This is a genomic window from Microlunatus phosphovorus NM-1 (assembly GCF_000270245.1).
Classification (GTDB): Bacteria; Actinomycetota; Actinomycetes; order Propionibacteriales; family Propionibacteriaceae; genus Microlunatus; species Microlunatus phosphovorus.
In genome coordinates this window covers 1-230,686 of the sequence record NC_015635.1, presented here as the reverse complement: position 1 = coordinate 230,686, position 230,686 = coordinate 1, and the positions used below count along the sequence as shown (strand labels likewise).

General features: G+C 67.0%; 207 protein-coding genes, 2 tRNA genes, 8 pseudogenes and 1 riboswitch (1 of these 218 cut by a window edge). Of the genes and pseudogenes, 103 read left to right on the top strand and 114 right to left on the bottom strand.

Going from position 1 to position 230,686, the window contains the following annotated elements; genetic code table 11:
• Positions 1–526 carry the 3' portion of a proline racemase family protein gene (locus MLP_RS01055; protein WP_013861126.1) on the top strand. The gene continues 485 nt to the left of window position 1, outside the view, so 526 of the gene's 1,011 nt are visible here — the last part of the coding sequence; the start codon falls outside the window, past its left edge; the stop codon is at positions 524–526.
• Positions 527–584: 58 nt separating this feature from the next.
• On the opposite strand, the gene MLP_RS01050 is transcribed toward MLP_RS01055, so the two are convergent.
• Positions 585–1,343, bottom strand: coding sequence for a GntR family transcriptional regulator (locus MLP_RS01050; protein ID WP_013861125.1), 759 nt, complete (start codon positions 1,341–1,343; stop codon positions 585–587).
• A 215-nt stretch (positions 1,344–1,558) separates the two neighbouring features.
• Here MLP_RS01050 and MLP_RS01045 point away from each other — a divergent pair, with 215 nt between their 5' ends.
• A complete protein-coding gene (locus tag MLP_RS01045; RefSeq protein ID WP_013861124.1) occupies positions 1,559–2,425 on the top strand; it encodes a hypothetical protein in 867 nt (288 codons plus the stop codon).
• Between the two features lie 90 nt (positions 2,426–2,515).
• On the opposite strand, the gene MLP_RS01040 is transcribed toward MLP_RS01045, so the two are convergent.
• On the bottom strand, positions 2,516–2,983 hold the full coding sequence (locus MLP_RS01040) for a hypothetical protein (RefSeq protein WP_013861123.1): 468 nt from the start codon (positions 2,981–2,983) through the stop codon (positions 2,516–2,518).
• A 67-nt stretch (positions 2,984–3,050) separates the two neighbouring features.
• Positions 3,051–5,069, bottom strand: coding sequence for a peptidoglycan-binding domain-containing protein (locus tag MLP_RS01035; protein ID WP_013861122.1), 2,019 nt, complete (start codon positions 5,067–5,069; stop codon positions 3,051–3,053).
• 131 nt (positions 5,070–5,200) lie between these two features.
• On the opposite strand from MLP_RS01035, the gene MLP_RS01030 reads away from it, so the two are divergent.
• From MLP_RS01030 to MLP_RS01010, 5 genes are all read left to right on the top strand, one after another.
• Positions 5,201–5,770 (top strand): winged helix-turn-helix domain-containing protein, encoded by a 570-nt coding sequence (locus MLP_RS01030; protein WP_013861121.1) that lies wholly within the window; start codon positions 5,201–5,203, stop codon positions 5,768–5,770.
• Positions 5,767–7,095 carry an MFS transporter gene (locus tag MLP_RS01025; RefSeq protein WP_013861120.1) on the top strand — a complete coding sequence of 443 codons (1,329 nt, stop codon included), beginning with the start codon at positions 5,767–5,769 and terminating at the stop codon, positions 7,093–7,095. The genes MLP_RS01030 and MLP_RS01025 overlap by 4 nt, the downstream gene beginning before the upstream one ends.
• Positions 7,096–7,422: 327 nt before the next feature.
• On the top strand, positions 7,423–8,190 hold the full coding sequence (locus MLP_RS01020) for an exodeoxyribonuclease III (RefSeq protein ID WP_013861119.1): 768 nt from the start codon (positions 7,423–7,425) through the stop codon (positions 8,188–8,190).
• Between the two features lie 64 nt (positions 8,191–8,254).
• Positions 8,255–9,481, top strand: a complete 1,227-nt coding sequence (locus tag MLP_RS01015; RefSeq protein ID WP_013861118.1) for an AI-2E family transporter — start codon at positions 8,255–8,257, stop codon at positions 9,479–9,481.
• 167 nt (positions 9,482–9,648) lie between these two features.
• Positions 9,649–10,026, top strand: a complete 378-nt coding sequence (locus tag MLP_RS01010; RefSeq protein ID WP_013861117.1) for an SHOCT domain-containing protein — start codon at positions 9,649–9,651, stop codon at positions 10,024–10,026.
• A 44-nt stretch (positions 10,027–10,070) separates the two neighbouring features.
• Here the strand turns inward: MLP_RS01010 and MLP_RS01005 are convergent, their stop codons facing one another.
• Positions 10,071–11,471, bottom strand: a complete 1,401-nt coding sequence (locus MLP_RS01005; RefSeq protein ID WP_013861116.1) for a DUF2252 domain-containing protein — start codon at positions 11,469–11,471, stop codon at positions 10,071–10,073.
• An 88-nt stretch (positions 11,472–11,559) separates the two neighbouring features.
• Here MLP_RS01005 and map point away from each other — a divergent pair, with 88 nt between their 5' ends.
• The gene (map, locus tag MLP_RS01000; protein ID WP_013861115.1) at positions 11,560–12,327 is read left to right on the top strand and encodes a type I methionyl aminopeptidase; all 768 of its coding nucleotides are present in this window, start codon (positions 11,560–11,562) and stop codon (positions 12,325–12,327) included.
• Positions 12,328–12,371: 44 nt separating this feature from the next.
• On the opposite strand, the gene MLP_RS00995 is transcribed toward map, so the two are convergent.
• The 4 genes from MLP_RS00995 to MLP_RS25900 all read right to left on the bottom strand — a co-directional run bounded on the left by MLP_RS00995 (position 12,372) and on the right by MLP_RS25900 (position 17,497).
• Positions 12,372–13,196, bottom strand: a complete 825-nt coding sequence (locus MLP_RS00995; protein ID WP_013861114.1) for a DUF559 domain-containing protein — start codon at positions 13,194–13,196, stop codon at positions 12,372–12,374.
• A 187-nt stretch (positions 13,197–13,383) separates the two neighbouring features.
• Positions 13,384–14,577 carry a L,D-transpeptidase family protein gene (locus tag MLP_RS00990; RefSeq protein WP_083843651.1) on the bottom strand — a complete coding sequence of 398 codons (1,194 nt, stop codon included), beginning with the start codon at positions 14,575–14,577 and terminating at the stop codon, positions 13,384–13,386.
• A 158-nt stretch (positions 14,578–14,735) separates the two neighbouring features.
• Entirely contained in the window at positions 14,736–14,879 is a 144-nt protein-coding gene (locus MLP_RS28245) for a hypothetical protein (RefSeq protein WP_172641526.1), read from the bottom strand.
• Between the two features lie 242 nt (positions 14,880–15,121).
• A complete protein-coding gene (locus MLP_RS25900) occupies positions 15,122–17,497 on the bottom strand; it encodes a hypothetical protein (RefSeq protein ID WP_156820982.1) in 2,376 nt (791 codons plus the stop codon).
• A 65-nt stretch (positions 17,498–17,562) separates the two neighbouring features.
• On the opposite strand from MLP_RS25900, the gene MLP_RS00980 reads away from it, so the two are divergent.
• The gene (locus tag MLP_RS00980) at positions 17,563–19,509 is read left to right on the top strand and encodes a DUF5107 domain-containing protein (protein WP_013861111.1); all 1,947 of its coding nucleotides are present in this window, start codon (positions 17,563–17,565) and stop codon (positions 19,507–19,509) included.
• 37 nt (positions 19,510–19,546) lie between these two features.
• Here the strand turns inward: MLP_RS00980 and MLP_RS00975 are convergent, their stop codons facing one another.
• The gene (locus tag MLP_RS00975) at positions 19,547–20,905 is read right to left on the bottom strand and encodes a 6-phospho-beta-glucosidase (RefSeq protein ID WP_013861110.1); all 1,359 of its coding nucleotides are present in this window, start codon (positions 20,903–20,905) and stop codon (positions 19,547–19,549) included.
• Between the two features lie 145 nt (positions 20,906–21,050).
• On the opposite strand from MLP_RS00975, the gene MLP_RS00970 reads away from it, so the two are divergent.
• Both MLP_RS00970 and MLP_RS00965 read left to right on the top strand, forming a co-directional pair.
• Positions 21,051–22,007: a carbohydrate kinase family protein gene (locus MLP_RS00970; protein WP_013861109.1), complete on the top strand. Its 957-nt coding sequence runs from the start codon at positions 21,051–21,053 to the stop codon at positions 22,005–22,007.
• A gap of 220 nt (positions 22,008–22,227) precedes the next feature.
• A complete protein-coding gene (locus tag MLP_RS00965; protein WP_013861108.1) occupies positions 22,228–23,040 on the top strand; it encodes a hypothetical protein in 813 nt (270 codons plus the stop codon).
• A 3-nt stretch (positions 23,041–23,043) separates the two neighbouring features.
• On the opposite strand, the gene MLP_RS00960 is transcribed toward MLP_RS00965, so the two are convergent.
• The 5 genes from MLP_RS00960 to MLP_RS00940 all read right to left on the bottom strand — a co-directional run bounded on the left by MLP_RS00960 (position 23,044) and on the right by MLP_RS00940 (position 27,052).
• A complete protein-coding gene (locus MLP_RS00960; protein ID WP_013861107.1) occupies positions 23,044–23,862 on the bottom strand; it encodes a sugar phosphate isomerase/epimerase family protein in 819 nt (272 codons plus the stop codon).
• An 87-nt stretch (positions 23,863–23,949) separates the two neighbouring features.
• Entirely contained in the window at positions 23,950–24,534 is a 585-nt protein-coding gene (locus MLP_RS00955; protein WP_013861106.1) for a dienelactone hydrolase family protein, read from the bottom strand.
• Between the two features lie 502 nt (positions 24,535–25,036).
• A complete protein-coding gene (locus MLP_RS00950) occupies positions 25,037–26,251 on the bottom strand; it encodes a DUF480 domain-containing protein (RefSeq protein ID WP_049804417.1) in 1,215 nt (404 codons plus the stop codon).
• Positions 26,252–26,297: 46 nt separating this feature from the next.
• Positions 26,298–26,849 (bottom strand): Clp protease N-terminal domain-containing protein, encoded by a 552-nt coding sequence (locus MLP_RS00945; protein ID WP_013861104.1) that lies wholly within the window; start codon positions 26,847–26,849, stop codon positions 26,298–26,300.
• Positions 26,849–27,052, bottom strand: a complete 204-nt coding sequence (locus MLP_RS00940) for a hypothetical protein (protein WP_013861103.1) — start codon at positions 27,050–27,052, stop codon at positions 26,849–26,851. Before MLP_RS00940 ends, MLP_RS00945 begins: the two co-directional genes overlap by 1 nt.
• 271 nt (positions 27,053–27,323) lie before the next feature.
• On the opposite strand from MLP_RS00940, the gene ygiD reads away from it, so the two are divergent.
• On the top strand, positions 27,324–28,196 hold the full coding sequence (gene ygiD / locus MLP_RS00935) for a 4,5-DOPA-extradiol-dioxygenase (RefSeq protein WP_231851403.1): 873 nt from the start codon (positions 27,324–27,326) through the stop codon (positions 28,194–28,196).
• 51 nt (positions 28,197–28,247) lie between these two features.
• On the opposite strand, the gene MLP_RS00930 is transcribed toward ygiD, so the two are convergent.
• Positions 28,248–29,105, bottom strand: coding sequence for a LysR family transcriptional regulator (locus MLP_RS00930; protein WP_013861101.1), 858 nt, complete (start codon positions 29,103–29,105; stop codon positions 28,248–28,250).
• 69 nt (positions 29,106–29,174) lie between these two features.
• Between MLP_RS00930 and MLP_RS00925 the strand changes: the two genes are divergently transcribed.
• Positions 29,175–30,101 (top strand): EamA family transporter, encoded by a 927-nt coding sequence (locus MLP_RS00925; RefSeq protein ID WP_197536485.1) that lies wholly within the window; start codon positions 29,175–29,177, stop codon positions 30,099–30,101.
• Between the two features lie 118 nt (positions 30,102–30,219).
• On the opposite strand, the gene MLP_RS00920 is transcribed toward MLP_RS00925, so the two are convergent.
• The 3 genes from MLP_RS00920 to MLP_RS28445 all read right to left on the bottom strand — a co-directional run bounded on the left by MLP_RS00920 (position 30,220) and on the right by MLP_RS28445 (position 31,419).
• Positions 30,220–30,609 carry a DUF2237 family protein gene (locus MLP_RS00920; protein WP_013861099.1) on the bottom strand — a complete coding sequence of 130 codons (390 nt, stop codon included), beginning with the start codon at positions 30,607–30,609 and terminating at the stop codon, positions 30,220–30,222.
• Positions 30,610–30,619: 10 nt separating this feature from the next.
• On the bottom strand, positions 30,620–31,150 hold the full coding sequence (locus MLP_RS00915) for a glycine cleavage system protein R (protein WP_041790795.1): 531 nt from the start codon (positions 31,148–31,150) through the stop codon (positions 30,620–30,622).
• Between the two features lie 104 nt (positions 31,151–31,254).
• The gene (locus tag MLP_RS28445) at positions 31,255–31,419 is read right to left on the bottom strand and encodes a hypothetical protein (RefSeq protein WP_013861097.1); all 165 of its coding nucleotides are present in this window, start codon (positions 31,417–31,419) and stop codon (positions 31,255–31,257) included.
• A 444-nt stretch (positions 31,420–31,863) separates the two neighbouring features.
• On the opposite strand from MLP_RS28445, the gene MLP_RS00910 reads away from it, so the two are divergent.
• Positions 31,864–32,919, top strand: a complete 1,056-nt coding sequence (locus MLP_RS00910) for a LacI family DNA-binding transcriptional regulator (RefSeq protein ID WP_231851402.1) — start codon at positions 31,864–31,866, stop codon at positions 32,917–32,919.
• Between the two features lie 10 nt (positions 32,920–32,929).
• Here MLP_RS00910 and gtfA read toward each other — a convergent pair whose 3' ends face one another.
• From gtfA to MLP_RS00890, 4 genes are all read right to left on the bottom strand, one after another.
• Entirely contained in the window at positions 32,930–34,417 is a 1,488-nt protein-coding gene (gtfA, locus tag MLP_RS00905; protein WP_041790792.1) for a sucrose phosphorylase, read from the bottom strand.
• Positions 34,418–34,947: 530 nt separating this feature from the next.
• Positions 34,948–35,457, bottom strand: a complete 510-nt coding sequence (locus MLP_RS00900; protein WP_013861092.1) for a universal stress protein — start codon at positions 35,455–35,457, stop codon at positions 34,948–34,950.
• Between the two features lie 13 nt (positions 35,458–35,470).
• Entirely contained in the window at positions 35,471–36,829 is a 1,359-nt protein-coding gene (locus MLP_RS00895) for an MFS transporter (protein WP_013861091.1), read from the bottom strand.
• Positions 36,826–37,299, bottom strand: coding sequence for an SRPBCC family protein (locus MLP_RS00890; RefSeq protein WP_013861090.1), 474 nt, complete (start codon positions 37,297–37,299; stop codon positions 36,826–36,828). The genes MLP_RS00895 and MLP_RS00890 overlap by 4 nt, the downstream gene beginning before the upstream one ends.
• Positions 37,300–37,503: 204 nt before the next feature.
• Between MLP_RS00890 and MLP_RS00885 the strand changes: the two genes are divergently transcribed.
• Entirely contained in the window at positions 37,504–38,592 is a 1,089-nt protein-coding gene (locus MLP_RS00885) for a LacI family DNA-binding transcriptional regulator (protein ID WP_013861089.1), read from the top strand.
• Between the two features lie 47 nt (positions 38,593–38,639).
• Here the strand turns inward: MLP_RS00885 and MLP_RS00880 are convergent, their stop codons facing one another.
• Positions 38,640–39,668 carry an endonuclease/exonuclease/phosphatase family protein gene (locus MLP_RS00880; protein ID WP_041789578.1) on the bottom strand — a complete coding sequence of 343 codons (1,029 nt, stop codon included), beginning with the start codon at positions 39,666–39,668 and terminating at the stop codon, positions 38,640–38,642.
• A gap of 109 nt (positions 39,669–39,777) precedes the next feature.
• Positions 39,778–41,523, bottom strand: a complete 1,746-nt coding sequence (locus MLP_RS00875) for a glycerol-3-phosphate dehydrogenase/oxidase (RefSeq protein ID WP_013861087.1) — start codon at positions 41,521–41,523, stop codon at positions 39,778–39,780.
• Positions 41,524–41,692: 169 nt separating this feature from the next.
• Between MLP_RS00875 and MLP_RS00870 the strand changes: the two genes are divergently transcribed.
• Positions 41,693–42,502: a DeoR/GlpR family DNA-binding transcription regulator gene (locus tag MLP_RS00870; RefSeq protein WP_013861086.1), complete on the top strand. Its 810-nt coding sequence runs from the start codon at positions 41,693–41,695 to the stop codon at positions 42,500–42,502.
• A gap of 626 nt (positions 42,503–43,128) precedes the next feature.
• On the opposite strand, the gene MLP_RS00865 is transcribed toward MLP_RS00870, so the two are convergent.
• Positions 43,129–45,117, bottom strand: a complete 1,989-nt coding sequence (locus tag MLP_RS00865) for an MFS transporter (protein WP_013861084.1) — start codon at positions 45,115–45,117, stop codon at positions 43,129–43,131.
• A 48-nt stretch (positions 45,118–45,165) separates the two neighbouring features.
• Positions 45,166–46,443 carry a hypothetical protein gene (locus MLP_RS00860; RefSeq protein WP_013861083.1) on the bottom strand — a complete coding sequence of 426 codons (1,278 nt, stop codon included), beginning with the start codon at positions 46,441–46,443 and terminating at the stop codon, positions 45,166–45,168.
• 185 nt (positions 46,444–46,628) lie between these two features.
• Here MLP_RS00860 and MLP_RS00855 point away from each other — a divergent pair, with 185 nt between their 5' ends.
• A complete protein-coding gene (locus tag MLP_RS00855; RefSeq protein WP_013861082.1) occupies positions 46,629–47,669 on the top strand; it encodes a PIG-L family deacetylase in 1,041 nt (346 codons plus the stop codon).
• Positions 47,670–47,712: 43 nt separating this feature from the next.
• Here MLP_RS00855 and MLP_RS00850 read toward each other — a convergent pair whose 3' ends face one another.
• Genes MLP_RS00850 through MLP_RS00840 form a run of 3 tightly spaced genes read right to left on the bottom strand, consistent with a single transcriptional unit; the run spans position 47,713 to position 51,028 of the window.
• Complete coding sequence (locus MLP_RS00850) at positions 47,713–49,017, bottom strand: glycosyltransferase (protein ID WP_013861081.1); 1,305 nt, start codon at positions 49,015–49,017, stop codon at positions 47,713–47,715.
• Positions 49,014–49,949, bottom strand: coding sequence for an ATP-grasp domain-containing protein (locus MLP_RS00845; protein WP_013861080.1), 936 nt, complete (start codon positions 49,947–49,949; stop codon positions 49,014–49,016). The genes MLP_RS00850 and MLP_RS00845 overlap by 4 nt, the downstream gene beginning before the upstream one ends.
• 53 nt (positions 49,950–50,002) lie before the next feature.
• Complete coding sequence (locus MLP_RS00840; RefSeq protein WP_013861079.1) at positions 50,003–51,028, bottom strand: LacI family DNA-binding transcriptional regulator; 1,026 nt, start codon at positions 51,026–51,028, stop codon at positions 50,003–50,005.
• A gap of 200 nt (positions 51,029–51,228) precedes the next feature.
• Between MLP_RS00840 and MLP_RS00835 the strand changes: the two genes are divergently transcribed.
• Positions 51,229–52,428, top strand: coding sequence for a Gfo/Idh/MocA family protein (locus tag MLP_RS00835; protein ID WP_013861078.1), 1,200 nt, complete (start codon positions 51,229–51,231; stop codon positions 52,426–52,428).
• 59 nt (positions 52,429–52,487) lie between these two features.
• Entirely contained in the window at positions 52,488–53,198 is a 711-nt protein-coding gene (locus MLP_RS00830; protein ID WP_172641525.1) for a winged helix-turn-helix domain-containing protein, read from the top strand.
• A gap of 31 nt (positions 53,199–53,229) precedes the next feature.
• Here MLP_RS00830 and MLP_RS00825 read toward each other — a convergent pair whose 3' ends face one another.
• Complete coding sequence (locus tag MLP_RS00825; protein ID WP_197536484.1) at positions 53,230–53,664, bottom strand: type II toxin-antitoxin system VapC family toxin; 435 nt, start codon at positions 53,662–53,664, stop codon at positions 53,230–53,232.
• Complete coding sequence (locus MLP_RS00820) at positions 53,636–53,917, bottom strand: type II toxin-antitoxin system Phd/YefM family antitoxin (RefSeq protein ID WP_013861075.1); 282 nt, start codon at positions 53,915–53,917, stop codon at positions 53,636–53,638. Before MLP_RS00820 ends, MLP_RS00825 begins: the two co-directional genes overlap by 29 nt.
• 166 nt (positions 53,918–54,083) lie before the next feature.
• Here MLP_RS00820 and MLP_RS00815 point away from each other — a divergent pair, with 166 nt between their 5' ends.
• Positions 54,084–54,758 carry a hypothetical protein gene (locus tag MLP_RS00815; RefSeq protein ID WP_013861074.1) on the top strand — a complete coding sequence of 225 codons (675 nt, stop codon included), beginning with the start codon at positions 54,084–54,086 and terminating at the stop codon, positions 54,756–54,758.
• A 27-nt stretch (positions 54,759–54,785) separates the two neighbouring features.
• On the top strand, positions 54,786–56,291 hold the full coding sequence (locus MLP_RS00810; RefSeq protein WP_013861073.1) for a histidine kinase: 1,506 nt from the start codon (positions 54,786–54,788) through the stop codon (positions 56,289–56,291).
• 580 nt (positions 56,292–56,871) lie between these two features.
• On the opposite strand, the gene MLP_RS00800 is transcribed toward MLP_RS00810, so the two are convergent.
• Positions 56,872–57,735 (bottom strand): hypothetical protein, encoded by an 864-nt coding sequence (locus tag MLP_RS00800; protein WP_013861071.1) that lies wholly within the window; start codon positions 57,733–57,735, stop codon positions 56,872–56,874.
• A complete protein-coding gene (locus MLP_RS00795) occupies positions 57,735–58,415 on the bottom strand; it encodes an SAF domain-containing protein (RefSeq protein ID WP_013861070.1) in 681 nt (226 codons plus the stop codon). Before MLP_RS00795 ends, MLP_RS00800 begins: the two co-directional genes overlap by 1 nt.
• A gap of 1,054 nt (positions 58,416–59,469) precedes the next feature.
• On the opposite strand from MLP_RS00795, the gene MLP_RS00790 reads away from it, so the two are divergent.
• From MLP_RS00790 to MLP_RS00760, 6 genes and pseudogenes are all read left to right on the top strand, one after another.
• The gene (locus tag MLP_RS00790; RefSeq protein ID WP_013861068.1) at positions 59,470–60,114 is read left to right on the top strand and encodes a ParA family protein; all 645 of its coding nucleotides are present in this window, start codon (positions 59,470–59,472) and stop codon (positions 60,112–60,114) included.
• Entirely contained in the window at positions 60,111–60,671 is a 561-nt protein-coding gene (locus MLP_RS00785; RefSeq protein ID WP_013861067.1) for a hypothetical protein, read from the top strand. Before MLP_RS00790 ends, MLP_RS00785 begins: the two co-directional genes overlap by 4 nt.
• Before the next feature lie 512 nt (positions 60,672–61,183).
• Positions 61,184–62,175: pseudogene (locus tag MLP_RS00775) on the top strand (IS3 family transposase); the annotation flags it as partial.
• A gap of 125 nt (positions 62,176–62,300) precedes the next feature.
• Positions 62,301–63,650: an IS30 family transposase gene (locus MLP_RS00770; RefSeq protein ID WP_407939022.1), complete on the top strand. Its 1,350-nt coding sequence runs from the start codon at positions 62,301–62,303 to the stop codon at positions 63,648–63,650.
• Positions 63,651–63,657: 7 nt separating this feature from the next.
• Positions 63,658–63,789, top strand: a pseudogene (locus MLP_RS00765) (IS3-like element ISPfr13 family transposase); the annotation flags it as partial.
• A 26-nt stretch (positions 63,790–63,815) separates the two neighbouring features.
• A pseudogene (locus MLP_RS00760) lies at positions 63,816–64,403 on the top strand (IS256 family transposase); the annotation flags it as partial.
• On the opposite strand, the gene MLP_RS00755 reads toward MLP_RS00760, so the two are convergent.
• Both MLP_RS00755 and MLP_RS00750 read right to left on the bottom strand, forming a co-directional pair.
• On the bottom strand, positions 64,404–65,039 hold the full coding sequence (locus MLP_RS00755; protein ID WP_013861061.1) for a dihydrofolate reductase family protein: 636 nt from the start codon (positions 65,037–65,039) through the stop codon (positions 64,404–64,406).
• 501 nt (positions 65,040–65,540) lie between these two features.
• The gene (locus MLP_RS00750) at positions 65,541–66,131 is read right to left on the bottom strand and encodes a hypothetical protein (protein WP_013861060.1); all 591 of its coding nucleotides are present in this window, start codon (positions 66,129–66,131) and stop codon (positions 65,541–65,543) included.
• A 115-nt stretch (positions 66,132–66,246) separates the two neighbouring features.
• Here MLP_RS00750 and MLP_RS00745 point away from each other — a divergent pair, with 115 nt between their 5' ends.
• The 3 genes from MLP_RS00745 to MLP_RS00735 are packed head-to-tail and all read left to right on the top strand — an operon-like array spanning position 66,247 to position 68,973.
• Positions 66,247–66,843 carry a TetR/AcrR family transcriptional regulator gene (locus MLP_RS00745; RefSeq protein ID WP_013861059.1) on the top strand — a complete coding sequence of 199 codons (597 nt, stop codon included), beginning with the start codon at positions 66,247–66,249 and terminating at the stop codon, positions 66,841–66,843.
• The gene (locus MLP_RS00740; RefSeq protein ID WP_013861058.1) at positions 66,840–67,691 is read left to right on the top strand and encodes a class I SAM-dependent methyltransferase; all 852 of its coding nucleotides are present in this window, start codon (positions 66,840–66,842) and stop codon (positions 67,689–67,691) included. Before MLP_RS00745 ends, MLP_RS00740 begins: the two co-directional genes overlap by 4 nt.
• 55 nt (positions 67,692–67,746) lie before the next feature.
• Positions 67,747–68,973, top strand: a complete 1,227-nt coding sequence (locus tag MLP_RS00735; RefSeq protein WP_013861057.1) for an MFS transporter — start codon at positions 67,747–67,749, stop codon at positions 68,971–68,973.
• A 79-nt stretch (positions 68,974–69,052) separates the two neighbouring features.
• On the opposite strand, the gene MLP_RS29400 is transcribed toward MLP_RS00735, so the two are convergent.
• Together MLP_RS29400 and MLP_RS00730 are read right to left on the bottom strand one after the other, a co-directional pair.
• Positions 69,053–69,250, bottom strand: a complete 198-nt coding sequence (locus tag MLP_RS29400) for an IS3 family transposase (protein WP_083843972.1) — start codon at positions 69,248–69,250, stop codon at positions 69,053–69,055.
• A gap of 84 nt (positions 69,251–69,334) precedes the next feature.
• Positions 69,335–69,955 carry a TetR/AcrR family transcriptional regulator gene (locus tag MLP_RS00730; protein WP_013861056.1) on the bottom strand — a complete coding sequence of 207 codons (621 nt, stop codon included), beginning with the start codon at positions 69,953–69,955 and terminating at the stop codon, positions 69,335–69,337.
• Between the two features lie 174 nt (positions 69,956–70,129).
• Here MLP_RS00730 and MLP_RS00725 point away from each other — a divergent pair, with 174 nt between their 5' ends.
• The 3 genes from MLP_RS00725 to MLP_RS00715 are packed head-to-tail and all read left to right on the top strand — an operon-like array spanning position 70,130 to position 73,319.
• The gene (locus tag MLP_RS00725; protein WP_231851401.1) at positions 70,130–71,419 is read left to right on the top strand and encodes an ABC transporter substrate-binding protein; all 1,290 of its coding nucleotides are present in this window, start codon (positions 70,130–70,132) and stop codon (positions 71,417–71,419) included.
• The gene (locus MLP_RS00720) at positions 71,416–72,390 is read left to right on the top strand and encodes a carbohydrate ABC transporter permease (protein ID WP_013861054.1); all 975 of its coding nucleotides are present in this window, start codon (positions 71,416–71,418) and stop codon (positions 72,388–72,390) included. Before MLP_RS00725 ends, MLP_RS00720 begins: the two co-directional genes overlap by 4 nt.
• Positions 72,387–73,319: a carbohydrate ABC transporter permease gene (locus tag MLP_RS00715; protein ID WP_013861053.1), complete on the top strand. Its 933-nt coding sequence runs from the start codon at positions 72,387–72,389 to the stop codon at positions 73,317–73,319. Before MLP_RS00720 ends, MLP_RS00715 begins: the two co-directional genes overlap by 4 nt.
• Before the next feature lie 74 nt (positions 73,320–73,393).
• Here the strand turns inward: MLP_RS00715 and MLP_RS27775 are convergent.
• Both MLP_RS27775 and MLP_RS28765 read right to left on the bottom strand, forming a co-directional pair.
• Positions 73,394–73,978: pseudogene (locus MLP_RS27775) on the bottom strand (IS256 family transposase); the annotation flags it as partial.
• A 45-nt stretch (positions 73,979–74,023) separates the two neighbouring features.
• Positions 74,024–74,299 (bottom strand): annotated as a pseudogene (locus tag MLP_RS28765) (ATPase, T2SS/T4P/T4SS family); the annotation flags it as partial.
• Between the two features lie 215 nt (positions 74,300–74,514).
• Between MLP_RS28765 and MLP_RS00705 the strand changes: the two are divergent.
• The 4 genes from MLP_RS00705 (at position 74,515) to MLP_RS00690 (ending at position 78,386) form a co-directional block, all read left to right on the top strand.
• A complete protein-coding gene (locus tag MLP_RS00705) occupies positions 74,515–74,790 on the top strand; it encodes a sensor histidine kinase (RefSeq protein ID WP_013861051.1) in 276 nt (91 codons plus the stop codon).
• Positions 74,787–75,404 (top strand): response regulator, encoded by a 618-nt coding sequence (locus MLP_RS00700; RefSeq protein WP_013861050.1) that lies wholly within the window; start codon positions 74,787–74,789, stop codon positions 75,402–75,404. The genes MLP_RS00705 and MLP_RS00700 overlap by 4 nt, the downstream gene beginning before the upstream one ends.
• A gap of 171 nt (positions 75,405–75,575) precedes the next feature.
• Positions 75,576–77,615: a hypothetical protein gene (locus tag MLP_RS00695; RefSeq protein ID WP_156820979.1), complete on the top strand. Its 2,040-nt coding sequence runs from the start codon at positions 75,576–75,578 to the stop codon at positions 77,613–77,615.
• Positions 77,616–77,705: 90 nt separating this feature from the next.
• Complete coding sequence (locus MLP_RS00690; protein ID WP_013861048.1) at positions 77,706–78,386, top strand: hypothetical protein; 681 nt, start codon at positions 77,706–77,708, stop codon at positions 78,384–78,386.
• 217 nt (positions 78,387–78,603) lie between these two features.
• On the opposite strand, the gene MLP_RS00685 is transcribed toward MLP_RS00690, so the two are convergent.
• Positions 78,604–78,921: a PAAR domain-containing protein gene (locus MLP_RS00685; protein WP_013861047.1), complete on the bottom strand. Its 318-nt coding sequence runs from the start codon at positions 78,919–78,921 to the stop codon at positions 78,604–78,606.
• 165 nt (positions 78,922–79,086) lie between these two features.
• Here MLP_RS00685 and MLP_RS00680 point away from each other — a divergent pair, with 165 nt between their 5' ends.
• The gene (locus tag MLP_RS00680) at positions 79,087–79,629 is read left to right on the top strand and encodes an AAA family ATPase (RefSeq protein ID WP_013861046.1); all 543 of its coding nucleotides are present in this window, start codon (positions 79,087–79,089) and stop codon (positions 79,627–79,629) included.
• Between the two features lie 110 nt (positions 79,630–79,739).
• Here the strand turns inward: MLP_RS00680 and MLP_RS25895 are convergent, their stop codons facing one another.
• The 3 genes from MLP_RS25895 to MLP_RS00665 form a co-directional block, all read right to left on the bottom strand.
• Positions 79,740–80,729: a type IV toxin-antitoxin system AbiEi family antitoxin domain-containing protein gene (locus MLP_RS25895; protein ID WP_013861045.1), complete on the bottom strand. Its 990-nt coding sequence runs from the start codon at positions 80,727–80,729 to the stop codon at positions 79,740–79,742.
• Positions 80,730–80,920: 191 nt separating this feature from the next.
• On the bottom strand, positions 80,921–81,757 hold the full coding sequence (locus tag MLP_RS00670) for an ABC transporter permease (protein ID WP_013861044.1): 837 nt from the start codon (positions 81,755–81,757) through the stop codon (positions 80,921–80,923).
• A complete protein-coding gene (locus tag MLP_RS00665; RefSeq protein ID WP_013861043.1) occupies positions 81,754–82,101 on the bottom strand; it encodes an ATP-binding cassette domain-containing protein in 348 nt (115 codons plus the stop codon). The genes MLP_RS00670 and MLP_RS00665 overlap by 4 nt, the downstream gene beginning before the upstream one ends.
• Before the next feature lie 189 nt (positions 82,102–82,290).
• On the opposite strand from MLP_RS00665, the gene MLP_RS00660 reads away from it, so the two are divergent.
• Positions 82,291–83,115, top strand: coding sequence for a TetR/AcrR family transcriptional regulator (locus tag MLP_RS00660; RefSeq protein WP_013861042.1), 825 nt, complete (start codon positions 82,291–82,293; stop codon positions 83,113–83,115).
• Positions 83,016–83,564 (top strand): restriction endonuclease, encoded by a 549-nt coding sequence (locus MLP_RS28760; protein WP_083843649.1) that lies wholly within the window; start codon positions 83,016–83,018, stop codon positions 83,562–83,564. The genes MLP_RS00660 and MLP_RS28760 overlap by 100 nt, the downstream gene beginning before the upstream one ends.
• 63 nt (positions 83,565–83,627) lie before the next feature.
• Here the strand turns inward: MLP_RS28760 and MLP_RS00650 are convergent, their stop codons facing one another.
• From MLP_RS00650 to MLP_RS00635, 4 genes are all read right to left on the bottom strand, one after another.
• Complete coding sequence (locus tag MLP_RS00650) at positions 83,628–84,047, bottom strand: TA system VapC family ribonuclease toxin (protein WP_013861040.1); 420 nt, start codon at positions 84,045–84,047, stop codon at positions 83,628–83,630.
• Positions 84,048–84,055: 8 nt separating this feature from the next.
• A complete protein-coding gene (locus tag MLP_RS00645) occupies positions 84,056–84,283 on the bottom strand; it encodes a hypothetical protein (RefSeq protein WP_013861039.1) in 228 nt (75 codons plus the stop codon).
• A gap of 61 nt (positions 84,284–84,344) precedes the next feature.
• Positions 84,345–85,025, bottom strand: coding sequence for a hypothetical protein (locus MLP_RS00640; RefSeq protein ID WP_013861038.1), 681 nt, complete (start codon positions 85,023–85,025; stop codon positions 84,345–84,347).
• 344 nt (positions 85,026–85,369) lie between these two features.
• On the bottom strand, positions 85,370–85,582 hold the full coding sequence (locus MLP_RS00635) for a hypothetical protein (protein ID WP_013861037.1): 213 nt from the start codon (positions 85,580–85,582) through the stop codon (positions 85,370–85,372).
• Between the two features lie 18 nt (positions 85,583–85,600).
• A riboswitch (Fluoride riboswitch) is annotated at positions 85,601–85,673 on the bottom strand.
• Between the two features lie 58 nt (positions 85,674–85,731).
• Here MLP_RS00635 and pta point away from each other — a divergent pair.
• The 3 genes from pta to MLP_RS00620 are packed head-to-tail and all read left to right on the top strand — an operon-like array spanning position 85,732 to position 90,349.
• Positions 85,732–87,810, top strand: a complete 2,079-nt coding sequence (gene pta / locus MLP_RS00630; RefSeq protein ID WP_041789566.1) for a phosphate acetyltransferase — start codon at positions 85,732–85,734, stop codon at positions 87,808–87,810.
• Complete coding sequence (locus tag MLP_RS00625) at positions 87,807–89,030, top strand: acetate/propionate family kinase (protein WP_013861035.1); 1,224 nt, start codon at positions 87,807–87,809, stop codon at positions 89,028–89,030. Before pta ends, MLP_RS00625 begins: the two co-directional genes overlap by 4 nt.
• The gene (locus MLP_RS00620) at positions 89,027–90,349 is read left to right on the top strand and encodes an MFS transporter (RefSeq protein WP_013861034.1); all 1,323 of its coding nucleotides are present in this window, start codon (positions 89,027–89,029) and stop codon (positions 90,347–90,349) included. Before MLP_RS00625 ends, MLP_RS00620 begins: the two co-directional genes overlap by 4 nt.
• Before the next feature lie 35 nt (positions 90,350–90,384).
• On the opposite strand, the gene MLP_RS00615 is transcribed toward MLP_RS00620, so the two are convergent.
• The 9 genes from MLP_RS00615 to lhgO form a co-directional block, all read right to left on the bottom strand.
• Complete coding sequence (locus tag MLP_RS00615) at positions 90,385–91,071, bottom strand: GTP cyclohydrolase II (protein WP_013861033.1); 687 nt, start codon at positions 91,069–91,071, stop codon at positions 90,385–90,387.
• Positions 91,072–91,128: 57 nt separating this feature from the next.
• On the bottom strand, positions 91,129–91,998 hold the full coding sequence (locus tag MLP_RS00610) for an IS3 family transposase (RefSeq protein ID WP_041790759.1): 870 nt from the start codon (positions 91,996–91,998) through the stop codon (positions 91,129–91,131).
• 20 nt (positions 91,999–92,018) lie between these two features.
• Complete coding sequence (locus MLP_RS00605) at positions 92,019–92,312, bottom strand: transposase (protein ID WP_013861031.1); 294 nt, start codon at positions 92,310–92,312, stop codon at positions 92,019–92,021.
• Between the two features lie 120 nt (positions 92,313–92,432).
• Positions 92,433–93,143 (bottom strand): RibD family protein, encoded by a 711-nt coding sequence (locus MLP_RS00600; protein WP_231851400.1) that lies wholly within the window; start codon positions 93,141–93,143, stop codon positions 92,433–92,435.
• Positions 93,134–94,087: a hypothetical protein gene (locus tag MLP_RS00595; RefSeq protein WP_013861029.1), complete on the bottom strand. Its 954-nt coding sequence runs from the start codon at positions 94,085–94,087 to the stop codon at positions 93,134–93,136. Before MLP_RS00595 ends, MLP_RS00600 begins: the two co-directional genes overlap by 10 nt.
• 55 nt (positions 94,088–94,142) lie before the next feature.
• Complete coding sequence (locus tag MLP_RS00590; RefSeq protein ID WP_197536482.1) at positions 94,143–95,234, bottom strand: glycosyltransferase family 4 protein; 1,092 nt, start codon at positions 95,232–95,234, stop codon at positions 94,143–94,145.
• Between the two features lie 44 nt (positions 95,235–95,278).
• A complete protein-coding gene (locus tag MLP_RS00585; RefSeq protein WP_013861027.1) occupies positions 95,279–95,677 on the bottom strand; it encodes a 6-pyruvoyl trahydropterin synthase family protein in 399 nt (132 codons plus the stop codon).
• 3 nt (positions 95,678–95,680) lie between these two features.
• Entirely contained in the window at positions 95,681–96,685 is a 1,005-nt protein-coding gene (locus MLP_RS00580; RefSeq protein WP_041789564.1) for a zinc-dependent alcohol dehydrogenase, read from the bottom strand.
• Between the two features lie 108 nt (positions 96,686–96,793).
• The gene (lhgO, locus tag MLP_RS00575; protein ID WP_041789563.1) at positions 96,794–97,975 is read right to left on the bottom strand and encodes an L-2-hydroxyglutarate oxidase; all 1,182 of its coding nucleotides are present in this window, start codon (positions 97,973–97,975) and stop codon (positions 96,794–96,796) included.
• A 186-nt stretch (positions 97,976–98,161) separates the two neighbouring features.
• Between lhgO and MLP_RS00570 the strand changes: the two genes are divergently transcribed.
• The 4 genes from MLP_RS00570 (at position 98,162) to MLP_RS00555 (ending at position 102,190) form a co-directional block, all read left to right on the top strand.
• Positions 98,162–98,806: a TenA family protein gene (locus MLP_RS00570; protein WP_013861024.1), complete on the top strand. Its 645-nt coding sequence runs from the start codon at positions 98,162–98,164 to the stop codon at positions 98,804–98,806.
• A gap of 93 nt (positions 98,807–98,899) precedes the next feature.
• Positions 98,900–99,667, top strand: coding sequence for an SDR family NAD(P)-dependent oxidoreductase (locus MLP_RS00565; protein ID WP_013861023.1), 768 nt, complete (start codon positions 98,900–98,902; stop codon positions 99,665–99,667).
• Positions 99,668–99,773: 106 nt separating this feature from the next.
• The gene (locus MLP_RS00560) at positions 99,774–100,508 is read left to right on the top strand and encodes a lysophospholipid acyltransferase family protein (RefSeq protein WP_013861022.1); all 735 of its coding nucleotides are present in this window, start codon (positions 99,774–99,776) and stop codon (positions 100,506–100,508) included.
• Entirely contained in the window at positions 100,505–102,190 is a 1,686-nt protein-coding gene (locus tag MLP_RS00555; RefSeq protein WP_013861021.1) for an FAD-binding oxidoreductase, read from the top strand. The genes MLP_RS00560 and MLP_RS00555 overlap by 4 nt, the downstream gene beginning before the upstream one ends.
• A gap of 302 nt (positions 102,191–102,492) precedes the next feature.
• Here MLP_RS00555 and MLP_RS00550 read toward each other — a convergent pair whose 3' ends face one another.
• Positions 102,493–103,314, bottom strand: a complete 822-nt coding sequence (locus tag MLP_RS00550; protein ID WP_041790752.1) for an exodeoxyribonuclease III — start codon at positions 103,312–103,314, stop codon at positions 102,493–102,495.
• Positions 103,315–103,445: 131 nt separating this feature from the next.
• On the opposite strand from MLP_RS00550, the gene MLP_RS00545 reads away from it, so the two are divergent.
• The 3 genes from MLP_RS00545 to MLP_RS00535 all read left to right on the top strand — a co-directional run bounded on the left by MLP_RS00545 (position 103,446) and on the right by MLP_RS00535 (position 107,056).
• The gene (locus tag MLP_RS00545) at positions 103,446–104,450 is read left to right on the top strand and encodes an EamA family transporter (protein WP_013861019.1); all 1,005 of its coding nucleotides are present in this window, start codon (positions 103,446–103,448) and stop codon (positions 104,448–104,450) included.
• Between the two features lie 306 nt (positions 104,451–104,756).
• Positions 104,757–105,869 (top strand): lipid II:glycine glycyltransferase FemX, encoded by a 1,113-nt coding sequence (locus MLP_RS00540; RefSeq protein ID WP_013861018.1) that lies wholly within the window; start codon positions 104,757–104,759, stop codon positions 105,867–105,869.
• Entirely contained in the window at positions 105,866–107,056 is a 1,191-nt protein-coding gene (locus tag MLP_RS00535) for an alanine racemase (protein WP_013861017.1), read from the top strand. The genes MLP_RS00540 and MLP_RS00535 overlap by 4 nt, the downstream gene beginning before the upstream one ends.
• Positions 107,057–107,157: 101 nt before the next feature.
• On the opposite strand, the gene MLP_RS00530 is transcribed toward MLP_RS00535, so the two are convergent.
• From MLP_RS00530 to MLP_RS00510, 5 genes are all read right to left on the bottom strand, one after another.
• A complete protein-coding gene (locus MLP_RS00530) occupies positions 107,158–107,985 on the bottom strand; it encodes a tyrosine-protein phosphatase (protein ID WP_013861016.1) in 828 nt (275 codons plus the stop codon).
• A 67-nt stretch (positions 107,986–108,052) separates the two neighbouring features.
• A complete protein-coding gene (locus MLP_RS00525; protein ID WP_049804689.1) occupies positions 108,053–109,138 on the bottom strand; it encodes a hypothetical protein in 1,086 nt (361 codons plus the stop codon).
• A gap of 65 nt (positions 109,139–109,203) precedes the next feature.
• Positions 109,204–110,805 carry a glycosyltransferase family 87 protein gene (locus MLP_RS00520; RefSeq protein ID WP_013861014.1) on the bottom strand — a complete coding sequence of 534 codons (1,602 nt, stop codon included), beginning with the start codon at positions 110,803–110,805 and terminating at the stop codon, positions 109,204–109,206.
• On the bottom strand, positions 110,805–112,997 hold the full coding sequence (locus MLP_RS00515; protein WP_013861013.1) for a transglycosylase domain-containing protein: 2,193 nt from the start codon (positions 112,995–112,997) through the stop codon (positions 110,805–110,807). Before MLP_RS00515 ends, MLP_RS00520 begins: the two co-directional genes overlap by 1 nt.
• Positions 112,990–113,409 carry a DUF5318 family protein gene (locus MLP_RS00510; protein WP_013861012.1) on the bottom strand — a complete coding sequence of 140 codons (420 nt, stop codon included), beginning with the start codon at positions 113,407–113,409 and terminating at the stop codon, positions 112,990–112,992. The genes MLP_RS00515 and MLP_RS00510 overlap by 8 nt, the downstream gene beginning before the upstream one ends.
• A 199-nt stretch (positions 113,410–113,608) precedes the next feature.
• On the opposite strand from MLP_RS00510, the gene MLP_RS00505 reads away from it, so the two are divergent.
• The 5 genes from MLP_RS00505 to MLP_RS00485 all read left to right on the top strand — a co-directional run bounded on the left by MLP_RS00505 (position 113,609) and on the right by MLP_RS00485 (position 116,077).
• Positions 113,609–113,681, top strand: a tRNA-Ala gene (locus MLP_RS00505).
• 358 nt (positions 113,682–114,039) lie between these two features.
• Positions 114,040–114,363 (top strand): hypothetical protein, encoded by a 324-nt coding sequence (locus MLP_RS00500; RefSeq protein ID WP_013861011.1) that lies wholly within the window; start codon positions 114,040–114,042, stop codon positions 114,361–114,363.
• Between the two features lie 101 nt (positions 114,364–114,464).
• Positions 114,465–114,758: a hypothetical protein gene (locus MLP_RS00495; RefSeq protein WP_013861010.1), complete on the top strand. Its 294-nt coding sequence runs from the start codon at positions 114,465–114,467 to the stop codon at positions 114,756–114,758.
• A 142-nt stretch (positions 114,759–114,900) separates the two neighbouring features.
• Positions 114,901–115,122, top strand: coding sequence for an HNH endonuclease (locus MLP_RS28755; RefSeq protein WP_013861009.1), 222 nt, complete (start codon positions 114,901–114,903; stop codon positions 115,120–115,122).
• A 19-nt stretch (positions 115,123–115,141) separates the two neighbouring features.
• Positions 115,142–116,077, top strand: coding sequence for a three-Cys-motif partner protein TcmP (locus tag MLP_RS00485; RefSeq protein ID WP_013861008.1), 936 nt, complete (start codon positions 115,142–115,144; stop codon positions 116,075–116,077).
• Here MLP_RS00485 and MLP_RS00480 read toward each other — a convergent pair.
• Together MLP_RS00480 and MLP_RS00475 are read right to left on the bottom strand one after the other, a co-directional pair.
• Entirely contained in the window at positions 116,074–116,826 is a 753-nt protein-coding gene (locus tag MLP_RS00480) for a DUF5131 family protein (RefSeq protein WP_013861007.1), read from the bottom strand. The genes MLP_RS00485 and MLP_RS00480 overlap by 4 nt on opposite strands.
• 302 nt (positions 116,827–117,128) lie before the next feature.
• Complete coding sequence (locus tag MLP_RS00475; protein WP_013861006.1) at positions 117,129–118,568, bottom strand: IS30 family transposase; 1,440 nt, start codon at positions 118,566–118,568, stop codon at positions 117,129–117,131.
• 71 nt (positions 118,569–118,639) lie between these two features.
• Between MLP_RS00475 and MLP_RS00470 the strand changes: the two genes are divergently transcribed.
• Entirely contained in the window at positions 118,640–118,972 is a 333-nt protein-coding gene (locus tag MLP_RS00470) for a hypothetical protein (protein WP_013861005.1), read from the top strand.
• Positions 118,973–119,554: 582 nt separating this feature from the next.
• On the opposite strand, the gene MLP_RS27765 is transcribed toward MLP_RS00470, so the two are convergent.
• On the bottom strand, positions 119,555–119,869 hold the full coding sequence (locus MLP_RS27765; RefSeq protein WP_156820977.1) for a hypothetical protein: 315 nt from the start codon (positions 119,867–119,869) through the stop codon (positions 119,555–119,557).
• 465 nt (positions 119,870–120,334) lie between these two features.
• Here MLP_RS27765 and MLP_RS25890 point away from each other — a divergent pair, with 465 nt between their 5' ends.
• The 3 genes from MLP_RS25890 (at position 120,335) to MLP_RS00450 (ending at position 126,062) form a co-directional block, all read left to right on the top strand.
• Positions 120,335–123,553 carry an ATP-binding protein gene (locus MLP_RS25890; RefSeq protein WP_049804412.1) on the top strand — a complete coding sequence of 1,073 codons (3,219 nt, stop codon included), beginning with the start codon at positions 120,335–120,337 and terminating at the stop codon, positions 123,551–123,553.
• Positions 123,554–124,129: 576 nt separating this feature from the next.
• Positions 124,130–125,809, top strand: a complete 1,680-nt coding sequence (locus MLP_RS00455) for a glycoside hydrolase family 3 protein (protein WP_041790737.1) — start codon at positions 124,130–124,132, stop codon at positions 125,807–125,809.
• A gap of 37 nt (positions 125,810–125,846) precedes the next feature.
• On the top strand, positions 125,847–126,062 hold the full coding sequence (locus tag MLP_RS00450; RefSeq protein ID WP_197536480.1) for a hypothetical protein: 216 nt from the start codon (positions 125,847–125,849) through the stop codon (positions 126,060–126,062).
• 98 nt (positions 126,063–126,160) lie between these two features.
• On the opposite strand, the gene MLP_RS00445 is transcribed toward MLP_RS00450, so the two are convergent.
• From MLP_RS00445 to MLP_RS00435, 3 genes and pseudogenes are all read right to left on the bottom strand, one after another.
• Complete coding sequence (locus tag MLP_RS00445; RefSeq protein WP_156820976.1) at positions 126,161–126,820, bottom strand: hypothetical protein; 660 nt, start codon at positions 126,818–126,820, stop codon at positions 126,161–126,163.
• A complete protein-coding gene (locus tag MLP_RS29395; protein ID WP_013860998.1) occupies positions 126,817–127,155 on the bottom strand; it encodes a PadR family transcriptional regulator in 339 nt (112 codons plus the stop codon). Before MLP_RS29395 ends, MLP_RS00445 begins: the two co-directional genes overlap by 4 nt.
• Positions 127,156–127,454: 299 nt before the next feature.
• Positions 127,455–128,686 (bottom strand): annotated as a pseudogene (locus tag MLP_RS00435) (SLC13 family permease).
• Positions 128,687–129,148: 462 nt separating this feature from the next.
• Here MLP_RS00435 and MLP_RS00425 point away from each other — a divergent pair.
• Together MLP_RS00425 and MLP_RS00420 are read left to right on the top strand one after the other, a co-directional pair.
• Entirely contained in the window at positions 129,149–130,054 is a 906-nt protein-coding gene (locus tag MLP_RS00425; protein ID WP_013860994.1) for a cyclase family protein, read from the top strand.
• Between the two features lie 117 nt (positions 130,055–130,171).
• Positions 130,172–130,552, top strand: coding sequence for a YybH family protein (locus MLP_RS00420; protein ID WP_013860993.1), 381 nt, complete (start codon positions 130,172–130,174; stop codon positions 130,550–130,552).
• 38 nt (positions 130,553–130,590) lie between these two features.
• Here the strand turns inward: MLP_RS00420 and MLP_RS00415 are convergent, their stop codons facing one another.
• The gene (locus tag MLP_RS00415; RefSeq protein WP_156820975.1) at positions 130,591–131,169 is read right to left on the bottom strand and encodes an RNA polymerase sigma factor; all 579 of its coding nucleotides are present in this window, start codon (positions 131,167–131,169) and stop codon (positions 130,591–130,593) included.
• A gap of 212 nt (positions 131,170–131,381) precedes the next feature.
• On the opposite strand from MLP_RS00415, the gene MLP_RS00410 reads away from it, so the two are divergent.
• Entirely contained in the window at positions 131,382–132,572 is a 1,191-nt protein-coding gene (locus MLP_RS00410) for a glycoside hydrolase family 1 protein (protein WP_013860991.1), read from the top strand.
• A 212-nt stretch (positions 132,573–132,784) separates the two neighbouring features.
• Here MLP_RS00410 and MLP_RS00405 read toward each other — a convergent pair whose 3' ends face one another.
• The gene (locus MLP_RS00405; RefSeq protein ID WP_013860990.1) at positions 132,785–133,198 is read right to left on the bottom strand and encodes a hypothetical protein; all 414 of its coding nucleotides are present in this window, start codon (positions 133,196–133,198) and stop codon (positions 132,785–132,787) included.
• A gap of 207 nt (positions 133,199–133,405) precedes the next feature.
• On the opposite strand from MLP_RS00405, the gene MLP_RS00395 reads away from it, so the two are divergent.
• The 3 genes from MLP_RS00395 to MLP_RS00385 all read left to right on the top strand — a co-directional run bounded on the left by MLP_RS00395 (position 133,406) and on the right by MLP_RS00385 (position 135,757).
• Positions 133,406–134,605, top strand: coding sequence for a molybdopterin-dependent oxidoreductase (locus tag MLP_RS00395; protein ID WP_013860988.1), 1,200 nt, complete (start codon positions 133,406–133,408; stop codon positions 134,603–134,605).
• On the top strand, positions 134,602–135,015 hold the full coding sequence (locus tag MLP_RS00390; RefSeq protein WP_013860987.1) for a hypothetical protein: 414 nt from the start codon (positions 134,602–134,604) through the stop codon (positions 135,013–135,015). The genes MLP_RS00395 and MLP_RS00390 overlap by 4 nt, the downstream gene beginning before the upstream one ends.
• A 70-nt stretch (positions 135,016–135,085) precedes the next feature.
• On the top strand, positions 135,086–135,757 hold the full coding sequence (locus MLP_RS00385) for a hemerythrin domain-containing protein (protein WP_013860986.1): 672 nt from the start codon (positions 135,086–135,088) through the stop codon (positions 135,755–135,757).
• A gap of 21 nt (positions 135,758–135,778) precedes the next feature.
• Here MLP_RS00385 and MLP_RS25885 read toward each other — a convergent pair whose 3' ends face one another.
• From MLP_RS25885 to MLP_RS00360, 5 genes are all read right to left on the bottom strand, one after another.
• The gene (locus MLP_RS25885) at positions 135,779–138,235 is read right to left on the bottom strand and encodes an ATP-binding protein (protein ID WP_013860985.1); all 2,457 of its coding nucleotides are present in this window, start codon (positions 138,233–138,235) and stop codon (positions 135,779–135,781) included.
• A gap of 53 nt (positions 138,236–138,288) precedes the next feature.
• Positions 138,289–138,672 (bottom strand): VOC family protein, encoded by a 384-nt coding sequence (locus tag MLP_RS00375; RefSeq protein ID WP_013860984.1) that lies wholly within the window; start codon positions 138,670–138,672, stop codon positions 138,289–138,291.
• The gene (locus tag MLP_RS00370; RefSeq protein ID WP_013860983.1) at positions 138,669–139,466 is read right to left on the bottom strand and encodes a MerR family transcriptional regulator; all 798 of its coding nucleotides are present in this window, start codon (positions 139,464–139,466) and stop codon (positions 138,669–138,671) included. The genes MLP_RS00375 and MLP_RS00370 overlap by 4 nt, the downstream gene beginning before the upstream one ends.
• Before the next feature lie 104 nt (positions 139,467–139,570).
• The gene (locus MLP_RS00365; protein ID WP_013860982.1) at positions 139,571–140,008 is read right to left on the bottom strand and encodes a hypothetical protein; all 438 of its coding nucleotides are present in this window, start codon (positions 140,006–140,008) and stop codon (positions 139,571–139,573) included.
• Between the two features lie 152 nt (positions 140,009–140,160).
• Positions 140,161–140,502: a VOC family protein gene (locus MLP_RS00360; protein WP_013860981.1), complete on the bottom strand. Its 342-nt coding sequence runs from the start codon at positions 140,500–140,502 to the stop codon at positions 140,161–140,163.
• A 92-nt stretch (positions 140,503–140,594) separates the two neighbouring features.
• Here MLP_RS00360 and MLP_RS00355 point away from each other — a divergent pair, with 92 nt between their 5' ends.
• Positions 140,595–141,752 carry a CaiB/BaiF CoA transferase family protein gene (locus tag MLP_RS00355; protein ID WP_013860980.1) on the top strand — a complete coding sequence of 386 codons (1,158 nt, stop codon included), beginning with the start codon at positions 140,595–140,597 and terminating at the stop codon, positions 141,750–141,752.
• 6 nt (positions 141,753–141,758) lie between these two features.
• Here MLP_RS00355 and MLP_RS00350 read toward each other — a convergent pair whose 3' ends face one another.
• Positions 141,759–143,459, bottom strand: coding sequence for a histidine kinase (locus MLP_RS00350; protein ID WP_041789552.1), 1,701 nt, complete (start codon positions 143,457–143,459; stop codon positions 141,759–141,761).
• Positions 143,460–143,564: 105 nt separating this feature from the next.
• Between MLP_RS00350 and MLP_RS00345 the strand changes: the two genes are divergently transcribed.
• The 12 genes from MLP_RS00345 to MLP_RS00290 all read left to right on the top strand — a co-directional run bounded on the left by MLP_RS00345 (position 143,565) and on the right by MLP_RS00290 (position 159,074).
• The gene (locus MLP_RS00345) at positions 143,565–145,010 is read left to right on the top strand and encodes a TRAP transporter substrate-binding protein (protein WP_041789550.1); all 1,446 of its coding nucleotides are present in this window, start codon (positions 143,565–143,567) and stop codon (positions 145,008–145,010) included.
• Between the two features lie 29 nt (positions 145,011–145,039).
• A complete protein-coding gene (locus tag MLP_RS00340) occupies positions 145,040–145,408 on the top strand; it encodes a response regulator (RefSeq protein WP_013860977.1) in 369 nt (122 codons plus the stop codon).
• 4 nt (positions 145,409–145,412) lie between these two features.
• Positions 145,413–146,930 carry a sensor histidine kinase gene (locus tag MLP_RS00335; protein ID WP_013860976.1) on the top strand — a complete coding sequence of 506 codons (1,518 nt, stop codon included), beginning with the start codon at positions 145,413–145,415 and terminating at the stop codon, positions 146,928–146,930.
• Complete coding sequence (locus MLP_RS00330) at positions 146,927–147,577, top strand: response regulator (protein ID WP_013860975.1); 651 nt, start codon at positions 146,927–146,929, stop codon at positions 147,575–147,577. Before MLP_RS00335 ends, MLP_RS00330 begins: the two co-directional genes overlap by 4 nt.
• Positions 147,578–147,695: 118 nt before the next feature.
• Positions 147,696–149,159 carry an ATP-binding protein gene (locus MLP_RS00325; RefSeq protein WP_197536476.1) on the top strand — a complete coding sequence of 488 codons (1,464 nt, stop codon included), beginning with the start codon at positions 147,696–147,698 and terminating at the stop codon, positions 149,157–149,159.
• A gap of 551 nt (positions 149,160–149,710) precedes the next feature.
• Positions 149,711–151,513 carry an ATP-binding protein gene (locus MLP_RS00320; RefSeq protein ID WP_013860973.1) on the top strand — a complete coding sequence of 601 codons (1,803 nt, stop codon included), beginning with the start codon at positions 149,711–149,713 and terminating at the stop codon, positions 151,511–151,513.
• Positions 151,514–151,609: 96 nt separating this feature from the next.
• Entirely contained in the window at positions 151,610–152,773 is a 1,164-nt protein-coding gene (locus tag MLP_RS00315) for an exonuclease SbcCD subunit D (RefSeq protein WP_013860972.1), read from the top strand.
• Positions 152,774–152,775: 2 nt separating this feature from the next.
• Entirely contained in the window at positions 152,776–156,231 is a 3,456-nt protein-coding gene (locus MLP_RS00310) for an AAA family ATPase (protein WP_013860971.1), read from the top strand.
• The gene (locus MLP_RS00305) at positions 156,228–157,235 is read left to right on the top strand and encodes a hypothetical protein (protein WP_013860970.1); all 1,008 of its coding nucleotides are present in this window, start codon (positions 156,228–156,230) and stop codon (positions 157,233–157,235) included. Before MLP_RS00310 ends, MLP_RS00305 begins: the two co-directional genes overlap by 4 nt.
• Positions 157,236–157,275: 40 nt before the next feature.
• Positions 157,276–157,869 carry a class I SAM-dependent methyltransferase gene (locus tag MLP_RS00300; RefSeq protein ID WP_013860969.1) on the top strand — a complete coding sequence of 198 codons (594 nt, stop codon included), beginning with the start codon at positions 157,276–157,278 and terminating at the stop codon, positions 157,867–157,869.
• 122 nt (positions 157,870–157,991) lie between these two features.
• Complete coding sequence (locus tag MLP_RS00295) at positions 157,992–158,579, top strand: RNA polymerase sigma factor (protein WP_013860968.1); 588 nt, start codon at positions 157,992–157,994, stop codon at positions 158,577–158,579.
• Positions 158,580–158,603: 24 nt separating this feature from the next.
• Positions 158,604–159,074 (top strand): hypothetical protein, encoded by a 471-nt coding sequence (locus MLP_RS00290; protein WP_013860967.1) that lies wholly within the window; start codon positions 158,604–158,606, stop codon positions 159,072–159,074.
• Here the strand turns inward: MLP_RS00290 and MLP_RS00285 are convergent.
• Both MLP_RS00285 and MLP_RS25880 read right to left on the bottom strand, forming a co-directional pair.
• Positions 159,053–161,875: a CHAT domain-containing protein gene (locus tag MLP_RS00285; RefSeq protein WP_013860966.1), complete on the bottom strand. Its 2,823-nt coding sequence runs from the start codon at positions 161,873–161,875 to the stop codon at positions 159,053–159,055. The genes MLP_RS00290 and MLP_RS00285 overlap by 22 nt on opposite strands.
• Before the next feature lie 15 nt (positions 161,876–161,890).
• Entirely contained in the window at positions 161,891–163,345 is a 1,455-nt protein-coding gene (locus MLP_RS25880; protein WP_013860965.1) for a S8 family peptidase, read from the bottom strand.
• A 245-nt stretch (positions 163,346–163,590) separates the two neighbouring features.
• Between MLP_RS25880 and MLP_RS25875 the strand changes: the two genes are divergently transcribed.
• Positions 163,591–164,397: a carbonic anhydrase gene (locus MLP_RS25875; protein WP_013860964.1), complete on the top strand. Its 807-nt coding sequence runs from the start codon at positions 163,591–163,593 to the stop codon at positions 164,395–164,397.
• Between the two features lie 128 nt (positions 164,398–164,525).
• Here MLP_RS25875 and MLP_RS00270 read toward each other — a convergent pair whose 3' ends face one another.
• The 9 genes from MLP_RS00270 to MLP_RS00235 form a co-directional block, all read right to left on the bottom strand.
• Positions 164,526–165,296 (bottom strand): ParA family protein, encoded by a 771-nt coding sequence (locus tag MLP_RS00270; protein WP_013860963.1) that lies wholly within the window; start codon positions 165,294–165,296, stop codon positions 164,526–164,528.
• 34 nt (positions 165,297–165,330) lie between these two features.
• Positions 165,331–166,866, bottom strand: coding sequence for a CHAD domain-containing protein (locus MLP_RS25870; RefSeq protein ID WP_172641524.1), 1,536 nt, complete (start codon positions 166,864–166,866; stop codon positions 165,331–165,333).
• Between the two features lie 128 nt (positions 166,867–166,994).
• The gene (locus tag MLP_RS28750; protein WP_231851399.1) at positions 166,995–167,126 is read right to left on the bottom strand and encodes a DLW-39 family protein; all 132 of its coding nucleotides are present in this window, start codon (positions 167,124–167,126) and stop codon (positions 166,995–166,997) included.
• A 200-nt stretch (positions 167,127–167,326) separates the two neighbouring features.
• The gene (locus MLP_RS00260) at positions 167,327–168,322 is read right to left on the bottom strand and encodes a ScyD/ScyE family protein (protein WP_197536475.1); all 996 of its coding nucleotides are present in this window, start codon (positions 168,320–168,322) and stop codon (positions 167,327–167,329) included.
• Positions 168,323–168,698: 376 nt separating this feature from the next.
• Positions 168,699–171,812 (bottom strand): helix-turn-helix transcriptional regulator, encoded by a 3,114-nt coding sequence (locus MLP_RS29160; protein WP_049804409.1) that lies wholly within the window; start codon positions 171,810–171,812, stop codon positions 168,699–168,701.
• 35 nt (positions 171,813–171,847) lie between these two features.
• Entirely contained in the window at positions 171,848–172,096 is a 249-nt protein-coding gene (locus MLP_RS00250) for a hypothetical protein (RefSeq protein ID WP_013860959.1), read from the bottom strand.
• A gap of 145 nt (positions 172,097–172,241) precedes the next feature.
• A complete protein-coding gene (locus MLP_RS00245) occupies positions 172,242–173,396 on the bottom strand; it encodes a hypothetical protein (protein WP_013860958.1) in 1,155 nt (384 codons plus the stop codon).
• A 21-nt stretch (positions 173,397–173,417) separates the two neighbouring features.
• On the bottom strand, positions 173,418–175,907 hold the full coding sequence (locus tag MLP_RS00240; protein ID WP_013860957.1) for a SulP family inorganic anion transporter: 2,490 nt from the start codon (positions 175,905–175,907) through the stop codon (positions 173,418–173,420).
• Complete coding sequence (locus MLP_RS00235; protein WP_013860956.1) at positions 175,904–177,079, bottom strand: inorganic phosphate transporter; 1,176 nt, start codon at positions 177,077–177,079, stop codon at positions 175,904–175,906. Before MLP_RS00235 ends, MLP_RS00240 begins: the two co-directional genes overlap by 4 nt.
• A gap of 561 nt (positions 177,080–177,640) precedes the next feature.
• Here MLP_RS00235 and ileS point away from each other — a divergent pair.
• Complete coding sequence (gene ileS, locus MLP_RS00230; protein WP_013860955.1) at positions 177,641–180,877, top strand: isoleucine--tRNA ligase; 3,237 nt, start codon at positions 177,641–177,643, stop codon at positions 180,875–180,877.
• 37 nt (positions 180,878–180,914) lie between these two features.
• On the opposite strand, the gene MLP_RS00225 is transcribed toward ileS, so the two are convergent.
• Both MLP_RS00225 and MLP_RS00220 read right to left on the bottom strand, forming a co-directional pair.
• Positions 180,915–182,315, bottom strand: a complete 1,401-nt coding sequence (locus MLP_RS00225) for an FtsX-like permease family protein (RefSeq protein ID WP_013860954.1) — start codon at positions 182,313–182,315, stop codon at positions 180,915–180,917.
• Entirely contained in the window at positions 182,315–183,151 is an 837-nt protein-coding gene (locus MLP_RS00220) for an ABC transporter ATP-binding protein (protein ID WP_231851398.1), read from the bottom strand. Before MLP_RS00220 ends, MLP_RS00225 begins: the two co-directional genes overlap by 1 nt.
• A gap of 148 nt (positions 183,152–183,299) precedes the next feature.
• On the opposite strand from MLP_RS00220, the gene MLP_RS00215 reads away from it, so the two are divergent.
• Positions 183,300–184,445 (top strand): sensor histidine kinase, encoded by a 1,146-nt coding sequence (locus tag MLP_RS00215; protein WP_013860951.1) that lies wholly within the window; start codon positions 183,300–183,302, stop codon positions 184,443–184,445.
• Entirely contained in the window at positions 184,442–185,131 is a 690-nt protein-coding gene (locus MLP_RS00210; protein WP_013860950.1) for a response regulator transcription factor, read from the top strand. The genes MLP_RS00215 and MLP_RS00210 overlap by 4 nt, the downstream gene beginning before the upstream one ends.
• A gap of 609 nt (positions 185,132–185,740) precedes the next feature.
• Here the strand turns inward: MLP_RS00210 and MLP_RS00205 are convergent.
• From MLP_RS00205 to MLP_RS00195, 4 genes and pseudogenes are all read right to left on the bottom strand, one after another.
• Positions 185,741–186,586 carry a hypothetical protein gene (locus tag MLP_RS00205; RefSeq protein WP_013860949.1) on the bottom strand — a complete coding sequence of 282 codons (846 nt, stop codon included), beginning with the start codon at positions 186,584–186,586 and terminating at the stop codon, positions 185,741–185,743.
• A gap of 276 nt (positions 186,587–186,862) precedes the next feature.
• Positions 186,863–187,513 (bottom strand): MFS transporter, encoded by a 651-nt coding sequence (locus tag MLP_RS29155; RefSeq protein ID WP_172641523.1) that lies wholly within the window; start codon positions 187,511–187,513, stop codon positions 186,863–186,865.
• Positions 187,514–187,550: 37 nt separating this feature from the next.
• Positions 187,551–188,147 (bottom strand): annotated as a pseudogene (locus MLP_RS29390) (MFS transporter); the annotation flags it as partial.
• Positions 188,148–188,221: 74 nt separating this feature from the next.
• Complete coding sequence (locus tag MLP_RS00195; RefSeq protein ID WP_013860946.1) at positions 188,222–188,812, bottom strand: ArsR/SmtB family transcription factor; 591 nt, start codon at positions 188,810–188,812, stop codon at positions 188,222–188,224.
• Between the two features lie 106 nt (positions 188,813–188,918).
• Here MLP_RS00195 and MLP_RS00190 point away from each other — a divergent pair, with 106 nt between their 5' ends.
• Positions 188,919–189,503 carry a methyltransferase family protein gene (locus MLP_RS00190; RefSeq protein WP_013860945.1) on the top strand — a complete coding sequence of 195 codons (585 nt, stop codon included), beginning with the start codon at positions 188,919–188,921 and terminating at the stop codon, positions 189,501–189,503.
• Positions 189,504–189,526: 23 nt separating this feature from the next.
• Here the strand turns inward: MLP_RS00190 and MLP_RS00185 are convergent, their stop codons facing one another.
• Complete coding sequence (locus MLP_RS00185) at positions 189,527–190,687, bottom strand: glycosyltransferase (protein WP_172641522.1); 1,161 nt, start codon at positions 190,685–190,687, stop codon at positions 189,527–189,529.
• Positions 190,688–190,899: 212 nt separating this feature from the next.
• Between MLP_RS00185 and MLP_RS00180 the strand changes: the two genes are divergently transcribed.
• Together MLP_RS00180 and MLP_RS00175 are read left to right on the top strand one after the other, a co-directional pair.
• Positions 190,900–191,265: a YciI family protein gene (locus MLP_RS00180; protein WP_013860943.1), complete on the top strand. Its 366-nt coding sequence runs from the start codon at positions 190,900–190,902 to the stop codon at positions 191,263–191,265.
• Between the two features lie 8 nt (positions 191,266–191,273).
• Positions 191,274–192,545 (top strand): RNA polymerase sigma factor, encoded by a 1,272-nt coding sequence (locus MLP_RS00175; RefSeq protein WP_013860942.1) that lies wholly within the window; start codon positions 191,274–191,276, stop codon positions 192,543–192,545.
• Between the two features lie 41 nt (positions 192,546–192,586).
• Here the strand turns inward: MLP_RS00175 and MLP_RS00170 are convergent, their stop codons facing one another.
• A complete protein-coding gene (locus tag MLP_RS00170; RefSeq protein ID WP_013860941.1) occupies positions 192,587–193,171 on the bottom strand; it encodes a VanZ family protein in 585 nt (194 codons plus the stop codon).
• Positions 193,168–193,677, bottom strand: coding sequence for a M15 family metallopeptidase (locus tag MLP_RS00165; protein ID WP_231851397.1), 510 nt, complete (start codon positions 193,675–193,677; stop codon positions 193,168–193,170). Before MLP_RS00165 ends, MLP_RS00170 begins: the two co-directional genes overlap by 4 nt.
• Before the next feature lie 264 nt (positions 193,678–193,941).
• Here MLP_RS00165 and MLP_RS00160 point away from each other — a divergent pair, with 264 nt between their 5' ends.
• From MLP_RS00160 to MLP_RS00145, 4 genes are read left to right on the top strand one after another with little or no spacing between them, the layout of a single operon-like run.
• Positions 193,942–194,628 (top strand): response regulator transcription factor, encoded by a 687-nt coding sequence (locus tag MLP_RS00160; protein ID WP_013860939.1) that lies wholly within the window; start codon positions 193,942–193,944, stop codon positions 194,626–194,628.
• 20 nt (positions 194,629–194,648) lie between these two features.
• Entirely contained in the window at positions 194,649–194,855 is a 207-nt protein-coding gene (locus MLP_RS29150; protein ID WP_269453376.1) for a hypothetical protein, read from the top strand.
• Positions 194,855–195,724, top strand: a complete 870-nt coding sequence (locus MLP_RS00150; protein WP_013860937.1) for a sensor histidine kinase — start codon at positions 194,855–194,857, stop codon at positions 195,722–195,724. The genes MLP_RS29150 and MLP_RS00150 overlap by 1 nt, the downstream gene beginning before the upstream one ends.
• A gap of 60 nt (positions 195,725–195,784) precedes the next feature.
• Complete coding sequence (locus tag MLP_RS00145) at positions 195,785–196,090, top strand: DUF1905 domain-containing protein (protein WP_013860936.1); 306 nt, start codon at positions 195,785–195,787, stop codon at positions 196,088–196,090.
• Here MLP_RS00145 and MLP_RS28435 read toward each other — a convergent pair.
• The 4 genes and pseudogenes from MLP_RS28435 to MLP_RS29375 all read right to left on the bottom strand — a co-directional run bounded on the left by MLP_RS28435 (position 196,033) and on the right by MLP_RS29375 (position 197,262).
• Positions 196,033–196,635 carry an MmyB family transcriptional regulator gene (locus MLP_RS28435; RefSeq protein WP_013860935.1) on the bottom strand — a complete coding sequence of 201 codons (603 nt, stop codon included), beginning with the start codon at positions 196,633–196,635 and terminating at the stop codon, positions 196,033–196,035. The genes MLP_RS00145 and MLP_RS28435 overlap by 58 nt on opposite strands.
• Positions 196,636–196,706: 71 nt before the next feature.
• Positions 196,707–196,961, bottom strand: a pseudogene (locus tag MLP_RS29385) (helix-turn-helix domain-containing protein); the annotation flags it as partial.
• On the bottom strand, positions 196,958–197,095 hold the full coding sequence (locus tag MLP_RS29380) for an alcohol dehydrogenase catalytic domain-containing protein (RefSeq protein ID WP_013860933.1): 138 nt from the start codon (positions 197,093–197,095) through the stop codon (positions 196,958–196,960). The gene MLP_RS29380 and the pseudogene MLP_RS29385, both read right to left, overlap by 4 nt.
• On the bottom strand, positions 197,092–197,262 hold the full coding sequence (locus MLP_RS29375; RefSeq protein WP_013860932.1) for an alcohol dehydrogenase catalytic domain-containing protein: 171 nt from the start codon (positions 197,260–197,262) through the stop codon (positions 197,092–197,094). Before MLP_RS29375 ends, MLP_RS29380 begins: the two co-directional genes overlap by 4 nt.
• A gap of 125 nt (positions 197,263–197,387) precedes the next feature.
• Between MLP_RS29375 and MLP_RS00135 the strand changes: the two genes are divergently transcribed.
• The 3 genes from MLP_RS00135 to MLP_RS00130 all read left to right on the top strand — a co-directional run bounded on the left by MLP_RS00135 (position 197,388) and on the right by MLP_RS00130 (position 200,397).
• Positions 197,388–198,317: an oxidoreductase gene (locus tag MLP_RS00135; RefSeq protein WP_041789545.1), complete on the top strand. Its 930-nt coding sequence runs from the start codon at positions 197,388–197,390 to the stop codon at positions 198,315–198,317.
• A gap of 108 nt (positions 198,318–198,425) precedes the next feature.
• Positions 198,426–198,578, top strand: coding sequence for a hypothetical protein (locus MLP_RS27755; protein WP_156820974.1), 153 nt, complete (start codon positions 198,426–198,428; stop codon positions 198,576–198,578).
• A 547-nt stretch (positions 198,579–199,125) separates the two neighbouring features.
• A complete protein-coding gene (locus MLP_RS00130; protein WP_013860929.1) occupies positions 199,126–200,397 on the top strand; it encodes an ATP-binding protein in 1,272 nt (423 codons plus the stop codon).
• Positions 200,398–200,729: 332 nt separating this feature from the next.
• On the opposite strand, the gene MLP_RS00125 is transcribed toward MLP_RS00130, so the two are convergent.
• The 3 genes from MLP_RS00125 to MLP_RS00115 are packed head-to-tail and all read right to left on the bottom strand — an operon-like array spanning position 200,730 to position 203,176.
• Complete coding sequence (locus MLP_RS00125) at positions 200,730–202,019, bottom strand: sensor histidine kinase (protein ID WP_013860928.1); 1,290 nt, start codon at positions 202,017–202,019, stop codon at positions 200,730–200,732.
• A complete protein-coding gene (locus MLP_RS00120; RefSeq protein ID WP_231851396.1) occupies positions 202,016–202,657 on the bottom strand; it encodes a response regulator transcription factor in 642 nt (213 codons plus the stop codon). Before MLP_RS00120 ends, MLP_RS00125 begins: the two co-directional genes overlap by 4 nt.
• 48 nt (positions 202,658–202,705) lie before the next feature.
• Positions 202,706–203,176: a DUF2231 domain-containing protein gene (locus MLP_RS00115; protein WP_013860926.1), complete on the bottom strand. Its 471-nt coding sequence runs from the start codon at positions 203,174–203,176 to the stop codon at positions 202,706–202,708.
• Positions 203,177–203,362: 186 nt separating this feature from the next.
• On the opposite strand from MLP_RS00115, the gene MLP_RS00110 reads away from it, so the two are divergent.
• The 4 genes from MLP_RS00110 to MLP_RS00095 are packed head-to-tail and all read left to right on the top strand — an operon-like array spanning position 203,363 to position 206,721.
• Positions 203,363–203,863, top strand: coding sequence for a hypothetical protein (locus tag MLP_RS00110; protein ID WP_041789544.1), 501 nt, complete (start codon positions 203,363–203,365; stop codon positions 203,861–203,863).
• Entirely contained in the window at positions 203,860–205,305 is a 1,446-nt protein-coding gene (locus MLP_RS00105) for a ferredoxin reductase family protein (protein ID WP_013860923.1), read from the top strand. Before MLP_RS00110 ends, MLP_RS00105 begins: the two co-directional genes overlap by 4 nt.
• Positions 205,306–205,309: 4 nt before the next feature.
• A complete protein-coding gene (locus tag MLP_RS00100; RefSeq protein WP_013860922.1) occupies positions 205,310–205,864 on the top strand; it encodes an FMN-binding protein in 555 nt (184 codons plus the stop codon).
• Positions 205,865–205,866: 2 nt separating this feature from the next.
• Entirely contained in the window at positions 205,867–206,721 is an 855-nt protein-coding gene (locus tag MLP_RS00095; protein WP_013860921.1) for an FAD:protein FMN transferase, read from the top strand.
• Here the strand turns inward: MLP_RS00095 and MLP_RS00090 are convergent.
• The 5 genes from MLP_RS00090 to gyrB form a co-directional block, all read right to left on the bottom strand.
• Entirely contained in the window at positions 206,682–207,407 is a 726-nt protein-coding gene (locus tag MLP_RS00090; RefSeq protein ID WP_013860920.1) for a VIT1/CCC1 transporter family protein, read from the bottom strand. The two genes, MLP_RS00095 and MLP_RS00090, sit on opposite strands and share 40 nt — an antisense overlap.
• A 347-nt stretch (positions 207,408–207,754) precedes the next feature.
• Positions 207,755–207,828, bottom strand: a tRNA-Ile gene (locus MLP_RS00085).
• Between the two features lie 173 nt (positions 207,829–208,001).
• Entirely contained in the window at positions 208,002–209,822 is a 1,821-nt protein-coding gene (locus MLP_RS25855; protein ID WP_049804406.1) for a DUF3566 domain-containing protein, read from the bottom strand.
• The gene (gene gyrA / locus MLP_RS00075) at positions 209,819–212,509 is read right to left on the bottom strand and encodes a DNA gyrase subunit A (protein WP_013860918.1); all 2,691 of its coding nucleotides are present in this window, start codon (positions 212,507–212,509) and stop codon (positions 209,819–209,821) included. Before gyrA ends, MLP_RS25855 begins: the two co-directional genes overlap by 4 nt.
• A gap of 309 nt (positions 212,510–212,818) precedes the next feature.
• Positions 212,819–214,867, bottom strand: a complete 2,049-nt coding sequence (gene gyrB, locus MLP_RS00070; RefSeq protein WP_083843970.1) for a DNA topoisomerase (ATP-hydrolyzing) subunit B — start codon at positions 214,865–214,867, stop codon at positions 212,819–212,821.
• A gap of 491 nt (positions 214,868–215,358) precedes the next feature.
• Here gyrB and MLP_RS25850 point away from each other — a divergent pair, with 491 nt between their 5' ends.
• The 6 genes from MLP_RS25850 (at position 215,359) to MLP_RS00040 (ending at position 221,842) form a co-directional block, all read left to right on the top strand.
• Positions 215,359–217,470: a protein kinase domain-containing protein gene (locus MLP_RS25850; protein WP_013860915.1), complete on the top strand. Its 2,112-nt coding sequence runs from the start codon at positions 215,359–215,361 to the stop codon at positions 217,468–217,470.
• 99 nt (positions 217,471–217,569) lie between these two features.
• Positions 217,570–218,709, top strand: coding sequence for a DNA replication/repair protein RecF (gene recF, locus MLP_RS00060; protein ID WP_013860914.1), 1,140 nt, complete (start codon positions 217,570–217,572; stop codon positions 218,707–218,709).
• Positions 218,702–219,337 (top strand): DUF721 domain-containing protein, encoded by a 636-nt coding sequence (locus tag MLP_RS00055; RefSeq protein WP_083843641.1) that lies wholly within the window; start codon positions 218,702–218,704, stop codon positions 219,335–219,337. Before recF ends, MLP_RS00055 begins: the two co-directional genes overlap by 8 nt.
• Positions 219,338–219,363: 26 nt before the next feature.
• Positions 219,364–220,710 carry a hypothetical protein gene (locus MLP_RS00050; protein ID WP_013860912.1) on the top strand — a complete coding sequence of 449 codons (1,347 nt, stop codon included), beginning with the start codon at positions 219,364–219,366 and terminating at the stop codon, positions 220,708–220,710.
• Entirely contained in the window at positions 220,707–221,306 is a 600-nt protein-coding gene (locus MLP_RS00045) for a hypothetical protein (RefSeq protein WP_156820973.1), read from the top strand. The genes MLP_RS00050 and MLP_RS00045 overlap by 4 nt, the downstream gene beginning before the upstream one ends.
• Complete coding sequence (locus MLP_RS00040; RefSeq protein WP_013860910.1) at positions 221,303–221,842, top strand: hypothetical protein; 540 nt, start codon at positions 221,303–221,305, stop codon at positions 221,840–221,842. The genes MLP_RS00045 and MLP_RS00040 overlap by 4 nt, the downstream gene beginning before the upstream one ends.
• Positions 221,843–221,860: 18 nt before the next feature.
• On the opposite strand, the gene MLP_RS00035 is transcribed toward MLP_RS00040, so the two are convergent.
• From MLP_RS00035 to MLP_RS00015, 5 genes are all read right to left on the bottom strand, one after another.
• On the bottom strand, positions 221,861–222,505 hold the full coding sequence (locus MLP_RS00035) for a hypothetical protein (protein WP_013860909.1): 645 nt from the start codon (positions 222,503–222,505) through the stop codon (positions 221,861–221,863).
• 102 nt (positions 222,506–222,607) lie between these two features.
• Positions 222,608–224,947, bottom strand: a complete 2,340-nt coding sequence (locus MLP_RS00030) for an FHA domain-containing protein (protein ID WP_269453375.1) — start codon at positions 224,945–224,947, stop codon at positions 222,608–222,610.
• 418 nt (positions 224,948–225,365) lie between these two features.
• Positions 225,366–226,403 (bottom strand): phosphogluconate dehydrogenase (NAD(+)-dependent, decarboxylating), encoded by a 1,038-nt coding sequence (gene gnd / locus MLP_RS00025; RefSeq protein WP_331442791.1) that lies wholly within the window; start codon positions 226,401–226,403, stop codon positions 225,366–225,368.
• A gap of 105 nt (positions 226,404–226,508) precedes the next feature.
• Positions 226,509–227,669 carry a DNA polymerase III subunit beta gene (gene dnaN, locus MLP_RS00020; RefSeq protein WP_013860906.1) on the bottom strand — a complete coding sequence of 387 codons (1,161 nt, stop codon included), beginning with the start codon at positions 227,667–227,669 and terminating at the stop codon, positions 226,509–226,511.
• A gap of 154 nt (positions 227,670–227,823) precedes the next feature.
• Positions 227,824–228,222, bottom strand: coding sequence for a hypothetical protein (locus tag MLP_RS00015; RefSeq protein WP_013860905.1), 399 nt, complete (start codon positions 228,220–228,222; stop codon positions 227,824–227,826).
• Positions 228,223–228,651: 429 nt separating this feature from the next.
• Between MLP_RS00015 and MLP_RS00010 the strand changes: the two genes are divergently transcribed.
• Positions 228,652–228,930, top strand: coding sequence for a maleylpyruvate isomerase N-terminal domain-containing protein (locus MLP_RS00010; protein WP_041789539.1), 279 nt, complete (start codon positions 228,652–228,654; stop codon positions 228,928–228,930).
• 37 nt (positions 228,931–228,967) lie between these two features.
• Here the strand turns inward: MLP_RS00010 and dnaA are convergent, their stop codons facing one another.
• Complete coding sequence (gene dnaA / locus MLP_RS00005) at positions 228,968–230,503, bottom strand: chromosomal replication initiator protein DnaA (protein ID WP_407939021.1); 1,536 nt, start codon at positions 230,501–230,503, stop codon at positions 228,968–228,970.
• Positions 230,504–230,686 lie beyond the last annotated feature (183 nt).

Here is a 230,686-nt window from a genome sequence, read left to right as displayed (position 1 = left end):
CGTCGTCGATGTCGTGTACGGCGGCGCGATCTATGCCCACCTCGAAGCCTCGAGCGTCGGTCTCAGCGTGACACCGGAGAACTACACCGAGCTCATTGCGATCGGGCGCGAGGTGAAGCATCGACTCAACGGCAGCGAGTACGCCGTGCATCCGGAGGATGAGCGTCTCAGCGGCATCTACGGCACCATCGTGTTCGACGATCTCGGCTGCACCGAGGACGGCGAGCTGCGGCAACGCAACGTGACGGTCTTTGCCGACGGCGAGGTCGACAGATCTCCCTGCGGGTCCGGAACGGCCTCCCGGGTCGCCAACCTGGCGTCGGCCGGCCGGCTCGTCCCCGGTCAGGACCTGGTTCACGAGTCGATCGTGGGCACCGTCTTCCGGGCTCGGATCGTCGCCGAGCTCTCGGTTGGCGACCGCCAGGCGGTCGTGCCCGAAGTCAGCGGCATGGCCTACCGCACAGGCCGGCACACCTTCGAGCTCGACCCGGCCGATCCGCTCGGTGAGGGCTTCGTGCTCCGCTGATTCAACCGCGCCTCCCGAGAAGACCGTCGGCGAAGACGACCAGGCCGTTGGTGCCTGCTCAGCTCGGGTCGGTAGCTGACCTGCGGGCCTGGTCGGTGGCCCAGATGGTGCGCGTGTGGGAGAGATGAACGCGGGTCAGTTCTTCCAGTCCGCTCCGGTCCCGAGCCACAGCGAGGTCGATCATCTGCATGTGCTCGCGGGTGGACTCCACCAGCTTGCCGGAGCGGGCCAAGGCTTCGAGCCCGAAGAGCCGGCTGCGGGAACGAAGCTGGCGCACCACGCGCACGATCTCGTTGTTGCCGTGCAGGGCCAGGAAGCGGGTGTGAAACTCGGTGTCGAGTTGGAGATAGCGGGTGATCTCGTCCGTCGCGGCAGCGGCTTCCAGGTCACGGGCCAGCGCCCGCAGCCGGGTCAGCTCGGGCTCCATCGACGACTCGTACGCCGCGGCGACGGCCCCCATGGTGGGCACCTCGAGCAGCAGTCGGGCTTCGGTGAGCTCATCCAGCTCCCGATCGGACAGCTCGGTCACCCGGAAGCCCTTGTTCCGGATCGGGACGACCAGGTCCTCTTTGACGAGATCGAGCATCGCTTCACGGACCGGCGTGGCGGAGACGCCGAGCATCTCGGCGATGGCCGGTGCCGAGTAGAGCACGCCAGGCTTCATCTGGCCAGCGATCAGCGCCGCGCGGAGCGCCTCGGTGACCTGATCGCGCAGACTGCTGTGGTGGGCCCGGTCCGGGAGGTGCAGCCCACCGTCGTCGAAGGTCACCCGGTTGTCGAATTTGTCGAAGGCACCGTCGCGGAATGTCGCGGGCATGAGCCTCCTCGAGTTGTGCTGGACCGGACGCCGCCTCAGGCTGCGATCGGGGCTGACCGGTCCAGTCTCCCTGTTTACTCGACAGTCTGCTCTGTGGCCTAGTGCCCGCACTAGTGCCGTGCAACCCCGGCTGGGTTGTGGTCGAGGGCCAGACAGCGCCCACCTTGCTCGGGGCCAGCTTTCCGCCGCGACGCCCGTGCTGCGAGGATGACTGGGTGGTCGAGGTCGCGGCCGGCGCCTACGCAGACGAGATGGTGTCGCGAGTCAGCAACGACCCTGCAGGCCGCCTGGCGTTTCTGCGTGACCTGTATCGAGTGCCTGCCGCGGTGGACCAGGGCTACCTCCCCTACCGCCGAGCGGCGGCGGCTTTCATGGGCTGGCAATTGCGACGTGGCCTGCTGAACCCCGATTCCCATTCCGCGCCCGGCAGCCTGTGGTGGCGCACGGTGAACGACTCACTGCTCCGAGACACCTGCGAAGCATCCGCAATCGCCTTCGGACATCCCGGTGAGCCGCGCACCGCGAGCGTGGTGGCGACTCTCGACTTCATCCGGGCGCCAAGCAGCCGGTCGTGGTACCGGGCTCACAACATGACGATCGCCGCCGCATACCTCTGCAACGAGGAGCTCGCCCGGCGCGAAGGCCGGGTGGAGCGGTTCTTCCTCAACCTCATCCTGGTCCGAGTCATGTACGCCCATGCTCTGGTCTCCGCACCCAAGCTCGCCCTGAGCTGGCTCGCACCATGCGGTCGACTACTGGGTGACCCACGACTGGGCATGACCGGCATCTTTCTGTCCCTGTCACGCATCCTGCCGGACCGCTATCCCTTGGACGACGATGTGGGTCGGCATACCGCAGCCGAGCACGGGCTGGGGCACCTGCTGGACGTCGGCATGATCGTGCCGAGACTCGCGCAGCTGTACGACTGGTCGGCCTACGTGCTGCGCCTCCCACGGCTCGGCCGACTCCTCGACCCCGTATCCGGCATCCCCAGCTACGCCTGGGACCCAGCTGACGCAGGGGTCTGGCGCCCAGCGCCGTCTCGGCTCGCTCGCCTCGCACGGCAGGTCCTCCCGGTCTGACCGGACTGCTCTGACCGGGCAAGCAAAGTTGACCTGACTCGGGGCTTCGGCCACCCGTGTCTGAGCCCTCGGGCCGCAGCACTCGGGCTCTCAGCGCCGAGTCGGCCGCCGTTCTATCCGCCACCAGCGCAGCGGATCGGACTCCCACCCTTCGACGGTGAACGGCTTCAACCCGAAGACGACGGCGAATCTCTCCGCACGCCGATGGAGCACCAGGCCACGCTCGGGCCACAGCTCTTGTGACCAGTCCGGTCCGAGCTCCGAGCCGATCACCGTGCCCGGCTCGCCGAGTGCGGAGAGCGCGGTCGGCGACGGGGTCGGCTGGTGGGCCTCCAACCCCACGACCGCCTCGCCGAGCACCCAGACCGTCAGGCCGCCCGGGGTCGCCGCGCTGCCGGGATAGATCCCGAACTGGGTCGGCTCGCCACCGAACATCCCGCCGTGCAGCCGGCCGTCCTGCCGCTCACCCAATTGGTCATCCGCTTCGGCGAGCGAGCACCGGTCGAGACCGGTGAACTCCGACCACCGGCCGTCGGCAAAGGCACGCAGCTCGTTCATCGGGATCCTTCCGTTCTGGTCAGCAGTGTCCTGGTCAGCAGTGTCCTGGGCCGCGATGTCATAGCCATCAGTGCACCGGGATCAAGACCCACTCACCAGGCCGAGGCTCGCCGTGGTTGAGGTCCGGGTTCGCCCGCTGGATGGAATGCTCACTGACGCCGTGCTGGACGGCGATGTCGGCCTTGGTCTCGACGACGGTGTTGCCGGCCCGATCGCTGACCTCCAAGGTGCGGTGCTGCGTCGTACCGGGCACGATCAGACCCGTCGTGTGCGCCGATGCCGGCAGCGTGCCGGTTGCCGGCAGCCCCGGATTGGCGGTCACGATGTCGGTCTCCGGGGCGCCGGTGAGGATGCTGACCGCACCCACCGAGCGTACGGTGGTCGGAATCTTCACCTTCTCCGGGGCGAGGAACTTCTTCGCATCCGGCGCCGACGGGTCGATCATGTCGCCGTTGGGTTTGAGCCCGATGTGCTCGACATGGCCGAGGAAGAACGCCGCCCGGACGGCATCGGAGCCGACCTGGCCCTCGATGGCCTCGGCGTGCGCAACATAGTCCGCGTACTCACCGGAGTCGTAGTCAGGGACGAATTTGCCGGCGAACCCCGGTTCGTCCTTGCCCTCCACCTCGATCCGGCGGGCGGGATCGGCGTCGGTCTGGGCGGCCGCGATCTGGCCACCGTGCAACAAGATGTCCTTGGTGAACAGCTCGCAGAACCCCTCCTTCATGATCCGATTGCCCTTGGAAGCGGCGCCGAAGTTCGGGTGCTCGAGAGTGTGGATGTATTCGTGCACCAACACCTCCCAGGTCTGCCAGCGCATCTGCCGTTCGGCGTCCGACATCGCGCCGGGACTGCTCGGGGTGGCGGAGAAGCCCGGCTGATCGACGATCGCGGTCTGGGACAGCACTCGCGGACCCTCCACGGCGAAGAAGAACCCAAACTGGTCGTAGCGCTCCAGATCGGCCCGGTTGTCTCCCTGCGCGATGAACCTGGCCTTGATCCCGGCGGCGAATGCCGGCTCGCCCTGGGTGGTTCGCCGCTCGTTGAAGCCATGGTCGGTCTGCGCCTGGCGGGAGTCGGCGTCGGTCTCGAAGATCCAGCCGGTCAGATCCGCCGGGTCAGGAGTCCGTACGGAGGTGTCGCTGGCGTCCAGCAGATTGACCCCGCCGGTGAAGGCGAAGCTGGACCGGGCCGATTCCTGCGGCGCCGTGAGCACGGCGGCGCTTGCCAGCCCGCCGAAGACTGCGTCGACGTCCGCCTTGGCTCGTCGACCGGCGCCCTCCTGATCGGTCGTGCTGAGGATGTTCCCGGCGCCCTTCGCGGTCTCCATCTCCTTCATCCGCGGCGTCACGCCATTGAGGTGTGCCTGCATTGCCGCAGTGACCTCGGTGTCCAGCTCGGTTCGTTTCGCGGCGTCGGAGCGACCATCCCAGTCCCGGGCCGGTCCTCCGCCACCGCTGCTGGTCGGGTTGAGCTCGGCCTCGATGGCATCGATGTCGGCCTTGGTCGGCGTACCCGCGGTTCCGGTGAGGTCGTCGCCGACGGCCACGGCCTCGTCGGTTCCCGAACTGTCCTCCCGATCCATCGCCTCGTACGTCAGCGGGCCGACGATCCCGTCCGGATCCAGACCATGGTCACGCTGGAACTGATTGACGACCGAGCGCAACGTGGCGTCGTAGACCCCAGACTCGGCGACCGGCGTACCAGGAGAGCCGATGGCGTTGAGGCGCTGCTGCAGCTTGGTTACATCCGCTCCGGTGTCACCCGGTCGCACCCAGGTCTGGGCGCCCTCACCCTTCGCTGCCGAGGCGCGTTGGATGGTCGGCTGGGGCGCTGGCCCGTTCGGCAGGACTCCTGCCGGCTGAGCTGGTCGAGACGATGCAACCAGACCACCGACAGCCGCGTTGCCGGCCAGCCGCTGCAGGTCGACGATCTCGCTGAGAGTGAGTGACGCCGCGTCGACGCCGCGCGGGCGATGCCGGGTGTGCTGCGGGCTGTCGACAGGCCGACGGGTCGGCGCCCGCGACGCGGAGTCCCCCGGCTGCCGAGCGCCGGGGTCGTGGTGCCCTCCGTCGAGAATGCCCACAGTCAAGTGTCACCCGCGGGCGCCCGACTGCCACTGCCCGAAAGGGCAGCCTTCTGTGCACCTACCAGATTCCCCACACCAATCGCAAATAGATCTTTGCAAAGATTCCTTTGCTGTTCTACACTGCAGGCATGGAATCGTCGATCACCGTCACTGGCGACAACGTCAAGGCCCTGGCCCACCCGCTGCGGGTGCAGGTGCTGGGTCTGCTGCGCACTCACGGTCCGGCCACCGCTACGACGCTCGCCCGCCGGCTCGGGCTCACCAGCGGCGCGCTCTCCTACCACCTGAGGCAGCTCGAGCGCTATGGCTTCATCGCCGAGGACACCGAGCGCGGCAATGAGCGGGATCGCTGGTGGCAGGCGGTGCACCGGTCGACCACCTTCGATGCGCGGAGCATGGACCCGACCGCGGCCGAGGCCGGGGACGCGTACGAGCTGGGCATCATCTCCGCAATCACCCGCTCACTGGCTCAGGCTCAAGCCGCCAAGACCGGATGGCCGGCAGCGTGGCAGACCGCGTTCGAGATGTCGGACGTCTTGTTGGAACTGACGCCGGAGGAGGCCGCCCGGCTGAGTCGCGAGCTGCTCGACCTGCTGCACTCCTATCCCCAACGCGATCCTGACCGCGGACCCCGGCCCGGCACGTGGCCGGTGGAAGCCCGTTTCCAGGTCGTGCCGATCACGCCGGAGGAATCATGAACCCCACATCCCGCCGCCGAGCTCATGCCCTTCTGCCGGTTGCCGGCGTGGTCGGCACTCTCGGCATAGCCACCATCGGCCTGCGGGTCGCGGGCATCGCGATCCCCTGGTTCGTGCTGACCACCAGCGGGTCTGCTGCCCAGACCGGTCTCGTCGTGGCGGCCGAGCTGGCCCCGTACGTGCTCACCAAGGCCGTCGGTGGGCCCCTGGTCGATCGGCTCGGACAGCGACGGGTCAGCATCGTCGCCGATCTGATCAGCGCCGGTCTGTTCGCTCTGATCCCGCTGCTGCATCAGCTGGGCGCGCTGCCGCTGGGGACGTTGCTGGTCATCGTCGGCCTCGCCGGGGCGCTGCGTGGACCCGGCGATGCCGCCAAGCACACGATGGCTCCGCTCGTCGCGCGGCATGCCGACGTACCGCTGACCCGGGTCACCGGCCTGGTCAGCGCGGTCGAACGATCGGGCGGTCTGATCGGACCGGCCCTGGCGGCGGTGCTGATCACCCTCGCCGGGCCGCCGCTGACCGTCGCGGTCACCGCGGCATGCTTTGCGCTCAGCGCGGGCGTCGTCGCGCTGTGCGTTCCCACCGCCGTCGCCGGACCGCAGGCTGGCGACCCCGAGGCCGTGCCGGTCGGCTACCTGACCCAGCTCCGGGAGGGTTGGCAGTTTCTGCTGCGTGATCGGCTGCTGCTCGGGCTGGCGCTGATGATTGCGGTGACGAATCTGCTGGATGTGGCCAAGGCCTCGGTCCTGCTGCCGGTCTGGGCCGACCAGAGCGGCTACGGCATCGCCGCCATCGGGCTGCTGCTCACCTGTCTGGCCGGCGCCCAGGTGCTCACCGGAGCGTTGGCCTCCTGGCTCGGTGATCGCCTGCCCCGTCGCGCGACCTATTTCATCGCGTTCGCCATCGCCGGGCCGCCGCCCTTCCTGGTGCTCGGACTCGACGCCAGCCTGAGCGTGGTCGTGGTCACCTATGTCATCAGCGGGCTGGCCTCGGGATTCCTCAACCCGATGCTGGGCGCGATCATCTTCGAGCGGATCCCCGAACCGATGCTCGGCCGGGTGACCGCCCCGGTCGACGCGCTCGCCTGGGCCGGCATGCCCCTCGGCGGATTGGCTGCAGCTGCCCTGGTCACCGGCTTCGGCCTCAGTCCGGCCCTGCTGGTCTGCGCGGGCGTCTATGCCATCGCCGTCATCGTCCCCGCCGTCGGGAACCACTCCTCCTTCGCCCCTCCTCCGTCGCTGGAGCACAGCAGAACAGCGAGTGACCAACCCGCCGCGGGCGGCCACAAGCAGAGCGCGGATTCCCCACTTCGCACCAGCTGAGTCGTCTCCGCACCAATTCGTGCCCACCCGATTCCGACTTCGCACCAGCTACATCATCTGCGCACCACGTACACCCCATGCGCAGTAGCAGCAAATGGTGCGGAGTCGAGGTTGGGGCCCGCCGCACAGCGAGTGACGACCCCCGACGCGAGCGACGACACCCGTCGCGAGCGGCCGTGAGGCGGAGCGAGGGCTCCGTCTGGACCGACGAGGGAGCAAGACACGTTCTTCGTCTTGCGAGCGAGGAGGAAAGACGGAGTCCTAGGGAGCGCAGCCGAACAGCGAGTGACGACCAACGCTGTCGGTAGCCACTTATACGATCCGCGCATGCGCATCGCCACCTGGAACGTCAACTCGATCGGCGCTCGGCTGCCTCGACTGTTGGACTGGCTGGTCACTCGCGAACCGGATGCGGTGGCGCTGCAGGAGACCAAGGCGGCCGACAGTGCATTTCCGTACCAACAATTGGCCGACCTCGGCTATCAGGCTCTGCACGTCGGCGATGGACGGTGGAACGGGGTAGCCGTGCTGTCTCGGGTCGGGCTGGAGCCGGTCGCAACCGAGTTGCCGGGGCATCCGGAGCCCCGCTATGCCGCTGCCAAATGCGGTCCGCTGACGATCACCAGCGTGTACGTGCCGAACGGCCGCGCGCTCGGCGACCCGCACTATGACTACAAGCTCGACTGGCTCGCCACGCTGCGTCGTACGCTGCCTGCCACCGGGACACCCAGCCGCCAGGTGATCATGGGTGACTTCAATGTCGCACCGACCGACGACGACGTGTGGGACATGACCGCCTTCGCGAACTCCACGCATGTCACCGAGCCGGAGCGCGCTGCCGTACGGGCGCTGATCGACACCGGCCTGGTGGATGTGCCGGCGCGGCCCGGCAAGAACGATCGGCCGTTCACCTATTGGGACTACCGAGCCGGCATGTTCCATCAGGATCGCGGCATGCGGATCGACCTGGTGCTGGCCAGCCCCGATCTGGTGATCAGCGATGCCTACGTCGACCGGGAAGCGCGCAAAGGCAAACTGCCGTCCGATCACGCGCCGGTGGTTGTCGACGTCGAGCTGGACGAATCTGCGGGATGATAGCCGCGCCGCGGTCGGTCACCGTGGCACCTCCGACCGCAGACCAGCAGTAAGGCAGCAGCGCATGGCACTCCACCCGACCGCGAGCACCCCGAACACGTCGCTGCCCGGCAGTCCGCTTCCTCGCGCGCTGACGATCCTGCTGGGCCTCGCCGCCGGTGTCATCGCGATCACGGGTGCGCGCGAGCTCGCCTGGCTGATCGGGCCGGTGTTCCTGGCCCTGGTCATCGTCTTGCTGGTGCACCCGCTGCACACCTGGCTGCGCCACAAGAAGGTGCCCGAAGGCGTCGCACTGGTCGTCCTCCTGCTGGCGATCTTTGGAGTGCTACTGGTCCTCGGCAGCATCATGGTGCTGGCCATCGCGCGACTGGTGACGGTGCTGCCCGACTACGCCGCCCAGGCCGACGGACTGGTCGACAGATTGCGCGAGGCGCTGATTGCGCAAGGGATCAACCGCGATTACGTCACGGCGATGCTCGCCGATCTGGACATGCAGAAGGTGATCCAGCGGGTCGTACCGATCCTCAGTGGGGTCGCCGGGCTGGCGATGAACGCGATCTTCCTACTCAGCCTGCTGCTGTTCCTCGGCATCGACGCGACGGGGGCCGTGGGCAGGATCGCCGCGGTGAAACGCCTTCGGCCGCGGCTGGGCGAGGCGTTCACCATCTTCGCCACCAACACCCGGCGCTTTCTCGGTGTGACCACCGTGTTCGCCGTGATCACCGGGTTCGCCGACACCTTGCTACTGCTCTGGCTCGACATCCCGCTGGCCATCCTCTGGGGGCTGCTGGCGGCGATCTGCAACTACATCCCGTACGTCGGCTTCGTCATCGGGTTGGTGCCGCCGGCTCTGCTGGCCCTGCTCATCGGCGACTGGCCGATGATGCTCTTCGTCATCATCGCCTTCATCGTCCTCAATTCGTTGTTCACCTCCTTGATCCAGCCCTATTTCGTCGGCGACGCGGTCGGGGTCTCGATGCCGGTCACGTTGATCGCCTTGGTGTTCTGGGGCTGGGTGCTGGGACCACTCGGGGCGATCCTCGCGATTCCGTTGACACTGTTGGTGAAAGCGATCCTGATCGACACAGATCCGTCCGCCGGATGGGCCATCGCGTTGTTCGGATCGACGCGGGCCATGCGGCACGAGTCCGACGCCGAACTCGACGAGCCCGAACCCAAGAAGCGCCGCCGCGGCCGCCGGGGCAAGGTCACCACGGACGACACGTCGTCGGCCGAGAGGGAACCTGCTTCGGTCCCGGACCTGCCCGCTGCCGCCCGCGAAGACACCTGACCAGCTGGGACCAAGGACCCGCCACCCCGGCTACCTCACCCGCGCGGGGTGATTCTGCGCGTACGGTGACTCTCGTACTATCTCATCCGGCTGTCGAACCGAAATCTGCGTCATCGCTGCTGCCAGACTCGTCGCCGGCACCTTTGTCATCGTTTTAGGAGTAACCCGTGGAAACCTTTTTCCAGTTCATCTGGCTGGTCATCGTCAGCTTCGCGTTCGTCGCGTATCTCATCATCTTGTTCCAGATCGTCACCGATCTGTTCCGCGACCGCGAGCAGAAGGGCTGGCACAAGGCCATCTGGATCGTCTTCCTGATCGTCTTCCCGCTGATCACCGCCGTGGTCTACCTGATCGCCCGTGGCAACGGCATGGCGACCCGCCAGGCCGCGTACGTCAAGCAGGCTCAGGAGAGCACCGACAGCTACATCCGCGAGGTCGCCGGGCGCTCCCCCGCCCAGGAGATCGCCGACGCGAAGGCCCTGCTGGACGCCGGCAGCATCTCCGCCGAGGAGTTCGAGAAGATCAAGGCCAAGGCTCTTTCCTGAGCCTGCCGCAGTTCAGCATGAGTTGCTGAGGCTGCACCTGTCCGTCACGTACGCGCCGTGAGCCGACCCTGGTCGGACGCGGCGCGTACGCGTTCGTAGTCGGTCTCGGTCTTGTCCGCGTACGCCACGGCGAACTCCGCCACCGCGTTGTCGAAGGCGGTGTTGTCGCCCACGTAGGCTGCGATCGCGACGCGCGGGCCTGATCGGGCGTGGGCCCGGGCCAGGGTCCAGCTGCAGGCATCGGCATAGATGCCCAGCTGCTCGGCAGTCATCGTCGACGGCTCGAAGGATCCCTTCCAGTCTCTGAACTGACGCACGTAGTAGTCCCGCGGATAGCCCGACACCTCGGAGGTCTTCCAGCCCAGCAGGATGTCTCCGTACGCCTGCATCAGCCGTTGGCCCTCGACCACCCGCTTGCCCTGATGCGGGAACGCGTAGCCCGGGACGTAGGGCGCCAACACCGAGGCCACGGCCTCCTTCGCCTGCAGCACCAGGAAGTCGTTCTCGTCCGCGCCCACCAACATCACCACCCAGGCGGAGGTCCCGACACTGCCGACGCCGACCACCCGCCGCGCCATGCCCACCAGCCGGTAGTCGCGCAGCAGGTGCTGGATCTCCGGCGTGACGGTCTCGGCGTACGACCCCAACAGCTCGGCCATGCCGTGCAGCAGGGTCTGCTGATCCTGGCCCTGGGCCAGATCCTCCAGCGGCACCAGCACCGGTGGATCGGCGATCCACTCGGCGTGACCATCGACCACCCGGATCATCTTGCGCACAGCCTGACGACTGTCTCGCCGCCGGGCCTTCTCGGTGACCTTCCGCGCCGCCTTGATGTCCTTCTTGCCGGGCTTCTCGGCCAGCTTGTCGATCAGGCTCGGCGCCATCTCCAGGTGGGCGTACCAGACCCGGGTCGCGGTTGCGGCAGCAAACTGTGCCATCGATTCCCGATAGAAGCGGCCGACCCGGGTGGTGAGCGTACGGCGCTCCTTGACGGTCAGTCCGTTCTCCCGGCCGGCGAGCTCGAAGCTGGCCGCCAGGCGCTTGACGTCCCACTCGAACGGGCCGGGGTGGGTCTCGTCGAAGTCGTTGCAGTCGAACACCAACCGCCGCTCCGGGGAGGCGAACAGCCCGAAATTGGACAGGTGGGCGTCTCCGCACAGCTGCACCATCAATCCGGAGTGGGTGGAGTTCCCCAGATCGGCGGCCATCAGCGCCGCGGCGCCGCGATAGAAGGTGAACGGCGAGACCAGCATCCGCTCGTAGCGGACGGGCACCAACTCGGGGATTCGAGTGGCGTCCTGGGCGGTGAGGATGTCCACGGGGTCGGTTGGACTGGGCCGGAGATCCGCCTGGTGCTTTCGCGACAGTCTCTCCCGGGCGGCTTTGCCAGCGGTCACCTGATCTTCGATGGTCGGCAACGAGTACGGCCAATCCGGCTGATTCATGGTGTATTCCTACCCCAGCCCACCCGGCGTCGATACGCGGGCTGGTACGTAGCGGAGCAGCTGGTCCGATGAGGCAGAATCGAGCCTCGTGATCGAATACCGCACCCCCGCCGAGATCGAGCAGATGCGTCCCGCCGGACGTTTCGTGGCCAGCGTGTTGGCCGCGTTGAAGGAGAAGGCGGCGGTCGGGGTGAACTTGCTGGAGCTGGACGAGTTGGCCCACCAGATGATCCGCGACGCGGGAGCCGAGTCCTGCTACATCGACTATCACCCGTCCTTCGGAGCAAGCCCGTTCGGCAAGGTGCTGTGCACCTCGGTCAACGACGCGGTGCTGCACGGACTGCCGTACGACTATGTGCTGGCCGACGGTGACCTGCTCAGCGTCGACTTCGCGGCCTCGTTGAACGGCTGGGTGTCTGACTCGGCCTTGTCTGTAGTGGTGGGCTCGCCTCGAGACGAGGATCTGAAGCTGATCGAGACCACCGAGGTGGCGCTCGCCGCCGGCATCGAGGCCGCACAGGTCGGCGCCAAGCTCGGCGACATCTCCTTCGCCATCGCCCGGGTCGCGACCAAGGCCGGCTACAAGATCAACACCGACTTCGGCGGGCACGGCGTGGGCCGGACCATGCACGGCGATCCACACGTGCCCAACAACGGCCGCCGCGGTCGTGGTCTGCCATTGAGAGCCGGCTTGGTGATCGCCATCGAGCCGTGGTTCCTGGGCTCGACCGACAAGATCTACACCGACGCCGACGGCTGGACCCTCCGCTCCCGCGACGGCTCCCGCGGCGCCCACTCCGAGCACACCATCGCCCTCACCCCCGACGGCCCCCTCGTCCTCACCGCCCGCCCCTAGCCCGACTTTTTGCACCACTATCCACATCTCACGTGGGTTTGCTCCTAAACCTGGCACAGTACGGCCAGTACCTCGGCGATGAACCGATCCGGCTCGTCGTTCAGCACGTCCGACCCGTAGCGCAGCACAGTCCAACCGTCCTGGATGAGAGCGTTCTGGCGATCGAGGTCGATGGCACGGCTCTCGGCCGAGGAGTGATAGCGGAAGCCGTCGAGCTCAATCACGATCTTCCTGTCCTTGAAGGCAATGTCGAGTTCCAGCCGACGTCCCGTTGCCAACCGGACCCAGCAGTTCACAGCGAAGCCGGTGATGCCGGCCTCCTTCAGCAGCTTCACACCCAGCCGTTCCAGGTTGCTATGAGCACTGTCCCCGGTCCGCTCGAGGAGGCGGCGCATGGCGGTCGTCCCCCAAGTGCCACGGTTGCGTCGGAAGGCAAGCTCGAGCTCTTCTTCAGTGACTGCCTTCGTCTGTTTGCTGCGGTCGATCAGCCGTACGCCATGACCGCGACGCCCACGTTCTAGGGTTACGGCCGCCCGCAGCGTCGCCAGCGGCTTCGACACTATTGGCACGCCCCGATAGGTCGTCACATCAGCCGGGTCGATCCACCGACGGAGCACCTGCACTCCATCCTGGATCGTCCGTCGCGTCGCGTTGGTGACCTGAAACTCCCAACGCTGCGGCGGATCCGCCTCCAGCTCCCACCACCAGGCTGCCCCGACACCGGTCAACACACCGTTGTCGAGCCACAAGGCGCACACGCGCATGCTCTGTTCAGGAGTCGGTGGGACGGTCGCCAACCGATAGACCCCCGGCAACGCCCGAATCCAGTCGCCCGACTCGACTCTGAACTCGATCTGGCGCAGGCTCATACCCAGCGTCAGTGCCTGAGATCGTGAGAGTGCTCCGGCCTGCTCGACGGCCAGACTTCGAAAACGCTTCGCATCCATACCCAGACGTAAAGGATGCGGGCGCGGTTTCGTACGGGGGCTTGGCAGATCTGTGGATTGTGGAGCAAAACCCACGTGAGCTGTGGATAACGGTGCAAAAGCCGGGTCGTCAGCGGTAGACGATCACTTTGTCGCCGACGCGGACCTGGTTGAAGAGGGACTGGATGCCGCCGAGGTTGCGTACGTTGACGCAGCCGTGGGAGGCGCCGTTGTAGCCGCGGGCAGCGAAGTCGGGCGAATAGTGCACCGCCTGGCCGCCGGAGAAGAACATCGCGTACGGCATCTTCGTGTGATAGATCGTCGACACGTGGTTGCGGGACTTCCAGCCGACCGAGAAGGAGCCCTCCCGGGTCGGCAATTCCGCCGAGCCGAACCGGACGTCCATCCGCATCTGCGGCTTGCCGTCGATCACCCAGACCAGCGAGTTGGAACTCTTGCTGATGCACATCGCGCGCCCGGTCATACAGCGCGAATCCAGCCCGGTCGCGGACGGTTTCGGCACCCTGTTGTGCTTCGCGTCGTCGGTCGGCGTCCGGGTCATTGCTCGCAGCCGGTCCAAGGTGCGTTGATCGACCTCGCCGGTGACCGGGATCTCCCGCTTGGCCTGGAATCCCTTCACCGAGGAAACCGTGACCGAGCCGTAGGACCCGGTGACATTGCCGGAGAACCAGCCGATCTGCTTCAGCCGAGCCTGCAGATCGCGTACGCGGTCACCGGAGCTGCCCTGCTTCATGATCGCCGGACCCGGCACCAGCCGATTGTGCATCTCGGCGTCGGAGGGCTTGCGGGTCATCGAGACGAGCTTGTTCCAGGTCTTCTTGTCCACCGCACCGGTGTCATCGAGCTTCCGCTTCTCCTGGAATCCCTTGACGCCCTTGACCGTAGCCGTGCCGTAATTGCCGGTGATCGAACCGGAGAACCAGTCGAGTTGCCGGAGCCGGTGCTGCAGCTCACGTACCTTGATCCCCTTGTCGCCCTTCTCCAGCATCGCGGGCACGACCGGCTTGGCGGGCTTCGGTTTGGTGGGAGGCTTGGTGGCCGTCGGCGCAGGCGCCGCAGTCGTCGGCTCTTGAGTCGGCGGCTCGGTCGACGGTGCGCTCACCGAGGGGACGGGAGCCGAGGTCACGGGCGTCTGGCTGTCCGGCGGTGGCACGACCTCGTTGGCCGGCACCTGACCGCAACTCGTCGCCACGATCGCAAGGGTGGTCAGGCCGAGCACGACGCCGAGCAACCGCCCGCGCCGCTCGCCTCGACCGGATCGACCGAACCGGCGGCCAGTTCCCGCTGTGCGCCGATTTTCCATGCCTCGTCCTTCAGTCCCACTGGTCACGAAGGTCACACGTTAACTGCTGAAAATGTCGCGATCCAGTTTCTTGGGGTAACGATCTCCGCACCTATCCTCCGCCGGGCGAGAAGCATCGCGGTGCTACGGACTTATCGGAGTGGGCGCTGGGTACGCCCTCAGCGCGGTCGGACGGTCCGGTTGAGCTTGTTCAGACCGTCACGGATCTTCGCCTGGTTCTCCGGCTTCTGCAGCTCACGAGCCGCAACCTGGATCACCTTGGCAGCGATCGCGGTCTTGATGACCTTCTTGGCCAGACCCATCAGTGATGCTCCTTGTCGTCCAGCATCCGCGGGTCAGATGCTGCGATGTCCACCGTAGAGGGCCCCGCCAAGTCCGGCTGAGGGGTGGACGATTCCGACGACCCGACGACCAGCCAAGTCGCTCGGGTCTCTGGTTGAGGCTCCATCTGCAGACAGAGCGACGACATGGAACCCGAGCGACAAGTTGTCGTCGCTCGCCGCTCGCGAGGGGCCCTAGGTAGCGACTTCTTGGGACCAGCCGATCAGCGCCGGCCGAGCGATTTGGCCAGCGCCTTCGCCTCACGGGCGGGACCACGCGAGGCGAACAGCTCGCCGGCTCGCAGCCGGGCGCTGGACAGCTCCTCCAACGCGTAGAGCAGCCGGGGACCGTATTCGGCCAGATCTTGCTCGGTACGCGGGCGCAACAGCTCCACGACCCGCTCGTTCAGTGCCCGAGCCGTCTTGCGGTCCCCCTGGCTCTTGGCCGCCTGCCAGGCCCGGTACGTCGTCGTGAGCTCGTCCTCGGCGGCCGGCTCCGGTTGATCCGACTCCGGTTGGACCAACTCCGGCTGCGTCGACTCAGGCTCGGCCGGCTCCGGCTCGGCCGACTCCGGCTCGGCCGACTCCGGCTCGACTGACTCGGCCTCGGCCGGCTCAGGCTGAGCCGACTCGGGTCCCACTGGCTCGGGCTCGACCGGCGGTAGCTCGACCGGCTCCAGTTCGTCCTCAACGACCTCGTTCGGCACCGTCTCGACGTGCTCAGCCGCCACCTGAGCGGCCTCGATCCGAGCGGCCTCTTCCCGGGCAGCCTCGGCCCGCTCAGCTTCGAGCCTTTCCTCCTCATGCCGCTTGCTCTCCCATGCCTCGGCCTTCGCGCGTTCCTCCGCCGCCCGGGCCTCGGCGCGCTGGGTCTCGGCGATGCGCTCCAGTTCGAGCTGGGCAGCTTCAGCCCGCTCCGCCGCTATCCGCTCGTCCTCAGCAACCCGCGCAGCCGCCTGCCGCGCAGCCTCAAGCTCAGCAGCCCTTCGTTCCGCAATCTCCTGGGCGGCAGCCTCCTGTTCAGCAGCTCGCTCGGCGGCCTCCAACTCGGCGAGCTCAGCCTGCAGCCGCTCCAGCTCGTACCGCTCTCGTGCGGCCGGGTCCGCGTCTCTCTCCGCGGCAGCCCGTTCCTCCGCCTCTCGCTGCTCGGCTGCCAGCCGTTCCGCCTCCAAGCGCTCCTGCTCGAGCCGGTGCGCCTCGATCCGTTCCTCACGACGGCGCTTCCGCTCGGCCCGTTCGGCTTCCTCCTCGGCCGCCCGTCGCTCGGCCTCAGCCTGCTCGGCCGCCCGTCGCTCCGCCTCAACCCGCTCGGCCGCCCGTCGCTCCGCCTCAGCCTGCTCAGCCGCCAACCGCTCGACTTCAGCCCGCTCGGCCGCCCTGCGCTCGGCAGCGAGACGTGCTTCCTCCCGTGTGTCGGCCGCCAACCGCTCGGCCTCAGCCCGCTCGGCGGCCAGCCGCTCCGCGACGTCGCGCCGCAGCTGCCCCTGGACCACAGCCACGTCCATCGAACCAGACTCGACGCCGGCGTACGCAGCGAAGTCCCCCAAAGACTCCCATCGGATCGGCGCCTGCCCTCGGGTCACACCACCAGCCAACTCCGTCGCTGCCTCCCGATCGCCGGCCGGGAGCGCGGCCAACTCCTGCGCCACCAGCTCGGCTTCGTCGTCGCGACCGTGCGCGCGCAGATCCCGTACCAGGTCAGCCAGCGACGCGGCCAGCTGCACCCGAGCTGACTCCTCCTGCGGAGCGACCGCACTGAGCAGCTCGACAAGCCGACGCCGGGTCAGGGTTCCCAGGTCGATCTCCCCGGTGCCGAGCAGCCGATCAGCCAGGTCGCGATACAGCCCATAGAGCGGCTCGGCCAATCGCTGCCGCAGCACCGGGCTCAGTCGCGCGGCCTGGACGAGCCTTCCGTCGACCTCGAGGTCATAGGTCTCGCGGGCCAACTGCGCATGGGTCAGCGCCTCCGAGCCCAGTCCTCCAGCCCAGCGCGCGTCGGAGACCAACCGGTCGGCATCCATCACCAGGTACGCCGCCGCAGAGTCCTCCCGCAGGCCGGACTCGGCCACCCGCGCCAGCACCGCGTCGGCGTACGCGTTCGCCTGGGCCGCGTCACCGACCTCCAAAGCGCCTCGCGCCGTACAGCACAGCGCCCAGACCACGGTCGACGGCGGCAGCGCCGCGACCAGAGGCAGCGACCCCAGTTGCTCACGCAACTCGGTCAGCGAGCCCACCGTCTCGGCCGCAGCCTCGACCATGCCCGCCGCAGACTGGATCACAGCCAGCTGGACCACCGCGGTGACATAGCGGCCCGCGTCGTCGACGGAGGTGTACGGACCGATCGGGCCATCCGCCGTCAGGAGCTGTGCCGCCAGCTTCACCGACTCCTGCGCGTCGGGGGCGGCAACCGTATAGGCGTGCCCCAGCAGCCGGTGCCGGGTCAACGCGACCAGCGCGTCGGCGAGCTCGGGCGTCCGCGAGGGGTCCGAACCCACCCAGCCGCGCAGCCGCTGCACCGCAGAGGTGAGCTGCTTCGCCGTCTGCGCGTGCGGATCCTGTGGCTGCTTAGGTCTGTTCTGCTTGTTCTGCTGCTGAGCCATCGTGCCTTCCGGTGCCGAGTGCACCTCCGATTCTCCCAGAAGCCACCGCTGGTACACCTGTCCTCATGTCCACCGTCGAGTTGAGCACGTTGAGACTGCCCACCGCCCAGGTCGGGATCGACCCGCTGCCGCCGCTGCGGGCCACCACCGATCTGCATCAGGAGGCCGCGCTGCAGAACCTTCCCGACGCTGGGGTGGACGAGGAGATGGCGGCCGGCCTGGCGTACGGGAAGGTCAGCTCGGTGTTGCCCTATCTGCCGCAGTCCGAGTACGGCCGCGAGTTGGCCGAGGTCGAGCATCCCGTCGCAGTGCTGGACAACGGGCGGCTTCGGGCAACGTTCCTGCTCGGCTGGGGCGGCCGGTTGTGGTCTCTGGTCGATGTGAAGACCGGCCGTGAGCTGCTGTATGCCAATGCCGCCCTGCAACCGGGCAACCTCGCGCTCCGCGACGCCTGGTTCGCCGGCGGTGTGGAATGGAACCTCGGCACCACCGGTCATCATCCGCTCACCTGCGAGCCGTTGCACGCGGCCACGATCAGCCTGCCGGACGGCACGCCTGGACTGCGCCTGTGGGAATACGAGCGAATGCGTGAGCTGGTTCTACAGCTCGATGCCTGGCTGCCGGCCGACCCCGACCGGCTCGCGGTCATGATCACCGTGAGCAATGTGAACGCCCACGACGTACCCGTCTACTGGTGGTCCAACATCGCCGTGCCGCAGCGCGACGGCTTTCGGGTGCTGACTCCGGCCACCTCGGCGTACCGGTTCGACTACAGCCGGACGCTGCGCCACATCCCGATGCCGAGCGTCTCCGGTGTCGATCACAGCTATCCCACGAACATCCCGCATGCCGTCGACTACTTCTTCGACCTCGAGCCGCGTGGGCGACCGTGGATCGCGGCCGTCGACGAGCACGGGTACGGGCTGCTGCAGACCTCCTCGGCCCGGTTGCGGGGACGCAAGCTCTTCGTCTGGGGCACCGGTGATGGCGGCCATCGCTGGCAGCACTGGCTGTCGCCGCGAGGCGGAGAGTATCTGGAGATCCAGGCCGGGCTCGCCCGCACCCAGCTGGAGCACCTGCCGCTGCCCGCCGGAGAGCGGTGGTCCTGGCTGGAGACGTACGGGCCGGTCACGATCTCCGATGCTCAGGCCGGGTGGGCCGAGGCGACCTCCGCCGGCTCAGCTCAGGTCCTGGCCGAGGACGGGTGGTTCGCGACGCAGTACGCGCTCGGGCTGGCCGGCGCCGATCGCCCCATCGAGCATCGGCTGCACCGAGGATCAGGCTGGGGGGCCCTGGAAGTACGTCGGCGCCGATCGGCCGGGGAACCGTCGCCGTCCCTGCCGGGAACCCCTTTCCTGGACGAAGATCTGGGTCCTGATCAAGAGCCGTGGCTGGCGATCCTCGACGGTGAGCAGCCCGCGTGGGATGGGTCGGCCCCGACGAGTTGCCAGACGGCACCGGGCTGGCGAGCGTTGCTGGAGCGCCGCGCCGGTGCGTACGCCGCCTATCAGCGGGGCGTAGCGCGGTGGCTGGCCGGTGATCGGCTGGGCGCGGTGGATGCCTGGGACGAGTCGTTGCGGTCTCAGCCGTCGGCGGTGGCCTGGCGCAATATTGCGGTCGCCTACGCCGACGACGATCATCAGCGGGCGCTGTCAGCCTACCGGGAGGCACGGACGCTGGCGCCAACCTGGTCGGCGCTGGTCATCGAGCAGCTACAGCTGCTGATCGCGATCGGGCACCATCACGCCGTGCTGGCCGAGGTCGACCTGCTTCCCGAACAGCTACGACGAGAGCCTCGAATCGCCTTGTGCGAAGCCCAATCGGCGGTCGCGGTAGGCGACTCCGAGCGCGCCGGAGCCATCCTCGAGCCGGGTCTGGAGATCCCACAACTACGCGAAGGGGCGGAGTCGCTCGGCCGACTCTGGATCGACTATCAAGCGCTGATCGTCGGTCGAGAAGCTGCCGAGACGGCCGAACTGCCGCCCGCGTACGACTTCCGGATGCGCCCCTGACTCACTGCTCACCAGCGTCTGCGCCAGGCCCGGCCGGTCAGCGGGTCAGCACCGCGGCGACCTCCGGGATCGCCTCGACATAGCCGGCGACGAGTTGGTCGGCCACCCGGACGCTGTCGACCAGCGGATGCAGCGCGAACGCGTGCACGGCCTCGGCCTTCGATCCGCTGAGCGCCGCGGAGATGATGTGCCGCTCCACGTCCTTGACCTGTGCCATCAGCCCGAGCTGGTGCAGGTCGGGCTGAGGGGTGCTCAGTGGGTGCACCCCGTTGGCATCAACGACGGCCGGCACCTCGACCACCGCGTCCGGCGGCAGCCCGGTCAAGGTAGCGCCGTTGCGTACGTTGAGGATCATGGTGGCGCGCTCGTTGCGGCTGATCGCCGCCATCACCGCGAGGGCAACCCCTGCGTACCCCTGCTGCGACGGGTCGGTCTCGATGTCCCGTTCAGCCACCGGGTGGTCCTGGGTGCCGCCCCGCGCCTCGGCCATGTAGGAAGCGCTGCGCCGGGCAACGGTCCGCCGCCACAGCTCCGCAGCGTCAGCACCCGCCACCGCGGCTTGGGCGTAGAACTCCTGCTGGGTACGGGCCAGGAAGTCCCCACGCGTCGTACCGGCCGCCAGGATCCCGCGGACCGCATCACGGTGGAAGTAGTAGTAATAGAGGTATTCGTTCGGCAGCGCGCCGAGCGACCGGACCCAGTCGAGCCCGAAGACCTGGCCCTCCTCCAGCTCGCTCAGCAGTGTGTCGTCGGCCAACAGGTCGGGCAGCACGTCGCGGCCCTGGTAGAGCAACCGGCGGAGCCAGCCGAGATGGTTGAGCCCCACATAGTCCAGTTGGACTCGGGTGGCGTCCAAGCCCAGCAGCTCGGCGACCCGTCGGCCCAGACCCGACGGCGTATCGCAGATGCCCAGCACCCGATCCCCGAGCACGGTCTGCATCGCCTCGGTGATGATCCCTGCCGGGTTCGTGAAGTTCATGACGTACGCCCGCGGTGCGAGCTCGGCGATCAGCCGAGCGATCTGCACCATCACCGGCACGGTACGCAATGCGTACGCGAGCCCTCCCGGACCGGTTGTCTCCTGACCGAGCAGGTTCAGGTCCAAGGCCACGTGCTCGTCGCAGCGCCGACCCTCCAGCCCGCCGACCCGTAACGCAGCGAAGATGAAGTCGCTGCCAGTGATCGCCTCCGCCAGATTCCTGGTGGGCTTGAGCTTCGGGGCATCGGCGAACGGCTCGGCCAGCTGGCTCAAGATCATCAACATGACCTGCAGCCGCTGCTCGTCGACGTCGTAGAGTGTGACCTCGGTGATGCGCGGACTGCCGGAGTCGCGCAGCAAAGCCTGGTAGACGTACGGCGTACGGAATCCGCCTCCGCCGAGGATGCAGAGCTTCACCTGATCACGGCCTCCGTCACCGCGCCACCGTATGCCGCGGGTTCCCGCCGGAGCAATCACGGCTGGCGTGGGGCAAGATTCTCCTTCTCCGGCAGTGCGAGTCTCAGAGAGGCACCGACATGACTGTGTCTGATGGTCGCACCTCGTGACCAGCCGGCTCGATGCGCCGGCAGCCGGCGCCGACCTGCTGTTCGCCGGTGACATCTACTGCGATCTCGTCTTTGCGGGCGTGGAGGCACCCGAGGTCGGCGCGGAGGTGTTCGCCTCCGGCTTCGCGCTCAGCCCCGGTGGCGTCGCCAATCGGGCGGTTGCCGCGGCACGCGCTGGGGCCTCGGCGCTGGTGCTCTCCTGGCTCGGCGACGACCCGCTGGGTCGCGAGCTGCGGGTCCTGCTGGAGGCGGAGCCACGCCTGAACACCTCGTGGGTCGAACAACGGCCCGGGTGGCAAACCCCGGTAAGCGTGTCATTGACGTCGGCCCACAACCGGAGCTTCATCACCTATGCCCGAGACCTGGCGCCACTGGAGTTGCCAACCGATCCGGGCCCGATCGGCGCCGTCCACGTCAGCGTCGCCGAGGAACTGCCGAGGTGGGTGGCCGAGCTCCGGGAGGCGGGCACGATCGTGGTCGGCGGGGTCGGATGGGACTCGACCGGGGTCTGGTGCTCCAGCGTGCTGGACCGGCTCAGCCAGGTAGACGTGTTCGTACCCAATGACGCCGAGGCCATGCGCTACACGAGGACATCATCGGCACGGGACGCCGCCGAACGGCTCGCCGAGTACGTGCCGCTGGCCGTCGTCACCCGCGGTAGCGGCGGGGTGGTCGCGGTCGACTCGTCGACCGAACTGGTCGTGGACCTGCCGGCCGTACCTGTCGAAGTCATCGATCCGACCGGCGCCGGCGACGTCTTCGTCGCGACCTTCATGGCAGCACGGGTGCATGAGAACTGGGATCTGGCCACCCAGCTGCGTTTTGCCGGGCTGAACGCCTCACTGTCGGTGACGGGGCTGGGCGGCGCCGTCAGCGCTCCCAGCCGAGTGGACCTGCTCACCTTCGTCGCCGACCGCAGGCCCGACGGCGACTGGTCCTTCCTCGGCGGCTGACGTCATCGAAATGAGCAGCACTCGATCAGGTCACACACCACTGGCGCTGGCCAGGCGGCCGGTTCCGTGCGCTCAGCTATGCGCCCGATCTCGTCAAGGACCCTCTGCCCGTGTCGACCGCCAGGGACCAACCGTGAATCACCGGCGCCCCCGGTGGGCTGTCCTCGCAGCCATGCTCGTCCTGGGTTCTCTCGCCGCTTGCTCGAGTCCGACGACACCGATGCCGGATGAGACCTTCGCACCCGACCCGCAGGCCCGTACGCACTGGGAGTTGCGACACCGGATCGTCGAGACACCGGGGATCGAGGTCACCAGTCAATGGATCGACGACGAGACGGAGGGCACTGGTGTCGCCCTGGTGAGCGCCACCACTCAGCGGCGCGAGGAGTGCTTCGTTTCGGTTGGCGAACCAGGCGCAGACGGCCCGGAGAACATGGTCGGCGAGAAGATCGAGACGACCTTCGACGGATATCCCGCGGTACGCAACGGCGCGGGCGCCGAGGGCGACTATCTGATGTGGCAGCTGACTGACAAGTCCTGGGTCCGAGTCAGCTGCTCCGACGAAGGAACACCGAAGTCGATCGACCGGGTGGCCGCCGCTGTGGAGTTCACCCCTACGACCATCCGCGTGCCGGTCGATCTCGAACTCCCAGCTGGCACGCGGCCCTCGAGCATCAGCGTCGACCTGGCAAAACCAGCTGCCCGACTCCATCTTGATGCCCCGCGCACCAGTGATCGCGGCGACCTCACGATCTGGATGCCGGGCGAAGACCAGACCGAGCAACCTCCTGGGAAACCGACCACCAGCGCCGGACGGCCGGGCGTCATCAACGACAGCAAGATCAGCCCGGCGATCTGGCTACACGAGCAGGGCAACTGGATCTACGTCGGCGCCTCGACCAGCGACACCGGGCCCTACCCGGACCGTTCCTCAGAGATGCCCACCGTCCGGACGCTCGCCGAGTCACTCACCTTCGCCCGCAAGCTGTCCGACCCGACCACCTGGTTCTCGGCCGAGGACGTCTTCGGCTGACGGTCAGCGGATTCCGTGCTGATGCAGGAATTCGACGCTGCCCCGGACCGCTTCCAGCATGTCGCCGGGCACGTAGTCGAACTCGATCACGGCGAACTCGGTGGACGGCGCGGCAGCCAGGAAGTCGAGCAGCGGCAGCTCACCTTGACCGGCCGACCGCTGGTCCAGGGTCGATTTGTCATACGCGGGCGCACCGACGACGAACGGGTTCTCGCCGACCACGCCGTCCTTCACGTGCAGCGCCTTGACCTTGTCACCGAGGCGACCGAGCAGTGCGAGGACGTCGATCTTGGCGGTGGCGGCCCAGAACAGGTCGACCTCGAGCATGATCTCCTCGTCGAGCAACGAGGCGAAGTAGTCGTAGCCGTTCACACCGTCGATGTCGGCGGCGAACTCCTGTGCATGGTTGTGATAGCCGACCTTCAGCCCGTGCTCGGCGGCTTCCTTGGCTGCCGCATTGAGCCGGTTGGCCGTCTCCTCGATCGCCTCCCGGGTGAGCCAGCGCTCCAAGGCGACGAATGGGTCGATCACATACTCCAGACCCAAGGTCTTCGCCGCAGCGAAGACGTCCGCGTGGGTAGGTGCCGGCACCATCCCATCGGGGGAACGGACCTCATCGGAGAGCAGCGGTGCGTGACCGGTCTTGGCCTGCAGCCCGTGCTTGGCGAACGCCTCGGCAAGCTGCTCGGCTCGGTCCACGAAGGCGAACGCCTCCACCTGCCGGATGCCCATGGCCGCGAGCTGGGCCAGGGTGCCGTCCACGTCGGACTCGAGCAGGTTGTTGACCGTGTAAAGCTGAATCGAGAGCTGCGGTTGGGCCATTGCGGAGTGACGCCTTTCGATGGGTTGAGGGCTTCCTAGCACGCTACCAGCGAAGCCGACAGATGTGTCGGGTTTGTGTGCGGGGTCTCAGCCCACCTGATCGAGGAACTCGAGTATGCGCACATTGAGCAGCGCGGCAGCCTCCGCGTCGTACGACGGCAGCGAGCGATCCTCGAACAGATGCCCGTCACCGGGGTAGAGAAAGAGCTCGGCGTCCGGCACCGTTGCCACGATCTCTCGGGCAGCGTCGAGGTCGCCCTCGCCGGCGAAGAACGCGTCGGCCTCCATCCCATGGATCTGCACCGGCACACCATCCGGCCACGGCCCGAATGCCCACTCGCCGGTGAGGGGTATGCAGCACTCCAGCAGCACCGCTGCCGCAGCACCAGGACGCGTCTGGGCCAGTCGCTGCGCCTGCATGCCGCCGGCGGAGATGCCGCAGTAGACCAAGCGGGCCGACAGCCCGGCGACTGCGGCATCGGCCAGCGCATCCTGGTCCGGTCCATCGGGCCCGTGCGCGAACGCCGCACCCGCCTCGATGGTGTCGAACACGCGCCCGCCGTACAGATCTGGCGTGTGGACGACGTGACCCGCCGTACGCCAGTCCTCGGCCAGCGCTCGCACACCAGAAGTGAGCCCGCAGACGTGATGGAACAAGACGATCTCTGCCATCGGGCCCTGCCCTTCGGTTGACTGTGCGGAACAGGTCCGACTCTAGGCGCGTGCACTGACAACAGTGGTGTGCGTCAGGAAGGTGGCGGGGTCCGCTGACAATGAGGGCCTGACGTATGTCCTTCCTTGTGGTGAGGCACACCGGTCTGCTGACAGAAACGTGCTCCGACCAGTCCGCTGACACCCACCTCACACCAGTCAGGTCACGAGCCGGGGCTGATAAATCACGTCGTAGGCGGTGAAACACGGGCAGCAGGTCCTCGGCTGCGTCGAAGCAGCCAGATTAGTCGCCACTCGATGAAGCCGGAGTTGCACTTCCACCATCGAGTGGCGAGTATCGGCTGTTTCACCTGCAGCAGACCGGAGTCGCCGCCGATACCGGCCCCGAAGCGGACCGGCCCGGATGGGTGTGCTGGGTCGGATCGAGCAGCCGGGCGATCTGAGCGCGAGTCAGATGCGTGGCCACGGCGGGATCATCGGCGAGCGCATCGGCGATGCTGGTTCATGACGGGCGGCGACCGTGCAGATACAGCCGACGGGTCGGCGCCTCGTGCGGCAGCGGACTGCGGATGTACCACTCGATGTCCACCAGCCCGGCTGCCTCGGCAGCCGCGATGATCACCTCCGGATCGTGCAGCACGAAGCCGAGCTCGGTCGGCTCGCCGAACAGCTCACCCGGGTGCAACACCTCGTCGCCCACATGGCTGGCCAGTGCGAGATAGCCTCCTCGGCACAGCACCTTTGCCAAGGAGACCACAGCCTTCGAGATCTCGGACTGCGCCAACTGCACGAAGACATACCAGCCGGTCACCAGACCCCAACCCGGATCACGCGGATCGCTCCCTCGCGGCATCGGCGGCACCATGAACGTGCCCTGGACGAAGGGAACATCCGGATGCAACTCGCGGGCCTGCTCGAGCATCCCCGCGGACAGATCTAGACCGGTCACCTCCATGTCCAGCTCGGCCAGATAGCCCGCCACCTGGCCCGGACCACATCCCACGTCAAGCCCCTGACCAGGGGCGTTGCCGGCCAGCTCGGCCAGCAGCCAGCGGTCGAAGGGCTTGCCTGACAGGTCGTCGCCGAGCTCGATCGCGTACGCCTCAGCCAGCCGGTCGTACTCGGCGGCAACCGTACGATCTCGCGCCAGCGGTCCAGCAGCAAGCAGACCCTCTCGATCGACGACCGTCGCCGGCGCAGCCGCCTCCGCGACCTGCGCCGCGCCGAGCAGATGGATCCATCGGCGGTCGTGCTGCCCGGCCTGTCGCTCCAGCTCATGCACCAAGGGCGGATCCATGGCCGCCAGCGCGCGCAACGAGCCCTCGACCGCTTCCCGATCGGCAAAGGGATGGAGTCGCTCGGTACGCGGCCGCAACTCGCCGGCAGTCTGCGCGCCGCGCAGCATCAAGACCGAGACCAAGGCCGCTGCCGGCGCGTCGAGTCCAAGCTGCTCCTCCAAGCGTTGGTGATATTTGACGACTCGCAACCCGGTCGGCTTCACGAACCGGACCAGCTCGCGATCCCGCAGCCGGTTGAGTGCATCCAGGATCGTGGCCTCGTCGTAGGCCACTACCGGATCGCGGCTGGTGGACTGATTGCAGGCCGTCCGCAAGCCGTTCAGCGAGAGGGGATACGAGTCCGGCACCGTCCGCTGCTTCTCCAGCAGCGCACCGAGCACTCGCTGTTCGACCGGATCCAGCACGGGAAGATCGGGCACGGGCCCAGCCTGCCATGAATGACGGCGACCGACCCAGGGGCCGAACTCAGGATGCTTCGGCCGCCGGCTTCTCCAGCGCCGTTCGCAGGTCAGCGACGCTCGATCCGCACTCAGCGAGCGCGGATCGAAGGACCGACTCGGCCGGCGAGCCCGTCGAACGCAGCACACCCAGGAGCAACATCGCGCTGTCGATCCGGTTCACGTGCAGCCGGATGGCCTCCCGCAGCGCCAACTCGAGCACCTTCTTCGCATCTGGGGAGAAGGGGAGGTGTCCGGATCGCCGACGTCCGCCGGCCTGGTCCAACGCTCCTTCGCCGAACACCGCATCCGCGCGTGCCCGGACGGCGTCGAGATCGATCCCGACCGATGCCAACGCTCCGGCATCGAGCCCGCCTTGCGCCACCTCGTTGCGCAGCCGTTCCGCGAACGCGGCAACGGCGATCCCGACCGACTCCAAGCCATTCCGGGCCGGTCCCCTGCTCTCCACCAGGCAGAGCAGCACATGCCGGGCGTCGACCGACCGTGCGCCCACCTCGCGGGCCACCTCTTGTGCCAGCACCACCACATCCCGCGCCTCGCGGGTGAACCTCTCGAACATCAGATCCTCCTGCCGTACTTCTTGTGCACCGCTTGCTTGGTCACACCGAGCGCATCGGCAACCTCCTGCCAGGACCAGCCGAGCCCCCGGGCCCGCTCCACCTGCAGGTACTCCAGCCGGTCGGCCAGCTCCCGCACCGCGCGGACCGCGCGGAGTCCCTCGTGCGGGTCGTCTCCCGCCGCCAACAGCCACGTGTCAGACATGTCGTCAACCTACGTTGACGGGCTCCGAAAGTCAACTCAGGTTGACGTCAAGTTCGGGTGCCCACCCGACAGACAGGCGGATCAAGGGACCGACGTACGTCGACAGGTGCGTAGATGTAGCTTCGCGGCCGGCGAAACCACATCCACGCACCACTCGATGGGTCTTGGGGATCTATCAGGGGCTCCAGCAGGACTAACCTTCGAGGTACCGACGCGCATGCGGCATAGGGGCATTGAGACGGTGCACGACCTTGATCTCGGAGGCAGTCAGATGACGACGAGCAGCACACCAGACCTGATGCCGGCAGCCTTCCTCGGGCACGGCAATCCGATGAACGCCCTGGCCGACAACCGCTACACCCGCGCCTGGCATGCGCTCGGCCGAGCAGTCCCCCGACCGCGGGCGATCCTGGTGATCTCTGCGCACTGGTACATCAACGCCACGGCCGTCACCGCGATGCCCAGGCCCCGCACCATCCATGACTTCTACGGCTTCCCGCAGCCGCTGTTCGACGTGCAGTACCCGGCGCCAGGTATGCCCTCCTTGGTCGAGGAGATCAGTGACGCAGTTCATCCGACCTGGCTCGGCGCCGACGTCGACTCCTGGGGCATCGATCACGGCACCTGGTCGGTGCTCATGCACGCCTTTCCAGACGCAGACATCCCGGTCATGCAGCTGAGCATCAACGCCGATAAGCCGCTCGACTACCACCTGGACCTGGGCGCGCGGCTGGCGTCGCTACGGGAGCGCGGCGTGCTGATCATCGGCAGCGGCAACGTCGTGCACAACCTTCGCGGAATGACCGCGAGCATGCCCGACGGCGGCTTCGGCTGGGCCCAGCGGTTCAACGAGCAGGTCAAGTCGGTGATGGCCGACCAGCCGACCGAGACCGCAGCGCTGGACGCACATCGCGATTTCCGGAGTGCGGTGCCGACGCCCGATCACTACATCCCGTTGCTCTATCTGGCTGGTCTGGCCGGAGCAGCGGGACGCGGCACGGACGTATTGGTGGACGGCTACGCGTACGGGTCCTTGTCGATGACCGCCTACACCCTCGATCTCAGCTGTCCAGGCGCCGATACGGGAGCGGGATCAGCCGCCGCCCTGCCAGTCGGGGTACCCCCGGATGGGACGAACATCTGACCACTGACCGTCGGGAATTCGCCCCAAACCAGCCCGACATCCGAAGCAGAGTCAGCGACCGGCGTACAGGTCACAGACCATGCGTCGCAGCGCCGCGGCGCCGGCAGGTGGTGCGTCCCGCCACCAGGCCAGCCAGACGACGATCGGCGGGGCATCGATGATCGGCCGATAGCGCACGCCCGGCCGCGGGAACTGGTCGGCCGTCGCCTGCGAGGTCACGCCGATCACCTCCCCGGCCGCGATCAGGGTCAGCCATTCCTCGATGCCGTGGATCTCACGGAACTCGGTCGGCTGCGCGCCCTCCGGCCACAGCCCACCGGAGGTCGACGAGGTAACCCGGTCGATGGCGATCGGTCGGGTCGCCAGTTCGGCCAACGACAGCCGTCGACGCCGAGCAAAGGGGTCATCGGCAGCGACCGCGACGACCCGGTCTTCCATCCCGACGGACGAGGTCTCGAACCGGTGATCGTCGAGCGGTCGTCGGACGACTGCGATGTCAACCTCACCCTCCACCAGGCCCGCCGTCGACGTGCCGGATTGGACGAAGACCAGGCTCCCGCTCGGATGCTCGGTTTGCCAGCGTCGCTGCAGCGGCGTCGTCAGCCGACCGAGCACGGACCAGGAGAACCCGATCCGCAGCTCCGCCACCGACGAGTCACCCAGCCCTTCGATGACGGCGATCTCGGCCAGCACCCGGTGCGCATGCTCGCTCACCCTGCGTCCGACGGCGGTCGGCATCGCCCCCCGACTGGTACGCAGCAGCAGCCGGCAGCCCAGCGAGCGCTCCAGGTCGGCGACCGCGCGGGACACCGAGGCTTGCGAGGTGCGCAAGGCGATCGCCGCGTCGGTGAAGGTGCCCTGGTCGACGACGGCAGCCAAGGCGCGGAGTTGGCGGAGGTCGACAGACATACGCCTACCGTATGACAGATACACCGGTTGCATTTCGCGTATCCGTCGTCCTTGTCGCACAGTGACGATGTGAGCAGCACCAGCCCCGACCTTGAGGTGGCCTCGGACAACCGGACCAAGGAGGCCACCGCCACGACAAGCCGTCCGAGCAGCGGCCCGGACCGTCCCGGCGCCAAGCTCCGCGGGATCCTTGCGATCCTGACCAGCGCAACCAGTGCGCAGACCGGTGCCGCCATCGGCGCCCACGCCTTCCCTGCCATGGGACCGATCGGTGTCGTCGCCGTACGCCAAGTCGTCGCAGCGGCCGTTCTGCTGCCGGCCGCCCGGCCCAAGCTGCACCGACTCGGCTGGCAGCAGTGGTGGCCGTGCCTGGTGCTGGGTGGGGTGTTCCTCACCATGAACCTCGCCGTCTACTCCGCGATCGACCGGATCGGGCTCGGCCTCGCGGTGACCTTGGAGTTCCTCGGTCCGTTGACGATCGCCTTGCTGAGCTCCCGCGGTGTTCGAGAGATCGGTCTCGCCGCGCTGGCCGGCATCGGGGTCTACGTCTTGATCCTGCCGGGCCCGGCCAGCGACCTGATCGGGATCGGTCTCGGTCTGCTCGGCGGCGCCGGGTGGGCCGCCTACATTCTCACGAACTCCCTGGCCGGCCGTCGGTTGAGCGGGCTACAGGCGCCGGCGGTCGGCAGCCTGATCTCGGCCACCATGGCGATACCGATACTGGTCTGGCTGGCCGTCGACGGTCGGCTCTGGGGCCAGCCGCTGCTGCTGGCGGCCACGGCCGGCGTGTTGTCGTCAGCCATCCCGTACGCGGCCGATCTGACCGCCCTGCGCTACGTGCCCAAGCGCTTCTTCGCCGTTTTCACGAGCGTGCACCCCGTGATCGCGGCCCTCGCCGGAGTGGTCGTGCTGGGCCAACTGCTGTCGGTCCACGAGTGGCTCGGAATCGCGATCGTGGTGATCGCCAATGTGCTCGCGACACTGCGTACCCGCTGAAGGGCCGAACTTTTATCGAGCTTGCCTCACCACGTGTCGGTAGCTCGACAGAACCCTGTGGATGGGCGCGCGGAGGGCGAGAGCAGGGTGGAAGGGCCGAGGGCGAGCGGGCAGGAGGTCAGCCCAGCGAGCTGAGATCGTCGGGCACATCGACGGCGAACTGCTGCAGGATCTCCAGCGGCACCACCTCCAGAACCCGCCGATTGGTCGCGGCGAGCACCACCGGCGCCGCGCGCCCGGCGCTGTAGGACTGCAGCCAGCGCTCCAGCATCACGCACCAACGCTCCCCGGGCTGCAGCCCCGGAAAGCCGTACGCAGGCATCGCACTGCTCAAGTCGTTGCCGACGGAGCGCTGGTGGGCCAAGAAATCGGTGGTGACGACGACGCAGATCAGATGCCGTGCCTCGGCGGGACCGCAGGTGCAATGGCCATCGCGATAGAAACCGGTGACCGGGTCGATGCCGCACAGCTCCAGTGGGCCACCCAACACGTTCAGCTCGGGCTCCACCGGTCGGCCCTCAGTCGAGCTCGACGACCGACAGGTCGACCAGGATCTCGGTGGCTAGCTCTTCCAGTGCCTCGCGTACCCCGTCCAACGAGACGTCATTGGCCACGGTGACGACCGCGGTGGCCTCGAACAGCAGACCACCGGCCATCGGCGCCTCCCTGGTCGAGGTCTGCAGGTCGGCGACCCCGAGGCCGTGCTCGGCGAGGATGCCGGAGACGGCCGCGACGATGCCGGGCCGATCATTGCCGAGCAGTTCGAGCCGCACCTGTCGCGACGGCGCCGACGCCGGCTGCTGAGCCGAATCCGAGCCGGCGGAGCGTACCGAGATGTCCAGCAGTCCATCGAGTGGGGTCAGGGCAGCGGTCAACTCGTCGGCTCGACGGTCCGGGACCGTCACCACGACGACGCCCGCGAAGGTCCCGGCCAGCTCCGCCAAATGGCTGCGCTCCCAGTTGCCACCGTGGCTGGACACGACGTCAGCAAGCGTCTTCACCAGGCCAACGCGATCCTCACCGACGACGGTGAGCACAAGGGTGGTCACCCTCGTGATGCTAGCCAGTCGCACCTCGAACGGCTGCACGACCCCACACCTTCCGCGCTGCTCGAGCCCCCTGGCTGGCCGGCCGCGATCTCAGTTCGTGGTCGTCATCGGCCGAGCAGGCATGCCTCCTGCTCATCGAACTCGGCGTGGGTGAGCACGCCCTGCTGCGGCAGCTCACCGAGCCGGGCCAGCTGCGCGAACTGCACGCTCACGTCGACCGGGGGCGGCTGGCTGAGCAGGGGTGGCCGGGCGAGCGGGCGAGGCGGCATCGACCGATGACGAGGCGCTGGCGGTTCGAGCGGCAGCCTGGTCTTGGGCAGCCCACCGTTGCTGTTGCCGACGTTGTGCGCGGCCTCGCACCGAACTTGCGACGGCGACCTTGGCAGCGCCTTCGATAGGCCCGTCGTCTCCCCTGATCGTGGCGTGTGATCGTGGGTCGAGCAGGGGAGTCGATGCCGATCAGTGCTCAGTCGCGTCCAAGGCGGCGACGATGTCAGTCGGGTCCAGGTCTGTGTCATCGAGCAGCTCCGAGGAGGCCTCGATCCATGCCCACAGTCCTCAGGCACGACCGATGCCGCCACGTCGATTCGCCGCGGCGTTCCGCCATCGTCGGTCACGAACTCGCGAACTCGGCGTGCTGACCGTGCCAGGCGGCGACCGGCGAGCGCTCCGCCAGTATGCCTGAAATCCCTCAGCGCACTACCCTGAGCCCCGTGGGGGATGACCTACGAGCCAGAGTGCCGAGTCGCCGTGCCACCCTGGCCGACGTCGCGACTCTCGCCGGTGTGTCTGCGGCCACCGCGTCACGCTCGCTCCGCGGCGTGTCGAAGGTCTCCGGTGACACTCGACAGCGGGTGCTGGATGCCGCCCGCGAACTCTCGTACGTGACGACGCTGGAAGCCGCGGGACGACGCACTGTCGGCGTCATCGTGCCCTTCATCACCCGCTGGTTCTTCAGCGTCGCGACAGCCAGCGCCATCGACCAGTTGCGCGCACACGGGTACGACGTTCTGCTCTACCACCTCGGCAGTCCGGACGCACGCGATGCCTTCTTCGGGCGAATGCCGCTCTCCGGACGCGTTGATGGAATCTTGTCACTGTCCATGCCGTTAACGGAGGACCACACCCTGGCGCTGCGTGCGTTGGGTCTTCCGCTGGTCAGCCTCGGATCGAGCATCCCCGGGTCACCGTCGGTGAGCATCGACGAGGGCAGGGCTGCGCGGTCTGCGGTAAGCCATCTTCTCAACCTGGGCCATAGGCGCATCGGGTTCATCGCCGGGGAGCCGGACGACCCGCGGTTTGACTTCACTCCTTCCCCGGGCCGGCAACATGGCTACCAGGAGGCGCTCCAAACCGCGGACATCGATGCCGACGACCAACTCATCGTCCGTGGTCAGCCCGGAATCCGCGGGGGAGTCTCCGCCATGGCCGAGTTGCTGAGTCGGCCACAGATGCCCACTGCGGTGTTCGCCGAGTTCGACGAACTCGCGATCGGCGCCATCATCGCCCTGAGACGGGCCGGTCTCCGGGTGCCGCAGGACATCTCAGTGATCAGCATCGACAACCACGAGATGGCCGAGTTCGCCGACCTCACCACGATCTCGCAGGATGTGAGCGAGCAGGGGCGAGTGGCTGCTCAGCTGCTTCTCCAACTGCTCGGGGTCGAGCCTGGTGTACCAGGCGGTCAGCCGTTGCTGCTCCCCACCAGTCTGATCCTGCGCGGCACGACGGCACCACCACGCTCAACCTGGTCTGAAGTCTCTCCGTAGGTCGGCGCGATCACCGGCCGATCCCCTCGCCAAGCCGATCCAGGGGTGCTTCGCACATCACACCACCAGCGGTCCACCGCACGGTGCCGGTGCCGGTGGCCAGATCGGCGCGCAGTTCGGCCACCGCGTCGCTCGTCCGCCACGCGGCCAAAAGCAGGCGCCCGCCTCCCGACACCGAGAACTGACCATCGAAGGCAGGATGAGTGTTGCGGAAGCGGATCAGGTGCACCAGCGCCTGGACCACTGGCCGCTGCAGTTCATCCTCGATATCAGCCGAGGCGTAGTAGTGCCGGTTGATATCCCGACCGACTCCGGTCCGCTCGAGCAGTGCAACATCGTTGCGACCAGCGAACAGGCCGACGTAGTAGATCTGCGGAACGCCTGGCGTCCAGAACTGGAGCGCCCGCGCCAGGAGATAGCGGTCGTCGTCAGCTCCGAGCGCGTCGTAGAAGGTGCAGTTGACCTGATAGAGATCGACGTTGGCGGCGGCGGACCCGGTCGCCTGCCGGGACGTACCACCTGAGTTGTCGTGCATGGTCTCGACCAGTTGGTCGATCTGCGCGGGAGTGAGAAGCCCGAGCCTGGATCGGTCCGCTGCGTCGGCGCCGACATCAATGACCCCTATCCCGTCATGAGTGTCGAGCACGGTCACCGCATTGAGCGGCCGAATCGCCATCCACGCAAGCAAAGGGTCGGCATCGGCAGCGGTGAGGGCGTGGAGGATCAGTGGCGGCAACGCGAAGTCGTAGACGCGGTCGACCTGCTTGGCGATCTCGACCTGCTGCTGATAGTAGGAGTGAACCTCGACCAGGACCTCCAACTCACGTTCGCGACACCACTGCGTGATCTCGCCGATGAACTCGAAGGTCTCGGGCGTCATGAACGAGGTCGACCCCGGCGTCTTCAGCGCATAGCCGACAGCGTCCAATCGGACCCGACGTACGCCGGCACCTTCCAGTCGGTCAAGCACCTTCTGCAGGTAGTCGCAGGTGATCGGCTCACGAACATCGATATCGATCTGATTGGCGGTGAACGTGGTCCAGACGAGGCGCTTGGTGCCATCGGCGAGGGTGTACGGACTGAACGGGAGACCGGGTCGCGGGCGGTAGAGACGCATCAAGGTCTCCTCCGTCGCACCGTTGGGAAACACACCGTCATAGGTCAAGAACATGCGTGCGAAGTCCGACGAACTGCCGTGCGCCAGCCAGTCGAGGAACGGTGGCGATGCAGCCGACACGTGATTGACGATCAGGTCGACCATGACCTCGTGTCCGTCTGCGATCGCGGCGATGTCGTGCCAGGTGCCGAGCCGGGGATCGACCTCACTGTGGTCGACAGGATCGAATCCTGCATCAGCCCCGTCGAAGGGCGGGAAGAACGGCAGCAGGTGCACGCCACTAAACAGACCTGCCAGCGGTCCGTCCAGTATCGCCTTCAGCCCTGGGAGACTCCCACCGAGCCGGTTGGCATAGGCAATCAACTCCATCTGATTCGACACGGCAGTCCCCTCGAACTCGGTCAATGCGGGTTACCCTCGGCTGTGATGACACAAGGGTCCAGCGGAGGGAAAGATTTTCATCGTGAGTCTGGCATCGGGTCCCGTGAGTTGACAAGATCGTGGCGCCGTCAGACCCGAACTTCCTTTACGATCAGGATCGATCTCTGTCGCCGACCCCCGACACCGGCCGATGCAAGAGACTTCTTCACCCCGATCAGATCTACAGAACGAGCGCTCGAACACTCACGGAGGACACCGTTTCAGAGTCGGCAACGGCTGCGCGAGGCGACCGCTTCGATCCGAGTATCCTGGCTCGAACGCACTTCACCACTGGACGCACTGGATCAACGGCCCAGTGCTCTGGTGTTCCACGACGGTGAGCACAACCGGTCCTTCCGGCACGACTCCGAAGGAACGCTGCCGGGTCGCACACCCTGGGTCACGCGGTCAGTAAGGATCTGCTGTCGTGGACCGAGCCACCGGTGGCGAATCGAGGAGCGGGCCCAGATGGCGTAGGTCCTGTCGGCGCCCTACGGCACCGGCACCTCCTCGGGAACCTCGAGCTCACTGCCGGTTGCCACCTCGGGGCGCACGATCAGCACGTCGCAACTGGCGCGCTTGGTGACCTCCATCGCGGTAGAGCCCAGCAGCCGGTCCGCAAGCGATCGATCGTGCAGTGAACCAAGCACGATCAGGTCAGCCGCCCGCTCCGCAGCGGTGCTCACCAACGCCCGAGCCGGCTCGCTGTCGACCAGGAGTGCGGCCGCCACCGTGGCTCCCTCATCGGCGGCCACCTGCATCGCGGCCTGCAAGGCCAAGCCTGCTGCCTCCCGACCGAGCACCTCGCCGATCCGGCTGTCCCCGCCTAGCGTCGCAACGTTCTTGGCCTCGTTGCGACGACTCAACCTGGAGTAGGCACACACGATCACCAGGTCGGCGTCATCGTGCTTCGCCAACCACGCTGCCCGGCCGACGGTCGGCGCGGTCAACGAGGATCCGTCGGCGCCAACGACGATCGTTCGGTAGTCCTTCATCGACATGATCAACGTCCTCTCAGTGACCGGCCATGGGCATCGCGCTGACGTCATCGACGTCTCGAACCATCCGGGGTTCCTTGATCCACAGCATCAGCACGCCAGCGATCGCCAAGAACACGGCCGCGAACCGGATTGCGTTGCTCGGGTTGCCGCCGAGCAGGTGCTCGAAGAGCCAACCGAAGGTGACCGACTGGATCAGCATCGGTACCACGATCATCATGTTGATGATGCCCATGTAGACCCCGAACCTGGTGGAGGGGATCATCCGCACGGCCATGATGTAGGGGACGCCCATGATGGATGCCCAGGCGATGCCGAGGCCGATCATCGGGATGAAGATCAGGTACTGGTTATCGAGCGAGGGAACGATCATCAGGCCGATCGCGGCTAGCAGCAGGCAGACGCAGTGCACCAACTTCGCTCCTCTCTTCTTGGCGAAGGCCACCAGCGCGAAGGCCACAGAGAAGGTGACGATGTTGTACCAGCCGTTGATCAGACCCGTCCAAGCAACGGCTTCCTCCTTGCCCTCTTGGGTCTGGGGAAAGAGCTCCTGCGCTACCGTCAGCGCGATGAACTGCCAGTAGCAGACCATCCCATACCACTGGAAGAAGTAGACCAGCGCGAGCTTCCGCAACTGGGTCGGCATATCCCTGATCGCCTCACCGATCTCCTTCACCGCCGGCCCGAAGCCACCCTTCTTGGCTCGCAGGGCCGCGAGCTCCTCGGCGCTCGGTGGGATCTCAGGCGTGCGCAGCACCGAGATGAGCACCGAGGTGATCGAGCAGACAGCACCCAGCATGAACGAGCCGAGAACCCAGTAGGGGATGCCTGCCGCGGTACCACCCTCGATGAACTTCTGGAAGACGAACAGCGACACGTTTGCCAGTGTGATGCCGAGACCGGTGAAGAACGACTGCGCCAGGAAGCCTTTGCCCAGCTGGGATGGCGGCAGTTTGTCAGCGATGAAGGCGCGGTAGGGCTCCATCGCGGTGTTATTGCTGGCGTCCAGCAGCCACAGCAGGATCACCGCCATCCACACCGCTGTCACGAACGGGAACAGGAACAGACACACACTGCAGCCGAGGGCACCGACGAGGAAGAACGGCTTTCGTCGGCCCCAGCGCGGACTCCACGTCCGGTCGGAGAGGGCACCGATCAGTGGCTGGATGAGGAGGCCGGTGATCGGTCCGGCCAGGTTCAGGATCGGCAGATCGTGCGGATTGGCGCCGAGGAACTCGTACACTGGGTTCACCGCGGTCTGCTGCATGCCGAAGCTGTATTGGATGCCGAAGAACCCCAGATTCATGATCAGGATCTGCGGCATGGACATCAGCGGCTTGGTCCGCACGATGCTGGTCTGTTGCACGGAACTCATCGCGTCGCCTCCCCACGGGTCCTGACCAGATAGTCCGCGAGCCTGGTCAACTCCTTCTCCCATGCCTCCCCGTGCCATCCCGCGACGTCCGGTTCGTAGGGTCCTTGGATGATCCGGAGAAGGGTCCCGTCTCGGCCCATCTTGGTGAACTCGACACGCAGCTCAAGCACGTTGCTCGGGTCGATCCCGGGGTCGCCTGTGATTCGCTCGCGGGAGACGAAGACGTCCGGCTCGAAGAACTCGCTGTAGACGCCGTCCGTGGTCACTCGCAAGCCGTCCGCGTCACGGATCTTCACGTGATGGTGTCGACCGCCCTGCTCCTGAACTCCCGAGACGGTCTCCAACTCGACGTGCCATCCCGGCGACCCACGCCACTGGGCCAACTCCTTCGGTTCCGTCCACGCCCGGAACACTCGCGCCCGGGGTGTGTCGAACTCTCGCTCCACCGTCACGATCACGTTCGCAGTCACGCATCCACCTCACTGGGGTCGAAACTCGATCACGTCCGCACGCCCGGCCATCGGTGACCGCGCCTTGCAGGAACGTGCAACATTTGCACTCGGAGTGTGCCACCGATCTGCCCGACTTGGCAATCACCCGACCGAGAATCTCTGATCACTATCTGTCATGGCCGCTTGTCCTGCCCGCGTAGATGGAGGAGACTCCAGTTCGGGATGAACGTTGCAAAGGGTTTTCATCAACGCGTAAGCCTCGCCGATGTCGCGGCCCGGGCGGGGGTCTCGGCGGCGACCGCCTCGCGGTCGCTGCGGGGCGGGGCCAAGGTATCCCCTGACACTCGGCGACGGGTACTCGTCGCCGCTCGCGAACTCGACTATGTCAGCGCCGTCGACACCGCCGAAAGTGGCGGCGGTCGCCAGCGCACGGTCGCGGTGATCGTGCCGTTCATCACCCGGTGGTTCTTCGCCACGGCGGCGGCCGCGGCTGTCGACTATCTGCGTGGCCACGGATACGATGTGCTGCTTTACCACCTCGGCGACCCGGATGTCCGGGATCGCTTCTTCCGCGAGATGCCACTGGCTGGCCGCGTTGTCGGCGCCATGTCCTTGTCCATGCCGTTGACCGATGAGCATACGCTGTCCCTACGCGCCCTCGATCTCCCGCTGGTCAGCATCGGATCGAGCATCCCCGGGTCACCGTCGGTCGGCATCGACGAGGTACGCACCGGCCGGGCCGCAGCCAACCATCTACTGAATCTCGGGCACACCCGGATCGGTCTCATCGCCGGGCGTCCCGACGATACCCGGTTCGACTTCACCACCTCGATGGGTCGCCGACTGGGATACGAAGAGGCGCTCGGCGCCGTCGGGCTCGCCTTGGATCCGCAGCACATCGTCGACGGTCCGCACGGCATCGACGGAGGCACCGAAGCGATGGCTGAGCTCTTGTCCCGCCCGACCCTGCCTACTGCGGTGCTCGCCGAGTTCGACGAACTGGCCATCGGCGCCCTGTGGGCGCTACGTCGGAGCGGATTACGGGCACCACAGGACGTATCGGTAATCGGCATCGACAACCACGAGTTGGCCGAGTTCGTCGACCTGACCACCATCGCCCAAGATGTCCACCGACAGGGTCGGATCGCGGCCCAGATGCTACTACAGCTCCTGGGTGCTGAGACCGGCTCGCCGAGCGACCACCCGGTGCTCCTGCCGACCCACCTGGTCCTGCGCACCTCCACCGCTCCCAGGCACCCCAGCCAGACCTGTACGACCCCCGAGAACGAGGCTCCAGGCCCCGGTGAATGAGGCCGCCGCCACTGGACGGACGAGCAGGCACGGCACGACTTGCGGATTCAACGGTACGGCTTCCACCGGAAGCGGACCTTCACCTGACCGTGGTCGCTGCTCCCGGTCGCACGATGATCGTCGTCGTTGAGGTGGTCGTTGTTGATGATCAGGCCGTCGAACAGCCACAACCGGCGCCGGCTGTTGTCATAGAACTGCTCGCTGACCAGGACATGGTCCAGCGACTCCCGCAGATCGTCGTAGACATGGCTGTAGTAGACGTCGCGGGTGTCGCGATACTCCTGCAGGGTCTGGGCCGCATAGAGGCCGTTGTCGGCGCCGCCTCGCGACTCACCGACCAAGTAGTGCGGCTGATCGGTGATGATGTTGATGGTGTTGCTGTGCTGCCCGTCGTTGAGGTCGCCGAACACCAGCACCGGGGTGTTGTTGGCCTTCATGACCTCGGTCAGCATGACCCGCAGCCCGGTCGCCTCGGCGGTCCGTCGAATGGTGGCCAGGGCAGCGCCGATCGCGGTCAGGTGCGGCTGGAACAAAGAAGGCTGCTCCTCGTACCAGCGCTCGTCATCGACCCGGGTCGGCAGCTTCGACTTCAGGTGAGCGACGAACACCTCGGTCAGCGGAGGATCGTCGCGCAGCGCCACCTGAAACCGGAGCACCGGCCGGGAGAAGCCGGGAATGCTGACGCTGATCGCTGGGGCCTGTGGATCGGTCCGGCTGCTCGACTCCAGCCGCACCGCGTCGGGGAAGCGGTCCACCCAGCGCGGAGTGCCGCGCAGCAGGCCGGTGCGGACCAACGCCGCGCAGACGATCCGCTGCCCGTTCGCCGGCGTGGCCAGCAGGTCGTACGCGTCGGTCAATCCGGCCCGGTCGAGCGCATCGGTCATCGCCTGCCGATGCCAGAGCTCCTGCAGACCGATGATGTCGGCATCCAGGCTGCGCAACTGCGCGGCCAGCCAGGTGATCTTGCGGTCGTACTCGTCCTGTGTCCACCGCTGCTGCCCGGGATTCATCCGCTTCCCGGGCAGCTGCAGGTTGTAGAGATTGACGGTCGCCGCAGTGAACCGGTCGAGATTCATCGCCACCCCCCCCGAACAGCCTGACTCACAACCAAGGAGCGCGCAGGAACGTAGACAGATACCGGGCCCGGTTGGCAGACGCCGGTTCCCGCGGGGGCCGAAGTTCGGGTCAGCTCAGGGTGCTGACCACGGCATCCGGCAGATCAGCGAGTACATCCCCGGCACGGCCCCGGACCAGTTCGGCGGCCTCATCCGTCGGCGCAGCCGCAGCCGCCGCCTCGGCCGCGCACCGGGCACGATAGGCCGCGATCTCGATTGCCCGACGCTGGTCGTCCCAGCCGAGCTCACCCGCGACCAGGTCAGCGATCTCCTCCAGCGCGGACAGTCCCTGGTCGGCGACCTCGTACGTGAGCCGGGTCCGCAGCGTCATGATGTCCTCCAGATGGAGGGCGCCTTCGTGGGTGACGCCGTAGACGATCTCGATCCGCAGGTACGCCTCCGCACCCGTGACCGGCTGGCCGAGATCGGGCCGGGCATCGACCTGGGCGAGCAGCTCGGGCAAGGCCGAGCCGTAGCGGTGCAGCAGGTGCGCCACCGTCGCCTCCGACCAGCCATACGACTGCCGGATCAGCGGAGCCTGCCGGGCATAGACGTGATAGCCGGCGGCACCGACCAGCGGAGTCTCGTCGGTGCCCGACGGCAACTGCTTGGCCCGTTCGGGACCGAGTGCGAAATCCACGGCATCCTCGGCCATCACCCGATAAGTGGTGAGCTTGCCCCCCGCGATCGAGACCAGCCCCGGCAGCACCTCGGTCACGGTGTGCTCCCTGGACACCTTGGTGGAGGCGGCGCCGTCGCCCTTCGTCTCAGGTTGCAGCAGCGGCCGGAGCCCGGCCCAGGTGCCGATCACGTCCTCTCTGCCCAGCGGCCGAGCCAGGATCGCATTGGCATGCTCGAGCACATAGTCGATGTCGGCGGCCGTGGCGACCGGGTGGGTCAGGTCGCCGTGATAGCCGGTGTCGGTCGTGCCGATCACCCAATACCGCGACCACGGAATGATGAACAGCACCGACTTCTCGGTCTGCAGGATGATGCCGGACTCACCATTGATCCGAGCCCCCGGCACCACGATGTGGATCCCCTTGGAAGCCAACACTCGCAGCCCCTGGTGAGTGCCGGCCCGGTCCTGGGTCTCCTCGGTCCAGACACCGGTCGCGCTGATCACGACCTGGGCGGAAATCCGATGCTCGGTGCCGCTCTCCAGATCGGTGACCCGGGCTCCGACCACCCGGCCGGTGTCGTCGCGACAGAACTCCGCCACTTCAGTCCGGCTGGCAGCCAACGCCCCGAAGGAGGTTGCGGTCCGGATCAGGTCGATCACCAACCGCGCGTCGTCGACCTGGCCGTCGTAATAGCGGATCGCGCCCCGACATACCCCTTCCTTAATGTCGGGGAAGATCTTGTGCAGCTTCTTCGCCGACACGTGCCGGTGCCTGGGGACCGCCCGGTTACGGGTGCCGATCGTGGCGAGTGCGTCGTAGAGGGCGATGCCGGCACCGACGTACGGCCGCTCGTACCAATGGTCCAGCGGATAGAGGAACGGGACCGCGCGGACCAGGTGTGGCGCCAGCCGATCGATCAGCCTCCCCCGCTCCCCCAACGCCTCGGTGACCAGCTTGAAATCCAGCATCTGCAGATAGCGCAGGCCGCCGTGGACCAGCTTGCTCGAACGACTCGAGGTGCCCGCACCCCAGTCCTGGGCGTCCACGACCCCCACCCGCAGGCCACGGGTCGCCGCATCCAACGCGATCCCGGCCCCGGTGACCCCGCCCCCGACAACCAGGATATCGAGGCCTCGCCCATCACTCATCGAGGTCAGTGCGTGCTGCCGAGTGCCGGCGGTGATGGCGGTCATGGGCGGAGCCTCTCGGGAGTGCAGGAGCGATTCTGAGCGACGCACCCGCAAGCTACGCGAGCCGATAGGACGGAGTCGTCGCCCGGAATCTAGCCTCCCATGTTGGAAAGTCAACATGCGTCATCGACCTTTCTACCGTTGGATACGATGAGAAGACGAGGAGGGGTGGGTGACTCACACACATGGCGTGCGGCTGAGCGGCGAAGAGCGGGCTGAGGCGATCCTGGCGGAGGTCCAGCGTTTCGGCTTCGCCTCGATCACAGCGCTGAGCGAATCCCTCGCAGTATCGGACATGACCATCAGACGTGACGTCCGTCGGCTCGCCGGAGACGGTGAGCTGCGACTGGTGCACGGCGGTGTCAGTCTTCCCCACGGCACGCTCCGGACGGCCACCTTCGCCGGCCGTGCCGACCAGGAGGCGAGCGCCAAACAGCTGATCGCCGAGGCTGCGGTCAGGCTGCTCACTTCGATCACCACGATCGTGGTCGACTCCGGCACCACCTGCTACGGCGTCGCATCGGCGCTGCCCCGGGACTTCCGCGGAACCGTGATCACCCATTCCATCCCAGTCCTGCAGCAGATGCTCGGGCATCAACAAGCCGTCGTCCTCGGCCTGGGCGGGGAGCTGTTGTCCGAGGGCCAGGTCCTGATCGGCCCGCGAACGACGGCGGCGGCGCTCGAGCTTTCGGTCGACGTGTTCTTCCTCGGCGCCAACAGCGTGGACGCCCGAGGGGTGTATCTGCGCGGAGATCGGGAGTACCCGATCAAATCGGCCTTCATCGAACGAGCCTCCCGCGTGGTGCTGCTGGCCGACGGCTCGAAGCTGACCCATACGGCGCCGGTCAAGCTGGCCAACCTCGACGTGCTGTCCGCGATCATCACCAACGGTCCGGTGCCGCCGGAATTGGCGGACCGGTGCGCCAGTCTTGGCGTCGAGATCATCAACGTCCAGCAGTCGACGGCCAGGAACCAAGACTGACCACTGGGTCCGCCACTGCACGAGAGACCCGCTGTGCCACGCTCGTAGCGGTCTGTTTGGCGCCGCCGGGCCACAGGCGACCCCGGGTCAGGCGTGATCCGCGAACGTTTCGCGCCCGCGGGCCACAGACAACCGAAAGCCCAGCGCACGCCCGTACCTTTGGCGCCGGCGGGCCACAGACGACCGCAGGTCAGGCGTAACCTGCGTACGTCTCGCGCCCGCGGGCCACAGACGACCGCGGGTCAGGCGTAACCTGCGTACGTCTCGCGCCCGCGGGCCACAGACAACCGAAAGCCGAACGCACGCCCGTACCTTTCGCGTCACCGGGCCACAGACGACCACCGGCCAGGCGTGATCCGCGAACGTTTCGCACCACCGGGCCACAGACAACCGAAAGCCGAACGCACGCCCGCAGCTTTGGCGCCTCCGAGCCACAGACGACCGCGGGTCAGGCGTGATCTGCGTACGTCTCGCGCCGGCGGGCCACAGACGACCACCGGTCAGGCGTGATCCGAGTACGTTTCGCACCACCGGGCCAGAGATGACCAGCACAACGCGCGCAACCACACCCGCGCAAACCCAGATACAGCCCCCAACCGCGGGGCACGGGCTCGCCAAACCGCGAATCAGGATTCGTCGGCGGTCGAACCGGACGGCTCCAGCTCGATGTCGCAGATCGCGGACTGGGTGGTGGTGAAGATCTTCACCGCACGCGTGGCACGCAGGTCGGGACCGAGCACCGTCAGGATCTGGTGACCGGGTGGGGGCAGGCGCAGCAGATAGCTGCCGTCCGCACCACTGGCCGTCGTCGCACGTACCTCGCCGGTCGTCGCGCTCAAAGTCAGCAACGCGCCCTGGACCGGTGCGCCGGCCTGGGTCACCGTCCCGGTCAGCAGCAGCGGCCCGCCGAGATGCACGATCATCGGCGTGTCCGGGTCCTGGAAGTCGGCTACCTGCGACTTCGGCGTCCAGGCGTCGGCATTGGCGATCAGCAGATAGCGGCCGCGTCCGGGGAGAGCGAGGGAGAATGCCCCGGCATTGTCGGCTCGGGCCCAGTCCAAGGGCTCGCCGGTCAACCGGACCGCGGTCACCACCGCCTGTGGATGAGGCTTGTCGTCGGGTCGCAGCACCCGGCCGCGGACCACGATCTCCGAACTCTCCCCCGCCTGCGCTACAGCGGCCTTCCTGGGTGCCGGGGCGGCTTCGACATCGGCCTCGAGCGGAGCGGCTGCATCTCGCGGCACCAGCCACACCAGAACACCGGCCGCCAGGCAGACCGCAAGACCGATCCAGCAGGTGATCGTGTACGCGAGTGGGCTGGTCACCTGAACGCCGTCGACCTCGTGCGTCACCCCGGCCAGGAGCGCGGCGATCACCGCACTGGCGGTGGACGTGCCCAGGGCCCGGAGCAGTGAGTTCAATCCGTTCGCGGAGGCCGTCTCGGTGATCGGCACGTTCGCCATGATCAGACTCGGCATCGCCGCGTACGCGATCGCGCAGCCGACCATGACGATCGTGGAGCCGGTCACCACCGCAAGCATCGAATGACCGAAGAAAGCCCACCCGAGATAGGCAGCGCCCATGATCGCGCACCCGGTGAGCAGGGTGATCCGGCCGCCCCAGCGGTTGATCATCCGGCCGGACACCGGCGAGAACACCACCATTGCCAAGCCGCCGGGCACCATCGCGAGCCCGGCACTGAGAGCGTCCAGACCGTAGCCGCCGGCCACCGGCGGCAACTGCAGCTGCTGGGCGGTGAGCAGGATGTTGGCCATCAGCGCGAACCCGACCAGCACCGAGGCCAGGTTGGTCAACAGCACCGGTCGCCGGGCCGAGGTGCGCAGGTCCACCAGCGGCTGACTGGCCCGCAGTGAGTAGGGGAACCACACCGCCAAGATCGCCACCGCGGCGACCAGCAGCGCGATGACGACCTCACCGTGCCACTGCGCCCCCTTGGAGATCACCAACAGCAGACAGGTCAGCGCCGCCGACAGCAGCAGCGCACCGACCAGGTCGAAGCGGCCACGGGTGCGTACCCCGGACTCCGGCACGATGCGGATCACCGCCACCAGGATCGCGATGCCGACCACCACCGACAGCCAGAACACTGCCGACCAGCCGAAATGGGAGAACAGCAGCCCACCGAGTGGCAGACCGAGCGCGCCGCCGATGCCGAGCGTGGCGCTCATCAGGGCGATCGCCGAGGACACCTTCTCCTTCGGCAACTGGTCGCGCATGATGCTGATGCCGACCGGGATCAAGGCGGAGGAGAAACCCTGCAGCGCCCGGCCGACGATCAGCAGGGCGAAGCTGCCCGAGCTCAGCGCCGCGATCAGCGAGCCAGCCGCCATCAACACGATGCAGACGATCATCATCAGCCGCTTGCCGTACATGTCGGCGAGCCGGGCGACGACCGGGGTGGCGACCGCCGACGTCAGCAAGGTGGCGGTGATCAGCCAGGAGACATCGTCGGTGGACAAAGACAGCAGCTCGGCGAAGCTGGGCAGCAGGGCGACCACCAGGGTCTGCTGCAGCGAGACCGTGGTGCCGGCGAGGCAGAGGACCGCCACCACCGCACCGGTCGGGCTCGACTTCCGGCCGGCGTCAGTGGGCATGGGCGCATCTTAGGGACGTTTATGGGCTCGTGCGCAGTGCGGGACCCGCTAGTTCCAAACTCGGGCCAGCGCGGTCCAATGTGCATTGCTCATCAATGAGTACGGCGTGACATTGACCGCGCTGATCCCGTTGCTGGTGGCGGCCGTGACCGCCTCGCCCAGCACGGCGGGTCCGAGCCGGCCGGGGGGCTCGGCCCCCGGTGCTCCGGTCCACAGGCCGACCGACATGATGAACCGTGACATGTCCAGGCCGGCGCCGTTCAAGGCACCGGTCAGGCGGGTGATCTCCGACGGAGCTCGGACCGAGCCCTTCGCCGTCGTCGAGCCGAGGTAGGCCCACACCTGGAGCAGGTCGGCCGACTCCAGCAGGATCGCGTAGTCCTGACCGCTGAACGGCCGCCCGGCAGCCGGGTTGGTCCAGTCCACCCGGACATCCATCACCAGCTTGATGTCGCGACCCTGACCGTTCCGCACGCCGTCCAACGCCGTCCGCATCCGACCCAGCAGATGTGCCAGCACCTGGGACCGCCAGATCCCGATGCTCGGGTCGAGCTGATTGATCGAGCCGTCCGGGCTACGCGGCCAGTCGGCCGCACCGGTCAGCTGCCGATAGAGCGCGAGATCGTCGGGACCGTAGGTGTAGAAGCTCAAGAACAGCTCGGTGATCTCGATCGCACTCGGGTCGTACCGTTCGCCCAACGCCGCGACGTAGGCCACCAGTCGGTCCCCCACCTCCCCGGAGTAGAGCTGCGACGCCGAGGCGGTGTACGGCCCTCGTTTGCCTTCGACCCCGATCCCGCCGACCGACGGATCGGACTTGATCCACTCCGGGATGAACGCGTCGACGATCAGGCTGACCTCACGCTGCGTCCCGTCGGCACCCACCCTCAGCTGCCGGGCGGCGACCGCGAGATGGTCGGTGCCGGGCTCGGCGGCCACCTCGGGATGCGCGGGCCAGTCGAAGGCGGTGAATTCGACCCGGCCGGCGTTCAGCGCGACAGCCGTGGCACCCACCTGGTCGAGATGGCGTCGCACCGCCGCCCAGTCGGTCTTCGGATCCACGACCATCCCGAAGTCGATGCTCAGGGAGCGCAACTGCTCGGGTGCCTGCGACGGCCGCAAGTCACTGGGCACCCGATTCGTGTACCAGCGTGCCCCGGCCGGCAACAGGACCACCACGATCGCGATGACGACGAACAACGCCATCATCGCGACGGCGATCCCGCGCCGCCGACGCGGAGCGCGCTCCGGTCCACGGCCACCCGGCCGGCCCCGATCGGGTTCGCCCGACGCAGGCCCACCGTCAGTAGGCGCCGCATCGTCCATCGACCTCTCCTCCAAAGCAGCAAGTCAACGAGAGATCGTCGCTGGCCGCGGCCGTCTCGTCGTCTGTCGCGTCAGTCACCGTGTCTCACGCCAACAGTCCAGCCGTCTCGACCCCGCAGCAAGCCAGCTATCCGGCAGGTTAAATTGGCACCCGATAGAACTGCAAACCAGAGAAAGGTGGCGCGGTGCTAGAAGTGCCGTTCCGGGCACTCGTGATCGAGGACGACCCCGACTCCGCAGTGTTCGCCGAGGCAGCCCTGCGTCACCACGGGGGCATGATCGTCGAGATAGCCAACGACGCCCAGCATGCCCTGGACGAACTGGCGGCCGGGACCTTCGACATCGTGATCACCGACATCGAGATGCCGGGACGCTCGGGGCTGGAGATCCTGCCGCAGGTTCGCGAGCTCCAGCCCGGAGTGCCGGTGCTGGTGCTGACGGCCCACGGCAACCTCACCTATGCGGTGGAAGCGCTCCGCCGGGCCGCCGACGACTTCCTGGTCAAACCGATCCGCGCCGCCGCGCTCGCCGAGCGGGCCCGAGAACTCGCCGCCCTCGGCCGCACCAAGCGCTCCCGGACCCGGCTGTCGGTGCTCGCCGTCGGCGCTCATCCCGACGACGTGGAGATCGGAGTCGGCGGCACTCTGGCGGCGCACCAGGCCGCCGGCGATCAGTTGGCGATCCTCACGCTGTCGGGCGGATCGGTCGGCGGGCAGGCGAGCGTACGACAGGCTGAGGCCCGTCGCGCTGCCGATACCGTCGGCGCAGAGCTGGTCCACCTCGACTTCGAAGACACCCTCCTCGACCCGGCGAACGGCGTGATCACCGCGATCGAGAAGGTCGTCACGGAGGTCCAGCCCGATCTGATCTACACCCACAGCGCTCACGACCGGCACCAAGATCACCGGGCGGTCAACGAGTCGGTGCAGATCGCCGCTCGCCAGGTGGCCGGCCTGTGGTGTTTCCAGAGCCCGTCGTGCACGGTCGCCTATCAGCCGAACAGGTTCGTCGACATCACCGGTTTCGTCGACCGCAAGCTGGAGATGCTGGCGGCGTACGCGTCACAGTCCCACCGCGACTACATGCAGCCGGACATCGTGCGCGCTACCGCCCGCTACTGGTCGCGGTTCAGCCAGGCCATCGACGTGGAGCCGCTGGAGACCATCCGGTCGGCTGTCTCGGTCGGTCCGCCCACGCCGCTGAGCGGGTCGAACGGACGGGAGTAGTCCTCTGCTCGATACCAGGACCTGACTCCGCGGTCGTCGGGAGTCAGGAGGAGGCGGGCGGATCCTGCTCGCCGCTGACCAGGCCGCCCACCGACACGGTCCCGGTGCGATCCAGCTTGTTCCACCGGTTCTCGGCGCCCGAGACCTCCTGCCAGACTGCCTTGATCATCACGAAGGTCATCAGGCTCGAATAGATCGGCCAGGCGGGCAGGGTCCAGGCATGCCGCAGATCCGCCGGCGAGCGGTCGAGCAGCACCGCGATCAACAGCAGCACGATCGACAGCGGAAGTCCGACCATGATCAGCAGCTGCCACAGCCCCCACAGGTTCACCGGCAGCGAAGCGGCCGACACGTCACCGGCCAGCATCAGTCCGGCAATGAGCAGGGCACCCAGGATCTGCAGGAACGGCACCACGATCTGGGTGAAGGAGTTGTAGAGCAGAAACGGCCCGAACATCCCGTACCGGGGGTTCCCCACCATGCGCCAGTGCAGCTTGGTGACCTGCAGCAGTCCTCGAGCCCAGCGGACCCGCTGCTTCCACAGCGCGCGTGGCGTCGAGGGCGACTCGGCGTACAGCAGCGCGTGCGGGGCGAACGCGACCCGGCGGCCGACGGCATAGACCCGCCAGGTCAGTTCCAAATCTTCACCGACCGTGTCCTCCCGCAGTGGGCCGGTCGCTTCCAGCACGTCCATTCGGAAGGCCCCGATATTGCCGGAGACGATGGGCAGGCAGTGCAACTCGCTCATCGCCCGCCGCATCAAGCCGGTGCCCAGGTGCGAGATGAGTGCCAGGAAGCGGGTCTGGATCCGGTCCAGGTTCACCGGCCGGTCATTGCCGCAGACCGCGCCCACGCCCTCGTCGGAGAAGCCGCGGAGCATCCGAGTGATCGTGTGTGGGCCGAACAGGCCGTCGGCGTCGACCAGCATGACCACCGAGCCGTTCGCCCGGGCGATCCCGGTGTTGAGGGCAGCACCCTTTCCGGCGTTCTCCTGCCGGATCGCGGTGATCTGCGGGAACTCGGCGGCCAGTGCCTCCATTCGCGCGAAGGTGTCGTCGCTCGACCCGTCGTCGACGGCGATCACCTCGTATCGGTCGTACCTGCTGCGCACTATCGAGCGCAGGCAGTTGTCGATCACGACACCCTCGTTGTACGCCGGCACGACCACCGTGACGAACGGCGGCTCCTCGAAGATGGTGTCATCGGTGACGGGAGCGTCGTCGGCACGATGACCGCGGTGCCGGAACTCGAACAGCAGCGCGAACGGCACCAGGGCCAGCCGGATCAGCCCGCCGATCAGTACGGTGAGCGCGACGACGGTGGCCAGGCCACCGAGCACGGCGATCATCGGGGCCGATAGTCCTCGAGGACCCCGGCCAGCAGTTCAGGAGCGAGCGCGGAGAGGGCGCCGAAGCGACCGTTCACCTCCAGCACCCGAGGTTGTCCGGCATCGTCGAGGCGGACATCCATGTCGACCGGACCGGACAGCCCGAGCGCGGTCACCGTGTCGATGGCCAGCTGCTCGATCTCCGGCTGCGAGCCGTCGGGCAGCCGGATCGCGTCGGCCGCATTGCCGACCCGGCCTTCCTTGAGCACGGTCTTCTCCAGCACATACGACCGAGCCTCCCCGGTCTCGGCCGACCGATAGGTCTGTGGCGCATACTCGGTACCGCCGGCGAAACCCTGGACGATGTGCTCGGCGCCGTATCCGATCCAGTCGATGTCGTCGGGTTGCTCCACGAGCACCACGCCACGGCCACCGCGAGACACTCGCGGTTTCACCACGACCGGTCCGCCCGCCCACTCGAGCGCCTCGGTCGCCGAGCAGAACGCGTTGGCGGGGGCATGGATCGGGACCGAGATCCCCGCCGCGGCGAGCGTCCACATCGTCAGCAGCTTGTCGGCGGCGAGCGCCGAGCCGACCGCTCCAGCGGTGACGACCCGGGCCGGCTTGCCGTCGGCGCGTCCCTCGGCTGCCGCCAGCGACAAGATCCCGGACAGAGCGCCGACCTGTGGCAGCTCGTCCTGCACGGTCGGGATGATCACGTCCGGACCGAATCGGGCGGCCACCTCACGCATCGCAGGTCCGTAGGCCAGATCAGCCGCCGGTGCGACACCGACGACCTCGTCGAAGCCCTCCGCCTCGAGCGGACCGAGGTCGACACCGACGACCCGGACGCGCAGTCCCGCGGCTGCTCGGGCAGCGAGTTGACGGCCGAGAGATCGTCCGGCGGGGCCACCCGCACCGGAGATCAGAAGAGTTAGTTCGGAGCTAGACACAAGCGTCAGTCTCACATAATGCGGCACCCGTTCATGCCACGGTCCGACCAGGGTCAGCAGCCGCAGGAGTCGCGGATCACGAGATCCATGGCGAACGTCTGGTGTACCGGTGGCTGTGCCGGATCCAGCACCGTCTGGACGGCCGCCTCGGCCATCTCCTCGATGGGTTGCCGGCTGGTGGTCAGCGCCGGCCAGCAGTAGCGGGTCTCCTCGGTCCCGTCGAAGCTCACGAGCGCCACGTCCATGGGCACCCGGAGACCCAGCTGGTACGCGGCCCGGAGCAGCCCGATGGCCTGCAGATCGGAACTCGTGACGACGGCAGTCGGCCGATCGGCGCGTTGCAGCAGTTCCAGGCCCGCGACATAGCCACCCTCGCGGCTGAAGGCCGTGCGCTCGACCGGTCCCAGCGCCCGCTGGGCGAGCGCATGCGCCTGCATCCAGCCGGTCTCACGGCCATCGGTGGTGGCATCCGCGGTGTCGCCGATCACCAGTGCGACGCTGGGACGCCGGTGCACGGTCAGCAGATGCTCGACCCCCGCGGCCGCGCCCGCAGCGGCCGCCGGACCCACGGTCGAATAGCCGGGGAACGCGGCCGCCGCGTCGATCAACACGATCGGGATGTGCACGCCTTGCCGAGCCAACTCGCTGAGCCGGCCGCGGCTGGTGCCGGCGGTGACGATGAGCCCGTCGATCTGCCGGTCACACAGATCGAGCATCGACCGCAGCTCGACGTCGGCGCCGAAGCCTGAGCTCGTCATCAGGACCGCGTACCCGCGTCGGTGCGCAGCCCGCTGGATCTCCAGCGCGTACTCCGCGTAGAAGGGGTTGGTGCTGTCCGGCACCACGAGGCCCAAGGTCTTGGTCGTGCCCAGGGCGAGCGCCCGAGCCGTCCGGTTGGGCCGATAGCCGAGGCGGGCGATCGCCTGCCGTACGCGTGCTTCCGTCGCCTTCGACACCGACTTCGGTCCACCGTTGACCACATAGCTCACCACGGCCGTGCTCACCCCGGCATAGCGGGCGACGTCGGCCCGGGTCACGGCGGCGCCCCGACCGCCACTTCCCGCCGCCCGTCCAGCCACTCGCTCTCTCCCCTACGTCAGCCCGTCAGAACACCCTATCTACCCGCGAAGAGTGATACCTGTCACACCCGGCTCCGACTGGGCAAATCGTGCGATTCAGGCCTTGCAGACTCCCAGGTTACCCGCGTAACCTAATGGCATCGGCGCAACACCGCTGGCGCCCACCAATCCATCTCACCACCCGTTCGGGAGCCCTTGTCATGTCCTTCTCGATTGCCATGATCGGCGCCGGCCAGTTCGCCGGCTCATTCGCCCACCTGTTCCAGCTGCACCCCGGGGTGTCGGCGGTCTACGCCACCGACGTGATTCCTGAGCGCGCCACCGAACTGGTCGAGAAGTACGGTCTGGCGGGCACCTTCGCCTCCTTCGACGACGCGCTGGCCAGCTCCGACGTCGACGCGGTCGCGATCTTCACCCAGCGGTGGAGCCACGGGCCGCTGGTGGTCAAGGCTCTGGAGGCCGGCAAGCATGTCTACTCCGCCGTCCCGATGGCGATCAGCGCCGAGGAGATCTCACGGATCATCGACGCCGTCCGCCGGACCGGGCTGACCTACCTGATGGGCGAGACCAGCCACTACAACCCGGCCGTCGTGTACGCCCGCGACATGCTCGCCAAGAACGAGTTCGGCCGGATCTTCTACGCCGAGGGCGACTACGTCCACGACATGGACCTCGGCTTCTACGACGCCTACAAGTTCTCCGGCGGCGAAAACTGGAAGGCCACCGCCTCCTACCCGCCCATGCTCTACCCGACCCACTCCATCGGCGGCATCCTGGGCGCCTGGCAGACCCACGCCACCAGCGTGTCGGCGATCGGTGTGAGCGACGACCGCGGCGACGGGGTCTTCGACCGCGAGGTCTCGATGTTCGACAACGACTTCTCCAACATGACCGGTCTGTTCGAGGTCGCCGGCGGCGGGTCGTTCCGGGTCAACGAGTTCCGCCGGGTCGGCTTCCCGTCCTTCATCCGCGAGTCCCGGTTCCGCTGGTTCGGCACCGAGGCCACCTTCGAGGAGATGACCACCACCGCCTACCGGCAGGACCGCGAGGGTGTGACCGATGTGTCGGAGGAGATCGAGCCGCGCAAGGCCTCCGAGGAGGAGTTGGCGAAGCTCGCCGACGTCTCACCGACGCTGCGGGACGCGTTCCTGTCCGGCCTGGCCCCGGTGCATGACCCGAGCCGACTGCCCGCAGAGTTCGCCGGTGCCCCCAACGGGCACGAGGGCAGCCACCACTTCCTCTGCGACGACTTCGTCACCGCGGTGAACACCGGCACGCTGCCGCCGGTCAACGCCTGGCAGGCGGCCCGCTACACGCTGCCGGGGATCTACGCTCTCGAGTCGGCACGCCGGGGCGGCGAGCGGCTCACCATCGACGACTTCGGCGACGCCCCCGCCTGAGGCTCGTGTATCGCGAATCGTCGGCAACCGAGATCCAGAACGCGATGTCCTCCACGACGATGAGGTCCGAGTCATCGGAAGAGACCAACACCGATGACTCGGACCTCGACGCGGCCGTCTTCGCCGTCATGCTGCGCCGACTGATCGAGGCCGACCTCAACCCTGATGCCGACCCGGAGTTGACCGAGCAGGCGTTCGAGGACTTGTTGTCGTCGGCCTCGGCCGCGTCGTCAGCTTCGGCGGGCGATCGACTGCGGTCGGTGCTGCGTACCTGTGGGTTGATCAACCAGGTGCTGGTCGAACTGGCGTGCCGCCCTTCGCTTGGCCGGGCCCGCTCGGAGGTGATCAGCACCCTCAGCCATGCCGCCCGAGCGGCCAGCGTCAAGCGTCGCCGGTCGCCTGGCGCGGATCTGGTCGGCCTCGTCCAGGCGTACGGCAGCGAGGTCTGCCGCTTCGCCGATATCGAGGTCGACCTGGGTCGTGGCTCCGTACGACGATCAGGTCGAGGGATCCAACTGACCGCAGCGGAACTGCGGATGCTCCTCTGTCTGCTGCACACTCGCGATCAGGTGGTGGTCGACCAGGTGCTCTTCGAAGCCGCTTGGCCCGGACAGCCGCTGCGGGCGGAGTCGGTCACCACCGTCATCAACAGCCTGCGCCGCAAGCTCGGCGACGACAGCAGGACACAGAACGTCATCCGTACCGTCTGGGGTCGCGGCTACCAACTCGCGGCGGCGGTTCAGTTGGAGCGTCGGACGCGGCCGCAGTGACCAGCTCGAGGCGGCGCCAGCCCGCTCCGGACTAGGCGACGGGATCGTGTACGGCGAATCCGAGGCTCTCGGCCGTCTTTGCCATGCCCAGGTCATGGGTCACGATGGTGACCGCGTCCACGCCGATTCGCTGTGCACCAGCCAGGTGCAGGGCGTCAAGCGACCTCAGGTGGGGCACAATCGCTGCTGCTTCTGCGACCAGTGCATCGTCCACCGTCAAGAGCGTGAGTTCGGCAACGAAGTCTGCGACCTCTACGACGTCGAGTGATTCTCTCCGAAATACGCGGGTCAGCTCGAGCTCCAGCAACCGTGAAGATGCAAAGGCATCGCCCGCGAACGCGCGCTCATCGAACCACTCAGCCGCCTCAACGCTGTGTGCCAGAAGGACTCGCAGGGCAACGGAAGAGTCGAGATACCAGATTCGGCGCTCCGTTGGCTCAGAGCTCGGCATCGGCTCGCGTCTCATCGAGGAGTGCGTCGAGATCACGCGAGAGACGCACCGGAGCACGGCCCGCACGCTTACGGTGCGGCCCGCTCGGGGCCACAGCCTGGCCGCTGTCGACCAGACCTGCGAGCGAGTCTTCATAGGGCGGCTCCGGCACGATCCGGAGCACTACCCGTCCGCGGTTCGTCACTCGGATGGTCTCGCCCTGTTCGATCACGCGACGTGCTATCGCGGACACCCGCTGGTTGAACTCAGTCATCGTGATCGTCCCCATGACAAAATTCTAGCATCATATGCTAGAAGCCCCTCGGGGTGGCGATGACGCGACGACCGAAGTCGAGGCCGCCCGGATCATGAGCAGTTGCCGGGAAAGACCGACCCTGGCGGGCCGGGAAACCTCTCCGTTGAACTCGTTTCAACTACCACTGAGAGGAGTCGTCATGACCAGCATCGAAGAGGCCGCGACCGTTCCCGGTACGCGGGACCGCGTGCTACGGACGGCCGGCGTCGCTGGCATTGCATACGCCGTGACCTACGGGATGTACTTCGCGACTAACCAGATCCGGCATGCAATGGATCCGTCCTTGGGCGAGGAATACGTGACCGCCGAGCAACTCTCCGCGCAACTCCCCACCGCCGCCATTCTGGCGATGATTTTCGCGTTCAACGCCACCGCTGGGCTCGTCGCTCTGTCCTCGCTCGCGGTGTTCGTGCGGCGGTCCGGCTCGGAACTGGCCGGCGCCCTGACCGCACTCGCTGGGGCCTTCTTCATCGGGATCGCGGGAGCGGCGTACTCCGGCGTGGTGATGAGCAGCTTCCTGACCGAATACATCCCTGGATCAGGAGCGACCCCCGAAGCCCAGTCGGCCGTGATCCAGGGCCTCTACGCCTTCCCGCAAACCTTCAGTGGTCTCGCCGCCACGGCCTTCGCGGCCTGGCAGATCATCGCCGCTCTGAGTCGAGCCTTTCCACGCTGGATCACCATCGTCAACCTGGTGCTCGCGTCGCTGAGCCTGGGTACCTATTTCATCGGTTTCTCTGTCGGCATCATCTTGGTGATCCCGTACCTGTTGGCGGTCGGGATCTGGGCGCTACGCCGTTCGCGGCGGGCCTGATGCAGGCAACCCAGGCAAGATGATCGCGTGCTGATCGGCGTTGCGGAGGTCCTCAACCAGATTGTGTCCTGGGGCTTGGCCATTGCCATCGTCTGGTCTGGTCTGCGCGGGCGGATCGGTCCGGTCTGGATTCCGGTCGTGGTGCTTCTTGCTGCGGGTGCCTTGGTGGCACTGGACGGGGAGGGGTCCGGTGAGATCCTGGTCGCCCGGGTAGCGGCGGTCTTCGTGAACAGCGCGATGGCCGCCCTGCTCGCGGTGTTTCCGACCGGGCGTCCCGTCCCGCGGTGGGCCGCTGTCGTAGCGGGCGTCGAGATTGCGATCCAGGGCGCGAACCTGGTCAGCGGCCTACGGCTGGAGGGCCAGCCCTGGTGGACCTGGCATTTTCCCGTGACCACGTGCCTGCTGGTGGCCGCGCAGGTCATCCGCTATCGCCGACGAGCCTCGACCCGGGAGCGGCAACAGGTGCGCTGGGTACTCGCCGCCGTGCTCGGGATGGTGCTGGCCTTCCTGGTCGTGATGGTCTTGACCGCTGGCGGGGTCGTGAGCGATGAGCTCTCCGCCGGGCTGGCCATCTTGTTCCTGATGCTTCCCGGGATCGGCTTCAGCCTGGCCGTACTTGTGCCGGGGGCCGCCGATGTGGACCGGGCTCTGGTCGCACTGCTCACCGTCGGTGGTACGGCCCTGGTGACCGCGCTGGCGGTCTTGGTGACCAGCCACCTGGCGGCCAGACAGCTGTGGCTGGCCGCGCTGGTGGCCGCCGTGGTCGCGCTGCCGAACTGGCGTGGGGTTGGCTGGCTCGCCAGCCGACTCGTCTATGGGCACCGGCAAGATCCGCTGGGCACGCTTGATGACCTGGACGCACTGCTGGCCGCCCATCACGATGTCCGCGAGGTGCCTGAGACGATCGTCGCGACTCTGGCCCAGGCCCTAGGCGCGGAGCACGTCGCCGTCCGATCCGTCGCCGGGGGCACCGTCGGGACCGGGAAGCCGAGCGGCCAAGCCAAGGAATTCCCCGTCGCCTACCGGGGCGAACGTCTGGCGGTGGTCACCGTGTCCCCGCGCCGCGGGGAGCAGACCTTGACCTCCGCCGATCGGGCGGTGATTGCACGGGTGTGCGCATACGCGGGCCCAGCACTGGATGGCGCTCGCGCAGTGAGCGAGCTCATCGAGGCTCGGGCCCGCGTGGTGCTGGCCCGCGAAGAGGAGCGCAAACGCCTACGAAGGTTCCTGCACGACGATCTGGCCCCGACCTTCAGTGGGCTCGCGCTCTCGGTAGCCGCGCTGGAGCAGTACGACGCCGACGGCGACGGACGAGCCGTCGAAGTCGCCCACCGGCTGGCGCAAGAGTTGGCTACGGCGACCCGTCATCTGCGCGAGGTCGCGTACGCATTGCGACCGCCAGCCCTGGACAACCGCGGACTGCTCGCCGCCCTGCACGACACGGTGGTCATTCCCAGCGCGATCCCGGCATCCACAACCGAGGTGGTGATCGAAGCCAGCCTCCCGGCACCGCTGCCCGCCGCCCGGCCGTAGCCGAACTGGGAGTCGAAGACCGCCTTGAAGTAGCGGTCCTCGAGGGCCGGGGTCCACAGGTATCCCTGGCCTGCGTTGGCCTCGGCATGTTCGGTGACGATGTGGGCGATGATCGGCTTCCCCATCTCGCGGCGGTCGGCGACGCTGGGCTCGTGGCCGTCGTGGCGGGCCCGGTGCTGCTTGATCTGCTCATCGAGACGGTCGACGCTGGCCAGCTTCAGCTTCCGCACGAGCTGCCAGTCGATCTGGGAGTCTTCGGCGATCCAGCCGCGGTCGGGGCCACCGGCGCTGTCGATGGTCGGCACGTCGTCGTCGGCGTCGGCGTCGGGTGAGGTCCAGGACGCGGTGGCGGCGAACATCGGGATCGACGCCAGGCTCGGCTCACCCGCGTCGGTCGCCGGCTCGTCGTCGCGCGCAGCGGCGCTGCTCAGGGTCGTGCTCTGCGGCCGGCCCCACCGCCGGCCGCTCGGGGATCGCCCGAGGAGCTTGTCGAGGTGGTCGAGGACCTGTTCCTTGTCGCTGCGTGCCGCCGGGGGCTCGCTGGGCTGGTCACCGGAGGTGAGATCAGGATCGTCGTTGGTCACTGGTTCTCCTGAAGGGCTCGGTCATCGGTGGTCGGAGGTGGTGGCTGGCTTCGGGAAGCGGGGCTTGTCTGCGCCAGGTTCTCGGCGACCCCTCTCAGTGAGGCGGCGTAGCTCGATCGCGCGAACTTTGGGCCGCGTGGCCCACCGTCGGAGAGGAGGGCGGCATTGACGAGATCGTGGGCGATGGTGCCGCGCACCTTCAGGGGCAGGAAGGCTTCGATCTCGACGTTGTCGTACCCCCGCGGCGTCGGATCCGCGCGGGTGACGAAAGACGTCTTGGTCACCAACGGGCGCCGGACGAGCAGGAGCCCGACTCTGGCGGAGGTGGCGTACTCAGCGGCCTGGTCGGTAAGCCGCCGGGCGGCCCAGTGGCAGGCGCCCACGGATCGCACTGTCGGCTTGGTCATCAACAACACGTGGGTGGCGACGGCCAGCAGCGCGGGCGGGACTCCCCCGGGCGCGAGCCTGCCCAGATCGACGATCACATCGGTGCCGGTCGACTCCAGGGCCCTGAGAGCCTCCGCGACCGGCTTCCACGACCCGGCCAACGCCTTCGCGGTGTTCGGCGAGTCCAAGCCGGGCAGGAGCATCCGGCGATGGCCCTCGGGGTCGTCATCGGGGAGCGGCACAGCCTGCTGCCACAGTGCCTTGCTCGGGGTGGACGTCGTTCGGGCGGCGTTGATGACGTGGATCAGCCCGTTCGGCGTCACCACGCTGCCCTCGAGATAGCCGGTCAGGACCGACTTCTGGTAGTCGGTGTCGACGAGTAGGCAGGACCCGGGCCAGTGCAAGGTGAAGCCGACCGCGGTAGTGGTCACCCCGGGTGAGCCGGAGGCGGAGGTCAAGACGGTGATGGTCATCAGCGCTGGGGGTCCTGCACGATTGCGATGCGACCGGTCGCCGCGAGCTGCGCGACGAGCGCTGCGTCCCGTTGGCCGACCTGGACGTTGACCAACGTCGCGGCTCCGTCCAGAGCCGGGCTTGAATCCACCAGGACTGCGCCGATCTGGCGGGCTGAGTTGCCGTCCTTGAACGACGGATCGCCGCCCTGGGGGGCGGTGACGATCAGACGCAGCCTGCTCCCGGGAGTGACATCCCCCATCACCATCCGGCCCTGGTCCAGACGGATCCCGACCAGGGTCTGACCCGCGGCCGGGATCGCGACGGATCCGACACCGCCCGCCGGCAACAGCGAGCCCTTGGCCAGGTCGATGGCGGCGCGCTTCCCCACCATCCCGGGCATCTGCTCCGCGGAGACCGTGGAAACCCCCGGGATCGCGCCCACGGTCACCTCAGCCAGATCGCTCGCTTTGATCACGGCGCCGCGGGGAATGTCGGCCCGCACCTGGATCACTCGGTTCTGGGTCTGGAGCTGCTGGACGATGAAGACCGCTGCGAGCCCTGCCACGATCAGCAGGGCTGCGATGCCGAGGAGATGAGTGCGGCGCCGCCGCAGCTTCGGTGCGACCCTTTGGACAGAAGCTGCGCCGGGGGGCTGCTGACCGTTCGCGAGAGTGGTGGTGGCGAGAGTGTTGCTCACGCGTTCTCCTGGGGAGCGATTCGTTTGGGCGGGGTGGGAAGCGGAGCCACAATGTAGGCCGGATTCGGGGTCGTCACGTAGGCCGACACAACACCAATCCCGTGTGTCACTCCCCTCCCCGCCAGCAGCTGGGCGCGAGCCGCCGTGTGGTGGCTGCCCGCATCCACTAGCTACGCGTGACGACTGCTGTTGCTCGAAGCAAGCCAAAGTTCGCCAGTGAGCAACTGACCAACTGCCTAAGTCGCGAACTTGCTAACTTACTCGATCTATCCGATAAACGAACGTACGTTCTAGTCTTGGGTGGTGGGTCAGAGCAAGAAGGACCGGACCTGGCCTCTGCCGCGGGGTCGTCAGGGCCAACCGGTGACCCAGCACGTCTGGGTGAACCAGCCGGGCACTCCCCCTGTGCCTCCCGTCCAAGGCCTCGTCGTCGACTGGCGTCGGCACTCGTACCGTTGGTCGGCTCTCTGCGTGTTCACAGTGGCGGATCTAGAAGGTCGTCCTGTCGTCGTGCAGCAGTGGCTATCCGCCGAAGACCTGACGCCGGTGTTCAGTGATCCCAACGCCAGCCGAGCTCGAAGATTGCTCTAGTCGGCCTGCCCCTGGTGCAAGCGGCACGCCCTGCACCCGCCGGGCCGGAGCTTCTGAGGAAGTTGCTAACAGACCAACTAGCGAACCTGCCGACAAGCTAAGTAGCTAAACTCATGAACTTCCTAACTCTCTAAGTGAGCAAGTCCCACACTTGCTTATTCAGTAACTCAGCTAGTTACTGAGCGGAAAGTTGTTGACCGCCTCTGGACCCATAGCAACTTAGGAAGTTACTTCGGCAGGGCTGGCGCCAGCCGGCCATAGTCCAGAGCTTCGAACAACAGGGCCTACGGGCTGCGGAGGACCGCCAGACAATGCGGTCGGTGGCGAAGCCAGCTGGGTACACCCTGCGAAGGCCGCAGCCGACACACCACCGTCCATCCACGCCCCGGCGCGTCGAGCAACTTACTAAGTGGCTGAGAATCTAAGGTGCTGAAATGAGTAACTGTCTAGCAGGTGGGTCGGTATGAGGATACTGGCGATCGCGAACCAGAAGGGCGGACCCGGCAAGAGCACGATCGCGGCCGGGATGGCGGCGGCCCTCCACGAGTCCGGAGCCACCGTGGCGGTCGCCGACACCGATCCGCAGCGGTCCATCACCGAGTACCTCGACGAGGTCGAAGGCCAACCGATTCCGGTCTACGCGGCCTCAGACCCCTCTGAGATTCGTGAGCTCCCCAACGTGGACCAGTACGACTGGATGGTGATCGACACCCCTGGACACCTGGCGTTCCGGCCGATCCTGACCGCCGTCGTCGAGGTCGCCGACTTCGCCCTGGTGCCGATGGAGCCGGCGCCGTGGTCCATCACGCCGACGATCGAGACAGTGAACGACCTGCTGGTGGACTCGGGGACGCCCTACGCCGTCGTTCTCAACAGGGTGGACACGAGGGCGGCCGCGCGAGCTCGCGAGATCCGAGACGCGCTGGACGAGGCGGGGATCACGGTCGCACGAACCTGGGTCAGAGATCTGACGGCTCATCAGGACGCCATCGCCAACCGAACCTTGATCACACGGAGTCGCGCCCGGCGTGCTGGCGATGCCGCCAACGACATACGGCAGCTAGCGCTCGAAATGCAGGCCTACCTGAACAGGAGCACCGCAAAATGACGTCCACGCAGACCAGGAAGCTGGCCGAGCTCGTGCGAGCCAAGAAGGATGCGCGGCCGCCGGACCAGACCGGGTGGGGGAGCGAGGCCTCGACGTCCTCGGCTGCCCGTGCCGAGGCGGACGCCGAGGCGGAGACTGTGTCGCCTGCGGAGACGGCTGCCCCTGCGGAGACGGCGGCGCCTGCGGGGTCTGCCGGGGGTTCGAAGTCCCGGGGGTCGGCGACGACGAAGCGCGCGGCGGCGAAGCGTGGGGCGCCACCTCAGGCGACGCCGGCCGACCCTGCTGCGATCGATGATCTGCCCCCCTACCTCCAGCTCGAGCGGGTACAGACACGAGTCGAACCTGAGGTGATGACGGCCATCCGTACCACCGAGGTCCGCTTGAAGGCGAGGCGTCGACCGGCCGCGGTCACGGGCGAGCGTCTGAACACGAACACGGTGATCCGCGCTGCGTTGCGCGCCGTGGCCGAGTCCGGGGCGCTGGAAACGTGCACCGGCGCCACGGTGGACGAGCTGACGGCGAGTATCAGCGAGCAGTTGAGGATTGCGCCCAACTGACCGACGGGGCAGCCGGTCGCGGCGCTGGCGCGCCGCGACCGGACTGCGCGCCTTGCGGCGCTCACCGACCATGATCAACTTGGGTGCCGGGCCGGGTTCTGGGTGCGGGCTGCGCCGCTGACGCGGCTCCGCCCACCCCCTCGGGCCTGCCGGCCCGGACACGCTGGACCCCTGACGGGGTCTGCGCTGCACTCCAGCTTGACGGCCTGACGGCCGCCATCCGACCAAGATCACTCAGCGCAGACCAAGATCAACAAGCGCTGACAAGGAGAAACACTCCTCACCAGCGCGCTCTACGCAACTTGCAAAGTTTCAAGACTGTCAGACCACAACCCAATGTAGACCAGAGTCAACACCGCAACCCTCGAGGAACCCCATGACCACCACGCCGGCCCTCCCCCACCGCAGTCCGACCCACCTAAAGACAGGCCCGGGGTGGACCGCAGCAGCGGACAGCCTGAAGCGCCCCGGGTTTGATGCCGCTCCTGTTTGAGTCCAGGAGGATGAGCACCATGCCCAAGAAGATCGATGATGAGCTGAAGGCCCGAGCGGTCCGACTGGTCCAGGACCATCGGGGCGAGTATTCCTCGCTCACCGCTGCTGCGGCGGTGGTGGCCAAGCAGCTCGGTGTCGGTAAGGAGTCCGTCCGTCGATGGGTGATCCAGGCTGAGGTCGACGACGGTCAGCGGGCCGGCGCGAGCACTGAGGAGCTGGCCGAGATCAAGGCGTTGAAGGCGAAGGTCCGCCGGCTGGAGGAAGACAATGCGATCCTGAAATCGGCAACGGTTCTCTTCGCCGGGGAACTCGACCCCCGCAACCGCTGATCATGGGCTTCATCGACACCATGAGAAGCCAGGGCCACGCGGTCGAGTCGATCTGTCGGGTGCTGCGTGAGCAGGGCTGCCAGATCGCCGCGCGGACCTACCGCCATTGGAAGAAAGCCGGACGGGTGATCGCCGCTCGGACCGTGACCGATGCCCAGGTCGTCGACGCGGTCCCTGACATTGCCTGGACCACCAAGGTCGACAACGACGGCGCACGGGTGCGCAAGCTCGCGCCGGAGGGGCTCTACGGACGGCGGAAGATGACCGCCTACCTCCGCCGCACCGCGATGCCGGATGCCTCCGCCGGAGCCGTGGACCGGGCGATGCGCATCCTCGGGCTGTCCGGGGTGCGCCGCGACAAGGTCATCCGGACCACGATCCCGGCCAAGGACGGGACCCGTGCTGGCGATCTGCTGGACCGAGACTTCACCGCCGCCGCCCCGAACCGGACCTGGGTCACCGACTTCACCTACTGCCGGACGTGGGCCGGGTTCGTCTACGTGGCGTTCATCGTCGACGTCTACGCCCAACGGATCGTGGCCTGGCACGCCGCGACGACCAAGCACACCGACCTGGTGATGATCCCGCTGCGGATGGCGCTGTGGCAGCGGGGCCGCGAAGGGCATCCCACCGAGCCGGGCCAGCTCATCCACCACTCCGATGCCGGGTCGCAAGGCGGATTCGACCGGTCGTCGCAACACCTTGATGATGGAGGTGTTGGATGGGACGACCGAGGAAGCAGCCGCTCCTGGCGCCGGCGACGGCGCGTCGGCAGTGGGCTGCGGATAGGGCGATGCGGCCGCCGATGCGCTCGCCGGGCCGGCCCGAGCCGTCGCGAGTTGTGCAGCGGGAGTTCTGGCGTCTGATCGGGACTGGCATCACCACGGCCCAGGCCGCCGAGGGGGTCGGCGTGTCGGTGCCGGTCGGGAGTCGGTGGTTTCGACACGCTGGCGGGATGACGCCGCTGAGCCTGGACGAGCCCACTGGTCGGTACCTGTCGTTCGCCGAGCGGGAGGAGATCGCGCTGCTGAAGGCCCAGGACAAGGGTGTCCGCGAGATTGCCCGCACGATCGGCCGCGATCCGGGAACGATCTCTCGTGAACTGCGCCGCAACGCTGCGACCAGGGGCGGCAAGCCGGTCTACCGTGCCGTGGTGGCGCAGTGGAAGGCGCAGCAAGCAGCGAAGCGTCCGAAGGCGGCGAAGCTGGTCGGCAACGCGCGATTACGTGAGTACGTGCAGGACCGGCTGGCCAGGAACGTCCGTCGGCCTGACGGCACGGCCGTCGCTGGCCCCAGGACACCCGCGTGGAAGGGGTTGAACAAGCCCCATCGCCAGGACCGACGGTGGTCGACGGCCTGGAGCCCAGAGCAGATTGCGCATCGGTTGAGGCTCGACTTCCCCAATGATGAGTCCATGCGCATCAGCCACGAGGCGATCTACCAGTCGTTGTTCATCGAGGGGCGTGGTGCTCTCAAGCGTGAACTGGTGAGGTGTCTACGCACGGGGCGAGCATTGCGCCAGCCGAGGGCCAGATCACGCAACAAGCCCCAGGGGCACGTCACCGCCGACGTCGTCCTCAGCGAGCGCCCTGCCGAGGCCGACGACCGCGCGGTTCCCGGCCATTGGGAGGGTGATCTGATCATCGGGACGGACAGGTCCGCGATCGGCACGCTGGTCGAACGCAGCAGTCGGGCAACTCTGCTGGTCCACCTGCCGCGCATGGAGGGCTGGGGTGAGCAGCCGTACGTGAAGAACGGTCTGTCGCTCGGCGGCTACGGAGCGGTCGCGATGAACGCCGCACTCACGGCGTCGATGACCAAGCTGCCTGACCAGCTACGCAAGACACTGACCTGGGATCGCGGCAAAGAGCTCTCAGATCACGCACGCTTTGCGTTGGACACCGGGACGCAGGTGTTCTTCGCTGATCCGCACTCTCCCTGGCAACGACCGACCAACGAGAACACCAACGGCCTGCTGCGGCAGTACTTTCCCAAGGGCACCGACCTGTCCCGGTGGTCAGCCGACGACCTCGAAGCCGTCGCTCACACGCTCAACAACCGGCCCCGGAAGATCCTCGGATGGAAGACGCCCGCTGAGGTCTTCCAGGATCAACTACGCTCGCTTCAACGAGCCGGTGTTGCATCGACCCCTTGAACTCGCCCAATACACGTCGCTGCGGCTGACCGAACATCTCGCCCTGGAAGAGATCCGCCCCTCGATCGGGTCGGTCGGCGATGCCTACGACAACGCCTTAATGGAATCCATCAACGGCCTCTACAAGGCTGAATGCATCCGCACCACCGTGTTCCACGACGGTCCCTACAAGTGCTGACCGAGCTGAAGAACCGCGGCGTCGCCGACGTCTGCATCGCCGTGTGTGACGGACTCAAGGGCCTCCCGGAGGCGATCACCACGGTGTGGGAGCTGACGGTGGTGCAGCAGTGCATCATCCACCTCCTCCGCAATACGTTCCGGTTCGCGTCGCGGAAGTACTGGGACCAGATCGCCCACGACCTGCGGCCGGTCTACACCGCCGCCTCCGAGGCCGAGGCGTGGGCCCGGTTCGAGGAGTTCGAGGAGAAGTGGGGCACCCCGTACCCGGCGATCAGCCGGCTGTGGCGCACCGCCTGGTCGGAGTTCATACCGTTCCTGGACTACGACGTGGAGATCAGAAAGGTCATCTGCAGCACGAACGCGATCGAGAGCCTGAACGCCCGCTACCGACGGGCGGTCCGGGCCCGCGGTCACTTCCCCAACGACCAGGCCGCGATGAAGTGTCTCTACCTGGTCACCAGATCGCTGGACCCGACCGGACAAGGCAGGGCACGATAGGCGAGAAGGTGGAAACCGGCTTTGAACGCGTTCGCCATCACCTTCGAAGGCCGGATCAACCCGGCCGGGAACTGATCATGAGACCAGATCAGATCCACCGTTTATCTGACACTCCCTGGGTTTCTTCACTTGGTGCACGTCGTAGGTGAGGGCGACCGTGCCTAGGTCGGTCTGCGCTACCGATGTGAGGGTGAGCTTGCGCGGAGTGGGGAGGGCGCCGAAGAGCCGCTTGCCGGTGCCGAGGAGCAGCGGGTGGATGAAGAGGCGGATCCGGTCTACCAGCCCGTCAGCGAGGAGGCTGCGGGCGAGTTTGCCGCTGCCCAGTACGACGGTGTCACCGTTGTGGATGGACTTTATGTTCTGCACGGCGTCGGCGATCTGGTCCGACAGGATGCGTGTGTTAGCCCATGACGCCGTGGTGAGGGTACGGGAGGCCACGTATTTTGGTGTGGTGTTGAGGTGAGCAGCCATCGGGTTGGAGTCGGACTGTCGCGGCCAGAAGGCGGCCATCTTCTCGTAGGTGTTGCGTCCGAACAAGTAAGCCTCGGTGGCGTTCAGGCCTGAGGTGGTGGTGACCTGGTGGATGCTGTCGGCGTAGGCCGCTCCCCAGCCGCCGTGTTGGAATCCGTCGCGGGTGTCTTCTTGAGGCGACCCGAGTCCTTGCATGGTTCCATCGACGGTCAGGAACTCAACCATGACCAGTGTGCCCATCGCGGATCCTTTTCTAGGTTGCTGCGGTTGGCTGGTTCGGCGCCGAAGGGCCAAGGCTGGTAAGGCCGTTCGTCGTCCTTCACCGGTGCGGTCGGCGCGTCAGCGGTCAACGCCGGCGTGAACGGGCAGCACTGTTTTCTATTGAGGCAGCGTGGGCGGTGCCGAACTGCGGACGGTGCGTGGTCGGTCTCTGCCGCCAGGCTGTGATCGCGGCGAGCAGGCGACGGATGCCGCGAGTCAGGTCCCGCGGGCGCGCATCGTTGGGATGCGATTGATCCCTCAATGCTGTCAGGACTGCGTGGCGTTCGGCAGCCCGCCGGCTGAGGTCAAGATCGGAATCGGGATAGGGCGGCGTCTGGACGGCGAGAATGGTGAACCTCCTTGAAGTTCTGCTTGCTGGACGCGTTGCAGTTGCTGAGTCCACTTGAGGCTGGGCGCGTCTGAGCACACCGAGGTAGAGGCACCGACGCCTGCACTCGTCATCGAGACTGTGAGGGGTGTTCAGGCTGTGATGGCGGCGAGGGCGATGAGTCCAAGACCGAGGAGAAGGTCGAGGCTCAGGCAGGCCTCGGCCAGCGAGCGCGACACCACCAGCCTGCGGCGGTAGTGGACGGCGTCCCAGACGGCGTGCGACGCCAACAAGAGGCCGGCGAGAACCAGCCCGGCCCACGCGTCCCAGGTCAAGGCGATGACGGCGACCGCGCAGATTCCCGTGAACGCCGCCGCTTGGGCCAGCAGGATTGCACGACCTGCTGGCCGGCGCAGACCGATCGCCGCTAAGGCCAATCCCGTGACGCCGAGGCCGGTCCACCACGCCCCGCCCAGGAGCTCGCTGACCACGACGATGACCGCGGAGGTAGGAATCGCGGCCCACCCCACCCAGCGCCGGCCGGTGGCTGCGGCCGACAGGTAGCACCAGGCGGCCGCGGTGGCGCCGATCGCGAGGGTGTCCCGGCTCGCCGCTCCAGTCACCAGGAGGAGGGCGGCCACACCGACGCCCAGGGCTGTCGGCCACCGATGGAACAGCTCGTGGCCGCGGCAGCCGTCACCGATCTTGGAGGGGGCGGCGGAGGCGGCGTGTTGGATGGGCACAGTCTTGGTCCTGTCTGGTCGGTCGACCTGTGGCAATCATCGAGCATGGTGTGAACGTATGTTCATGAACAGTAGTTCATGATAGGGTCACTCGCAAGCTCTCCGGAAGGATTCGATGACACCGCCCCGCCCCGCCACGGATATCGACGCGCTGCGCGCGGCGCTGCTCGGGCACGCCCGAACCGTCATTGCTCGAGACGGCGTGGACGGTCTGACCATGCGGGCCCTGGCCGGCGAAGCGGGGGTGGCTGTGGGCATGTCCTACAAGGCCTTCACCTCGCGCGATGAGTTGCTGCGCGAGCTGACCTGGGTCTCGCTGCGGGAGCTCGCCGCCGGCATCGAGGACTGGGCGGTGCGTCCGGACGGACAGCTGGCCGACCGGTTGATGGAGTTCGCCGACTTGCAGGCCGCCTCCGACGCCCCCGCGCTGGTCAGGCACCTGAGCCAGCTTCCGGGCGGAGAGAAAATCCTGCGGGAAGCGGTCGAGGCGGGCATCACCCGGTCCTGGGCGACGGTGATGCAGGGGTTCCTGCGCGACCGACAGTGTGACGGGACCGTCCGTGAGGACGTGGATGTCGAGGCCTTTGGTTTTCTCCTCACTGCCGCCTTGCACTACGTGCTGGTCACCGATGAGCCGTTCTCGGCACCGGACCGAGCCACGCTCGCCCGGTACGTCGCCGCGGTCGCCGACCAGATCGGCGTCACCCGGTGACCGAGGAACCCGCTACAGGCTCAAGGACTGCTTGGCGGTGGGATCCGACGCTGTATGCCGGCAGCGCCGCCTATTACGCCCGAGGACGTGCCGCCTACCCGAGCGCGATCGCCGACCGGCTCCAGCAGGCGCTGCGGCTGGCCGGTCACGGGCGCTTGCTGGATGTCGGCTGCGGGCCGGGGTCGCTGACCTTGGTGTTGGCTCCGCTGTTCGCCGAGGCCATCGGGGTCGACGCCGATGCCGACATGCTCATCGAGGCCGAGCGCCTGGCTGACCAGGCGAAGATCGACAACGTTGTTTGGCGGCACCTCCGAGCCGAGGCCTTGCCGGCGGACCTGCCCCCGGTCGACATGATTACCTTCGCGCAGTCCTTCCATTGGATGGACCGGCCCCGAGTTGCCGCGGCCGCCCGGCGCTTGCTCACTCCCGGCGGGACGCTCGTCCATGTCAGCGCCACCACCCACCAAGGCGTCTCCACCGACACCACGCTCCCGCACCCTCAGCCGCCTCGGACGGCTATCCGAACGCTCGTGGCGTACTACCTGGGTGAGCGGCGTCGGGCCGGGCAGACGACACTGTCGGCCGGCACAGTTGGCGGCGAAGCGGCCATCTACAGTGCTGTCGGCTTCACCGAGCTCCAACAGATCCGGGTCGAAGGTCGGCTCTTGGAGCGGACCGCCGACGAGGTGGCGGCGTCGGTCTACTCGCTGTCCAGCGCTGCACCGCACTTGTTCGGCGACCAGCTCTCGGCTTTTGACCATGATCTGCATCAACTTCTCCACCGGGCCGGCCCGGACGGGTTGTTCAGCGAACAGATGCCACCAACCACCCTGCACCTGTGGCGTTGATGGACCTGCCGGCTGCGCCACCGATGGTGCTGCGTCGTCTGCGCCCAGGTCAGACGTGAGCAGCGGCTATACCGATCTGTGCAGGCATTCCGGGGTCCCACGACAAATCGTCGCGGCCTCGCTGAGCCGGATGACCCAGCCGCTGCTCACGCTGCCGCTGCTGGTCGGCGTGCAGGAGCGCTACCACGACCACGGCCTCGCGGCCGTGACGGTCGGGCTGTACACCGCCGGCTTCGCCGCCATGATGCCCATCACTGGCCGGCTCGTCGACCGTCACGGCGGCCGAGCGATCCTGCGGATCTGGCTGATACTCGCCCTGATCGCTCTGCTAGGCACCAGCGCCGCGTTGACTCTGGCCGTCCCGACACCAGTACTGCTGTCAGGCGTCACGATCCTCGGCATGTGCCTTCCCCCCGTCGGAGCCGTCACCCGTGCCGGCTGGCCGCTGCTGATCCCGCCAGCGCAGCTGCGAACGGCCTACGCGTTGGACACCGTCATCAACGAGGCCGCCACCATCACCGGGCCTCTCCTCGCCGCCCTCACCCTGAGCATTCTCCCCGCCCCGCTTGCCCTGCTGACCGTCTTCCTGCCCATCACCGTCGGCAGCCTCGGCCTCCCAGCAGCCGTCCTGGATAGCGCCCGCCGAGCCAACCGGCGGCCAGCCCGCGAACCGCAGTCCCGCCGGGTCATCCTCACCTACGGCATCACGTTCTGCGCTTCGCTCGGCGCCGGCAGTCTGGTCGCCACCGCCGGTCTGCTCGCCGCAGAAGCCGAGGAGCCAAGCATCGCCGGCGTCCTGCTCGCAGCCGCCGCCATCGGGGCGGTGACCGCCGGCACCATCGCTGGACGCCACCACCTTCACCAAGACGCGTTAACGTCCAGACTCGTCGGCTTCGCCATGGCCATCACCGCAGCCTTCATCGTCCTCGTCCTCGTACTCGGCCTCTCTGCCCTCGGCCAAAGCCGCGGTGGTGCGGCCAACATCGTCACTCTCGCTGCGCTGTACCTAGTCCTCGGGACGCTCACTGGCCCCCGCGACGCGTTGCTTCAGTTGAGCATCGTCTTGGTCGCACGACCCGCACAGCGAAGCACGTCGTTCTCCTGGCTGGGCACCTGCGGACTCCTAGGCTTTGGATTCGGCAGCGCTGTATCCGGCCTCGTCGGCAACACACTCGGCCACCACCTCCTCCCTGCAGCCATCGCGTCAGGCGTCGCACTCGCGCTCAGCGGAAGCATGCCCCGAACGAACGCATCCAGACCACAGCCACCGCTGCCCCTCTGACCCGAAGGGGCCAGTCGTCAACGGGTTTGCCGGTGAAGTTGTCACCGCCAGGCGTCCCGCAACCGGACCGGCTTGCGCATCACGGCTGATGCGTATCGAACTGTCCCGTACCGGGTTCAGTGGAGGCTCTGAAGTGACGTGTCGACGGTAGTCGGCACAGGGTTGTGACGGTAGTAGTTTCGTGCTCGACGGGAGGGATCAGCCCGATCTCGCCGTGCAGGCGTCGGAAGTTGAACCAGTCGATGTACTCAGCGACAGCGATCTCGAGGTCGTCGATGCCCTTCCACCTCCTGGTGCTCGGTTCGCTGCGATACTCAGCCCACTCAGCCCTAACCCGCGGAGATGCTGGCCACCCGACAGTTCAACACCCGGGGTCGGCGATGAAAGCTGTGTCAGGGGGAAGGGTTACGAGGTCGAGAAAGGCCTCTAGGTAGGCGACGACGTTGATCTGATCGGGCTGCAGGAGCCACTGCAGCTGGATGCCGTCCCACAGTGCGGTGATGCAGCCGGCGACCATGTGCGGATCCACTCCTGGCCGAAGCCGTCCGGCGTCGCGGAGCTTTCCGAACTCTTCCTCGAAGCCTCTCCGGACGGTGACAAACCGTTCGATAAAGTAGTCGCGGCCAGGGTGGCCATCTGTGACGGATTCCGCCGACAGCACTGCGTATAGCGCAATCAAGTCGGGCTTGGTCTGGTTCCAGCGTGCTTGGGACAGGATGTCGGCGACGAGGTCGTGGGTGCCGGTTCGCTGCCCGGGGCTGTCGTCGTCACGCCGCCTGAGAAGGGCGAGCAGGAGATCTTCCTTCGTCCTGAAGTGATGCATCAGGTTGGACAGGCTCATGTCGGCCGTCCGGGCCACCTCACGCATCGACCCGGCGCGGTAGCCGTGCGCGGCGAAGACCTGAAGGGCAGCATCAAGGATCTGGTGACGCCGCTCAGCCGTCTTGGCGTAGGGCCCTCTCCGGCGCGCATCCGTCGTCACAATGGCTCCCGAGAATAGCCGAGTCTGAAACTAGGTCATCTGCCCGGTTTTCTGTTATATTACCGCAGCGCCAACATCATCCCGGCTGGGGACACGTTGGGCGCACCCGCATCCACATCGTCGTCGGAGGTGCTGATGAGCCCGTTGTCTCGAAGAGGGTTTCTCGGGTTGGGAATGAGCGCGGGCGCCGCGCTGCTGGCCGGTTGTTCCACACCAGGCTCCACCTCGGTCAACGCTGCACCGGTGATCCCGCCGGCCAGCGGGCCGGTGAAGCTCACCTACTGGGCGTGGCTGAAGGATCTTCAGAAGGTCTGCGACATCTGGAACGCCAAGAACCCCAACATCCAGGTTGAGGCGGTGTGGATTCCCAGCGGCAACAGCGGCGGTTACCCAAAGATGTATTCGGCGTTGGCCGCGGGCACCGGGCCCGACCTGGCGCAGATCGAGTTCCGAACCATCCCGGAGTTTCTGTTGGTCAACGGGTTGGTCGACCTGGCCCGCTACGGTGCGCAGGACTACGCGGATCGGTTCGACAAGACCTTGTGGGGCCAGGTGAGCTTCGTCGACGGCGTGTACGGGATCCCGCAAGACTCTGGCCCGATGGCCACCTTCTACCGCCCGGATCTGCTGGAGCGGGTCGGGGCGGACGCGCCGGCCACCTGGGATCAGTGGGCCCAGGTCGCCGCGGAGCTGCGCAAGGACAAGGTCTACATCGACTGTTTCCCGCTCGCCGACCCATCCTGGTTCACCGCGATCGCAACCCAGGCCGGCGCGAGTTGGCTGAGGGTCGACGGCGATGGCTGGGTCATCAACATGACCGACGACGTCACACTCGCCACGGCCCGGTTCTTCGACAAGGCCATCGACGACGACCTGGTCACCACCGCATTCGGTCAGTACTCCACGCCGTGGTTCGCCGCCGCCGCCGACAACCAGATCGCGTCGCTGACCAGCGCCAGCTGGGGCGACGCCTTACTCGAGGGAGTCAGTGGCGGGGAAGGCAAGTGGCGGGTCGCGAAGATGCCGCGATGGTCCGACGGGTTCGGGTCCAGCTACATCGGCGGGTCCACGGTCGCGGTCTTGGCCAACAGCCAGCATCCGAAGGAGGCCCTCGAGTTCGCGATCTGGATGCAAACCAGTAAGGAAGGGATCGATGCGTTGATCAAGTACTGCGGCATCGGCTGGTCTCCGCTACGGGACTACATCGGTGAGCAGCGCGAGCAGCCCGCGGCATTCTTCGGCGGGCAGCGCTACAACGAGGAGATCTTCCTTCCGGCATCCAAGGAGCAGAACCCAGACTGGTCCTGGTGGCCGATCACCCAACAGTCGTTCAACATCATCGGTGACGGCTTCCGCAAGAAGGCATCCGGCGGCACATTGGTGGATGCCATCGTCACCGCCGAAACCACCATCATCGACGCCTTCCGCAACAAGGGGCTGACCATCCGGAAGGCGACATCATGAACAGTTCGACGACGACCTCGACAGCTGCGGGCGAGAAGACGGGTCGCCCAGGAGCCGACCGTGCCGCAGGACGGCCTGGTCGGCGCCGGCTGGACAGTCGCGCCTGGGCCCCGTGGGCGCTGCTTGCCCCGTTCCTACTGCTCTTCACCCTCACTTTCGCCGTCCCGATCCTGACCGCCGTCGCCCAGAGCTTCACCCGGGTCACCCGGCAGGGCGTCTTCGGCGAACAGGGTGTGACCACCCAGTTCGCCGGCTTCTGGAACTACGCCCAGGCCTTGGGAAACGACAACTTCACTGCCTCGATCGGCCGGATGCTGCTGTTCGGGATCGTTCAGGTCCCGGTGATGATGCTTCTCTGCACCATCCTGGCTCTCCTGCTGGAGGGGGCGTCGGCCCGCTGGCCCGCCTTCTTCCGGGCGTCGTACTTCATGCCTTACGGCATCCCCGGTGTGATCGCCACCATCTTGTGGTCGTTCCTCTACGTTCCCGGGCTCAGCCCGCTGATCGACATCGCCGGCCGGTTCGGCGTCGAGGTCGACTTTCTCGGCGCCGACACCGTGCTGTGGTCCATCGCGAACATCGTCACCTGGAGCTACACCGGCTACAACATGTTGATCATCGTGGCGCAGCTGAAAACCATTCCGAACGAAATCTACGAGGCTGCCAAGGTCGACGGAGCCAGCCCGTGGCGAGTCGCATGGACCATCCAGCTCCCGCTGATCCGTCCGGCGCTCGTGTTGACCACCGTGTTCTCCATCATCGGGACCCTGCAGCTGTTCGCCGAGCCCCAAGTGCTGCAAAGCGTGTCACCGGCCATCGACTCCGAATACACACCCAACCTGAGTGCATACACGACCGCCTTCGCCTACAACGACTACAACGTCGCCGCCGCCCAAGCCGTGCTCATCGCCCTGGTTGCGTTCATCCTTTCCTTCGCCTTCCTCCGCCTGACCAACAGGAAGTCACAATGACCAGCACCGCAACAATCTCCAGCGCCCCCGACACCGCGAAAAGCGCGCCCACTAAGACCCGACGTCCACACCGCAGCGTCCACGGCTCTACCGCCAGCCGTGGCTCGACGATCCTGATCACCGGCATCCTCATCGTCGTCGCCGTGTACTTCTTGATGCCGGTGTACTGGGTCGTCGTGGCCGCCACCAAGACAACCCAGGATCTCTTTTCAACAAACGGCTTCTGGTTCGCCGACGACTTCGCCCTGTTCCGCAATCTGCAACAAGTGCTCACCTACGACGGCGGCATCTTCGTCCGCTGGTTCCTCAACTCGGTGCTGTACGCCGGTGTGGGCGCACTCCTGGCCACCTACTTCGCCGCCGCCGGCGGATACGCCCTAGCCAAGTACAAGTTCCGCGGACGCGAAGCCGTCTTCGGGTCCATTCTCGGCGGTGTACTCGTACCCGGTACCGCGATCGCCCTACCCCTGTTCCTGCAATTCAGCCAACTCGGCATCACCAACACCTACTTTTCGGTCCTGCTGCCCTCACTCGTATCACCCTTCGGCCTCTTCCTATGCAGGATCTACGCCGAAGCCACAATCGACGATGCCCTGCTAGAAGCAGCCCGAATCGACGGCGCAGGAGAACTGCGGATCTTCCACTCAATCGGGCTCAGCGTGCTCACCCCCGCCCTGGTCACCGTCTTCTTGTTCCAACTCGTCGGGATCTGGAATAACTACTTTCTGCCCCTGGTGATGCTGTCCGACACCAACCTATATCCCATCACTCTCGGCCTGAACAACTGGCTCAGCCAAACCAACCGGCTCCCCGAGTTCTACCAACTCACCACCGGCGGCGTCCTACTATCAGTAATCCCTCTGGCCATCGCCATGATCGTGCTGCAACGATTCTGGCGAGGAGGACTCACCGAAGGCGCAGTCAAGTAGACAAAGACAAGCGTCGCGAAGCTAACGACTGGGGAGTGTGTCAGATAAACGGTGGATCTGATCTGGTGCCATGATCAGTTCCCGGCCGGGTTGATCCGGCCTTCGAAGGTGATGGCGAACGCGTTCAAAGCCGGTTTCCACCTTCTCGCCTATCGTGCCCTGCCTTGTCCGGTCGGGTCCAGCGATCTGGTGACCAGGTAGAGACACTTCATCGCGGCCTGGTCGTTGGGGAAGTGACCGCGGGCCCGGACCGCCCGTCGGTAGCGGGCGTTCAGGCTCTCGATCGCGTTCGTGCTGCAGATGACCTTTCTGATCTCCACGTCGTAGTCCAGGAACGGTATGAACTCCGACCAGGCGGTGCGCCACAGCCGGCTGATCGCCGGGTACGGGGTGCCCCACTTCTCCTCGAACTCCTCGAACCGGGCCCACGCCTCGGCCTCGGAGGCGGCGGTGTAGACCGGCCGCAGGTCGTGGGCGATCTGGTCCCAGTACTTCCGCGACGCGAACCGGAACGTATTGCGGAGGAGGTGGATGATGCACTGCTGCACCACCGTCAGCTCCCACACCGTGGTGATCGCCTCCGGGAGGCCCTTGAGTCCGTCACACACGGCGATGCAGACGTCGGCGACGCCGCGGTTCTTCAGCTCGGTCAGGTACGCGCAGCTTTCCCGGCCAGGCAGCTTGTGGGAGAACAGCTCGAGGTCGGTTTCCAGCGTGCCGAACTCCTCTGACATTGGGATGGCGTCGACCAGTGCTCGGAGCAGTGTGGTCTTGCCGACGGCCTGCACGCCGGCGACGCAGATGCTGACGTTGGCCCGGACGGCGGCGTCGAGGAACCGCGCAAGCTCCTCGGGCATCAGACCGCCGTGGACGAGGTCGCCGAGGGTGATGTTGGTCAGCCGGTGTTGGCGGATCGATATGCGCGGTTGGCCGCTCACCTCGTCGCTGTAGGCGTGGAGCCGGAACCGCTCGTCGAGCATTAACGTCATCTCGTACTGGTGACCGTCGATGGTCCGGGCGGGGGTGGCGTTGCTGCCCATCTGGCGAAGCTGCTCCAGGAGCTCCTCGTCGGTGTCGGCGACCGGCGGCCAGATCTCGGTCCTGCCGTCGGCGTAGTGGACCTTGACGACCTTGTGGCCGTGGATGGTGATGTTTTCCGCGGTCGGGATCTCGAACAGGGGCTGCAGCCGTCGAGGTGGCTGCCTTCCGAATCATCTCCGAGGCCGTGACGAACGTACGCCGGCACGCCGCTGCGACCACGTGTCGGGTGATCCTCGCAGCACAGGATGACCGACTGGACCTGTCGGTGACCGACGACGGGATCGGCATCGCCGCGGAAGCCGTTGCCGGGATAGGCCTGACCTCGATGCGCGAACAAGCCGCGGAACTCGGCGGCCAGATCACCGTCGCACGTGAGGCCTGCGGCGGCACCTTTGTCCATTGTTGGCTCCCACTAGGAGGGGTGCAATGACCCGCATCGTGGTGGTCGATGACCACCCGGTTTTTCGCTACGGGCTGGTCGCGCTCTTCGAATCCCAGGGATTTGAGGTCGTCGGGCAGGCCGCGGGAGCTGCCGAGGCGATTGCGATCGTCCGGGAGCTGCAGCCCGATGTGTTGCTCCTCGACCTGGGCCTGCCGGATGCCTCCGGGGTGAGCGTCGCCGAGCGACTCACCGCCCTCGTCCCAAAGACCAGGATCGTCGTGGTCACTATGTACGACGATCAGGGTTCGGTACGCGAGGCCATCGCCGCGGGGGCGGCCGGCTATGTCGTGAAGGACGCCCCGCCCAGCCAACTCATCGCCGCCGTCCGCGCGGCCGAGCAGGGCGCCGTGGTGCTCAGCGCCAGTGTGGCACCCAGCTCCGGCCTGGCCAAAGTAGCCCTGACAACCGACCCATTCGGCCTGACCCGGCGTGAGCGTGACATCCTCGACCTCGTGGTTCGCGGCCTCAGCAACCCACAGATCGCCGAGCGCCTCGCGATCTCCGGTAAGACCGTCAGTAACAACGTGTCGGCGATCCTGGCCAAGCTCGGCGCCACCGATCGGGTCGAGGCCGCCCGGATCGCCAGGGAGAGCTACGGCTGAGCGGTCCGCAGGTCCAAAATTGCCCGAAAGTGCAGATTGTCCTGGCCGGTCGGGCAAAGCACCGCTGACGCCGTCGACCCGGGAGCGCCTGCGGGGTTCGCTTGGACCATGCGGGAACGCCCAGCTGGGCAGGGGCCGTCGGGCAAGCAGGGCGATCGTCACCGTGCGCCGGTGACCGCCGGACCGGAACACCGGGACACGTCCACGGCAGACCCTCGCGCAACCATGGTCGGGCAGCATCCGATCGCTGAAAGCCGACCGCTCGAGTTGCAGCGGTTGGCGGGCAACCGAGCGGTGGCCGGCATCATCGACCAGATCGCGCAGGAGACTCTACAACGGGTGGCGGTGAAGGAAAGGCCGCCGAACGAGACCCTCTACAACCAACCCGGGACCGGAGGCAAGGCCAAGGCGGCCCAGTACGGCGGCGCGGTCTCCTACGACATGACCCGCAACGGCGACCGGGGCGTCACCGTCACCATCCGCATCCAGTTCCTCAACCAGGCCCGGAACGGCGTCGACCCCAATGCCCCCGGAGCACCACCGGGGACGCCCAGACTGGGTGCGTTGATCGGCAGCCCGACCGAGATCCCGGCCACCGACCCGGACAATCGCCGCGCGTGGTGTCAGAACATCGTGACCGAGCAGGTCAAGCCGTGGAACGGCAAGCTCACTCTGGTGGGCGAAGAGGTGAACGTCTTCAGCAGCAACACCAAGAAGCGGCTGCCGGTGACGTTCAACTCCGTGGCGGTGTTCGGGCTGGCCGAGAAGTACGACCAACGGATCATCGTGCACCCGACCTCGACTCAGGCCAATCCTGCGACCGGCAACCCGATCGATGCCGGCAACTACTACCTGAACAAGGGCAACTACTCCGCCGATGACAGCGTGATCGCCGCCCACGAATACGGCCATCTGCTCGGGATCGACGACGAATACAGCCAGAGCAACGAAATGCTCAATGCCCTGCTGCACCAGGCGGCACCGAAGAGCGCGCCGAGTGCGATGAAGGCCCTGGACAAGAAGACCGTCGAACGGATGGTGCTCTCCTCGCTGCGGCAGCCGCTCCTGACCCAGCTCGCCACCACACTGCCGGCGATCACCGATGCGTTCCGGGCCAATCGCGCCGTGGTGAAGACGAAGATGGCGGCGGCTGCGCGGGCCGGGGTGGTCGACCCTGCCGTACGCAGCGAGCTGGAGAAGAATCTGGCCGCCCTGTCGGATGCGAAGCTCGCCGGCACGGTGCCCCAGGCAGTGGCGTTCGAGACGACGGCGAACTTCAGCAACCTGACGGCCGCCGGGGCAGGAGTGGATGCCGGGTTCGATGCCACGAAGCTCGCTGCCTCCATCACCTCGATGTATGGCGCAGCACTCAGCAAGGCGCAAGGTGCCGCAGTGGACGTGGCCGGTGTCGGCAAGACCTCGATCAACGTGCACGGCTCGGTGCCGGCGATGACCGCTGCCGGCGGTGCCCAGCAGGCGAACGCCGCGGGTGCCGCCTCGGCCACAATCGGCTCGGCCGGCGGCCCCGGGACGTTCCTCGGGCTGCCGGTGATCTTCCCGTCCGCCGGATTGACCGGCCAGCTCACCGCGCTGCCGACGACTTGGGCCGCCGCCGGTTCGGCGGTGGAGACGGGGGTGACCTCCGCGGCGTTCGCCACCAAGATGGCCCAGCTGGTCAAGAGTGCGACCGCTGCTGCCGCCGCGCCGCTGCCGCCCGGGGTGGTCGCCCCGGCGAAGATGACCCGGGCACCCACGTTGTACCTGCGGGCGTATTCGGTGGTGTCCAACATGGCGCAGGAGACCTGCCGGCAGCTGTCCGCCGAGTTGCTCAACACGGTGATCCAGCCCGCGCTGACCGCCAGCGTCACCGATCTGGAGTCGACGATCCAGACCGAGGTCAACAAAGTGATGAGCACCCCGGCCAGCGGGGTCGCCGCGCTCGGGCCGCCCAATCCGCAGATGGCCGCGCTGGTCACGCACATGAAGGCTCAGCTCGATGCGGACAAGGCCGCCGCGGCCGGCGGCGGTCATACTCCGCTCGGCAGCGGCAAGGCCGCGCCCGACCAGAACGTCACCTACAGCGTGCAGAGTCTGATGGGATCATCGAAGACCACCGAGATCCGGGCTGACCAGTTCAATCCGCTGGTCGCCCAGTTCAACGACAAGCTGGCGAACATGTGGGAGAAATCGTTCACCGCAGAGGTGAAGTAGTCGGGGTGTCTGACCTGGTGAAGTCGATCCAGGAGAGTCGATCCAGGAGAGTTGCCCCGACGGGAGTCGAACCAGTGAGAGGTGGAATGGATGGCTGAGACCGGCCGGGTCCGCTGGCAGTCGCCGCCGCCGACCTCGATCGACGAGGAGCTGGTGGTCTATGACGACGGCTCGGCGTACCTGATCGTGCGGACCGCGCGCGACCGGAGCCCGGTGATCGGCACCTGGCGCGCGGGCGTCGACGACGCGGACCTGGCGGTGCTGGCTGGGTTGATGGGTCAGCAGCGTACGGTCGACCTGCGGCACCCCGAGCTCGACCCGGTGCTCTACGCCGCAGAACGGATCGCCGCTGCCGCTCGTGACTCACCGGTGGCGACGGCCACCTTCTACGCCAGCTCGCTGCCGGACGGAGAGGTAGCGCTGCTCGCGGTCGGAGGCGGTACGGGTCCGGCCGACTTCCAGCTGGATCCGGACTCGGTGCTGGTGCATCTGGAACAGGCAGACGGGACCGAGGTCGGCTGGCACCCCATGCAGCGGCTGGAGACCGGGTTCGTGTCCCCCGAGCCGCAAGGGCTGGGCGGGGTCGGTCGGCCGGCCGAGATCACGCCCGGGGCGTACGGCGCGATTGCCCTGGCCGGTCCGGCGATCGAGCGAGGTCAGGGAATCAGTGTCGCGGTGGAGGTCACCGGTCGGCTGCACGACGCCCTGCCGGAGCAGCCCTCGGACGAGCACTTCCGAGTGCGGACCACCGCCGTACCGCTGCCGGACTGACTCCGTGGCTCCCGTAGTCGCATCGACTCGCGATTGTCCTTGGCCGGTCAGGTCGTCAGGGTGAGCGCGTTCCACGTCCGTTGTTGACCCGGCGGCGTCAGACGTGCCCGGGCTAGGCGCCAACCCCGGACGTCATTGACCCCTCGGCGCCAAACGATCGTGGAACGCGCGTGGCCTGCACACGTTTCTTGGCCCGGCCGGGGCCGGGGCAGGGCGCTCAGCCGCCGATGATGACCGTGGGGCAGCCGGGTCCCGGGGCGATGGGCGTGCCGTGCATGGTCTGATCGCCCAGCCGAGCAGCTGGAAAACCGCCGATCTGGACGGTCATGCTGCCCATCACGATCCCGTTGGGGGCCGGGGAGACGCAGACGATTCCGCCGGGTACCCCGTTTGCGACGGCCGCCGGCATCCCCCCGATCAACACCGTCGGGATAGCGGCTGCTGGGCTGATCGGACCGCCGACGTGTGGCTTGGGGCCATCCATCAGCGGGCAGACAACCATGTCCCCGGCACGCAGCGCTGGCCCGGTCGGCATCAATCCACCCCTTCATCAGTTGCGGTTGCTTCCATAGTTCCACCGCGGACTGTCGTCCGCCAGGATCGGCTGGTCATCGTGCCCATGAGGGCAGAGCCACCGGCCCGAAGAGCCCCACGATCCCGCTCAGCGGGCTACCCTGCGCACCTGCCTTAAGGTCGCCACATGGGACGACCGACACTGATCTTGGTGACAGGCCCGGCGGGCTCAGGCAAGACCACGCTGGCGCACGAGCTGGCGACCGCGATCGGGTGTCCGGTCGTGAGTCGGGACGAGATCAAGGAAGGCATGGTCTTCTCCAACCCCGGATTTGTGCCGTCGGTCAGCGACGAACTCACGATGCGCACCTACGGGTTGTTCTTCGAGACGATCGCGCTGCTGCTGCGAGCCGAGGTCACCCTCGTCGCCGAAGCAGCCTTCCAGCACCGACTCTGGCTCCAGGGTCTCGGCTCTGTCGGTGACCTGGCTGACCTCAAGGTCGTGCGCTGCACCGTGATCGACGAGGTGGCGCGAGCCAGGCAAGAGCAGCGTCTGGCGACCCAAGGGACGAGGGCTGCGCATGCCGACGCCCAACATCTGACCGCAGCGGCGGCCTTCGACCCCATCCACCTCGAGGCACCGACGCTCGACGTCGACACCTCGGACGGCTGGCGGCCGGGTCTGTCCGCCATCGCGGAGTTCTGTCGAAACCCTTCCGCCGTTGCTTGACCATCAGCGACCCCAATTGCGCTCCGAAGCTGAGCGATCTTGCCGGGACTTCCCGGCAAGATCGCACACCTTGCAGTGAGGAGCCTGAACACTGGGACCTCCACCCGCTATCAGGAACACATCGCAACGAAGTCAGAATCAGCCAAGGCTCGACATCGTGGGCAGCGCCGAAAGCTGCCCGTCCAGCCCCGAGCGGTGAGCACCATCGCCACCTGCCAGGCGATGACGCACGGGTTGTCGGTCACGTCATGCCAGCCGAAGCGCAGTGTGAGGAAGTCGCGCAACGCAAAGGCATTATCGCGCCGACGATCCCGGAGGCGGCCCTCCTCGATATGTCCGCCTCGGCCATCCAGCTCCACCAGGAGACTCCAGAGGTCATAGCCGACGTCGGAGAGATGGGACAAGCCCAGCCTGGAGGCCTGTCGGCGGCCGCTAGGCAGGCCATGCGGCCGCTCGACCTCGCGCAGATAACTGAGTTCCAGCGGCGATTCAGACCCTTCGTCAACATCGCTGAGGATGTCGCGGACCAAGCGGCGATGCCGATGCCGAGCCCTCGTGCCAAGCTCGTCGAGCAGCCGATCGGAAGACGTGAGCTGACGCTGCACGGCTTTGGTCAGCAAGCCGACCACGTCGCCGGCGCACGCCTCGTTACACAGATCGATCACGGCGGCGTCCACCGTGAGCCGCGGCGGTTCTCCGACGGCTCTGGCTGAGCGCGCACCAGGTTGCTCACGGCGGAGCACCCATGGTCCGCCGGCCTGGACCGAAGCGGTCGGGCTTCCGACGAAGATGTCGGGTAGCTCCGGCTCGGCTATCAAGCCGTAGAGAAACCCCGACGAATGCGGACCCAGACGGGAACCGCTTCCGCCGACGATCAGCCCGGACCACGCCTTGGCCAACCACGGCAACTCATCCCCGGTTCGTAAGGGATGGGTCCACACGACGCCCGCGCAGATCCGCGACCAGTGTCCTTGGTCCAAAAGCCGGGCCACCGAGTGCCGTCCGAGGCCGAGATCGGCCGCCTGACTCAGCGCGAGGACGCCGCCTTGTGCACTTGCCAGCCGGAGCAACTCGGGCGTCGGATCGACACGTCTTCTCATGTACAGACACTGCTGATGTCAGGGGCACTTGATACGGCCTCGCCGCAAATCTGTGGATGACGCTCGAGGTTGGACTTGATCTGTGGATAACCGTCGGCTGGATCGACCGGACCCAGACCGACACAACCCGACAGAGGCTGTGCGATCCTGCCGGGTACTCCCGGCAAGACCACTCAGCCAATTCGGACAAGTCAGCTCGTGCTGCGGCGCACCTGTTGCACCCCGACCCACAGTCCTGCCGCGCAGGTCAGCACCGCGGCGAGGACGGCCCAGCCGATCGCCGGATCTGTGAAGGAGCCGCTGAACAGGGTCCGCTCGGCGTTGACGATGTAGGTGAGCGGGTTGAACGCACCGATCACCTGCATCCACCGCGGCCCGTTCTCCAGGGGAAGCATCATCCCGGACAGGATCAGCAACGGGAAGAGCAGCGACTGCTGCACGGCCCAGAACATCCACTCCCGCTTCCGGGCAGCGATGGCGAGCGCGTAGGAGAACGCGCCCATTCCGATCCCGAACACACCGAGCAGCAGCAGCCCGGCCACCACGTGCAACGGATAGAGCTTGAACCCGAACGGGATCGACACGACCACGATCAGGGCCGCCTGCACCACCAGTGGGGCAAGCTCCTTCAGGGCACGGCCGACCAGGATCGCCGAGCGCCGCAACGGCGTGGCGAGCACCCGCTCGTAGGATCCCAGTGAGATCTCGAACAGCAGGTTCGAGCCCGCCGCGCCGGTGCCGAAGAGGCAGATCATCACGATCACGCCCGGCAGGAACCACTGCAACGGCGACTGGCCGCCCAACGCTTCCTCGGTGACCGAGCCACCGAGCAGCGGCCCGAACAGGCCGAGGAACACCAGCGGCTGGACCAAGGAGAAGATCAGCGAGAACGGATCTCGCAGCACCAGCCACATCTCTCGCATGAACACCGCGCCGATGTCGCTCAGCAGCGAACCGCGCCGATCAGCCAGCACCGCCCCACTGGGGCCCGAGCCGGCGTCCATGCCCGACACCGAGATCCCGCTCACGCCGCCACCTCCACGTCCTCGCGCAGACTGCGTCCGGTCAGGGAAAGGAAGACGTCGTCCAGGGTTGGGACCCTCACGTCTGCGGCCTGCACCGCAATCCCGTCGGCATCGAGTTCCCGCAGCAACAGCGGCAACGTCTGTCGGCCCTGATCGAATCGGCCGCTCACCGCGATCCCGAGTGGCTCCGGTCCGTCGGAGATCTGGGAACCTCGCAACCCGAGCAGTGCTCGGGCCCGCTCCGTGTCCGAAGCGTCCACCACCACGGTGATCCGATCACCGGCGAGCCGGTTCTTCAGGGCGATGGCGGTGTCGTCGGCGATGATCTCGCCATGGTCGATGACCACGACCTGACGGCTCCTTTCCTGGGGCGGAGGGATCCCTTCCGCCGCAAAGCCGAAGATTTCCGTACGCCGTACTGAATATGTTCACCATACACTGTACGGAGATCCACTGACAGCGAACTTTCGGCGCAGAACCCACGTGAGGTGTGGGTATCGGACCAGAAGTTCCCCAGACCCGAGAGGCTGCACCCCATGAGTGGTCGCGATCCCGGTCGGCAGCCGGAGCGGACTGACCGGTCCGCGCAGGCCGCACACGCCGGCAGGATCGATGAAGGCGACCAGGCGACAGACTCCGAGGCGGCGCGGCGGATCATCCGGCTGCTTTGGGACCCGCCGGTCAGCCCGCCGGCTCGGGGGCCGAAGCCGAAGATCACGCTCGACGACGTGGTCGAAGCCGGAATCGCGGTGGCCGACGCCGAGGGGTTGGATGCCCTGTCCATGCGCAAGGTCGCGACTCGGTTGGGGGTGGGGGCGATGTCGCTCTATACCTATGTCCCGGGGCGCGACGAGCTGATCGAGCTGATGGTCGACCGGGTGCACGGCGAGTTGGACCTGCCTGCGATCGAGTTGCCCTGGCGAGCCAGTGTGGAGCAGCAAGTGAAAGAACGCTGGCGGATGTATGAACGGCATCCCTGGCTGCTCGACTTCAACATGGCCCGGATGCCAGTGGGTCCCCACGTGCTGGATGCCGACGAGGCCTTCTACGCGGCGCTGCTGCGAGCTGGTTTCGAGGGTGCAGATGTCGTCTCGGCGACCAACCTGATCACCTGGCAACTGCTCGGCGCGGCCCGCTCCGAGATCGTCGAAGCCGATGTGACCCGGCGCACCGGCACCTCGGCCGAGGCCTACTGGAACTCCCGGATGAGCTTCTGGGAGACCTACTTCGACTACGACCGCTATCCGGCGATGGCCGCCATCTGGGCGGCCGGTGGGTTCGACGACGAGGAGGCCCACGCATTCGATCGGCAGCTCAGCCGGCTTCTCGGCGGCCTGGAATCGAGACTCAAGCCGCGCTGAGTCGGCTACTTCGGCTCGAGCTGACCGCCGCGAAGCCAACGACCACCGCGGGCCGCGAGCACAGGCGGTTTCTCGAGGCCAAGTGCTACGACCCGGACGGAAACGGAGTCGGCGTGAAGCAGGTCATGCGGTTGATCTCACGGATCAGGCATCGGCAGTTCGGCGTGTTCGTCACGACCGCCTTCATCCACCGACAGGCCTATGAAGAGGTTCGGGAGGACGAGCATCCCGTGGTGTTCCTGTCCGGTCGCGACATTGTCTACCTCCTCCGCCGGATGGGCCTGACCGACTCGCAGGCCCTGGCTTCCTACCTGACTGACAAGTACCCCGTCAGCGCATCCAGCCCAAAGCCGTCGGTCGATGTGGCTGTGCCTGACCCTTCGCTTGTGATCGAGGTTCTTGACCGTGAGGGCACGGACGCCGCGAAATCCGTCAGATTGAGATCCTGAGTGCTTGCATGGGACGGAAGGATCTGCTCGCCATTCCACTCCAGATAGCCGATCGGCTGCGGTTCAACTGGTCCAGACTGTGACCCAGCGCTGATCCTCGGAAATGAGTGAGTCCCTGAGACCGGCGTCGAACGTCGCCAGTTTGGTGTTGTTTGACGCTGCCAGATTGACGAGCTGGAGGTCTGTCACCTGGCGACGGCCCATCAGCACACGAGTATCGATGACGGGTTCGGCAAGCGATCCCGAGTCCGGAAGGAAGCCCCACCCCGAAACGCCACGCATTGCAGCCAGTTGCCCGAGTGCCTCACTGCCGATGACCTTTCGACCGACGACTTGCTCGGTCAGCAGCAGCCTGACCAGCCCCGCCTCAGTGGTCGGACAGGTGTTCCAGGTGTCAAGCTCGGCGAACCGCTGATGTGCGATCTCATGGTGCACATGTTGATCCCAGCTCAAGGCGAGCAGCACATTGACGTCAAGCAGCATGGCTGCGCTCAGCCCTCGTCATCACGGTGTGCGGCTACGAGTTCGTCTGTCACCGGACGCCCAGGAACGCCTGACAACACCGGAAATCCCGACGCCGTGGTGAACTGCGAACTCGGGGCTCGTAGCCCGGAAAGCGCGAGCTCGGAGACAGCCTTCCCGAGCGAGATCCGCTCGGCGGCAGCTTTCGCTCTGGCTGCACTGAGCACCACCGGATCGAGATCGAGGGTCGTGCGCATATGCACATCATAGCATCACCACATCACAGCCTCGCAGCTCTGGCCGAGATGAGCTTCCCGGTCAGGTCAAGGCCGCCGCGATCGACAGCTCGACCTCGAATCTCAGGCGTGAATCGACCTTCACGTGGAGTCCGAGATCGACGATCTTGTCGTCGCGAGGATGCCAGTCGCGTTCGGGGTAGGTTCGTCCCAACAGAGGATCCAGGGCATCGATGGTCGGTTTCCACAGGTTCCGCCAGTTCCGAGTTGGGCCGACCCCGAATGCGATCTGCAGACGCACGGGCCCCTCGACGAGCTCGGGCGTACCAGACAACGCATCACGCACCTGCTGCTTGTAGTTCACCGTGTCTGTCGATGCTGTGGTCAGAATCTGGATCTGGTGCGACGGAGGGTCCGTTAGCTGGGCTGGCCCGATGACGAGATGCGATGACTCAGCGTGCCTCTTGCTGCACCAGACGGAGACCAGCCGCTCGTATGGCAGCGCCGACGCCAGCGGCAGGGCGTAGTTGTCCAGGTCGGCGGCGGTGGTGAGTGCACGGTTCGGGGGAAGGCCGACCTCGAGGCACATCGCCCACGGGCCGGTCGGTGGGATCAAGGGCACCGCTTGAGCGACCGTCTCGGTCAGGTACTCCCGCAGCGCGACCTGCTCCGGGTCGCTGGACCTGTTCCAGGAAGCGGGTCTGGGCGCTGCGCTGAGAACCAGCTTGTCGCCGTTCGGCCTGCCGTACCAATGGACGGTCATCCCGGATCGACCCGACGGAAGGCTGGTTGAGCTCGTTCATCGAGCTGGTGCAGTAGACGGCCGGCGAGTAGCACCATCTCAGAGGCAATGATGGGACCGACCAGCAAGTTCTCGGACAACGATCTCCACCTCCCGCGCATCCTGATGATAGGAGGTCCCACGAGAGGCGTCAGAACCGACCCGAGCGTCGGTGCCCATCAGCCTGGACCCCGACCCCGCATGTGGAAAGGCACTGCGCTCCGCGAGTGCCAGAGGGAGATGCAAGCCAGGACGCAGGCGACCATCCAGACGCGCGGCGTACCCGAAGGCAACGGTCGCCGAGACGATCGACCAGAGCAGCCCGGCTACCACGGTCGAACCCAGATCCCCGGCGGCCTGGACCAGCCCGAGCACACCGAACCCGTTGCCGCGCAGGCTCTCCGCAACGCGTAGGCGACCGCACTCGACTGGGCCTTCTCGGCGAAGCCGATCCCGGCGCCGGACAGCACGAAGGCGAGCAGCAGCAGATCGTCGGCATGGACAAGGGTGGCGAGCCGGGTGAGGTCGGCTGGGTTCATGGCAGGCTCCCTCGACGCTTCGTCGCAGGGGTCATCAGCCGGCCGGCGGTTCGAGGACGATCCTCAGGCGGACACCATCGCCACGGCTACCCTAACGACCGACGCCAGTGCCGCATGGCTCGGGCTCCCCGACTTATAAGGTCACCACCATGACTCGGAGCGTCTACATCGCCTCCCCTGAGGGCCTCACCGGCAAATCCGCCATCGCGATCGGGCTCCTCGACACCCTGACGCGCGAGGTCGGATCCGTCGGCTTCTTCCGGCCCCTGGTGCACGACGGGCTCGACATGCTCGCCGACCTGCTGGTCCATCAGCCGGGCATCACCCAGAGCTATGCCGACGCCATCGGCGTGACGTACGAGACGGCCCGCACCGACCCCGACGAGGCCATGCACACCGTGGTCGAGAAGTTCGGCCGGCTAGCCGAGCGCTTCGATGTCGTGCTGGTGCTCGGCTCGGACTACACCGACATCTCCACCGGCACCGAGCTCACCATCAATGCCCGGATCGCGGCCAATCTCGGTGCCCCCGTCGTGCTGGTCGTGCACGGCCGCGATCGGACGCCGGACGAGGTCTTGGCGACCGTGGATGTCGCGCTCGCCGAGCTGAGGCAGCACCATGCCCATCCCGTCGCCGTGATCGCCAACCGGACCACCCCGGAGGCGCTCGAGGCGACCAGGACTGCCTTGGCCGAGCATTGCGACCTGGTCACCGCGGCACTGCCCGAGTCGGCCCTGCTGTCCGCCCCGACCGTACGCGCTCAGGCTGCCGCCGTGAACGCCGAACTGGTGCTGGGCAGCGATGCCTGGCTTGATCGGGAATCGGGCGGTCTGATCGTGGCTGCGATGAGTCTGCCGAACGTGCTCAACCGGCTGGGCCCCGATGACACGGTGATCGCCCCCGGTGACCGGGGCGAGCTGCTGCCGGGTTTGCTGATGGCACATCAGTCAGGCACCTTTCCGACCCTCGCCGGTCTGATCCTCACCGGCGGCTACCCGATCGACGACCAGATCAAGCGGCTGCTCGACGGCATCCCGCACAACCTGCCGATCCTGTCCACCGAGCTGGGCACCTACACCACCGCGACCGCGCTCTCCGGCGTACGCGGGCCGATCACGAAGACCTCGACCCGCAAGCTGGAGACGGCCCGGCGGCTCTTCTCGGAGAACATCGACGCCGATGCGCTGCTGAAGGCCATCGACGTGTCCGCATCCGAGGTCCGGACCCCGCTGATGTTCGAGTACCAGTTGATGGAACGAGCTCGCGCCGCGAACAAGCACATCGTGCTGCCGGAGAGCACTGACGACCGGATCCTCGAAGCCGCCTCCATCCTGCTGCGTCGCGGGGTCGCCCGGCTCACCCTGCTGGGCGAGGAGACCAGCGTCCGGCACCGCGCCGCGCTGTTGGGCTTCGACATCTCCGACGCGACGATCGTCTCCCCGCACGATGCCGATCTGGTGGAGCGGTTTGCCACCGAGTACGCCAATGCCCGGGCCCATCGGGGCATGACCGTGGAGCGAGCCCGCGAGGTGGTCACCGACGTCTCCTACTTCGGCACCATGATGGTGCATCTCGGCCTGGCCGACGGCATGGTCTCCGGCGCGGTCAACACCACCGCGCACACCATCCGACCGGCCCTGGAGTTCGTCAAGACCAAGGCCGGGGTCGACACCGTGTCGAGCGTGTTCTTGATGTGCCTGACCGACCGGGTGCTGGTGTACGGCGACTGCGCGGTCATCCCCGACCCGACGGCCGAGCAGCTGGCCGACATCGCCGTGTCATCGGCGGAGACCGCGATCCAGTTCGGGGTCGAGCCGCGGGTGGCGATGCTGTCCTACTCCACCGGCGCCTCCGGTTCCGGCGCTGACGTGGAGAAGGTCCGGGCCGCCACCACGCTGGTCGCCGAGCGGTGTCCCGAGCTGCCGTTGGAGGGGCCGATCCAGTACGACGCGGCGGTCGATCCCGAAGTCGCCAGAACCAAGCTGCCGGACTCCGAGGTGGCCGGCCGGGCGACGGTGTTCATCTTCCCGGACCTCAACACCGGCAACAACACCTACAAGGCCGTCCAGCGCAGCGCCCATGCGATCGCCGTCGGCCCGGTGCTGCAGGGTCTGCGTCGGCCGGTCAACGACCTGTCCCGCGGGGCACTGGTGGAGGACATCGTGAACACGGTGGCGATCACCGCGGTACAGGCCGCGAGCATCGAGTCCGATGGAGGTCGGTCATGAGTCCAGCGAGCACGGTCACCGGCCTCCCGACGGTGCTGGTGATCAACTCCGGCTCCTCGTCGCTGAAGTACCAGTTGCTGGTGCCCGACACCGGGGAGGTGCTGGCGTCCGGACTGATCGAGCAGATCGGCGAGGCCTCCGGACGGATCAACCACACCACCGGCGATCACAAATACGTCGAGGAGACCCGGATCGACGACCACGGAGTCGCGTTGGCGGCCCTGCAGGATCAGTTCGCCGCATACGGGCCGAATCTCGACGAGATCACCATCACCGCCGTCGGGCATCGGGTCGTCCACGGCGGCTCCAGCTTCTCCGAGCCGGTAGTCATCGACGACGCGGTGCTGGCCGAGATCGAAGCCCTGTGTCCTCTCGCGCCGCTGCACAACCCGGCGGCGGTGGCGGGCATCCGGGCGGCTCGAGAACGCTTTCACGTACCCCACGTCGCCGTCTTCGACACCGCCTTCTTCTCAGGTCTGCCGGAGGCAGCGAGCACGTACGCGATCCCGACCGAACTGGCCGCGCAGCACAAGATCAAGAAGTACGGCTTCCACGGAACGTCGCACGAGTACGTGTCCCGCCAGGTCGCCACCGAGCTCGGCGTACCGGTCGCCGATCTCAACGTGATCGTCTTCCACCTCGGCAACGGCGCCTCCGTCTCGGCGGTCCGAGGCGGCCGGGCGATCGAGACGTCGATGGGACTGACCCCACTGCAGGGACTGGTGATGGGCACCCGGTGTGGCGACATCGACGCCAGCATCTACATGTACCTGCACAACGTCGCCGACCTGTCGATCGCCGAGATCGACACCCTGCTGAACAAGCAGTCCGGGCTGAAGGGCCTGTGCGGTGACAACGACTTCCGCGCCATCGACCAGCGCATCCGGCGCGGAGACACCGCGGCCAAGCGCGCCTTCGAGGTCTATGTCCACCGGCTCCGGCTCTATCTCGGCTCGTACGCGTTCACGCTCGGCCGACTCGATGCGGTCGCCTTCACCGCAGGTGTGGGTGAGAACAACCCAATGCTGCGCGCCGCGGCGACCAGCGGGCTGGAGCACTTCGGACTGCACCTCGACGAGGGCCGCAATGCCTCCTCGACCAAGCATGCGCGGGTCATCTCCACTGATCATTCACCGGTGAAGATCATGGTCGTGCCGACCAACGAAGAACTGGCGATCGCTCGTCAGGCAGAGGAGCTCGTCGAGAGGCTCCGCCCGTGACCTCATCCGTCAACGGCAGCGGCCGGACCGCTGTCGATCCCGTCCTGCTGCGCTGGCGCAACGCCGTCTTCGTGATCTTCTGGCTGTGCGGGTTCATGTTCGCCAGCTGGGCAGCCCGGGTCCCGGCCGTGCGTGACATCCTCGACGCCTCCACCAGCCAGATGGGCCTGCTGCTCTTCGGGCTGGCAACGGGCGCGGTGCTCGGACTGTTCGCGTCCAGCCATGTGATCGCGAGGCTCGGCGCCACCCCGACCCTGCTGCTGTGCTTGTCGACCTCCTCGGCAGGTTTGGTGCTGATCGGCCTGCTCGCCAGTTTCACACCCTCGCTGGCGATCTTGTTCGCAGCACTGCTGGCCTTCGGGATCGGCTACTCGATCTGTGACGTGGCGATGAACCTCAGCGCCGCCGCCAACGAGCGCCAGATCGGCAAGACCTTGATGCCGATGTATCACGCGGCGTTCAGCATCGGCACCATGTCGGGCGCCGGCTTCGGAGCGCTGTTGGAGCACTTCGGTGTGCCGGTCGGCATTCACCTGATCGGCGTCGGGATCGCCTCCCTGGTGACGAGCCGGATCGCCGTACGGTTCCTGCAGCCGGCGGAGCACCCCGCCGAAGACGCGGTGGGGAACCAGGTCGCCGGTGACCCGCCGGGCGCCGGTGACCTGCCGAGCGGTGACCAGCCGGGCGCAGCGGTCGATCCGATGGCCGACCCGCTGTCGGACACCCCGTCCCCGGAAGGCTGGCGAACTCGACTGGCGGTCTGGCGAGACCCGCGCATCATCGTCATCGGGTTCATCGTGCTGGGCATGGCGTTTGCGGAAGGCTCGGCCAATGACTGGTTGAGCCTGTCCATGGTGGACGGCTACGGGATCTCGAACGCCGGTGGCGCGGCAGTCTTCGGCATCTTCGTGACCGCGATGACACTCGGTCGGCTGTTCGGCGGCAAGGTGCTGGATCGCTTCGGCCGGGTCCCGGTGCTGCGGGGGACTGCGGTGTTCGCCGTCGTCGGACTGCTGCTGGTGATCCTGGGCCCGAACGTGGGCGTGGCCATCGTCGGTGTGGTGCTCTGGGGCTTGGGCGCGTCGCTCGGTTTCCCGGTCGGCATGTCCGCCGCCGCCGACGACCCGAAGACCGCGACGGCCAGCGTCGCCGCCGTGGCGACGATCGGCTATTTCGCCTTCCTGATCGGCCCGCCGCTGATCGGTTTCCTGGGCGAGCAGATCGGCCTGCTGAACGCCTTCTGGGTCGTCGCCGTCTTGGCGATCATCGCGGGTCTCTGCGCACCAGCCGCCCGCGAACCTGCCCGGTCCGCTGACTGAGCCATGCTCCGGCAGTGCCTGTCGGAGCCGTGCGGTCAGCCGCCGGATGCGCCCGCGCCACCGCCGAGCTTGAGGATCCGGTGATCGAGCGCAATCTGATGGCCACCCAGCTCCGCCTTGGCGACCAGATAGTCGGCGTTGTCGGGCGAGAGATGCACGCCGGTCCGGAGCTCCTCGGTGATCTCGATCCCCAGTCTGGCGAGCTGACCGGCCTTGTCCGGGTTGTTGGACAGCAACGCGATCCGCGGGCAGCCGAGTGCCAACAACATCTGCGCCGCGACCACATATTGCCGCTCGTCCGCACCGAAGCCGAGCGCCTCATTCGCGGCGTACGTGTCGAGTCCCTGGTCCTGCAGCAGATAGGCATCGAGCTTGGCGTACAGGCCGATGTCACGCCCCTCCTGACGCAGATAGAGCAGATAGCCGCCGGTCTCGCCGATTCGCTCGACCGCTTCTCGGAGCTGAGGGCCGCAGTCGCAGCGCTGGCTGCCGAGGACGTCGCCGGTCAGGCACTCGCTGTGCGGCCGGACCAGCGGCACGTCCAATTGCGTGGCGTCGGCCGGCACGGTGGCGCGATTTCCCAACCCGATGGCCAGATGCTCGCGACCGTCGACCAGTCCGTCGAAGGTGATGGCGCGTGCCGACGTGCGAAAACCGTCCCCGAATTGCAGCGGCAGTGGCACCTGACTGCGGATGGTGGCGACTGGAACCGCCGGGTGCATCGGGCCTCCTGAGGGTCTTGAGGTTCCCCCTGTTCCACGGACACTCGGGGTTGAGGGTCAGCCCGGACGGTCTGACCCTGTGGAACGGGTTTCAAACTCTATCGGCGACAGCATTCCAATACTCGAATGCCGACGTCTCCGATTATACCATGATTCTATCCATCGAAACATCGCGTTGGCAAGCTCGTCCCGGGTGAACCATACCTGCGAATCGAGCAGCTCGAGTTGCATTCTCTCCCAGAAGGACTCCATCATCGCATTGTCGTAGCAGTCGCCCACACTGCCCATCGACGGCACCAGCCCGGCATCATAGACTTTCTGACTGAATGCCCACGATGTGAATTGCGACCCGTGATCGGAATGCATGATCGTGTTATTGTCGACGTCCATCGGGTTGCGCCGCAGCACCGCCATCCCGAGCGCGTCGACCACGAGCTCCTTCCGCATGTTGTCGTCGATGGACCAGCCCAGGACCCGGCGGGACCAGGCGTCCATGACCGCGGCGCAGTACACCTTGCCCTCCACCGTCGGGTGCTCGGTGATGTCGGTCAGCCACAACCGGTTCGGACCGTCCACCGTGAACCGGCGGTTGACGAGGTCCTTGGCGGGGATGGCGTGCGGGTCCCGGATCGTGGTCCACGACCGACGCCGCCGGTACAGGCCCTGGATGCCGGCCTGGCGCATCAGCCGGGCGACCCGCTTCTGGTTCACCTGCAGGTCGTGCCCCAAGACCAGCTCGGCGTGCACCCGCGGCGCCCCGTACGTCTTCATGTCCTCATCGGCATGGATCTCCTCGATCAGCTTCAACAGCAGCGTGTTCTCCTGTTCCCGTGCCGATGCAGGCCGGCCGCGCCAGTCGTAGTATCCCGACCGCGACACATTCAGCACCCGGCAAGCCACCGCGACATCAATCCCGTCATCGGCCATTTCATGGACCAGCCCGTACACTATTTTGGGAGAACATTCTCCTGGGCAAAATAGGCGGCCGCCCTTTTCAAGATCTCGACTTCCATCTCCAGGCGCCGTTTATCCCGGCGCAGCTCGACCAGCTCCTTCTTCTCCCGACTGGTCAACGCCGTCTCGCTACCACCGGCAGCGTCGGTCTCGGACTGCTCCATCCAGCGACGCAGACACGATTCGGAAATTCCCAGATCTTTCGCCAACTCAGCAACTGGCTTGGACCGCTCACGAGCAAGCTCGACCGCACGACGGCGGAACTCAGGCGGGTGAGGAGCAGGCACAACGACATCCTCCCTGGTGACCAGTGGCCACCTCAGGTCAGGTGTCCGTCAAACGGGGGGAAGTCCATCTCGGCTGGGTTGGTCTGCTGAGCTTCGGTCGGTTGGGTCGGATCGGCTGAGTCAGGGCAGACCGTACCGGCCGGAGAGCGCATAGCGATGCAGCACGACGTCGCCGACCGGACGTGCCTCGACCAACCGGGCCCGCCGATCAGGTCCCCACGGAAAGTCTCCCTCACCGACGAATCTGGGGGCCCGATGATCGCCGACGAACACCGGTGCGACCGCCAACTGCAGTTCGTCGGCCAGGTCCCCGACGAGAAACTGCGTGAGGACCGAGCCGCCGCCCTCGACCATCAGCCGGCGCACCCCACGGGCGTACAGATCCTCGCTCAGTCGGCGTACGTCGACCCGTTCGCCAACCTCGACCAGGGTGGCTCGGCCGTCGCACTGAGTGCGGAGCCGATCCGCCGTCGCGGTCGGGCAATACACCAGCTTGAGTCCGTCACCGGCGCGGAAGAACGCGGCCTCGGGAGGCAGTTCGCCACTGCTGGACAGCGTCACTTTGATCGGTGAGGCGCTCAGGCCTCGGGCCAACCGTTCGCCGATCCGTTCCTGGTCGCGCACGAGCAGCCGGGGATCGTCACGGCGGATGGTGCCGGCGCCCACGAGGATCGCGTCGCAGCCGGCTCGCAGGGCGTCGACCCGATCCAGATCGGCGGCACCGGACAGCACCCAGCGCGGCCCGGAGGCGCCGTCCAGGTAGCCGTCGAGGCTGATGCAGCAGCTGAGCAGCGTGTACGGCCGCTCGGCCGGCCGGGCGCTCACGGCCACCACGCCAGCAGATCGGTGTGCTCGACTGTGACTGCCAGACGCCGGCCGTCGATCTCGGCCCGCCGACGTCGCCGGTAGTCGGCTGCCCGGGTCGCCAAATCCGGCTGCTGCTCGAGCGCCGCATCCAGCCAGCCGGTGAACCAGGCCGCCAGCAGCGCTCTCCCCCGGTCGTCATGGGTGCCCTGCGGCCCGGTCGAGGAACCCAGCGACCATGGACTGGACGCGGATCGGACGGTGGCTCCACGACGACGGAGAACGTGCGTCGCGTACGCCACCGCGTCCGGCCCCAGCAACCGACCCGCCGCCGTGCCGCGTCGTTGGTGTTCGTTGAACGCGGCCAGCACCGCTTGGTCGAGCGGGTCGGACGGGCCGAGCCTGACTCGGCCGACGACCGACAGCGTCAGCAGCGTCGGCACTCGGAGAGCGGCGGCCACCTCGGCCAGCCGGTCGATGGTCGTGGCGGTGAGCACGTCGAGCAGCGCCGAGGCGGTGATCAGGTCCGCGTGCTTCAGATGATCAGCGCTCAGCTCGGCCAGATCGCAGGTGCACCGGGTGACCTCCACAGCATCGTCACTGTCCCGGCTGCGCCCCTCAGATCTACGGGCGGGCACAGACGGGGCGAGCGGCTCAGTCTGGAGGGCTGCATCGCGATCGTGCTCCACCCAGTGCTGCGGCCAGGGCAGCCGTGGAGCCAGCCAACGCCGCTGGGAGCCCGTCCCGCTGCCGAGGTCGTGCACGATCAGGCGGCTCCGATTGTTGCTCGGGTTCGTCGGTGTTGCTCGATCTGTAGATCGAGCAACACCGACAGACCCGAGCAACTTCGGGCGGAGCAGCGGCGGCAGGTCATCGAGCAGTCGGGTGGAACGAGCGAGGGCATCCGCCGGCTCGCGCAGCGCCAGCCAGTCGGCGCTTGCTCTCCCGTGCTCGACCTCGGCCGCCATCATCAGGCGCCCCGTCCGCTGGGAATCGTGGCCACATCCGCGGCACCGGAGTCCCGCATCAGGGAACCAGTCCGCTCAGGATCACGTCGATGTGCTCGACGGTCGAGGACCAGGCCGGCAGCATCTGGCGGCGCGCGGCGGCGGCGTCTCGCAACCGGCTACGCAGCGTCTCGTCGGTCAGCCACCGCCGCAGGGCGTCTGCGAGCGATTCCGGATCGCCGACCGGTATGAGCAGCCCGGGCCCGCTGCCGTCGCCGGCCAGACCGAGCGTGTCCGGCAGCCCACCAGCGAGGGTGGCGATCACCGGGATCCCACGGGCATGCGCCTCGCAGACCACCATCCCGTACGTCTCGATCCGCGATGGCACCACGACCAGATCGGTCTCGGCGTAGCGTGCCATCAGTTCGGCGGGTGCCAGCGGGCCAGTCAGTTCCACGCGTTCGGTCAGTCCCGAGGAAGTGATCAGGTCACGCACCGACCGCCCGTACGCCGGTTCGGCCTCGGGTCCAACCAGCCCGCAGCGCCAGTCGAACTCGCCGAGCCGGGCCAGCGCCGACACCAGCAGGTCCTGCCCCTTGTGCGGGGCGAGCGCACCCACGCAGAGCAGCCGGCCGCCTGCCGCCGTCGGCCAGGTGAGCCCGGCGGACGCGACGCCCGGCTCGGCGACATGTACGCGCTCGCTGGGCAGCCGGTAGTGATCGACAAGCCAGCGACCGGTCCAACGGCTGGTGGCTATCAGCACGTCAGCGCCGGCCAGCACGGCACGCTCCCGGGTGGCGACCGCGCTCTCCGGCGGTGCCGCGACACCGAGCGGCAGATGGACCAACACGATCAGCCGAATCCCCAGAACCGAGCACCGACGCAACTCATCCGGCGCCGCCGACGCGATCAACCCGTCGACGAGCAGCAGCCCACCCCGCGGCACGCGCGCTACGACCGCCGCCAACAGCCCTCGATCGGTGTCGTTCGGCACCGGCCACGAGCCGGCGAGGCGATGCTCTCGGACCACCCAACCGACATCGGTCAGTCCCTGGCAGAGTCGCCGATCATAGATGTTGCCGCCGCTCGGGCGAGCCTGATCATCGATGGCGCCCGGCACGACCACGTCCACCGCGGCAGCGGATGTGACCCCGCGCACCGGCCTGGTCACGGGCCGTGCCTGCCGGGATCGCTGAGCACGACCACTCAGTACGGTCACGGTTCTCGCTCGTAGCCCGCCGAAGCGACCGGCGACTCGTGCAAGGTGACGCCGATCCGAGCAATCTCGGACGCCGGCCGCCCGAGGGCGCCGGCGTGCAGCCGGTCGGCGAGCCGGTCCGCGATCGCCTGGGCCAGCACCTCGGTGGTGGTGTTCTGGCCGGCGAACGCCGGCTCGTCGTCCAGGTTGCGATAGCTCAGACCCTCCGCGATCCGATGCAGCTCAGCGCTTGCCAACCCGATGTCGAGCACGATGCCGTTGTCGTCGAGATCGGCGGCATGGAAGGTCGCATCGATCACATAAGTCGCCCCGTGCAGCCGTTGAGCCGGGCCGAACGCCTCGCCGCGCAGGCTGTGCGCCACCATCAGATGATCACGAACGGTCACTGTGAACACGACTCACCTCGATCGGTCGCGGCTGACGGACTCGGACCCATAGTCGATCACGTGGCAGAGCCCGGGCCGACGCCCGGCCGCGATGTCGGACAGCACCGCCGGCAGTTCCGTGAAGGGGGACCTGTCGGTGAGGATCACGTCATAGGCGGGGTCACGGAGCAGCCTCAGAGCGAGTGCCAGCCGATCGGCGAAGGTGCGCCCGGATCGCTGCGTGCTCGGGATCGTGCCGACCTGGCTCGCTCGGATCGCCAGCCGCCCGGAGTGGAAGGATCCGCCGAGGGTCAGCGACACCGGACGCTCGCCGTACCAGCTGAGGTCCCAGACGGTGCCCTCGGGGGCCAGCAGATCGAGGCCGAGCTGCAACCCGGCGCTGGTTGCGCTGGCATGCACGACCAGATCGCAACCGGTCGGCGCCGCGCCCGGCAGCGCGAACCCGACACCGAGGCCCTCAGCGACCCCGGAACGCTCCGGGTCGACGTCGACCAGGGTCACCTCGGTGCCCGGGATGCCCGCGAGCAGTCGGGCAACACAGGCTCCGACCATGCCGGCGCCCACCACGGCGATCCGTTGGCCGATCCACGGCTGGGCATCCCAGGCCAGGTTGATCGCCGTTTCGAGGGTGCCGGCCAGCACCGCCCGGGCCGCCGGCACGTCGTCGGGCACCAGAGTCACAGCGGCGGCCGGCACGACGTACCTGGTCTGATGCGGAAACAGGCAGAACACGGTTCGGCCGCGCAGCCGCCGCGGCCCCTCCTCGACCAAGCCGACGTTGAGATAGCCGTACTTCACCGGGCCAGGAAAATCGCCGTCCTGGAACGGCGCCCGCATCCGGACCCGCTCCGACTCGGGGACACCACCGCGAAAGACCAGCGACTCGGTGCCGCGGCTGATGGCGGAGTGCAGCGTTCGGACCACGACCTCATCGGGGCCGGGTTCAGGGATCGTGGCGGGACGGATAGCGCCGACGCCCGGCGACAGCACCCAGAATGCGTCCGCATCACGCGTCACCGGGGACCTCCTCGCCGTCGGCCCGAGCTCGTGACCGATCCGCACCTGGTCAGCCGTAAGAGTTCGGCCAGCCTACCCAGCCGATCCTGGCGGGCGACTCCCGGCCGATCAGAGCCGGTCGACCTCGTCGGCGATGGTCCGGCCGATCTCCAACGATGCGGTGGCAGCCGGAGACGGAGCGTTCAGCACATGGATCTGACCGGGCGCTCGCAGGTAGGCGAAGTCGTCCAGCATCGACCCGTCCCGACGGAGCGCCTGCGCCCGTACGCCGGCCGGCGCCGGCTCCAGACTGTCGTCCGGCAGCTCCGGCACCAGCTCACGCAGACTGGCCAGGAATCTCTTGTGGGACAGGGATCGGGCGACCTCACCGATACCCGTCCGCCAGTACCGTCGGCCCAGTCGCCACAGCCCCGGCCAGCGCAGATAGTCGGCCACGTCCTTGGGCTTCACCGTCCGCCAGGAATACCCTTCCCGCGCCAAGGCCAGCACCGCATTCGGCCCGGCGTGCACCCCACCGTTGATCATCTTCGTCAGATGCACACCCAGGAACGGCAGAGTCGGATCGGGCACCGGATAGATCAGGCCCTGCACCAGGTTCTCGTACGCGGGCTTCAGCTCGAAGTACTCCCCGCGGAAGGGCACGATCCGTACGTCGGGATCCAGTCCGGCCAGCCGCGCCAGCCGATCGGACTGGAGCCCGGCACAGTTCACGAACCGGTCGGCCCGGTGCTCACCGTCGGCTGCGACCACAGTGACGCCGCCCGGTCGCGCGTCGATGCCGACGATCTCGGTCCCGGTGACCAGCCGGCCACCACCTTCGATGATCAAGGACGCCAGCGTTCGGCAGACCCCGACGTAGTCCACGATGCCGGTCGTCTCCACCCGAAGAGCCGCCACGCAGGACACGTTCGGCTCGAACTCCTTCGCCTCGCTGGGCGTGATCCGGCGCAGCGGTACACCATTGGCCTGGCCGCGCTCCTGGAGCTTCTCCAGTGCGGGGAGCTGCTCGGGCTTGGTGGCCACCACGAGCTTGCCGCAGATCTCGACCGGGACGCCGTGCTCGACCGCGAAGTCGCGCATCGAGGCGGCACCAGCCGTACCGAGCCGGGCCTTGAGACTGCCAGGCGCGTAGTAGAGCCCGGAGTGGATCACCCCCGAGTTGCGCCCCGTCTGGTGCTGCGCGATCTCCGATTCCTTCTCCAGCACGGTCACGCCATGCCCACGCCGAGTGAGCTCGTACGCGGTCGCCAGACCCACGATGCCCGCTCCTGCGACGACAACCTCAACCACGATCCACTCCCTGCGCCACCTGCTCGCCACCCACAAGCACCTCGGTAGCACCGTAGGGGATCAACGTCGTTGCCACCGGTCGACCCGCGAAATTGCCGCCCGGCACGAGTGCCGGGTAGCCCAGGTTCCTGAACTACCCGACACTGGTCTCGACAACCAGCCGAGACCCGAAGAGAACCCCATCCGATGAGATTCGTCGAACGCCTTGTCCATGACAATGCCACTGCTTGGCGCGCCGCGGTCGGACACCGTTTCGTGCAGGAACTGTTCGCCGGCACCCTCGACGACGCCGTCTTGGCCGACTATCTGGTGCAGGACTACCAGTTCTGCGATGCCTTTGTCGCCTTGCTCGGCGCGGCGACTGCGACCGCTCCCGACCTCACCGCGCGTTTGCCATTGGCCCGCCAGCTCGGCACGTTCGCCGGTGATGAGAACGACTACTTCACCGAGACCTTCGACGACCTCGGCGTACCCGAGACCGACCGTACGCGCCCGCAGCTCAAGCCAGTGACCGCTGACTTCATCGCCGTCATGCAGCGGGCCACGCAAGGCGGCTCCTATCCGCAGGCGCTGGCCGTGCTGGTCGTCGCCGAGCTGCTCTACCGCGACTGGGCGACCCAGATCCCGACCTGGCCCAGCCAGCCGAAGCACCGGGGCTGGATCGAGGTGCACAACAATCCTGACTTCAACGCCTGGGTGGACTGGCTGGTCGACCAGCTCGATCAGCACGAGCCGGGCGACGAGCCCACCCGCAGCGAGGTCGCCAACACCTTCGCCCGCGCCGTCGAGTTGGAGTTGGCGTTCTTCGACGCCTGCTACCAGCGCCCCTAATCGCCTCTAATCGGGGCCCGACCAGCCCGAATATCGCGTCCAGCGACGCGTTACGTCGGCCCTGCCCCGCGCGCCACCTTACAGTTGTCGGCTATGACGACTGCGTTGATAACCGGGGGGACGTCAGGAATCGGGGCAGCGTTCGCGCGGACGCTGGCCGCACGGGGTCACGATCTCGTCCTGGTGGCACGTAACCCTGATCGACTGGCCGAGACCGCCACTGCGCTCCACGAGACCCACGGTGTGACGGTCGAGACCATGGTCGCCGACCTCGCGGATCGAGACGACGTCAGGCGAGTCGCCGACCGCCTCGAGTCCCTCGATCAGCCCATCGAGGTCCTGGTCAACAACGCCGGTATCGGTGTCCGGGCCAAGCTGCTCGACGCCGACACCACACCGCACGAGCACTCCTTCGACCTGATGGTCCGCGCCGTGCTCATCCTCGGCGCCGCAGCCGGTCGCACCATGAAGGCCCGCGGCAGCGGCACCATCATCAACGTCTCCAGCACCGCCGGCTATGTCACGATGGGGAGCTACTCGGCCACCAAGGCATGGGTCACCGTGTACACCGAGGGTCTGGCGAGTGAGCTGCTCGGCACCGGTGTCAAGGTGACGGTGCTGTGTCCGGGCTGGGTGCACACCGAGTTCCACGAACGTGCCGATATCAACGCGAGCAGGATCCCGGCCCTGCTGTGGCTCGACGCCGATCAGCTGGTGGCCGACTGCCTCGCCGATGTCGAGCGTTCCCGGGTGATCTCGATTCCCTCGCTCCGCTACAAGGTGCTGATGTTCTTCGCGCGGCACGTCCCGCGCTCCGGCGTACGCTGGATCTCGCGTCGGCTGAGCTCAAGTCGCCACTGAGCCCATCGGTCACATCCGCCCCACAGAACGCACACTCAGACTCGCCACAGTTCGAACCAGGCGTACGAATACTGGACCATCGCGCGCAACGCGATACGGTGGGGGCGTGTCGAGCCGCCGTCGTTACACCTCGCCGATCCATGCGGGTGCCCGGTTCGTCGCCCAGCGCGGATTGCTCAAGCCGCTCGTCTGGCGGCTCGCGACCGTCACCGTGCTCGGCCGGGAGAATCTCGCAGGGCTGACCGGACCCTTCGTCATGGTGTCCAACCACAGCTCGCATCTTGATGCGCCGCTGTTGATGGGCTCCCTGCCACCCAAGTTGTCCCGCTACGTCGCTGCCGGCGCCGCCGCCGACTACTTCTTCGACGTCTGGTGGCGCAAGGGTCTGACCGCGCTGTTCTTCAATGCGTTCCCGGTGGACCGAACAGGTCTGCGCGGCAAGCGCGGCATGGCCACCAGCCTGCTGGACGACGGCGTACCGCTGCTGCTCTTCCCCGAGGGGACGCGCTCGCGTACCGGCGAGATGGGCAACTTCAAGCCGGGTGCGGCCGCGCTGTGCATCAGCCGCGACGTGCCGTGCCTGCCGGTCGGCATCGTCGGCGCCTCCGACGCGATGCCGCGCGGAGCCAGCTGGCCGCACAAGGGCCGGCCTCCGGTCTATGTCGTGTTCGGCCAGCCGATGCGTCCCGAGGACGGGGAGAAGGCGGCGGACTTCTCCGACCGGATCGCCAAGGAGGTCCGCAGTCTCGTCGACTACGGGATGGACTACCGAGAGCAGGTGCAGGCCGGCGGACGACCGCGGCCGATGCTGCCTCCGGATGCGGGAAGTGGCATCGCATGACGGGTGACCGCGACATCAAGCACATGAAGTGGTGGGGCTGGGGCGTCGACGGCGTCGCGTTCCATCACCACGACAAGCCCGCCTTCGCTCCGTTCGTGAAGGAGGCCGTGCATCTCGATCTGTCGACGGCCCAGGCGGTGGTGCCGCCCGAGCTGGAGTCGCTGCCGGTGCCGGTGCCCAAGCTCACCGATGCCTTCGCCGCGCAGTTGGTCGAAGTGGTCGGCGCCGACCATGTGCACACGGACACGCTGGACCGGATCGTGCATACGTACGGGAAGAGCCTGCGGGACCTGGTCCGGCTGCGGCGGGCAGTCATCCCACGGATCCCGGATGTGGTGCTCTATCCCGCCGATGAGGAGCAGGTCCGGGCCATCGTCGACCTGGCGGTCGCCGAAGACGCCGTGATCATCCCGTTCGGCGGCGGCACCAACATCTCCGGCAGCCTGGAGCCGCCGGCAGATGAGACGCGACCGGTGCTGTCGGTCGATCTGGGCCGGATGAACAAGGTGCTCGACATCGACGCCGAGTCCGGGCTGGCTCGGATCCAGGCGGGCACGCTCGGTCCGGACCTGGAGGAGCAGCTGGGGGCCCGCGGCTGGACCATGGGCCACTTCCCGGACTCCTTCACCCATTCCACCGTCGGCGGCTGGGTCGCCACCCGGTCCTCGGGCATGCAGTCGGACAAGTACGGCGACATCGCCGACATCACCCGTGGACTGCGGCTGGTCGTGCCAGGTGATGTCTGCGTCCTGCGACCGCTGCCGAGCACGGCGACCGGGCCGAGCGTGCGAGAGATGGTGCTGGGCAGCGAGGGCCGGCTGGGCATCATCACCGAGGTGACGGTCCAGGTGCATCGGCTGCCGGAGCAGCGTGTCATCATCGGCTACCTCTTCCCCTCCTGGGAGGCGGGGCTGGCCGCCATGCAGGAGATCGCCGCCTCCGATGCGGCACCGATCGTGACCCGGGTCTCCGACGCCAACGAGACGAAGTTCTCCTTCTCCACCAGTAAGGCGAAGCCAGGTCTGAACCTGTCGGGGAAGATCCAGAAGGGCCTGTTCACCGTGCTGGAGAAGCGCGGCTGGGACATGTCGAAGGTCTGCCTGTCGTTCATCGGCTACGAGGGCGCCAAGAGCCACGTCGCGTACGAGAAGAAGCTGGTCAAGGCGATCGTCGGCCGGCATGGCGGCATCGTGGTCGGCACCGGCCCGGGCCGGCTGTACGACCAGAAGAAGTTCGACACCCCCTACCTGCGGGACTTCCTGCTGGATCGCGGTGCGGCCGGCGACGTGTCGGAGACCGCGGCACCCTGGTCGCGGCTGATGGAGGTGTACGACAACACCGTCGCCGCAGCGCAGCGGGCGTACGAGGAGATCGGCCACCCAGGCTGGATCATGTGCCACCTCTCGCACAGCTATCACTCGGGTGCCTGCCTCTATTTCACCTTCGCCTTTGTGCACGGCGAGGAGGATCCGCTGGGTGAGTACGACGTGGTGAAGTCAGCGATCCAGCAGAGCTTCGTCGACCACGGCGGCACGTTGTCGCACCATCATGCGGTCGGCACCGAGCACTCACGGTGGCTGGAGCAGGACATCTCCGCACCCGGGGTGGCCATGATCAACGGCGTGTTGGGCACCATCGACCCGGGGCGCAATTTCAACCCGGAGAAGATCACCGGTCACTGACCCGGTCGGATGCCGTCGCCGGGCACGACTGCCCGCGTCCCTTCACCAGGTTGAAAGGTGCCTGGATGTAGTTTCCCGGCGCTGAAGCTACATCCACGCACCTTTCGAACCAGCCAACACCGCAAACCACCACCGCAGACTAGGGGCTTGTCGCTCCTATTCCTCGGGGAATCGCGGGCGTCCAGGTGCGTGCATCGCAAGGCCGACGAGGAAGGGATACCGAGTCGTATCACGACCGAGGAGAACGCAGCGAGGTGCGTGCCTGGGCGTCGCGAGACCCGTGAGATAGGGGCGACAAGCCACTAGGTCCGGTAGTCGACCACGACCGGCGAATGATCACTCATCCGCTGCTCGTAGGACGGCTCACGGTCGGTGCCACCCGAGATTGCGGCCGCCGCCAGCCCGGGCGTCGCCAGGTGGTAGTCGATGCGCCAACCGGTGTCCTTGACGAAGGCCTGCCCGCGCCACGTCCACCACGAGTTCGGCCCCTGCTGGTCGGGATGCAGTCGCCGGACCACGTCGACCAGCGTCCGGGGTGTCAGTATGCGGTCGAACCAGGCCCGCTCGTCGGGCAGGAAGCCGGGATTGCGCTGGTTGGCTCGCCAGTTGGTCAGATCGAGCCGGGTGTGGGCGATGTTGAAGTCGCCCATCACCAGGAACTCACGACCCTGCCGTACGGCCTGTCTGCGCGCGCGGGTCAGGTAGTTGCCCAGGGATGCCAGGAACCGCATCTTGCGCTGGTGCTTCTCCGGATCTGCGTCCTGCCCCGCCCAGGACGCGCCCTTCGGCACGTAGAGCGAGCCGACAGTCAGCGGCGGGCCGGACGGCGGCTCCAGGTCGACCTCGAGGTAGCGACCCTCGTGATCGTAGATGCGACTGCCGAACCCCATCCGGACCGCTGACGGGGCCCAGCGCGACAGCACACCGACACCGTTGCGACCGGCCAGCAGACCGGGGTGGTAGATCAGCCGATGCTCCGGCCAGGCGCCGGTCGGCAGCTCGTCGTGCGGGCAGCGCACCTCCTGCACCGCCACGATGTCCGGCTCGCGCCGCGCCAGCCACCTGTCGAAGCCGCGTCGCGTACAGGCCCGGATTCCGTTGACGTTGGCGCTGGCGATCCGCAGGGTCGAACTCACTCCGGTCAGGCTAGCCAACCGCGGGCTCGGCCCCGCAGTCGACGCACGGTCTTGTTCCATGGTCCCCCGTAGACGGGGACGGCGGAACAAAAGCGCGAACATGCGGCAGGATCGAGGGCGTGCAACCCCGCGATCGACTCCTCGCGCTTCTCGTCGCGGTGTGCTGGGGCCTCAACTTCCCCGCCACCGCGCTGGCGCTGCAGCACTTCCCGCCGTTGCTGATGGTCGCGCTGCGCTTCGGGATCCTCGCGATCCCGACCCTGATCCTCATCCCTCGGCCTCGGGTCAAGCTGCGTTGGCTGGTCGGCACCGGACTCGGCATCGGCGTGTTGCAGTTCAGCTTCCTCTATCTCGGCATGGCCGCCGGGATGCCGGCCGGTCTCGCCTCGTTGGTGCTGCAGGCATCCGCCCCCTTCACCGTCGTGCTGGCCGGCATCTTCCTGGCGGAGCGGATCACCCGTCGGCAGGTGATCGGCGTCGTGCTCGCCGTGGCCGGACTCGGCGCCATCGCCGTACACCGCGGCGAGACCGCCGCATTGCTGCCGGTGGTGCTCACCCTGGCCGGGGCCCTCGGCTGGGCCACCGGCAACCTCTGCAGCCGCCAGGCTGCAGCCCCCAACCCCTTCCACCTCACCTTGTGGATGTCGGTCATCCCGCCGGTCCCGATGCTCGCGATCTCGCTGCTCGTCGAAGGGCCCCAGCGCATCGCCACGGCGTTGACCACCATGTTCACCTGGCAGGCGCTGCCGGCAGTATCGGGTCTGCTCTACATCATCGTCATCGCGACCGTGCTGGGCTATGGCATCTGGAACGGCTTGCTGGCGCGCTACCCCTCGAGCTCGGTGGCCCCGTTCTCGATGCTGGTGCCCATCGTCGGCGTACTCAGCTCGTGGGCAATGTTCGGTGAACGGATCGACGCCATCGAGGCAGTGGCCGGCGCCGCCGTCCTCGCCGGTGTGCTGGTCGGATCTCTGCCCATGCGCCTGCGGCGAACTGGCTCCCTCGGCGGACCCGAAGCGACCAGCTCTGAGTCGGCCACGACTCCACCAGTCGAAGATCCTGGCCAGGATGACCTGAGGAATTCACCTAATGCACACAAAGGAACCGGCTCTCAGGTACCGTAAACCCAGCCGGGGGGCACTTCGACGCCCGGGGTAGGTCGTACGCATCTCACAACCGCTCGCGTTCCCCGCGTGGGTGGTCATCCCCTGTGCGGAAAACCTATCCCGGGTCCGCGGACCCACTGTCGCCGGGGCCAACCTGGCTGAGTCCTGGGCGACAGGCCCACCGCCAAAAAGTCCACCGAGTCAGCCAATCCGCCGTCGGGTAGCTAGGGTCGTGGTGTGGTGGGGATTCCGGGACGCAAGCAGACCATCGAAGAGACCGCAGCAACGTCTCCGTCTGGGGAGGCTCCGACTGGGACGCCTCGATTGAGCGTACAGACGATCTCCACCGAGCAGCACCTCAGCTTCATCCGGACGCTCCCCTCCGCGAGCTTCTTGCAGACTCCCGCCTGGGGACTCGTGAAGACGGAGTGGCGGAACGAGTCACTGGGCTGGTTCGATGCCGACGACAGACTGGTCGGTGCCGGGCTGGTGCTCTATCGGCAACTGCCCAAGGTGCGACGCTATCTGGCCTATCTGCCCGAGGGCCCGCTGATCGACTGGGCCGCAGAAGACATCGGCGAGTGGCTGGCCCCGATGGCCGAACATCTGAAGTCATCAGGGGCCTTCGGCATCCGGATCGGCTGCCCGGTGGTCGCCCGCCGCTGGTATGCGCCGACGATCAAGGAATCCATCGCCGACGAGCGGATCGGCCGGCTCAGCCAGGCACTGCCGGATCAGTCCAACCACGACGCCACCCGGCTCCGCAACCGGCTCCGTGAGCTGGGCTGGCGACCGCCAGGTGACGACGAGGGCTTCGCCGCCGGTCAGCCGCGGTTCGTCTTCCAACTGCCGCTGGCGGGCAAGACCGAGAGCGAATTGCTGGCCGGCATGAACCAGCTGTGGCGGCGCAACATCAAGAAGGCCGCCAAGCTCGGGGTCGAGGTGACCCAGGGCAGCGCCGAGGATCTGCCGGCGTTCCATCGGATCTATCTCGAGACCGCCGAGCGGGACGGGTTCAGCCCGCGTCCGTTGGAGTACTTCGAGCACATGTTCTCGGTGCTGAATGCCGAGGACCCTGACCGGATCCGGCTCTATCTGGCCCATCACGAGGGCGATCTGGTCGCGGCCACGACCTGGGTCCGGGTCGGGGGGCACGCCTGGTACACCTACGGTGCCAGCACGACAGCCAAGCGAGAGGTACGCGGCTCGAACGCCACCCAATGGCGGATGATCACCGATGCGCTGGCAGCGAAGGCGACCGTCTATGACCTGCGCGGCATCACCGAGGGTCTGGAATCCGACGACCCGCACCTGGGGCTGATCCAGTTCAAAGTCGGCACCGGGGGCGAGGCAGTCGAGTACGTCGGCGAATGGGACCTGCCGCTGAACCCGCTGATCTATGCCGCGTTCGACATGTACATGAGGCACCGCGGGTGAGCGGCGTCTCGCTCCAGCTGGATGTCGACCGCTGGCGGCGGCATCTGACGACCGTGGTCGAGGCCACGCCCGGGATCGTTCCGGTGGCGAAGGGAAACGGGTACGGCTTCGGCCTCGGCCGGTTGGCCGCCGAGTCGTCTCGGCTGGGTGTCGACACGATCGCGGTCGGATTGGCCTCGGAGGTGGCCGCGGTGCGGGCGGAGTTTGCCGGCGACATCGTGGTGATGACCCCGTGGCGCCCTGGGGACGAGCTGGCGCCCGACCTGCTGAACGATCCGCGGGTGGTCACCACCGTGTCGCGGCTCGAGGATCTCGAGGCGATCATCGCCCTCTCCAGCGAGTCCGGGGAAGAGCATCGGCCCCGGGTGATCATCGAGATCCTGACCTCGATGAAGCGCCACGGTCTTCGACCGGAGCAACTGCCCGCGGTCGCCGATGCGTTGGACCAGGTCGCCTTCGAGGGCTGGATGATCCACCTTCCGTTGCTGCACGACGGGCGCGTCGAGGAAGCGGAGACCCTGGCACGAGCGGCGCTCGCGGTAGCTCCCGGGACGTTGTGGGTGTCGCACTTGCCTGCCGCCGAGGCAGCCAGCCTGGCCATCGACCTCGGCAGGATGGTCGCAGGGTCTCCGGGGGTGGAGCCGGCGCAACCACCCGCCCTCGCAAGCTCGGGCTCTCGCCAGGCCCATCCACGCGCCGACTCCACCCCCTCCGACCCTGCGCTCAGCCAGCCTGTGCCGATGCGGCTCCGAGTGGGCACTTGGCTGTGGCTGGGCGATCCGGGTGCCTACTCTCCGGTCGCGACGGTGTTGGACGTGCACCGCGTACGCAAGGGTGACCGGGCCGGCTATCGGCAGCGAAGGATCACCAAGGACGGCTGGCTGCTGGTGATCGCCGGCGGCACCGCGCATGGCATCGGGATGGAGGCTCCCACCTCGGCCGCCTCCGGACGTCAGCGACTGATCGCGCTCGCCCAAGGCGGCCTGGAAGCGGCTGGACGCGCACTCAGCCCGTACACGGTCGCCGGCAAGAAGCGCTGGTTCCTCGAACCCCCGCACATGCAGGCGAGCCTGGTGCTGCTGCCCCTCACCGAGCAACCCCCCGCCATCGGCGACGAGGTTCCCGTCGAACTCCGCCTGACCACCGCCCTCGTCGACCGGATTGTTCCCCGTCGCGAGCGGCCGTGAGGCGGAGCGAGGGCTCTGTCTGGACCGACGAGGGAGCAAACACGTCTTTCGTTTGCGAGCGAAGACGGAGTCTGTGGAGCGCAGCGAACAGCGAGTGACGACTAACGCAGCAGCTTGTGACGCAGCCGGCCGCTGTCGTCGTCGGTCCAGCCGAGCTGGGCCAACAGCCGCGGGACGCCGCCGTACTCGGAGTCGACGTAGGCCAAGAATGCCTCCATCGTCTCCGGATAGGACAGGTGCGACGACATCGGCCGACCACGGAGGTTCTCGGCGTACGTCTGCGAGCCGGCCAGCCGCCGGATGATCGCCTCCATCCGCTCGCTGCTGGCCGCATAGTCCTCGACGATCGCTGCCGGCTCGGCACCCGCGAGAGACAGTGCCAGCGCGACGATGGTGCCGGTCCGGTCCTTGCCGGCGGCGCAATGCACGAGTGTGGCGCCCTGCGCCTCGCCGATATGGCGCAGCGACGCGAGGATCGAGTCGGGCCGGTCGACCAGGTAGGAGAGATAGAAGGAGGCGACCGGATGGTCGGATTGCACGCTCGGCGCCAGATCCACCCAAGGCAACGCTTCCTCGGCCAACTCGTCGGCCAGCTCCTTGGGTAGTTCCTCCGGACGCTGCTCGACCAGCTCCGGCGGCTGCGCCGAGCCGGTCCCCTCCCGCCATTCACGGAAGAGTGAATGCTGATGGATGCGGACGCTGGGGTAGGCGACCAGCGGCCCCGGTCCTTCGGAATCGACCTCGTACTCACTGCGGAGGTCCACGACATCGGTCAGCCCGATGCCCAGCAGCCGGTCGATGTCGCTCTGCGTCAGCCCCTGGAGATTGTCCGAGCGCAGCAGCCGCCCTGCGGAGATCTCGCCGCCATCGCGGGTCGGCATCCCACCGACGTCGCGCAGGTTGACCAGGCCCTCCATGTCGATCCACATCCGTCTCACGTCGGTGAGTGTACGCAAGCGTGTCTCGTTTCCCCTTTGTGCACATGGGACAACGGGTTCAGCTGGCCCAGTTGCCGGTGAAGTAGAGCCAACTCCAGACCAGCATGACCACGATGGAGCCGGCGAAGGCCAGCCCCACCACGACTCGGTGGATCACGCGCGCCCCAGGATGCCCAGGGCGCCAGCCGGCTAGGTGCCCGATCATCATCCACAGTGGGAACCAGAGCAGGATGGCGCGGTTCACCGACATGAACCAGTACGACAGCGAAAAGGCGAGCACCTGGACGGCCACCCACGAAGCCTCTGCCCAGAGCCGACGGCCGAGACACCAGCCGATGGCGAGGACGCCCAGCGCCATCGAGACGATCTCGGCGACGAAGACCGGTGGCCATAGCGGATGGTCGGGGTTGGGATGCGTAGCCGCCACGGTGTTCCAGAACGACTCCCAGGGCAGCGTCATGCTCCGCGCCCAGCCGGTCGCCTGTGCGGTGTACCAGGCGGTCCAGCTGCCGGTCAGCGAATAGAGGTAGCCGACGAACGCCGCCAGCACGGCCGTCGGGAGCAGCAGCCACAGCAACCGTCGGCCCCGCTCCCGCCACCGCTGGACGGCATCAGGCGGTCCCGCGCTGGTCAGGGCCATCACGGCAAGCGCGCCCACCAGGAACAGCCCAGACACCCGTACGGTGCAGGCCACGCCGGCAAGCAGGGCGGCGGTGGCCCAGCGGTCCCGGCGGGCTCGTTCCCAGGCCCAGAAGGCGGCAGCGCAGAACAGCGCCTCGGTGTACGGGACGATGGTGAACACCGCCGTGGGCGCGAACAGCCAGGCGACCGCGGCCAACGGCCCACCGAGCCGAGCCAGCGCGACCGCCGCCAGGTAGGAGCAGATCGCCGAGATCACGACCCCACTGACGTAGATCGGGATGCCGAGTTCGAGACCGAGCCGGAACAGTGCCGGCAGTCCCGGAAAGAACGCCATCAACGTGCCGTCGGCACGTCCGAGATAGCCATGCAGCGCCAGGTTGGTGAAGTGCTCGACATCCCACTGGTCGATCATGTCGGCCAGACTCCGACCCTGATAGACCGCCAGCAGGAGGGCGACGAGGGCGATCAGACCACGACTCGCCAACCACGCCTGCAACACCATCCGGCCGCTGCTCTGGGTGGCGCGTTCCGCCGACCCGGAGGCCTGGTCGGCAGCTGCCCTGGTGCTCACGTCACGAAGTCAGCTTCTCGACGCAACACGCTGTGCGATCTTGCCGTGAACTCCCGGCGGGATCGCACAGCCTCCGCCGCCACCTCGCCGAACGGCCGCGGCAACCACGCCACATCCGGCGCACCGTCCAGCACTCCGCCGGTGGGATCGTCCCAGAACCCGCGCAGCCCCGGCGGGTGCCGTACGACATCGTGTTCCGGTCGCCAGATGTCGCGGACGACCACGGCCACGATCCACAGCTCGGTCAGCATCCGGACGATCACCGCGAGCCAATAGACCTTGTCCGGGCCGTCGATGCCGGGTGCCAGCAAACCGCCGAGATGCCACCAGATGGCGCCGAAATAGGCCAGCTCGCCGACGGTGAAGATCAACCAGTCCCGCCATACCGGTCGAGCCAGAACGACGAACGGCAGCAGCCACAGCACGTACTGCGGGGAGTAGACCTTGTTGGTCAGCAGGAAGGCCGCCAGCACCAGGAACATCACCTGGCCCATCCGAGGTCGCCTGGGCGCGACCAGGATCAGCGCGGCGATCGCGACACACAGCAGCAGGAAGATCACCAGTGCGAGCTTGTTGAGGCTCTCGACCGGATGCCCGGCCAGCGACAGGACATACCAGATCGACCCGAGATCACCGGAACGGTCGGAGTTGAAGGTCCAGAAGCTCAGCCAGTTGCCCGGTGCCAGCCACAGCGCCGGCAGATTCATCACGAACCAAGAGATGGCGAAGCACAGCAGCATCTGGCCGAACGCGCGTAGGCGGTTCGAACGCAGGCACAAGATCAACAGCGGTCCGAGCAGGAACAGCGGATAGAGCTTCGCCGCCATCCCCAGCCCCCAGAACACCCCCGCCAAGCCAGGCTGCCGACGGGCCCAGAACAGCACGCCAAGGGCCGTCAGGGCGACCGGCAGCAAGTCCCAGTTGATCAACGCGGTCGCTGCGACGCAGGGTGAGGCGGCAACCATGACCGCGTCCCACGGCCGATGCGGCACCGAGCGAGCCTGCGCCCAGACCGCCACCAACAGCAGGCCACCGAGGATCACGGTGTTGACGTCGCCGAAGAGCAACGTCGAGTCGACCTGCTGCTGGTCGGTCAGATTGGTCCCGGTGGGAGCGCCGAGAGCACTGCTGATCACCCGCTCCAGCTGTACGAACCACCCGGTGAGCACCGGGTACTCCAGCACGGGGTAGTCGCCGGAGTCGATATAGGGCACTTTGCCCTGCATCAGCCCACGCAGCTGATAGAGGATGCCGATGTCGGAGTAGCACATCCACCGGAAGTGGTCGACGCTCTCTCCCGCGACCGTGACCCGGCACTTCAGCCGGAAGACGACCCCGAGCAGGTACGTGACCGTGGCGATCAGCAGCGCCCAGCGCACCGGGTTCCACCACCGGCCCAGGGTGTCGCCCCGGCGGCCGAGCCGGCCACCGACCCACTGGCTGACCTGGGTGACGAACCGGTCGCTCCATGACGGCGGGATCCCGACGCTCACCGGTGTCTCAACGTCTTCGGTGTCCAACCAGGCGTCAGCGGCCGGGCTCGTCGGCTTGGCCGCACCGGCTGACTGTCGGCGCCCGGACCGGTCCGCGGCGGGCATCAGCCGTTCGGCTTGCGGCTCGGTCCTCTGCTGGACTGCTCGCTGGTCGGCTCCTCCGTCGGCCGCTGCGAGGTCGGCTCCTTGCTCGGCGGCTCGGAGGTCTGCTGCGTCGGCGGAGCGCTGCTCGCCGACTGGGTCGGGCGTCGCGTGTTCTCCCAAGTCCGCGTCGGCGCCGGCGCATAGGTCTGCTGTGGAGCCGAGTCCCGATTGACCCAGGCAGCCTCGTCGAACTGCTCGACAGGCAGATCCTGCACAGCGATCTGCATGTAGTTCACCCAGGTCAGCGCCGGATAGGTGCCGCCGAAGAAGGTGGAGTCGCCGGGCCGGGCGTAGTCGTCCAGGTCGGCGTTGCCGTCGGGTCCGGCCACATACATCACCGCCGTGGAGATCTGCGGGGTGTAGGCGACGAACCAGGCAGAGGTGATGTCGTCCTCGACGTCCTTGGTTCCGGTCTTGCCGGCCACCGGCCGATCGAGGGTACGGACGGTGCTGCCGGTGCCTTGCTCGACCACGTTCTGCAACGCGTACGTCACGTCATGCGCGATGTCGGCGCTGACCGCCTTCCGCTCGTCCGGTGCTGCCCGGTAGACCACGTTGCCGCTGGCGTCGGTGACCTCCTTGACCACGTGGGGGGCGACATAGGTGCCGTCGTTGGCGAAGGTCGCGTACGCGTTGGCCTGGTTCAGCGGGCTGACCTCGGCGGTGCCGAGCGCGATCCGGGAGTTGAGGTCCCAGCCGGCGCCCTTCGGTGCGCCGACGGCCTTGGCCATGTCGATGATGGCCTGGGGACCGTCGTCCATCTGCATGGTCAGATCCACGAAGGCGGTGTTGATCGAGTCGGCGGCGGCCTTCAGCAGGGTGACGCCGGAGCCGTATTGATAGTTGAACTCGTTGCGCACCGGTACCGGGTCGCCGGGCGGAGTGAAGGTGTTGCCGTTGACCCGCGAGTTGAGGCTGAAACCGTCCTTGAGACCGGCCGCCAGCGCGTACGTCTTGAAGGTCGAAGCGGTCGGGCGGGCCGTCGTCGCCCAGTTGCGGGAGTTCTTCACATAGTCCGGGCCGCCGTAGAGGGCCAGCACCTCCCCGGAGCCAACCTCGACCGACGCGATCGCGGCGTGCAGGTTGGAGGCCTTTTTGCCGCGGGCGTCGGCGGCCTGCTTCGTATAGCTCTGCGCGGCCTCTACCGCGGCGTTCTGCGCGGCCTTGTCGAACGTGGTGGTGATCTTGAGACCGCCACCGTTGACCTGACTCTCGTCGAAGCCGGCCGCGGCAAGCTCGGACTGGACCATTTTCAGCAGGAAGCCCTTCGGACCCCCGTACCGCTCGTTGATCTTGACCTCGGGAAACTTCGGCAGTTCGGCTGCATACTGAGCTGCCTCGGCGGGGGTGATGTCGCCCGTCTCCGCCATCGAGTTGAGCACATAGCTGTAGCGCTCCTGCAGCCGCGGGATGTTGTCGTCGGAGACGCCCGGGTCGAACAGGCTCGGGTTGTTGATCACACTGACCAGGACGGCGGCCTGCTGGGTGGTGAGGTCCTTGGCGTCGACGTTGAAGTAGGCCTTGCTCGCGGCCTGGATCCCGTACGCGCCGCGACCGAAGTAGATGGTGTTCAGGTAGTCGGTGAGGATCTCTTCCTTGGACAGCTCGGAGTTGATCCGGTAGGCCAGGAACAGCTCCCGGAACTTGCGCGTCACCGTCTGCTCGGAGTTCAGGTACATGATCTTGATGTACTGCTGGGTGATCGTCGAGCCACCCTGCAGATCCCCACCGCGCGCGATCACCCAGGCCGCGCGGAACATGCCGCGGATCGAGATGCCCTTGTCGGTCCAGAAGTCACGGTTCTCCGCCGCGACGACAGCCTGCTTGACGTTGTCGGGGATCTCCTCGAACGTCAGCGGCTGCCGGTTCTGGACGGCGAAGCTGCCGAGCTGGGACTTGCCGTTGTTGTAGTAGACGAACGTCGTCGCGGTCTGGAAGTCGGCATTCGGATTGGGCCGCGTGGTCGAGGTGTAGCCGTAGACGGCGAGACCGGCGACACCGAGAATGCCGACCAACACCACGACTGCCAAGCCGAGCGCGATCCGCTTGGGCCAGGAGCGCTTCTTCTTGGTGGATCCCGCGTCCTTCGGGCGAGCGGCAGTGCTCTTCGTGCGGTCCTGCTGTCCCGAGCGCCCCGTGCCGGGCTCAGCCATAGATGTCCTCAACGGTCTGCTGGCGGCGGGGCGGCTTGCGCTTGACCCCGTCGCCTAGGAGGTACGACAAAATCATGTGGTTCCAGTGACATTCCAGGCACACCTCGACGACGACCACCTTGAACTCGCCGAACTCGTGTGCCATCTTGTCCAACTCGGGCGTCTGCTTGATCCGCCCTGAATACTGTCCGAGCTGCTCGCCGAACACATAGTGCAGGTTGACCAGATCCGTCTTGGCGCAGACCGGGCATTTGATCTTGGTCTGCTCACCATGATGCTTGGCCGCCCGCACCAGCATGGGGTCGGCGTCACACGCCTCCATCCGGGCGAGTTGCCGACCCGGGCGCCGCAGCGCCTCCAACGTGGAGCGTCGCTGCAGCGCGTAGTCGATGACTTCGCGCTGAGACCACATGCGCACCAGGGTAGACGCCAGAATCTGTGGGGGCCATGGCCCTCGGCGTGGTCTGGGTCTCGCCCCCTCTGCGTCAAAGTGACCCCGCTCGTCGTCAGGGACAGGGTAAAAGGGCACCGAGTGGCCCACCGAGGTCAGTTCGACGCAGAGTTTCCGTCTGCCGCATAGTCGGCGTACGATCTGACGTCGGTCATTCCGCGGGGCCATGGCGCAATTGGTAGCGCACCTGCTTTGCAAGCAGGGGGTTAGGGGTTCGAGTCCCCTTGGCTCCACCCCTCACAGTGCCACAGACTGACTCCTGACAACTCCCGACTCAGCCTGGGTTTGGTTCCTTGGATCTGACGATTTCCCTAGCCAGAACCCGCTTCCTTGTTTGCAACAGGTCTCTCGCGTTGCTCAAGAGCTGCAGGCGATGGCGTTCAGGGCGGTAGTAGATTGGTAGGTCTCGATAGCAATCTGTGTTGGTTCGGATGCGTCCCGAGCGCCCCGCTCTTACGCGCAATCCCGCAGGCTCAGGCCCGAAGATGCGACCGCGTGCGCCTTTGTGCGCCCCAGCGGAACCTGTCGCCAGGGCGCGTGGCAGGCGCGCCGATCCTCCCCGCCGTCCTCCTTGTGGTCTAGCGTCGATACGTGGTGGAGGTCACGGACTACGAGCGACGCGGGGATTTGGACGCTCCCTTCGAGCTGACCAAGACGGCAGAGCGTGCGCAGAAGCAGAGCGAGGAGATCCGCGACGCGGTCAGGTGCGACGTCCCGATGCTGACCTGGGAGCAGTACGCCGCCGGCGACCCGTGCCCGGGCTGCGGACGGCCGTACCGGGACGACGAGCATTGGGAGTCGAAAGGCACGATGCACTTCACCGACGACGAGCGCGCTACGACGCCGAGGACGCCATGTACCGCCAGCTCCACGGCGACTGCCGCGGGGGCCGGCACTCGGTATCCGGGTCGCTGATCACCCACTGCACGAAGTGCTGCCCGCCTCCGCCGCTGTCGCCGAAGCAGAGGGACGAGATCGGTCGGCTGCTGGGCCGCCGGACGCCGCCCCATGAGCTGATGAGGTGGCGGCTCCGCCTCTATTGCGGCCACGTCCTCGAGCGGACGTCGCACTACACCCACAAGACCCTCCACAACGCCTTCACGGGCGCGACCTCCTGCCCCGAGTGCGGCCTGGATCCCGCGACCATCGTCGGCGGGGAGGCCATCGGACTGGAGGCGGAGCCGAAGGCGGCTCGGGTGCCAGCCGCTCCGTCTGCGGCGGCCAAGCGGTCGGGCAGGCCGACGAAGGCCGATCTGGAGGCCAGGGTCGGCGCGCTGGAGGCGGAGATCGAGCGCCTGCGACAGGGCTGAGCCTCCCGGCTCGTCTCGCTGGGCCGCTCGGTCGGCCAGTCGCCCCGGTGTCCCGGACACTGTCCGCGCTCGTCGATAAGATGCCACTGGAGGACGCGCCCCATCCAGCGGTGCAACCGGGCCGGCGAGGAAGGGGCGGGCATTGACGACCCAAGCGGCAAACAGCCTACTGGCAGCGGCGAAGGCTGGACAGAAGGACGAGTTCTACACGCAGTCGAGCGACATCGAGAAGGAGCTCCGCATTTACGAGCTCAACGAGATGGACGCCGACCACGTGACGGCGTGGAGCAAGGGTGGGGCTTCTGACCTCGCCAACTGCGAGATGCTCTGCGTGCCGCACAACAGGTCCAAGGGCAACAGGTAGTCGCTGGGGGGCAGAGGTCATGGCGCGAGGGTGGAGCTACTGGTCCCGGAACAAGCTCGAGATTCTCCAGGGATACCTGCCTGCGTTCAACAACGCCGCCAAGAACAAGTCCTCTGAACGGATCTACATCGACCTCATGGCTGGTGAGCCCGAGAACTTCGACCGGGACACGGGCGAGACGTTCGACGGGTCAGCTCGGATAGCGTTGGAGGCGCAGCCAACCTTCACGCGGTTCGCATTCGGGGAGATGCCACCCAAGTCTGCGAGGCTCAAGGCCGATCTGGATAACCGGTATACCGGCGCACCGTTTCGCGTGTACGCGGGAGACTGCAACGTCACGGTCGACCGTATGCTGAGTGATCTGAGCGACGTTCGATGGGCACCTACTTTCGCCTTCCTAGACCAGCAAGCAGCTGAGCTCAGATGGGACACGATGGCGAAGCTGGCTGGCTTTCGGTCGGGCAAGACCAAGGCCGAACAGTGGATCCTGTGGTCGCCCGCGATGATCGTCAAAGGTGTTATGGGGACGAACGGCGCAGCCTTCGCGGACAAGGTCGACAATCTGTACGGCTCAGGCAGATGGCGACAGATCCTGGACGCACGAATCAATGAGAAGTCGATCGAGGCATCGGAGTTCCGACGCGAGATGGTGAACCTGCTGCGCTGGCAGTTCGAGACGCAGCTCAGGTACGGGCACACCATCCGAATCCCCATGACGATGAAGAACAACACCGACCTGTACGACATGGTCTTTGCCACGGATCACAATGCTGGGCTCAAGATCATGTCGCACCTGTACAAGAAGGCCGCCGAGCGCGAGCCGAAAATGAAGCAGGAGGCGATCGATGCCGCGTCGCCGCAGGGCGTTCTATTTTCGGATTACAGCGGTCCCATCCCAGAGTGGACCAGCGAGCAGTGCTGGGACCCAGCTGATAGCTCGTGGTGGCGCAACTAGGCCGACGCTGTTGCTAACTGCGGCATGTCGTCCCAAGTACGACCGTCGAGCTCGCGACCCTTGGCCTTCGGTGTCCGCCCACCCCACTGCTTGAAGAAAAAGGCGACGCCCGCGTCGACACACTGGTCCCGGATATCCTCCACCCATGCTGGGTCCATTGGCCGTGCCCGCGGACCGGACTCACCACCGGCGATGACCCAGTCGATGTCGTCGAGGTCCAAGTCGGGCAGCGCCGTCAGAAGTGGCTCGCAGGACAGGAACCGCGTTGCGGCCGGGACAGCTCGCAGGTGATCGATCCGGTTCACCACATCGGAGGACTCGACCGAGACCCCCATCCAGAGGTTGTCTGGCCAGTCGATCTTGTCGGCGATCCTGGCCGTCCGGTGGGCTCGCTTGGTGAGCACCTGGTAGGTGTGCTGCGGGGTCTCGCGGATCACGTCGAAAACGTCGCGGATGAAGTCGAGCGGCACCTTGGCGTGGAACAGGTCGCTCATCGAGTTCACGAACACGACCTTGGGCGTTCGCCAGCGGTACGGCTGTTGCAGCGACCGTGGGTGAACCGTCACACCGAAGCCGGGCCCGGAGGTTCGCGGGTCGCCATCGTTCTGGTACTTCTCAGCGCCCATCGCTTTGAGACGCTTCGCAAGCGCGAGTGCATAGCAGTTGTCGCAACCTGCCGCCACACGGTCGCAGCCTGTGACGGGGTTCCAGGTGACCTCGGTCCATTCGATTGCGCTGTTCGTAGCCATCCTGATCACCTCCCTGGTCCTGGCGAGCCTAACGGTCCACGTGCAGAGCATGGACTTAGAACCGCCGTGTCACTCTCGCTACATGAGTCACATGAGTCACAGCGACCCTCTTAACGATGGTGTCACCAGGCACCGACACTCACATCAACCGCCGGAATGTGTCAGCGCTCGGAGGTCGTCGCTCGCACCGACTGTTCTCGGACCGTCGCCGACATACCGACCTACGCTGGCGAACCGAGAGAGGTGGCAACCATGGCTGACGACGGCCGGGACTTCGAATTGATCGTCCGCCCTCGGCGAGTTCAACCAGTCGACGCAACACCGGTCTGTTGGGTCGAGCGTAGCTGCTCGGCGAACACCTCCGCCGGGGTCTTCCAGCCAAGGACTTTTCGGGGGCGGTTGTTGAGTGTTAGTGCGATCGCTTCGAGGTCCTCGGCCGACCATCGTGACAGGTCGGTGCCCTTAGGTAAGTACTGCCGCAGCAGCCCGTTGGTGTTCTCGTTCGTCGGGCGCTGCCAGGGTGAGTGGGGGTCGGCGAAGAACACCTTCGTGCGGGTCTTCAACGCGAACTGCGCGTGCCCGGACATCTCTTTGCCGCGATCCCAGGTCAGCGTCTTGCGCAACTGTTCAGGCAGGCGCGTCATTGACGCCGTCAGTGCAGTGCTCATCGCCTCGGCACCGTAACCGCCCAGGGCGGGACCGTTCTTCACGGCCGGCTGCTCACCCCAGCCCTCCAGCCTTGGCAGGTGGACCAGCAGGGTTGATCGGCTCGAACGTTCGACGATGGTGCCGATTGCGGACCGGCCGGTGCCGATGATCAAATCGCCTTCCCAGTGCCCGGGCACGGCCCGATCGTCGGCTTCGGCAGGCCGCTGACTGATCACGACATCGGCGGTGACATGGCCTTGCGGCTTGTTCTGCGACCTCGCACGCGGCTTGCGCAACGCCCTCCCGGTGCGCAGGCACGCGACCAGTTCCCGTTTGAGCGCACCGCGGCCCTCGATGAACAGCGACTGATAGATCGCCTCATGGCTGATGCGCATGGACTCATCATCGGGGAAGTCGATCGTCAACCGGTGCGCGATCTGCTCCGGGCTCCACGCTGTCGCCCACCGACGGTCAGCGCGGTGCGGCTTGTTCAAGCCCTTCCACGACGGAGGTGTCGGGCCGGTGACCACCGTGCCGTCGACACGGCGCACGGTGCCGGCCAGGCGCTCCTGCACGTACTCGCGCAGCCTGTCGTTGGTCGCGAGCTTCGCGGTCTTCGGGCGCTTCGCGGCCTGCTGCGCCTTCCACTGCGCGACCGTCGCCCGGTACTCCTGCTTCCCGCCGCGGGTGGCCGCGTTGCGCCGCAGCTCACGCGAGATCGTCCCGGGGTTGCGCCCGAGCCGGCGGGCGATCTCTCGCACTCCGTGACCTTGAGCGCGCAGGATCGCGATCTCCTCACGCTCCTCGAAGGTCAGATAGCGGCCCGTCGGTTCGGCCAGCGAGATCGGCGGCATCCCGCCAGCGTGGCGAAACCAGCGAGCCCCGACCGGCACCGACACGCCGACCGCGATGGCTGCCTCCGCCGAGGTGACGCCCGTCGCGATCAGCCGCCAGAACTGCCGCTGCACCACTCGCGACGGATCAGGGCGCCCGGGCGAACGCATCGCCGGCCTCAGCGCCCGATCAGCACGCCACTGCCGGCGAAGCCCCTCCGGCGCATCTCCAGTCTTCCTACTCCAGTCCGCCGTCGCCATCCCTGAACACCTCCGAAGTCGAGGTGTTGCGACGACCAGTTGAATCCATCCCCGAGTCCGAATGCCAGGTCATGGCGGCAGAGGCAGCCAGAGTCGCCGGCCTGCACGAGCTTCGGGATCGCGTGCAGGCGCTGTACGGTCGCTTGGTCCTGTTTGCCGACGAGCATCCCGAGGCGCTGTCGACCCTGGCGGACTCGTCGATCAGGCTCACCGGTGACGACGCCTGGTCCCTGCCGGCTGGCTGGGTGCCACTCGTCAACGAGCTACACGCCAGCCTCGTTGCCATCCTGGGCGACTACCGGCTGGAGCAGGCCAGCCAGAAGTCGGGCGGGCTGCGTTACCTGACCGTTCCCGTTGCGCGCGGCGAGGCTGCGGACCTGATCACGGCTGCTCGTGGAGTGTGATACAGGACGTGCGAGCTGTGCGGAAAGCCCGGTGGGAGGGCTGCTGGTCAGTTCTCGACCCGCTGCGCGCGTTACCCGTCCAGCCGCCCGGACCGCATCCCCGGGGCCGTGGCCAGGCCTCCTGGTTGGAGACGGCCACCGGAGGCAGCGCTGCCGTGACCCCGCCGTCTCGGGCAGCTACAGCGGGGCGTCGTGTCTGTCGGACGTGGAAGGTCTGACCCGGCAGACCGACCTGTACGGCCCGGGCGGTGGCGCCTCGGACTCCACGATCATCGAGGCGGCGACGATGAAGCCCGGTGTCGCCGGGCACTTCAAAGGCGGCATTGGGCACCACCCGCTGACCGCCTGGTGCTCCAACATCGGCGATCCGCTGGCGGTCATGCACCGGCTGGTAACGCCGGGTCATCTACCGGGATCGACCACGTCCATGTGCTCGACGAAGCATTGGCCCAGCTCCCCGCCGCCTATCGCAAGGACCTGCTGGTCACTATCGACGGGGCCAGGTACTCCCATCAGGTGATCGAGCACCCTGACCAGCCTCAACACCTACCGCGAGCACGGCCGGCGAGCCGAAGGGTGGAGTTACTCGGTCGGCTGGCCGATCGACGACCGCACCCAGACCGGCATCGACCATGTCCAGCGACAGCATGGACCAGCGGGTTGGGTGCCGACGGGAAACCCGAGACCGACGCGCAGGTCGCCGGCCTCACCGCGATCCTGCGCCACGGTCTGGACGGGGACCGGTTGGACGGCTGGCCACCCGACATGCGGATCATCGCCCGCCGCACTCCCCGCCCGGTCGGGCAGCAGCCCCAGCTCGGCGAAGACCCGGACTGGTGCTTTGGCGCGTTCGCGACCAACACGATCGGCGGGCAGCTTCACGCCTGGCTCCACCATGACAACACCCTTCCTGTCACAACGCTCAGGCACCTGGACGCACTTCTTGTGGGAACGTGTGACATCGCCAGGCTCCTTGTGTTCGTGTCTCGCCTCCTTGCGTCGCGCCTTCTCGCTGATGGTGGCGAGCGGCTCGGCGAGTGTTCGGCGTAGCCGTCGTTGGTGACCTCGGGTTCGCGGCGAAGTACAACAGAATGCGGTTCTGACCAGGGATGGTGGTGGGTGGAGCCATGAGGCACTCGGACCCCTAATCCCTTGCTTGCCAACGAGACCCGTCATGCCACCGTGTGCATCGCCCGAATCTCGCCGAGTGCCAGAACGTTTCACAAGCGTCCTATGCAGATGTCCGGCAGCTGTACGACCCGACGAACTTGAACCGCCTTGATCAGAGCACACGCGCATCCAACAGTGCGTGTTCGCGCAAGTCCGCTATCGCCAGGCGCTGGATACCCCTAGGCTGCGGTTGTGGACGATCAAGTCTTGCTCGGAGTCGGCCACAGTCAACTGCTGATTGACCTCGTGACGAGATTTGATGCGATCGTCTCCGGTGACGTAACGGTGCCGCGTGCAATTGTGTTGGAAGGGCCGTCGGGGATCGGCAAGTCCCGGATCATTCGTGAGTTGTACCGCGCGCTGCAGGCACGTCAGTCAGCCCCCGCATACTGGCCACCCCTCCCCGAGGGAATCTTCCCTGAAACGGGCAGGGGTGCTGGCGCCGATCCGATGCCAGACCGGAAGCGGCTTGGCCCCCCGCTCAACGGATTCGTCTGGCCGGGTGGGGCGCGACCGGGGTTCAGCTGGTGGGAATTCAGCTGTGAGCGGATGCGCCAAGGCGACCTGCTGGACGTGGTCAGTCAGGCTAGGCCGGCACTTGAGGCTCACTACCTGCCAGTGCGCCTAGCATGGCATGACGCCGCAGGCTGGCCGGCCAGGCTTCGCGCACAAAGACCACAGATAATTGCTCGGGCGAAGGAGGCCGCCACCACGAGCGGGATGGAAACGGCAGAGGCGATTCTCGACGCCGCTGGAGTGGTCGTTCCAGGCCTAGATCTTGCTTTGATCTGGGTCACACTCGGATTCAAGGCTTATCGCCAACGCCTTAGCGAAATGTCGGCTTTGCAAACCAATGTGCGGCTAGGCGGCGAAGCCGCCTACCAACAAACCTCGGACGCCGCCCAGTTGGCGACCAAGCTGCGTCAAGTAGCCCATCCAAAAGTGCCAGCGTTAGTCGTGGTCGAGGACATACATCTCCTAGGCCCGGACCTCGTCAAGTTCTTGACCGTCATGTCTCAACGGGATCCGGATCGACCTGTGATGGTGATCGGAACCGCGTGGCCCGAGGGAAGGCACAATCCGAACTACGACCGGTGGCTGCGCGGCACCGGGGCCGCTGGCAACCTCGAACTCCGCCAAATGCCGGCCCTGCAGACGCACGACCTTGTCCGACTGGTGCGGCGTTTCGCGCCGGCCATCGACGATCGGACCGCGATCCTGGTTGCCAAACGTTACCCCAATCCGTTGGCGCTGAAGTTGTTCCTGTCTTTGAAAGATACCCAAGATCAGATTCAACACGCTGGCGGCCGTCTCATTATCACAGACACGAACCTTGACCAACTGCCTCGAGAAATCTTTAACCTATACTGGTTGCGTTGGCAAGAACTCCCCGAGCTCACTCGAACCGTGCTCAGCTACACCGCTGGAACACTCCCACCCAATCAACCAACGTTCCCGTTCTCGATTGAGCTCGTCGCCAACGCCATCGCTTCCACAGATCCTAGTGTCGTGTGCGCCGTTCACACTGCAGCCCAAAAGCTTCGCGAGGCTGGCGACCAGTACGGGTGGATCGCGTCCGACACCACGGGCATGTGCTGGTTTCGCGAGGGTCTCCTCACCGAGGTTGCGGAAAACGAACTGTCTCGGCGCGAGCGCGCCGCCGCTACAGAATCGATTCGCATCCAGCTTGTTGCAGCCATCGACGATCGACGGCGCGATCATTATTGGCTGCCACTCAATGACCAAACGCTTAACCACTCGTGCATCTGGCTGATCGCGCTGCTCCCGCTAGACCATGAAGCTGCCACGGTCACAGAGGCTGTTGCTGTCGTGCACACTGCGCGGATGCACGCCGCGTCGCACGAACCAGATACCGCCGCGCGGCTGTTCGCCGACCCCAGACTTGGGATACTGGACCCCGCTCACCCTGACACCGTCACAATCCACAACGAACACGCCACGTGCCTCCTGGAGCTGGGTCAGGTTCAGATCGCTATCGCAAAGCTCGATGCCCTCGTCGCCCACGCCGAGCAAGTTCTCGGGCCGAATCACGTTAACACCTTGAGATCCCGCAACAGCCTCGCCCTAGCCTACGAGTCGTCGGGCGACTTGACGTTGGCCATTTCGCTTCACGAACAAACTCTTACCGATACTGAGCAGATCTTCGGTTCGGATCACCCAAATACGCTCACGTCGATGAGCAATCTTGCTCACGCCTGTGAGTCGGCAGGCAAACTGAAACGGGCGATTGCGTTGAATGAGAAAGCTCTTGACGACCGAAACCGAATCCTTGGTCACGACCACCCAGACACGCTGGCGTCAATGAATAGCCTAGCTGGGACGTACCAATCGACAGGTGCATACGCAGACGCGATTTCTCTCTACGAGCAGACTCTCTCAGCACGGGAGAAGTTGCTCGGCGAGCAGCATTTCGATGCTATTCAATCGCGGAATGATCTCGCCTCTGCGTATCTAGTGAAAGGTGACTACGCCAAGGCGATCTCATTAAATGAGAAGTCCCTTGCAGTCGCCGAACGCATTCTCGGGGCTGACCATCCCAACACGCTAACAGCTCGAAGCAACCTCGCTGTCGCACACTTGTCGCTCAATCACCTCGAACAGGCTACTCCGCTCCTAGAGCAGACTGTCGTTGACATGGAGCGGATTCTCGGGCCCGACCATCCAGACACACTAACATCGCGGAATAGCCTCGCCGCCGCCTATCGAGCCGCTGGCGACACCCATCGGGCCATCCCGCTCCTAAAGCAGACTTTAGACGCCCGAACTCGCATTCTCGGCCCAGACAATCCCAGCACTCTTCAATCACGAAACAACCTCGGCCACGCCTACCAGTCGGCGGGTGAGTTCTCGCTTGCTATATCACTCCTCGAGAAGACAGTCTCTGACGTGGAACGGGTTCTTGGGTCAGACCATCCGGATACGCTGACATCGCGGAATAACCTGGCCGCTGCGTACCTAAGCGACGGCCAGTTCAACCACGCTGTCCCGCTTTACGAGCAGACGTTGGCGGACCGGAAACGGATCCTCGGCTCGGACCACCCCGACACCCTACAATCTCTGAATAGTTTGGCGACCGCGTATCTAGGCGACGGGCAGCTGAAGCAGGCTGTCCCGCTTTACGAGCAGACGTTGGCGGACCGGAAACGGATCCTCGGCCCTGATAGCCACAAGACAATAGAGTCTCAGGAGAACCTCGCGTTCGCCTACCAGATGGCTGGCGAAGCCGAGCGCGCCATCCCGCTCTACGAACAGGCGCTGGCCGGCCGCACTCGAGTCTTCGGCGCAGACCACCCCGACGCGAAGATGGCCTTAAACCGTCTTGAACTTACCCTTGAACTGAGTATCCGCGCAGTAACTGGTGGACTGCGGGAGCCCTCTTCGGAGAGCTAAGGATCCACGATGTCACAACGGCTTCTGCAATGGGCAGGGTGGTAGCGATTCTTTCTGAGTCGCGTGTTCGACTGAGGGCTGCTAGGAATTGACTGTCGAATGCCGGAGTTGTCACGGCTACCAAGCAAAATTCATCGCACTATGGCGATTGTGAGCCATCGGAGAGCAGCCTCAAGATCATCGCCCGCGACATAGATACGCGGCCCAGCAGACGGCTGAGCGGCCTGCGACAACGCCCGCTGAAGCCCTCCGATGCCGCGGCCATCGTCCTGGATGATCCAGTAGTCCGCACCCAGCTCTATGTCTGCGAAGGCCGGGCTCGAACGACCAGCCGGACAACGCTGCGTGGAACTGCTGGAACCGCTCCGGATCAGCCGTCTCGATCTCCCACCACACGATGCCGTCCATACATCCCATGCTATGGATCGACGGAGGCATTCGACCAGGTCGAGAAATTCGGGACTGCCTCGTCTGATGGCGGGACCCCCGTGCTCGCCCGCTACAGTCCGAATGTCGACTACTCAGTGTGGAGGTTGCCCTGTGATCGAGAACGATGTCCAGTGTGTCCTGGATGCTATGCGGCGTCCGCCCTTCGCACTCGACGACGAGGCGATCGCGTGGGTCGAGTCGACCCTGGCGCGGCTCAGTCAAGACGAGAAGATCGGACAGCTCTTCTGCAACATCCTGGGGTCGTTCGACCGCGATGCGTTCGTCGCGTCGCTGGAGGTCTGCAAGCCCGGCGGTCTCATGTACGTGCCGGGTGACGCGGAGGCGGAGGTCGAGTTCTCGAACCTGCTCCGGGACGTTCTCAACGTGCCGCCGCTGATCGCGGCGAACCTCGAGAAGGGCGGCAACGGCATCGTCAACGGCGGTGTGAGCTTCGGATCTCCGACGGCGGTGGCGGCGACGGGCGACGTCGCGATGGCGGCTCGACTCGGTGACGTCTGCGGCGCCGAGGGCGCCGCCGTCGGGGCGAACTGGGCGTTCGCGCCGATCATCGACATCGACTACAACTTCCGCAACCCGATCACGAACCTGCGCACCTTCGGCTCCGATCCGGAGCGAGTGCGCGACATGGGTGTCGCCTACGTCGAGGCTGTGCAGGCGCACGGGGTCGCGGCATCCATCAAGCACTTCCCGGGCGACGGACGAGACGAACTCGACCAGCACCTCGTCACGACGGTCAACGACCTCTCGGTCGAGGACTGGGATGCGACCTACGGCCAGGCGTATCGCGCGTCGATCGAGGCGGGCGCGATGACTGTGATGGTGGCGCACATCCAACAGCCGGACTACTCCCGCAAGCTCCGCCCCGGCATCAAGGACGAAGACATTCTCCCCGCGAGCCTCGCACCCGAGCTCATGGGCGACCTGCTGCGCGGCGAGCTCGGGTTCAACGGGCTCACCGTGACCGACGCGTCGACGATGGCCGGGTTCACCATCCCCATGGCGCGCTCGAAGTCCGTCCCGGGTGCCATCGCCGCCGGTGCCGACATGTTCCTCTTCGCCCGCAACCTCGAGGAGGACGTGGCGTTCATGAGAGCAGGCGTGGAAGACGGCACGATCTCGCCGGGACGGTTCGACAGCGCCGTCGCCCGCGTGCTCGGGCTCAAGGCGGCGCTCGGGCTGCACCGAGCCACCGCGCCCCTGTCGGCACAGGCAGCACGCGAGGTAGTCGGTCGCGAGCAGCACCAGCAGTGGACGGCCGAGTGCGCGGACCGGTCGATCACGCTCGTCAAGGAGCAGGCGGGCCTGCTGCCGCTGTCTCCGCAGACGCACCAGCGCATCCTCTTCATTCCTCTTGAGGACGAGTCCAGCGCGTCGTACGGCGTGCGCGTCGGCGCGTGCGAGGAGGTGCGTCAGCTGCTCGTCGCCGAGGGGTTCGAGGCGACGCCGTACGTCGCACCGACCTCGTTCGACGCCGGGCCGACGACCGACGTCATCGACGAGTACGACGCGATCGTCTATGTTGCGAACATCTCGACGCAGATCGCCGAGAACACCGTGCGCATCACGTGGGCGCAGCCGATGGGCGCGAACGCGCCGCACTTCGCAGCATCGGTCCCCACGATCTTCATCTCGCTGGAGAACCCGTACCACCTGCTCGATGTGCCACGTGTCAAGACGTTCATCAACACGTACGGCAGCACGCCGACGATCCTGAAGTCACTGGTCGACAAGCTCACGGGGCGCTCCGCGTTCACGGGTGTGAGCCCGGCCGACCCATTCTGCGGGCGCTGGGACACGCGGCTCTAAGGCGCGCATCGGGCGTGAGCTGGAGATGTCAACGCAGGTGAGCCACCGCCAGATCGCCAGGGTTCTCGGCGGGGCCGAATCCTACGATTCGCTCGGCGAGCGAGAGCAGGCCATCGTTCGTGAGGAATGGACCAATCGGATCGTGGCGCTGCGCGGCGAACTGAACTACACGGCACGGTTCGCGGCCGCCGGCGAGTCGTACTCCGAGATCGACGATGACGGCAAGCTGATCATTCACCTCGCACGCGGCTGATGCCTCTGCTGCATCTGCTCGCCGGCCCCTGAGACCGCGCTGCCAGCAGGTCGGAGCAGATCCGGCCTTCCGCCCGCCACTGGCAGGGTGCGGGAAATTCACGACGTACGACGCGCCTTCTCCGCGGTCAGCGTCTGCGGGGAGGCCATGCGCGCGATGCCCACGCCCACCCCTGCGGCGACGACGATGGCGGACAACCAAATGATGAGGTGGCCGATCCACATTCCGGTGATGAAGATGTCCAGTGCGGCCTCGCTCGGCCCGATGCTGGTTCGGGGCGGGTCGGCGTCGAGCGGAAAGATGCCGCGCTGGCCGATCCACACCATGCCCTCGAAGGCGAGCACTCCCGAGACCGCGATCAGGCACACGACACCACCGATGAGACCGGCTCGAACACCAACGGTGTAACTGCGAGCGAGAGCGGCAGCAGCCATGGCGAACGTCGGCAAGAAGAGCGCGGGAATCGGCACGGTTGTCGTCACAACCCCTACCGCCGAAGGGTCGCCGAGTTGGTGTCTCGATGTCAGCAGCGTCAGCACGGCGACCAGCAGCCCGATCAGCACGGCGACGACGAGTTGACCTCCCACGCTCGTGAACACCGTCACCCGAGCGACGCTGGTGGCGAAACGCCTGCGGTCGCGGGTGTTCTCGATCGCGCTCAGTTCAGCCCGCATCGCGCGGCCCCACTCGTGCTGCGATGTGGGCAACCCCAGGGTCGCAAGATCCAGCATCCGCGCAGCTGCATCACGACTGCTCATGCGATCGCCCACCCAGCTGCACCCACCCGAGACGAGGGAGTGACCTCACGCGCTGTCTGAGGTGCGCCGCTCGCTTCGGTTTCGCGAGCGATGACCGCACCTTCAGGTGAGAGCCGATACAGATGGCGAGCCGGCCTCCCGCGCGGAGGGTCGCTCTCCCACATCGCTTCGAGCAGCCCACGCTCGTTCAGGCGCATCAGGATCGGGTAGAGCGTGCCGGCCGCAATGTCCAGCCGCCCGCACAGATCGTAACCGTGGGACCACTCGTCCCCGCGCTCTGCCAGGTCAAGCAACACCGCGATGGTCTGCGGTGAGGGTCGTCTGGTTCGGGCCATACGCAATTATCGATCTATATAGAGTTAATGTCCAGGGCGCATGCCCGCGTACGCCAGCAGTTGTGCCCGGAACTCGTCCAAGGTCGGCGAAGTCGCGCGATCCTCGGTGACGCTCGCCGCCGGGACTACCGCCATGGTTGCGGATTCGCCGGGCTACCGTGCGGTTCGCCGGTTCATGGTGGCGAGTGCTCCCTGCCGCGATTGGGTTGAGAGGGAATGCCGATCCGCACCCCGTCGAGATGGACACTGAGCTCGCCGGCCATCACAAACCCTGGAATACGGACTCGAATGGGTCAGCCTCAGCCGAGCATGGTGGGAATGACCATCACCAACCACGCGAGCCCTGGGCCGATGAGGCACATCAGGCCAGCGTAGACGAGCATCTTCCGGTAGTACTGGTCACGAACACTGGCGTCGACGTTCGCCAGCAACATGGCCCCGTTGGTGGAGAACGGGCTGATGTCCACGATCGTCGCGGAGATCGCGAGGGCCGCGACGAAGCCTGCGACGTGGACGTCGCCGGACGCGAGGAAGGGACCCGCGAGTCCGATCACCACGCCGATGATGCCGAGCGACGAAGCAAGCGCCGAAACGAAACCCGCGAGGTAGAACAGCAGCAGCGCGGCGAGCAGTGGCACGCCCAGGCCCATGATGGCGTCGGAGACCCAGCTGACCGTGCCGGCTTCCTCGAGGATGTGGATGTAGGAAAGGACGCCCGTGATGAGCACCACGATCGGCCACGAGACCTTCGCCAGCGCCGCCTTCCCGTCTTTGGGGCTGAGCGTGGCGAGCACCACCCCGATCGTGATCGTGACGATCCCGATGTCCCAGCCGAACCCGATCACCGAAACGGCCATCACCGCCAGGCCGATGAGGGTCACCAGCTGGAACGAAGTCAGCTTCGTCGCCACGGCGACTGAGCTGGCGCTGCTCCCCGAGGACGGATCGGCGATGTCACGATCGCCCGCGGCAACCGGGCCCGGCCGGTTGCGCATCACCAGCCAGTCGACCAAGGCGAAGACGAGGTTGAAGAGGAATGGGGCAATGAACAGGATGAACGGCGTGGACTCGAACCCGTTCTTGGTCAGGTAGTCGTTGATGAAGACGCCGTAGACGCTGATCGGCGAGAAGGCACCGGCCAGGGCGCCGTGCACCACCAGCAGACCGGTCATGAAGGTGTTGAGCCCGTTCTTGCGGGCGAAGCGCAGCGCCAGCGGCGCAATGATCGCCACCGCGAAGAGGGCGCCGAACGCGATCAGGCCCGCCGTGAGGAAGAAGAAGATCCAGGGGGCAGCGGCGACCCGTCCCCGCACGAGTTTCACGCACCAGTGCACGAGTACGTCGATTGCGCCGTTGTTCTGCGCGAAACCGAACAGATAGGTCAGCCCGACCAGGGTGAGAAGAGATCGACCGGGAATCCGGCGAGCGATTCATCCAGATCAAGGCCGAGGCCGAGGATCCCAAGGCCGGCCGCCGCGATGAACCCAAGGAGGCCCATGTTGACCTCTCGCCAGGTGCCGATGATGAACATGACGGCGAGAATGACGATACTGACGGCTTCCGGGGACAACGGAACTCCGTAACCTCGGCGTTGAAGTGAAGGAAAACTGCGCGCAGACTAGCAAACTCGGTCTGACACTCAGTCGGCTCTGCTCCGCAGTGTGATCGTGCCTTCAAACCGAACCTCGACTTTGTCTCTTGCCGCCACTTCCACGAGCTGCGCCAAGTCAAAGGTTCCTTGGGCGGAGCTACTCTCACCCCGAGCCGGGGAAGTCCAGGAACCGGACGTTCGGGGACGCATCGCCCCGGGCCTCGGCGTAGTGATCGCCCGTGCCAGCGCCTCCAGTTTGAGGCGATCTCCCTCGCGGACGTCCTCGTACTGCACCAGGCGCATGAAAGATGGGAGGTTGGCACTCCGCAGGTACGCCGGAAACAGCACATTTCCCTGCTCACGGTGCCGTCACACAACACCTTGAATAGGAGAATGCTGAGGGTGAGTGAGAAACGGGTCTGCTTCGACTTCGAGGTCGAGTTCTCCAACGGCGGCGGCATCCAGGGGCAAGGCTTTCGGCTCGATATCGAAGGCGAGGACATCGACGACGACGCACTCGCGGCATACATCATCCGCGACCTGCGTCTGCTGATGGTCGGCACGGTGCGCATCCTCAACAAACGCGTCATCGAAGAGCCGCACAAACGTACGCCGTCTGTCGCACGAGCATCTTCCGAGAGCAACCCTCGACCAACCGTGATCGACCTGAGCCACACGATCGAGGCCGGCATGATCACCTATCCGGGACTGCCGGGACCGGTCATCTGCGACCACCTGTCCCGCGAGGCTTCACGGCAGAGCTATGAGACTGGCACGGAGTTCCAGATCGGCCGGATCGAGATGGTCGCCAACACCGGCACCTACATCGACGTACCGTTTCATCGCTACGCCGATGGACACGACCTGTCCGAGGTCAGCCTCGAGAGAGTGACGAATCTGCCCGGAGTCGTGGTCAACGTCGTGGGGACGCAGGAGCGTGCGATCGACTGGCATCACTTCGTCCCCGTCGATTGCCAGGGTCGTGCCGTGCTCATCCACACCGGCTGGGATCGACACTGGGGCACAGGGGCCTACTTCCACGGCCACCCGTTTCTCACGGAACGTGCCGCCCGCTATCTGCGCGATCACTGCGCCGCGCTCGTCGGCATCGATTCCCTCAACATCGACGACACCGACGGCGGGGCACGCCCTGCGCACACCGAACTGCTCGCCGCAGGCATCCCGATCGTCGAGCACCTGACCAATCTCGCCGCCGTGCCGGTCGAGGGATTCCGATTCCACGCCGCACCACCGAAGGTCGCCCGGCTGGGCACCTTTCCTGTGCGAGCACACGCCATCATCGAGTGAAGCGTGCGGCTCGCGAGCCCCTGTCACACTTCGGGCGCGCTGTCACACTTCGGGCGCTGCGGCGTCTTCCCAGATGGAGGCCGGCACAACGCCGACCCGATATCGGAAGGACCACCCATGGCAACCCCTGTCACCTCTCTCGACCAGCTCAACCTGGCCTTCGCCGACCGTTTCAACGCTCGCGACCTCGACGGCCTGATGGCCCTCAATGTCGACGACGTGGTGTTCGTGCCGGCCCCTGGCCAGCCAGTCCAGGGCGAAGCCGCCGTCCGCGGCGCGCTCGAGCAGTTCCTCGGCCTGAACCTGCCGATCTCGATGGTCGTTCGGCACGTCTTCCAGAGCGGGAGCACCAGCCTCGCGATCGCCGATTGGACGATCACCGGAACCGGACCCGACGGCTCCGAGATCGCCCTCGCCGGCACCACGGCCGACGTGGCTGCCTACGACGAAGAGCACGGTTGGCGCTACGTCATCGACAACCCCTTCGGCACTGCCTGAGATCGCAGGCACCGCCTGAGATCGCAAGGACGGGCCGGTCACCCAGCGTGACCGGCCCTTACGGCCGATTCCGACACATCGGAGTCCGACATCCCCGACACGCGGCAGGTGGCGAGCGCCTTGCGAGCGCGAGCGATCCGCTGCCGCGCGGTAGCCGGAGTGATCGCCAACCGTTCGGCGATCTGCGGTGCCGAGAGTTGTTCGACTGCGCTCAGCAGCAGCGGTTCGCGGAGGTTCTCGGGGAGCTCCTGCAAGGCGCGCAGGGCGTTGTCGAGGATGACTCTCATCTCGACCTCCCCCGCGACGCTCTCCGTTGAAGCCACATCGTCGTCGAGTTCACTCGCTGGACGGCGGGATCGTTGGCGGGCCAGATCGATCGTGGCATTGCGGGCGATGGTATCCAGCCACGCGCACATCTGACCGGGTTCGGGCGCATGCAGATGCTCGATCGACCGCCACGCACGCAGCAAGGCCGTCTGCGCCACGTCATCCGCCTCGTCCCGAGGAACACCCAACGAGATGCTCCGCCTGCGCAGCCGCTCGGGATCGTCGGCGATCATCTCCGTCAGCAGCGCCCGGCGGCCGTCGTCTCGCGTGTCCAAGTCCTCCACGCTCATGCCCAGCAGCCTAGGCCCGCGTCTGACCGAGGGAAAGAACAGGCGCGAATCCGAGGTCAGCGCGGAGTGAGTGCGCACTCACTGGTGCGTCAGGGTTGCTTCACCTCAATCGAAGCAACCACAGCGCACCAGTCGATGCGGCTGATCCCCCACATCGGGGATGAGGTCATCCGCTAGATTCACGGAAGCATCCTCACCGGCGAGAGGCCCCCATGACACAGCTCCGTGACGACTTCATCTGGGGTGCCGCCACGGCCGCCCACCAGATCGAGGGCGGCAACACCAACAGCGATTTCTGGGTCTTGGAGCAGGGTGGCAGCGGTCGGTTCGCCGAGCCCAGCGGTGACGCCTGCGATTCCTATCATCGCTACCCCGACGACATCCGGCTGCTGGCCGAGGCGGGTCTGAAGGCGTACCGGTTCAGCATCGAGTGGGCTCGGATCGAGCCGGCTCAGGGTCAGTTCAGCCGCGCTCAACTGCTGCACTACCGCGCCATGATCGACGAGTGCCAGCGCCACGGGGTGCTGCCGATCATCACGTTGCACCACTTCACCTATCCGCGTTGGTTCACCGAGAACGGTGGACTGCACCGCGACGACGCGGTCGAGCGCTTCGCGGCGTACGTGGACTATGTCAGCCAGATCCTGCACGACATCGACTGGGTCGTGACGATCAACGAGCCCAATATCGCCGCGCTGTTCGCCGGCTTGTATGCCGCGCCGTCGGAGGGCAGTGAGCCGGTCACGGTGGCGATGGCGTTGGCGGACGGACCGGATGCAGAGCTGGTCCCGATCCTGGCCGCCATGCATCATGCCGCCCGCGATGTGCTCCGGGCGAAGACGAGCGCCAAGATCGGTTGGGCGCCGGCCACGCAGGCGTTCATGCCGACCGAGGGCAACGAGGCCAAGTGGCAGGAGGTGTTCGACGCCTGGGAAGGAGTCTTCTTCGACGCCACGGAGGGCGACGATTTCATCGGCATCCAGAGCTATACCAGCCAGCCCGTCGATGCGAATGGCCCCGTCCCCCACCCGCCGCATCCGGACAACACCCTCACCGGCTGGGCCTACCGCCCCGATGCACTGGCGATCAACCTGCGTCGGGTCTGGGATTTGAAGGGCCTTCCGCTGCTGGTCACCGAGAACGGCATCGCGACCGATGACGACGAGCGCCGGATCGCGTACGTGACCGGGGCACTGTCCGGACTCAAGGGTGCCGTCGCCGATGGGGTCGAGGTGCTCGGCTATTGCTACTGGTCGCTGCTCGACAACTACGAGTGGGGCAGCTACGGACCGACGTTCGGGCTGATCGCGGTCGACCGCGGCGGCGACTTCGACCGTACGCCCAAGCCGAGTCTGGCCTGGTTGGGCACGGTTGCGGCAAGCAACGGAGCGCTCATCGACTGAGGGCGACCCGACTGAGCGCCCTGATCACCCAGAATTGCTGGCGACCCGCGAACTGATCGGCGAACATCTTGCCGATGTCTGGCGGGACATCGTCTTCCCGCGGTACGTGACGGCGTTCGACGACCTGGAGGTCGTTGACCTGCTTGAGCGTCGGTACGGAACGTTGGGCGCGACCCCCGGCGCCATGATCGCCATTGCCTGGCCGGGTCTCACTAAGCGCGCCGGCGCTCTCCCAGGGAATGCAGCCAAATCCAGGTGGCCGCGATGAGTGGCAGCTGTGACAGTAGGTAGACGCCGTGGAACGCATAGTGCCGCACGGTCTGCTCCGGCTCGAACGGGAGGAACGGCAGCGGCAGGACGCTGAGCACGGCACCGACGAGGTTGATCGTCGACCACACCAGCAGCGACCAAGCACCGGCGCGGCGCGTGCGTGGAAGCAACCACAACGCCGCCGCGACCAGCCAGACGACGGTCGGCAGGAGAGACTCCGAGCTCGCGAGCGTCTGCCCAGGCAGGTCGGCGATGTTGTGGACAAAGAAGCCGGCCCAAGCCAGCACGGTAGCCGCGGCGACGTGCAGTGGCCCAATCCGCGTGGGGGTCCGGCCATCAGTTGCTGCGTCATCCATGATCGACTCCCTCGTACATGGTCGACGTCGGCATCTTGACACTGTCAAGGGCTAGGTCCGACCGGCTGCTCGCCCTCGCCGACCATCATTGCCGTTTCATCCGGCAGCGACCACAGCTGCTCGGCCTCGCGTTCGGCAAGGCCGTGGCGGCAATGCCTTCCCCAAAAGGCCTTCCGCCGACCCGGTGCCAGGCGACACACTGGTGAGGTGCCCGGATCTGCTGCGGCACGCCCAACGTGGTGGCCGCACTTCACCAGCACCGTCCGATCGACGGCGCTGACCGCCCGGCTGGGCCGCGCCCTCGGGATCGCGTTCGGGATCTGCTTCCTCACCGGTCTGCTCAGCTACACCCAGTATCTGAGCACGTCCTGGCTACCCAAACCGGCCGTCCCGGCCTGGGGCTACCGGCTCACCCAAGGCATCCACGTCACGACCGGCCTGGCCAGCATTCCGCTGGTGCTGATCAAGCTCTGGTCGGTCTATCCGACCACCTTCCGTTGGCCACCGTTCCGCTCGGTCAAGCGGGTGCTGGAGATCGCCAGTGCGGTGGTCCTGATCGCCGCCGTCAGTGTGCAGCTGGTGACCGGGCTCCTCAATCTGCTCGACTGGTATCCGTTCGGCTGGGACTTCGTCGTCGTCCACTACGCGCTGGCGTACGTGGTGATCGGCTCGCTGCTGATCCACATCGCGATCAAGCTGCCCGACATCCGCTACGGCCTGGGCACCAAGCTCGCCGAGGGTGACGTGCTGTCGGAGGTGCCGTGGGACGAGAACCCGGACTCGCACAGCAATGCCGGTCCGTTGCCGCCTCCGGTCACACCGGGCATCTCCCGGCGCGGTGTGCTGGTCGCCGCGGGCACCGGCATCGGGCTGATCGTGATCACCACCGTCGGGCAGAGCATCCGACCACTCGAGCCGCTCGGCCTGCTGGCGATCCGCCAACCCAGCAAGGGCTGGCAGGGCGTACCGGTGAGCGAGACCGCCGCCGAGGCCGGCGTCGTCGAGGCCGCCCAGGATCCGGCCTGGCAACTCGAGATCGTCGGGCCGAACCCGTACGTGCTCGGGCTCGCCGATCTCGATGCGCTGGCCACCGCGGAGGCGCACCTGCCGGTCGCGGCCAACAAGGGCTGGAGCGTCGCCGCCGACTGGCGCGGGATCCCGCTGCCCGAGCTGGTCGAGCGGGCCGGCGGCGGTCCGGGATCGCGCGTGCTGGTCCGGTCATTGGATCGGACCGGCATCAAGTCCTCCCAGATCTGGGGTTCGCAGCTCGCGCAGGCGCTGCTGGCCACCCACCTGAACGGGGAGCGGCTCGCTCTCGATCACGGCTATCCGCTCCGGTTGATCGCCCCCAACCGGGCGGAGCTGTTCTGCACCAAGTGGCTGACCCGGATCGAGGTGCTGTCGTGAACGCGATCCGGATCGTGCTCGGCGTCGTCGGTGGTCTGCTGCTGATCTACGGCGTGAGCTGGCTGGTGCACGGGCTGCCGAGAGCCACCCTGTTGGTGCTGATCGGCTGGCTGGCTGCGGCCGTGATCATCCAACTTGGTGTGCTGACCCCTCTCGTGCTGGCGGTGAGCGCTGTGTTGCGTCGGTTCGTCCCCGATCGGGGGCGTGCGTTCGTCCAGGCCGGGCTGATCATCGCCGCCGCGGTGACGGTCATCGCCGTGCCGCTGATGCTGCGGCAGTTCAGCCAGCCGCCCGCGAAGGCGATGCTGCTGCAGGACTACCGAGTCAATCTCTTGGTGCTGCTGGTGATCATCGCGGTCGGGACGAGCGTCGCGTACGCGATCCGGGTGGCGCGCACCAGAGGCCCCTGAGCCGAGTGTGGGGCAGGTGTGTGGGCAGCGTTCCTGTTCACCTCCGCCCGCACTCGGCAGGCTCGTTGTCATGACGAATCTCACGAATCCAACTCCCGGCCAGCTGACCGACGTGCACGACATGGTGGTCGTGCATCGTGCCTTCCGACGCGAGCTCGCCCTGGCGCCCCGCCTCGTACGCGAGGTCGCGCCCGGCGATGTCGCCCGCGCTGCGGTGATCGCCAAGCACATCCGGCTCGCCCTGACCGGGCTGCATCTGCATCACACCGGTGAGGACCTGCTGTTGTGGCCGAAGCTGCTCGATCGAGCAGCGCCGTCGGCCGACCTCATCCACCGGATGGAGGAGCAGCACCACCGGGTCGAGGACGTCGTGGAGCGGCTCCCTGATGCTCTCGACCGGTGGGAGGCCGAGGCCCGTCAAGCCACCGGCGCGGAGCTCGCGGCCACCATCGAGGAGCTGCGGGAGGCGCTGGTCGAGCACCTCGACGACGAGGAACTCCACATCCTGCCGCTGGCCGCCCGGCACCTGACGCCGACCGAGTGGGCTGCGCTCGGCCAGCACGGGACGAGCGAGATGGACAAGGCCGACCTGCCGATCCTGTTCGGCATGGTTCTCGAGGACGCGACACCCCAGGAGCGAGTGATGATGCTCGGCAGCCTGCCGATACCCGTCCAACTGCTGCTGCGGACCGTCGGTGCCTGGCAGTACCGCCGGTACGTACGGCGCGTCCGCGGCGCCTGACCTCACCGAAGCGGGGCCACCTCAATCGGCCTGGTTCTGCTGCGACGGCGGGAAGCGCTCGCCTCGCAGCGACTCGGCCAGCGCCGCCACCTGGTCGAGGTCAAGCCCACGCCCGGAGTCCCAGAGACGCTCGAACGTCGGCGGATCGAGCTGCGCGCGGGCCAGGGCGATGCCGTGGGCACCCCGCTCGACGTCGGGTGGGTAGGACACCGCCAAGCCGGTCCCGTCGGCCAGCGCCGCGCCGGCGGCGTAGAGGCGGACCGCGAGCTCGGGTTGCCCACCTCGTACGGCCAGGTCGGCGAGCCCCGGAAGGGTGTAGACCTGCGTCCAGCTGATGCCGGCCTCACTGGCCAGAGCGGCCGCCTCGATCAGCAGCTCCAGTGCCTCGGCGTCCTCGCCCGTCAGCTTCGCGAGGCTGGCCCGCACATTGAGGATCGTCGCCAGAGTGAAAGGGCTCCCCAGGAGGCGGGCCAACCGCTCGCCGTCGACGAGCGTGCGCCCGGCCGCCTCCAGATCGCCGGTGAGCACTTCGATCTGACCGTGCAGCAGCCGGAGGTGGGCCACCACCCAGGGATCGACGCCCGCACCCAACGACGAAGCATCGGCAAGCAGATCGGCGGCCGCCGACATATCGCCCGCGAAAGCAGCACCAGAGGCGGCCAGCACCAGCGCTTCGCCGAGCAGCTCGACCCGATCGCTCGCCCGTGCGCTCTCGATCGCTCCGCCGCCGGCGACACGAGTGCCGGCCACATCTCCAGTGGCATACCGGAGCCCCGCAAGCGCCATCAATGCTGCCGCCCGATGTCGGTCCTCCAGTCGTTCGGGCCCGGGACTCTCCGGGTCTCCACCCGGCAACTGGTCGAGCAGTGCCAAGGCCTCACCTGCCCGGCCGCGCAGAGCCCAGTAAAGCCAGGTGTCTGCGAGGAGCTGCGCGGCCCGACCGGTCTCGGGGTGCTCGCCCAGCCAGGCCAGAGCCGCTCGCAGGTTCGCGTGCTCGCAGTCCAGGCTGTCGAGCCACCACCGCTGCTCGCGCCCCCGCAGTCCGGCTCCGGCCAGTGCCGTCATATCCGCCACCTGCTCCGCCAGCGCCGCCGACATCATCGGGGCCTCGTCCGCATCGGCTAGGCGAACGGCGGCGTACTGGCGGATGGGCTCCAACAAGCGGTATCTGCCGTTCACGTCAGGACCGACGACGAGCGACTGCTCGACCAGACCGGCGAGCGCTGCGAACACCTCGAGGTCACTCTTCGGAAGCCGTTCGATCACCGCCTCGGCCATCGGCAGGGTGAACCCACCGGCGAACACCGAGAGTCGGCGGAGCAGGACCTGCTCCGTTCGCGTCAGCAGGCCGTGGCTCCAGTCCAGCGTCGCCTGCATCGTTTGCTGTCGTGGCGGCAGCTCCCGGCTCCGGCCCACGGCCAGCGCCTGATCGAGGCGATCGAGCAACGTCGCCGGAGCCAGGAGTCGAGCGTGCGCGGCGGCCAGCTCGAGGGCCAGCGGTACGCCGTCCAGCCGACGGCAGATCGCGGCGATCGCGGGCGCAGACTCGCGGGTGACCGAGTAGGCAGGTGCGGCGGCCCTCGCCCGGTCGAGGAACATCTGACCGGCAGGCGAACTCAGCACCGCAGTCGAACTCGGCTCGACCGGGAGCCCCAGCGGGGACACCGGGAACACCTGCTCGGCGCCGATGCGCAGCGGTGACCGGCTGGTCGCCACGATCGTCAACCGCGGACAACGAGCCACGAGCTCGACCAGATCGCCGGCTGCCGCCAGCACATGCTCGACGTTGTCCAACACCAACAGCGGCCGACGCCCACCGAGGAAGGCAGCCAGCTGCCCGATCACATCCAGTCGGCCGACCTGAGGGAGGCCGAGGGCCCCGGCCACGGTCGACAGCACCAGGTCCGGATCGGCCACCGGCGCCAGCTCCGCCACCGCGACACCATCGGGAAAGTCGGGCTCGAGCCGGGTAGCCGCGGCGAGCGCCAACCGAGTCTTGCCGACACCACCCGGCCCGGTGAGAGTCAGCAGCCGAACGTCGCCCGCCCGCACCCGCCCGACGATGTCGGCCAGGTCGGCGTCGCGTCCGAACAAGGACGTCGACGGGGTCGCCGGTGCGCTGCTCCGCTTCACCGGAGCGGGGTCGGACGGGGAGCCGGTGGTCTCGGACCGCGGCTTCTGGCTGTCGGCCATTCGCCCCGGGTCCACGGTCGGCATGGAGACCTCGGCCAGGACAGCCGGCGGCCGCGCAGCCGCCGCCAGCGCAGCTCGCCCTGCGTCGTCGAGATCCAGCGCGGCGGCCAGGGCTCGTACGGTGTGCGGGTAGGGCCGACGTCGCTCCCCACGCTCGAGCGCCCCGATAGCGTTGCTGGTCAGCCCAGCCCGGTGGGCGAGTTCCTCCTGGGTGAGCGCGGCAGCCTCCCGCAGCGACCGGAGTCGCTGTGCGAAGGTGCTCGGCCGGCCGGCCTCCTCGTTCATCGACCGCGAATCTACCGCCCGCACCGTGCCGGCCGTCGCGGCAACCCAACACCTCAGGCAGGTCGTCCGTCGGTCAGCATCCAGCGGTGCCCGAACGGGTCGCGCAGCACGGCAACCCGGCCATGGTCGGTCGACTCCGGGCCGCGGTCGAGGATGGCTCCCGCGTCAGCCGCCGCCCGCGCGACCGCGTCCACCTCGTTCACCAGCAACTGCAGGCTCACCGAGACACCAGCCGTCGGGTCGGGTGCATCGACCCCGAGCTCGGGAAACGGCTCGGCCATCATCACGACCGCGTCCCCGATGGTCAGTTCGACATGCCCGACCCGACCGTCGTCCATGATGATCGGCTCGTAGGTGACGCGCGCAGCGAGCACGGCGCCGTACCAGTCGATCGCTCGTCGTGCGTCAGCCACGCACAGGTAGGGGGTGATGCTCATTTCGTCTCTCCTTCCAGAGGTTGCATGAACGACCACAGGCCGCCCTCACAGTCCAGAGCGCTGTATTCGCGGTAGCCGTAGTCCTGGTCGACCGGCTCGCCGACGATGGTCCCCCCGGCGCCCCTGACCCGCTCGGCATGCCGGTCGACGTCGTCGACAAGCACCGCCATGCAATGGGTGCTCGCGCCGAGATCGCGCGGCGAGGCCAGCCGATGCTCCGGGGCGACCCGATGCAGCCAGACCACGCCGTCGCCGACGTGGACCTCGCCGTGAGTCACCCTGCCCTGCGCGTCGCGGTCCAGCCGTCCTGGACTGAATCCGAAGACGGTCACCAGGAAGTCATGCGCCGCGGCGATATCGTCGTAGACCAGCAGCACGATGCGCTGCCGAGCCGCTGCGTCGCTGTCCCCGATGTCGTCCAGCAGGGACATCAGCTCCCGATCGCCGACCGGACGCTCAGCGAGGCTGCGGCGGACAGCGAGGACTCGGTCACGCTCTCGGCCGAGCGCCGCGAGCCGTTCGTCCAGCTCGGCCAGGTGGGCGTCGATGCTGCCGGTCAGATCGGCGTCCGGCGCATCAACCAACGTCGGGATGGCGGCGATCGGACGGCCCAACCGGCGCAGCACGCACACCCGGTAGAGCCGGGTCACATCGTCCAGTGAGTAGACCCGGTGGCCACTCGGCAGACGACCGGAAGGCGTCACCAACCCTTCGCTCTCGTAGTAGCGCAGGGTCCGGACACTCAGCCCGGTCGCCCGGGCCACATCGCCGATCCGCCAGTGCCGCTCGTTCATGATTCGACGCTACGACCTCCAGTCGGTGGAGGTTCAAGTCGTCGACCGAGTCATCTCGCGCTCGTCTCTGAAGATTTCGGAGCAGCAGCTACCGCCAAGGTCGATCATCGGGCTGGTTTCGGAACCAAAGTGACACCGCGAAACCGCTGAATCCCCAGATAGAGCGCCAGCATCAGCAGGCCGAGGTAGACATCGTTCTCGAACCAACCGAACGTCGTCTGCTGACGCAGCTCGAACATCGTCGGGTAGTAGAAGATCCCGATCAGCAGAACGAGCACCAGGAACACCAGAACGACCAACTGCGCCCATCGCTCCTCGCGCAGCACGAGGGCCGTGACGGCGAGGGCCACGAGGTAGAAGCCCCAGGCCAGCGGCGTGGTCACGGTGAAGCCCGGATCCTCGATCCCGGCGAGCCAGGCGTACACCGTATGCACGATCGAGAGACTGAAGGCAGCGAGCATGATCAGAGCGATCTGCGCGCGATAGGTGGTCTGCCGGGCGGTCCTGGACACCGACTGGGTCGGCGGTGCGGTCACGTTCATGACGGTCTCCTCTGGGACTGCGACACCAGGCTGGTGGCGTGTCTCGAGCCTGCTCGCCACGGCACCGGCGCGACAGCCACAGCAGACCAACACCACCCCCACGTTCGGGTCCGCTCGTCGGCGAAGAAGGGCAGTGCTGAGCACCGTAGAGATCACCCGGAGGCGCCGCCCACGCCGATCTCATTGCCATCCGGATCCCGGAAGATCGCCTTGCGTACGCCGTTCTCGTACTGCTCTTGGGCAGTTGGCTCGAGCCCGCGCTCGGCCGCCGCCGCCAAGAACTGATCCAGGTCGCCGACGAACATCGTCACGTGCGCATGGCCGGCGTCCTCGGGAGCGAGCAGCGCGTAGAGATAGCCATGCTCAGTCACCGTCCAGACCCGTTCGGTGTCGTTCGGATCGAAGGACTCCAGCGGGCCGAGCAACTGCTCGAACCACGCATAGGCACGGGGCAGGTCGCTGACGGGTACGCCGGCGAACAGGTCCAAACTCATGGGCTCCTCCTCGGTAGCACTCACCATCGAGTTCACCACTGTTCACCGGAGTCACGCCAGGACCCGTCACTCCCTCGGGCAGAATGCTGCGAATGGAGGACGCAACGGGACCACTGGCCGGGCTGCTGGTGGCGGACTTCTCGCGGGTCCTGGCCGGACCGTACGCCACCATGCTGCTCGCCGATCTCGGTGCCGAGGTGATCAAGGTCGAAGGCCCACGCGGCGACGACACCCGAGGCTGGCAGCCGCCAACCCACGACGGCGTGGCCACCTACTATCTCAGCGTCAACCGCAACAAGCGTTCGGTGATCCTGGACTTCAACGAGCCCGCCGACGCCGCACTGGCTCGCGAGCTCGCCCGGCGCGCCGACATCGTGGTCGAGAACTTCCGACCCGGTTCCCTGTCGCGCTGGAAGCTGGACTACGAGAGCATCAAGACCACCAACCCCGGACTGATCTATGCCTCGATCAGCGGTTTCGGCTCGACGGAGAAGGGAGCGGCGCTCCCCGGCTACGACCTCCTGGTCCAGGCCGCATCGGGATTGATGAGTGTCACCGGCCAACCCGACGGGCCGCCGACCAAGGCCGGAGTCGCCGTCGTCGATGTGACCGCAGGCCTGCACACCGTGATCGGCGTGCTGGCTGCCCTGCACCACCGGCAGCAGACCGGCCACGGTCAGCACGTGGAGGTCAACCTGCTGTCCTCGGCCCTGTCCGGTCTGGTCAACCAGGCCAGTGCGTACGTGGCCGGCGGTGTGGTGCCGCATCGGATGGGCAACGCCCACCCGAGCCTGTGCCCCTACGAGCCACTCCCCTGCGCCGACGGCGAGGTGATCATCGCCGTCGGCAACGACGGCCAGTTCCGCCGCCTGACAGACGTGCTCGACGCGCCGGAACTGGCCGATGATCCCCGATTCGCCCGGAACGCCGACCGGGTCGTCAATCGAGCCGCACTCCGGCCCCTGTTGGAAGCAGCCCTGCGTCCCTTCGATCGCCACGAGCTGGTCTCCCGGCTCACCGCCGCCGGCGTCCCCTGCGGGCCGATCAACTCCGTCGCCGACGGCATCACGTACGCGGAGGAACTCGGTCTGGAACCGGTCGTCGAACTGGGCCGCGACGATGCGCCCGTACGCAGTGTGCGGCACCCAATCACCTTCTCGGCGACGCCACCGAGCTACCGGCTGCCGCCACCGGGGTTGGGCGAGCAGGATGCCGAGATCCGCGCCTGGCTGCGAGAGAGACCCAGCTGACGGTCGTCACCCTGTTGCCTGCTCGATCGGCAACAACAGCCGTACCTCCGTCCTCCCTTCGCTCAGGCTCACGTCCAACTCCCCGCCGAGCGTCCGGACTCGATCCACCAGCTCGACCTCCGGCTGCGCCTCCCCGTCAACCGATACCTCGACCAACAGCCCCGCACGCCCGGAATGGTTCTGACTGATCCGAACCACGGTACGGTCGGCGTCGCTGAGCCGCGCGACCAGCAGATAGACGGTCGACTCGACGACATCGGAGTATCGCTCGATGGAGGCGTCCGCCACCACCAGCGGCCGCGTCTCAGCCAGCGCGCCCAGGGCAGCACTCAGACCGGCGTCCTTGAGAAGCACGGGATGCACCCCGTGCGCGAGCTGTCTGAGCTCGGCGATCGTGTGGCGAACCTCGGCCTCGGCATCGTCCAGTATCGGCAGCGCGGCCTCGCTGCGGATCAGCCGCAAGCCCAACAACAACGAGATCAGCCGCTGCTGAGCCCCATCGTGCAGGTCTCGCTCGATCCGTTGGCGCTCGGCGTCTCCGGCAGCAACAATGCGCAGACCCGAGGTACGGATCTCGGTCAGCTGCACGAGGTCCTCCGCTGTCAGCCGCTCACTCTCCAGCGCAAGGTGCACCGAGGTGACCAGGTCCTTGACCTGCTGGGGCTCCGACAAGATCGTCGGGCGATGAACGATCGTGGCGAGCTCGACATCATCCCGCACCAGGCGGGTGATCGACCGACCACTGGGTGGCGGCATCGGCACCGGACGTGCGCCGGCGTCGACGTACCGCCGGCCATCCTCGATCGGGTACGCAAGCACCAGCGTCGGATCGCCCAACCGATCAGCCAGCGCCGCCCGGAGCCCCCCGGGCGTACCACCACGAAGTTCGACCACCAGCCGGGTCAGGTCCCGGCGCGTACGCCGCGCTCGCCACAGCTCAACGCACACGGCGACCGCGAGCCCGAGCAGGCTCAGTCCCTGAAGGTGCCAGACGGTCTCTGCCGGACCGCCGGCGCCGAGCGTCCCGACCGACAAGCTGGTCAGATACTGCGCCGCTGTAGCACCGAGGAAGACTGACGCACCCACCGCTACCGGGCCCACGGCGCTCCGAGAACTCGGTGCCGCCGAGATCACCCGCCAGGCAACGCCGATGAGAGCAAGCAGCAACCAGCTGGCACCGAGCCAGACCCCAATCAAGGCGACCTGATCGGCCAGCATCGGATCGCCGGCCAACAGCAGATTCCGCGGGCATCCGAGACATCCGGTGGCAGCGGGATCGAAGACGACAGCATTGGCCAGGCCGACCGCCCCCAGCAGCACCACATACCCAGCGACCACGATCGCGCGGTACGGCCAGCCGGCGACCCGACCCGTTGGATGGCTTAGTGCCAGGTGGGTGACCAGCGCCGGCCCGGCCGCAGACAGAACCAGTCCGATGGTGAAAGCGATCGGCACTCCGACGCTCGGACTGGCCAGCTCGGCGACGAACCACCAAGCCCCGGTCGCATACAGCAGCAGCGCGCTTCGACGACGCTCCCGAAGCACGATCGTGGCCGCAACCAGCATCGACCACCCGATGGCCACCAGAAAGATGGTCCCCCAGGAAGTCCGAGCGGCCAGGGAGATCCCTGCTGACGACACAGCGACGGCTCGTGCCCACAGTCCCAAAGCGGCGCCGCCGACGAGCGGCGCCACGCGCAGCGGCATAGTGCCATTCTGATGTGTCAGAGGCGCCCGCTGATAGAGGGTCTGCACTGATGTCGACCACGTCTTAGCTGCCTAGCGTCGGTGACATCGAAGAGGAGGTCCCCGATGTCGAAACCGAAGACCTGGAGCGTGACGGTCGTGCTGCTGGCCGCTGCCTTGATGCTGGGCGGCTGTCAAGCCAAGGACCGAGCCGGAGGCACCGCCGACGTTACGGCAACCGAACTTCGGTTCGCCAGCACCAGCGATATCCCCCAACAGATCACCGCCTGGGCCGACGAGGTCGACCAGCTCTCCAACGGCAGTCTCAAGATCACCTTCGTGCGAGACCAGCACGCTGGCCAACCTGACTATGAAGTCCAGGTGATCGATGACGTCCGCAGCGGACATGTCGACCTCGCCTGGGTCGGCGCACGCGCCTTCGACCAAACCGGCGTCACTGCCTTCCAACCCCTGCTCGCGCCGATGCTGATCGACAGTCTCGAGCTCCAGGGCGAGGTCTTCGACGCCGGCATCCCCCAACAACTGCTGACCAGCCTCGATCAGACCGATCTGGTCGGCATCGGCATCCTGCCCGGACCGATGCGCAAGGTCCTCGGCATCCACAAGCCGTTCACCAAACCGTCCGACTTCACACACCAGGTCGTCGGCATCCAAGCCTCCGCCGTTGCCGAGCAGACCTTCACCACCCTCGGCGCCACCACCAAGGCCGAGCCACCCGAAGCCAGCCTCGACGGTCTCGATGCCTACGAGCAGCAACTCAGCTCCATCCAGGGCAACCGCTACGTCGACCATGCCGAGTACGTCACCGGCAACCTCAATCTGTGGCCCCGTCCACTGGTGATCATCGGCAATCCGGACGCCTACCAGAAGCTCACCGACGATCAACGCACCATCCTGACCACCGCTGCTAAGGACGCAATAGGAGTAGCGACGGAAGCCGAACGCACCGCCGACGCGAGAGCCATCGCCTCGCTCTGCAAGTCCGGTCTGACCTTCGAACAAGCCAGCAACGCTGACCTAGCGAACCTCCACAAGGCGCTCGTCCCGGTCACCGACACCATTCACCAGCAGCCCGGCAACGCCGCAGTCCTCGACCAGATCACCGATCTCAAGAACGCCATCCATCGCGCCCCCGAGTCCGCTGATTGCGCCAAGGCCGAGAGCACCGACCAGCCATTGACCACCCGCTATGACGGCACCTACGAGATGACCATCGTCTGGCCCGACGTGAAGACGGAAGACGCTCGCTGCGTCGAAGGTCCTGAGGGTGGTCCCGGAGGCGCGATCTACGAGATGGAATTCGATCGGGGGACTTGGCGCCAGTGGGTTCGAGTCGGCGGTCGGGGAGCAACGCGCGAACTCGGCGCCGAGGGCCAATACCGCTTCTTCAAGGATCAGCTGCAGATCCTCGAGGTTGATGGCAGCACGACCACCTGGGACTACACCTATACCGACGGTGAACTCAGGCTCAGCAATCCGCGAAACCCCGAGTCCGGCGTGGAGTGCATCGCACGAGCGATCTTCACCACCAAACCCTGGATCCGGCAGTAGTCACAGCGTCCGGGTGATCGAGGACGACAATGGTGTTCGTGCGACGCACCGTGCTGATCGTCGATGATCATGCTGGCTTCCGTGTAGCAGCGCGGGCCCTCCTGGAGTCGGACGGACGTCTCGACGTGGTGGGCGAGGCCGACAACGGCGCCGACGCCATCCGCGCCACCACGCGGCTGCATCCCGACATCGTGCTGCTCGATATCGTCCTGCCCGACCTCGACGGGTTCGCGGTCTGCGAGTCGATCATGAGCGACGGGAGCAACCCGCCGGCCGTCGTGCTCATCTCCAGCCGTGGCCCTTCGTCGTACAGAACTCGGCTGAGCGCGAGCCCAGCATGCGGCTTCCTACCCAAGGACGAGTTGTCTGCCGCCACCCTGCTCGCTCTGGCCAGGTGATCCCATGCCGCTGAGCTTTGTCGATCCGGCGGTCGGCGTCATCCTCGGCGGCTGCGGATTGGTGCTGATCCTGCGTCGTCGACGGAGCCTGGTTGGCCCGCTGCTGCTGCTCGGCTGTGGCTGCTGGTTCCTCGGCAGCATCTGGAGTGTCGCCCTCTTCCTCCATCGCGGACCACTGATCCAGGTGCATATCTCCTACCCGACCGGCCGGATCCGCCGTCCGCTGGCGGTGGTCACGGTGCTCGGCGCCTACCTGGTCTCGATCGTTGAAGCCACCGCCTCGAATCCGTGGGTAACGCTGGGGATGGCCGCCCTGGTCGCGGCAGCCGCCGCCGACATCTATGCCCGCACGTCCGGCCCGGCTCGCAAAGCCGGCGGCCCGGCGCTCGGGGCAGCTCTCACCTTCGCATCTGTGCTGGCCCTCAGCGCCGCCAACCAACTGCTGCTGTGGCAGAGCGATCGTTTGGTGGCGCTGGTGTACGACCTTGCCATCTGTGTCGTCGCGCTCGTGCTCACGAGCGATCTGCTGTGGGGTCGGTGGACGGAAGCGACGGTGGCCGACTTCGTCACCCAGCTTGGATGCCGCACGGATGCCGGGAATCTGACCTTGGCGATCCGGCGCACGCTGGGAGATCCGACCGCGACGATCGGATTCTGGTTTCCCGAGCAGGGTCGCTATCTGGATGACCGTGGCGCACCGTTCGACCCGCCGGCCGATGACCCGCATCGAATTGTCGTCAGGATCGACGACGGCGGGGTACGAGCGGCAATCCTGGTACGTGATGCCGCAGCCTCGCCCGACCCACAGCTGATCACTGACGTGACCGCCGCACTCCGGATCGCGATTGGGAACACCCGGCTCCGTGCGAACGTACGGGCCAATATGGTCGAGCTCAACCGAGCGCGCCGCCGCCTGGTCGAAGCTTCCGATGCGGAGCAACGGCGGTGGGAAACCGAGCTGGCCGAGGGTCCGGAGCGCCGGCTCAGCGAACTCGCCCGCCTCTTGGAGCAGGCGGAGACTCAGGCCGGGCCAGACGTACAGGCCAGGATCCAGGAAGCCCAGGCCGAGGTGTCGCTCGTGGGGGCCGACCTGGTGACCCTCGCCGAGGGCATCCGGCCAGCAGTGTTGGAGTCGGGTGGACTGGCCGCCGCGATTCCCGAACTGGTAGCCCGTACGAGTTCGATCCAGGTTTCCCTACAGGTCACATCGATGCGGCTGCCCCCAGCCGTGGAGAGCGCGGTCCACTTCATCTGCGCCGAGGCGCTGGTGAATGTGACGAAACATGCCCATGCCGGTGCTGCCTCGGTTGATATCACCGCCGACGAGACTCAGGTTGTCGCGCGGATCAGCGACGACGGTCGTGGCGGGGCCGATCCGGAGGGGCTTGGCCTGCGGGGACTTCGCGACCGTGTGGAAGCGCTCGGTGGCACCTTGACGATCAGTGGCACGCCGACGATAGACGGCCAGCACCCGACAGGCACCGTGCTGGCGGCCCGGATCCCGCTCGGGGAGGCGTCATGAGGCTCATCATCGCCGACGATTCGCTGCTCATTCGGGAAGGTCTCGCCCGCCTGCTCGGCCGAGCCGGAGCGGAGGTCGCTGCCACTGCGGCAGACGCGTCACAATTGTGTCGGGAAGTTGCCCTGAACCGCCCGGACGCGGTCATCGTCGATATCAAGATGCCGCCGGACTACAGCGACGAGGGGATCCGAGCCGCCCATCAACTTAGGCATGCGCACCCCCACGTCGGTGTGCTGGTGCTCTCCCAATATGTCGACAGCGAGTGGGCCGTTCGCCTGATCCGGGACACGCCCGACCATCTCGGATACCTGCTGAAGGACCGGATCGACGACTCCAGCGTCCTGCTGGAAGCCTTGACCCGGGTGATGGCCGGTGAATGCGTCATAGATCCGAGTCTGATCGAACGGCTCATCCACCGGCCGCGCGAGTCCGGTCCGCTGGACCGCCTCACCGCCCGCGAGCTCGACGTGCTGGCGCTGATGGCTGAGGGGCGCTCCAACGCCGCAATCGCGGCCCGCCTCGGTCTGAGCATCAAGACCCTGGAGGCCCACATCCGCCGGATCTTGCAGCGGCTCGATCTGGAGGAATCGCCCGACGACCACCGGCGTGTGCTCGCCGTCCTGCACTACCTACGCTCGGGCACCTGACTCCCGGCCACGGTCTGATCGCCGAATCGCTTGATCCGACTTCGCGGGCATTGGGATGGCCGCGGATTGCGTCGTTTCCCGACCCACGTCGGCTTCCGTAAATCGACAGACTGGCCACGTGGGATGGAACGGTGTCGGACCGCCTTCATGCGAACCCGCCACAGACCTGACGCGTCCGCTGGCAGTCGCGCTGACACTGGGCTCGTTTTGTCCGACCTCACCAGCATCGCAGGTATCGCACGATACCGACCAGAATCGGCGCATAATGCCGAACAAACCTACCGCAGATCGCCTGTCAAAGTCGTCGCAGAGTGCGGTATTCTGGCTCGTGCGCTACTTGGATCGGATGATCGACACTCGGCTTGGCCGGCTCCTCGCAGCGATGGGTGGGGTAGTGCTGGAGGGCCCGCGTGCCTGCGGAAAAACCTCGACGGGTCTTCAGCATGCGAACAGTTCGCTTCGGCTGGACTCCTCGCCATCAGCTGTCGAGCTGGCCGAGCTGGACCCAGTCGGCTTGCTCCAGGGCGCGACACCTCGACTCATCGACGAGTGGCAACTTTCCCCCACGCTGTGGAACGTCATCCGCCACGAGATCGACAGCCGAGGGCTGTCTGGGCAGTTCATCCTGTCCGGCTCGGCCGCTCCACCCGACGACATCCGCCGCCACTCAGGCGCCGGCAGATTCGGACGGATCCGCATGCGCACCATGTCTCTCAGTGAAAGTCAGCGCTCTTCGGCCGAGGTATCCCTCCACGAGTTGAACGATCACGACCACTTGAGCGGGGTGCGAAGCCCTCTCGGCTATCGCGACCTGGCCGCCGAAGCGGTACGTGGCGGCTGGCCCGCCTTGGTGCACTCCAGCGTCGCGGACGCCGTCGAGTTCAATGCCTCGTACTGCAACGACATCACCTCCACCGATCTGCGTCTTGCGACAGGAGTGCGACATGACCCGGTTCGCGTTCGTCGCCTGCTGGCCAGCCTTGCGCGCAATGTGGCGACTGAGGCCAATGTCGCGAATCTGACCGCGGACGTCGCCGCCGATGGGCGTTCGATCGACCGGGACACCGTCCGAACCTACCTGGACGCGCTCGCCTCGATCTTCATCTTCGAGGAACAGCCCGCTTGGAGCGTCAGCCTACGGTCGCGATCCCGCTTGCGCAGCCGCCCGAAACTCCATCTCAGCGACCCGGCACTAGCGTGCGCGGCGCTTCAATTGTCCCCACAAAGACTCGCCAACGATCCTGAGTACTTTGGCCAGGTCTTCGAATCGATGGTGATCCGCGACCTCCACGCCTACCTCGACACGGCCGGTGGCCACATTTTCCACTACCGGGACGATACCGGGCTCGAAATTGACGCCATCTTGGAATTCGTCGAGGGCGAGTGGGCCGCGGTCGAGGTCAAGCTCGGCACCAGACACATCCCGGAGGCCGAAGCGAACCTGCTGAAGCTACGGGACGAACGCGTCGATACCGACCGTGTCGGCCGCCCGCGGTTCCTTGCCATCATCACGGGAACCGAGTATGGCTACACCCTTCCTTCCGGAGTCCACATCATTCCGATCGGTGCCTTGACCGCCTGACGGCGTTGGCCGGCCCTGCCGGACCAAATGGCTGGCTGGTGCTGGTGATCGCGGTCGGGACGAGTCTGGCGTACGCGATCCGCGTGGCCCGCACCCGAGGTCGATGAGCCAGACGGGATCACCCGGAGGCGACGCCCACGCCGATCTCATTGCCATCCGGATCCCGGAAGATCGCCACCAGGATTGGGCGAGCAGGACGCCGAGATCCGGTCCTGGCTTGCCGCGCCTTCCTGATCACCGAAGCCCGCTCGACCCGACTTCGCACCATTTGCGGTGGGCCCAACCCGACTTCGCACCAGCTGCTGCGACTGCGCACCCGGTAGACATGGTGCGCGGTTGATCCAGTTGGTGCGAAGTGGGGACTCGGGGTGCCGGGCGAAGGCGGCCTGAGTCGGCCCGACCAGATACCTGGCTCGCACGGTGGTCCGGCCTATGAACTTTTTGTCTGAGGTCAGCCGTAGTGTTCGCAACGCGGCATGAGCACCAGGGCAGCGAGGTCGGCATCGAATGAGGTCAGGTCCAGTGAGATCAAAAGCAGGGGGTGCGCGGCAGTGAGCACCGAGGTTCCCCCGATCGGCAACCGGTCGAGCAGATCGGCAAGCGGGCGCGGACGTCAGCCACCGGTCGGCCTGGTCGCCGGCACCGAGGACTCGACGCCGCTGGCCTTCCGGGTGGCGATCGAGCCTGAGGCCTACCTCCAATTGGACGACGTGGTGTTGACGGTCCGCGACGTGCCGGGAATCGGCCCCGTCAGCACGGCCGGCGTGGTGACCCAGGTCCGGGCCCGGCACGAGGGTGCCTCGTTCGGCTCCGACACCTTCCTGATCGCCGACGGCGTGCTCCCCGCCCACGTCCAAGAACTGGCTGAGGTCACCACCACCCGGGTCGACCCGGAGTGCTACATCCCGCCGTTGCCGGGCACCCCTGCCAGTCGCGCCACCGGTGCCGAGCGGGAGAAGGCGCTCTATTTCGATCAGATGGCGACCAAGGTGCCGATCGGCATGGGTCGCGACGGCGAACCGATCTTCGCCAACCTGGAGTTCCTGGACGGCACCCGCGGCGCCCACGTCTCGATCTCCGGCATCTCGGGAGTCGCCACCAAGACCAGCTTCGCGCTGTTCCTGCTGCATTCACTGTTCACCTCCGGAGTGCTGGGCAAACGCCAGCTCAGCACCCGGGCCCTGATCTTCTCCGTCAAGGGCGAGGATCTGCTATTCCTCGACCGGCCGAACATCAAGCTCGACGATGACCTGCGAGCCGCGTACGCAGCGCTCGGACTGCCCGCCAGCCCGTTCTCCTCGGTCGGCTTCTTCGCCCCACCATTGCCCGGCGACCAGACCGGCCGGCCCAACGTGGTCGGCCGGACTGCCGGGGTCAGCGCGTTCTGGTGGACGCTCGCCGAGTTCTGTGCCGGCGAACTGTTGCCGTACGTGTTCGCCGACGTGGAGGACGAGCGCAACCAGTACACGATGGTGGTCCACCAGGTCACCACCCGGTTGAAATACGAGGCTCAGCCGGCGGGACCGGATGGCGCGGTCGCGATCAACGGTCGGCTGGCGCGGACCTGGCCGGAGCTGGTGGACCTGATCGACGACCTGCTGAATGACGACGCCACCCAAGCCGACTGGGCCGGCCGAATCACCGGACAGGGCACGATCAATGCGTTCCTGCGACGGCTCCGCTCCTCCGTCCGGCCGCTCACGCCGATCCTGCGCGGGGACCTGACCGCGACCTCCCGGCGCACCATCGACACCACGGACCAGCAGGTCACCGTGATCGACCTGAACACACTCCCCGAGCGCGCACAGCGCTTCGTCGTGGGTGTCACCATCGCCACCGAGACCGCGCGCAAGGAGAAGGCCGGGCCCGGCGGGCTGTTGTTCACCATGATCGACGAACTCAACAAGTACGCACCCCGCGAGGGCAGCTCGCCGATCAAGGACCTGCTGCTCGACATCGCCGAGCGCGGCCGCTCGCTCGGCATCATCTTGATCGGCGCCCAGCAGACCGCCAGCGAGGTGGAGCGCCGGATCGTGTCCAACTCCTCGATCAAGATCGTCGGCCGGCTGGATCCCGCGGAGGCGGGACGACCCGAGTACGGGTTCCTGCCGGCGTCGCAACGGCAGCGAGCGACCTTGGCCAAACCCGGAGCGATGTTCGTCTCCCAGCCGGAGATCCCGGTGCCGCTGGCCGTCGAGTTTCCCTTCCCGGCTTGGGCGACTCGGCTGAGCGAGTGCGCCACGGCGCCCGAGCAGGAACGCGAGACAACGACGCGAGACGCGTTCCGACGATTGCCTCCGGTGGATGACTTCGACTTCGACGATCTCGGCATCGAACCCCCGCCACCCTTCTGATCTCCCACCGACCCAGCCCGCTGATCTCCCCCACCGACCCAGCCCGCCAATCTCCCCCACCGACCCACCCCGTTGATCTGATCCAGGAAATCGACCATGAAGCTGTTGCACACCTCCGACTGGCACGTCGGCAAGACGTTGAAGGGCCGGTCACGGCTGGATGAGCAGCGGGCAGTCCTCGCCGAGATCGTTGCGCTGGCGATCGACCACGAGGTCGACGCGGTGCTGATCGCCGGCGACGTCTACGAGAACGTCGCCCCGACCGCCGAGACCCAGCAGCTGGTGGTCCGGACTCTCCTGCAGCTGGCCCGAGCAGGCATCGACGTGGTCGCGATTGCCGGCAATCACGATCATGGACCGACGTTCGAGGCCTATCGACCGCTGATGGGCCAGGTCGGCATCCAGCTGATCGGCAACGTCCGACCCGCGGACAAGGGCGGCGTCTGTCGCCTCACCGCCCGATCGACCGGCGAGCAGGCAGTCGTTGCGACCCTGCCCTTTCTGTCCCAGCGCTATGCCGTCCGGGCCGCGCAAGTGCTCACCAACACCCCCGCCGAGAACGTCGGCGCCTACGACCAGCACGTCCGCGATGTGCTGGCCAACCTGACCGCGCCGTTCGGCAACCAGTCGGTCAACCTGGTGATGGCCCACCTCACCTGCATCGGCGGCACGATGGGCGGCGGCGAGCGGGAGGCGCAGTCGATCATGGAATACAGCGTCCCGGCGGGGATCTTTCCGCTCGACGCCCACTATGTCGCCCTGGGGCATCTGCATCGTCGCCAAAGACTGCCCGCGGCCGCGCCGGTGCACTACTCCGGTGCGCCACTGGCCATCGACTTCGGCGAGCAGGACAACACGAACGTCGTCTGTCTGGTCGAAGTCGCACCCGATCGGCCGGCTCGGGTCACCGATCTGCCCGTCAGCAGCGGCCGACGGCTGCGCACCATCACCGGCACCGTCGATCAGTTGCTCGCCGACCCTGACTCCTACGGCGACGACTTCCTGCGCCTGAGGGTGACTCAGCCCGCGTACGCCGGTCTGCGGGAGCAGGTGCTGGAGCAGCTGCCGAACGCCTTGGAGATCAGGATCGATCCGCAGTTCTCGGTCAACCCGCACCGGCCGCCGCGCCATGACCGGCTGGTCCGCACGCCTGCCCAGCTCTTCAGCGACTACTGCGCCGATGCCGGGGTCGAGGATCCGCGGCTGAACCGGCTGTTCGATGAGCTGGCAGACGAGCTGGCCGTCTCGGGCAGGGGCTGATCATGCGTCCGCTGCGCCTTGACATCGCCGGCTTCGCCGCCTTTCGGGACCCGATCACCGTCGACTTCACCGACGCCGACTACTTCGCGCTGACCGGCCCGACCGGCTCCGGCAAGTCGACCGTGATCGACACCATGACGTTCGCCCTCTACGGCTCGGCGCCGCGCTGGGGCAGTGCCGCCTCGATCCAGTACGCACTCGCGCCCACCGCCAACCGCTGCACCATCCGGCTGGTGTTCGACGTCGCCGGCCAGCGCTATGTCGTAGCCCGTGAGGTACGCCGCTCCGGCAAGCAGATCACCCAGAAGAACCCGCGACTGGAGCGCTATCTCGACCCGGACGCGACCGGCGACCCCGACACCGACGAGCCCACCGAATCACTGGCCGCCGATGTCAGCGCGGTGAAACAGCAGGTCGTCGAGCTGCTGGGCCTGGACTTCGACGACTTCTGCACCTGCGTCGTGCTGCCGCAGGGCGACTTCGCCACCTTCCTCCGGGCCAGTGTCGCCGAGCGGCAGACCATCCTGCTCAAGCTGCTCGGCGCCCGGCACTACGAGACGATCGGCCGCCTGGCCAACCGCCGCGCCGCCGATGCGAACGCCCGGATCGAGGCGCTGCAGGGCCAACTCAACGGGTACGCAGATGCCACCGAAGAAGCCGAGTTGACCGCTCGGGATCGTCAGCAGCAACTGGCCGCCCTGGCCACCATGGTCTCGACCGAGGTCGCCGCCCTGGACGATGTGCTCACCGCCAGAGCAGCCACAACGGCCACGATCGATCGCCTGACGGCTCAATTCCGGCTGCTAACGACCGTCGAGACCCCGGCAGGCGTCGGCGTCCTGCAGCAGGCACTGGCCGCCGCCGACAACGCGTACGCCACAGCCGCCCAGGCCGAGCAGGAATCTCGGACCGCACTGCAGGCCGCCGAGGACGACCTGCGTACCGGACCCCAGCGTGGACCGCTGGAGGAGACGCTGCGCTGGCACGCCGCCCGAACAAGCGACGCCGCCCGCCGGCCGGAGGTCGTCGCAGCGACAGCTCAGGCGGCCACCGCGCTCGCGGCAGCCGAGCAGACCGCCGAGCAGGCCGACCGGGATCTCGGGCTGGCTCGGACCGAGCATGAGCAGTGCCGGGCAAGACAAGAGCAGGCGTCGGCCGCCGTCAGCGCGATCGAGGAACGGCTCACCCTGTTGGCTACCGTAGTGGTGCCGGCCGGCACAGCAGACCTGGGAGCCGCCACCGACGCCGCCAGGAGCCGCTGGGACCAGGCGGTGCATCGATGGGAGCGGGCCGAGGCCGCGATCGGCCCCGTGGTGAGTGTGGTCGACGCCCTGCCGGAGCCGGGCACGATCACTGCCTTGCAGCGCACCATCGACCGGCAGGAGAAGGTCCTCGCACAACGGGCCGAACTCGCCCCGCGACTACGGCAAGCGGCAGCAGAGCTCGATGCGGCCGAGAAGGTCACGACCAAGACCCGACACGACCTGGATCGGGCACTCGCGGACCTGGAGCAGGCCCGGACGCAATCTGCTGCGGCCGATCTTCGTACACACCTCGTGGTCGGCCATGCCTGCCCCGTCTGCGACCAAACCGTTGCCACGGTGCCGGACACTCTGGCCGCGCCGGCCCTCGACACCGCGAGAGCAGCCGTCACAAAAGCGGAGCAGCTGTATCGGACGCTGGCTCAGACCGAGGAGACCCGCAAGCACCGGCACACCGTTCTGGTCGCGAAGGACCACGCACTGGCCGACCAGTTCGAGGGACTGGACGAGTCGATCACCGACGAGCTGTCGGATCCGCTGGTCGCCGGCGCACCCTCGGTGTCGGCTCGTCGGGAGTCTGCCAAGTCGGAGTCTGCCGACTCCACAGCCGACAGCTCCGCAGCCGACAGAACGCGACGCTATCGCGAGATCGTCGAGGCACTGCGCGCCGAGGTGGACCAGGCATATCGCGCGCACCGGGCCGCGGTGCAGGAGCGGAGGGACGCCGAGCAGGCCTGTATGGGCGCCCAGGTCGCCGTCGAACAGACCGCCGCGCAGGCACAACAGAGCTGGGCCAGTCTGCACGCCAAGCACGGTCAACTCTGCGAGCTCGACCCGCCGCCGGTCACCGCTGCGGGTCTCATCGAGGCTTGGCAGGGGTTGGCCGATTGGGCTGCTGCGCAACGCCACCACGTGACCAGCGCTCAGCTCGCGACCGCGCAGCTCGGCTGGCAGGCGGCGAACGCCGATCTCCAGGCCAGCACCGAGCGGCTCCGCCAGGCCGACACGGCAGCCCGCACCGCAGCTCAGCAACACCGGTCCGCTGCGGTGGCCGAGAGCAATGCCCGCACCGAGCGTACGCAGCTGGATGCCCGGCTCGCCGAACTCGAGGAGATGCTCGCCGATCGGCCCAGCGAGGCTGACGCCCACATCGCCTTGGCCGAGCACCGGCGGCTCGACGACGCCGCCGCCACGGCTCGCACTCAGACGCAGACGGCCGCACGAATCAGGCAGCAGGCCGAAGCCGAGCGCGACCGCCTCCGACATGACCGGGAGGCGGCCCGGTCGGCGCTGCAACACAGCCGAGAACCGCTGATCCCACTCGGCGTACCACCGATCGACGACACCGACCTGGCCGCCGGCTGGGCAGCGCTGCACGACTGGGCCCACACCCAAGCCGAGGATCACCAGCGCACCCTGGCCCGACAACACGCCCAGCGAGCCGCCGCGGACATCGACCTCGCCGCCCGGCTCACCGACCTGACAGCACACCTGAACAGCCACCAACTGACCATCGCGGCGCCCGATCTCGGCCGGCTCGACCAGCCCGGCGGACCGGCGCAGTTGCGACGGATTCCGACCGAGGTCGAATTGGCCGCCGAACGCGCCCGCAGCACGACAGCGGAGATCAGCCGACGCCGCACCGAGGCGGCGGGCCTGCGCGCCACCATCGCCACCGATACCGAGACCGAGCAGGTCGCCCGACAGCTGGCCAGGATGATGTCGGCCAAGCAATTCCCCCAGTGGCTGGCCGACGCAGCACTGGACACCCTCGTCACCGATGCCTCGGAGTCGCTGTTGGCACTGTCCAGCGGCCAGTTCGAGCTCGCTCATGAGAAGGGCGAGTTCTTCGTCATCGACCACACCGACGCAGATTCGGCGCGCTCGGTGAAGACCCTGTCCGGCGGCGAGACGTTCCAGGCCAGCCTCGCGCTGGCGCTGGCCCTCTCGGAGCAGTTGTCCACCCTGGCCGCGGGCGGGCGAACCACCCTGGACTCGATCTTCCTCGACGAGGGATTCGGCACCTTGGACCCGGACGCGTTGGAGATCGTCGCCTCGACGTTGGAGAACCTGGCTCAGGGCCGGCGGATGGTCGGCGTCGTCACCCACGTCGCGGCACTGGCCGAACGCGTGCCGGTGCGTTATCTGGTCAGCCGGGATTCCCGGACCTCGACGATCGAGCGGGTGGGCCCGTGAGATTCGCGATCGACGCGTGGGATCCCGGCTACGGCTCGAGCCTGGAGCTCGACGGTGCCGCCGAGACCGTGGTCCAGGTGCGGACCGACATCGAGCTGCCGGTCGACCGCTGGGTGCCGATTCCCCCGACGCCCGGGCTGGAGCAGCCGTCGAGCACCGTGTTCGTCGACGGCGTACGCCGGGTGGAAGCGCGGGCCTGGATCGACGACGTGGATCCGGACGACCCCGACCTGATCGCCGCCGAGGCGACACCGGCGCTGTGCGCCTCTTACGCCGCCGGTGCGGTCTGCTGCTGCGACGACCGCGCCCACTTCCTCACCCTGGAGCTACGCCGCGGCCTGTTCACCACCTCGAACCACGCCCGCGACATCGCCACCTGGGCCGGCATCTACCAAGCCTGGCCGGTCACCCTCAAGCCGGCCCAAGGTCTGATGCTGAGTCTGTCGGCCACCTTGCAGCACCGGCTCACCGAGCTCGAATTGCTCGTCGCCGTCAATGCCCGCAGTCTGACCAGCGACCACACCGACAACCACGCCAACCGCGAGGACAGCCTGCTGATCGTCGACGGTCCGGTACGCGGACGCGCCCACCTGACCCGGGTGCTCGGCGTGATCAAGTCGCACCAGACCGCCTATCTCGAGCCCAAGCTGCATGCGATGGTGTCGAGGCTGGCGGCCCGCGAGCGGACTCCGGTGTTTCTGGTGGACACCAGCTGGGATCGGTTCACCTGGTATCTGCGCCTGCCAGGCGAGCCGAGTCACCCGTGGTCCGGCATCATCCGGGTGGAGTGTGCCGCCAACATCCCCGCGGCAGAGGCCATCGCGCTGGCCCGCCTGTCCCAGGCGGTGCTGCCGCGCTATGCCTCGGTGGAATACAAGGACCCGCGGGCACCACAGAATCTCTATCCGGTGGCAGCCCTGGAGCGTGAGCTACGGCGGCGACTGGGCCATCCCGCGCTGCTGGCCCGCGCGCTGCGGCAGGCCGCCCACCCCACTCACGCCTGAGGACGGGCACCAGCCAGGTGACACCACTAGCCTGAGCAGCATGCCAGCGCATCACCATCGCCACCAGCACGGAGTCATGTCGGGCTGGATCGTCAGACCGTACGACCTGGTCGTCGGCGGGGTGCTGATGCGTGGCACCTATCGCCGGATCGCCGAGCACCTCACGACGGGAATCGTCTCCGGCGGCCGCGTGCTGGATGTCGGCACCGGACCGGGCCGGCTGGTCGAGGCCATCTCACGGCGGCGGGATGATCTGCAGGTGATCGGCATCGACCCGTCGAGCGACATGATCACCCGCGCCCGACGGCGGACCCGAACCCTGCCGAACGTCCAGGTACGGATGGCCTCCGCCGAGGACCTCCCGTTCGAGGAGGAGTCGGTGGATGCTGTCGTCTCGAGCCTCAGCTCCCACCACTGGGCCGACCGCGTCGTCGCCCTTGACGAGCAGGCCAGGGTGCTCCGTCCCGGTGGCCGATTGTGGATCGTCGATCTCGCCAGCCACCTGCCGGACGGCATTCGCGACGAAGTCCACGACGCCGGTCTACGAATCACCGACGCCGACAAGGAGGTCCTGGGCGCAGCACACCGACGGCTGGTGCTGATCACTGCCCGCAAGCCACTGGCGGCCGCCTGAGCCGCACCCGAACATCGGCCCTTTCCGGGACGGGAAAACCATTGGACAAAGCATGTATCAGGCGGACCTCCCAACGGTCTTCGAGGTGAGATCTCGCGAGTGTGCTCGACGGAGGTAGGCAGATGAGAGGAACCGACGAACCGACGGTGGCCATGCTGGTGTCCGCGGCCACAAGCGGAGAACGCTCAGCCTGGAACGAGATCGTCGAGCGCTTCACCCCGTTGCTGCTGGCGACCGCCCGCAAGTATCGGCTGTCCGACCATGAGGTCGCCGATGTGGCGCAGACCGTGTGGCTGCACCTCGTGGAGCACCTGAAGGACCTTCGGGAGCCCGCAGCACTGCCAGGTTGGCTGGTGTCGACCACCCGGCACGAGTGCCTCCGAACGATCGGACGCAACGAACGGCAGCGGCCTCGCGATCTGCACAGCACGTTCGAGAACGATCTGGTCACCCCGGACATCGCCGCTGACGTGGCCGAGGACATCGATCGGCTGAGCCGCCAGCAGGCGGTGCTGGCGGGATTCGCCGAGCTGCCGGAATCGGATCGACGACTGCTCCGACTGCTGATCAGCGATCCGCCGCTGACGTACGCGCAGATCAGTGCACAGCTCAACATCCCGATCGGAAGCATCGGCCCCACCCGCGGTCGAGCCCTGGACCGCCTTCGTGCCACCGAGGCAGTCAGCCAGCTCGTCGATAGCGATACATAGAGACAGGTAGCAGAAATGTGCGATATGGACCCACTCACCCCTGAAGAGGAGCGACTTCTCGCCGATCTCAAGGATGCTCTGGCCGCCGCGCAGCATCCTCAGCGGCAGTTGATCGTCGCGAACGCGCAGGACGCCTTCAACTACGGCGACCTCGAGGACGAGCTAGCCCATCTGGTCTACGACTCGCTGCTGGAAGACGACCTGGTCAGATCCGTACGCGCCGCGGAGGTGAGCCGCATGGTGGTGTTCGAGTGCCAGGCGCTGACCATGGAACTGGAGCTGCGCGGGCGAGAGATCATCGGACAGATCGGACCTCCCGGCCCGGCGACAGTCATCGTGGAGACCTCCGACGGAACGCTCACCACGGTGCAGGCCGATGCGCTCGGCTGCTTCACCGCCCGGGCGAGCGATCCCCAGGGGCTGCTGCGATTCCGGGTCACCCGGCCCGGCAGCTCCGCGATCACCGAATGGACCTACGGGCCCAAGCAGTCTTGAGCATGGCCAGCATCCATCTCCAGTCCAGAGCCACCTGGCAGTTGGTCGCCGACCCCCAGACAGATGAAGGCAGCCGCAGTCGCCCGCAACCGGGGATCCGCGTCGGTGAGTGCATCCTGCTGGGTCTCGGCCAGAGCCTGAGCGGGCACTCGACCGCTCCGCAGCCGGCGGTGATAACCCACCATGAGCGACGTGGTCTCGGCGTCGTCGATGGAGATCACCGGCGCGACCACGGTCGCCGTCTGCCGGCTCAGCAGCGTCGCAGTCAGCCCGAGAATCTCCTGCCCAGGCGTGACCTTGGAAACACCGCTCTCGCAGGCCGCCAGCACGACATGCCGCGGCGTCGCACCAACCTGCTCGAGATCGAAGACGGTGAACGGCCCGTCGGCCAACAGCAGCGAGGAGAACAACGGGTTGTCCGGTCGAACGCTGCCGTGAGCCGCCAGATGGCAGATCGCCACGGCCCCGATCATGCCGCCGACCCGAGCGGCACTCGCCTCGGCGCCTGTCAGCAGCGTCGCCCCTGGATACAGGGCGGCGACTGCTTGCGCCTCGGTCAGCGCCCCCGGCAACTGCGGACCCGCGATGGCCAGGACTGATCCGGTACGCGGCCGCGGACGGTTGCGCGCGGTCTGCCACAGGGTCGCCGACGGAGCGACGGTGACCGGTCTTCCCCGGCACGACGGCGGCAACGACCACGGCAGACCTTGAAGCCACCCGGTCGGCACGACGAGTAGGGGCCGATCGCCGAAAACCTTCGCGATCGGGGTCAGCAGCCGACGTTCGAAGACCTCCGCAGCGTTGTCCACCACAGCCATCGCGGTCTCGGGACGTCGATCCCCGACCGACTGGACCATCCTGCGCATCGCGAAGGGCAGGTGCCGCAGTATGTTCCGCACCTCGGCCGACGGGCCGAGCCGGTGCAGCCGAGCACGACCGTCCACCATCGTGACCGCCGCCAGATCCGGGCCGTGGTCGACGTACTCGACCAGACAGCTGCGGCCGAGCTCTGCGGCAAGCTCACCCAGGGACGGGATAGCCGCGGTTCGAGCCCCCGCCCACGGATGGCGACGAGCGAAATCGCGTACGGATCGCTCCAGTTGCGTCTGTTGGGTCACCAACGTGTGGGTCGATCTGCCGGCGACGCGCGCCTCCGCGATCTCGGTCATGGTGGCGCGCAGTTCCTCGAGCAGACGAGCCAGCCCTGGATCGACCGGCGGCAGCGCTGGACGGCCCAGCTCGGCGCTGGCGCGCTGCCGCTCACCCCACCAGTGCACCGCTGCGACATCGTGATCCTCCAGCGCCAGCCGGAGCCCGACCTGAGCCGGCGCGTTCCGGTGCATCGAGACGTGAGCACGCAGCTCGACAGCACCGAGGCTGAGGCTGTGCTCATCCACGATGCGTACCGAGGCGCGCAATGCCCGCTTCGCGCCGCCCCTGGAACCCTCCGCCTCCCGCAGCAGCGCCTCAGCCACCCAAGCTCGGGCGCGGACCTCGGCCGGACCGGAACGCCGGGCGGCCGCTGCCCGCTCCAGGTCACGGCGGGCCGCCCGCTGCCGGCCCTCTCGCAGGGCGGTCATGGCTGCGACGACCCTGGCCTCCAGTGCGGGGACGGTCCAGCCGGCCTGCTCCAGCTGATCGGCCACGGTCCGAATCCGGGCTGCCGGCACGGCTGGAGGATCGACGATCACCGGACCCCAGTCCAACCCCTGCGGCGGCGCCAGTTGAGCCTGTAGCCGCGCGAAGCGGGCCAACGGCAGCCACTCGAGGCGACCGAGTTTCCGGAATCCGATGGTGGCCGCGGACGCGGCCTCGAAAGCGACGTCGTTGTCTCCTTGCAGCAGGGCGACGGTGGAGAGGATCAACTGGGCCTCCGGGACCTCAACGACCCGGTGCTGTGCCTGGAGAATGGCCACGGCTTCCTCCGCTGCGCCCCTGGCTTCGTCCAGAAGCCGGACCCCGAGCAATGTCGTCGCCCGGTCGACCCGCAGCGAACCGACCTCCACGCCCAACGCGGCATAGCGTTCACCCGCCCGCGCGAGCCAGTCCAACGCGGCCGGTACGTCGCCTCGGGCGGCCTTGACACAGCCCAGGTTCTGCTCGGCGTACGCCGCGGCAAGCCCCAGGCCCTGCTGGTCACACAGCTCCCAGGTCCGGATCAGATCGGCCTCGGCAAGCCGGAACTGACGGCGGGCCGCATACACGCTACTGCGGTTGCTCAGCGCCCGGACCTCCCACTCCGCGTCACCGGCACGGCGCAGCACAGGCAACGCGGACCGTAGGTCGGCCAGTGACTCATCGAGTCGACCGAGCAACTCCAGCATCGCTGAGCGCTGCACCCGGGCCCGAGCCGCCGGCAGTCCCTGCAACTCACCGATCGCTTGTTTCACCGCCGACAGACCCTGCGTCGGCTGCCCACGCAGCAGCAACGCCGGGCCGAGACTCATCCGAGCCTCACCAGCCAGCTCGGGATCACCTGCCCGGCGCGCAGCCGCTATCGCGGCGCGGAGCTGCGCCACCGCACTGTCGAGGTTTCGCAGCTGGACGTCGGCAACCCCTCGGGCTCGACAGGCAACACTGACGGCTGCCCAGTCCTGAGCGTCCCGGGCCGCCGCCTCGGCATGTGCGCTTGCCACGATGGCACGCTCCGGATCGACAGTGGCCAGCGTCAACGCCGTTTGCGCCTGCTCGCGAGGGCTCTCGCTGTCGGCAACGGGAACTCCGACGCCCGCCGAGAGAGCCGGACTCGTGGACCGGTTTCCCTCGGCGCTGCGATCATCGACGACCCCGAGCTTCGTCACTGGCTACCTCGATGTCTACCTGACGCCTCGGGCCCAGCCCGTGATGCGCGGGTACAACGGACGCGGCGGATTCCACGCATTCGCGGAGACACCACCGGTGATGAGGACTGGCTGCGGGTTGAGCAGTGCTGCCACGACGTCGGTTGCTGACCGCTGATTCGGCCGCACTCCCGAGGCGATCAGCCCACTCACCAGAGCGGTCGCGAACGACGTACCGCTCCACTCCGCCCACGGTGCGCTGAGCTGGGCAGCATGATCGTGAGGTGCATGACCGGAACAGCCGCAGTGCGTCGGAACGTAGGTGCTCCGCAGATCCACCCCGGGAGCGGTCACATCCACCCACGGCCGATCCGGCGAGAACGGCGCCGGCCGGCCCTCACGGTCCACCGCTCCGACCGCCAGCACGTCACCGAGGGCAGCGGGCCACGACGGCAGGTCGGCAAAGCTGCTCGCCTTGGCAGGTCCTACTCCACCTACCGCGGTCATCGCGTTGTGGTTTCCTGCTGCGGCAACGACCACGACGCCACGGTCGATCCGTTGAACTGCCCGGACGAGAGCCAACGGCGCCGCACCGTCGGCGGTGTAGCAGGCGAAGGACAGATTGATGACCGACACCCCACTCTGACCGAGTTCGACGATGGCCCGAGCCACATCCCAGGTGTTCCCCTGACCGTCACCATCGAGCACGCGGCGAACCACGACGGTGGCGCCTGGAGCCTGGCTCAGGATGAGTCCCGCAGTGAAGGTCCCATGGCCCGGCACGGAGCCTGCCGGGATACCGTCACCAAGCGCACCGAAGGTCGGCATTACTTCCTCCCAGCCACCGTCCAGCCACGGATGAGGCCAGATACCGGTGTCAAGCAGACCGACCCGCACGCCCGCTCCCGGCCCGGTCGCTCGGAATCGCGGTGGCGCCCAGTCCTGCCCGTCGGTGAGCAGCATTGGTACACCGCCACCACCGAAACTCGTCTCTCTGGCAGCGCCGACACCCCGGCCCGGACCCCCGAAAGAAGTCTCGTTGGTATTCGGCAAGAGTGCCTTCACTTGGACCCCGAAAGAGGTCTCACGCGTGACCCCGACCGCGTCTGATCCTGGAAAGACCACATAACGGTTCCGGCCGATCGTCGGGACCCAGCCACCATTGCGGGCGGCTGCAATGGCCCTGATGTCCCCCGCGACCTGGGTCACCGAGTCAACCGCCGTGGCCGCCGACCCGGACTGAGGCGGAGACGCAGCGAGACTGAGATTGCTGGCACCCGGAGTCGCAGCAACCTCGGCCTGCAGCGATGCGAAGGCCGTGGCTGGGTTGAGAACCAGGCGGGCGAGTCCCAGACGATGATCGGCCTCGGTGGATTCCACCCCGTCTCCGATGAGGTCGCGTACGAATCCGAGATGTTCGGTAGCAACGATCAATTCGTCGGGGGCACTCCAGTCGGCATCCCGAAATACCGGCAGGCTCTGATCGGCCATGGCGAGATCCTAACGTTATAGGGGGTAGAAAGCGACTAGCTTCTCTTCACGGATCGGCGTCGAAGAGACCTGATACATCGAATTCAGTACCGGTTCCGACAACCTTTTGGCATACGATCAGCAATGGCAGCCAAAGTCATCAATGACCAAACAACAATGAATTTGGGTGAATTTCTGACACCGTCCCCAATCCTGCGCGAGCCGACGAGTGCACCCTCAGCCAGCATCCCGATTAGGCTCGTGCCATGCAGCAGCGAGAGATCGTCTGGCGCCAGGCGCTGCCGGGCGAGGAGCAGCCAGCGCGCCCTGCCGATGCAGAGGAGGCCCGCGTCCGATTGCAGTCGGGCAACGCCGACTTCGCCAGACTCGGCGATCTGGGTGGGCGGCAGGTCATCTCCGTCGGGCCCGAGGCCTTCGGACTGCCGCGACAAGTCGGGGCTGGAGTCCCGCAAGAGCCCTTCGCGGCGGTGCTGGCCTGCTCAGACGCCCGTGCTCCGGTCGAGCTCCTGTTCAATCAGGCCGGAAATTCCATGTTCGTGGTCCGAGTCGCCGGCAATGTCCCCGGGCGTGAGTGCCTGGGCAGTCTGAACTATGCGGTGGACAATCTGCCGACCGTCAAGATGATCACGGTGCTCGGGCATACCAGCTGCGGGGCGGTGACGGCGGCCGTGGACGCACTGCTCGCGCCGCAGGTCTATCTCGACCTCATTCACGACCCCTCGCTACGGGCCATCGTCGACGCGCTGCTGGCCGGCGTCCGGATGGCCGATGAGGCACTGGTCGCCGCTCACGGACGCGATGTCCGAGACGCCCCAGGGTTCCGTACGGCGTTGATCGACCTCGGAGTGACCGCCAATGCCGCCATCACCGCTGTCGTACTGGCCCGCGCGGTCGACTGCGCGGTGACGTACGGGGTGTTCAGCCTGACCAACCGCAGGGTCGGTATCACCGGTCCGAACGGCTGGCAGGCCGGCCTGATGGATCCACCCGACGGAGACCGCTCCCTCACCGAGATCCTGCGCTGGGGCGCGGTCAACGCCGAAGTCTGGTGACCTTTCGATAATGTGCCAGACCGCCGTCGCCTAACGCGCGATAGGCTAGGGATCAAGGGCCTCGTGTGGCAGATTATCGAAACCGGCACCGCGTAGGACGCGGGTTGCTGCTTGTCGAGGCTGACTACTCAGTCGGCGACAGGTGACGCGGGCGGCAGCTTGAGCAGATCGACGACCTCGTCCCACAGCTCGCCGAAGGCGAGCGCCGCCGGTGACTTCCCGGCGAAGGCGATCAGCGGCTCCCGCCGTACGGTCATCTGCTCCACCGCGCTGGCAGCCGGGATCGCGATCGTGCTGACCTGGCTGTTCTGTTTCGGCAGCTCGGTCAAGATCTCCTGGTGCAGCTTGCGGCGCCGGTCGAGCATCGAGAAGTAGCCGCGGAGCTTCGGTTTGCGGCCCTTCAACTCCTTGGTGAACTGCGCCAGCTGCTCGAACGTGCGTACCGACAGCACCGTCGGGATCAACGGCACCAGCACCAGATCGGAGGCCCGCAAGACGTTCTCCGACACCAGCGACAGGCTTGGCGGTGTGTCCAGCACCACCACGTCGAACTCGGCGGCGAGCGGCGACAGCAGCCGGCGCAGGGTCCGCTGCGGCTGGGGCCGATCGTTGAGATCGATGTCCATGTGCCGATAGGTGAAGTCGGCCGGCAGCAGATCCAGGTGTGGGAAGTCGGTCGCCTTGATCGCGTCCAGCATCGGCCGAGAGCCCCGGACCAGCTTCGGGCTGCCGCCCTTGACCCGCGGCTTGACCCGGAACAGGTACGTCGCCGCGCCCTGCGGATCCAAGTCCCAGAGCAGGGTGCGTCGCCCCTGCTGAGCGGAGAGATAGGCCAGGTTGACCGCAGCGGTGGTCTTGCCGACCCCGCCCTTGAGGTTGTAGCTCGCCAGCACCTTCATCCGACCGGCTCCTGTCTGCGATCGATCGCGGCCGTCATGCCGACACCAGCCGGTTCACGTGCTTCGCGGCCTTGTTCCCCAGATAGTTCTCGTGGTGCTCGTCGAGGGTCGCCCGCGCGGCGCGCTGCCGTGCCTCGAACTTCGCCGACAGCTCGCCCATGGCCAGGATCGCGTTCGCGTCGACCTTGCCGGCGTCCACCATCTCCTGCGCGAACTGCCGCAGCGCGGCGGCCTGCACCTCGCCGTCCTGGAACTCGCCGAGCAGGTCCTGCAGTTCCTTGAAGTCCGCGATCACGCTCTTGAAGGCGTCCTTGTCGCACAGCGGCTTGAAGACCTCCATCAGATAGCGCATCTCCTTGCACGCCTTGCGCAGGTCGTGCACCAGCTCGGACTCGGAGTCCGCGTCGATCCGGGCCGCCCGCTTCTGGCACTTGCGGAACAGCTTGTGCAACCGCTCGACGGCCAGCTCGGATGCGGTCTTGTCGGTGTGCGACGGGTGCGCGATCACCCCGGCCAGGGCGGTCCGCCACGCGCTCACCAGCTCGGTGTATCGGGTCGAACGCAACGCGCTCGCCAACGCCTGCTGAGCGGCTGCTCGCTTCTCGGCCACATAGGCGCCGAAGGCTGCCAGGTCGTCGGGGTGGGTCACCGTCGCGGCCAGCGAGTCCAGCTCCAGCAGGTAGACGTCCAGATCGCGGGTGGGGGTGGTGATGTCCCCGAGCCAGCGGAACTCCGGCGCCATCCGCTCGGCCAATCCCTCAGGCAGCACGTCGCCAAGCAGCTTGATCACCGACCGGGTACGACGAACCGCAACCCGGAAGTCATGCAGATACTCGCTGTCGATGTCGCTGACGATCCCGTCGACGGTCGCGTCCATCTCCGAGAGATAGCCCAGCAGGGCGTCGGCCACCGCGAAGTCGGCCGCTTGGTCAGGACGCATCCCGAAGCGCTGTGCGACCGTCGGGCGCAGGGCAGGCTGTGCCCGGACCACCGTGAACCAGGAGTCATCGCTGGCCACCAGCGGGGTGTTCTTGGTCAGCGCCTTGCGGATCCGGCCCGCTTCGTGGCGATAGCCGCGCAGCACCTCGATCCCGACCCGCGGCGGCAGGGCTGCCTCCGCCGGCTTGGTCAGCGCCCCGGCCGTCCAGTGCACTCGGGCCACGGCCTTGCCATCGGAGTTGCGGATCGCGTACGTGGTGGTGGTCGCCTCCGTCGTCGCGTACGGAACCAGGGCACGGATCCAGGCCGGACGGGTCACCAGATCCAGAACGATCCCGGCGGGCAGCTCCGCGGGCATCCGGGGCCAGGGTCCGTCCGCGGGCTGTTCGAGCTGGCGACCCTGGTGGACAGCGACCAGACGATGGTGCCGGGGAAGATGAGCGAGGTCGATCCCCACCGCGGCGAGCCTTCCATCGACGGTGTCCAGCAGGGTCAGCACTTCGCTGCGTGAGGACTCGGCAACCACCGTGAAACTGGGTGCGAGAGCTTTGGTCAGCAGTGCCTCGGCGGCAACGCCGGGGCGGGCCTCATCTGAAGCCGAGAGCGTCAGAATGGGCGGAGCAAATGTCACATTCAGGGGCATGGTGGCTCGGAACGTACCAGCCAGACATGAACGATTAGCCGTTACGACACCTGCCCGTCACCCAACCGTTGTGTAGCAGGACGGCGTCACGCAACACCGCCCTGCTACGAGGTCAGTCAGCCCCTGAGATCATCCGTCGCCTCTGCCCACAACGCGGCGTCGGCCAACTCCTTCTGGTGTCTGCGGTAGGCGGCCCAGACCACTCCACCAACGACGGCCCCGAGAGCCAGTACCCAAGTCCACTTCATTGACAGAGCGTAGCTGTGTCTTCGTCACTCGCTGTGAGGCTGCGCTCCCAAGACTCTGTCTTCACTCCTCACTCGCGACGAAAAGCATGTCGCTCGCTCATCGCTCCAGACAGAGCCGTCGCTCCACCTCACGGCCGCTCGCGACGGGGAGAAGCTGCGCGATTCTGCCGGGACTTCCCGGCAGAATCGCTCAAGCTGTTCTACTTGCGGACCTTGCCCTTGACGATCTTGACTATGGTGCCGGGCACCTTGTTCTCCGGATCGCCCATCGTTGCCGCCCAGAGGGTCTTCCTGGACTTGGTGGTCTCGACCGCGACCACGCCCGGCAGGGTGACGTACGGCTTGACCTTGCCGCGTTGCACCACCGAGATCCGGCCGCCGAAGAGCTCGGCGACGTAGATCTTGCCGCTCGTGCCCAGCGCCAGGTTGGTCGCCCCGAGCAGTCCCTTGGCCACCACCTTCGTCTTGCCGTTGCGCAGATTGACCCGGTACACCTTCCCGCGCGCCCCCAGCACCGGCGACTCCGGTCCTCCCGGCAGGGTCGTCACATACAGGTGACCGTCCTTGCCCAGCTCGACATCGGTAGGAACGGCCTCGAAGCGGTACGTGATGCCGACCACGCACTCCGGCAGCTCGAGCGCGGCAGCCATCGACGCGGTGATCTTGGTCGGCTGTGCCGGCAGCACCGCCAGGGTGCTGATCTTGCCCTTGCTGTTCACTCGCCACAACGTGTTCGAGCCGGCATCGGCCACCACCCAACCGCCGGGCACGGCAGTCACCGAGTAGGCATGGGAATCGACATGACCCCGGTAGCTCACCGGGATCTCGGCCTTCTCCAGGGCTTCGGACACGCACGCGCTCGGGTTCTTGACCCCGTAGCGGATGACCTTGTCCGGGTTGTGCTTCGTCTCGTATGCATGGGTGTCGGCATAGATCCGCTTGCCACGTGGGCCCCAGATATGCAGCCCGCTCGCCGAGTTCTCGAAGGTCTCCAGGTTCGTCACGGTCGTGGTGAAGGCCATGGACTTGCCGTTCTTGGAGAACGCGATGCCCGAGGCACCCGGCTGATCGGCGGCGATGGTGGCGAGCTTTCCGTTCTTCGTCACCCGGCCGATCAGATTGAGGCCGCCATCGGCGACGTAGGTCTTGCCACCACGCAACGCGAGATTGAATGGTGCGGCCACCGCCGTCGACACGACTTTCGGCTTAGGAACAGGCTTGGGGGCTGCCGAGCTCGCCGTCGGTGGGATGAGGAGGAGTGATGCGGCCGCAAGCGCGGCTGCACCGAGGAGTCTGGACGTTCGCATGCTTTCTCTCCCTGAATCTGGACACAGCCGCACGATCTCTGTCCGCGACGCACAGTGCGGCGAGGAATGGTGAGGCGGAAGAACCCCGAGGACGGTCCGGGACCCCATCCCGGGCGCGCCTTGCTTGCGATAGTGAAATGGGTCACAGACCCACCCCGAGCCATCATGTCGGCAGGTGCAGAACCCGTCAATAGGAATCTCTGGGCCAACGACCCACCTGTCCACCCCCGAATAACAATCTCCGGGGCAGATATTCAACCTAGCGTCAAGCCGGTCGCAGGGTGATCACCTGAGCGTCGGCATCGGTGTCCAGTCCGGCCCGGTGAGCGAGGGCACCCGCCTCTCCGCGGGTCGCGACGCCGAGCTTGGCCAAGATGTTGGAGACGTGCACGCTGGCCGTCTTGGTGCTGATGAACAGCTCAGCTCCGATCTCGCCGTTGGTCCGGCCGGCCGCCACCAGACGCAGCACCTCGGTCTCGCGAGCGGTCAACCCCGCCAGCGGGCTCGCCGCCGGCTGGCCGAGCGGTCTGCTGGTCCCCAGGGCGAGACCCGCCCGATGGGCAAGCGCGAGGATCGGATCGACCAGCAGCGTGGCCCCGAGGTCCTCGGCCTGCTCGGCGGCCGCCTCCAGCACCATCCGCGCTTCCTCACGCTCTCGCATCGCGACCAGATGCTGGCCCAGCCGCAGACCCGCGTACGGCCGCAGATACGTCGGCGCCTCCACGCGCGTCACACGCTCCAGCGCAGTGCGCCACGCCGAGACATCGTCGACCAGTTCCGCGGTGATCACCGGAGCCCAGTTGCTGCGATTGCGGATCGGCTCGGCAGTGTCGAAGAGCCGACGGACCCGCTCGAGCCGACCCCGCGCGTCACCTCGATCAGACATCCGCGCCGACCGAGCTGCCACCCACAGCGCGGGATAGTGGTGTGCCGGATGGTGCTGCTCCCAGTGATCCAGAAAGGCGGCAGCACTGGTCCAGGCTCGTTCCGGGTCGCCGGTCGCCAGGGCGAGCATCGCATCGGTGCAGATGGCCTGATAGGCATACTGCGGGGCGATCAGCGGGCCGGTGATCAGGCCGCGGAAGTCACTCAGGATCTCCTCCGCCTCCGACAGCCGGCCCGTCCACAGCTTCAGCCAGGCTTGCAGCAACCGCAGATGGGCGTAGTGATGCGCCGGCGGGTCCAGGTCCAGGGCTCGATCCACCAACCGGGCGGCACCGTCCCAGTCGCCGAGGGCGATCAACGGCTCGGCCGCGTTTCCCGCAAGCATCGCACCGACCGAACGCTCCAGGCCCCGCTCAGCGGCGACCTCGCTGCCGGCCAGCGCCTGCTCGGCCGCTTCTCGATAGCGGGCCGTCAAGCAGAGCGCATCGGAGTAGTTGATGTAGTAACGGAGCAGCACCCCAGCCTCTCGGGGTGCCAGCTCACCGGCCCGGGCCAGCTCGGCCAGGCCTTCCTCCTCTTGGCCGCGGGCGACGAGGCAGACTCCGTACGTGTTGCGGGCATGCGACTCTGCGATCGGGTCATCCAGGCCAACGGCCAGGTCGACCGCCTCACGGGCGGTCTCGATCGCGTCCTCGCCGGCCAGCGACGAGGCGATCGCGAGTCGGTTGAGGATGCCGACCCGGACCTGCGGCTCGGCGTCGGCCGGCAAGATGGTCATCGCGGTCTGCAGCGCCTCGATGGCGCCCGCTCGCATCAGAGCGGCCAATCGTTGGCCCTTCTCCGACCAGCGACGGGCGACATCGGTCGGCGGAGTGTCCTCGGTGGTCTCCGCGATCGCCTGCTTTGTCAACGCCAGCGAACGCTCGATCTCACCGGCGTCGCTGGCAGCCTTGGCCGCGGTGTCCAGCAGCTGGAGATGTGTGCACTCGGCGACCGACTCCGCGTCCGGCACGCGGTCCCACAACTCGAGCGCTCGCTCGTACTGTTTCAAGGTCTCCACATGTGCCACCGTCCCGGCCCGGGCGGCGGCCAGCGACCAGCGGAACGCCCTTGCCGCGTCATGGGCAGCCGACCAGTGATGCGCGATCTCCACCGATGCAGTCCGGGGAGCGAGCTCCGGCTGTGCTTCCAGCACCGCGGCAAACCGGGCGTGCAGGCGGGTGTGCTGACCTGGCAGCATGTCCTCGTGCGCCACCTCCTGCAGGAGAGCGTGACGGAAGCCGTAGCCGTCGTCGTCGGTGGTCAAGATGGCGGCATCGACTGCCTCACGCAGATCGGCATCCAACTCGGCTGGGGAACGGTCGCTGACCTGCTCGAGGAGTGCATGATCGACCCGATGGCCGGCGACAGCTGCCACCCGGACGGTCTCCTGAGCTCGATCGCTGAGCCGGTCGATGCGTACGTTGAGGGCGTCCCGGAGGCTGTCGGGCATGTTGATGCATCCTCGGGAAGCGGAATTGGCCAGCTCCGCGACAAAGTACGGCAGACCCTCGCTGCGGCGATGGACGAGGTCGACGGCCACACTGCTGGGAGCATGGCCCAGCAGCTGGGTCAACAGCTCGGCCACCTCCTCCCGGCTGAGTCCTGCGATCTCGAGCCGGCTCACGCCGGCGAGGCGGCCGACCTCGGCCAGGAACGGGCGCACCGGGTGCCGGCGGTCGAGCTCGTCGGTGCGGTAGGTCGCGACCAGGAGCACCGGGGCATCGGTCAGCGCACCGACCAGGAATCGCAGCAGATGCCGGGTGGACTCGTCGGCCCAATGCAGATCCTCGATCACGATGACCAGCGGCCCGGTCTCGGTGGCACTCTCACAAAGCCGTACGACGGCCTCGAACAACTGCAGGCGGAGCGTCGACGACTCCTGAGGTGGACTGATCAGCTCGGGCAGAACCACACCGAGGCCGGCGCTGCTGGCGCCCGCCCAATCGAGCACCTGTGCGGACCCGTGTGCTGCGACCAACTCGCGCAATGCGCCTGCGATCGGCGCATACGGCAGGCCTTCGCCACCGAGCGGTACGCACTGTCCGCGGATCACCTGCGCCTGCCGGTCGCCGGCCGTGGTGGTCAGCTCGTGGACGAACGCGTCGATCACCGTGGTCTTGCCCGAGCCCGCATCCCCGCCGACGAGCACGAAGGCGCTGCCGTCGACCAGCACACTGTCCACCAAGGCGCGCAGACTGGCCAGCTCCTGAACCCGCCCGACCAGACCGGGCAGGAGTCCACCGCGGGCGCCGCCGCCCAGGGCCCTTCCGCGGGCGTCACCGCCCGGAGCCCCACCGCGGGCGTCACCGCCCAGGGCCCTTCCGCGGGCGTCACCGCCCAGGGCCCCACCGCGGGCGTCACCGCCCAGGGCCCTTCCGCGGGCGTCACCGCCCGACGCTCCGGCACGAGGACCGGAAGCGTCGGGATTGACGGCGCCAATGCGTGGCGGCACGTGACGTACCACGCTATTCATCGTGCCACCGCCCGTCAGCTGCGGACACTACCGACGGTGACAGAGTGGTGCTGACGGCGACTCGGACGGCGTGCATCCGCCGCCTCAGCAGCGGGGCTGCCGGTGTCGCTGTGACTCCGGGACAGCATCAGCCGTTCCCACCAGTGACGCCGCCGCGGCTGTCCGTGACGAATGAGGCGGGCCAGCCGCTCCTGCTCCGCCTCCTGGCGAAGGTCTGCGAGCCGTTGGTCGATCAGCATCTTGGCCACATAGTCGTTGCTCATGATGAGCACCTCCTTGGATTTCGATGCTTCTACCGTCGTTCTAAGGAGGCACCCCACACATCGTGCAGATTCCTCATCTTTCGCCGCGACCTGCTGGCTCAGGCGCCGGGCGGATCTGAGGTAGCTGAGGTAGCTCAGATCGAGGTCAGATCGAGTCGACCTCGTGAGCCAAGGTCACGTCGCGGCTGAACTCGGCCCGACGGTGGGCGATGACGGCCAACGCCTCGTCGGTGTCAGCTGCGGAGATGCCGAGCTGGCTGTGCGTCCAGCGGACGAACGGAGCGAGGGCCTCCGGCAAGGCGAGCAGCCGGAACGGTTCGTGGTGGAGCGCAGTGACCCACAGCTCCAGTCCTGTCTCCAGCGCGACCGCACTGAGCAGCCGCGGATCGCCGTACGTCTGGTGACCGAGCACGGACAGTGCGTCCACGAGCACCTCCCGATCGGCTGGGTCGGCGACGACCGCGCCTTCGGGAGCAGCAGCGAACTGATCCACCAGCTCAGCGATCTGAGCCACCGTCCAGGTCTGCCTTTCCCAGCCGTGCCCACCCGGCGGGCAGAGCCGCAGGGCCCATTCGAGCAGCGGGCGGACCTGCGGCCAAGTGTCGGACTCGAATGGCGGGGTGAGCTGCCGGCCGGCGGCGATGCCGTCACTCAACCAGGCCCTGGCATCGGCCGGCGTGAGGTCACGCGAGTCCATCCCCGCCCGACCCTCGCCGGTCAGCGCCTCCCGCACGGGGTCGAGCGGCGCCGGGACCACGAAGGCGTCCTTCACCGCGCCGGCGGCGTTGAAGTCGATCAGCGAGATCACCGACAACTCGGACGGGCCGATGCGCAGCGTCAACACGAGATCGGTCGTGTCGTGCAGTGGGTCGGTCGCCTGCCAGGCACCGACGACCTCGGTGTCCGGCAGCGGCGCCAGCCAGTCGGGCAACCAGTCGTCCTCGATGCCGAGGCTGGCCTCTGCCTTGAGTCGCTGATCGGGTAGCAACTGGGCGATCACCCAGGCGAAGACCATCAACTCGGCATTGTCGGCGTCGAGGAACATCCGGACGAACTCCGCCGGATCCGGCAGACCGTAGGCAGGTGCTTCCTCATCGGCCGACTCCAGGCTGGCGATCAGGGAGCTCGCCAGCATCACGATCGAGTACGGGTGTTCGCTGTCGAGTGCGGCGGCGACCTGATCGTCGAGTTCAGGCGTGGTCTCAGCTGCAGCCAATGCGTGCGCACCGGCCTCGGCGGTGGCCCGCTTGCGCGGGTCGCCGCTGCGCCGGTGAGGAGATGGTCTCTTGCGCTTGGCCATAAGCGAGGAGCCTAATGGCTGTCAGGCAGCCGTCTCCTTCTTGCCGTGCTTCTTCTCCGCCTTGTCCTTGAGCGCCTTCTTGGCCTTCTTGGCCTTCTTCTTCTCCGCCTTCTTCCGCTTGTGCTTCTGCTTCTTCGGGGGCGACGAGTCGGTGCTGTCGTCGGCCAGGATCTCGTCCTCCTCCGAATGCGACAGCACGATCTCCTCGTCGGCGTCGGCGACCTGCTCCTCATCCCCGTCCTCGACGACAGACAGCTCGTCTCCCGACACTTCGGCGTCATGCTCGACCGACTGCATCTCAGGCACTCCCTCGACTAGCTCCACGCTCTCCTCGGCAGGTGTCTCCGCCGCCGGAACTGACTGCGCAACCTCGATCGGCTCGAGATCGGCCGCCGTCGCCGGCTCCGTCAGCTCCTCCGCCGGCTCAGCGACCACCACCTCGGTCGCCACCGGTTCAGCTGTTGCCACTCCATCCGATGCCACCCCGTCCGATGACGGCTCGTCCACCCTTGGCCCGACCAGTTCCTCCGGCACGGCCACGGTCTCGGCCATCCACGTCTCCGACTCCGGCAGATCCTCGGCCGTGTCGGCGGCACGCTCCACCTCGACCGGCTCCGTCGGCACGGGCTGTTCTGGCGCAGCGACCGTCTCCGCAGCGGCACGTCCGTCGGTCTCAACCGCCGGCTCGATCTCGGTGAGCGCCACAGTTTCAGTCGCGGTCTCGACCTCGGCCGGCACGGCAGGCACCAAGGCCAACGCTGCTTTGGCCTTCGAGCCCTTCAGGCCGTGCTGCTTCCGAGCGGCTCGTACGCCCTGGGAGATGCTGTGCCAGATGTGGTCCTCACCGATCCGCTGGCGCAGACCAGTGGCCCGGAGCACCTTGCGTACCCGGAATCGAACCCGGACCAGATAGAGATCGATTCCTCGCACTTCCAGCCGATCAAGCAACGCCGCCAGCGTGTCGGCACTAGTGATCTCGAGCTGATCACTGCTCTCCAGGTCCAGCACCAGCGCCTTGGTGCCGGGATGTTCGTCGAGGAGTTCCAGGACCCGATCCTTGACCTGCGCGGCGTTGACCCAGAACAGCGACTCGTTCAGCCGCAGCACCAGCACGCCCGGCAGGGCAACGCGCTCGGGGTGGTTCTCCACCGATCCCCAGGCGGCCTTCTCACCAGGCACCTTGCCCATCACGTCGATGGTGACTCGGCTGGACCGATAGACCAGACCGAAGATCGCGGCGCCGATGGCCACCAGCAGGCCGAGCAGCGGCCCGGCCACCAACACACCGATCGTCGCCACCCAGGCGGACAGGAAGTCGATCTTCCGCGAATTCCGATAGCGACGCATCGAGGGGATGTCGATCAAACCCCAGACCGCGTGCACCACGATCGCCGAAAGCACCGCCTTGGGCAGGATTCCCAGCGTCGGCGCGAAGAACAAGATGGCCAGTACCGACAACACCGCTGCCGCGAGACCCGCGACCTGAGACCGGCCACCCGAGCGGTCGACCGCGGCCGTCTTCGACAGGCTGCCCGCCACCGCCAGACCGCCCATCAGGCCCGATGCCAGACTGCCCGCACCGGCGGCGAACAACTCCTGATCGGTTCGGACGATGTAGTCGCGCTTCTGCGCAAACAGTCGCGCCGCGCTGAGCCCCTCAGCCAGACCGACGAAGCCCAAGGCGACGCCCGCCATGATGATGTCGGTGATCCTATCCAGCGGGACGACCGGGATGCTCGGCGTTGGCAGCCCGCCGGGCACATGCCCGACCACCTGAACGCCACGGCCGCCCAGATCCAGGATCTGGGAGAGGGCCAGGCCGAGCACCAGCACCACCAGCGACCAGGGCAGTCTCGGCAGCAGCTTCGAGCCGGCGAACACGATGGTCAGCGCGGCCGCGGACACCCCGATGGTGAGCAGGTTCGCGTCACCGATACCGATGACCAGGCCGTTGATCCTGCCCAGCACGTCGCGTGGACCGACGTGGATGCCGAGCAGGCTCGGCAACTCGCCCAACACCACCAGCAGGGTCAGGCCCAGCACGAATCCGGTGATGATCGGCTTGGAAAGGAACTCGGCTACCCAGCCGACCCGAATATGGGCGGCAAAAATCAGGACACCGCCGGCGCAGATAGCGGCGGCCGTAGTGAAGGCGATCGCCTGGGCGACATCGGTCGGTCCGAGCGCGGCCACCAACGAACCCGACATCACCGAGACGGTGGAGACCGGGCCGAGGATCAACTGCTTCGAGCTGCCGAAGACCGCGTACGCGATCAGCGCGATCGGGACGGCATAGAGGCCGACCTCGACCGGCACCCCCGCGATCGTCGCGTAGCCGAGTGCCTGCGGCACGGCGAGTGCGGCAACGACGCAGCCGGCCAGCAGATCCGGCCGCAACTGCTCGCGTCGGTAGCGCGGGAGCCAGTCGGTGATCGGGAAGCGCAGCCGTACCCAGGGAGAACCGACCAGAGGCCGAGACGTCGTCTCGGCCTCTTGCACGTCCCGGCTCACTCGCCGGTCCCGTGGCCGTCAGCACGCGTGGCGGCAACCGGCTGACGTGTCTCCGCATCTGACGGGAGCTCCTTGGCGAGATCGTCGGCACCCATCGCCTTCGACATCGCCCAGACGATCCAGGTGAGCAGCGCCGCCATGATGGCGCCTACGACCAGGTAAGCCGAGATGCCCGGCAGCCGGGTGAGCTTGAACATCACGAAGCCGACAATCACCGTCGCGGGGATCGTGACCACCCAGGCGGTCACCATTTCGCGGATGACCCGGCCGTTCACGCCCTTGCCCGAGGCCACACCGGCGCCGGCGACCGAGGAGGCAGCGGCATGCGTGGTGGAGATCGGGATGCCCAATCCGGTGGCACCGAAGATCGCCGTCACGGCGCCGACGTTGGCGGCCAGACCCGAGCTGGCGCGCAGCTTGGTGATGCGCAGACCCATCGTCTCGATGATCTTCCAACCGCCCCAGACGGTGCCGATGGAGATCGCCGAATAGGCCAGCAGCGGAATCCACCAGTCGATCTCGAAGGTGCCGTCCGCCTGCAGTCCGATGTATCCCCCGGCGGCGAGCACGGCGGCCATGATGCCCATCGTCTTCTGCGCGTCGTTGGCGCCATGACCGAAGGAGACCGCGGCGGCCGAGACCAGCTGCAGACCCTTGTAGGCCTTGGCATCCTCGCTGAGGTTCCACTGCTTGTGGATCCTGGCCAGGATCAGCATGGCCACGGCAGCGATGGTGAAAGCCACCAAGGGCGAGACCACGATGGCAAGCACTGCCTTGCTGACCACGCCCCAGTTGACCGCGCCGGTGCCTCCGGCCGCGAGCCCGGCGCCCACCAGGCCGCCGATGATTGCGTGACTGGAGGAGGAAGGCATTCCCACGTACCAGGTGAAGTAGTTCCAGGCGATCGCCGCGACCAGCGCCGCGAAGACGACCGCAACTCCCTCCACATCGTGATTGACCACTTTCGCCACGGTGTTCGCAACAGCGGTCCCGACGACGAAGAACGCCGAGAAATTGAAGAACGCCGAGAACCACGGAGCCAATCGGGCCGGTAGTGCTTTCGTCGCGACAACGGTGGCGACCGAGTTGGCCGCATCATGGAATCCGTTGGTGAAATCGAACAGCAGCGCCAGCGCGATGACAGCGATCACGGAGATCAGTAGCCAGTCCATGATTGATCTTCCCCTTGCACGGTCAACAACGACAACCCAATCGTCGTGCCATGAGATGGTCGGCCACACGGGTCTTTCGGCTCTATCTGGTCCTTCCTTCGTCACCGGGAGGGCCCGCCGCCGTTCACCCACCGTTCACTGTGCTGGTCGTCGACTCGCTGCTCCGCTGCGCGCCGATTGGTTCCGTCTTCCCTCGTCGCTCGCAAACGAAGAACGTGTTTGCTCCCTCCTCAGTCCAGACGGAACCGGGCGCTCCGCTGCGCGGCCGCTCGCGACGGGCTCACTCGCTGGCGCTCGTTCGATTGTCCAGAGAAACCGTTTCGCCGCCATCTCCAAGCCCCGGTACGCTGGACGGCGTCGCAAGGCAGTGATGGGGCGATCACCCCGGAGTCGGTGGAAGAACGGCGCGTACGCAGCAGCACCGCGCCCAGTAGAACCACCAGCGGCAGTGGAATGAGTGGGTGTCAGGGCTCTGGCATCAAGAGGGGTGGTACCGCGGGTCCGGTCACGCGACCGGTGCTCGTCCCTTCGACAGTTCGACGTACCCGAGGATCCACTGCCGTGACCCAGACCAGCCCCGCTGTTCCTGATACCGCCGTCGCCGAGACCCCCGTCTCCGAGAACGGCCAAGCACCGCGCCGCGCCTACCGTGCGGTGCCGGCGCAGATCGACCTGGTCGCCATGGAGCACGAGATCATCCGCCGCTGGGAGGCGGAGCGGACTTTCGAGCGGACGCTGGCCGGGTCAGCCGGCCGACCGGAGTGGACGTTCTACGAGGGCCCGCCGACCGCCAACGGGATGCCGGGCACGCACCACATCGAGGCCCGCGTGTTCAAGGACGTGTTTCCCCGGTTTCGCACCATGCGGGGCTACCACGTGGACCGCAAGGGCGGCTGGGACTGTCACGGACTGCCGGTCGAGATCGCGGTGGAAAAGGAACTCGGGATCAACGGCAAGACCGAGATCGAGGCGTACGGAGTGGCCGCCTTCAACGCCCGCTGCCGGGAATCGGTGCTGCGCCATGTCGGCGCCTTTACCGAATTGACCAGTCGAATGGGCTATTGGGTCGACACCGAGCACCCGTATGTGACGATGCACACCCCTTATATCGAGTCGGTGTGGTGGGCGCTGCAACAGATCTTCGCCGCCGGGCTGCTGGTCGAGGACTATCGGGTGACGCCCTACTGTCCGCGCTGCGGCACCGGCCTGAGTGATCACGAGCTGGCCCAGGGCTACGAGCTGATCACCGATCCATCGGTGTACGTCCGCTTCCCGGTCACCGGCGGCCCGCTGACCGAGCGGTATGGCGACGTCGCACTGCTGGTGTGGACGACCACCCCGTGGACGCTGGTGTCGAACACCGCGGCGGCGGTGAACCCCGACCTGGACTATGTCCTCACTCGCACCGCCGACGGCGAGCAGTTGATCGTGGCGGCGGCTCGCCGGGAAGCATTGCTGGGCGAGGACAGCGAGGTGCTCGCCGAGCTCTCGGGCGCCGAACTGGTCGGCACGCCCTACCAGCGGCCCTTCGAGTGGGTCGAGTTCCCGGCTACCGACGCACCGGTGCACACCGTGCTGGCTGCCGACTTCGTCACCGCCGAGGACGGCACCGGCCTGGTGCACGAGGCACCGGCGTTCGGCGCCGAGGACTTCGCGCTCTGCCGAGCCAACGGTCTGCCGATCGTGAACCCGGTCCTCACCAACGGCACGTTCTCTGCCGAGATCCCACTGGTCGGCGGCGTCTTCTTCAAGACCGCGGACGAGGCCCTGGTCGCCGACCTGGCCGAGCGCGGGCTGCTGTTCCAGCGGCTGGACTACACCCACTCCTATCCGCACTGCTGGCGCTGCCACACGGCACTGATCTACTACGCCCTGCCGTCGTGGTACATCCGGACCACCAAGATCAAGGACGCGCTGCTCCGGGAGAACGACGCGACCGCCTGGCATCCGGACACCATCAAGCACGGCCGGTACGGCGACTGGCTGAACAACAACGTCGATTGGGCTTTGTCGCGCAGCCGCTACTGGGGCACGCCGCTGCCGATCTGGCGCAACGACGTCGATCCGTCGCGGCTGGTCTGCGTGGCGTCGCTCGCGGAGCTGTCTGAGTTGACGGGGACCGATCTGTCCGAGCTGGATCCACATCGCCCGTTCATCGACGAGGTCACCTTCACCGTTCCCGGCGAAGAGGGCACCTATCGGCGCGTACCCGAGGTGATCGACGCCTGGTTCGACTCCGGCTCGATGCCGTTCGCCCAGTGGGGCTTCCCGCACGCCGCCGGATCGAAGGAGCAGTTCGAGAAGGCCTTCCCGGCCGACTTCATCTGCGAGGCGATCGACCAGACCCGCGGTTGGTTCTACTCACTGATGGCGGTCAGCACGCTCGTCTTCGACCAGAACTCGTACCGCAATGTGGTCTGCCTCGGCCACATCCTGGCCGAGGACGGCCGCAAGATGAGCAAGCACCTGGGCAACATCCTCGAGCCGATCCCGCTGATGGACACCCACGGCGCCGACGCGGTGCGCTGGTTCATGGCCGCCGGCGGATCGCCCTGGGCGTCACGTCGGGTCGGGCATCAGACGATCAGCGAGACCGTACGCAAGGTGCTGCTGACCTTCTGGAATGCGGTCTCGTTCCAGGCCTTGTACGCCGGCGCCAACGACTGGACTCCCGCCGGCGAAGCGCCGGCGGTGTCGGAGCGGCATGTCCTCGATCGCTGGCTGTCCTCGCAGACCCAGCTGCTGATCACCGAGGTGACCGAGGCGCTGGACGACTTCGACACGCTGCGCGCGGGTGCTGCGCTCACCGAGTTCGTCGACACCTTGTCCAACTGGTACATCCGGCGGTCGCGGCGCCGTTTCTGGGCCGGCGAGCCGGGTGCTCTGTGGACTCTGCACGAGACGCTGTCGGTGGTCACGCGGCTGATGGCGCCGCTGGCTCCGTTCATCACCGAACGGGTCTGGTCGGATCTGTTCGTCGCCTCCGGCAACAGTGAGGTCGACTCGGTGCACATGACGAGCTGGCCGGTGCCCGATCAGGACCTGGTGGACACCGAGCTCACCGCACAGATGGCGATCACCCAACGGCTGGTGGAGCTCGGCCGGGCCGCCCGGTCGGAGGCCAAGATGAAGGTCCGGCAGCCGCTGAACCGGGTGCTCATCCCGACTGCGCTGGACGGCAGGCTGACCGACGAGTTGCGCGGTGAGATCTCGGCCGAGCTGAATGTGCTGAGCGTCGAGCCGTTCGCCGGGGCTGGGGAGCTGGTCGACCACAGCGCCAAAGGCAACTTCCGGTCTCTGGGCAAGCGGTTCGGCAAGCAGACTCCGGTGGTCGCCAAGGCTGTCGCCGAGGCCGATGCTGCAGTGCTGGCTGAAGCCGTCGCTGCCGGCGGATCATTTGCCCTGGTGGTACCGGGTTTCGACGAGCCCGTGCTGGTCGGTGCCGAGGACGTGCTGATCAGCGAGCGGCCGCGCGAAGGATGGTCGGTGATCAATCAGCAGGGTGAGACCGTCGCGCTCGACCTGACCCTGACGCCTGAGCTGGTACGCGCCGGGTTGGCCCGCGAGGTCATCCGGATCGTCCAGGAGTCCCGCAAGGACTCCGGCTTCGAGGTCTCCGACCGGATCACCCTGAGCTGGTCGGCGTCGTCGGCAGAGCTGGTTGAAGCCATCCGCGAGCACGCCGACACCATCGCCGCCGAAGTGCTGGCGGTCTCGATCACCGAGGCCTCCGCTGGTGACGAGGGCGGGCGCCGCGACGACGACCTGGGCCTCGCCTTCACCCTCACCCGCGTCTAGTTCCGAAGCTGGACCAGGCGTCGGTGCCCGAGCAACCTCACTCCGCGGCCAGCTGAGCAACCACCGTACGAGCGGACCGGCGCAGGGAGGGCAGCACCGGCAGTGTGGTGGCGGCGACGGTGATCAGCGCGCAGACGCCCAAGACTGCGGCCAGCACGTGCCACGGGACGACCACCGGGGTCACCAGCCCAAGAGCACCCATGCCGATGACGAAGACGACCATGCCGACCACAGTCATCGCCAGGCCCAGGATCATCGCGGTGCCGGTGATGACGAGCCCTTCGAGCACCGACATCAGCACCTGCTGACGGGTCGTCGCGCCGACCACCCCGGCGAGCGCCAGTTCGGCTTCGCGCTGCCGCGACATCATCAAGAGCACGCTTACGCCTCCGGCGATCGCGACCAACAGCACCAGACCGACGAAGACGAGCAGGGTGCTCATGCCGGCCTGTTCGAGTCCGTCACGGCCCAGGGACCTCAACAACGCCGAGGTAGAGGCGAGCAGGACGCCGAGACCGAACAGCACGCCTACCGAGAACATGATCGGCGTCACCGTACGCGCCAGTCGCTCGCCCTTGGCGATGACCGAAGCCCGAGCCAGCACCCAGGGGCCGGAGCGGCTCGGGACGAGTGCGGTCCAGGCCTTGGTGAGCAGCCCAATGGTCAGCGGCGCACACACCGAGAGGAACGATCCGGTGAGCAGCAGGCAGATCAGCGAGGACTGGAGCACCATGTCGGCCGAGTCGACTCCCAGCTGAGGCGCCATCGCAAAGGTCGAGGCGGCGATGCCGGCGATCAGAAGCGCGAGCAGGAACGCGCCGACCCAGCGACCGATCCGACGACGACGAACGCTGGCGCCCGGGATCGTACGCAGTGCTTCCACCGCCGGCACGGCAGCGGCAACCCGCGACTGCCTAAGACCCGCGACCATGGCCAGGACGATGAACCCGACGAGGCCGACCAGGGCCATGACCAGGTCGGGCCGCGCAACCACGACCGACTCGTCGATCCCCCGATCTCCGACAGCCATCGACACAGCGGCTGGCACGGCCACGATCGCGAACACACCACCGATCACCCCACCGACGGCAGCCACCACCGCCAGCTGGGCCAGCAGAATGCGGGAGACCTGACCAGGCGTGGCGCCCGCCAAGGCCAGGCGGGCGAGCGCGCCGCGACGTGATTCGACGACCAGCCCGGTCACGGCGCCGATGATGTTGAGCGCGGCCAGCAGAGCGAGCGCAAGATTCCAGATCGGCAAGAAGCGCAACGCCGGCACGTCCATCTCCGGGACGAGCCCAGTGGCGATGGTGTCCTCGACACCCACCCAGGCCAGCAACGGAAGAATGATCGCGAAACTGGTGGCGATGAAGGCGAGGATGACGGCGAACCACGCCGTCCACGCGCTGCGCAGCTCGGCCATGATGATCGAGCGCATCAGACGGCCCGCCCTACATGTGCACCGGACAGCTCTACCTGTTCGGACGACGACGGCTCGGACAGCGAGGTCAGCTTCGAGGCGACCTGCTCGACACTCGGTGCTGCCAGCTGATCAACGAGGCGGCCGTCCCGCATGAACACCACCCGATCGCAGGTCGCCGCGACCGCCGGATCATGCGTCACGATCAGCACGCAACGATCGGCCGCGTTCCCGATCTCGTGCAGCTCCGACAAGACCAACCGACCGCTCCGGGTGTCCAGCGCGCCGGTCGGCTCGTCCGCGAACACGATCCTGGGACGCTGAGCCAGCACGCGGGCGATCGCGACCCGCTGCTGCTCGCCGCCCGACATCGACGGGGGCAGTGAGCTGCCCCGGCCGGCCAGTCCGACGGACGCGAGCGCTGCCTCGATCCGAGCCTGGTCGACCCGTTCCCCGCGCAGCCGGAACGGCAGCGCAACGTTCTCGAGCACCGGCAAGGTCGGCAGCAGGTTGTAGGACTGAAACACGAAGCCGAGTTCGGTGCGCCGCAGCTGGGCAAGTTCGCGGCGCGACCGGCTGACCAGCGAGTCGCCAAGCAGGAACACATCTCCGGAGCTGGGGGCTTCGAGTCCGGCCAGGCAATAGAGCAGCGTCGACTTGCCGGAGCCGGACGGCCCCATGATCGCGCACACCTCGCTCTCGCTGACCGTGAGCGAGACGTCGTGCAAGATCTCGATGTCGGTCGAGCCGACGCGGTAGGACTTCGAGAGATGCTCGGCCGCGATCATCGTGCCGTCGGGGTGCACCGTTCTATCGGACAACGTGCTGTCGGAATACAAGCTCTGGTTTGCCATGATCAGCAGCATTCCGGGGTTGTCGCATTGCCACTATCGTCCGTGCGTCTGCTTCTGCGTACGACCATCGTCGTAATCTGACCCGACCATCGGCGATTCCCGGCGGCTCGCCCAGCGCCACGGCAGTCGAACACCATAGGGTCGGCGCATGAGAGACAGCGCTCGGCCGCCGCGGGATGCCGCCGTCCTGATGCGCTGGGGTGCCCCGTTCATCTACCTCCTCGCCATCGGCGTCCTCTATGTCAACAGCTCGCCCGTCGACTTCATGGTCACCTGGCAGTGGGTGGTCCAGCTCGTGCTCATCCCGCTGGTGATCGCGGCGGTGGCATTCCGAGTCCGGTTCCCGTACGCCCTCGCACTGCTCGGGATCGTCGCCATCACCACCGGAACGCTGGCGGTGTTCCTGGTCGGCATGATGAGTCTCGCCGTCCGTCGGGGCGGCGTCCGACCGTGGCTGGTAGCCGGTGTCGGCACGGCAGCGGCCCTGGTCCTGGTCGTTCAACGAGACATCGCGCGTGGCTACTCCACAGCCGAGATAACCATCGGAGTGATCGTCATCATGCTCGTGGTCGGCGTCGCGCCCGCGCTGATGGGCAACTACATCCGAGTCCACCGCAGGCTCGAGGCATCGGTCGCCGAGCGCGCCGTCCGCGCGCAGTTCGAGCGCGAACGAACAGCGAACGAGGCCGTGCACGCCGAGCGGGAACGGATCGCACGCGAGATGCACGACTCCCTCGGCCATGTCCTCGCCCTTGTCACCATGCAGGCGGGCGCGTTGGAGGTGCAGTCGAAGGATCCCCAGACCGTGGCGGCCGCGGAACAGATCCGCAGCTCGGCCCGGAAGGGACTCGCCGACCTGCGCGCCGTGGTGCGGGCACTCGGTGAAGACACCCGGCGCGATCCCGCACCGGATCTGGCCGCGGTTCCCCGTCTCATCCAGGCCAGCCGCGATGCCGGCGCGGTCGTCGAACTCCAGGACGGGCTGACTGATGAGAACCGAGCTGTGCTCTCGCCGGCCATCGGTCGGGTTCTCTATCACGTGACGCAGGAGGCATTGACGAACGCGCATCGGCACGCGCCGTCCGCTCCGGTCGCCATCGCACTCACCGGATCGCCCGGCCCGGGGATCGAGCTGGAGGTGCGGAACCAACTGGCGCCGGGCGGCGACCGTGGTGCCGGAACCGGGATCGCGTCGCTCCGCAATCGGGTCGAGGTGCTCGGCGGCCAGCTCCACGCCCACGCGACACAAGGACGCTACGAGCTGCGCGTGTGGCTCCCCTGGGAGGCAGCATGATCCGGGTAGGCATCGTCGATGACGACGCCCTGGTTCGCGCTGGGTTGCAGGCGATCCTGTCCTCGGCCGAGGACATCGAGGTCGTCGGTGAGGCCGATGACGGCGCCGGCGTACCCGAACTTGTCCAACGGCACCGACCAGACGTTGTGGTGATGGACATCCGGATGCCGCAGGTCGACGGGATCGAGGCCACCCGCCGTCTGGTCAGCGATTCGGATGCGAGCAGATCCGATGGGGGTGGGTCCGGTGAGGATCGGCCTCCTACGAGAGTGCTGGTGCTCACCACCTTCCAGCTCGACGAGCACGTCTTCGCCGCCATCGAGGCGGGTGCCAGTGGGTTCCTGCTCAAGGACACTCCACCGCGGGAGCTGATCGAAGCTGTCCGGGTGGTGGCCGACGGCGACGCGATGCTGAGCCCGGCGCACACCCGGGCGCTCATCGAGCGGTTCGCCGACAGCGGCCGCGACCACCGCCGGACGACGGCTCGCTCTCTGCTGGAGTCATTGAGTCCGCGCGAGCACGAGATCGCCGTCGCAGTAGCCGAAGGGCTCTCGAACGCCGAGATCGGTGCTCGGCTCTTCTGCTCCGAGGCCACGGTGAAGACCCACCTCACCCGCGTGTTCGCGAAACTCCAGGACACCAACCGGGTACGCCTCGCGCTGCTGGTGCATGACGCTCGGCCGTAAGCATCCTCACCGAGATTGAAAGGTGCGCAGATGCTGTTTCACCTGACCGGAAGCAACATCTGCGCACCTTTCAAGATCCCGAGGCCACCGAATGGGCAAGTTTGCTTGCGCACTCGGGACGGGTCGTCTCCGCCGCGTGCCATCTCGTGCGAACCGTCCATAGCATGAAGAAATGTCGCTTCATGCCCGACGGCATCACCAGGTTCTCCCCCGCGACGCCAAGAACGCCGAGTACCGTTCGGAAGGACTCAGCCCCCACGGACAACCGTGGTCCCTGCAACTTCTGCAGTCACTACAGCGAACGGCGAGCAACCAAGCTTCCTACCTTGCTTGACGGCCTGCCTGTGGTGATCGGCGATGACCAAGGCAGTGAACGAGTTCATACCACCGCCGAGCGGGGCTACCGACGTAGCGCACAACCGCCAGTTGGCAAGCAGAAGATCCGGCAGTCGCTCGAGAAGGTTCTCTTCATGCGGATGGGCGGTCGGGTCTCTGCTCGTTCTCGGCGCCACTGCTCCTTTCGAGCGGTACGTCTTGCGCCCGTGAGCCACAGACGATCGGAGATCAGGCGGGAGGCCCGTACGTCTTGCGCCCGCGGGCCACAGACGATCACAGACCGAGGGGAAGGCCCGTACGGCTGGCGCCCACTGTTCCCTGGGAGAAGACTCGAAGCCTGGCCACGCAGCGTGCCGTGACGATGAGGCTGCCACCGCCGGGACCGACGCCGGTCACCTGCCAGCCGCTGCCATCGAACGCAGGCGCAGAGGTGCTGAGCTCTCCGATCAACTCGCCATTCGCCTTGGTGAACACGCCACCACCGGCATACACCGAGGTGCCCGCTGGACAGCGAGCGAATCCAGCGGCCGGCACCGGAATCAGGCCGCGGGTGCGTTCGATCGGGATAGCGGTGACCGAGGTGACTCCGACTGCGCCGGGGAGTTCGGCGGCGGGCAGACAGCGCAGGATGAAGGTGAAGTCGCGGTGGCCGTACGACCCGCTGTACGACACGGCGTGCTCCCAACCGGTCCCGTCAGCGGTCGGACGCGAAATCATGCCATAGCCGGCGGCCGGGTCGGCAGGATCGGGATCCTGACCGGGTCGGTGCAGGTATCCCCCGCCGGCGAGGGCGAGCTGTCCGGACGGGCAGGACCGCTGCACATGGAAGTCGAGCCGGTCTCGATGGTCGCTGACGACGATCGTCGAGGCGGTCGCGACTTGTGCTGCCGGCACGCACATCCCGAACGCCGTCAACTCAGCACCGGTCGAGGAGTTCAGTCGGGCAGCCACGTACCAGCCGCCGCCATCGGCGGTTGGCGCCAGCGCTGTCAAAGCGCCTTCGGACGAGGGCAGGTATCCGCCACCAGCCACCGCCTTCCGACCGGCCGGGCACCTGAGAGAGCCGCCGGCACGCGCATTGACCGCATCGAATCCCGCGTACACGCCCTGATAGACCACAGGATCTACCGTGGCGACCGCTGGGGCCGGAACCTGTGCGACGAATCCAACCGCCGCGATTCAACTGCCAGCGCCGCGAGAATCGTGATCCCGCGTCTGGCGATATGCGCAACTCGGCGCCCGCCGACCAAGCCCATGGTGATCCCCCCAAGGTCCAACCATGAGGAGCCCACGGCGGCTCCCCTTGATACTGCACGGAGGATCCCTGCCGCTGAAGTCTGGCCGGGTTTGGCGGCCACCACCCGGGTCGGTCTGCGAAGCGCCGGCCGCGTGAGACTAGGTGCGAACCGAGTCGTCACCCGCTGTCTCCGGACGGACCGGCAGGATCCGCATCCGGCCGAGCCTGGTGCCAACGATGCTCAGGCAGGCGACGGCATGAATGCCCGCCAGCAGCAGTATTGCCGGCTGTACGCCCCAGTGACTGCCGAGGAGACCGGCAACCAACCCGGCCAGCGGCATGGTGCCGTAGTTCACCACCTGCATCGTGGTGAGCACTCGACCCATCAGCTCCGAAGGTACGTACCGTTGCCGCCAAGCTCCCCTGATCACGTTGCCTGCCACCACCGCCGCCCCCACCAGCACCAACCCGGTCGCGGTCAGCGCGAGCTGTTCCGGACTGCTCGGCGCGCCGACCAGGAGCGCACTCGGCCCACCGATGACCAGCAGAACGGTCGATGCTCGGCCGGTGCCGAAGCGCCGGGCGAGCCGGGGAGCTGCCACCGCCCCGAGCAGACCGCCGACGCCACCGATCATGATCACGACCCCCACCTGCGCTTCGGTCAACCCCAGATCGCCGACCAAGAACAGCACGAGAAGCGCTGCGTACCCGGTGAGACCGAAGTTGGACACCCCACCGACGGCCATCAGCACTCGTAGGTTGCGGTCGGCGAGCACAGTACGGATTCCTTCGCTGATCTGTGCGGTCAAGGCGACATCGTTTGCGGCGCGCACCCTGATCGGTCTCACCCCGGATACGTGCCAGGCAGATCGCCGACACACAGAAGCCGAGAACGCTGCCCACCAGACCGACCGCCGCGGACGCGACCTGGGCCAGCAAACCGGCTACCCCGGGTCCGACCACCTGCATCGCCGATTCGGTGCCGAACACCCGCGCGTTGGCGGTCTCCAACGCACCGGCCGGGACAATCTGCGGGAGGAGTTTGACGTACCCCGTCCGGAAGAAGACGGTGCACGTCCCGGTGACCAGCGCGACCACCAGCAGCTGAGCCAGGCCGAGGGCATCGAGCCACCACGCCACTGGCACGCTGGCCAGGGCGGCGGCGGCGACCAGATCGGCCGTGATCATGATCCGCCGTGGATCGCTCCGGTCCATCCAGGCGCCAGCGGGCAGGCCGATGACCAGCCACGGCAGCCAGGTCGCTGCGGTGAGCAATCCCATCCAACCCGGACCCGCGGACAGTTGAGTGACGGCGAGAAGGGGTACCAGCACCGAAGTCGTGGCCGCTCCGAGCAGGCTCACACCCTCTCCGAACCAGAACAGGGAGAAGCTACGACCGAGCGCGCGACGTATTGAGGGCGCGACAGAATCGACAGTGGGCATGACAAGACAGCTCCAACGCAGGAGGTACGAGCAGGAACAGCGGAGCGAGGCCCAACTCGGGCCCCGGCTTCGGTCTAGGGCTGGGCGGGGAATCCCCGAGCGAAGAGGAAGACCGTCTCGCGCTCGAGTCCGTCGTCCATCGCACGATCGCGCCATCGCCGAGTGAGGGCGACCAGTTCGGCGGACAGCTCGAGCAGCTCCTGGGGCGTCAACTCCAACCAGATCTGGGTGGCGAAAGCCGCGTCTGCCCACTCACCAGCAGACTCGTCATTGCTCAGCCAGTCCCGAGCGCGTTCGAACTGGCGTTGCAGTGCCAGCGACTCCGCAGCGAGCGCCGCGGTGACGGCACTGACATCGCCGGCGAACTCAGCGCGCGACCAGCGGGTTGCGGGAGCCACCAGCCGCCACCAGCGTTCGCGACGATCGCGAGCGAGTTCGGGCACCTCGACGACCAGACCGGCCTCGGCCAGCACCTTCAGGTGGTGGCTGGCGCTGCCGACTGCTTGACCGGTGCGTTTGGCCAGAGCAGAGGCCGTGGACGGACCGTCGACGCTCAGCGCGTCAAGCATGCGGCTCCGGAAGGGATTGGCCATCGCTGCCAGTGCCTTGGCATCGGTCACGGTCTGCACCGTCTCGTGGCCAACAGGTCCCGACTGATCGCTCATGTCTCCCAGCCTAGATCCACAAGACCTATTGCACAAGACTTCTTGTCTATTTGGCCGGCTGCTGGCTGCCGACCGCCGCTGCAATGCGGTTTGTCATCCTGGAGCGGTGGCCTTGCACCCCTATCCGTCGCCGGCCGTGACCGTCATGCTCTGGGCCAGCGTCGCGGCCTTCGCGATCGGCGAGATCCTTCAAGCCGCGCGGTGGCATCGGGGCGGGCACCTGGCTGACCCCCTCGGCGAAGTCCTGTTCAGGCTGCTGTTCGTGGGTGGAGTCCTGCTGCTACCCCTCGGCCTGACGGTTGCACCAGCCGCCGTTCTTCCCGAATCCCCACTGCCGATCATCATCGGCGGTGTCGTCGCGTGGCTGGGGATGCTGCTGAGGTGGTGGTCCTTCGCGTCTCTCGGCCGCGACTTCACCCTCGTGGTGCAGACCAGGCCGGGCCAGGTGGTGGTGGATCGTGGACCGTACCGAGTTCTCCGGCACCCGAGCTACTCAGGGCTGCTGCTGATCCTGGCCGGCTGCGCGCTGATTCTGGGCAACTGGGCGAGTCTGCTCGGCTCGATGCTGGTCATCACCACTGCCCTGGTGTATCGCATCCGAAGGGAGGAAGCGGCACTGCTGGACGCTCTGGGTGACGCCTACGCCGAATACGCGGCCGGTCGAGCTCGACTCGTCCCATTCATCTGGTGACCATCGGCACTACTGAGTACTCCTCAAGCCGTCAGCGTGTTCGCGCCGGCGAGCGTGACGAGATCACCCAGCACCTCTGCGGCGGTCGGCATCGCACCGATCTCGACCTGCAGAGCCTTGGCCGCCTGCGCGTACCTCTGGTCGTGCAAGACCGCCTGAACCGCGGCCCGGAGGCGTTCCGGACTGACCTCGTCCGGTAGCAGACGGACGCCGGCGCCGGCGGACCGTACGCGCTCAGCGTTGGCGAACTGGTCGGCTCCCCGTGGCAGACAGACCTGCGGCACCCCCGCGGCCAGCGCACCGAGCATGGTGCCCGACCCGGTGTGCGACACCACCGCCGACGCGCACGGCAGCACCAAAGCCTGCGGGACGAATTCCACCACGGCGACATGCGAGGGTCGCGGACCGAGCAGTGCGGGATCCGCGCCCGGGCCGGTGGTGACCACGATGGAGATCGGCAGGTCCTCGATGGCGTCCAGCACCGTGCGTACCAGGTCGGGGTCGTTGAAGACCGTTCCCAGAGTGAGATAGACGACTGGTCGGTCAGGCAGTTCGAGAATTGACTGCGGTAGCTCGTGCCCGGCCGGCAACTCTCCGGTCCCGGGCCGGATCAGCCAGGTCTCCATGCTGGACAGTCCTCCCGCCTGGAGGCTCGGCGGGCATGGATCCACGTAGATGCCGGTATCGAACGCATGCTGACGGCTCGGCGTACCGAGTTGAGAGCTCAGGTGATCCAGGATGATGCGAGCGAGCCTTGCCGATTCGGGTACGTGAGTGCCGAATCCGTGCGTAACCGGCAGCGCCCCGAACGACAGAGCCACCTCGCGACCGGCGAACTCGAGAACTTCGCTGATCACCATGTCCGGTCCCCAGGAGGCGGCCCGCGGGATCAGCTCGTGGGCCCGACGGACGGAGGGCCGAGCGAACAGGAAGACTGCGTCCCGAGCGAGCTCGGTGCCGGGAGCCGCGTCCGGATCGGTGGTGGACTGCTGGAGTTCGGTGGCGGCATCCGCGAACGACGGTCCGACGGTCCAGGTGCTGAAGCCTCGAGTACGCAGCTCGGGGATCAGTTCGGCACCGGTAGCGACCATCACCTCGTGGCCGGCGTTGCGGGCTGCATACATCAGGGGAAGCAACGGAAAGACATGCCCGACGAGCGGATTGGACGTGAACAGAATTCTCATGAACACCATTGCGCCGCGAGATCGACTCGTCCACCTCAGTAGTCACTACCGATATCCGACTGCGCGCTGCTGAGCCTGCCTCCACCCCCTGGGCAAGGACCTGGGCAAGGACCGGTGCCACATCGGTCTGAGAATCTTGCGCCGGACTGTCGATCTCGACCGACGTCGCGCGTAGGAGGGGTGTCAGAATCATCTCGAGGCGAGGAGCCACCATGAAATACGTGCTGATGTACGCCAATCGACCCGACCTGGACGCCGCCGTGCCGGCGGAACGTCAGCAGGAGGTCTACCAGGCCATCTACGGCTGGTTCGGTCAGAATGCCAGTGCCTTCGCCGACAGCGGCGCCGAGTTGCAGGGCGCCGAGACGGCGACCACGATCCGGTCCGATGACAGCGGGACACCGGTGGTGGTGGACGGGCCCTTCTCCGAGGCCAAGGAGAACATCGGCGGCTTCAGCGTGATCGATGTACCCGACATCGACGCGGCGATCGCCCTGGCGAAGACCTGGCCTTCGTTGGCGCTGCCCGGGGTGGCCGTCGAGATCCGGCCGATCGTCGACCACGACGGCGACATGTAGCCACCGCGTTGTCAGGCGGGCCCGACAATGTCCTCGTCCCGGACGCAGCGCTGGCGCAGATCGTCCGAGACGAGGCAGGACTTGTCGTCGCCGCGCTCTACCGAAGGACCGGTGACTTCGATGTCGCCGAGGAGGCAGTCCAGGAGGCGGTGGTCGCCGCCCTGCGTGAATGGCGCAGCGGTGGCGTACCGGCCAATCCGGGAGCCTGGTTGGCCCTCACCGCACGGCGCCGCGCCATCGACCGGCTGCGTCGATCGCTCCGCGAGGAACAGGCGGCAACGAGGCTGGCCGAAGCCTTGCATGCAGAGCAGGTGCTGACCGAGTCCGATGCTGACCCGACCGCGTACGGATCGGCTGAGTTGGTTGGAGACCAGGCAGACGAACGAATCCCGATGCTGTTCGGCTGCTGCCATCCGGCGCTGCGAGTGGAGGCCCGACTGGCCTTGATGCTGCGTGCGGTGGTGGGCTTGACCACCTCGCAGATCGCCCGTGCGTTCCTGGTACCGGAGGCGACCATGGCCCAACGACTGGTACGGGCCAAGAAGAAGATCCGGGCGGTCGGAATCGGGTTCACGATCCCGACCGGCCCGGACCGGTCGAGCCGGCTCGACGAGGTGCTGACAGCCATCTATCTCACCTACAACGCCGGCTATCTGTCGAAGGCGGACTCCGGTCTGGCCGACGATGCGATCTGGCTGGCCGAACTGCTGGCCCGCTCGCTGCCGACGGAGCCCGAGGCATGGGGTCTGCTGTCCCTGGTCACCAATCTCTCGGCCCGCTCGGCGGCCCGGTTCGATTGCGACGGGCACCTGGTGCTGCTCTCCGAACAGGACCGTAGCCGCTGGGACGCTGTGGCGATCGCCCGGGCCGAGGGCTATCTGGTCCGGGCTGCTGCCGTACGACAGCCTGGCCGCTACCAGTTGCAGGCAGCCATCGCCGCCTGTCACGCGTCCGCCCCGACTTGGGCAGCGACCGACTGGCTGCAGATCCTGACCCTGTACGACCTGCTCCTGCAGCACGACCCCTCACCGGTGGTACGCCTCAACCATGCGATCGCACTCAGTCAGGTATCAGGGCCGGCCGCCGCCCTGGCGGAACTCGAGTCGGTCGCGGACCGGTTGACCGACTATCACCTGTTGCACGCAACCCGGGCCCAGCTGCTCGAGCAACTCGGCGACCCCGATGCCGCCCGCGCCGCAAACCTGCGTGCCCTGGAGCTGACCGACAACCCGGCCGAGCAGGATCTGCTGCGCGAGCGAATAGCCCAAGTGGACGGCTGACTTCGGTGGCTGGAACGAGATCTGACTCTGGGTCGGTGACCCTAAGAGCCCTGGTCCATCCGGTGACTCTGGTGATCATCTGAGACCCAGACGTCTCGCGGCGGTGCGTAACGCACCGGGGAGGCAAGGAAGAGCCCGGCCGCGAGTAGACCCAAGATCGTTCCGATCACGCAGATCCGCATGATGATGATCTCGGTCCGCGCTTGGTGCGCACGTCGCACCAGGGCGAATAGGCCGATCCCGATCAAGCCTCGGGCGGTGTTGGCGATGAGATCACTGACGTCGGCGCTCCCGATCTTCAGAAGGTACTGAGTGACCTCACAGAGCAGACTCGCCCCCGCGATCACGCTCGCAGACCTCCACCAATGCCACGACGGCACGAGGAGACCCAGGTAGAGCCCGAAGGGTAGGAAGAACAGCAGATTGGCGAGAACCTCCAGTGGTGCGCTGGCGCCGGCTGTACCACTGGCGACGAACGGGACGATCTTGACGGCCCGCAACGGGCCGATCCCGACGTACGGGATCTGGAGCTTCCACAGCACGATCCAGGCCAGCAGGACCACATAGATCGCGAACATCACGGACAGCTGCCGGCGTCTCGGAGTAGCCGGATGTGCGGTGTTCACTGCTCCATCCTCGGATCGTTCGTGGGATCGGCATACATCGCCGGGCAGCCGTCCACGGTGGCATCAGGACGCAGCTCGTAGTGCCAGGGCTCGTTGCGATAGATCGGGCACAGTCCGTAGCTGGCGCCATGTCTGGCCAACCACGCGGATGCTTCTGAGGGTCCGATGTCGATCGCATCCCCGGACACATGCGGAGAGTTGTCGGCGGTGGCGACCCAGCGGGCGGCTTCGGAGGTCGAACCGTACGTCTTGACGGCCTTGCGGAGGAGGTGCTTCTGGTACGCCCGACTACGCCAGCCGCTGTTCACGTAGAAGGTGATGCCATCATTCTTGGCATCCGCCGCCGCCTCGCGCACGGCACTCAGGAGATCGGGCGCGAGATTGGCCACGGCAGGCACGTCATCGTCGAAGACCGTGACGCCATCCGGAACAACACCATCAGCCTCGCCGAGTCCGCGCTCCCGGTGAGTCCGCGGAGCCTCGGCCGGCCCGACCGCGGCCGTCACCTCAGCCCGAGGCTCGGCTGTGGCCGACGCCGACCCGGAGGCCAGTGATGGGGTCGGCGCTGCGCGTAACTGGCAGCTGAGAAGACTGACGAGCGTCACGCTGCCCAGGAGCGCGGCGACAAGAATGATCCATCGAGGACGGCGACCACGGGTGTGTGCAGACGGGACCTGGTTCATGCCTTCAGTGAAGGCAGCGCACTGTTGTCGGACCGTAACGAGTTTTCGGTATGTCGACGATATGCCTCGGCTGGCAGCATCGAAGGTGTGCGCGTGTTGATCGTGGAGGACGAGCCGTATCTGGCCGAGGCCATCCGTGACGGGCTGCGCTTGGAGGCGATCGCGGCGGACATCGCCGGTGATGGGGAGCTCGCACTGGAGCTGTTGAGCATCAACAGCTATGACCTTGCGGTCTTGGACCGTGACATTCCTGGTCCCTCCGGTGACGAGGTAGCCAGAAGCATCGTCGCCTCCGGCAGCGGCATGCCGATCCTGATGCTCACCGCGGCCGACCGGCTGGACGACAAGGCCTCGGGCTTCGAGCTCGGCGCCGACGACTATCTGACCAAGCCGTTCGAGCTGCGGGAGCTCGTGCTTCGTCTGCGGGCACTCGATCGCCGTCGCGCACACAACCGACCACCGGTACGCGAGATCGCCGGCCTGCGGCTGGATCCGTTCCGCCGGGAGGTCTATCGCGATGGTCGCTACGTAGCCCTGACCCGTAAGCAGTTCGCTGTGCTCGAGGTCCTGGTCGCGGCCGATGGCGGGGTGATCAGTGCTGAGGAGTTGCTGGAGCGGGCGTGGGACGAGAATGCCGACCCGTTCACCAACGCGGTACGGATCACCGTCTCGGCACTGCGCAAGCGGCTCGGCGAACCCTGGATCATCGCCACGGTGCCCGGGGTCGGCTATCGCATCCACACCGACGCGGGATCCACCGATCGCGGGGCGTGAGCATGGACAGGCAGCCAGGCTTGAGCGTTCGCGTCAAACTCACGCTCAGCTACGCGGCGTTTCTGACCGTCGCCGGCGGCGTGCTCATCGGCGTCGTCTGGTATTTCCTCCTGAGGTCCCGTTCGACTCTCTACCTCCCCACGCTTCACGACTTCCTGCTCGTGCTCAATCCCAACAACTTCGGTCCTCGGATCTTCAGCCCTGCTGCCCTTTCCGCCCTGGTCTGATGCTGGTGATCGGATTGGTGGGTGGATGGATCGTCGCCGGCCGCATGCTGGCCCCGCTCACGCGCATCACCCGTGCTGTGCGCAAGGCCGAGAACGGGTCGCTCTCGCATCGGATCGAGTTGGAAGGACGCGACGACGAATTCCGGGAGTTGGCCGACGCGTTCGACGCCATGCTCGCCCAGCTCGAAGCACGAGTCAGCGAGCAGCAGAGGTTTGCGGCCAACGCTTCGCACGAGCTGCGTACCCCGCTGGCGGTCACCCAGACCCTGCTCGACGTCGCCCGCCGGAGCCCTAACCCGGACGACGGTGAACTGTTGGAACGCCTCCGCGTGGTCAATACCCGGGCGATCGACCTCACCGAGGCTCTGCTCGTGCTCAGCCGGGCAGATCAACGATCGTTCACTCGCGAGCCCGTCGACGTATCCCTTCTTGTCGAAGAAGCCACCGAGACGCTCCTTCCGCTGGCAGAAAGACACGGCGTCGCCATCGATATCTCCGGAGACATCACACCTGCTGCCGGGTCGCCCGCGCTGCTGTTCCAGCTGACCACCAACCTGCTGCACAATGCGATCGTCCACAATCTGCCGGAGGACGGCACAGTCTGGGTGACAACCGGTGTGGAGCACGAGTGGGCAAGACTCACGGTCGAGAACACCGGCGAGCGACTTACGGCCCAGTCGGTCTCGACCCTCACCGAGGCGTTTCAACGCGGGACCGAACGCGTACACAGCGACCACGCAGGTGTCGGTCTCGGTCTAGCCATCGTCAAGAGCATCACCCGGGCACACGACGGAATCCTCACCCTCACACCACGGGACGGCGGCGGCCTTCGCGTGACGGTGCAACTGCCTGTCAGTGCCCCGGCCTAGGTTGAGTCAGACGTCCGTGCAGATCGGTGACGGACTGGCGCGGACGAGGTAGGAGCGAGCATGGACGACTACGAGTTCTCGGCCGAACTGTGGATCTGGCAGGCTCGCCAGGAAGACGGCTGGACCTTCCTGAGCGTGCCGGACGAGGTTTCAGAAGAGATTCGCGCGTACGCGGCCAGCCGCCCGCCGACAGGCTTCGGCTCGGTACGCGTGTCGGTGACTATCGAAGACTCCACCTGGCAGACCTCGGTCTTCCCGGGAGACAGCGGCAGATATGCGCTGCCCATCAAGAAGGCCGTTCGCCGCGCTCAAGGCATCGAGGCCGGCGATGTGGCCACGGTCAGACTGCGCATCATCGACAGCTGACCGGGTGGAGTCGGGGGTGTGTGCGACGCGCGTTGGCTGGCCATGACTGTGCCGAGCAGGCTCAATCGGTCCTCGTGGCCGGGCTGAGGAACGAAGACGATCATCGTCGGGCCGGGCATGCCGCGCAGTGGATAGGCATCCCACTCCACGTCGATGTCCCCAATTCGGGGGTGCCGGATGGTCTTAGCGCCGTGGACGTTGTCGCGCACTTCGTTGCGAGCCCAAAGACGTCGGAACTCGCTGCTGCGCAAACTCAGCTCTCCGACGATCTTCACGGCTCTCGGGTCAGTGGGATCGTGCCCGATCGCCGCGCGGAACAGACCGATGTAGTCCAGAGCCATCGTCTCCCAGCCCTTGCAACGCAGTCTGGAGTCGTCGTCATGGAAGAGGACGTGAAGCATGTTGCGGCGGTCTTGAGGCAGGTCGAGAGGGTCGCCGAGCAGGTCGGCGGCGGCGGCGTTCCAGGCGAGTACGTCGAGGTGGCGGCTGAGAACGAACGCAGGCAGTCCCATCGCTTCGAGCATTCGCTTCGCGTTCTCGGGCACGCGATCCTGCTTGCGGCGTTTGGGGCTTCCGGCTGGCGAACGGCGCGTGCCAGGGTCATCAGGTGGCGGTGCTCTGCCGCATCGAGACGCAAAGCGTCCGAGATCGAGTCGAGCAGGGCGTCCGAGGGCTTCGCGCCCCTGCCCTGCTCCAGACGCTGGTAGTAGTCGGTGCTCAGCCCAGCGAAGACAGCGACCTCTTCGCGCCGCAGCCCATCCACCCGACGACGCGGCCCCGGCTCCAGACCGAGATCCTCCGGGCGGGTTCGCTCCCGACGAGACCGGAGGAAGGCTCCGAGTTCTCGTGCGGCCAGCGATGAGGTGCTCATGTAAACCATTGTCCTACCGGGTCAGGTCGAGCGGGACAGGTTCCGCACGAGTCCACGACGTTGCCGATGGCTACCATGTCCCCGATGCTCAGGCCGGTCACGGCAGGGCTGATGGCGGTCACGGTGCCGGTCATCTCTCGTGCCCCGTGACCAATGGCATGTTGCTCGCGTTACCGTGGCGCACGGCGTGCAAGTCTGAGCCGCAGACTCCGCAGTAGCGGATCTGGACCGCGACATCGTCGTCGCGCAGATCGCGGCGGGCGAACGACCATTGGCTGAGCGGACTGCCGGGACCATGCACAGCCCAGCCTGTCGTAGAGCGCACACCACCATTGTCCGGCCAAGCAGAGCGGCGAGGGTGGGTCTGGCAAACCGAGGATACCGAGGACGCGGGAGAAGCAACGGAACGCTCCTAGCGTGGCGTCTATGAGTGCATGGACAGCAGCTGATATCCCCGACCAGACCGGACGGACCGCGATCATCACAGGTGCGAACTCTGGGCTCGGTCTCGTCACGGCAACCGAACTCGCGCGCCACGGAGCCGACGTCATCCTCGCAGTTCGGAACACCTCAGCCGGCGAGACCGTGGCGGCCAGCATCCGCGCCGAGACCCGCAACGCCACCGTCTCGGTTCGGCAGCTTGACCTCGCATCCCTCGACTCCGTCCGCGCGTTCGCCGACCGTGCCTCAGACGAACTCGACCGGATCGACCTGCTCGTCAACAACGCCGGCCTCGTCATCCTCGGAGATCGGCAGACGACCAGCGACTGCTTCGAACTGCATTTCGGCACCAATCACCTCGGCCACTTCGCCCTCACCGGCAGGCTGCTCCCGCTCCTCGAACGCGGACAATCGCCCCGAGTCGTGTCGCTTAGCTCCCTCTCCCACAAGGGCGCGCACCTCGACTTCGCCGACCTCATGTTCGAGAAGACCTGGGACGCCTCCGCCGCCTATGGCGCATCGAAGCTCGCCAACACGATCTTCGGCATCGAACTGGATCGTCGCCTTCGCGCCGCAGGTTCGCCAATCATCAGCACGCTCGCCCACCCCGGAGTCTCCCGGTCGAATCTCACCCCGCGCGCCTGGGAGAACCGGGGCGTGGTCGGAAAGCTCATTGCCTCCGCCTACGCGGCCATGAATACCCAGCCGACCGAGCAGGGCGCTCTCCCGCAGCTGTACGCAGCAACCGCCGAAGGTGTGCACGGAGGCCAGTTCTTCGGTCCGAACGGAAACAACGAGCAGCGCGGGAATCCGACCGAGGTTCAAGCCACCGCCGAGGCCAACGACCCCAGCGTGGGAAAGAGGCTCTGGGAGGTATCCGAGCGACTCACTCACGTCGACTACCTCGACGCGTGACCATGATGATCGCGGGGTAGGGCGTGGATCACGGTATCCCTGGATCCGACCCGATCCTGGCGAACAAGCACGATCCGTACCCCGGTTGTACCGGTGGCGTACGACTGCGTGAAGATCATCGTCATCCGCGACGGCTCGGCGTCCTGTTCTCCAAGTCGCCGTGAAGAACGATCCGAGGTCGTCCACTTCGTCGTGGACGACGAAGTCGAGGATCATCGTGTCCGGCCCGAGTTTGGCTATCTCGGTCGCCATGCGACGTAGTAGGCGCGGCAAGTCGCCCTGGTGCTGCCCTCGACCGTTGGTCAGGCTTAGGTGGGAGCAGGTGTCGGGGCTTGTCCATGCCACAGCGTTACGGTAGCTGGCTGAGCGACGCACTACGAGGGAGTCCTGGGCTTAACGCCTGCACTCGATTGGCGTTGGATGCGCGGTGATCTGTCCACCAGGGTCTGGTGAGGTATGTCTCCCTTGCATTGATCGGGGACAGGACGGGGAGTCCGGCACACCCTTGCCCCAGGTCCCAAGCGTCAGGCACCTAAGAAAGATAGGTGCCGAACGCCCCGATCGGCACCCAGAGAGCCGAGAAACAGCACGCGAGAGGAAGAGTCACGTACAGGACGCGCTGAGCGCGGTGTCGATCTCGCGGCGTTTCGGGCGTGCACCGGATGAAGGTGTGGACGCGCACGAAAGACCTGCTGCGGTAAGAGCGCCGTGCTGTCTGAGAACACCGACGACGGCACGTCCGGCGAACTGACCAGTTCGTTGCCTGCTATCTGCATGATTCGATTGCTGCTAAATGTAGTCTTCAAGTATGGCCTATCAGCGTCGCGTCCTGGACGACGAACTTGACCTGCTCCTCGGTGTACTGCCGGCGGTGGCGATCGACGGTGCCAAGGCGGTCGGCAAGACCTCGACGGCACAAGAGCGGGCACGCAGTGTGGTGCAGCTAGACATGCGCGCGGTGCGGGAGGCCGTGTCGGCCGATCCGTCGGCGATCCTTGTGCGTCAGCGACCGCTACTGATCGACGAATGGCAGAAGGCGCCAGATGTGTGGGACGTTGTCCGGCGCGCGGTAGACGAGGATCGCTCCCCAGGTCAGTTCCTCTTCACCGGCAGTGCCTCACCGCAGCCCGGTGCGACCGCCCACACCGGCGCGGGTCGGATCACGCGGCTGCGCATGCGACCCCTCGCCTTCACCGAGCGAGGGCTGATAGCGCCCACAGTCAGTCTGGAACGGCTTCTGTCCGGGGCGGGCGAACCCGTCGAAGGGCACAGCGAACTCGGCCTGGTCGACTATGTCGCCGAGATCATGGCCTCCGGGTTCCCCGGACTACGGGGGCTGCCCGACCGGCTCCTACGCGGCGAACTCGACAGCTACCTGCACAATGCCGTCGACCGCGACATCCCCGATCAGGGTCTAGCGGTACGCAAGCCAGCGGTGCTGCTCGACTGGCTGCGCGCCTACGCCGCAGCCAGTTCAGGAACCGCGAGCTACACCGAGATTCTCGACGCCTCAACCGCGGGGCTCACCGACAAACCTGCCCGCTCGACAACAACCGCCTACCGCGACGCGCTCATGCAACTCTGGTTGCTCGACCCGCTGCCCGCCTGGGCTCCGCTCGGGCAGGAGTTCACACGACTCGGCCAGACCCCGTCTCACCACCTTGCCGACCCGGCCCTGGCCGCTCGACTGCTCGGCCTGACCCGGCAGTCGCTGCTTGACGGCGGCGGAACCCCACTCGGCCCGCAGGAAGGCACGCTCCTCGGCCGCCTGTTTGAGTCGCTCGTCACGCTCAGCGTCCGCGTCCTGGCTCAGCGAGCGGAGGCCGAGGTCACGCACCTGCGCACCCGCAATGGCGACCATGAGGTCGATCTCATGGTCAGCGACCCGTCAGGCCAGGTGCTCGCGATCGAGGTCAAGCTCTCCGGTTCGATCTCCGACCGGGACGTCAGGCACCTGAACTGGCTCACCAACACCTACCGCGGCCGCATCCTCGACCGCATCGTGATCAACACCGGTCCCATCGCCTACCGCCGCGCAGATGGCATCGCAGTCGTACCGCTCGCCCTTCTTGGCCCCTGAAGTCGACGCAGGGAGCTTCCCGTCACCACCAGCGCGTACATGGCATCAAGATCTGCGAAGACGCAAGACTACGATCCGGCTCGCTGAGCCGTTCGCCGTCCTCGTACCAGAACCCACATCTCCCCGATGTCAGCGGCTCTAGTACGTCCGATTGGGTGGGCCTAAGTGGACTTGAACCACTGACCTCTGCCTTATCAGAGTCGATTCTGGATGCCACGCAGTCCGAGACCAGTACGTGGTGGCGTGTTCCAGGGGACTCGGGGGAGGGTCAGGGCCGCCTTTGGCGCCGGTCGCGCTGCTTTCCTGCTGCCCGGGCAACTCGCACGAGGTCATCAGGTGTGCAGCTCGAACCGCGGCAGGACAATGGTGAACACCGCCCCACCACCCGGACGATTTCCAGCCGCGATCGTGCCGCGGTGCGCACGGATGATCTCGTCGACCAGGGCCAGCCCCAGGCCGTAGTGGCGAGGCCGGTCGGTGCCGGTCTCGTCGCGGCTACTCGCGAAGCGGAGGAAGAGATTCGGCGCCGCGTCCTTGGAAATGCCGGGGCCGTCATCGACGACCTCGATCACGACCCGCTCAGGGTCTGCGATCACGGTGATGCCAACCTCGGCGCTGGCATGTCCCAAGGCGTTGTCGATGAGCGCGGTCAGTGCGCGATAGAGCCCGGAGCGATTGGCTGCCGGAATCACCGCCGGCTCCGGCGCATCAGTGAGCAGGCGGATACGTCGTTCGTCCGCGTAGGCCTGGGCGGCGGCGACCGCCTCCCGCGTCAGCGCGGCGACATCGGTGGCTCCCGTCACGACCTGCCGGAGGTCGGACGCGGCCAACAGGTCCTCCAGGATCGAGGTCAGGTTGGCCGCGTCCTCGACCAGTCCGGCCGCGTCGGTGTTTACCGCCGTTGCCAGCCCGGGGACCGTGGTGGCTGAGGCGTAGGTTGCGTGGCGTACGCGGCGCGCCATCAGCTGGGCCCGGGTGCTGAGCAGGGTCAGCGGAGTCCTCAGCTCGTGGCCGGCGTCGGCCACGAACCGACGCTGCAGGGTCAGCGCCTGGGCCATCGGCCGGACGGCACGCCGGGACAGCCAGGCCGAGCCGAGGACCGCCAGCAGCAAACCGACACCGCCCGCCAGGGCGATTGCGCGAAGCAGGCGCATCACCTCGGCCTCCTGGTCTGCGAGGTCCAGCACCGCCTGGGCGGTGTCGTCCCCGTGCTGGGCCGTGCGTACCGCGTACCGACGGCCGTCGATCTCGACGGTTCGCTGATCCGTGACCCCGGACTCGCGCACTTGCGCCATCACCTGGGTGTCCGGCAGACCGCTCGGCATCTGGGACGACACTCGGTAGCCGTTGGGGTCGGCCACGGCCACCTGCACCCCGCCGAGCGGCGCGGAGTCGTCGGCGTCATGGCCGCGCCCGTTGCCGTGACTGGTCGAAATCGCGTTGTCGAGCAGCTGCCGTGTCTGCGCGTGCTGGCTGCGCAGCACGGTGACCACCAGCACGGCGGCCACCACCATCAGGCAGACGAGGAACAACGCACCGATCTGCAGACCGAGGCGCCAGCTCGCTCGGCCGACCAGGTCCTGGTCAGTGGCCGCGAGACCTCGGCCCCGAAGGCGCTTCATCGCGATCCCAGCTGGTAGCCGACGCCACGGACCGTACGGATGATTCCTCGGCCGAGCTTGCGCCGCAGGTAGTGCACGTAGGTGTCCACGACGCCGTCCTCGGCGGCGTCGGTGAAGACGAGCTCGCGCAGGTCCTCACGGTCGAAGACCTGGCGGGGTCGACGAGCCAGGAGCACCAGCAGGGCTAGCTCGCGCTCTGACAGAGTCACCTGTTGCCCGTCGTCGCCGATCGCGATCCGGGACTGGATGAGCAACCTTCCCTGCGGCAGCGCGAGCTCTTCGGCCCGGTCGACATGTCGCCGCAGCAGCGCCCGGATCCGGGCGAGCAGCTCGTCTACGTCGAAGGGCTTGGACAGATAGTCCTCCGCCCCGGCGTCGAGGCCGTCCACCCGGTCGGCGGCGAGGCCGAGCGCTGACAAGATCAACACCGGTGTCTCGACCCCACGAGACCTCAGCCGGGACAGCAGATCTAGTCCGTCGATCGCCGGCAGACCGCGGTCGAGCACGATGGCGTCGAATCGTCCGCTCAAGCCGAGATGGAGTCCGCGCTGGCCGTCACGGGCGACCTCAACCCGGTAACCCTCCAGCTCCAGCAGGTCGGCCAGCATCCCGCACAGCTGTGGGTCGTCCTCAACCACGAGTACCTGCTGCGGCGGCGTCGACCCCGAGTTCACGACGCCCATGGCTCAGCCGACGTCTGACCAGGCGGCCGCGGCGCCACTGTGTCCGATCAAGACCACGTCGACCAGTGTGCCCGCTGCCGCCACGACGACCACCAGCAGCACCACGATGCGCAGCCAGGTCGGCATCACCCGGCCACGGGTGATCCTCGGCGCGCCGGGGCGCCACAGGTACGCACCGGCCGCCCCGACGAGCAACGCGATCACCCAGGGCAGCAGGCTGTCGGCCAAGTGGGCGTGGCGCTCGATCAACGCCGAGTGGCTCAACTTGTGCTCCAGCTGCTCGCCCGACTGGGTCGTCAGAGGCACCAGGATCAAGGTCAGCGCCGGCAACACCAGCACGCCGACACCGATCCAATCCCGGAAACGGCTCCACAGCACACTCAGCAGTACCGTCAGCGCCGCGACCGGCACGACGACGACGGTGGCGTGCACGATGAGCGGGTGGACGGGGAGTCCGAACACGGTGATGTACATGGAAGACACTCCTGGGTCGACTCTCTCTCTCAGGTCAACCTGCACGGCATTTCTTGGACGTTTCTGTGGACGGCCTCCGTCGGTACAGCCTGCGCTGCGCTGGCCCACAGGCTCTCCACAAGCTGCTCTGAGAATCCTCTGACTTCGTCTCCGCAGGATGGGCTAACGAGGAAAGGAGACGTACCCGTGAACGACGCCCCCCCGCACAGCGGTTCACGCTGGGAGCCACCGAGCGGCCCGGCATCCCCGGGCACGTCCGGGCTGCAAGCCCTGACCGCTCTGGCCGATCCCGCGCCGGTGACCGTTGCCGCGTCAGCGAACCAAGACGAGCGCGACCGGCGCCGCCGCGGCCCTCGCGCGGCCCTGGTCGCCCTGCTCGCGCTCCTGGTGATGCTGCTGTCTGGCGCGTGGGTGGCGTGGGGCGACCAGCTGCGGGCGCTGGTGCACCCGGAAGGCACGGCGGCCCCAGCAGCCGACCACGGCGGCGGCTCCCAGCCTCGAACACCCGACGACGGTGGGGCCGATGGCGGCCGTGCCGGCGACGGCCCGGGCGCGCGCCACCACGGCGACCGGACCGGCCCCGAAGGCGACGGGCAGCGCGGCGACCACGGGCAGCTCAGCGGCGGCATCGACGACGGTAACGTGACCGACGAGAGCAACCCGAGCACGCAGGGCGGCGCCCGATGAGCGGCGCGGTGACGACGGCCCGGACGGGCTACGCGACCGGCTGGGGAGCCGTCGACGACTCGAGCAGGGACTCCAGCCGGAGGCTCCGGCCCGGTCACCGGGCACGGCGCGACAACACCTCGCGGCTGGTCGCCGGGCTGCTGCTGTGGCTGGGGCTGCTGCTGGTCACCTACTGGTGGGTCGCCGACGGCGGGATCAGCGACCTTGGCGGTTGGGCGACCGCGCTGATGTCGGTGGGCCGTATCGCCGGTCTGTGGTCGGCCCAGCTGCTCCTGGTGCAGGTGCTGCTGATGGCCAGGTTGCCGTGGCTGGAGAACGCGTACGGCCGGGACCGGCTCGTCCGCATCCACCGGGTGGTCGGCTTCACGTCCTTCAGCCTGATGGTCACCCACGTCGTCGTGATCATCGGCGGTTACGCCGCTGGCCAGTGGTCCGCGGTGCTCTCGACCACCTGGGACCTGGTGACCACTTACGGCGGCATGCTGCTCGCGGCCGCCGGCACTGTGTGCCTGGTGATGGTGGTGGTAACCAGCCTGCGCGCCGCCCGCCGGCGCCTGCGGTACGAGTCGTGGCACCTGCTGCACCTCTACGCCTACCTGGGCGTGGGTCTGGCCCTGCCCCATCAGCTCTGGACGGGCCAGGAGTTCCTGCAGTCCCGCACGGCCACGATCTACTGGTGGGCGCTGTGGGCCGTCACGGCCGTCGCCGTGCTGGTCTGGAGAGTCGCTCTGCCCCTGATCCGCAGCACCCGGCACCAGCTCCGGGTCACGTCGGTCGTGCCCGAGTCCAGCGACGTAGTGTCGGTCTACCTGACCGGCCGACGGCTCGATGCGCTGCCACTGGAGGCCGGCCAGTTCCTCAACGTGCGGTTCCTCAGCGGAGCCGGCTGGACCCGGTCCAACCCGTACTCGCTCTCCGCCGCTCCCGACGGCCACAGCATCCGGCTGACCGCGCGTCTGGTCGGTGACGGCAGCCGGCGGATGGCCGCCGTGCCGCCCGGCACGAAGGTCACCTTCGAGGGCCCGTACGGCCGGCTGGGCGAACGCGCCCGTCACAGCCGCCGGGTGCTGATGATCGGCGCTGGGGTCGGTATCACCCCGCTGCGGGCGCTCGCCGAGGGTCTGGACTACGCCCCGGGCGACGCCGCCCTCATCCAGCGTTACCGGGACGAGCCCTTGTTCACCGATGAGCTCGGCGTCCTCGCGACCGAACGTGGCCTGCAGGTGGCCTTCCTGCCGGGTCGCCGGACCAACGCGACCTCGGTGCTCGGCCCGCTGGCCACCGGACCTGAGGACGAGGTGCTCCGGGCATGGGTGCCGGATCTGGCGGAGCGGGACGTCTTCGTTTGCGGACCCACGCCGTGGACCGCACGGGTCGTCAAGCTGTGCCGCGCCGCCGGCGTACCGGGCGACCGCATCCACACAGAGAGCTTCGGTTGGTGACCCCATGAGACGCATCGTCCTTTGGCTGGCCTCGACGGTGACCATCGTCGTGCTGCTGTTCGGCTACCACACCTCGCGAAACCAGACCGAGGCGGCGACGGCACCCACCGCCTCCGCCCCGTCGACCTCCTCTTCCTCGCCGGGCAGCGGCGGGTCGACGGGCTCCGGCTCCGGCAGCGGATCGGGAGGCTCGGGCTCCGACGAGTCCGGAGCGACGCCCAGCCCGAGTCCCAGCAACTCGAGCTCGGACAGCTCCGATTCGAAGAGCAACGACACCTCGGCCAGCGGGACCTACACCGGATCGGTCGCCCAGACCCGCTGGGGACCGGTCCAGGTCGAGATCACCGTGGCCGGCAGCAAGATCACCAAAGTCGACGTGGTGCAGTACCCGGACGGCAACCACCGTGACGAGGAGATCAACGCGTACGCCATCCCGACCCTGGTACAGGAGACCCTGTCGCAGCAGAGCGCGGCCATCGATATGGTCAGCGGCGCCACTGTGACCAGCGACGGCTATGTCCAGTCGTTGCAGTCCGCCCTCGACAAGGCGGGAATCTGACTATGGACACCCCGGCCGCACCCACCCTCGAGGTCCGGCGCTTCGTCGAGCACGTGATGGGCATGCCGATCAGCCTGGCGCTGCGTGGACCCGGCGCGTACTCGTCGGCCGCTCGAACCGCCTGGACCGCGGTGAGGGCCGAGTTGACCGAGGTCGACCGGGTCTTCAGCACCTACCGATCCGACTCCTACGTGAGCCGGCTGGCCAGAGGCGAGATCGAGCTCGCGGACTGCCCGGTCGAGGTCGTCGAGGTGCTCGGCCTCGGCCGCCGGGCCGAGGCGGAGTCCGACGGCGCCTTCTCGATCATGCTGCCGGACGGCGCGGGTGGCCGTCGCCTCGATCCCAGCGGCGTGGTCAAGGGCTGGGCGGTGCAACGGGCCTCGAGGCACCTCGCCGCGGTCCCCGACACCGACTTCTGCCTCTCAGCCGGCGGCGACATGGTGTGTCGAGTCGTCGCCCCCGACCGTCCGGCCTGGCGGATCGGGATCGAGGATCCGCGCGACCCCAGCCGCGTGCTCGCCGTAGTGCCCGTACGGACAGCTGCCGTGGCGACCTCGGGCACGGCCCAGCGAGGCGAGCACCTGCTCGACCCCCGAACCGGCGGGGTCGCGCAGGGGCCCGCGTCCGTGACAGTGGTCGCCCCCGACCTCACGTGGGCCGACATCGACGCGACGGCGGCGTATGTGCTGGGGGAGCGCGCGGTCGACTGGCTCGGTAGTCGACCTCTGACCAGCGCCTTGGTGGTGTGGTCAGACGGCAGCACGAACACGGTGGACGGCCGGCGACGGCGAGGGCCGCACGGGTCCGAGCCGAAGGATCACCCCACCGTGGTGCCTAACAGCGTGCCGATCAAGTAGGTGGCTGCAAGAGCGAGTACACCACCGATGAGGGTGCGCACGACCGCGGCCACCGGCCGAGCGCCGCCGATCCACGCGGCAATCCAACCGGTGATAGCCAGCGCCACCATCACCGCCAAAACGGTGAGGATCAGCCGGATCTGCGGCGGCGCCAGCAGGATGGTGGCCAGCGGCAGCAGAGCACCAACGGTGAAGGCGACCGCAGACGCCAGCGCGGCATGCCACGGGCTGACGACGTCGTCTTGATCGATGTTCAGCTCCATCGACAGGTGCGCGCGCAACGCGTCCGTCGCCGTCAGCTCGGTCGCCACGAGTTGCGCCGTCGACTCGCTCAAACCCTGCTCGCGGTAGAGACCGACCAGCTCGTCGAACTCGGCGCCCGGATCGTCGGCGAGCTCGCGTCGTTCCTTTGCGATCATGGCCCGCTCACTGTCTCGCTGGCTCGATACCGACACGTACTCACCGAGCGCCATCGAGATCGCGCCGCCGACCAGCGCCGCGGTGCCCGCCAGCAGCACCGGTGTCTGCTCCACCGTGCCGCCGGCGACTCCGACCACCACGGCCGCCGTGGACACGATGCCGTCGTTCGCGCCTAGCACGCCTGCCCGCAACCAGTTGAGCCGCTGCTCGATACCTGGCCGATGGGGCTCCTGGGGATGCGCTGGCCACGCCGAGTCCGTAGTCACAGCAAGCAGGCTAGGTCCCCGCCGCCGAGGTCGACAAGCCCGTGATCGCACTCATGATCGCGCCGCTGATCATCCACGCCAAGTCGCTCCCGACCACGGTGTCCGGGAAGGCGGTGATCAGCCATAGAGCACCTGCCCGCGCAGGATCGAGCGAGCTACGTCCCGCCTCGCACGTGCAATAACATCCAGGGCCGCAGCCGACTGCACATCAGCAGGCAACACACCACCGGCCCAAATCACATGCACGCGTTGCCCAGCGACCAGTTCTGCTGCCTTTCGCTGCTTCTTGGGACAACAGGAGCCACCCTCCAAGGTTCGGAAAGTGCTTCTGACCAGGAGATATACGGTGGGCCTAAGTGGACTTGAACCACTGACCTCTGCCTTATCAGGGCAGCGCTCTAACCGACTGAGCTATAGGCCCGAGGGTGCTCCGGTGCATCTCGGCGCGATCGCCAACCTTAGTCGATCACTGGGGACTGGCCCAAATCGAAACATTGACTGGCCTCTCGGATAGCTCTCAACAAGCTGATGACTCATCCCCGTGGTTGGGGATGAGTCATCAGTTAAGTCGGTCGAGTGCCCAGTCGAGACAGATCAGTCCTCGGCGAGAGTGATCTCCAGACCGCCGAGCATCGTGGCGGCCAGGTTGTAGAGAAACGAACCCAACGTCGCCAAAGCGGTGAAGATGACCACGTCGACACAGGCGATCAGGGCGCTGATGCCCATCACCTTCTGGGTGTTGATGTACTCCTCGATCCGGAACGGCGTCGTGTCACCCGGCGTGGAGACCACACTCGCCACGATCTCGTTGACCGAGTCGAACAGGCCGGAGGTGGCCAGCACGGTCCACACCACGTAAACCGCAACGACGAGCATGATGCCGGCCGCGATGGAGAACAGGAACGAGGTCTTCATCACCGACCAGGGGTCCAGTCGGGACAGCCGCAGCCTGGCCTTACGGGTACGACGGGCGGTGCCCACCTTGGGCTTCGGCACCGGCGGGTGGGGCTCCACCGGCTTCGCACCCGCAGCACCGGCGACACCCACAGCACCCGGCACGGCAGGGAGTACAGCGGTGCTCGGACCTGCGACATCTTCCGACTTCGCGGGGTCACCGGCCTGCTCACCGGGCTTGACCTCCGGCGAAGCGGGCTGCGGAAAACGCGACTCGGGCTTGGCTCCGGTGTCCGCGGCGGTTGACGTCTCGTCCTTGTCCGAAGCAGCCACGCCCGCGGTCGCACCAGCCACACCAGCCGCCGTAGTGGCAGCCGGCCGTGCCCACGGTGAGGTCTGCGGCGGCGTGGCACTCGGCTTGGGGAGCGCGGTCGGCGAAGTGGCAGAAGGAGCACTGGCGGGATCCGACCCACTTGGCTCGGTGCCGCCAGAAGCAGCATCACCGGACGTCGGACCAGTCGGGGTCGTCGGATCAGTCGGGGTCGTGCCGGGAGCACTCGGCGGGGCGACGATGGGGGCGGCTGCCGTCGCCGCGCCAGAGGCACCCGCTCCGGTGACCTCAGCGTCGACCTCCGCAGAATCCTCAGCCGCCGCCTGGTCGGCGGCAGCCTTCTGGGCCGCCACATCCTCTGGCGGCCGTTTCAGACCCAGACGGACCAGCCACGGCAACTTCTTGGCCGGCGCGGCCGGGGGCGCCGCCGCGAGCTGTTCGGTCACCGCCGCTGCGGAGTCGGCATCGGCCGACGGGACCGGCGAAGCCGACGATGCTGAACCTGTGGGAGCAACCACCGGGGTGGCCGACGCCGCCGAACGAGCCGAATAGCCGGACACTGCCGAGTGAGCCGACTGCGAAGACGGCGCCGACTGGCCACTGTAGGCAGACCGGGCGGACTGGGCCGACGCTGCGGAGTACGCCGACGACACCGAGGATGCGGACGGAGCCGACCCTGGAACAGCTCCCGTGGCCAACGGCGAGGCAGAGGCTGCCGAACGCGCCGAGTATGCGGACGACACTGAGGAGCTGGAGGCGGCGGAATAGCCGGTCGGCGCCGACCGGGCCGAATAGCCGGTCGACGCACTCGATGGCCACGCCGGCCGGGGTGCGCTGGACGCACTGCCAGACCCTGAGGCACCGCCAGATCCAGAGGCACCGCCCAGTCGAGAGGCGCTGCTCAGCCCAGCAGCGCTACCGGCGCTGCGGGCACTCGGGGCTGGCCAGGCCGGACGCCGGGCCTCCGCGGCCGGCTTGGCCGGTTCGCCGGCGGGCGCACTCGACGAGGCACCGTTCACCGCCGTCCCATTGGTCGAAGCCTTCTGCTTGGCTTCCTTGCCCCTGCCTGCGTCGCCTTTGCCGGCGTCGTTCTTGCCGGCCTTGCTCTTGGGCTCACTGTCCGGTGTTGCGTCCTTCACCGCACCAGCAGCGCCCGAGCGGTCGTCGGATCCTTTGTTGGCATCTGTCACTGTTCGTCCTCCTCGACACCGTCATCAGTCGCGAAGTCTCCGGTCTCGGCTGCTGCCACCGGATCGTCCTCGACCGACTCCGCTGAGTCGGTGGTGGTGGCCACGTCCTCTGCAGTCGGATCGGCGGCAATCGAGTCAGCCGCCATGGGGTCTTCCGCAGAGTCGCGGTTCGTTACGTCTTCGGTTGTCTCGGTCTCGGCCTCGTCATCCTCGGCCTGCTCCGGGTTTCGCGCGATGACCACGACCGAATCGTCATCACCCACGCCCACGAACTTCACACCCATCGTGTCACGGCCCTTGACCGGAACCTCGGATACCGCGCTGCGGGTGATCTGTCCACTTGCCTTGATGGCGATGACCTCATCATTGTCTGTCACCACCAGTCCCCCGACCAACGAACCACGGTCACTGTTGAGTTTCATCGCCTTGATGCCAAGTCCGCCACGATTCTGCTCGCGATACTCCGAGACATGGGTCCGCTTGGCGAACCCGCCGTCGGTGACGGTGAACACGTACCGGTCGACGTCGTCCTCACGAGCCCGGATGATCGACAGCGACAGCAGCTGATCACCAGTCCGGAACTTCATCCCCGTGACGCCCGACGTCGCCCGACCCATCGGCCGCAACTGCTCGTCATCGGCCGGGAATCGGATCGCCTGACCCTTGGTCGAGATCAGCAGCACCTCGTCCTCGGCCCCACACAGCTCAGCGCCGATCAGCTCATCGTCGTCATCACGGAAGTTGACCGCGATGATGCCGGCCTGACGTGGCGAGTCATAGAGCGGGAGCGAGCTCTTCTTCACCAGTCCCTGTTTGGTCGCCAGCAACAAGTACGGCTGGACCTCGTAGTCGGGAATCGCCAGCACCTGGGCGATCTCCTCATCCGGCAGGAACGACAGCAGCCCGGCAACGTGCGAGCCCTTCGCATCCCGACCGGCCTCAGGTAGCTGCCAGACCTTCGCCCGATAGACCCGACCCTTGTTCGTGAAGAACAGGATCCACTGGTGGTTGGTGGTCGGGAACAGGTGCTCGACCTCGTCGTCGGCTCGTAGGCTCGCACCACGTACGCCCTTGCCACCACGTTTTTGCACCCGGTACGCCTCGGTCAGCGTGCGCTTGGCGTATCCGCCGCGGGTGATGGTGACCACCACCGAGTTGTCCGGGATCAGGTCCTCGTCGGACAGGTCGCCATCGGCGGCGATGATCGTGGTCCGGCGTTCGTCGCCGTACCGGTCGACGATCTCGGCCAGCTCCTCGCTGATGATGGTGCGCTGCCGCTCGGGCTTGGCCAAGATGTCCTGCAGGTCCGCGATCACCCGCTCCAGCTCGGCCAGCTGATCGATGATCCGCTGCCGTTCCAGGGCCGCCAGCCGGCGCAGCTGCATGTCGAGGATCGCGGTGGCCTGCACCTCGTCGATCTCCAGCAGCGCCATCAGTCCGAGCCGCGCCTCCTCGGTGGTCGGGCTGCGCCGGATCAAGGCGATGACCTCGTCCAGCATGTCGAGCGCCTTGACCAGCGCCCGGTAGATGTGGGCTCGGGCCTCGGCCTGGTCCAGCCGATACTGCGTACGCCGCTGGATGACCTCGACCTGATGCGCGACCCAGTATGCGATGAACTGGTCCAGCCGCAGCGTCCGCGGCACGTCGTCGACCAGCGCCAACATGTTGCAGCCGAAGGTGTCCTGCAGCTGGGTGTGCTTGTAGAGGTTGTTCAGCACCACCCGCGGCTGCGCGTCGCGCTTCAGCACGATCACCAGGCGCTGTCCGGTCCGGGCGGAGGTGTCGTCCCGGATGTCGGCGATCCCGGCCAGCTTGCCCTGATTGACCAGCTCGGCGATCTTCAACGCCAGGTTGTCCGGATTGACCAGATGCGGCAGCTCGGTGACGACCAGCAACGTCCGACCGTTGCGGTCCTCCTCGATGTCGACGACGGCCCGCATGATGACCGAGCCGCGTCCGGTCCGGTACGCGTCCTCGATCCCCTTGCGGCCGACGATCAGCGCACCATTGGGGAAGTCCGGCCCCTTGACCCGTTGCAGAGCGGCCTCGAGCAGTTCCTCGGCCGTGGCCTCGGGGTGCTCCAATGACCACTGCACCGCGGCCGAGACCTCCCGCAGGTTGTGAGTCGGGATGTTGGTCGCCATGCCGACCGCGATACCGGTCGAGCCATTCACCAGCAGGTTCGGGAACCGGGACGGCAGCACGACCGGCTCCTGCGCTTTGCCGTCGTAGTTCGGTTTGAAGTCGACGGTGTTCTCGTCGATGTCGCGGACCATCTCCATGGCCAGCGGCGCCATCCGGCACTCCGTGTAGCGCATGGCGGCGGCTTTGTCGTTCCCGGGCGACCCGAAGTTGCCCTGGCCGGCGACCAGCGGATAGCGCATCACCCACGGCTGGGCGAGCCGCACCAGGGAGTCATAGATCGCCCCGTCACCGTGCGGGTGGTACTGGCCCATCACCTCGCCGACAACACGAGCGCACTTGTTCCAGCCCCGGTCCGGCCGATACCCGCCGTCGAACATCCCGTACAGGATCCGCCGGTGCACCGGCTTCAACCCGTCCCGCGCATCCGGCAGCGCCCGCCCCACAATCACGCTCATCGCGTAATCGAGGTACGACTTCTGGATCTCGTCCTGCAGATCCACCGGCTCCCGCCGGTCCGCCGGCGGCTCGGTCACATCAGTCACAGGTCAACTCCACATTCCGTTTCACGTCGAACATCGCGCGAGTTCTTGATCTTGTAGCCACCCATCAGGTCCACCCGCCCGAATCCACGGCCACCCCAACCAGCCCACCCAGCACCTGCGTGGGCGGATGAGCGGCCACCCAGCACTGAAGTCGGACGCTTGCTTGACCACCGACGACCTGAGGTCGGCAGGTGGAGGTTGGGGAGGGGCGTCAGGGTGGGTCGGGCGTTCCGAGCGGAGCTTGCGGAGCGAGGAGGGCGAGACGCCCCTCCCCAACCGGAATCTGCCGACCGACCGCCCCAGAACGACTCAGATGTCAAGGAAGCGCACATCCTTGGCATTGCGCTGGATGAATGCCCGACGCTGCTCCACGTCCTCGCCCATCAAGATCGAGAACATCTCATCCGCCCGCGCAGCATCGTCCAGCGTGACCTGCAGCAGGATCCGCTTGTCGGGGTCCATCGTGGTGTCCCATAGCTGATCCGGGTTCATCTCGCCCAGACCCTTGTAACGCTGGATCGGGTTCTCCTTCGGCAGCCGCTTGCCGGCCTCGGCGCCGACCCGCAACAGCGCGTCCCGCTCGGCATCGGTGTACGCCAACTCGTCCGGCGCGTTGCTCCAGTTGATCTTGAACAGCGGCGGCTGCGCCAGGTAGACATGCCCCGCCTCGATCAGCGGCTTCATGAACCGGAACATCAAGGTCAGCAGCAGCGTACGGATGTGGGCGCCGTCGACGTCGGCGTCGGCCATCATAACGATCTTGTAGTAGCGCAGCTTGGCCAGGTCGAAGTCCTCGTGCACCCCGGTGCCCAGGGCGGAGATGATCGCCTGGACCTCCTGGTTCTGCATGATCTTGTCGATCCGCGCCTTCTCGACGTTGAGGATCTTGCCCCGGATCGGCAGGATCGCCTGGATCCGCGGATCCCGGCCGCCCTTGGCCGAGCCGCCGGCCGAGTCGCCCTCGACGATGAAGACCTCGCACTCGGCAGGATTGGTCGACTGGCAATCGGAGAGCTTGCCCGGCAGCCCGCTGCGACCGAGCAGACCCTTCCGGTCCCGGGCCGCATCGCGCGCCTTGCGGGCAGCGATCCGAGCAATGGCGGCGGCCTGCCCCTTGCGGATGATCAGCTTGCCTTCGGCGGGGTTGCGCTCGAACCAGTCGCCCAGTTCGGCGTTGACCACGGTCTGCACGAAGGACCGCGCCTCGGTGTTGCCGAGCTTGGTCTTGGTCTGGCCCTCGAACTGCGGTTCGGCCAGCTTCACCGAGATGATGGCGGTCAGACCTTCCCGGATGTCGTCACCGGAGAGCTTGTCTTCCGGCTTCTTGATCAGGCCCCAGTACTCGCCCCATCGGTTGGCGGTGTAGGTCAGCGCGGACCGGAAGCCTTCCTCGTGCGTACCGCCCTCGTGGGTGTTGATGGCATTGGCGAAGGTGTGCACCGACTCGGTGAACGAGGTGTTCCACTGCATCGCCACCTCGAGGCTCATGCCCTGCTCGGGACGATCCGCCTCAACCGCGATCACCGTCGGATTGACCGGCTCCCGGGTCTGGTTGAGGTAGTTGACATAGTCGATCAGCCCGTCGGGGTAGCAGAAGGCGTCGGATCGCCCGTGCGGGACGCCGGCCGGGTCGTCCGGGTCGGCCAGATCCTGCCGGTCGGGCCGCTCGTCGACGACCGAGATGGTCAGTCCCTTGTTCAGGAAGGCCATCTCCCGGAATCGGGCGGCGAGCTTCTCGTAGGAGTAGACAGTGGTCTCGAAGATCTCGGGGCTGGCATAGAAGGTGACCGTCGTACCGGTCTCGTCGGTCGCTTCCTTGCGCTCCAAGGGACCATCCGGATCGCCGAGGGAGAAGCTCTGCTCCCACCGGTAGCCGTCCCGCTTCACCGACACGGTGAGATGGGCGGACAGTGCGTTGACCACCGAGACGCCGACGCCGTGCAGACCGCCGGAGACCTTGTAGCCACCACCACCGAATTTGCCACCGGCATGCAGCACGGTCAGCGCCAGCGTGACGGCCGGGATCTTCTCGGTCGGATGCTCCTTGACCGGGATGCCACGGCCGTTGTCGATCACCTGGATGCCGTCATCCGGCAGCAACCGGATCTTGATGGTGTCGCAGTAGCCGGCCAGTGCCTCGTCGACGGAGTTGTCGACCACCTCGTAGACCAGGTGGTGCAGGCCGCGCTCACCGGTCGAGCCGATGTACATGCCGGGGCGCTTACGCACCGCCTCCAGGCCCTCCAGGACCGTGATCGACTCCGAGTCGTACGATGCCGGCCGATCATCATGGCCGTTGGTCGAAGCGGTCGGCACCGGATCACTCGGCGGCCCCTGTGTCTCGGAGGTCGACTGCATCTCGGAGTTCAACGGTGCCTCGGGGGTGGGCTGGTCCTGGTCGGGCACCTCGGGGAGCTCATCGGTCACCGGCTCGGACTCCTGTCACACAGGCGCCGCCCCGAGCCCGACCCGTTCACGGGTCGCAGCCGAGGGCGGCACGACAACACAGGGACGGCTGTGATCTGGTCGGATCCGCAGCCGTCCGGGACAACTCACAGTCTACCGCGCTATATCGTCAGACACCGCATCTGCCAGGGGTCGAAACACACTGGAAGGGCCCTAGGAGCCTCAGAACCGCCCATTGGGCCGTGTGCCGTACCGCGCGGGACCACGGATACGCACCCCAGGGCCGTCAAAAGGCTCAGGGCGACCGCTGAGCCCATGAGCGGTGGTCGGCGCAGGCACGGAAGTTCAGAATCTCGCCCCCACTCGTCCCCGTTCCGATATCGTTTCAGCTCGCGTCGAGATCGTTCCGCCGCCTACCGCGAATCTTCGAAAGTCTGATTGACGTGACCAAGCGACCTACTGGCTCGCCGCCAGTGATCTCTGGCTTCTCCTTCGTACGACACCTCGGCTCAGGCGGATTCGCCGACGTCTTCTTGTACCAGGAGCTCTGGTTCGACCGACTCGTAGCCATCAAGGTGCTCTCCGAGAGGCTCAGCGACGAGGCCGTTCGTCGTTTCATCGACGAAGCGAACGTGTTGGCTCGATTGTCCAATCACCCGTCCATCGTCACGGTGCACCGAGCGGGCATCTCCGACGACGCGCGGCCCTATCTGGTCATGGAGTACTGCTCGCAACCCAACCTCGAGGATCGCTATCGGGTGAGCCCGCTCTCCGAATCGGAGGCGCTGTCCATCGGCATCGAGATCGCCGGCGCGGTCGAGGCCATGCATCGCGCTGGCCTCCTCCATCGTGACATCAAGCCAGCCAACATCTTGACCACCGACTACGGACGACCTGCCCTCGCCGACTTCGGCATCGCCGCGGCCATCGGCACCGACGTGCACGCCATGTCGGTGCCCTGGGCCCCGCCGGAGCTGTTCACCGCCGGCGCCTGCGGAGACCAGCGTGGTGACGTGTACTCCCTCGCCGCCACCCTCTATACCGTGCTCGCCGGACGGACACCGTTGGAGCAAGCGGCAGGTGCCGGCCAAGCGCCCGATCTGGTTGAGCGAATCCGCACTCAGCCCGTGCCGCCCATCGACCGTGCCGATGTCTCCGACGGCATGCAGACCGCCCTGGCCCAGGCCATGGCCAAGAGTCCTGACCACCGCTACCCGAGCGCCGCCGAGTTCGGTCGCGCCCTGCAGCGGGTCCAGATCGCTCTCGGGCCGTCGCAGCCCTACCCCGATGGGCCGGCTCTCCCGCAGATCCCGGACCGCCGGCAGCCGGCCGCCACCCAACTGCCGCCCCGCGTTACCCCGTCACCGGCAACCATCAGCTATCCGACGCCCCCCACGGTCCTGAAATCATCGGTGCCACCTCCCGCATCGATGGCCGCGCCGGTTCCGTCGAGATCTCGTCGGGCACCGACGGCGATCATCGCTGCCGCGGCGGTGATCCTCGCGCTCGCGGTGACGATCGGCGTGGTCCTGCTGCGCCCATGGTCGAACGGCGAGGCTGCGCAACCCGAGCCAGGCGGCGGCGCAGCCACCTCGTCGACCCCGAGCCCGGCGCCAAGCACTGAGGACCGGGAAACGTTGGACCTCCCCGTCGGGCCGGCGATCGGTGCGACGCAGCTCCTGGTTCCTCGCTACAAGAAGCTGACCCCTCCGGGCGAGCTGTGGCTGGTCGACACGGCCGATCCGACGTTGTCCCGGCAGGTCGACGCGGTCTTGCACGGCAGTCCTTTCGGGATCGGGATCTCACCTGACCGACGGACCATCACCTACATCGACGCCGGGCTCGCCGTCCGTGCCATGCCGGCCGCCGGAGGCAACGGACGTCTGCTCTTCGACTCGCCCGCCGGTTGCGGTCGGATCAGTCACAAGGCCTGGTCACCTACCGATCAGTCGGTCTTCGTGCTCGAATGCCAACCCAGCGACGGGCCCCGAGAGCTCGTCGTCGTGGACATCGACGGCACGGTCATCCGCAAGCTCAACACCGGCGATCTCCAACCATCCGACCCCGCCATCTCGCCCGACGGCAAGACCATCGCGTTCTGCGGGACCCTCTCCGACACCAGCGAGGAGGGCGGCGCCATCTATGTCATGCCGCTCGACGGGTCATCTGATCCTCGAGCCGTCACCGAAAGCCCCGAGGAAGCCGATAGCGACGCGCAATGGTCCCCCGATGGGGAGTCACTGGCATTCCGACGACGAGTCGGACCGCCCCGCGGGGAGAAGTTCAACGCCGACAGCAGACTCTCCGATCACGACATCATGACCGTCGCTGCTCGCGGCGGCACGCCCAAGACCTTGGTGAGTGGTGCAGCGACCGACAACATGCCGTCGTGGTCCCCCGACGGACGCACCATCGCGTTCATCTCCAACCGCGATGCCAACGGAGATCGAACCGAGAGCAAGGACATCTGGCTGGTTCCTGCCGACGGAGGAGAGCCGGCGCCGCTCGGTCTGACCGCCCCCCGCTACGCGACCCCGGCCTGGACCACTCGCTGAGCCAAGGTGAGCCACATCGCAGTCACCAGTCGGGCCAGGCCTCATCGTCCTCACTTCTGGGGTCCTCACTTCTGGGCCGGAGGATCGTAGGGTTAGCGGGTGTTCGTCGATCATCTGCAGCTGGCCGACTTCCGGTCGTACCTGCAGGTCGACGTGCCGCTCGGAGCCGGGGTGACGACGTTCGTCGGCGCGAACGGCCAGGGGAAGACGAATCTGGTCGAGGCGGTGGAATACCTGTCGACGCTGTCGTCTCACCGGGTGTCCTCGGAGGTCCCACTGGTCCGGTTCGGCGCCGAGCGGGCGATCGTTCGGGCCCGCGTCCAGGCTGGGCTGGACGACCACCGTCAGGTGCAACTGGAAGTGGAGATCACGCCGGGAAAGGCGAATCGGGCCAGACTGAACCGATCACCGTTGCGACGGGCCCGCGAGCTGGTCGGTGTGCTCCGCACGGTGGTCTTCTCTCCGGAGGATCTGGCGATCGTCAAGGGAGATCCTTCCGAGCGGCGCCGATTCCTCGATGAGCTGGTCGTCGCCCGCTGGCCGCGGTTCGCCGGCGTACGCGCCGACTACGACCGGGTGCTCCGGCAGCGCAGCACGCTGTTGAAGTCCCTCAGTGGCCGGTCCCGCGGTAAGCCGCCGCCGTCTGAGGCGGCCTCCACCCTGGACGTTTGGGACACTCATCTGGCCGCGGCCGGCGGTGAGCTGCTGGCGGCCCGCCTGCGGACCTTGGCCGAGTTGGCACCACACGTACGAACCGCGTACGCCGACATCGCACCGACCAATTCCGACGTGTCCGCGACGTACAAGTCGGGCCTGGAGCTGAGCCCGGAGCTGACCCGCGATGAGCTGACCGAGGTGATGACCCTCGGGCTCAAGGAACGACGCCCCGACGAGATCCAGCGCGGACTCTGTCTGGTCGGCCCACACCGCGATGACGTCATGTTGATGATGGGACCGATGCCGGCGAAGGGGTACGCCAGCCACGGCGAGTCGTGGTCGCTGGCCCTGGCTCTCCGGCTCGGGTCGTTCCAGCTGCTGCGTGCCGACGCCGTCGAGCCGGTGCTGGTGCTCGATGACGTGTTCGCCGAGCTGGACAGCGTCCGACGGGAGCGACTCGCGGGCAGTGTGCTGAGCGCCGAGCAGGTCCTGGTGACGGCCGCCGTCGGTGCTGACGTACCGGCTGAGCTGGCCGGTCACCGATATCGGGTCGCCGCTGGTGACGTGACCGCCGATGAGTGACCCCACCCCGATTCAGCCGTCGGACCCACGCTCCGATGCAGATCCGCTCGGGTTTGTCGGCTCTGCTCGGTCTACAGATGGAGCGAAGCCGACCAACCCGAGCGACTCCGTGCAGAAGGGTGCACCGGACCAGAGCCCGCACGATCCCACCGGGCTGGAGCTGGCCCGCTCGATCGCCAACTCGGTCGGCGCCCAGCAGCGTCGACGACGCAAGCATCCGAAACACTCGGCACCGGTCGACCAGGTCCGCTCCGGCGCCGCACCCGACGACCGGGATCCGAAGCTGCTCAGTGCGGCGCTGGACCGGCTGGTCGAAGCCAAGGGCTGGAGCACCGATCTGAGCGTCCGCGCGCTGCTGGCCCGCTGGCCGGTGCTGGTCGGTCCGACGAACGCCGCACACTCCTGGCCCGAGTCGTACGCCGACACGGTGCTCACGGTGCGTGCGGAGTCGACCGTCTGGGCCACCTCGCTGCGCACCATGGCTCCCCAGCTGGTGGCCAAGCTCAACGAGCAGCTCGGCGATGGCACAGTGACGCGGGTGAAGGTGCTCGGTCCGCAGGGCCCCTCGTGGAAGAAGGGTCCGCTCTCGATCCGAGACGGTCGCGGGCCACGCGACACCTATGGCTGACCGGTGTCCGGATTAGGCTGCCTCGGGTGATCTGGGCCGACCTCCGCATCCTGGTGCTCGACACCGGTCGGGTGTGGTGGCGCCTGCTGCCTCAGCTGTTGACGGTCTATCTGCTCGGTTGGCTCGGCACCGAGCTCGCTCAGCGGCTGGCGATCACGGCAGGTGAGTGGAACTCGTGGGCCGGCCTGGCCATCTTCTCCTTCAGCTTCCTGGCACAGCTGGTGGCCATCGTCGTGATGCTGCAGTTGGTCGGCCAAGACCTCGGGGTCAGGCAGCTGATCCCCGATGCCGAGCTGGTCTCCGATGACCGGGACAGCAGTCTGACCAGGCTCGTCTCGCTCACTCTGCTGCCCTTTCTCGGCATCTACGCGGTCTTCGGCGACGTCTCCGAGCGGGCCGCTCAACTGGCGTACGAACAGCTCTTCCGCAGCGGGGTGGTCACCGACCAACCATCCATCCTCGGCACCCTCAACCAGGCGGCCGTCGAGCACCCGTGGTGGTTTCTGGCCGGTCTGGTGACGATCTATCTGCTCCGGCGCGGCTTGGATGCATGGCACGAACGCTCCGGGATCCGGGCCCTCGGCCTGACCGTCGCGCTGGTCGAGACCTTCTTCATGCTCGTCGTCATCATGGGCGGGGTGCGGATCTGGCAGCAAGCCAAGCTGTGGCTGGCGGACCGGGCCTTCATGGCCTGGTTGGACAGCTGGTGGCAGCACCTGCTGGATGCCTTGTCGGTCATCTCCATCCACTTGCCGGTGATCGTGACTCGAATGGTGGGCTTCCTCGCCGACGAGGTCTGGCCGTTGTTGTGGGAGGCGCTGGTCCAACCGGTCGTCTGGCTCGCGGTCGCGGCGCTGGTGTTCGGTACTCAGGTGCTGTCGCTGGCCGAGCTCTGGCGCAAGGGACAGCCGTACCTGGCGAAGGTGCCCGGCTCGACGGTGTTCGCCAGCCATGCCGAGCGTCGCCGAGCCAAGGGCAAGCTGCCGCCGCCGGCCGGAGTCGGTCGGGCGGCCACGGAACTGAAGGAGGCCTTTCTCGGCGACATCGACGACAAGTATCTGCCGACCTTCCACTCCCTGCGCCTGGTGCTGCGCGCCGGGGTGGTGTTCCTGGGTGCCTACGTGGCGGTCTACTCCGCGCTCGTGATGGCGGACAGCGGTCTGGAGATGCTGACCAACCGTCTCTTCGCCGGCCAGCCGATCGCCTTCTGGTACGCCTACGGCACCTCTTTCGACTTGATCCCGGACATCCTGCTGGAACCCTTGCGGATCTGTCTGCTCGCCGTCGCGTTCCGTCGTTGCTTGGAATTGTTCTGGGCACGCTCGCACCACGTCGACGTCGAGACGACTCCGGAAGACCAAGAGGCGACGTGAGCACCCGGGAACGTACGCGTCGAGTGACCCGGGTCTCCCGCGCCCGGGTGATGGGTGTCGTGGCGGCCTTGGCCTGTCTGGCATTCAGTGCCATCGGAATCGGAGTCAACGAGCCACCGAGCTTCGAGTACGTCACAGGGACCCGCAACGAACCTGTCTCGATCGACCAGGCCGAGGTGACCGCCGGCGAGGTCCAGGTCGGCACCCGTCTGGTCCGCAACGACCAGGTGGCAGCAGAGACCAGCGGCATGTTCGTACAGGTCGACGTCATGCTCGCCGTGCCGGGTCGTCAGGCGGTCAGGCTCGGCAACTCCTACCTGGTCACCCAAGCACGGACCTATGACAACTGGTCAGGTACGGCTTTGGATGCCGAGCCGGGCTTTCGCCAGCGTCAAGCGCTGGTGTTCGAGGTCGATCCTGCCCAGATCGACGATCTGACTCTGGAGATCTGGTCAGGCAGCATCGTGAGCACGTATCACCAGCGGGCCAGGATCCATCTGGGTATCACGGCCGACAATGCGGACCAGTGGCGGCAGGCGGCACGTGGGCGCGATCTGGACGTCGAGTCTTCTCCAGCCGCCGAGGCACTGCCATGAGCCCGGTCGACCAACGCCGCCGTGCCTGGCTCCGGGCCTGCTGTGTGATTCTCGCCGTGCTGACCTACCTCAACGTGTGGAGCACCGTCGCGATCCAAGGCCTGACCGACTACGGACGCTATACCCAGCTCGATCCGGGGGAGCCGGCCCGGGCGATGGGTGCGGAGTTCCGGCTGGTGAGCCTGGTCCAGACCACGCAGCTGGTCGACTCGATCACGGATCAGGTCGAGCCGCCGGCCGACAACGCGGTCTGGGTGATCGCCAGAGTCGACGTCGTGCGCCAGGATCCGAACGAGTCGTTGTACTGCAACTTCCAGCTGCTCGGGCCGAATCGGCGAACCTGGAAGGAGAGCAGCACCTATGTCTCACGCACGCTCGAGCCACGCTGCACGATGGCCTCGATGGAGGTAGGACGCGGCTATCCGCTGGAGATCACCTTCGAGGTCCCGGAGCGGTACGTCGGTGAGCTCGCCGGGGTGGTGGTCGAGGACTCCGCCGTTCACGGCGCTCGACAGGTGCTCGTCCCGCCCGGCTGAGGAATCCCTCGAGTCAGATCAGCTGACGTCGTCGGGCAGCTGTTGCAGCGGCATCGCCGGATAGACCGAGACATGGTTGGTCCGGGCCCAGTCGAGCTCACCGGTCTGCAGCAGACTCCGATCACGCAATTCCAGCTCCCACACCGCGAGGTCGATGCTGCTCGGCATCGGGAGGTCGCCGGAGAACTGAAAGGTCAGTCGATAGGGGATCGGCCCGAGACCCGGGGTGAAGAAGGCACCCCCGGAGGCGCCCTGTTCGACAGATCGGAAGCCTTGCATGGTGGGCTGCAAGACAGTCCCCGAACCCGGGTCCCGGGCAGTCGTGAACCAGTTCAGCGAGCTGGGCGCGATGGCCTGGTCACCGGTGGTTCGCCCGCTGCCGTGCACGACGACCTCCCAGACCAGCCGCTTCTCGGAGAAATGCCGGGTCTTCTGGACGGTCGCCCGGTCGAAGGTCAACTCGTACGGACCGGTGGAGATGGTCGTCCCCGGGGTCACCTCGGTCCGTACGTCGGTCCGCGGCTCGAACCCGCCGGCCACCCAGACGAGACCGATCACCAACGCGATCGCAGCACCGATGGAGCCGAACCACCACCAGGTACGCGCCCGCCGAGCTTCCGGGTAGGTCGGGCGCTCGGGCTCGGTGGTGGGCGCCACAGTCACCTGAGTCAGTGTAGGAGGGCGAGAGATCGCGGGGTCGCACCTGTCGGAAGCGGACTCGTGCAGCCGGTGACGATGAATGGCTCCGGGATCTTCAGCCGGGTATCAGTCCTTACTGGCGCTTCGTCGGACCAGCAGGAAGCCCAGACCGAGGTAGGCGACCGCCAGCAATCCCAGGATCCCGAGGTCCATCAGATAGTGCTCGGTGCCGGCGAGAGAGATCCAGTCCTCGGTATCGCGGTCATGCTGACCGCGGACCAAGCCCAGGGTCGACGCGGAGGCAGCGTAGGCCCAGCGGGACGGAGAGAGCCACGCGACCTGTTCGAGGACCTGGCGGCCGGCGATCTCGAAGAGCGCGCCGGACAGCACCAACTGCAGCATGACGACCCCCACCAGCGCTGGCATGGTCTGCTCGGTGCTGGTCACCACAGCTGACAAGACGAGCCCCACGACAGCCATCGTGAAGGCGAGCGCACCGATGGCCAGGGCCACTCGAAGGACTCCGTCGGTGCTGTCCGGCCCTGGAAGCCCGGCCGTGGCGATGAAGGTGACGACCAGACCTTGGAGGAACGCCGCCGTGCCCAAGACCAGCACCTTGCTTGCGAAGTACGCCGAAGTGGAGAGCCCGACCGCATACTCACGTTTGAAGATCGGTCGCTCGCCGATGAGCTCACGAATCGCGATGGCCGTTCCCATCAGGCACGCCGCGACAATCAGCACGATCAGCCGCTGGTTTGCCTCACCCGCATAGAAGATCAGATCGATGATGCCGCCGTCCGGTCGCCGACAGCCGTCCGGGACCCGTTCAGTGCCCGTTGGACAGCTGCTGGTCCCGTCCAGCGAGAGGCCGTTCTCACCCGGGACGAGACGGCTCAAACCGCCCAGGATGAGCGGCAACAACACCAGCATGCCGAGCAGCAGTCGGTCGGCCTTCACCACAGCGATGTTGCGTGACATCAGCGTCGCGAACTGCCGAGCAAGCGATCGACCAGGAGGGCTAGGGACCCCGCCGTGGTGATTGACCACCGGCGCAGCAGCCTGCCCGGCAGACGGGGAGCGGGCAGGGATGCGCTGCCAGAGGTCAGGCTTGTCGAGCAGATCGAAGACCTCGGGATAGCTGCTGCAGCTGAAGTAGGACAAGACACCGTCGGGCGGACCGAAGTACGCGATTCTGCCGCCGGGCGCGAGCACCATGATGTTGTCGCAGAGGTCGAGCGCCAGCACGGAATGGGTGACCACCACGATGACCCGACCGTCGTCGGCCAGAGACCGTAGCTGCCTCATCACTTCGAGATCCAAGCCCGGGTCCAGGCCGGATGTCGGCTCGTCCAGGAACAGCAGCGGCGGAGCGGTGAGGAGCTCGGTGGCGATCGACACCCGTTTCCGCTGCCCTCCTGAGAGCTGGGTGCCGATCCTGTTGTCCAGGCGGGCCGTCAACTGGAGTTGATCGGCGACAGTCTTGACGCGGGCAGTCCGCTCCGCAGCGGTGGTGTCGGGCGGCAACCGAAGTTTGGCGGCATAGTCGAGGGCCTGTTGGACCTTGAGCTGAGGGTGCTGGATGTCCTGCTGTGGCACGAGACCGATCTGAAACCGCAGCTGCTCGTAGTGCTCATAGAGGTCGTGTCCATGCCAGATGACCCGGCCTTGCGTTGCCGGTCGTAGGCCGGTCAGTGCGCCCAACATCGTCGATTTGCCGGCACCGGATGGTCCGATCACCGCCGTCAGACTGGACGGGCGGAGCTGAAAACTCGCATCCTGCAGCAGTTTTCGGCCGTCCGGCAGCACGGTGGTGATGCCATCGGCATACAACGTGCACTCATGGGTGGTGGCCGAGGCGAGGAGCTGCTGGCCATCCCATCGAAATGTCTGGTTGCCGAGAATCACCTCGACACCCATGGTCAGCTCGGCGCTGACCGGCACTCGGCGGCCATCGACAAAGGTGCCGTTGAAACTGCCCAGGTCGTGCAGGATCGCCGGACGCTGAAGACCTGACGGGTCGAGCCGCGCATGATGGCGGCTCACCAGCGGATCGTCCAGGACGATGTCATTGTCGGGGTCACGGCCAATGCTCAGACTGCGCCCCGCCTGTAGGTGCTCGGCCCGAGCGACGGTCTGCCCATGCGCCAACTGACCCGGCGGCACGATCGGGAGCCTGGTGGCCTCGGGCAAGGCAGTCAGGCTGGCAACCGACACCGACTCGCCCTCAGGTGTGCCGAGACGAAGCGTCACCGGACGGCCAGTCACCAGGAGACGGTCGATCCGCCGGCCCTCGACGAACGTCCCATTGCTGCTCGAGTCCACGACGGTCCAACGGCCTCCTTCTCGATGAAGGATGGCGTGACGCCGTGAAGCCTCGCCGTCAGTGACCCGGATGTCGCAATCGGGCTCACGCCCGATGAGCACTCGATCACCGTCGAATGTGCGAGTCCCCCCGGACCATCGCACCTGAAGTCGATCCACAACGGCCGACCCTATCCACGGCACGACCCACTTTCCGGCGAAACGAGAAACTGAGGGGCGTCAGGCTGGGTCGGCCATTTCGCGCGGAGCTTGCGGAGCGAGGAGGGCGGAACGCCCTCCCACCAACCACCAGGCCAGGCGGACTAGGCTCCAGCAAGTGGGTCGATCTGCGCAGTGAGGGGAGTCGGGGTGGGGAGGCTGTCAGGGTGGGTCGGGCGTTTCCGAGCGGAGCTTTGGGGCGGAACGCCCTCCCAAACAACCCACCAGGCCAGGCGGACTAGCGAACTGCAGGTGTGGGGTGGGGAGGGCGTCAGGGTGGGTCGGGCGTTCCCGAGCGGAGCTTGCGGAGCGAGGGAGGGCGAGACGCCCTCCCCACCCCACACATCGGACAAACAAACCAAAACTAGTCCGCCTTAGCCGCCCCCGCTTCGAGCGAGTGACCCGCCGGCAGCTCCGAGTGCCCGCCGAACTGCTTGCGCATGGCCGACAGCACCTGGTTGGCGAAACGGTCCTCATCGCGCGAGGCGAACCGCTCGAACAACGATGCCGCCAGCACCGGGGCCGGCACACCGACGTCGACGGCCGCTTTGACGGTCCAGCGACCCTCACCGGAGTCCGACACCCGGCCGGCGAGTCCGTCGAGCTTCGGATTCTCCTGCAGCGCAGCGGCCGTCAGGTCCAGCAACCACGAGGAGATGACCGAACCACGACGCCACAGCTCGGAGACCTTGGCCGTGTCGATGTCGAACTGGTAGTACTCCGGCTCCTCCAGCGGGGCGATCTCCGCGGAGTGCGCCGCCTCACGGATGCCCGCATCGGCATTGTGGAGGATGTTCAGGCCCTCGGCGAAGGCTGCCATGATCCCGTACTCGATGCCGTTGTGGACCATCTTCACGAAGTGTCCGGCACCCGACGGCCCGCAGTGCAGGTAGCCCTGCTCCTCGGGAGCCAGCTCGCCCTCGCGACCGGGGGTCCGCTCGATCTCACCGACACCCGGCGCAATCGTCTTGAGGATCGGATCCAGTCGCTCGACGGCCTCGTCCGGACCACCGACCATCAGGCAGTAGCCGCGCTCGAGGCCGAACACACCGCCGCTGGTGCCGATGTCGACATAGTTGATGCCCTGCTCAGCGAGCTTGCGAGCCCGCCGGACGTCGTCACGGTAGTTGGAGTTGCCACCGTCGATGATGGTGTCGCCCGGCTCCAGCAGCTCGGCGAACTGGTCGACGATCTTCCCGGTCAGGCTCGCCGGGATCATCACCCAGACGGCTCGCGGCCCGCTGAGCTTGGCGACGAAGTCCTCCGGGCTGTTCGCTCCGATGGCTCCTTCGGACGCCAACTCGGCTACCGAATCAGCGCTGACGTCATATACCACGCATTCGTGCCCGTCGCGCATGAGGCGCCGCACGATGTTGGCCCCCATTCGACCAAGCCCGACCATTCCCAATTGCATGCAAGAGCCCCTTTCGGCGGATGTCGTCCCGCACGCTAGCAGCGACTCACCCGCGGAATGTAGCCGGGGTCACAACAGCATTGGCTTTGGGAGTCAGCTCGGCAGCCGCATCAACATGATCACGTGCCGATAATCGGTGATCGGATCGCCATCGATCTCGGCGAGGCCGGTCAGCTGGCACGGCTTGTTGGGTGCGGTGAACGCCACGTTCACGTACGGGGTGTCGAACGCACCCAGGGCATCGAGCAGGTACGTCGGATTGAAGCCCGCCGCGGTCACCGCCAGGTCGCCACCGGACTGTTGCTCGACCACGGCCTCGAGCGCCTCCGAGGCCTGTGCCTGGTCCCCGGTCGCTGCCTCCAGCGTGACCACACCTTCGCCGATCAGCATCCGCAGCGAGGTGTTCCGCTCGGCGACCAACGACACACGGCGCGCGGCCGCGATCGTGTCGGCGGTGTTGAGCCGGATCGTCATCACCGGCTGGGTGTTCATGATGTGCCGGACCTTGGGAAACTCCCCGTCCAGCAACCGGGTGGTGGTCTGCCGATCGCCTCCGCCGCCGTGACCCTCGAAACCGATGATGCCGTCACCGGCACCCGACGAGGCGAGGCTCAAAATGATCTGCTCACCGGCCGCCATCGACCGCGCGGTGTCGGAGAGCACCTTGGCCGGGACCAGTGCGACAGCGGAGGTCTGCGGGGTCGCCGGGTTCCAGGTGAACTCGCGCAACGCCATCCGGTAGCGGTCCGTGGCCAGCAGCGAGACGGTCTCCCCCTCGATCTCCACCCGTACGCCGGTGAACACGGGGAGCAACTCGTCACGACCGGCGGCGACGACGACCTGCCCCACGGCATGGGCGAAGAGGTCGCTCGGCACGGTCCCGGTCGCCTCGGGCAACGCCGGCAAGGTCGGATAGTCGGCTACCGGCAGTGTCTGCAGAGTGAATCGCGCGCTGCCGCAGACCAGCTCCACATGCGTGCCGTCGGCGGTGAGGTCGACGGGCTTGGCCGGCAGACTCCGGCAGATGTCAGCGAGCAGCCGCCCAGAGACCAGGGCCTCCCCCTCGTCGGCGACGTCGGCCTGCACAGTGATCTTGGCACTGGTCTCGTAGTCGAAGCTGGACAGCACCACACCGGTGGCATCGGCTCGGACCAGCAGGCCGGCGAGAATGGGAACGCTGGGACGGGTTGGCAGGCTGCGGGCGGCCCACTGCACCGCCTCGGCCAACGTGTCTCGCTCGAGTCGGATCCTCACTGTGCCTCCTGCCGATGTCAGGCTGCCCATCCGAGGCAACCCGCGCACACGACTCCCGGGCATGCCCCGGGGCGTTGGACGACGATCATACGGTGCTGCGCCAGCGGCGCCCACGCACTGCTCGTCGCGGCCGAGCTGAGCCGCGCTCAGTCTCCTACGGTCGTTCCGATGGCCCCAGCACTCGCAACTCCTCGGCGGCCGCGAGGACAGCCTCCTGTAGGGGCAGCAGGTGTTCCTTGCCGGGTGGCGGGTCGCTGTTGAACAACGGCCTGACTTCGAAGACGAGATCGAGGACCGCGTCCCAGGTGACCTCGCTGCGGCGTACGAGCATCGCCTCACCGGCCAGTCGGGCGTACTCGTTCACCCGGATGCGCCATCCCGGATTGTCGAGTGAGTCGCATTCGCGCATCTCGGTGGTGAGCTGATCGAGCGCCTGCTCCAGCCGCAGCAGTTGCTGCTTGCGTAACTCCTGGTCGAGTTGGATCACGACGTCCGCCGAGTCACTCTCGTCGTCGGCGTGGCCACGCCCGAACAGTCTGCTCAAGAAGCCCACGGCACCTCTCCTTTGCTGTTGCCTGTCTTAGGTCGATCGGTCTCGACGATTGGTCGGGGTGACCAGACCGCCGAGCCGCACACAGACCTGACTTCTAGTCATCAAATGACATGTAACTCATAGTCGTCGTCGTAGGTGCTGTGGAAGGTGTGGACAACAAGGTGTCCGCGCCGGTCAGCCCACGTTCGGCGATGTGGCCGACGTTGTGTCCATCGCAAAACTACACGGGGAGGATTTGCGGACAGGTCGCCGGCCGTGTCCGAGTCTCCACGTCGTACGCCCAGTTCTGGCGCCGACATCCACGAGTTATCCCCAGGAGGCATGGTTTTCCACAGACTTACCCCCAGGTGTGGGGTCGCTGTAACACAATCGCGATCTTCGAGTCACTGTCTGCCGCAGACAGGCCGTGGTTCGGGCCAGGATGGTGCTGTGGACAACTCAGTGGATGAGTTCGACCCGTTGGAACTGTTGGCAGACCTGCAGCGGGAGTTCGCCGCGACCATCGGCGACGTCGATCCCGCTGCGCCGGTGCCGTGGTGCGGCGAGTGGCGGGTCGTCGACCTGGTCGAACACCTCGCCGGTGTCCATCACTGGGCGGCGGCTCAGACTCGGCAACCATTTCGTGCCGTGAGTTGCGTGGCATCGGCCGCGATCGTGCTCGGATTGGAGCGACACGCCGAGTGCAGCCGCCGGTTGGGGAGAGTCTGACGCGCTCACGGAGCCAGTCCGGCCAAGGGGAGGCTGCTCAGCGCTGGGAGGCCTGCTGCTTGATCCGGTTGGTCAGCTCGGTGACCTGGTTGTAGAGCGAGCGGCGCTCCGACATCTGGTTCTTGATCTTGCGTTCGGCATGCATCACCGTCGTGTGGTCCCGGCCGCCGAATTGCTGGCCGATCTTCGGCAGTGACAGGTCGGTCAGCTCGCGACACAGATACATGGCGATCTGCCGGGCGGTGACCAGCACATGCGTACGGCTCTGCCCGCACAGATCGTCGATGGTGAGGTCGAAGTAGGCCGCGGTCTGGGCCATGATCATCCCCGAGGTGATCTGCGCCTCCCCACCCTCGGGGATGAGGTCCTTCAGCACGACCTCGGCCAACGCCAGATCGACCTGCTGCCGGTTGAGGCTGGCGAAGGCCGTGACGCGGATCAGGGCTCCCTCCAGCTCGCGGATATTGGTCTGGATCCGGCTGGCGATGAACTCCAGGACGTCCGGTCCGGCCACCAGCCGCTCCTGAGCCGCCTTCTTCCGCAGAATGGCGATCCGGGTCTCCAGGTCCGGCGGCTGCACATCGGTGATCAGTCCCCAGCCGAATCGGCTCCGCAGCCGCGGTTCCAGGTTCTCCAGGTTCTTCGGCGGCCGATCGGAGGTCATCACGATCTGCTTCTGCGCGTTGTGCAGAGTGTTGAAGGTGTGGAAGAACTCTTCCTGAGTCTGCTCCTTGCCCTCCAGGAACTGGATGTCGTCGATCAGCAGCACATCGACGTCACGGTACCGGCGGCGGAACTCGGCGCCCTTGTTCTGGCTGATCGAGTTGATGAAGTCGTTGGTCAGCTCTTCGGTGGACACATACCGAACGCGGACCCGTTCGAAGTAGTCGCGGGCGTAGCGGCCGATGGCGTGCAGCAGATGGGTCTTGCCGAGCCCGGACTCGCCGTAGATGGTGAGCGGGTTGTAGGACTTCCCCGGGTTCTCTGCGACCGCGACCGCTGCTGCGTGGGCGAACCGGTTGGAGGAGCCGATGACGAAGGTCTCGAAGGTGTACTTCGGATTGAGCTTGGCGTCGATCTCCTTGCGAGGCCGGGACGCGCCATCGAACTCCGAGCTCGAGAGGGGTGACGGCATTCCTGTCGCACTCTGGTACGGCGGAGCCCCCGGGTGCTGGCCCACGCCAGGATGGGGCGCGTAGGAGTCGTCGAAGGACAGCGCCGTCGAGTTCGTGAGGGCGGCGCGCGGTGCGCTCGGGGTCAGATAGTCGGCTGGCGGCCTGGCTTGCTCGGTCCCGGTGGGTGGCAGGGCCCTGCCGGCCGCAGCAACGCCGAGGGAACCATCGAGACGAGCATTGGTGCCATCAGGATCGGGCCGGGGCACCTCGGGAGTGATGGTGGCGTCGACGATCACCGCAAGCTGGACCGAGCGCTGAAAGTAGTTGCTGAGCTGGGCCTCGATGTCGGGCCGGAACCGTCCCTCGAGCTGATTGCGGGTGAAGTTGTTGGGCACCGCGACCATCAGGGCGTCTTGATGCATGGCCACCGGCTTGGAGTTGTCCAGCCAGCGTCGCAACTCCGGTGGAGAGGTCGCGTGGACGTGCTCCCAAGCGAGCTTGGTATCGCTGCCGCTCACGTCAGTCACTGCCTCGTTCTCCACAGGTTCTGTCTTGGCGGTCGGTCGCGGCGTCGGCGGATCGGGCTTGCCTGCCGCCTTGATCAGCGGAAGTACCGCGGGGGCCGAGTTCGGGAAGGACAT

Coding starts and splice junctions, on each gene's coding strand:
- MLP_RS00820 (WP_013861075.1), bottom strand. CDS start 53,917: ATGGGGACGATCACGATGACTGAGTTCAACCAGCGGGTGTCCGCGATA.
- MLP_RS00615 (WP_013861033.1), bottom strand. CDS start 91,071: ATGCACCCGGCGGTTCCAGTCGCCACCATCCGCAGTCAGGTGCCACTG.
- MLP_RS25875 (WP_013860964.1), top strand. CDS start 163,591: ATGCAGCAGCGAGAGATCGTCTGGCGCCAGGCGCTGCCGGGCGAGGAG.
- MLP_RS00815 (WP_013861074.1), top strand. CDS start 54,084: ATGACCAGCATCGAAGAGGCCGCGACCGTTCCCGGTACGCGGGACCGC.
- MLP_RS00830 (WP_172641525.1), top strand. CDS start 52,488: ATGAGGTCCGAGTCATCGGAAGAGACCAACACCGATGACTCGGACCTC.
- MLP_RS00455 (WP_041790737.1), top strand. CDS start 124,130: ATGCGGCGTCCGCCCTTCGCACTCGACGACGAGGCGATCGCGTGGGTC.
- MLP_RS01040 (WP_013861123.1), bottom strand. CDS start 2,983: ATGAACGAGCTGCGTGCCTTTGCCGACGGCCGGTGGTCGGAGTTCACC.
- MLP_RS00415 (WP_156820975.1), bottom strand. CDS start 131,169: ATGAGCGTGGAGGACTTGGACACGCGAGACGACGGCCGCCGGGCGCTG.
- MLP_RS00755 (WP_013861061.1), bottom strand. CDS start 65,039: ATGGGCACACTGGTCATGGTTGAGTTCCTGACCGTCGATGGAACCATG.
- MLP_RS00930 (WP_013861101.1), bottom strand. CDS start 29,105: ATGTCTGTCGACCTCCGCCAACTCCGCGCCTTGGCTGCCGTCGTCGAC.
- MLP_RS00625 (WP_013861035.1), top strand. CDS start 87,807: ATGAGTCCAGCGAGCACGGTCACCGGCCTCCCGACGGTGCTGGTGATC.
- MLP_RS00745 (WP_013861059.1), top strand. CDS start 66,247: ATGACACCGCCCCGCCCCGCCACGGATATCGACGCGCTGCGCGCGGCG.
- MLP_RS00640 (WP_013861038.1), bottom strand. CDS start 85,025: ATGACCGTCCATTGGTACGGCAGGCCGAACGGCGACAAGCTGGTTCTC.
- MLP_RS00720 (WP_013861054.1), top strand. CDS start 71,416: ATGAACAGTTCGACGACGACCTCGACAGCTGCGGGCGAGAAGACGGGT.
- MLP_RS00860 (WP_013861083.1), bottom strand. CDS start 46,443: ATGGACGATGCGGCGCCTACTGACGGTGGGCCTGCGTCGGGCGAACCC.
- MLP_RS00595 (WP_013861029.1), bottom strand. CDS start 94,087: ATGATGGCGGCCGAGGTCGAGCACGGGAGAGCAAGCGCCGACTGGCTG.
- MLP_RS00785 (WP_013861067.1), top strand. CDS start 60,111: ATGACGTCCACGCAGACCAGGAAGCTGGCCGAGCTCGTGCGAGCCAAG.
- MLP_RS00995 (WP_013861114.1), bottom strand. CDS start 13,196: ATGAGCCTGCGCCAGATCGAGTTCAGAGTCGAGTCGGGCGACTGGATT.
- MLP_RS00660 (WP_013861042.1), top strand. CDS start 82,291: ATGAGTGGTCGCGATCCCGGTCGGCAGCCGGAGCGGACTGACCGGTCC.
- MLP_RS00990 (WP_083843651.1), bottom strand. CDS start 14,577: ATGGAAAATCGGCGCACAGCGGGAACTGGCCGCCGGTTCGGTCGATCC.
- MLP_RS00210 (WP_013860950.1), top strand. CDS start 184,442: ATGATCCGGGTAGGCATCGTCGATGACGACGCCCTGGTTCGCGCTGGG.
- MLP_RS00405 (WP_013860990.1), bottom strand. CDS start 133,198: ATGGATGACGCAGCAACTGATGGCCGGACCCCCACGCGGATTGGGCCA.
- MLP_RS00515 (WP_013861013.1), bottom strand. CDS start 112,997: ATGGCTGAGCCCGGCACGGGGCGCTCGGGACAGCAGGACCGCACGAAG.
- MLP_RS01020 (WP_013861119.1), top strand. CDS start 7,423: ATGCGCATCGCCACCTGGAACGTCAACTCGATCGGCGCTCGGCTGCCT.
- MLP_RS00370 (WP_013860983.1), bottom strand. CDS start 139,466: ATGAACGAGCGGCACTGGCGGATCGGCGATGTGGCCCGGGCGACCGGG.
- MLP_RS00495 (WP_013861010.1), top strand. CDS start 114,465: ATGAGGTGGCGGCTCCGCCTCTATTGCGGCCACGTCCTCGAGCGGACG.
- MLP_RS00610 (WP_041790759.1), bottom strand. CDS start 91,998: ATGGCCGATGACGGGATTGATGTCGCGGTGGCTTGCCGGGTGCTGAAT.
- MLP_RS00485 (WP_013861008.1), top strand. CDS start 115,142: ATGGCGCGAGGGTGGAGCTACTGGTCCCGGAACAAGCTCGAGATTCTC.
- MLP_RS25900 (WP_156820982.1), bottom strand. CDS start 17,497: ATGGCTCAGCAGCAGAACAAGCAGAACAGACCTAAGCAGCCACAGGAT.
- MLP_RS00835 (WP_013861078.1), top strand. CDS start 51,229: ATGTCCTTCTCGATTGCCATGATCGGCGCCGGCCAGTTCGCCGGCTCA.
- MLP_RS00520 (WP_013861014.1), bottom strand. CDS start 110,805: ATGCCCGCCGCGGACCGGTCCGGGCGCCGACAGTCAGCCGGTGCGGCC.
- MLP_RS00250 (WP_013860959.1), bottom strand. CDS start 172,096: ATGAGCAACGACTATGTGGCCAAGATGCTGATCGACCAACGGCTCGCA.
- ygiD (WP_231851403.1), top strand. CDS start 27,324: ATGACGACGAGCAGCACACCAGACCTGATGCCGGCAGCCTTCCTCGGG.
- MLP_RS00885 (WP_013861089.1), top strand. CDS start 37,504: ATGAACGTTGCAAAGGGTTTTCATCAACGCGTAAGCCTCGCCGATGTC.
- MLP_RS00340 (WP_013860977.1), top strand. CDS start 145,040: ATGGTGTTCGTGCGACGCACCGTGCTGATCGTCGATGATCATGCTGGC.
- MLP_RS00850 (WP_013861081.1), bottom strand. CDS start 49,017: ATGATCGCCGTGCTCGGTGGCCTGGCCACCGTCGTCGCGCTCACCGTA.
- MLP_RS00345 (WP_041789550.1), top strand. CDS start 143,565: ATGTCGAAACCGAAGACCTGGAGCGTGACGGTCGTGCTGCTGGCCGCT.
- MLP_RS00565 (WP_013861023.1), top strand. CDS start 98,900: ATGACGACTGCGTTGATAACCGGGGGGACGTCAGGAATCGGGGCAGCG.
- MLP_RS00040 (WP_013860910.1), top strand. CDS start 221,303: ATGAGCCCGGTCGACCAACGCCGCCGTGCCTGGCTCCGGGCCTGCTGT.
- MLP_RS00940 (WP_013861103.1), bottom strand. CDS start 27,052: ATGTCTGACACGTGGCTGTTGGCGGCGGGAGACGACCCGCACGAGGGA.
- MLP_RS00135 (WP_041789545.1), top strand. CDS start 197,388: ATGAGTGCATGGACAGCAGCTGATATCCCCGACCAGACCGGACGGACC.
- MLP_RS00355 (WP_013860980.1), top strand. CDS start 140,595: ATGGAGGACGCAACGGGACCACTGGCCGGGCTGCTGGTGGCGGACTTC.
- MLP_RS00180 (WP_013860943.1), top strand. CDS start 190,900: ATGAAATACGTGCTGATGTACGCCAATCGACCCGACCTGGACGCCGCC.
- MLP_RS00055 (WP_083843641.1), top strand. CDS start 218,702: ATGAGTGACCCCACCCCGATTCAGCCGTCGGACCCACGCTCCGATGCA.
- MLP_RS00365 (WP_013860982.1), bottom strand. CDS start 140,008: ATGAACGTGACCGCACCGCCGACCCAGTCGGTGTCCAGGACCGCCCGG.
- MLP_RS00420 (WP_013860993.1), top strand. CDS start 130,172: ATGGCAACCCCTGTCACCTCTCTCGACCAGCTCAACCTGGCCTTCGCC.
- MLP_RS00300 (WP_013860969.1), top strand. CDS start 157,276: ATGCCAGCGCATCACCATCGCCACCAGCACGGAGTCATGTCGGGCTGG.
- MLP_RS00700 (WP_013861050.1), top strand. CDS start 74,787: ATGACCCGCATCGTGGTGGTCGATGACCACCCGGTTTTTCGCTACGGG.
- MLP_RS00310 (WP_013860971.1), top strand. CDS start 152,776: ATGCGTCCGCTGCGCCTTGACATCGCCGGCTTCGCCGCCTTTCGGGAC.
- MLP_RS00555 (WP_013861021.1), top strand. CDS start 100,505: ATGACGGGTGACCGCGACATCAAGCACATGAAGTGGTGGGGCTGGGGC.
- MLP_RS00875 (WP_013861087.1), bottom strand. CDS start 41,523: ATGACCGCCATCACCGCCGGCACTCGGCAGCACGCACTGACCTCGATG.
- MLP_RS00445 (WP_156820976.1), bottom strand. CDS start 126,820: ATGAGCAGTCGTGATGCAGCTGCGCGGATGCTGGATCTTGCGACCCTG.
- MLP_RS00680 (WP_013861046.1), top strand. CDS start 79,087: ATGGGACGACCGACACTGATCTTGGTGACAGGCCCGGCGGGCTCAGGC.
- MLP_RS25895 (WP_013861045.1), bottom strand. CDS start 80,729: ATGAGAAGACGTGTCGATCCGACGCCCGAGTTGCTCCGGCTGGCAAGT.
- MLP_RS00525 (WP_049804689.1), bottom strand. CDS start 109,138: ATGGTGTTGCAGGCGTGGTTGGCGAGTCGTGGTCTGATCGCCCTCGTC.
- MLP_RS00800 (WP_013861071.1), bottom strand. CDS start 57,735: ATGACCATCACCGTCTTGACCTCCGCCTCCGGCTCACCCGGGGTGACC.
- MLP_RS00195 (WP_013860946.1), bottom strand. CDS start 188,812: ATGAGCGATCAGTCGGGACCTGTTGGCCACGAGACGGTGCAGACCGTG.
- MLP_RS01005 (WP_013861116.1), bottom strand. CDS start 11,471: ATGAATCAGCCGGATTGGCCGTACTCGTTGCCGACCATCGAAGATCAG.
- MLP_RS00570 (WP_013861024.1), top strand. CDS start 98,162: ATGAGATTCGTCGAACGCCTTGTCCATGACAATGCCACTGCTTGGCGC.
- MLP_RS29395 (WP_013860998.1), bottom strand. CDS start 127,155: ATGGCCCGAACCAGACGACCCTCACCGCAGACCATCGCGGTGTTGCTT.
- MLP_RS00965 (WP_013861108.1), top strand. CDS start 22,228: ATGCCGGATGAGACCTTCGCACCCGACCCGCAGGCCCGTACGCACTGG.
- MLP_RS00895 (WP_013861091.1), bottom strand. CDS start 36,829: ATGAGTTCCGTGCAACAGACCAGCATCGTGCGGACCAAGCCGCTGATG.
- MLP_RS00130 (WP_013860929.1), top strand. CDS start 199,126: ATGGCCTATCAGCGTCGCGTCCTGGACGACGAACTTGACCTGCTCCTC.
- MLP_RS00360 (WP_013860981.1), bottom strand. CDS start 140,502: ATGAGTTTGGACCTGTTCGCCGGCGTACCCGTCAGCGACCTGCCCCGT.
- MLP_RS00825 (WP_197536484.1), bottom strand. CDS start 53,664: ATGAGACGCGAGCCGATGCCGAGCTCTGAGCCAACGGAGCGCCGAATC.
- MLP_RS00725 (WP_231851401.1), top strand. CDS start 70,130: ATGAGCGCGGGCGCCGCGCTGCTGGCCGGTTGTTCCACACCAGGCTCC.
- MLP_RS00410 (WP_013860991.1), top strand. CDS start 131,382: ATGACACAGCTCCGTGACGACTTCATCTGGGGTGCCGCCACGGCCGCC.
- MLP_RS00350 (WP_041789552.1), bottom strand. CDS start 143,459: ATGCCGCTGCGCGTGGCGCCGCTCGTCGGCGGCGCCGCTTTGGGACTG.
- MLP_RS00980 (WP_013861111.1), top strand. CDS start 17,563: ATGTCCACCGTCGAGTTGAGCACGTTGAGACTGCCCACCGCCCAGGTC.
- MLP_RS28750 (WP_231851399.1), bottom strand. CDS start 167,126: ATGAAGTGGACTTGGGTACTGGCTCTCGGGGCCGTCGTTGGTGGAGTG.
- MLP_RS00220 (WP_231851398.1), bottom strand. CDS start 183,151: ATGGCAAACCAGAGCTTGTATTCCGACAGCACGTTGTCCGATAGAACG.
- MLP_RS01025 (WP_013861120.1), top strand. CDS start 5,767: ATGAACCCCACATCCCGCCGCCGAGCTCATGCCCTTCTGCCGGTTGCC.
- pta (WP_041789566.1), top strand. CDS start 85,732: ATGACTCGGAGCGTCTACATCGCCTCCCCTGAGGGCCTCACCGGCAAA.
- MLP_RS00315 (WP_013860972.1), top strand. CDS start 151,610: ATGAAGCTGTTGCACACCTCCGACTGGCACGTCGGCAAGACGTTGAAG.
- MLP_RS00115 (WP_013860926.1), bottom strand. CDS start 203,176: ATGTACATCACCGTGTTCGGACTCCCCGTCCACCCGCTCATCGTGCAC.
- MLP_RS00225 (WP_013860954.1), bottom strand. CDS start 182,315: ATGCGCTCGATCATCATGGCCGAGCTGCGCAGCGCGTGGACGGCGTGG.
- MLP_RS00235 (WP_013860956.1), bottom strand. CDS start 177,079: ATGGACTGGCTACTGATCTCCGTGATCGCTGTCATCGCGCTGGCGCTG.
- MLP_RS27765 (WP_156820977.1), bottom strand. CDS start 119,869: ATGGTGGAGCCAGGCGTGAAGCTGCCCGCCGATCGTGTTGGTCGCGAA.
- MLP_RS00385 (WP_013860986.1), top strand. CDS start 135,086: ATGACGAATCTCACGAATCCAACTCCCGGCCAGCTGACCGACGTGCAC.
- MLP_RS29380 (WP_013860933.1), bottom strand. CDS start 197,095: ATGACCGGCACCGTGACCGCCATCAGCCCTGCCGTGACCGGCCTGAGC.
- MLP_RS00880 (WP_041789578.1), bottom strand. CDS start 39,668: ATGAATCTCGACCGGTTCACTGCGGCGACCGTCAATCTCTACAACCTG.
- MLP_RS28245 (WP_172641526.1), bottom strand. CDS start 14,879: ATGGGTCTGGCCAAGAAGGTCATCAAGACCGCGATCGCTGCCAAGGTG.
- MLP_RS00645 (WP_013861039.1), bottom strand. CDS start 84,283: ATGCGCACGACCCTCGATCTCGATCCGGTGGTGCTCAGTGCAGCCAGA.
- MLP_RS00770 (WP_407939022.1), top strand. CDS start 62,301: ATGCGCTCGCCGGGCCGGCCCGAGCCGTCGCGAGTTGTGCAGCGGGAG.
- MLP_RS00470 (WP_013861005.1), top strand. CDS start 118,640: ATGGCGGCAGAGGCAGCCAGAGTCGCCGGCCTGCACGAGCTTCGGGAT.
- MLP_RS00475 (WP_013861006.1), bottom strand. CDS start 118,568: ATGGCGACGGCGGACTGGAGTAGGAAGACTGGAGATGCGCCGGAGGGG.
- MLP_RS00510 (WP_013861012.1), bottom strand. CDS start 113,409: ATGTGGTCTCAGCGCGAAGTCATCGACTACGCGCTGCAGCGACGCTCC.
- MLP_RS00960 (WP_013861107.1), bottom strand. CDS start 23,862: ATGGCCCAACCGCAGCTCTCGATTCAGCTTTACACGGTCAACAACCTG.
- MLP_RS00690 (WP_013861048.1), top strand. CDS start 77,706: ATGGCTGAGACCGGCCGGGTCCGCTGGCAGTCGCCGCCGCCGACCTCG.
- MLP_RS00105 (WP_013860923.1), top strand. CDS start 203,860: ATGAGCGGCGCGGTGACGACGGCCCGGACGGGCTACGCGACCGGCTGG.
- MLP_RS00715 (WP_013861053.1), top strand. CDS start 72,387: ATGACCAGCACCGCAACAATCTCCAGCGCCCCCGACACCGCGAAAAGC.
- MLP_RS00790 (WP_013861068.1), top strand. CDS start 59,470: ATGAGGATACTGGCGATCGCGAACCAGAAGGGCGGACCCGGCAAGAGC.
- MLP_RS00125 (WP_013860928.1), bottom strand. CDS start 202,019: ATGAAGCGCCTTCGGGGCCGAGGTCTCGCGGCCACTGACCAGGACCTG.
- MLP_RS00375 (WP_013860984.1), bottom strand. CDS start 138,672: ATGAGCATCACCCCCTACCTGTGCGTGGCTGACGCACGACGAGCGATC.
- MLP_RS00945 (WP_013861104.1), bottom strand. CDS start 26,849: ATGTTCGAGAGGTTCACCCGCGAGGCGCGGGATGTGGTGGTGCTGGCA.
- MLP_RS00650 (WP_013861040.1), bottom strand. CDS start 84,047: ATGCTGCTTGACGTCAATGTGCTGCTCGCCTTGAGCTGGGATCAACAT.
- MLP_RS00185 (WP_172641522.1), bottom strand. CDS start 190,687: ATGAGAATTCTGTTCACGTCCAATCCGCTCGTCGGGCATGTCTTTCCG.
- MLP_RS00635 (WP_013861037.1), bottom strand. CDS start 85,582: ATGAACCCAGCCGACCTCACCCGGCTCGCCACCCTTGTCCATGCCGAC.
- MLP_RS00530 (WP_013861016.1), bottom strand. CDS start 107,985: ATGTGGATCGACATGGAGGGCCTGGTCAACCTGCGCGACGTCGGTGGG.
- MLP_RS00270 (WP_013860963.1), bottom strand. CDS start 165,296: ATGAAGGTGCTGGCGAGCTACAACCTCAAGGGCGGGGTCGGCAAGACC.
- gyrB (WP_083843970.1), bottom strand. CDS start 214,867: ATGCAGTCGACCTCCGAGACACAGGGGCCGCCGAGTGATCCGGTGCCG.
- MLP_RS00480 (WP_013861007.1), bottom strand. CDS start 116,826: ATGGCTACGAACAGCGCAATCGAATGGACCGAGGTCACCTGGAACCCC.
- MLP_RS28445 (WP_013861097.1), bottom strand. CDS start 31,419: ATGCCGCCTCGCCCGCTCGCCCGGCCACCCCTGCTCAGCCAGCCGCCC.
- MLP_RS00150 (WP_013860937.1), top strand. CDS start 194,855: ATGCTGGTGATCGGATTGGTGGGTGGATGGATCGTCGCCGGCCGCATG.
- MLP_RS00215 (WP_013860951.1), top strand. CDS start 183,300: ATGAGAGACAGCGCTCGGCCGCCGCGGGATGCCGCCGTCCTGATGCGC.
- MLP_RS00955 (WP_013861106.1), bottom strand. CDS start 24,534: ATGGCAGAGATCGTCTTGTTCCATCACGTCTGCGGGCTCACTTCTGGT.
- MLP_RS01015 (WP_013861118.1), top strand. CDS start 8,255: ATGGCACTCCACCCGACCGCGAGCACCCCGAACACGTCGCTGCCCGGC.
- MLP_RS00295 (WP_013860968.1), top strand. CDS start 157,992: ATGAGAGGAACCGACGAACCGACGGTGGCCATGCTGGTGTCCGCGGCC.
- MLP_RS00245 (WP_013860958.1), bottom strand. CDS start 173,396: ATGGCCAAGCGCAAGAGACCATCTCCTCACCGGCGCAGCGGCGACCCG.
- MLP_RS00335 (WP_013860976.1), top strand. CDS start 145,413: ATGCCGCTGAGCTTTGTCGATCCGGCGGTCGGCGTCATCCTCGGCGGC.
- MLP_RS00095 (WP_013860921.1), top strand. CDS start 205,867: ATGGACACCCCGGCCGCACCCACCCTCGAGGTCCGGCGCTTCGTCGAG.
- MLP_RS01050 (WP_013861125.1), bottom strand. CDS start 1,343: ATGCCCGCGACATTCCGCGACGGTGCCTTCGACAAATTCGACAACCGG.
- MLP_RS25885 (WP_013860985.1), bottom strand. CDS start 138,235: ATGAACGAGGAGGCCGGCCGGCCGAGCACCTTCGCACAGCGACTCCGG.
- MLP_RS00865 (WP_013861084.1), bottom strand. CDS start 45,117: ATGCCCACTGACGCCGGCCGGAAGTCGAGCCCGACCGGTGCGGTGGTG.
- gnd (WP_331442791.1), bottom strand. CDS start 226,403: ATGGTCGGGCTTGGTCGAATGGGGGCCAACATCGTGCGGCGCCTCATG.
- MLP_RS25880 (WP_013860965.1), bottom strand. CDS start 163,345: ATGGCCGATCAGAGCCTGCCGGTATTTCGGGATGCCGACTGGAGTGCC.
- MLP_RS00330 (WP_013860975.1), top strand. CDS start 146,927: ATGAGGCTCATCATCGCCGACGATTCGCTGCTCATTCGGGAAGGTCTC.
- MLP_RS00100 (WP_013860922.1), top strand. CDS start 205,310: ATGAGACGCATCGTCCTTTGGCTGGCCTCGACGGTGACCATCGTCGTG.
- MLP_RS00145 (WP_013860936.1), top strand. CDS start 195,785: ATGGACGACTACGAGTTCTCGGCCGAACTGTGGATCTGGCAGGCTCGC.
- MLP_RS00290 (WP_013860967.1), top strand. CDS start 158,604: ATGGACCCACTCACCCCTGAAGAGGAGCGACTTCTCGCCGATCTCAAG.
- MLP_RS00685 (WP_013861047.1), bottom strand. CDS start 78,921: ATGCCGACCGGGCCAGCGCTGCGTGCCGGGGACATGGTTGTCTGCCCG.
- MLP_RS01030 (WP_013861121.1), top strand. CDS start 5,201: ATGGAATCGTCGATCACCGTCACTGGCGACAACGTCAAGGCCCTGGCC.
- MLP_RS00900 (WP_013861092.1), bottom strand. CDS start 35,457: ATGTCGATGAAGGACTACCGAACGATCGTCGTTGGCGCCGACGGATCC.